The 230686-nt window shown below is 49.1% G+C and carries 185 protein-coding genes, 1 tRNA gene, 6 rRNA genes, 3 pseudogenes and 2 riboswitches (2 of these 197 cut by a window edge); of the genes and pseudogenes, 83 read left to right on the top strand and 112 right to left on the bottom strand.

Annotated elements, in window-relative coordinates; translation table 11 throughout:
* The 4 genes from glyS to VN23_RS19200 all read left to right on the top strand — a co-directional run.
* On the top strand, nucleotides 1–560 hold the final stretch of the coding sequence (gene glyS / locus VN23_RS19185) for a glycine--tRNA ligase subunit beta (RefSeq protein ID WP_046351760.1). 1513 nt of this gene lie to the left of the window's left edge; 560 of the gene's 2073 nt are visible here — the last part of the coding sequence; its start codon lies off the left edge, out of view; its stop codon occupies nucleotides 558–560.
* A 282-nt stretch (nucleotides 561–842) separates the two neighbouring features.
* Complete coding sequence (gmhB, locus tag VN23_RS19190) at nucleotides 843–1400, top strand: D-glycero-beta-D-manno-heptose 1,7-bisphosphate 7-phosphatase (RefSeq protein WP_046351759.1); 558 nt, start codon at nucleotides 843–845, stop codon at nucleotides 1398–1400.
* 150 nt (nucleotides 1401–1550) lie between these two features.
* Entirely contained in the window at nucleotides 1551–2285 is a 735-nt protein-coding gene (locus VN23_RS19195) for a lysophospholipid acyltransferase family protein (protein WP_046351758.1), read from the top strand.
* On the top strand, nucleotides 2282–2956 hold the full coding sequence (locus VN23_RS19200; RefSeq protein WP_046351757.1) for a M48 family metallopeptidase: 675 nt from the start codon (nucleotides 2282–2284) through the stop codon (nucleotides 2954–2956). The genes VN23_RS19195 and VN23_RS19200 overlap by 4 nt, the downstream gene beginning before the upstream one ends.
* A gap of 411 nt (nucleotides 2957–3367) precedes the next feature.
* Here the strand turns inward: VN23_RS19200 and VN23_RS19205 are convergent, their stop codons facing one another.
* The 4 genes from VN23_RS19205 to VN23_RS19220 form a co-directional block, all read right to left on the bottom strand.
* Nucleotides 3368–4828: a bifunctional ADP-dependent NAD(P)H-hydrate dehydratase/NAD(P)H-hydrate epimerase gene (locus VN23_RS19205; RefSeq protein WP_046351756.1), complete on the bottom strand. Its 1461-nt coding sequence runs from the start codon at nucleotides 4826–4828 to the stop codon at nucleotides 3368–3370.
* A complete protein-coding gene (locus VN23_RS19210; RefSeq protein ID WP_046351755.1) occupies nucleotides 4825–5568 on the bottom strand; it encodes a flagellar brake protein in 744 nt (247 codons plus the stop codon). Before VN23_RS19210 ends, VN23_RS19205 begins: the two co-directional genes overlap by 4 nt.
* A gap of 121 nt (nucleotides 5569–5689) precedes the next feature.
* Nucleotides 5690–6295 carry a hypothetical protein gene (locus VN23_RS19215; RefSeq protein WP_046351754.1) on the bottom strand — a complete coding sequence of 202 codons (606 nt, stop codon included), beginning with the start codon at nucleotides 6293–6295 and terminating at the stop codon, nucleotides 5690–5692.
* A 14-nt stretch (nucleotides 6296–6309) separates the two neighbouring features.
* On the bottom strand, nucleotides 6310–8613 hold the full coding sequence (locus VN23_RS19220) for a penicillin-binding protein 1A (RefSeq protein WP_046351753.1): 2304 nt from the start codon (nucleotides 8611–8613) through the stop codon (nucleotides 6310–6312).
* Nucleotides 8614–8841: 228 nt separating this feature from the next.
* On the opposite strand from VN23_RS19220, the gene VN23_RS19225 reads away from it, so the two are divergent.
* From VN23_RS19225 to aroB, 7 genes are all read left to right on the top strand, one after another.
* Nucleotides 8842–9915: a pilus assembly protein PilM gene (locus VN23_RS19225; RefSeq protein WP_046351752.1), complete on the top strand. Its 1074-nt coding sequence runs from the start codon at nucleotides 8842–8844 to the stop codon at nucleotides 9913–9915.
* On the top strand, nucleotides 9912–10508 hold the full coding sequence (locus VN23_RS19230) for a PilN domain-containing protein (protein ID WP_046351751.1): 597 nt from the start codon (nucleotides 9912–9914) through the stop codon (nucleotides 10506–10508). Before VN23_RS19225 ends, VN23_RS19230 begins: the two co-directional genes overlap by 4 nt.
* Nucleotide 10509: 1 nt before the next feature.
* Nucleotides 10510–11142, top strand: a complete 633-nt coding sequence (locus VN23_RS19235; RefSeq protein WP_046351750.1) for a type 4a pilus biogenesis protein PilO — start codon at nucleotides 10510–10512, stop codon at nucleotides 11140–11142.
* The gene (locus VN23_RS19240; RefSeq protein ID WP_052746568.1) at nucleotides 11139–11684 is read left to right on the top strand and encodes a pilus assembly protein PilP; all 546 of its coding nucleotides are present in this window, start codon (nucleotides 11139–11141) and stop codon (nucleotides 11682–11684) included. The genes VN23_RS19235 and VN23_RS19240 overlap by 4 nt, the downstream gene beginning before the upstream one ends.
* Nucleotides 11681–13789: a type IV pilus secretin PilQ gene (pilQ, locus tag VN23_RS19245; RefSeq protein ID WP_052746567.1), complete on the top strand. Its 2109-nt coding sequence runs from the start codon at nucleotides 11681–11683 to the stop codon at nucleotides 13787–13789. The genes VN23_RS19240 and pilQ overlap by 4 nt, the downstream gene beginning before the upstream one ends.
* 238 nt (nucleotides 13790–14027) lie before the next feature.
* Nucleotides 14028–14552, top strand: a complete 525-nt coding sequence (locus VN23_RS19250; protein WP_082752855.1) for a shikimate kinase — start codon at nucleotides 14028–14030, stop codon at nucleotides 14550–14552.
* 90 nt (nucleotides 14553–14642) lie between these two features.
* Nucleotides 14643–15728 carry a 3-dehydroquinate synthase gene (gene aroB / locus VN23_RS19255; protein WP_046351828.1) on the top strand — a complete coding sequence of 362 codons (1086 nt, stop codon included), beginning with the start codon at nucleotides 14643–14645 and terminating at the stop codon, nucleotides 15726–15728.
* A 38-nt stretch (nucleotides 15729–15766) separates the two neighbouring features.
* Here aroB and VN23_RS19260 read toward each other — a convergent pair whose 3' ends face one another.
* A complete protein-coding gene (locus VN23_RS19260; RefSeq protein ID WP_197432962.1) occupies nucleotides 15767–16987 on the bottom strand; it encodes a YihY family inner membrane protein in 1221 nt (406 codons plus the stop codon).
* A gap of 63 nt (nucleotides 16988–17050) precedes the next feature.
* Between VN23_RS19260 and wrbA the strand changes: the two genes are divergently transcribed.
* Together wrbA and VN23_RS19270 are read left to right on the top strand one after the other, a co-directional pair.
* Complete coding sequence (wrbA, locus tag VN23_RS19265) at nucleotides 17051–17647, top strand: NAD(P)H:quinone oxidoreductase (RefSeq protein ID WP_046351748.1); 597 nt, start codon at nucleotides 17051–17053, stop codon at nucleotides 17645–17647.
* Nucleotides 17644–18015: a DUF2069 domain-containing protein gene (locus VN23_RS19270; protein ID WP_046351747.1), complete on the top strand. Its 372-nt coding sequence runs from the start codon at nucleotides 17644–17646 to the stop codon at nucleotides 18013–18015. The genes wrbA and VN23_RS19270 overlap by 4 nt, the downstream gene beginning before the upstream one ends.
* Nucleotides 18016–18222: 207 nt before the next feature.
* Here the strand turns inward: VN23_RS19270 and VN23_RS19275 are convergent, their stop codons facing one another.
* Both VN23_RS19275 and pssA read right to left on the bottom strand, forming a co-directional pair.
* The gene (locus VN23_RS19275; RefSeq protein ID WP_046351746.1) at nucleotides 18223–20007 is read right to left on the bottom strand and encodes a 2-isopropylmalate synthase; all 1785 of its coding nucleotides are present in this window, start codon (nucleotides 20005–20007) and stop codon (nucleotides 18223–18225) included.
* Between the two features lie 345 nt (nucleotides 20008–20352).
* Nucleotides 20353–21126: pseudogene (gene pssA / locus VN23_RS19280) on the bottom strand (CDP-diacylglycerol--serine O-phosphatidyltransferase); the annotation flags it as partial.
* A gap of 113 nt (nucleotides 21127–21239) precedes the next feature.
* Here pssA and asd point away from each other — a divergent pair.
* A complete protein-coding gene (gene asd, locus VN23_RS19285) occupies nucleotides 21240–22079 on the top strand; it encodes an archaetidylserine decarboxylase (RefSeq protein WP_046351744.1) in 840 nt (279 codons plus the stop codon).
* A gap of 149 nt (nucleotides 22080–22228) precedes the next feature.
* On the opposite strand, the pseudogene VN23_RS19290 reads toward asd, so the two are convergent.
* The 9 genes and pseudogenes from VN23_RS19290 to ilvB all read right to left on the bottom strand — a co-directional run.
* A pseudogene (locus VN23_RS19290) lies at nucleotides 22229–22705 on the bottom strand (IS3 family transposase); the annotation flags it as partial.
* Between the two features lie 80 nt (nucleotides 22706–22785).
* On the bottom strand, nucleotides 22786–24318 hold the full coding sequence (gene ltrA, locus VN23_RS19295; protein ID WP_231743307.1) for a group II intron reverse transcriptase/maturase: 1533 nt from the start codon (nucleotides 24316–24318) through the stop codon (nucleotides 22786–22788).
* Between the two features lie 497 nt (nucleotides 24319–24815).
* On the bottom strand, nucleotides 24816–24944 hold the full coding sequence (locus tag VN23_RS22325; protein ID WP_257722034.1) for a hypothetical protein: 129 nt from the start codon (nucleotides 24942–24944) through the stop codon (nucleotides 24816–24818).
* Between the two features lie 38 nt (nucleotides 24945–24982).
* Nucleotides 24983–25408, bottom strand: a pseudogene (locus VN23_RS19300) (IS3 family transposase); the annotation flags it as partial.
* Complete coding sequence (locus VN23_RS19305) at nucleotides 25372–25692, bottom strand: IS3 family transposase (RefSeq protein ID WP_046352203.1); 321 nt, start codon at nucleotides 25690–25692, stop codon at nucleotides 25372–25374. The gene VN23_RS19305 and the pseudogene VN23_RS19300, both read right to left, overlap by 37 nt.
* A gap of 188 nt (nucleotides 25693–25880) precedes the next feature.
* Complete coding sequence (locus VN23_RS19310) at nucleotides 25881–26300, bottom strand: hypothetical protein (RefSeq protein WP_046351915.1); 420 nt, start codon at nucleotides 26298–26300, stop codon at nucleotides 25881–25883.
* 675 nt (nucleotides 26301–26975) lie between these two features.
* Nucleotides 26976–27992, bottom strand: coding sequence for a ketol-acid reductoisomerase (gene ilvC, locus VN23_RS19315; protein WP_046351916.1), 1017 nt, complete (start codon nucleotides 27990–27992; stop codon nucleotides 26976–26978).
* A gap of 59 nt (nucleotides 27993–28051) precedes the next feature.
* Nucleotides 28052–28543 (bottom strand): acetolactate synthase small subunit, encoded by a 492-nt coding sequence (gene ilvN / locus VN23_RS19320; RefSeq protein ID WP_046351917.1) that lies wholly within the window; start codon nucleotides 28541–28543, stop codon nucleotides 28052–28054.
* Nucleotides 28544–28555: 12 nt separating this feature from the next.
* Nucleotides 28556–30322, bottom strand: coding sequence for a biosynthetic-type acetolactate synthase large subunit (gene ilvB, locus VN23_RS19325; RefSeq protein WP_046351918.1), 1767 nt, complete (start codon nucleotides 30320–30322; stop codon nucleotides 28556–28558).
* A gap of 522 nt (nucleotides 30323–30844) precedes the next feature.
* Here ilvB and VN23_RS19330 point away from each other — a divergent pair.
* Nucleotides 30845–31369, top strand: a complete 525-nt coding sequence (locus tag VN23_RS19330; RefSeq protein WP_156455226.1) for an RDD family protein — start codon at nucleotides 30845–30847, stop codon at nucleotides 31367–31369.
* Nucleotides 31370–31484: 115 nt separating this feature from the next.
* On the opposite strand, the gene lnt is transcribed toward VN23_RS19330, so the two are convergent.
* The 12 genes from lnt to VN23_RS19390 all read right to left on the bottom strand — a co-directional run bounded on the left by lnt (nucleotide 31485) and on the right by VN23_RS19390 (nucleotide 44630).
* A complete protein-coding gene (gene lnt, locus VN23_RS19335) occupies nucleotides 31485–32957 on the bottom strand; it encodes an apolipoprotein N-acyltransferase (protein WP_046351920.1) in 1473 nt (490 codons plus the stop codon).
* A gap of 229 nt (nucleotides 32958–33186) precedes the next feature.
* Nucleotides 33187–34053, bottom strand: coding sequence for an HlyC/CorC family transporter (locus tag VN23_RS19340; RefSeq protein WP_046351921.1), 867 nt, complete (start codon nucleotides 34051–34053; stop codon nucleotides 33187–33189).
* 180 nt (nucleotides 34054–34233) lie between these two features.
* Entirely contained in the window at nucleotides 34234–34704 is a 471-nt protein-coding gene (ybeY, locus tag VN23_RS19345; RefSeq protein ID WP_046351922.1) for an rRNA maturation RNase YbeY, read from the bottom strand.
* A gap of 122 nt (nucleotides 34705–34826) precedes the next feature.
* Complete coding sequence (locus VN23_RS19350; RefSeq protein WP_052746586.1) at nucleotides 34827–35630, bottom strand: hypothetical protein; 804 nt, start codon at nucleotides 35628–35630, stop codon at nucleotides 34827–34829.
* 557 nt (nucleotides 35631–36187) lie between these two features.
* Complete coding sequence (locus VN23_RS19355; RefSeq protein WP_046351923.1) at nucleotides 36188–37165, bottom strand: PhoH family protein; 978 nt, start codon at nucleotides 37163–37165, stop codon at nucleotides 36188–36190.
* Between the two features lie 165 nt (nucleotides 37166–37330).
* On the bottom strand, nucleotides 37331–37948 hold the full coding sequence (locus VN23_RS19360; RefSeq protein ID WP_046351924.1) for a UPF0149 family protein: 618 nt from the start codon (nucleotides 37946–37948) through the stop codon (nucleotides 37331–37333).
* Nucleotides 37949–38141: 193 nt separating this feature from the next.
* Nucleotides 38142–39476, bottom strand: coding sequence for a tRNA (N6-isopentenyl adenosine(37)-C2)-methylthiotransferase MiaB (gene miaB, locus VN23_RS19365; RefSeq protein ID WP_046351925.1), 1335 nt, complete (start codon nucleotides 39474–39476; stop codon nucleotides 38142–38144).
* A gap of 141 nt (nucleotides 39477–39617) precedes the next feature.
* Complete coding sequence (locus VN23_RS19370; RefSeq protein WP_046351926.1) at nucleotides 39618–39944, bottom strand: hypothetical protein; 327 nt, start codon at nucleotides 39942–39944, stop codon at nucleotides 39618–39620.
* A 225-nt stretch (nucleotides 39945–40169) separates the two neighbouring features.
* Nucleotides 40170–41318, bottom strand: a complete 1149-nt coding sequence (locus tag VN23_RS19375) for a glycerate kinase (protein ID WP_046351927.1) — start codon at nucleotides 41316–41318, stop codon at nucleotides 40170–40172.
* Nucleotides 41319–41333: 15 nt separating this feature from the next.
* Complete coding sequence (locus VN23_RS19380; protein WP_046351928.1) at nucleotides 41334–42590, bottom strand: GntP family permease; 1257 nt, start codon at nucleotides 42588–42590, stop codon at nucleotides 41334–41336.
* 149 nt (nucleotides 42591–42739) lie between these two features.
* Nucleotides 42740–43885, bottom strand: a complete 1146-nt coding sequence (locus VN23_RS19385; protein ID WP_046351929.1) for a sugar diacid recognition domain-containing protein — start codon at nucleotides 43883–43885, stop codon at nucleotides 42740–42742.
* A 22-nt stretch (nucleotides 43886–43907) separates the two neighbouring features.
* Entirely contained in the window at nucleotides 43908–44630 is a 723-nt protein-coding gene (locus tag VN23_RS19390) for an ArsR/SmtB family transcription factor (RefSeq protein ID WP_231743308.1), read from the bottom strand.
* Nucleotides 44631–44714: 84 nt separating this feature from the next.
* Here VN23_RS19390 and VN23_RS19395 point away from each other — a divergent pair, with 84 nt between their 5' ends.
* The 5 genes from VN23_RS19395 (at nucleotide 44715) to VN23_RS19415 (ending at nucleotide 51170) form a co-directional block, all read left to right on the top strand.
* The gene (locus VN23_RS19395; protein WP_052746587.1) at nucleotides 44715–45830 is read left to right on the top strand and encodes a cytochrome P450; all 1116 of its coding nucleotides are present in this window, start codon (nucleotides 44715–44717) and stop codon (nucleotides 45828–45830) included.
* A 423-nt stretch (nucleotides 45831–46253) separates the two neighbouring features.
* Nucleotides 46254–46592, top strand: coding sequence for an antibiotic biosynthesis monooxygenase family protein (locus VN23_RS19400; protein WP_046351931.1), 339 nt, complete (start codon nucleotides 46254–46256; stop codon nucleotides 46590–46592).
* Nucleotides 46593–46708: 116 nt separating this feature from the next.
* Entirely contained in the window at nucleotides 46709–47860 is a 1152-nt protein-coding gene (macA, locus tag VN23_RS19405) for a macrolide transporter subunit MacA (protein ID WP_046351970.1), read from the top strand.
* Nucleotides 47861–47862: 2 nt separating this feature from the next.
* A complete protein-coding gene (macB, locus tag VN23_RS19410; protein WP_046351932.1) occupies nucleotides 47863–49815 on the top strand; it encodes a macrolide ABC transporter ATP-binding protein/permease MacB in 1953 nt (650 codons plus the stop codon).
* A 2-nt stretch (nucleotides 49816–49817) separates the two neighbouring features.
* A complete protein-coding gene (locus VN23_RS19415; RefSeq protein WP_046351933.1) occupies nucleotides 49818–51170 on the top strand; it encodes an efflux transporter outer membrane subunit in 1353 nt (450 codons plus the stop codon).
* A gap of 163 nt (nucleotides 51171–51333) precedes the next feature.
* On the opposite strand, the gene VN23_RS19420 is transcribed toward VN23_RS19415, so the two are convergent.
* The 8 genes from VN23_RS19420 to VN23_RS19455 form a co-directional block, all read right to left on the bottom strand.
* Nucleotides 51334–53037 carry a methyl-accepting chemotaxis protein gene (locus VN23_RS19420; RefSeq protein WP_046351934.1) on the bottom strand — a complete coding sequence of 568 codons (1704 nt, stop codon included), beginning with the start codon at nucleotides 53035–53037 and terminating at the stop codon, nucleotides 51334–51336.
* Nucleotides 53038–53470: 433 nt separating this feature from the next.
* Nucleotides 53471–54700 (bottom strand): TIGR03862 family flavoprotein, encoded by a 1230-nt coding sequence (locus VN23_RS19425; RefSeq protein ID WP_046351935.1) that lies wholly within the window; start codon nucleotides 54698–54700, stop codon nucleotides 53471–53473.
* Nucleotides 54701–54897: 197 nt separating this feature from the next.
* Nucleotides 54898–56766, bottom strand: a complete 1869-nt coding sequence (locus VN23_RS19430) for a flagellin N-terminal helical domain-containing protein (RefSeq protein ID WP_046351936.1) — start codon at nucleotides 56764–56766, stop codon at nucleotides 54898–54900.
* 1369 nt (nucleotides 56767–58135) lie between these two features.
* Nucleotides 58136–59035 (bottom strand): PhzF family phenazine biosynthesis protein, encoded by a 900-nt coding sequence (locus VN23_RS19435; protein ID WP_046351937.1) that lies wholly within the window; start codon nucleotides 59033–59035, stop codon nucleotides 58136–58138.
* Nucleotides 59036–60463: 1428 nt separating this feature from the next.
* Complete coding sequence (locus VN23_RS19440) at nucleotides 60464–61300, bottom strand: terminase small subunit (RefSeq protein ID WP_197432964.1); 837 nt, start codon at nucleotides 61298–61300, stop codon at nucleotides 60464–60466.
* Nucleotides 61301–61349: 49 nt separating this feature from the next.
* A complete protein-coding gene (locus VN23_RS19445; RefSeq protein WP_046351939.1) occupies nucleotides 61350–61709 on the bottom strand; it encodes a hypothetical protein in 360 nt (119 codons plus the stop codon).
* Nucleotides 61710–61734: 25 nt separating this feature from the next.
* Nucleotides 61735–62325 carry a hypothetical protein gene (locus VN23_RS19450; RefSeq protein ID WP_046351940.1) on the bottom strand — a complete coding sequence of 197 codons (591 nt, stop codon included), beginning with the start codon at nucleotides 62323–62325 and terminating at the stop codon, nucleotides 61735–61737.
* Complete coding sequence (locus VN23_RS19455) at nucleotides 62318–62539, bottom strand: hypothetical protein (RefSeq protein WP_046351941.1); 222 nt, start codon at nucleotides 62537–62539, stop codon at nucleotides 62318–62320. The genes VN23_RS19450 and VN23_RS19455 overlap by 8 nt, the downstream gene beginning before the upstream one ends.
* Before the next feature lie 407 nt (nucleotides 62540–62946).
* On the opposite strand from VN23_RS19455, the gene VN23_RS19460 reads away from it, so the two are divergent.
* The 4 genes from VN23_RS19460 (at nucleotide 62947) to VN23_RS22330 (ending at nucleotide 69400) form a co-directional block, all read left to right on the top strand.
* Nucleotides 62947–65643 (top strand): type VI secretion system Vgr family protein, encoded by a 2697-nt coding sequence (locus VN23_RS19460; protein WP_046351942.1) that lies wholly within the window; start codon nucleotides 62947–62949, stop codon nucleotides 65641–65643.
* On the top strand, nucleotides 65643–67361 hold the full coding sequence (locus VN23_RS19465) for an esterase/lipase family protein (protein ID WP_046351943.1): 1719 nt from the start codon (nucleotides 65643–65645) through the stop codon (nucleotides 67359–67361). Before VN23_RS19460 ends, VN23_RS19465 begins: the two co-directional genes overlap by 1 nt.
* On the top strand, nucleotides 67352–68347 hold the full coding sequence (locus VN23_RS19470; protein ID WP_156455227.1) for a T6SS immunity protein Tli4 family protein: 996 nt from the start codon (nucleotides 67352–67354) through the stop codon (nucleotides 68345–68347). The genes VN23_RS19465 and VN23_RS19470 overlap by 10 nt, the downstream gene beginning before the upstream one ends.
* 99 nt (nucleotides 68348–68446) lie before the next feature.
* A complete protein-coding gene (locus VN23_RS22330; protein ID WP_046351945.1) occupies nucleotides 68447–69400 on the top strand; it encodes a transposase in 954 nt (317 codons plus the stop codon).
* 766 nt (nucleotides 69401–70166) lie between these two features.
* Here VN23_RS22330 and VN23_RS19480 read toward each other — a convergent pair.
* From VN23_RS19480 to VN23_RS19540, 14 genes are all read right to left on the bottom strand, one after another.
* A complete protein-coding gene (locus VN23_RS19480; RefSeq protein ID WP_046351946.1) occupies nucleotides 70167–74525 on the bottom strand; it encodes a hypothetical protein in 4359 nt (1452 codons plus the stop codon).
* 164 nt (nucleotides 74526–74689) lie between these two features.
* Nucleotides 74690–75856, bottom strand: a complete 1167-nt coding sequence (locus VN23_RS19485) for an AlbA family DNA-binding domain-containing protein (protein WP_046351947.1) — start codon at nucleotides 75854–75856, stop codon at nucleotides 74690–74692.
* A gap of 606 nt (nucleotides 75857–76462) precedes the next feature.
* Nucleotides 76463–78232, bottom strand: a complete 1770-nt coding sequence (locus tag VN23_RS19490; protein ID WP_046351948.1) for a DUF927 domain-containing protein — start codon at nucleotides 78230–78232, stop codon at nucleotides 76463–76465.
* The gene (locus VN23_RS19495; protein ID WP_046351949.1) at nucleotides 78222–78512 is read right to left on the bottom strand and encodes a hypothetical protein; all 291 of its coding nucleotides are present in this window, start codon (nucleotides 78510–78512) and stop codon (nucleotides 78222–78224) included. Before VN23_RS19495 ends, VN23_RS19490 begins: the two co-directional genes overlap by 11 nt.
* Complete coding sequence (locus VN23_RS19500; protein WP_046351950.1) at nucleotides 78512–79618, bottom strand: toprim domain-containing protein; 1107 nt, start codon at nucleotides 79616–79618, stop codon at nucleotides 78512–78514. Before VN23_RS19500 ends, VN23_RS19495 begins: the two co-directional genes overlap by 1 nt.
* A 131-nt stretch (nucleotides 79619–79749) precedes the next feature.
* Nucleotides 79750–80199, bottom strand: a complete 450-nt coding sequence (locus VN23_RS19505) for a hypothetical protein (protein WP_046351951.1) — start codon at nucleotides 80197–80199, stop codon at nucleotides 79750–79752.
* Nucleotides 80196–80912 carry a hypothetical protein gene (locus tag VN23_RS19510; RefSeq protein WP_046351952.1) on the bottom strand — a complete coding sequence of 239 codons (717 nt, stop codon included), beginning with the start codon at nucleotides 80910–80912 and terminating at the stop codon, nucleotides 80196–80198. The genes VN23_RS19505 and VN23_RS19510 overlap by 4 nt, the downstream gene beginning before the upstream one ends.
* Entirely contained in the window at nucleotides 80909–81142 is a 234-nt protein-coding gene (locus tag VN23_RS21620; RefSeq protein WP_082752857.1) for a helix-turn-helix transcriptional regulator, read from the bottom strand. Before VN23_RS21620 ends, VN23_RS19510 begins: the two co-directional genes overlap by 4 nt.
* Before the next feature lie 118 nt (nucleotides 81143–81260).
* On the bottom strand, nucleotides 81261–81824 hold the full coding sequence (locus tag VN23_RS19515) for a hypothetical protein (RefSeq protein ID WP_046351953.1): 564 nt from the start codon (nucleotides 81822–81824) through the stop codon (nucleotides 81261–81263).
* A gap of 96 nt (nucleotides 81825–81920) precedes the next feature.
* Nucleotides 81921–83234, bottom strand: coding sequence for a tyrosine-type recombinase/integrase (locus tag VN23_RS19520; RefSeq protein ID WP_046351954.1), 1314 nt, complete (start codon nucleotides 83232–83234; stop codon nucleotides 81921–81923).
* A 173-nt stretch (nucleotides 83235–83407) separates the two neighbouring features.
* Nucleotides 83408–83484 (bottom strand) — tRNA-Met (locus VN23_RS19525).
* 78 nt (nucleotides 83485–83562) lie between these two features.
* Complete coding sequence (locus tag VN23_RS19530) at nucleotides 83563–84891, bottom strand: ATP-binding protein (RefSeq protein WP_052746588.1); 1329 nt, start codon at nucleotides 84889–84891, stop codon at nucleotides 83563–83565.
* Entirely contained in the window at nucleotides 84884–85417 is a 534-nt protein-coding gene (locus VN23_RS19535; RefSeq protein WP_046351955.1) for a heme NO-binding domain-containing protein, read from the bottom strand. Before VN23_RS19535 ends, VN23_RS19530 begins: the two co-directional genes overlap by 8 nt.
* 48 nt (nucleotides 85418–85465) lie before the next feature.
* On the bottom strand, nucleotides 85466–86623 hold the full coding sequence (locus VN23_RS19540) for a class I SAM-dependent methyltransferase (RefSeq protein WP_046351956.1): 1158 nt from the start codon (nucleotides 86621–86623) through the stop codon (nucleotides 85466–85468).
* Nucleotides 86624–86800: 177 nt separating this feature from the next.
* Between VN23_RS19540 and VN23_RS19545 the strand changes: the two genes are divergently transcribed.
* From VN23_RS19545 to VN23_RS19585, 9 genes are all read left to right on the top strand, one after another.
* Complete coding sequence (locus VN23_RS19545; RefSeq protein ID WP_156455228.1) at nucleotides 86801–87532, top strand: pteridine reductase; 732 nt, start codon at nucleotides 86801–86803, stop codon at nucleotides 87530–87532.
* Between the two features lie 275 nt (nucleotides 87533–87807).
* On the top strand, nucleotides 87808–88356 hold the full coding sequence (locus tag VN23_RS19550; RefSeq protein ID WP_046351958.1) for a hypothetical protein: 549 nt from the start codon (nucleotides 87808–87810) through the stop codon (nucleotides 88354–88356).
* A 203-nt stretch (nucleotides 88357–88559) separates the two neighbouring features.
* A complete protein-coding gene (ttcA, locus tag VN23_RS19555; protein WP_046351959.1) occupies nucleotides 88560–89501 on the top strand; it encodes a tRNA 2-thiocytidine(32) synthetase TtcA in 942 nt (313 codons plus the stop codon).
* On the top strand, nucleotides 89498–90283 hold the full coding sequence (locus VN23_RS19560) for a fused MFS/spermidine synthase (protein WP_082752859.1): 786 nt from the start codon (nucleotides 89498–89500) through the stop codon (nucleotides 90281–90283). Before ttcA ends, VN23_RS19560 begins: the two co-directional genes overlap by 4 nt.
* Nucleotides 90284–90381: 98 nt before the next feature.
* Complete coding sequence (locus VN23_RS19565) at nucleotides 90382–90897, top strand: RNA pyrophosphohydrolase (protein ID WP_046351961.1); 516 nt, start codon at nucleotides 90382–90384, stop codon at nucleotides 90895–90897.
* A gap of 218 nt (nucleotides 90898–91115) precedes the next feature.
* Complete coding sequence (locus VN23_RS19570) at nucleotides 91116–92696, top strand: sensor histidine kinase (RefSeq protein WP_046351962.1); 1581 nt, start codon at nucleotides 91116–91118, stop codon at nucleotides 92694–92696.
* Complete coding sequence (locus VN23_RS19575; RefSeq protein ID WP_046351963.1) at nucleotides 92680–94029, top strand: sigma-54-dependent transcriptional regulator; 1350 nt, start codon at nucleotides 92680–92682, stop codon at nucleotides 94027–94029. Before VN23_RS19570 ends, VN23_RS19575 begins: the two co-directional genes overlap by 17 nt.
* 58 nt (nucleotides 94030–94087) lie before the next feature.
* Nucleotides 94088–94666: a 1,6-anhydro-N-acetylmuramyl-L-alanine amidase AmpD gene (gene ampD, locus VN23_RS19580; protein ID WP_046351964.1), complete on the top strand. Its 579-nt coding sequence runs from the start codon at nucleotides 94088–94090 to the stop codon at nucleotides 94664–94666.
* A gap of 32 nt (nucleotides 94667–94698) precedes the next feature.
* Nucleotides 94699–96594, top strand: coding sequence for a potassium transporter Kup (locus VN23_RS19585; protein WP_046351965.1), 1896 nt, complete (start codon nucleotides 94699–94701; stop codon nucleotides 96592–96594).
* Nucleotides 96595–96699: 105 nt separating this feature from the next.
* Here the strand turns inward: VN23_RS19585 and VN23_RS19590 are convergent, their stop codons facing one another.
* Nucleotides 96700–97296: a 6-pyruvoyl trahydropterin synthase family protein gene (locus tag VN23_RS19590; protein ID WP_046351966.1), complete on the bottom strand. Its 597-nt coding sequence runs from the start codon at nucleotides 97294–97296 to the stop codon at nucleotides 96700–96702.
* Nucleotides 97297–97968: 672 nt separating this feature from the next.
* On the opposite strand from VN23_RS19590, the gene VN23_RS21900 reads away from it, so the two are divergent.
* The 7 genes from VN23_RS21900 (at nucleotide 97969) to rrf (VN23_RS19630) (ending at nucleotide 111822) form a co-directional block, all read left to right on the top strand.
* Nucleotides 97969–100803 carry a glycosyl hydrolase family 18 protein gene (locus tag VN23_RS21900; RefSeq protein WP_197432965.1) on the top strand — a complete coding sequence of 945 codons (2835 nt, stop codon included), beginning with the start codon at nucleotides 97969–97971 and terminating at the stop codon, nucleotides 100801–100803.
* A gap of 366 nt (nucleotides 100804–101169) precedes the next feature.
* Nucleotides 101170–102703, top strand: a 16S ribosomal RNA gene (locus tag VN23_RS19605).
* Between the two features lie 332 nt (nucleotides 102704–103035).
* Nucleotides 103036–105925 (top strand): 23S ribosomal RNA (locus tag VN23_RS19610).
* Between the two features lie 131 nt (nucleotides 105926–106056).
* Nucleotides 106057–106170: ribosomal RNA gene (gene rrf / locus VN23_RS19615) — 5S ribosomal RNA — on the top strand.
* Between the two features lie 652 nt (nucleotides 106171–106822).
* Nucleotides 106823–108355, top strand: a 16S ribosomal RNA gene (locus VN23_RS19620).
* 332 nt (nucleotides 108356–108687) lie between these two features.
* Nucleotides 108688–111577 (top strand): 23S ribosomal RNA (locus tag VN23_RS19625).
* A 131-nt stretch (nucleotides 111578–111708) separates the two neighbouring features.
* A 5S ribosomal RNA gene (gene rrf, locus VN23_RS19630) occupies nucleotides 111709–111822 on the top strand.
* Together the 16S, 23S and 5S rRNA genes form the textbook arrangement of a ribosomal RNA operon.
* Nucleotides 111823–111973: 151 nt before the next feature.
* Here rrf (VN23_RS19630) and VN23_RS19635 read toward each other — a convergent pair.
* From VN23_RS19635 to VN23_RS19730, 20 genes are all read right to left on the bottom strand, one after another.
* Nucleotides 111974–113413 (bottom strand): cobyric acid synthase, encoded by a 1440-nt coding sequence (locus tag VN23_RS19635; protein ID WP_046350566.1) that lies wholly within the window; start codon nucleotides 113411–113413, stop codon nucleotides 111974–111976.
* 316 nt (nucleotides 113414–113729) lie between these two features.
* The gene (locus tag VN23_RS19640; RefSeq protein WP_046350565.1) at nucleotides 113730–114500 is read right to left on the bottom strand and encodes an ABC transporter ATP-binding protein; all 771 of its coding nucleotides are present in this window, start codon (nucleotides 114498–114500) and stop codon (nucleotides 113730–113732) included.
* Nucleotides 114497–115486, bottom strand: a complete 990-nt coding sequence (locus VN23_RS19645; protein WP_046350564.1) for a FecCD family ABC transporter permease — start codon at nucleotides 115484–115486, stop codon at nucleotides 114497–114499. Before VN23_RS19645 ends, VN23_RS19640 begins: the two co-directional genes overlap by 4 nt.
* Before the next feature lie 340 nt (nucleotides 115487–115826).
* Nucleotides 115827–116690 (bottom strand): cobalamin-binding protein, encoded by an 864-nt coding sequence (locus VN23_RS19650; protein WP_046350563.1) that lies wholly within the window; start codon nucleotides 116688–116690, stop codon nucleotides 115827–115829.
* Nucleotides 116687–117970, bottom strand: a complete 1284-nt coding sequence (locus tag VN23_RS19655) for a cobyrinate a,c-diamide synthase (protein ID WP_046350562.1) — start codon at nucleotides 117968–117970, stop codon at nucleotides 116687–116689. Before VN23_RS19655 ends, VN23_RS19650 begins: the two co-directional genes overlap by 4 nt.
* Nucleotides 117964–118584: a cob(I)yrinic acid a,c-diamide adenosyltransferase gene (cobO, locus tag VN23_RS19660; protein ID WP_197432966.1), complete on the bottom strand. Its 621-nt coding sequence runs from the start codon at nucleotides 118582–118584 to the stop codon at nucleotides 117964–117966. The genes VN23_RS19655 and cobO overlap by 7 nt, the downstream gene beginning before the upstream one ends.
* 587 nt (nucleotides 118585–119171) lie before the next feature.
* A complete protein-coding gene (locus tag VN23_RS19665) occupies nucleotides 119172–119975 on the bottom strand; it encodes an ABC transporter substrate-binding protein (RefSeq protein WP_046350560.1) in 804 nt (267 codons plus the stop codon).
* A gap of 2 nt (nucleotides 119976–119977) precedes the next feature.
* On the bottom strand, nucleotides 119978–120994 hold the full coding sequence (cobD, locus tag VN23_RS19670) for a threonine-phosphate decarboxylase CobD (RefSeq protein WP_052746431.1): 1017 nt from the start codon (nucleotides 120992–120994) through the stop codon (nucleotides 119978–119980).
* Nucleotides 120982–121929 carry an adenosylcobinamide-phosphate synthase CbiB gene (cbiB, locus tag VN23_RS19675; RefSeq protein WP_046350559.1) on the bottom strand — a complete coding sequence of 316 codons (948 nt, stop codon included), beginning with the start codon at nucleotides 121927–121929 and terminating at the stop codon, nucleotides 120982–120984. Before cbiB ends, cobD begins: the two co-directional genes overlap by 13 nt.
* Nucleotides 121923–122438, bottom strand: coding sequence for a bifunctional adenosylcobinamide kinase/adenosylcobinamide-phosphate guanylyltransferase (gene cobU, locus VN23_RS19680; protein ID WP_046350625.1), 516 nt, complete (start codon nucleotides 122436–122438; stop codon nucleotides 121923–121925). Before cobU ends, cbiB begins: the two co-directional genes overlap by 7 nt.
* A 44-nt stretch (nucleotides 122439–122482) precedes the next feature.
* Nucleotides 122483–124348 carry a TonB-dependent receptor domain-containing protein gene (locus VN23_RS19685; protein ID WP_046350558.1) on the bottom strand — a complete coding sequence of 622 codons (1866 nt, stop codon included), beginning with the start codon at nucleotides 124346–124348 and terminating at the stop codon, nucleotides 122483–122485.
* Between the two features lie 137 nt (nucleotides 124349–124485).
* Nucleotides 124486–124695, bottom strand: a riboswitch (cobalamin riboswitch).
* A gap of 136 nt (nucleotides 124696–124831) precedes the next feature.
* Nucleotides 124832–125560, bottom strand: coding sequence for an amino acid ABC transporter ATP-binding protein (locus VN23_RS19690; RefSeq protein ID WP_046350557.1), 729 nt, complete (start codon nucleotides 125558–125560; stop codon nucleotides 124832–124834).
* Nucleotides 125561–125646: 86 nt separating this feature from the next.
* Nucleotides 125647–126312 (bottom strand): amino acid ABC transporter permease, encoded by a 666-nt coding sequence (locus tag VN23_RS19695; RefSeq protein WP_046350556.1) that lies wholly within the window; start codon nucleotides 126310–126312, stop codon nucleotides 125647–125649.
* 1 nt (nucleotide 126313) lies between these two features.
* Entirely contained in the window at nucleotides 126314–127060 is a 747-nt protein-coding gene (locus VN23_RS19700) for an amino acid ABC transporter permease (RefSeq protein WP_046350555.1), read from the bottom strand.
* Between the two features lie 103 nt (nucleotides 127061–127163).
* Nucleotides 127164–128060 carry a glutamate/aspartate ABC transporter substrate-binding protein gene (locus tag VN23_RS19705; RefSeq protein WP_046350554.1) on the bottom strand — a complete coding sequence of 299 codons (897 nt, stop codon included), beginning with the start codon at nucleotides 128058–128060 and terminating at the stop codon, nucleotides 127164–127166.
* A 139-nt stretch (nucleotides 128061–128199) separates the two neighbouring features.
* Nucleotides 128200–128940, bottom strand: a complete 741-nt coding sequence (locus VN23_RS19710) for an amino acid ABC transporter ATP-binding protein (protein WP_046350624.1) — start codon at nucleotides 128938–128940, stop codon at nucleotides 128200–128202.
* Nucleotides 128941–129093: 153 nt separating this feature from the next.
* Nucleotides 129094–129891: a 16S rRNA (adenine(1518)-N(6)/adenine(1519)-N(6))-dimethyltransferase RsmA gene (gene rsmA, locus VN23_RS19715; RefSeq protein ID WP_046350553.1), complete on the bottom strand. Its 798-nt coding sequence runs from the start codon at nucleotides 129889–129891 to the stop codon at nucleotides 129094–129096.
* A 116-nt stretch (nucleotides 129892–130007) separates the two neighbouring features.
* Nucleotides 130008–130997: a 4-hydroxythreonine-4-phosphate dehydrogenase PdxA gene (gene pdxA / locus VN23_RS19720; protein ID WP_046350552.1), complete on the bottom strand. Its 990-nt coding sequence runs from the start codon at nucleotides 130995–130997 to the stop codon at nucleotides 130008–130010.
* Nucleotides 130998–131097: 100 nt separating this feature from the next.
* Complete coding sequence (locus VN23_RS19725; RefSeq protein WP_046350551.1) at nucleotides 131098–132390, bottom strand: peptidylprolyl isomerase; 1293 nt, start codon at nucleotides 132388–132390, stop codon at nucleotides 131098–131100.
* Nucleotides 132391–132393: 3 nt separating this feature from the next.
* On the bottom strand, nucleotides 132394–134553 hold the full coding sequence (locus tag VN23_RS19730; RefSeq protein WP_082752861.1) for an LPS-assembly protein LptD: 2160 nt from the start codon (nucleotides 134551–134553) through the stop codon (nucleotides 132394–132396).
* Nucleotides 134554–134612: 59 nt separating this feature from the next.
* Between VN23_RS19730 and VN23_RS19735 the strand changes: the two genes are divergently transcribed.
* The 8 genes from VN23_RS19735 (at nucleotide 134613) to tkt (ending at nucleotide 144572) form a co-directional block, all read left to right on the top strand.
* Nucleotides 134613–135605: an aminoglycoside phosphotransferase family protein gene (locus VN23_RS19735; protein ID WP_046350550.1), complete on the top strand. Its 993-nt coding sequence runs from the start codon at nucleotides 134613–134615 to the stop codon at nucleotides 135603–135605.
* Nucleotides 135605–136312, top strand: coding sequence for an N-acetylmuramate alpha-1-phosphate uridylyltransferase MurU (murU, locus tag VN23_RS19740; protein ID WP_046350549.1), 708 nt, complete (start codon nucleotides 135605–135607; stop codon nucleotides 136310–136312). Before VN23_RS19735 ends, murU begins: the two co-directional genes overlap by 1 nt.
* Nucleotides 136313–136552: 240 nt before the next feature.
* Complete coding sequence (locus VN23_RS19750) at nucleotides 136553–137083, top strand: iron transporter (protein ID WP_046350547.1); 531 nt, start codon at nucleotides 136553–136555, stop codon at nucleotides 137081–137083.
* Between the two features lie 117 nt (nucleotides 137084–137200).
* Nucleotides 137201–137521, top strand: coding sequence for a cupredoxin domain-containing protein (locus VN23_RS19755; protein ID WP_046350622.1), 321 nt, complete (start codon nucleotides 137201–137203; stop codon nucleotides 137519–137521).
* A 411-nt stretch (nucleotides 137522–137932) separates the two neighbouring features.
* Nucleotides 137933–138748 carry an FTR1 family iron permease gene (locus VN23_RS19760; RefSeq protein ID WP_046350546.1) on the top strand — a complete coding sequence of 272 codons (816 nt, stop codon included), beginning with the start codon at nucleotides 137933–137935 and terminating at the stop codon, nucleotides 138746–138748.
* On the top strand, nucleotides 138745–140112 hold the full coding sequence (locus VN23_RS19765) for a 4Fe-4S binding protein (RefSeq protein ID WP_046350545.1): 1368 nt from the start codon (nucleotides 138745–138747) through the stop codon (nucleotides 140110–140112). The genes VN23_RS19760 and VN23_RS19765 overlap by 4 nt, the downstream gene beginning before the upstream one ends.
* A 103-nt stretch (nucleotides 140113–140215) precedes the next feature.
* On the top strand, nucleotides 140216–141931 hold the full coding sequence (locus tag VN23_RS19770) for a PHA/PHB synthase family protein (RefSeq protein ID WP_046350544.1): 1716 nt from the start codon (nucleotides 140216–140218) through the stop codon (nucleotides 141929–141931).
* Nucleotides 141932–142577: 646 nt separating this feature from the next.
* Entirely contained in the window at nucleotides 142578–144572 is a 1995-nt protein-coding gene (gene tkt / locus VN23_RS19775; protein ID WP_046350543.1) for a transketolase, read from the top strand.
* Between the two features lie 46 nt (nucleotides 144573–144618).
* On the opposite strand, the gene VN23_RS19780 is transcribed toward tkt, so the two are convergent.
* From VN23_RS19780 to VN23_RS19790, 3 genes are all read right to left on the bottom strand, one after another.
* Nucleotides 144619–145119 carry a GNAT family N-acetyltransferase gene (locus tag VN23_RS19780; RefSeq protein ID WP_046350542.1) on the bottom strand — a complete coding sequence of 167 codons (501 nt, stop codon included), beginning with the start codon at nucleotides 145117–145119 and terminating at the stop codon, nucleotides 144619–144621.
* Nucleotides 145120–145165: 46 nt separating this feature from the next.
* Nucleotides 145166–147481, bottom strand: a complete 2316-nt coding sequence (locus VN23_RS19785) for a bifunctional diguanylate cyclase/phosphodiesterase (protein WP_156455231.1) — start codon at nucleotides 147479–147481, stop codon at nucleotides 145166–145168.
* A 115-nt stretch (nucleotides 147482–147596) separates the two neighbouring features.
* Nucleotides 147597–147944 carry a YkgJ family cysteine cluster protein gene (locus VN23_RS19790; RefSeq protein ID WP_046350540.1) on the bottom strand — a complete coding sequence of 116 codons (348 nt, stop codon included), beginning with the start codon at nucleotides 147942–147944 and terminating at the stop codon, nucleotides 147597–147599.
* Nucleotides 147945–148172: 228 nt separating this feature from the next.
* Here VN23_RS19790 and VN23_RS19795 point away from each other — a divergent pair, with 228 nt between their 5' ends.
* Entirely contained in the window at nucleotides 148173–148451 is a 279-nt protein-coding gene (locus VN23_RS19795) for a peptidylprolyl isomerase (protein ID WP_046350621.1), read from the top strand.
* A gap of 82 nt (nucleotides 148452–148533) precedes the next feature.
* Here the strand turns inward: VN23_RS19795 and VN23_RS19800 are convergent, their stop codons facing one another.
* Both VN23_RS19800 and argS read right to left on the bottom strand, forming a co-directional pair.
* Entirely contained in the window at nucleotides 148534–149085 is a 552-nt protein-coding gene (locus VN23_RS19800; RefSeq protein WP_046350539.1) for a porin, read from the bottom strand.
* Nucleotides 149086–149383: 298 nt separating this feature from the next.
* Nucleotides 149384–151099 carry an arginine--tRNA ligase gene (gene argS, locus VN23_RS19805; RefSeq protein ID WP_046350538.1) on the bottom strand — a complete coding sequence of 572 codons (1716 nt, stop codon included), beginning with the start codon at nucleotides 151097–151099 and terminating at the stop codon, nucleotides 149384–149386.
* Nucleotides 151100–151409: 310 nt separating this feature from the next.
* On the opposite strand from argS, the gene VN23_RS19810 reads away from it, so the two are divergent.
* Nucleotides 151410–152996, top strand: coding sequence for a response regulator (locus VN23_RS19810; protein WP_046350537.1), 1587 nt, complete (start codon nucleotides 151410–151412; stop codon nucleotides 152994–152996).
* Between the two features lie 171 nt (nucleotides 152997–153167).
* On the opposite strand, the gene VN23_RS19815 is transcribed toward VN23_RS19810, so the two are convergent.
* The 4 genes from VN23_RS19815 to VN23_RS19830 form a co-directional block, all read right to left on the bottom strand.
* Nucleotides 153168–154292 carry an ABC transporter ATP-binding protein gene (locus tag VN23_RS19815; protein WP_046350536.1) on the bottom strand — a complete coding sequence of 375 codons (1125 nt, stop codon included), beginning with the start codon at nucleotides 154290–154292 and terminating at the stop codon, nucleotides 153168–153170.
* Between the two features lie 165 nt (nucleotides 154293–154457).
* Nucleotides 154458–155288 (bottom strand): carbohydrate ABC transporter permease, encoded by an 831-nt coding sequence (locus tag VN23_RS19820; RefSeq protein WP_046350535.1) that lies wholly within the window; start codon nucleotides 155286–155288, stop codon nucleotides 154458–154460.
* 211 nt (nucleotides 155289–155499) lie between these two features.
* On the bottom strand, nucleotides 155500–156414 hold the full coding sequence (locus VN23_RS19825; protein WP_046350534.1) for a carbohydrate ABC transporter permease: 915 nt from the start codon (nucleotides 156412–156414) through the stop codon (nucleotides 155500–155502).
* A 108-nt stretch (nucleotides 156415–156522) separates the two neighbouring features.
* Nucleotides 156523–157770, bottom strand: coding sequence for an ABC transporter substrate-binding protein (locus tag VN23_RS19830; protein WP_231743311.1), 1248 nt, complete (start codon nucleotides 157768–157770; stop codon nucleotides 156523–156525).
* Nucleotides 157771–158121: 351 nt separating this feature from the next.
* Here VN23_RS19830 and VN23_RS19835 point away from each other — a divergent pair, with 351 nt between their 5' ends.
* The 3 genes from VN23_RS19835 (at nucleotide 158122) to VN23_RS19845 (ending at nucleotide 162008) form a co-directional block, all read left to right on the top strand.
* On the top strand, nucleotides 158122–159384 hold the full coding sequence (locus VN23_RS19835; protein ID WP_231743314.1) for an ABC transporter substrate-binding protein: 1263 nt from the start codon (nucleotides 158122–158124) through the stop codon (nucleotides 159382–159384).
* A 469-nt stretch (nucleotides 159385–159853) separates the two neighbouring features.
* Nucleotides 159854–160570, top strand: coding sequence for a response regulator (locus tag VN23_RS19840; protein ID WP_046350531.1), 717 nt, complete (start codon nucleotides 159854–159856; stop codon nucleotides 160568–160570).
* Entirely contained in the window at nucleotides 160560–162008 is a 1449-nt protein-coding gene (locus VN23_RS19845) for an ATP-binding protein (protein WP_046350530.1), read from the top strand. Before VN23_RS19840 ends, VN23_RS19845 begins: the two co-directional genes overlap by 11 nt.
* Nucleotides 162009–162103: 95 nt before the next feature.
* Here the strand turns inward: VN23_RS19845 and VN23_RS19850 are convergent, their stop codons facing one another.
* The 9 genes from VN23_RS19850 to VN23_RS19890 all read right to left on the bottom strand — a co-directional run bounded on the left by VN23_RS19850 (nucleotide 162104) and on the right by VN23_RS19890 (nucleotide 171001).
* Nucleotides 162104–164263, bottom strand: coding sequence for a CHASE domain-containing protein (locus VN23_RS19850; protein ID WP_046350529.1), 2160 nt, complete (start codon nucleotides 164261–164263; stop codon nucleotides 162104–162106).
* Between the two features lie 55 nt (nucleotides 164264–164318).
* Nucleotides 164319–164690, bottom strand: coding sequence for a ribosome silencing factor (gene rsfS, locus VN23_RS19855; protein ID WP_197432968.1), 372 nt, complete (start codon nucleotides 164688–164690; stop codon nucleotides 164319–164321).
* Between the two features lie 130 nt (nucleotides 164691–164820).
* Entirely contained in the window at nucleotides 164821–165447 is a 627-nt protein-coding gene (nadD, locus tag VN23_RS19860) for a nicotinate-nucleotide adenylyltransferase (RefSeq protein WP_046350527.1), read from the bottom strand.
* The gene (locus VN23_RS19865; RefSeq protein ID WP_046350526.1) at nucleotides 165447–166703 is read right to left on the bottom strand and encodes a glutamate-5-semialdehyde dehydrogenase; all 1257 of its coding nucleotides are present in this window, start codon (nucleotides 166701–166703) and stop codon (nucleotides 165447–165449) included. Before VN23_RS19865 ends, nadD begins: the two co-directional genes overlap by 1 nt.
* A gap of 32 nt (nucleotides 166704–166735) precedes the next feature.
* Nucleotides 166736–167509: a trypsin-like serine peptidase gene (locus tag VN23_RS19870; protein ID WP_046350525.1), complete on the bottom strand. Its 774-nt coding sequence runs from the start codon at nucleotides 167507–167509 to the stop codon at nucleotides 166736–166738.
* Nucleotides 167510–167670: 161 nt separating this feature from the next.
* Nucleotides 167671–168366, bottom strand: a complete 696-nt coding sequence (locus tag VN23_RS19875; protein WP_062654943.1) for a hypothetical protein — start codon at nucleotides 168364–168366, stop codon at nucleotides 167671–167673.
* Between the two features lie 131 nt (nucleotides 168367–168497).
* Complete coding sequence (locus VN23_RS19880) at nucleotides 168498–169808, bottom strand: ATP-binding protein (RefSeq protein WP_046350524.1); 1311 nt, start codon at nucleotides 169806–169808, stop codon at nucleotides 168498–168500.
* A gap of 65 nt (nucleotides 169809–169873) precedes the next feature.
* Entirely contained in the window at nucleotides 169874–170599 is a 726-nt protein-coding gene (gene rstA, locus VN23_RS19885) for a two-component system response regulator RstA (RefSeq protein ID WP_046350523.1), read from the bottom strand.
* A 156-nt stretch (nucleotides 170600–170755) separates the two neighbouring features.
* A complete protein-coding gene (locus VN23_RS19890; RefSeq protein ID WP_046350522.1) occupies nucleotides 170756–171001 on the bottom strand; it encodes a YfhL family 4Fe-4S dicluster ferredoxin in 246 nt (81 codons plus the stop codon).
* Nucleotides 171002–171290: 289 nt separating this feature from the next.
* Here VN23_RS19890 and VN23_RS19895 point away from each other — a divergent pair, with 289 nt between their 5' ends.
* A complete protein-coding gene (locus VN23_RS19895; protein WP_046350521.1) occupies nucleotides 171291–171689 on the top strand; it encodes a YidB family protein in 399 nt (132 codons plus the stop codon).
* Nucleotides 171690–171950: 261 nt separating this feature from the next.
* Here VN23_RS19895 and VN23_RS19900 read toward each other — a convergent pair whose 3' ends face one another.
* The 5 genes from VN23_RS19900 to VN23_RS19920 form a co-directional block, all read right to left on the bottom strand.
* A complete protein-coding gene (locus tag VN23_RS19900; RefSeq protein WP_046350520.1) occupies nucleotides 171951–173276 on the bottom strand; it encodes an NAD(P)/FAD-dependent oxidoreductase in 1326 nt (441 codons plus the stop codon).
* A 97-nt stretch (nucleotides 173277–173373) separates the two neighbouring features.
* A complete protein-coding gene (locus VN23_RS19905; RefSeq protein WP_046350519.1) occupies nucleotides 173374–174333 on the bottom strand; it encodes a lysylphosphatidylglycerol synthase transmembrane domain-containing protein in 960 nt (319 codons plus the stop codon).
* Between the two features lie 60 nt (nucleotides 174334–174393).
* Entirely contained in the window at nucleotides 174394–175365 is a 972-nt protein-coding gene (locus tag VN23_RS19910) for a glycosyltransferase family 2 protein (RefSeq protein ID WP_046350518.1), read from the bottom strand.
* Nucleotides 175366–175410: 45 nt separating this feature from the next.
* Nucleotides 175411–177429, bottom strand: coding sequence for a DUF2298 domain-containing protein (locus VN23_RS19915; protein ID WP_046350517.1), 2019 nt, complete (start codon nucleotides 177427–177429; stop codon nucleotides 175411–175413).
* Nucleotides 177430–177647: 218 nt separating this feature from the next.
* Nucleotides 177648–178439, bottom strand: a complete 792-nt coding sequence (locus VN23_RS19920; protein WP_046350516.1) for an AraC family transcriptional regulator — start codon at nucleotides 178437–178439, stop codon at nucleotides 177648–177650.
* Between the two features lie 118 nt (nucleotides 178440–178557).
* On the opposite strand from VN23_RS19920, the gene VN23_RS19925 reads away from it, so the two are divergent.
* Both VN23_RS19925 and VN23_RS19930 read left to right on the top strand, forming a co-directional pair.
* On the top strand, nucleotides 178558–179433 hold the full coding sequence (locus VN23_RS19925) for a DMT family transporter (RefSeq protein WP_046350515.1): 876 nt from the start codon (nucleotides 178558–178560) through the stop codon (nucleotides 179431–179433).
* A 291-nt stretch (nucleotides 179434–179724) separates the two neighbouring features.
* Nucleotides 179725–180699: a choice-of-anchor A family protein gene (locus VN23_RS19930; RefSeq protein WP_046350514.1), complete on the top strand. Its 975-nt coding sequence runs from the start codon at nucleotides 179725–179727 to the stop codon at nucleotides 180697–180699.
* A 194-nt stretch (nucleotides 180700–180893) separates the two neighbouring features.
* On the opposite strand, the gene metK is transcribed toward VN23_RS19930, so the two are convergent.
* Nucleotides 180894–182063, bottom strand: coding sequence for a methionine adenosyltransferase (gene metK, locus VN23_RS19935; protein ID WP_269465465.1), 1170 nt, complete (start codon nucleotides 182061–182063; stop codon nucleotides 180894–180896).
* Nucleotides 182064–182098: 35 nt separating this feature from the next.
* Between metK and VN23_RS19940 the strand changes: the two genes are divergently transcribed.
* Entirely contained in the window at nucleotides 182099–183028 is a 930-nt protein-coding gene (locus VN23_RS19940) for a lysophospholipid acyltransferase family protein (RefSeq protein ID WP_197432969.1), read from the top strand.
* A gap of 246 nt (nucleotides 183029–183274) precedes the next feature.
* Entirely contained in the window at nucleotides 183275–184138 is an 864-nt protein-coding gene (locus VN23_RS19945; RefSeq protein WP_046350511.1) for a lysophospholipid acyltransferase family protein, read from the top strand.
* Nucleotides 184139–184577: 439 nt separating this feature from the next.
* Here VN23_RS19945 and ptsP read toward each other — a convergent pair whose 3' ends face one another.
* The 7 genes from ptsP to VN23_RS19980 all read right to left on the bottom strand — a co-directional run bounded on the left by ptsP (nucleotide 184578) and on the right by VN23_RS19980 (nucleotide 191613).
* Nucleotides 184578–186308 carry a phosphoenolpyruvate--protein phosphotransferase gene (ptsP, locus tag VN23_RS19950; protein WP_046350510.1) on the bottom strand — a complete coding sequence of 577 codons (1731 nt, stop codon included), beginning with the start codon at nucleotides 186306–186308 and terminating at the stop codon, nucleotides 184578–184580.
* Nucleotides 186309–186529: 221 nt separating this feature from the next.
* The gene (locus VN23_RS19955; protein ID WP_046350509.1) at nucleotides 186530–186802 is read right to left on the bottom strand and encodes an HPr family phosphocarrier protein; all 273 of its coding nucleotides are present in this window, start codon (nucleotides 186800–186802) and stop codon (nucleotides 186530–186532) included.
* Nucleotides 186803–186807: 5 nt separating this feature from the next.
* Entirely contained in the window at nucleotides 186808–187209 is a 402-nt protein-coding gene (locus VN23_RS19960; RefSeq protein WP_046350508.1) for a PTS sugar transporter subunit IIA, read from the bottom strand.
* A gap of 83 nt (nucleotides 187210–187292) precedes the next feature.
* Complete coding sequence (locus VN23_RS19965; protein WP_197432971.1) at nucleotides 187293–188321, bottom strand: FAD:protein FMN transferase; 1029 nt, start codon at nucleotides 188319–188321, stop codon at nucleotides 187293–187295.
* The gene (gene gshB, locus VN23_RS19970) at nucleotides 188318–189268 is read right to left on the bottom strand and encodes a glutathione synthase (RefSeq protein ID WP_046350507.1); all 951 of its coding nucleotides are present in this window, start codon (nucleotides 189266–189268) and stop codon (nucleotides 188318–188320) included. Before gshB ends, VN23_RS19965 begins: the two co-directional genes overlap by 4 nt.
* Nucleotides 189269–189543: 275 nt before the next feature.
* A complete protein-coding gene (gene gshA / locus VN23_RS19975) occupies nucleotides 189544–190806 on the bottom strand; it encodes a glutamate--cysteine ligase (protein ID WP_046350506.1) in 1263 nt (420 codons plus the stop codon).
* Between the two features lie 192 nt (nucleotides 190807–190998).
* Complete coding sequence (locus tag VN23_RS19980) at nucleotides 190999–191613, bottom strand: TetR/AcrR family transcriptional regulator (RefSeq protein WP_046350505.1); 615 nt, start codon at nucleotides 191611–191613, stop codon at nucleotides 190999–191001.
* 123 nt (nucleotides 191614–191736) lie between these two features.
* Here VN23_RS19980 and VN23_RS19985 point away from each other — a divergent pair, with 123 nt between their 5' ends.
* The 11 genes from VN23_RS19985 (at nucleotide 191737) to VN23_RS20035 (ending at nucleotide 201240) form a co-directional block, all read left to right on the top strand.
* Nucleotides 191737–193023 carry an NAD(P)/FAD-dependent oxidoreductase gene (locus VN23_RS19985; protein ID WP_046350504.1) on the top strand — a complete coding sequence of 429 codons (1287 nt, stop codon included), beginning with the start codon at nucleotides 191737–191739 and terminating at the stop codon, nucleotides 193021–193023.
* A complete protein-coding gene (locus tag VN23_RS19990) occupies nucleotides 193023–193817 on the top strand; it encodes a DUF1365 domain-containing protein (RefSeq protein ID WP_046350503.1) in 795 nt (264 codons plus the stop codon). Before VN23_RS19985 ends, VN23_RS19990 begins: the two co-directional genes overlap by 1 nt.
* Nucleotides 193814–195016, top strand: a complete 1203-nt coding sequence (locus tag VN23_RS19995) for an SAM-dependent methyltransferase (protein WP_046350502.1) — start codon at nucleotides 193814–193816, stop codon at nucleotides 195014–195016. The genes VN23_RS19990 and VN23_RS19995 overlap by 4 nt, the downstream gene beginning before the upstream one ends.
* On the top strand, nucleotides 194982–195515 hold the full coding sequence (locus tag VN23_RS20000) for a chalcone isomerase family protein (protein WP_046350501.1): 534 nt from the start codon (nucleotides 194982–194984) through the stop codon (nucleotides 195513–195515). The genes VN23_RS19995 and VN23_RS20000 overlap by 35 nt, the downstream gene beginning before the upstream one ends.
* Nucleotides 195512–196735, top strand: coding sequence for an MFS transporter (locus tag VN23_RS20005; RefSeq protein ID WP_231743315.1), 1224 nt, complete (start codon nucleotides 195512–195514; stop codon nucleotides 196733–196735). The genes VN23_RS20000 and VN23_RS20005 overlap by 4 nt, the downstream gene beginning before the upstream one ends.
* A 399-nt stretch (nucleotides 196736–197134) precedes the next feature.
* The gene (locus VN23_RS20010) at nucleotides 197135–197656 is read left to right on the top strand and encodes a DUF3833 domain-containing protein (protein ID WP_197432972.1); all 522 of its coding nucleotides are present in this window, start codon (nucleotides 197135–197137) and stop codon (nucleotides 197654–197656) included.
* 2 nt (nucleotides 197657–197658) lie between these two features.
* Complete coding sequence (locus VN23_RS20015; protein WP_046350500.1) at nucleotides 197659–198432, top strand: SDR family NAD(P)-dependent oxidoreductase; 774 nt, start codon at nucleotides 197659–197661, stop codon at nucleotides 198430–198432.
* 36 nt (nucleotides 198433–198468) lie between these two features.
* A complete protein-coding gene (locus VN23_RS20020; protein ID WP_046350499.1) occupies nucleotides 198469–198891 on the top strand; it encodes a nuclear transport factor 2 family protein in 423 nt (140 codons plus the stop codon).
* An 89-nt stretch (nucleotides 198892–198980) separates the two neighbouring features.
* Nucleotides 198981–199640 (top strand): hypothetical protein, encoded by a 660-nt coding sequence (locus VN23_RS20025; protein ID WP_046350498.1) that lies wholly within the window; start codon nucleotides 198981–198983, stop codon nucleotides 199638–199640.
* Nucleotide 199641: 1 nt separating this feature from the next.
* The gene (locus VN23_RS20030) at nucleotides 199642–200412 is read left to right on the top strand and encodes a DUF2491 family protein (protein WP_046350497.1); all 771 of its coding nucleotides are present in this window, start codon (nucleotides 199642–199644) and stop codon (nucleotides 200410–200412) included.
* Nucleotides 200413–200490: 78 nt separating this feature from the next.
* Nucleotides 200491–201240 (top strand): hypothetical protein, encoded by a 750-nt coding sequence (locus VN23_RS20035; RefSeq protein WP_046350496.1) that lies wholly within the window; start codon nucleotides 200491–200493, stop codon nucleotides 201238–201240.
* 88 nt (nucleotides 201241–201328) lie between these two features.
* Here VN23_RS20035 and VN23_RS20040 read toward each other — a convergent pair whose 3' ends face one another.
* The gene (locus VN23_RS20040) at nucleotides 201329–204094 is read right to left on the bottom strand and encodes a bifunctional diguanylate cyclase/phosphodiesterase (protein WP_052746427.1); all 2766 of its coding nucleotides are present in this window, start codon (nucleotides 204092–204094) and stop codon (nucleotides 201329–201331) included.
* 485 nt (nucleotides 204095–204579) lie between these two features.
* On the opposite strand from VN23_RS20040, the gene mgtE reads away from it, so the two are divergent.
* The 4 genes from mgtE (at nucleotide 204580) to grxD (ending at nucleotide 208898) form a co-directional block, all read left to right on the top strand.
* The gene (mgtE, locus tag VN23_RS20045) at nucleotides 204580–206016 is read left to right on the top strand and encodes a magnesium transporter (protein WP_046350495.1); all 1437 of its coding nucleotides are present in this window, start codon (nucleotides 204580–204582) and stop codon (nucleotides 206014–206016) included.
* 139 nt (nucleotides 206017–206155) lie between these two features.
* A complete protein-coding gene (locus tag VN23_RS20050) occupies nucleotides 206156–207439 on the top strand; it encodes a voltage-gated chloride channel family protein (protein ID WP_046350494.1) in 1284 nt (427 codons plus the stop codon).
* Between the two features lie 210 nt (nucleotides 207440–207649).
* Nucleotides 207650–208459: a peptide chain release factor N(5)-glutamine methyltransferase gene (gene prmC / locus VN23_RS20055; RefSeq protein ID WP_046350493.1), complete on the top strand. Its 810-nt coding sequence runs from the start codon at nucleotides 207650–207652 to the stop codon at nucleotides 208457–208459.
* Nucleotides 208460–208580: 121 nt separating this feature from the next.
* Nucleotides 208581–208898 (top strand): Grx4 family monothiol glutaredoxin, encoded by a 318-nt coding sequence (grxD, locus tag VN23_RS20060; RefSeq protein WP_046350492.1) that lies wholly within the window; start codon nucleotides 208581–208583, stop codon nucleotides 208896–208898.
* Nucleotides 208899–209031: 133 nt separating this feature from the next.
* Here grxD and VN23_RS20065 read toward each other — a convergent pair whose 3' ends face one another.
* Complete coding sequence (locus tag VN23_RS20065; protein ID WP_046350491.1) at nucleotides 209032–209643, bottom strand: glutathione S-transferase; 612 nt, start codon at nucleotides 209641–209643, stop codon at nucleotides 209032–209034.
* 253 nt (nucleotides 209644–209896) lie between these two features.
* Nucleotides 209897–211276 carry an aminopeptidase P family protein gene (locus VN23_RS20070; protein ID WP_046350490.1) on the bottom strand — a complete coding sequence of 460 codons (1380 nt, stop codon included), beginning with the start codon at nucleotides 211274–211276 and terminating at the stop codon, nucleotides 209897–209899.
* 201 nt (nucleotides 211277–211477) lie between these two features.
* Here VN23_RS20070 and VN23_RS21905 point away from each other — a divergent pair, with 201 nt between their 5' ends.
* Nucleotides 211478–211654 carry an alpha/beta hydrolase family protein gene (locus VN23_RS21905; RefSeq protein WP_156455232.1) on the top strand — a complete coding sequence of 59 codons (177 nt, stop codon included), beginning with the start codon at nucleotides 211478–211480 and terminating at the stop codon, nucleotides 211652–211654.
* A gap of 155 nt (nucleotides 211655–211809) precedes the next feature.
* Here VN23_RS21905 and VN23_RS20075 read toward each other — a convergent pair whose 3' ends face one another.
* Both VN23_RS20075 and VN23_RS20080 read right to left on the bottom strand, forming a co-directional pair.
* Nucleotides 211810–212511, bottom strand: a complete 702-nt coding sequence (locus VN23_RS20075; RefSeq protein ID WP_046350489.1) for a substrate-binding periplasmic protein — start codon at nucleotides 212509–212511, stop codon at nucleotides 211810–211812.
* Between the two features lie 82 nt (nucleotides 212512–212593).
* Nucleotides 212594–213217 (bottom strand): trimeric intracellular cation channel family protein, encoded by a 624-nt coding sequence (locus VN23_RS20080; RefSeq protein WP_046350488.1) that lies wholly within the window; start codon nucleotides 213215–213217, stop codon nucleotides 212594–212596.
* A gap of 161 nt (nucleotides 213218–213378) precedes the next feature.
* On the opposite strand from VN23_RS20080, the gene VN23_RS20085 reads away from it, so the two are divergent.
* Both VN23_RS20085 and VN23_RS20090 read left to right on the top strand, forming a co-directional pair.
* Complete coding sequence (locus VN23_RS20085; protein WP_046350615.1) at nucleotides 213379–214275, top strand: HTH-type transcriptional regulator ArgP; 897 nt, start codon at nucleotides 213379–213381, stop codon at nucleotides 214273–214275.
* Between the two features lie 88 nt (nucleotides 214276–214363).
* Entirely contained in the window at nucleotides 214364–215122 is a 759-nt protein-coding gene (locus tag VN23_RS20090; RefSeq protein ID WP_052746426.1) for a substrate-binding periplasmic protein, read from the top strand.
* Between the two features lie 167 nt (nucleotides 215123–215289).
* On the opposite strand, the gene ahcY is transcribed toward VN23_RS20090, so the two are convergent.
* On the bottom strand, nucleotides 215290–216687 hold the full coding sequence (gene ahcY, locus VN23_RS20095; protein WP_442905408.1) for an adenosylhomocysteinase: 1398 nt from the start codon (nucleotides 216685–216687) through the stop codon (nucleotides 215290–215292).
* A gap of 498 nt (nucleotides 216688–217185) precedes the next feature.
* Here ahcY and VN23_RS20100 point away from each other — a divergent pair, with 498 nt between their 5' ends.
* The 3 genes from VN23_RS20100 (at nucleotide 217186) to lpoB (ending at nucleotide 219833) form a co-directional block, all read left to right on the top strand.
* On the top strand, nucleotides 217186–218601 hold the full coding sequence (locus VN23_RS20100) for a COG3014 family protein (protein WP_046350486.1): 1416 nt from the start codon (nucleotides 217186–217188) through the stop codon (nucleotides 218599–218601).
* Nucleotides 218602–218815: 214 nt separating this feature from the next.
* On the top strand, nucleotides 218816–219217 hold the full coding sequence (locus tag VN23_RS20105) for a YcfL family protein (protein ID WP_046350485.1): 402 nt from the start codon (nucleotides 218816–218818) through the stop codon (nucleotides 219215–219217).
* 19 nt (nucleotides 219218–219236) lie between these two features.
* On the top strand, nucleotides 219237–219833 hold the full coding sequence (gene lpoB, locus VN23_RS20110) for a penicillin-binding protein activator LpoB (protein ID WP_046350484.1): 597 nt from the start codon (nucleotides 219237–219239) through the stop codon (nucleotides 219831–219833).
* 100 nt (nucleotides 219834–219933) lie between these two features.
* Here the strand turns inward: lpoB and VN23_RS20115 are convergent, their stop codons facing one another.
* Nucleotides 219934–221247 carry a hemolysin family protein gene (locus VN23_RS20115; protein ID WP_046350483.1) on the bottom strand — a complete coding sequence of 438 codons (1314 nt, stop codon included), beginning with the start codon at nucleotides 221245–221247 and terminating at the stop codon, nucleotides 219934–219936.
* A 304-nt stretch (nucleotides 221248–221551) separates the two neighbouring features.
* A riboswitch (FMN riboswitch) is annotated at nucleotides 221552–221721 on the top strand.
* 98 nt (nucleotides 221722–221819) lie between these two features.
* Here VN23_RS20115 and ribB point away from each other — a divergent pair.
* Nucleotides 221820–222467, top strand: a complete 648-nt coding sequence (gene ribB / locus VN23_RS20120) for a 3,4-dihydroxy-2-butanone-4-phosphate synthase (protein WP_046350482.1) — start codon at nucleotides 221820–221822, stop codon at nucleotides 222465–222467.
* Nucleotides 222468–222790: 323 nt separating this feature from the next.
* Entirely contained in the window at nucleotides 222791–224137 is a 1347-nt protein-coding gene (locus VN23_RS20130) for a YdgA family protein (protein ID WP_046350480.1), read from the top strand.
* 54 nt (nucleotides 224138–224191) lie between these two features.
* On the opposite strand, the gene VN23_RS20135 is transcribed toward VN23_RS20130, so the two are convergent.
* The 3 genes from VN23_RS20135 to aceA form a co-directional block, all read right to left on the bottom strand.
* Nucleotides 224192–225652 carry a hypothetical protein gene (locus tag VN23_RS20135; RefSeq protein WP_046350479.1) on the bottom strand — a complete coding sequence of 487 codons (1461 nt, stop codon included), beginning with the start codon at nucleotides 225650–225652 and terminating at the stop codon, nucleotides 224192–224194.
* A gap of 322 nt (nucleotides 225653–225974) precedes the next feature.
* A complete protein-coding gene (aceB, locus tag VN23_RS20140; RefSeq protein ID WP_046350478.1) occupies nucleotides 225975–227561 on the bottom strand; it encodes a malate synthase A in 1587 nt (528 codons plus the stop codon).
* A gap of 168 nt (nucleotides 227562–227729) precedes the next feature.
* Nucleotides 227730–229010 (bottom strand): isocitrate lyase, encoded by a 1281-nt coding sequence (gene aceA, locus VN23_RS20145; protein WP_046350477.1) that lies wholly within the window; start codon nucleotides 229008–229010, stop codon nucleotides 227730–227732.
* Nucleotides 229011–229563: 553 nt separating this feature from the next.
* Between aceA and grpE the strand changes: the two genes are divergently transcribed.
* Both grpE and dnaK read left to right on the top strand, forming a co-directional pair.
* Complete coding sequence (grpE, locus tag VN23_RS20150; protein WP_052746425.1) at nucleotides 229564–230091, top strand: nucleotide exchange factor GrpE; 528 nt, start codon at nucleotides 229564–229566, stop codon at nucleotides 230089–230091.
* Between the two features lie 133 nt (nucleotides 230092–230224).
* A protein-coding gene (dnaK, locus tag VN23_RS20155) for a molecular chaperone DnaK (protein ID WP_046350476.1) crosses the window boundary here: on the top strand, nucleotides 230225–230686 show its 5' portion. 1476 nt of this gene lie beyond the right edge of the window; the window shows 462 of its 1938 coding nt (coding positions 1–462); the start codon lies at nucleotides 230225–230227; its stop codon lies off the right edge, out of view.

Below are 230686 nucleotides of genomic sequence, written 5' to 3' on the forward strand. Positions count from 1 at the left end.
TGCTCAGCATTACTGCGGAAGCTTTCCCTGCTGGTGTGGTGGCTGATGGTACGGTTGAGGGCGTGTATGGCTTTATGCAAGATCGCCTGAAAAACTATCTGGCAGCCGATTACCCTGCTGCCGATATCGATGCCGTCTTAGCGCTGAACCCAACGCTGCTGAACGAAATGGTGATTCGCTTGCAAGCTGTTGCGGCGTTTAAAGCCCTGCCAGAAGCGACTGCTCTGGCTGCGGCCAATAAGCGCATTCGCAATATCTTGAAAAAAGTCGAAGGCGATTTGCCTGAGCTGAATGCGGCTTTGTTGAGCGATGCGGCTGAAATTGCCCTGCATGCCGAGCTATTAAAGTTGCAACCTGTGGTGAGCAGTGCCTTGGCAAGTCAAGATTTTACTGGCGCACTGAAAGCACTGAGCGCTTTAAAAGAGCCCGTCGATGCGTTTTTTGATTCGGTGATGGTGATGGCGGAAGACTTAGCGGTGCGTGGCAATCGCCAAGCCCTGCTCGCCGCACTAGCCAGTCTGATGAACCGCGTGGCTGAGTTGTCTTTATTGGCAGAGTAAACGCAAAAAAACGCTAAAAAATCTGTAGACACTAAGATCACGGAGTGAGCAAAGCGAGACTTAGGATGTGGCACTAAATGACTTCCCCAGATATTACAATCGTCATCCCCGAATGCTTTTGTCGGGGATCCAGCGGAACCACTGGATTTCCCCTTTCGCGGGAATGACGAAAGAGGGAAATTAATTTGAGCATTGTCATTAGGTCTTCTCGGTGTTCTTCCCGTTCTCTGTGTCTACAGATCTTTTGTGCTTTTTTGAAACAGATTCAAAACGGAGTCGCGTATGAAGTTATTGATTCTCGACCGCGACGGCGTAATCAATGAAGACAGCCCGGACTATATCAAGACGCCGGAAGAGTGGCAGCCGATTGCAGGCAGCTTAGAAGCCATCGGTGAGTTATCCCGTTCGGGTTGGACGATCGTGGTGGCGACCAATCAAAGCGCCATTGGCCGCAAAATGATTGCGGTTGAGGCACTTAATCGTATTCATGCCAAGATGCACCGCGCCATTGCCGAGCAGGGTGGCCATGTGGATGCGGTGTTTTTTTGCCCTCATTCGCCCGATGCAGGTTGCGTTTGCCGCAAGCCTAATCCCGGCATGATCTTAGATATTGCCAGCCGCTTTCATGTGGCTACTACGCAATTGGCGATGGTGGGTGATTCTCTTCGTGATTTGCAAGCCATTGCCGCTGTTGGTGGTAAGCCGGTGCTGGTTCGTACTGGTAATGGTCTTAAAACTGAACAGAAAGGCCTGTTGCCCGAGGGTACGCAGGTATTTGACGATTTGGCGGCATTTGCTGCGCATTTACTTGTCGTCAGTTCTGCTGGATTGGTGGGGTAGAAATAGATGGATTTTTTCGTTTAGCAAGAGGTGAGGAAGCCGCATAGCAAGCTATGCAATGACGAACTTTGCCGCTAGGCGGAAAAAGACGCGATTTATACTCGCCTTATTCATCAGGACTGACTACTTGCACCAGAGGGTGAAGATTAAATGATTTGGTTGCGCTCCATTCTGTATTGGCTTGCTGTTCCTGTAGTAACTCCCATTTTCTGTGTGATTGCGATTTTGATTCTGCCGCTGCCTCCCGTGCTGCGCTATCGGATTATTCGTGGCTGGTCATGGATTATGCTCAAGTGGCTGAAATTCACTTGTGGCCTGACTTATCGCGTAGAAGGCGTTGAAAACCTGCCCGTAGATCCTGCCGTTGTGATGTGCAAGCATCAATCTGCATGGGAAACGCTGGCCTTGCAGCATGTATTTCCGCCACAAGTATGGGTGTTAAAAAAAGAGCTACTGAAATTGCCGATTTTTGGCTGGGGCTTAGCGACTTTATCGCCGATTGCGATCGATCGATCTAACCGTGCCGAGGCGCAAAAGCAGCTGATTGCCCAAGGTAAAGATCGCTTGGCTAAAGGCTTCTGGATTGTGATTTTCCCCGAAGGCACTCGCGTTCCATCGGGGGGCTACAAGCCTTATAAGCAGGGTGGGGCGCGTTTGGCGGTTGATTTAGAGGTGCCAATTGTGCCGGTGGCGCTTAATTCAGGCGAGTTTTGGCCAAAGAATTCCTTTTTAAAATGGCCGGGTGAAATCACCATGGTGATTGGCAAGCCTATCGAGCCTGCTGGTCGTAGCCCGCTAGAGCTAACGCAAGAAGTTGAAACGTGGATCGAAAATGAAATCCAGCGTTTTGGCGGTGTTGGCCCTTGTTACTCGCCTAAAAAATGACCGCGTATTCCTTGCGTCTGGCTGATCGTGAGCTGCCTTATCAGCTGGAGCGCAGTAGCCGTCGGCGCTCGATTGGTTTAAAAATTACCGCCCATGGCTTAACCGTGATCCTGCCTGCCCGCGCGCCTTTAAAAGAAGCCGAGCGAGCTATCGAGAGTAAATTAAAGTGGATTCTGGCCAAGCTGGCTACACCGATGATTGCTCCAGCTGCATTGGCAGTGGGCAGCAGCGTGCTTTGGCTGGGCCAGGCTAAGTTTGTGCAGCGCTGTGCTGGCCGAACCCGGCTGGATGAAGATGTGTTGTATGTGGCAGAACAAACGCCTTTACCCGCTACGCTAACGCGCTTTTATCAGCGCAGCGCCAAGTCTTATTTTCTGCAAAGGCTGGCATACTGGAGCGAACAAATGGGCTTGCAGCCACGGCAGCTTTTCTTAAGCTCGGCTAAAAGTCGCTGGGGAAGTTGCACTGCCTTAGGCGATATTCGTCTGAACTGGCGCTTGATTCAGGCCCCGCCTCAAGTGATTGATTATGTGGTGATTCACGAGCTGGCGCATTTGGCAGAATTAAATCATTCCGCACGTTTCTGGGCCATCGTCGCAAGCGCTTGCCCAGATTGGAAAACGCATCGACTCTGGCTAAAGCAAAACGGGGCAAAGCTGTTTGCTTGGTAGGGGTAGGTCCCTGTGCGTGCTAAGTGAAGTCAAAAAGATCTTTTTAGTGCCTTCGGCACGTTAATTTTGGAGCGGTTGCCACCGGCGGGGCCTTCCTTTCTTGAGCGGCCAAGAAACGAAGCCAAAGAAGGCCGCCCCGGCCAGCACGAACCCCCTCACTGCGGACAATCGAGTCGGCGGCTGTGGAACTCGCTTCGCTCAGACAGTCCTCGCCGAAATCCCGCCCCGCTTGTTCCTCGCTTCGGCGTGCTTCAAGGGGATATTTGAGCCCCGTGTTAAGAGAGTGGTTATCACGATTCTTTGTTGTTCGCTCAAATAAATCCAAATCCAAAAAATAACTTTTTAAATGCTACTTTCCTCCGTGAAACTCCGTGTTTCAAGATTTGGGTTTTGCAACGCAACATCAAAGATCTAACTCGCCCCCAAAACCTGATTCAACGCTCCTCTGGCATAGCTAATCGTTTCACTCGCGGTTAAGCCAATCCCATTGGGATGTATTCTGCGCCAATCGTCCGCAGCGCGGCCGTGCAGCCAGCTGCCGCTTTGCACGGCTTCTAGCGGGCCAAGGCCTTGTGCGAGCAGGGCGGCGATGATGCCGGAGAGCACATCGCCTTGCCCTGCGCTGGCAAGGGCTGCATTGCCGCTGGCGTTGATGCTCCAGCTTTGCTCGTTCGCACATATGGAGCCTGCTCCTTTGAGCAGTACGGTGGCTTTATAGCGCTGTGCGAGGGCCTGGGCGGATTCTATTCGATTGGCTTGCACGGCTTGAGTGCTGGTATGTAGCAGCCTTGCGGCTTCGGCTGGGTGTGGCGTGAGAATACTTGCGGCAGTGCGTTGCCGCATTGCGGCGGCTAGCTCTGCGGAGCCTGCCAGTAAATTAAGCGCATCTGCATCTAGCAGCAGAGGTAAGGGGCTGGCGATGCTTTGCTTGAGTAGCTCCAAGGCTTCGGTACTCTGACCAAGGCCGGGGCCGACAGCAAGCAGGGTGAGTGCGGGGTGGTGAAGTGCATCTTCTGCACTGTGTAACATCAGCTCGGGCTGCACAGAATCTACGTTCAGCGAGGTATCCAGCAGGCCAAGCACAACGCGTCCAGTGCCCATATGCAAAGCCGCCCGGCCAGCCAGCAGTGCCGCGCCAATCATCCCTGCTGCACCGCCTATTACGCCCACCGTGCCGTAACTGCCTTTATGACTATCCGGCTTGCGTCGAAGTTGCGCAATGCTGGATGGCGCTTGAGTTTGCAAATGGCCATCCGGGGCAAGAAACAGATCACTCGGTATTTGTAAATCATGCAGGCTGATCTCTCCCGCCAGATCACAGCCTTTGCCGGTAAATAAGCCAGGCTTGTGAGCAATAAAGCTCAGGGTGTGTGTGGCATGAATGGTGGCTGTGGCATCGCCGCTATCTGCCATTAATCCGCTGGGAATATCCAAAGCAATCACCGGGCAGGCCAGTGCCTGCAGCTCTGCAATGATTTGCTGGTCTGCATCACTCAGTTGGCGGTTTAAGCCGATGCCGTACAGACCATCAATGGCTAAATCGGCCTGACTGGGCGTGTTGCTTAGTATTTTCCCGCCGTGCGCCAGCCATGCGGCCAATGCTTTTTGGGCGGGCATAGGGCCAGATGGGGCGCTCATACGGAGTAAAACTGTTTTGCCAGCAAGATGGAGCAGGGTGGCTGTGACCAAGGCGTCCCCTCCATTATTGCCAGGGCCAGCCAGCACATAAATGGTTTGCGCCTCGGGGTGGTGTTTAATAACCCAGTCGGCACTGCATTGCCCCGCTCTTTGCATGAGTGGTAAGCCAGCTGCTGCAGCTGCAGCTTCAATTTGCTTGAGCTTGCTGCTCAGAAAAAGTGAGGGATTGATCATTCTCGGGAGATTCGCTGGCGTTCAATTTTATTAATAAAACGCTGAATCAGCGTCTGCATTTTTCCGGGCAAATCAAAGAAACGGCAACCAATGCGCTGTGTTTTAACACCATTACGCAGTGTCACATCAATCACAATGCACACTTGCATATCGATTTCGATCACGCCGACATCGAGTAGCTGAATTTGGCAATTGTGCAGTGTGTCGCCAACGACCATTGGTAAATCGGGCGATACGCCGAGCAGGCTTAAGCCACCCAGGCTGATATCGGTAACTAATAGTTCTGTCTGCCTGCCATCGCCAAGCGGAACCACGCAGTCCACTTTTTGCGACATGGGGATATCTAGCCGATAAAAATCGCGTCTTTGCATGCGCAGTGTTTGTACCGGGCCGCCACTGCGGATTGCGGTGCGGCCTTCATAGGCGACCAGCGTGGCATCGGGTAGCTCGAATTGCACTTTAACTTTGTTGACCACGCCAACTAAGAGCATGCGGGCATCTTTGATTAAGGCCGCATTGGTGACAATATCGTTGCTGGCATCAAACAATAATTCATTGTCATTGATGCTAAGCAGGGTGCTGATTGCAAAAGGCTCACGTTTACCAGCAGGGTAGAGACAAATAATCTCGCCATTTTCCAGTAATTGCTTAAGCAAATACTTGATTTCGATGCTGGCGCTGACGAGATAGGGCCCCGTGTCTGATACAAAAACGGGCTCCAGCGTGGGAGGTTGTTGCATTGTGGTAATCAATAAAAGAAAAGATAAACCACTTTATATCATTGGCTGAGACTTAATCCTAGCTTGCGTTAATGTGTCAGCAAATGAATTTGAAACAGGCCGTGGTGATTGTTTAGCATAATCAACTCCTTGGAATATTGAAGGGGGCATCGGCGATAGAGAGGAGTGCTTCCAGTTCATCCAGCCGCATCCGTTCTTCTTTTTGTCGCTCTGCATCCCGGGGCTTTACATGCAGGCTGATTTGCGTGTCATCAAACCAAAAAGACAGCGAAGGAGAGTCGGCGAGCTGTCGGCCATTTGCAGCGGGCAGCAGCTCATAATCAATTTGCTGATTAAGCAGAAAAATCTCGGCTGATTTGGGGTCGTCTAAAAATAAAATTAAATTAATATCGGAGTTCGGTCCTGCCACACCAGAGAGTACCGATCCGCTTAAATAGGGATTAAAGCGCGCCAGAATGCGCATTACTTTGAGGGCTTTGCGCCTGAGGCTATTAAGGCTATCGCTATGTTCGGGGTGGTAAACCGCCCGGTAGTTAGCCAGGGCGGCTTCTATTTCCTGATTGGAGGGCATCATTCGGCCCTCGCTAATTCCTAATTGTCTGGCTGCTTTTTTCTTAGCCAGTGCAAAATCGTGCAAATGATCTTCGGCAATTAAACGGGCCGCACGCTCGCTAATCTGAGCGCGCAAATGGGATGACTGGCGATCGAGAACATGCGGCTTGCTCATTGACGTAGGTCTCCCTAAAAGAGTAGTTCCTTGATCTCATCCAGAGGCTGGGCAGTTCCTACTCCGCCTCCCAAGCCTAATTCTGGATTGGTTTGCAAAAATTCGCTGAAGAAATATTCGGTATATGGGCCACGCTCTGTTTGCGTGGTCTGCGGGGTGATGCCTTCTGGTACCGGATAAGCCACATTATCCACACCTTTAAGCGCTTTACTCATGTAGTTAATCCAGATAGGCAAGGCAGCCACACCACCATATTCTCTTGCGCCTAAGGAGCGGGGCTGATCAAAGCCAACCCAGGAAATCGCCACAAGGCCGGGCTGATAGCCGGCAAACCAAGCGTCATTGGCATCGTTGGTTGTACCGGTTTTACCCGCTAAATCAGTTCTGCCTAAGACATTGGTTTTGGCCCCCGTGCCTTGGGTTGCCACATCGTGCAGCAGGCTATTCATCACAAAAGCGTTTCTGGCATCCAGTGTGCGCTGTGCATTTTCACCGGCAACTTCAGGCTGTGTTTTGGCCAGAACCCGGCCACGGCTGTCTTCGATACGATCCACAAAGTAAGAACGAACCCGATAGCCGGTATTGGCAAACACCGCGTAGGCCTCGGCCATTTGCAGCGGCGTTACGCTGCCTGCACCCAAGGCCATGGTCAGATAGGCGGGGTGTTGCTTAGGGTTAAAGCCAAAGCGGCTGATATGGGATTGTGCGTAATCCACGCCAATCGCTTGCAGCACCCGAATAGTGACCAAGTTTCTGGAGCGCGTTAGCGCATTGCGCACACTCATCATGCCTTCAAACTTACCATCACTATTTTTGGGCTCCCAACTTTGCCCGCCAACTTGCGCCGGATCAATGACAAGCGGTGCATCGTTGATCTGGGTAGCAGGGGTAACACCGCGCTCTAAAGCTGCTGAATAAATAAACGGTTTAAAGCTGGATCCGGGTTGACGCCAAGCCTGTGTAACGTGGTTAAAGCTGCTGCGATTAAAGTCAAAACCACCCGCCAGCGCCTTAATTGCACCGTTTTGTGGATCTAACGCAACAAATGCGCCTTCTACCTGAGGTAGTTGGGTCAGATTCCAGCCTTTTTCTGTTTGCTTAATTCTAACGATTGCGCCGGGACGGATTCGTGTGGCAGGTGCTATTTTTTCTGAAAGCATGGCCTTGGCAAAGCGTAAGCCTTCGCTGTTAATTTCGATCTGTTCACCCCCTTTTTTGTAGACAGTGACAGATTGAGTACTGGCTTTTAAAACAATTGCGGGTTGTAAATCACCCGAATCTTTCTGCTCGCTCAGTGCTTCGTCAAGGAGCTCTTCCTTGCCTGGCAAGATCACTTCAGGGGCGACAAAGCCTTCGGGGCCGCGGTAGCCATGGCGAATGTCATAATCTACCAAGCCTTGGCGCAGGGATTGATATGCGCTTTCCTGACTGTCGCTGCGAAGGGTAGTGTAAACTTTGAACCCCTCTGTGTAAGTGGCCTCTTTATACTTTTCCACCATCATTTGCCTGACCATTTCAGCCAGATATTCGGCATGGACTGCGTACTCTTGTTGGGTGCGTTTGAGCACGAGCGGTGCAGTTTTTGCTGTTTCGTAATCGCTATCGTTAATAAACTTTAGCTCGTGCATACGTCGTAAAACGTATTGTTGTCTGAGTTGGGCTCGTTTAGGATTGACGACAGGGTTGTAAGCTGAGGGTGCTTTAGGTAAGCCAGCCAGCATTGCCATCTCTGCGGGGCTGAGTTGTTTTAGTTCTTTGCCGTAGTAGGTTTGTGCTGCGGAAGCAAAACCATAAGCACGCTGACCTAAGTAAATTTGATTAAAGTACAGTTCAAGAATTTGATCTTTAGATAAATTATGTTCGATTTTGAACGAAAGTAATGCCTCGTTAAATTTACGAGTAAATGTTTTTTCGTTAGACAGATAAAAGTTACGGGCAACTTGCATGGTGATTGTGCTGGCGCCGGATTTTGATTGTCCTGATGTGACATTGCTGATCATGGCCCTTAAAACGCCAAGGTAATCAATGCCGCCGTGTTCATAAAACCGTTCATCTTCGGCAGCCAGAATGGCTTGCTTCATCAGCAAAGGAACTTGTTCTATTGAAGTAAATGCACGGCGTTCTTCTCCGAATTCACCAATCAGCACATTATCGCTGGTGTAAATACGAAGCGGAATTTTAGGCCGGTAGTCAGTGAGTGCTTCTAAGGATGGCAGGCGTGGATAAGTGATTATCAACGCAAATGCACCAAGACCTGCAGCAAGAATCATCAGGCTAATTAGAATGCCGAAAAAAATAAGTAGAAGGCGTTTGCTCATCGCTAAGGGAGGAAAATTGGAAGTGCTGCTAATTTACGCGAATATCAGTAGTTTTGTTTGGCATTTGTTTCCCCGCGCCAAATATTTAAAAAGCACTAATGTTAGTAATGCACTTGTATAACAATAGGAACCGCTGTTCTTTCTTTACATGGATAAGTCGCGCTGCTACGATCTAAAGTAGATTCGTAACAGTTGTCTTTAAGTATTTTATTTGAAAAGGAAAATGAGTTGAATCTCGATTTCCTCAAGCCCAAAGCACCTGCGCTGATTGGGGTTGATATTAGCTCTTCGTCCGTAAAAATGGTCGAGCTGAGCCTATCAGGAACCACCTACAGCCTTGATCGCTATGTGATTGAGCTCTTGCCAAAAGATGCCGTAACCGACGGTAATATCGCCAATATGGATGTGGTGGTGGAGGCTGTGCGACGTGCATGGCGGCAAATGGGCTCCAAAATCAAGAATGTATCGATTGCTCTGCCTGCGGCAGCCGTGATTACCAAAAAGATTCTGGTGCCATCCGGTCTGACCGAGCGCGAGCTTGAGATGCAGGTTGAAACCGAAGCTAATCAGTACATTCCCTTTTCGCTTGATGAAGTGAATCTCGATTTTCAGGTGCTGGGTGTATCTCCTATCGCGCCTGATGAAGAAGAAGTACTGATTGCAGCGGCCAAAAAAGAGAAGGTTGATGAGCGGGTTGCTGCAATCGAAGCGGCCGGTTTACGTGCTGTAGTACTCGATGTGGAGTCCTATGCCACGCAAGCTGCGTTTGAGCTGATGCAGCCACAATTGCCCAATAATGGTGAGAACCAGATTGTGGCCGTGGTGGACATTGGTGCAACAGCCATGCATATGAACATCTTTAAAGATGGCCAATCAATTTATAGCCGCGATCAGGCGTATGCGGGCAATCAGCTTACGCAGGAAATTCAGCGCAAATTCAACATGTCGAGTGATGAAGCTGAGCAGGCTAAAAAGCACGGTGGCCTGCCGGAAAACTATGAGCCGGAAGTCTTGCAGCCTTTTATTGATACGCTGGCTTTAGAAATCTCGCGCTCTTTGCAGTTTTTCTATACATCAAGTAACTACAATGCCGTCGACCATATTTTGCTTGCTGGTGGTTGCAGTGCTATTTATGGTTTGGATGATGCTGTTTCCAGCCGCACCAATGTGAGTAGTGCAATGCGCGCTAATCCATTCCAAGGAATGGCTACCGGCAAAGTACGTGGCAAGCAGGTACAGCTTGATGCGCCTTCTCTTTTAATTGCCTGCGGATTGGCGATGCGGAGGTTTGACCCCTCATGATTCGGATTAACCTGCTCCCCCACCGCGAGCAAAAACGTGCTGCGCGCCAGAGTCGCTACTTTGTTTTACTGGGTATGACATGCTTGGCTGCCATCGCCGTGATTGTTATGGGCTATCTTTTCTATAGTGCGCGTATCGAAACACAAAATGAGCGCAATCAATTTTTAACTGATGAAAATATCAAATTAGATCGCGAGATTTCTGAAATTGAGAAATTAAAAGCAGAAAAACAGTCTTTATTAGATCGTAAAAAAATTGTTGAACGCTTGCAGTCAGGTCGCTCAGAAACCGTACTCGCCATGGATCAGCTGGTGCGGCAAACCCCAGAAGGGGTTTATTTGAAAGAGGCCAAAGCGCTGAATGATCAGCTTACCTTAATTGGTTATGCACAATCTAATGCACGCGTTTCTACTTTGATGCGTAATTTGAATGATTCAGAAATCTTTGAGCAGCCAGTATTAATTGAGGTAAAGGCGGCTCAGGTGGGCAATCAAAAACTATCAGAATTTATGCTGAACGTTAAAGTGACTCGAGCTTCAGAAGACGCGGCCAATGCATCAGGGCCAGCAAAACGTAAACAGCAGGGTGGCTAAAATGACACTCGACGAACTTCGTAATTTAGATCCTAAAGATGTGGGCAATTGGCCCATGCCTGCCCAGATTGGCTTAATTGCTTTGGTGTTTTTCCTGCTGACGTTTGGTGGCTACTTTTATGTTTGGGGCAGCCAGATGGAAGAGCTTGATGCCGGGCGCGCTAAAGAAGAGCAGCTAAAGCAAGATTTTATCGAGAAGAAAAGTAAGGCCGTTAATTTAGAGGCCTATCGCCAGCAATTGCAAGAAATCCAACAGTCTTTTGGTGCTTTGCTACGGCAATTACCGAATAAATCTGAAATGGAATCCTTGCTTACCGAGATTAATCAGGCAGGTGTTGGCCGGGGCTTGTTTTTTGAGCTATTTAAGCCCGGTACAGAAGTTAAAACATCTGAATTTGCTGAGCTACCGATTGATATTCGCATCTCTGGCAGCTATCACGATTTAGCTGCCTTTGTGAGCGATGTGGCTCAACTCTCCCGTATTGTTACTTTGAGTAATCTTCAGCTAGCCACAACTAAAGATCCTGACGTACTTTCTATGCAGGCGGTTGCTAAAACGTATCGCTCGCTTGATGAGGCTGAATTACAAGCTATGCATCAAGCTGCTCTCGACGCTAAGAAGAAACAGAAATGAAAATCCGGCCTGGTTCAATCAAGCTAACTCTGCTTATTAGTATTGCTACATTATCCTTAACGGCTTGTTTCGGTGAGGAAAATAGCGATTTAAAAAATTGGATGAAAGAAAGTAGCGAAGGCTTGCGCGGTAAAGTTGAAGCATTGCCCGAAGCGAAGCCCTATGTTTCTTTTGAATATAAAGCCTTTGATTTAAGCGATCCATTTCGCGCCGCTAAAATGGAATTAGCTAAAAAAGGTTCGGGAGGCGGGCTTGCCCCGAATACCAACCGTGCTAAAGAAATTTTGGAAAATTATGATTTAGAAAAGCTGCGAATGGTGGGAACACTCACTCAGGGCAAAACGATGAATGGCTTGATCCATGCACCTGATGGCAATTTATATCGGGTAAAGATTGGTAGTTATATGGGACAAAACTTTGGCATGGTGACTGCGGTGACGGATACCGAAGTTCAATTAAAAGAAATTGTTGAGGATAGCGGAGGCGATTGGGTGGAGCGCACTACCAGTTTATCCCTTGATGAAGCGGAGCAAAAAAAATGAAAATACTCAATGTCATCATGCCAGCCATCTTATGTTTGGCTAGTTTTGCCTCATTTGCGGCCAGTAGTATTACGGCTGTGGATATTAGTAATATCTCGGCAGATAAACAGATAATTCGCCTGAGTTTTGCAGGCCCGGCTCCGGTTCCTACCAGCTTTTCTGTTAATACGCCGCCACGCGTTGCTTTTGATTTTGCTGATACAACGAATCAGGCAGGTAAAAGCTCGGTGCAGGTCAATGGCGCTGCGCTTAGGCTGATTAGTCTGGCTGAAGGCTCCGGCCGTACTCGCGTTGTTTTGAATATGCAAAAGCAAGCGGCTTATCAAACCAGAACAGAAGGTAATGATTTTTATATTACCGTGGATGGCACCAGCAGTGCGGTGATGGCTCAAGCACGCAATACGCATTTTGCTGAGAATAAAGCGCCGGAAGCCAGCAGCAAAAACAAGCGCGATAGCATTGAAAACATCGACTTTCGCCGTGGTAAGGATGGCGAAGGCAAGGTGGTGATTGATCTCTCAAGCCCTAATGTAGGAATTGATATTCGCCAGCAGGGCAAAATGCTCTTGGTTGATTTTAATAAAGCGGCTTTGCCTAAAAAGCTAGAGCGCCGGATGGATGTCAGCGATTTTGGTACGCCAATTCAAAAGGTTGATTCATATACCCAGGGCGAAACAATCAAAATGATTATCGAGCCCAAAGGCAACTGGGAATACTCGGCTTATCAAACTGAAAATCGCTTTATTATTGAAGTGCGTGAAGTCAGTGACGAGCGTAATAAGCTAGCGGGAATTAAGCCTGCATTTAAAGGTGAGAAGCTCTCTCTGAATTTTCAGAACGTTGAAATTCGCACTGTTTTACAAGTGATTGCTGAATTTACCGGCCTGAATATCATTACCAGCGATACAGTGACCGGCAATTTAACCTTGCGCCTGAAAGACGTGCCTTGGGATCAGGCGCTGGATATGATTTTGCAAGCGAAGGGCTTGGATCAGCGCAAAAATGGCAGTGTGCTTTGGGTGGCCCCGCGTGAAGAGTTGGCCAGCAAGGAAAAGCAAGAGCTGGAATCCAGAAAGCAAATCGATGAGCTGGAGCCTACGCGTACTGAAGCGTTTCAATTACGCTATCAAAAGGCTGAAGACTTAAAGAAAATGCTGACCGATGATAAGCAGCAGATGCTATCTAAACGCGGCAGCATTGTGATTGATGCCCGAACCAATACTCTGTTTGTGCAGGATATCTCCAGCAAATTAGAGCAAATTCGCGCTGTGATCGGCAAGATCGATGTGGCTGTTCGACAAGTACAAATTGAAGCACGTATTGTTGAAGCCAATGATGGTTTTAGTCGTGAGCTGGGTATGAAGTTGGGTTGGGGTTCTAGAGGTCATTTAGGCAATACTGATTTAGGCTTGGGCAATAATTTGGATAATGCAGGTAAAGGCATTGGCGTTATTCCAAGCACTACGACAGGAACACCAGCAACAACGCCCGTGAATAATATTCTAACGATGGGCAATAATGTGAACTTGCCAGCGATTGGCTCTGGTGTGGGTGCGCCAGGCACGTTTGCTTTAATTGCGGCTAATGCTAATTGGTTGCTGGGTTTGGAAATCAGTGCTCTGGCTGCGGACAATAAAGGTAAGATTATCTCTAGCCCGCGTCTAGTTACGGCTGATCAAGTAGAAGCTTCTATTGAAAGCGGGGAAGAGATTCCTTACCAGGAAAGCTCGCAAAATGGTGCAACAACCATTTCTTTCAAGAAAGCGACCCTGTCATTAAAGGTAACACCGCAAATCACGCCTGATGGCAATGTCATCATGAAGCTGAATGTGACTAAAGATAGCCGAGGCACGGTCACTCTGGGTATTCCATCGATCAACACCAAGCAGATTAATACAACTGTTTTGGTTGAAAATGGCGGTACGGTAGTGATTGGTGGTATTTATACTCAAGAAGCGGGCTCAGATATTACTAAAGTACCTTTGCTTGGCGATATTCCTTATCTGGGACATCTGTTTAAAAACACTTTAGAAAAAGATATCCGTCGTGAGCTGTTGATTTTTATTTCACCTAAAGTTATTCAATCTGACTTGTCACTACGCTAATTTAGATAATTTATAGTCAGAAAAGCGGGGCGCAAATCGCGCCCCGCTCTGCTTTCCGCTACAATGTGGGCAGCCTTACTTTGTTTAAGGCTGTTCTGCTACGGGAAAGCCGGATTTGGCCAAATTTCACGTTGATCATTTGATAGATAACTACTTAGTCGCCTCAAAAAAACATGAAATCTGTTTCAGACCGGACTTCCCCTTGTAACGAATGCTTAAGCCCGACAGGCCGCTAGCCATGAAACTGCCAGGCAATTTTTTTCTGGTCGGCATGATGGGTGCCGGCAAAACCACCGTGGGACGAGCGCTTGCTAAAGTCAGCGGTAAGGTTTTCTATGATACGGATCACGAGATCGAATCACGCACTGGCGCGAAGATTCCTATCATCTTTGAAGTAGAAGGTGAGGCAGGGTTTCGTCGCCGTGAAGTGGCTATGATTAAAGAGCTTTCCGCGCAAAAGAATATCGTGCTGGCAACAGGTGGCGGGGCAGTGTTAAATCCTGCTAATCGCGCGATATTACGACGTGAAGGCTTTGTGATTTATCTGCGCGCCAGCGTGGATGAGCTGTATTTACGTACCTGCCATGATAAAAATCGCCCGCTATTGCAAACCGAAAATCCTAAGCAGCGATTGCAGGAATTCTACGAGATTCGCGATCCTCTTTATTGCGAAGTGGCCGATTTGGTCATCGATACTAGTCGGCAGACAGTTCATTCGCTGTTGCAACTATTAATGAAAGAGCTAGAGTTGCACGCGGATTAATAACGACTTGTACAAGATAAATTTAATGATGTCCGCGCAGGCATAGAAATGCGTGGGCATGCTTGCCCACCCGACAAAAGCTGGAGCGCCATGCAGACCGTTAAACTAGACCTTGCCCACGCCCCTTACGATATCCATATTGCCCGTGATTTACTGACCCAGGTTGAGCTGATTAAGCCTTTATTGCTTCAGCCTCGGGTGGTGATTGTCAGTAATACAACGGTCGCTCCGCTCTATTTAAAATCACTGCAAGATGCTTTAGAAGCCGCAGATATTCAATGCCACAGCATTATCTTGCCTGATGGCGAAGTATATAAAACCTCTGAAACACTCAACCAAATCTTTGATGCACTGCTTACCGAGCGCTGTGAGCGTAAAACCACGCTGATTGCCTTGGGCGGTGGTGTGATTGGCGATATGACCGGTTTTGCCGCTGCGGTATATCAGCGTGGTGTACCATTTATTCAGATCCCAACGACTTTACTGGCGCAAGTTGATTCATCGGTCGGTGGTAAAACGGGGATTAATCATCCCCTAGGCAAAAATATGATTGGCGCGTTTTATCAGCCTAAGTTAGTTTTGGCTGATCTGGCGACGCTGGATACCCTGCCCTTGCGTGAGTTATCCGCAGGCATGGCTGAGGTGATCAAATATGGTTTGATTGATGATCTGGCTTTCTTTGAATGGCTGGAAGCAAATATCGAGCGCCTGATGGCACGTGAAACCGAAGCGCTTGCCTATGCCGTTGAGCGTTGTTGCCAAAACAAAGCGAGGATTGTGGCCGGGGATGAAAAAGAGCAGGGCCAGCGTGCGCTATTAAATCTAGGCCACACCTTTGGCCATGCGATTGAATCGGGCCTTGGCTATGGTGCTTGGCTGCATGGCGAGGCGGTCGCTGCGGGGATGATGCTGGCGGCCTATGCATCGCGCGAGCTGGATCAGATCAGTGATGACGATATTGCCCGGATTGAATCTCTGCTCCAAAAAGCAGGCCTGCCGGTTAAAGCACCAGTCTTGGGCAATGATCGCTATTTAGACTTAATGGCACACGATAAAAAAGTAGACGCGGGCAAAATAAAATTTGTGCTGATGCGCTGCCTTGGCGAGTCTTATATGGGCGAGCTGAGTAGCGAAACGATTATTGCAGCTTTGGACGCAGGCTGTAGCCCTGTGTGATTTGAGGGCGGGATTTACCCGCCCTCCATTATTTTTAATCAAGACAATATTGTTTCTGCTTTTTTCTCCGCATATTCCGCCAGCGTCATTTCTAATACACCTTTTAGCTCTTCATGGATGGTACTTAAGCCTGCTTCCAGTCTGGCGGAGAGGGGCGTGACCATGGTTTCAAATACATCACGCAATGTGATGCGTTGCAGGTCTACCGCTAATATCCATTCGCCATCGCGAGTTGATTCCACCCAGTTTTTTAGCGCCATTTCTTCGAGTAAAGAGTAGCTGGTGTCTAAGCCTAGCTGTGTTTTACGTCGAAGTTTATCGATATGCAGTATTTCGCCCCGGCTATGTGCTTCGGCTAGAACCAGTAGCAGGCGAATGGCTTGTTCAAGGCGGGTGCCTTGATTGCCTTCCCAGCGCCACGCCGAGGCATGCCAGTAGGAAAGGCAGGCAGAAAGTACCGCTCCGCCTAAAATAATCACCCAGCTTACATATAGCCACATCAAAAAGATGGGGAAGCTGGCGAATGCGCCGTAAATCAGCTTAAACGTACCAAATTGCTGGATATACAGGCCAAATCCACGTTTCATCAGCTCTAAAGCGGCAGCCACAACAAGGGCAGAGATCAGGGCGTGGCTGCGCGGTACATAGCAATTGGGGACGGCCAGATAAAGCAGGGTGAGCGAGCCCAGCATCAAGAGCATGGGGCCAAGCTTGAGCAGCATCAGGTTGAGCAGGCTGGCATCGCTATGTAAGCCCGTTTGGGCGTAGAGCCAAGAGGTGAGCGAAATACTGATGCCGATAATCAGCGGGCCTAGGGTGAGCGCCGCCCAATAAATAATCGTTCTTTGCAGGAGTTTTCTGGGGCGTTTGATTCCCCATACTTCGTTAAATGTTTTTTCAATCGTAAAAATCAGCAGCAGCGCTGTCACCAAGAGCCCAATCATCCCCATCGCGGTTAGGCGCTCCGCATTGTCTGAAAATTGCCGCATATATACGCTAATGACTTTGCCCGATGCATCTGGCACTAAATTAGTCAGCAAGAAAATCTTAAATTTGCTGCTGTAGTCGCCAAACATGGGGAAGGCAGAAAATAGCGAGAGCGCAATCGTCAATAGGGGGATCAGTGCCAGCAGCGTGGTGTACGTCAGGCTGCCAGCCGTTTCCAAGCAGCGATCTGCCAGTAGCCTGCGGCCCACAAAACGGCAAAAGCCAAACAGACGTTGCAAAACACCGAGGTTAAATAGAGGTCTAAGAGTCACGGTTGTGCGATTAAATGAAGGATGAGCTTTATAATACCGCAGCCCCACTATTTTGGAATTGCCATGCCAGAGATCCTTGTTCTTTATTACAGCACACATGGTGCTACACGCCAGATGGCGCAGCTGATTGCCCGGGGTATTGAATCGGAGGGCGCGACTGCCCGCTTGCGCACCGTGCCGCGTATTTCCACGGTTTGCGAGGCGATCGAAGCCAGTGTGCCAGATGCTGGAGCGCCTTATGCGGAGCTTGCGGACTTGCAAGAATGTATTGCCGTGGCGCTGGGTAGCCCCACTCGTTTTGGTAATATGGCCGCGCCCATGAAGTATTTCTGGGATGGCACGGTAGGTGATTGGTTGAAAGGCTCTTTAATCGGCAAGCCAGCTTGTGTGTTTACCAGTACGGGTTCAATGCACGGCGGCAATGAATCTACCTTGCTGACCATGATGTTGCCGCTGCTTCACCATGGCATGTTGATTGTAGGTACGCCATATTCTGAAACCATGCTGAGTACCACTGCCAGTGGCGGCACGCCCTATGGCCCTAGTCATGTGGCGGGTAGCGAATCTAATCAACCTTTGTCTGCGGAAGAAAAACAGCTGTGCATCGCGCAGGGTAAACGGCTGGCAAATATTGCATTAAAACTGGCGGCAGCAGAATGAAAGATCAGCGTTTAATTACCTTATCGCACTGGCTATCTGTGGCGAGCTTAGTGGCGCTGATTGCGCTGTGTATCTCTTGGGAGCTGTGGCTGGCTCCCATGAAAGAGGGAGGTTCCTGGCTGGCATTAAAGGCGGTGCTTTTATTGCCGATGTTGATGGGGGTTTTGAAAGGCCGTCGTTATACCTATCAATGGGGATCGATGTATATCCTGATCTGGTTTGTAGAAGGCGTGATGCGGGCTTGGGGAGATCAGGGTTTGTCGCAAATCTTGGCAGGAGTAGAAGTCGCTTTGGCTACTTTGTGTTTTGCTGGCTTTGTTGCCTTTGCGTGGCTAACGCGCCCTTCATTGGGCAATGCCACGGCATAAATACACAAAGGCCAAAAACCAGAGGCTTAACTTTAGCTCTGGTTTCTGGCCTTTTGTTTTGAGTGTCTGCCCATCACAAGACTCGTGGCCCTGCTGTAGCAGATTAGGGATGGCTTGAGTGAAGCGTCCCTGACGGCTGGGCTGATTGGCCTGCCGTATCTCGGTTTTATTAGTTGCGTGGGCCTTGGCCTATGCCATATCTCAGTATTAAACGGGGCCTTGCGCGTTAATACGCGTTTCTTTGTTGTGCAGTTTATTCAGTGCCGAGATATAGGCTTTGGCGCTGGCGGCGATAATGTCGGTGTCAGCGCCTTGGCCGTTGACGATGCGGCCGGATTTTTCTAAACGCACGGTCACTTCGCCTTGGCTATCTGTACCTTGGGTAATCGCATTCACCGAATAAAGCTGTAATTCCGCACCGCTATTGGCCATGATTTCGATGGCTTTGAATACCGCATCCACAGGGCCGGAGCCGCTCGATTCTGCGCTTTTTTCTGTGCCGTCTTCACTCATCACAATGTGTGCAGATGGCATTTCGCCTGTTTCTGAAACTACTTTTAAGGAAGTGAGCTTGAAGTGCTCTTGCTCGATGACGACCATTTCGTCTGAAACCAGCGCATGCAAGTCTTCATCAAAAATTTCGCGTTTACGATCGGCCAATTCTTTAAAGCGGGCAAAGGCGGCATTGAGTGCTTCTTCGCTGGATAAATCGATGCCCAACTCGTGCAATTTGGTTTTGAATGCATTGCGGCCAGACAATTTGCCCAAAGTCAGGCGGTTGGTGCTCCAGCCTACCGATTCCGCACTCATGATTTCATAGGTTTCGCGGTTTTTCAGCATGCCATCCTGATGGATGCCTGATTCGTGAGCAAAGGCATTGGCACCCACAATCGCTTTATTGGGCTGTACTGGGTAGCCAGTAATGGTTGAAACCAGTTTGGAGGTCGGTACAATTTGCACCGGATCAATGCCGGTTTCCAAATTAAACAGATCTTTACGCGTGCGCACCGCCATCACGACTTCTTCTAAGCTTGCGTTACCCGCACGCTCACCAAGGCCATTGATGGTGCATTCAACCTGCCGCGCACCGGCTTGTACCGCTGCCAAAGAATTAGCCACTGCCATGCCCAAGTCGTTATGGCAGTGAGTCGACCAGATTACTTTATTGGAATTCGGTACACGTGCAATGAGTTCACGCATCCGTTCAGCCCATACCGATGGAATGCTGTAGCCCACGGTATCTGGCACATTGATGGTTTTTGCTCCCGCCTGAATCACGGCATCAAAAATACGGATCAGGAAATCCATGTCCGAGCGCACGGCGTCTTCGGCTGAGAACTCCACATCATCAGTGTATTCCAAAGCAATTTTGACGGCCTTTACTGCGGCATCGACCACCTGATCGGGTGTCATGCGCAATTTGTGCTCCATATGAATCGGGCTGGTCGCAATAAAAGTATGGATCCGTCCATGTTTGGCGGGCTTGATGGCTTCACCTGCGGCACGCACATCTTTTTCATTTGCGCGTGCCAAAGAACAGACGGTGGAGTGTTCGATAATGCTGGCAATGGCCTTGATGGCATCCGCGTCGCCGGGGCTGGCAGCGGCAAAGCCTGCTTCGATAATGTCTACGCCGAGTTTTTCTAGCTGGCGGGCGATACGGATTTTCTCTTCTTTAGTCATCGAAGCGCCGGGGGACTGCTCGCCGTCGCGCAAGGTGGTGTCGAAAATATACAAACGATCGCTCATGCCATTTCTCTCAGGTATGGGTGCTGTGGCTGAAAAGTAATACTGAATATTGAAGCTTTTGCCTTGATGAGCCGCCAGTTGTGCCAGTTTGTTGGTTGCACTGAGCGGAATACTGCCGCGTTCACGCCATTTGTAGATGGCAGCGCGTGAGATGACGTCATCCGGAAACAGATTATTGAGCGCCTCACTTAATACGCTTGGTCCACCAAAATCAGCGATTAGACGTTCAATGTCTAATTTCACAGCAATCTCCTCAAGGTTTACGTGCTTAAGATTAGCTATGGCGTGACATTGTGTCAAATAAATTTATGGGTTTTATTTGTGTGTAGCGAAAAAAATATAGTCTACGGGTGTTAATTAGACTTTTTGTCTAATTTTGAGGCGTGGTGATGTAGGGTGGGTAAGTTTTAATGCTTGTATTAAGTTTATTCATTGTCATGCTGTGTAGATCGTGTAGGGCGAGTGCAACCCGCGCTTTTTCGGCATTGCTCGCGGGTTGCACTTGCCCTGAAAAATACTCACAGCATAAAGTTGGCCTAACTTGATGCGGATAGGAGGCACAAGCGCCTCGCACAGGGAGAGCAGGGCTTATGCCTCAGGAAGAGTATCAGTCGAATTTGCAGGTTTTAGCGGTTTAATCCAGCGATAGAGCCAATACACATAGCCAGAAATGCCATAGCCAATAAATACACAAAACAGCATGAGTGGTGGCTTGGCAACAATCACTAATAAAATCAGCGTAGTAATCAATAGCGCAAAGAAAGGTACGGTTTTGCGCATATGCAGCTCTTTAAAACTCCAGAATTGCACATTAGAAACCATGGACAGCCCTGCGAACAGGGTGAAGACCAAAGCCAGATAGGGCAGGGCGCCGCTGATGGGGGTGAGCTCTTCTGCGTATTCATGGCTAATCCACACCAAGCCCGCCACCATGGCCGCAGCAGCAGGGGATGGCAGGCCCTGAAACCAGCGCTTATCTACTACTTCAATATTGGCATTAAAGCGTGCCAGCCGCATTGCTGCGCCTGCACAATAGATAAATGCGGTGATCCAGCCTAGTTTGCCAAAATCGCGCAACATCCATTCATAGGCGACCAGTGCCGGGGCCACACCAAAGCTCACCATATCGGACAGCGAATCAAACTGCGCACCAAATTCAGATTGCGTGTGTGTCAGGCGGGCAACACGCCCATCTAAGCCATCGAGCACCATGGCAATAAAAATAGCGACTGCTGCTTGATCAAAATTCTTATTCATCGCCTGCACAATGGCGTAAAAGCCAGCAAACAGTGCGGCAAGGGTGAATAGATTGGGCAGTAAATAAATGCCCTGACGGCGGAAATTGATCGGGCGTTTAGCTTGCATAAATCCAGCCTTGAAACATATTGAGTTTGAATTGTAGCTGACACAGTAACAGGTCGATAGTTCATGCGCCGTGTATAATCTGCGCTTTGATTTATGCTGGGGATACACCTGTGTCAGAGCGTCTGTTCGTTCTATTGCAACATGTCCTACCTAAACTTGCACTCACGGCTTTGGCTGGGGCAGGTGCAAATTTAAAAGCGGGTGGTCTTAGCCAGTGGGTAATTCGTTGGTTTATTGGCAAATATAAAGTCAATATGAGCGAAGCCGCAGATGCCGATCCTGCTGCATTTGCCACATTTAATGAATTCTTTACCCGTGCTTTAAAGTCAGGTGCACGCCCAATTCACGCCGCGCGTTTTGTTAGCCCGGTAGATGGCAAAGTAAGCCAGCTTGGGTCGATTAAAGTAGAGCAAATCTTTCAAGCTAAGGGCAAGGAATTCAGTGCAACGGCGCTGCTGGGCGGCGATAGTCACTTGGCCAAGCCTTTTATCAATGGCAGCTTTGCCAATATCTACCTTAGCCCGCGTGATTACCACCGCATCCACATGCCTTGCGATGGTCGACTGACGCAAATGATTTACGTGCCTGGCGAGCTGTTCTCGGTAAATCCGGTGACGGCCCGTGGCGTAGATGGCTTATTCGCCCGCAACGAGCGCGTAGTCTGCATGTTTGAATCCGACTTCGGCCCCTTCGCCTTGGTATTGGTGGGGGCAACCATCGTCGGCAGCATGGCGACGGTTTGGCACGGCATTGTTAATCCGCCAAGAAGCAAGAAAGTCAGAAACTGGGATTATGCTGGCCAGAATATCCAGCTGAAAAAAGGCGAAGAAATGGGTCGTTTCCTGCTTGGCTCTACCGTAGTGATGCTGTTCCCTGAAGGCACTTGCCTGCTCAATGCCGATTGGGCTGCAGAAAAAGCGGTGCAGATGGGTGAGAAAATGGGGGATTGATGCTGTATGACAATGCCCATATTGGGTGTTGTCATGCCCAATATGGGCATGAGCTAAGCTATCGTGTTTTTACGGTGCACTTTGCGTAGTTTTGACGCCCCAAGCATGGCTCAGTGTGACCTGTCCTGACAACCGTAGACACACCTCACTCAAATCCCGACCGCTTGCCTGCTGAACTTTTGTGCAAACGCGGCCGGGGATAGATTGCCCAAGCGCGTGTGGCGGCGCTGGCGATTGTAAAAAATCTCGATGTATTCCCGAATCGATGCTTCAGCCTCAAGCCGGTTGTCGTAACTGTGATGGTGCACCAGCTCATTCTTCAAACTACCCCAAAAGCTTTCCATCGGCGCATTGTCGTAGCAGTTGCCCCGCCGCGACATCGATGCCTGCAAACCAAACTGCTCAATCAGCCTCCGATAGCCATGAAAACAATACTGGCTACCCCGATCTGAATGCAGGATTAAGCCGGCCTGCGGCCGCTTCCATTTCATGGCTTTCCACAGCGCCTGACCGACCAGTTCCTGCGTCATCCGCGATCCCATGGCATAACCGACGATTTCGCAGGTAAAGACATCCTTGATGCCCGCCAGATACAGCCAGCCCTCGCCCGTCTGGAGTAGAGTAAGAGGCAGAGCGTAGTCGAACTATTTCTCTGCCTCTCCTCTCCGAACCGGACTTGCACCTTTCAATGCATCCGGCTCTCCATTTAAGTGTTGCTCATTGCAAAGGCAACATCGCGATACACTGACTTGATCGTATTGGGCGGTGCGTCACGCAGTATGTAAGGATTTTCTGCTGGTGTTCGCCATGTAAATCGGCCTTTTCGGCTCGTAATGAGTCGCCAGAGTGCCAGCGCACCATACCAGCCTCGGCTATTTCTACCTTCAAGCAACCATGTTTTGGCGATACCAAGTTCTGGCGCTTTAATGTAATCCCGCATCAAAGAGCGGAAGCCACGCCGGTATTTTCGTGCTAGCCAGTAGCCAAATTTCCAGAATATCATCCGATCTACCTTAATAAAGAGTGTCGCCGTAAAATCGGTGTACTGATAGAACGTCGCCCATCCTGCAAGTTGACGATTTAAACTTTCCAACATGTCGATCCGATTCGTACTGTAATTCCCCGATAGTTGTCTCACTAATTTCTCGGCGAATTGTCGGTATTTATCCCAAGGAATCGTGCTCACAATCTGCATCCTGCCTTGCCCGCCACGCTTGCGTAGGATGCGATGCCCTAGAAATACAAAGCCATCGTTCACATGCGTAATGTGGGTTTTCTCTAAATTCAGCGTTAAGTTGAGCTGGTCTTCGAGAAATGAGCGACAGGCTTCGCGCACGGTTTCAGCCTGCACCTTCGTTCCTTTGACAATCACTACAAAATCATCCGCGTAACGGCAATAGGATATCGCCGGTCGCCATTGCCGGTTTTCCTTAATGGCAATGGGACGTTGATTTTGAATGCCAAAGTTCCAAGACCAGCGATCTTTGCGTACTTTCTTGCTCAGGTAGTGCTCTTCCATCCACAGATCAAACTCATGCAGCATGATATTTGACAGTAAGGGAGAAGTGACACCGCCTTGCGGTACGCCTTCGCTAGCGGCACGAAATAGCCCCTGATCGACGCTCCCTGCTTTAATAAAACGCCAAAGCAACATGAGCAAGCGTTGATCTGCAATTCGCTTACGAATTCCCTTCAACAGGAGACGGTGGTGAACGGTATCAAAGTAGCTGGCTAAATCACCTTCAATCACCCAGCGACCCGCCGTGCATTGTTCAGCACCGTCTTGCAGTTGTAGTTTTACCGTACGAATTGCGTGATGCACGCTACGTGCAGGCCTGAATCCGTAAGATGCAGGATGGAAATCACTTTCCCAGATTGGCTCCATGACCATCAGAATGGCACGTTGCACAATCCGATCGCGTAGACAAGGGATGCCCAAAGGCCTCATCTTGCCATTGGCTTTCGGGATATACACTCGACGTGCTGCTTGTGGTTTGAATCTCCCCGCAAGCAGTTCGTGGCGTATCGTTTCAAGCTCAGTTTGGAGATGGATTTCCATTTGAGCCTTGCCAATACCATCAATGCCAGGTGTTTTGGCTCCGCTCGACACCAGCGTAATTCGTGCCGCCTCTCGGAGCCAAGTTAGATCAGCGATTAATCTCAAGAGGCGATCAAACTTACGTTCTTTGTTCTCCGTTGACCATGTCGCCAGTTTGCTTTGCATTTCACTGATTATCAAAGGTCTTCACCTTATTGTGGTCAGTTAATCGACCCAGCAAACCACTTAAACTGCCTCCCTTCGCCATGTAACTGGCTTTCCCAGTCTCGGACTACTACGGAGGCTCCGCCAACTCGCACATCATCGGGGGCACACTCCCTTGGCATTTGTGCAAGCCTTCCCCAGTTCACATGCTGGACTCAACGCATGGGTGAGGTTGCCTATCGCAGTCTTTATCCTTGCTTTTCGCAAGTCGATTTAGATGCCATGGTCTAGCTACACACTCCCCATGACTCCATGCAGACCAGTCTACATTTCTGGCTACAATCGCAGCTTCAGTGCATACGTGTCACTGATGCCAATCCAAATCCGGCCTATTAAACGGTGTAGGCCGTGGTGACATTTCAACCCTCAGATGCGGTTTAATAGGTTCGTATTCCTCAACCGTCCCACGCTCAGCCTAGAGATTCATCTTGGCGTAACCGCTTCGCCGCAAACCCCGTTTCCCACGGACTTCGTCACCCTGCCAGTGTCAGCAGGTCACCGCCGCTTCGGCTCACTTCTTCTTGTAGCAGAAGAAGGGCATTCCCCAGCGCAACATCAACGACTTGCTGGGATACTGCATTCCAAACATGCTCAAGCAGCATCGCCCCAATCAATGCGGGCTACGCTGGCTGGGCGTACTATAGGTGATGTCACTCACCCATACTTGATTCGGCTCGGTTGGTTTAAATTCCTGATTCAGCAAGTTATCTGCGACCGGCAGAGTGTGGTTCGAGTTCGTCGTGGCCTTGAATTTACGCTTCTGGATGCAACGAATACCTTCTTCACGCCTCAGCCGGGCGATCCGGTCACGACCCACCTTAATTCCTTCTTCTGCCAGTTCATCCTGCAAGCGTTTGGCGCTGTAAGTCCGGCGAGTCTTGTTGTGTGCGGCCCGAATCTCTATCCGTAAGCGCTCATTCTCCAGCGCGCGGCGGCAAGGTGGCCGTTTTTGCCAGGCGTAAAAACCATAGCGAGACACCGCCAAAGTCTGGCACAACAGTTTGACCGGATATTGAGATTGCCATTGCTTCACGAACGCGTACCGGGCAGTGATTCCCTGGCAAAGTACGCCGTCGCTTTTTTTAGGATATCGCGCTCCATCCGGGCTTCGGCCAGTTCTTTGCGCAATTGCCGAACCTCAGCCATCAAGTCAGAGGCATCGGGCATCCCGGTCTGCGCGGAGGTGGTTTTGTCTGCCTTGCGGGCTTGTGTGACCCAATACGCCAGCGTGCTCTGCTTCATATTCAGACGCGCAGCAGTCTCGGCCACCGAAAACCCTTGCTCAAACACCAGCTTGATCGCTTCCGCCCGAAATTCCGGCGTATGGCTTTGCGTTACTCTTTTGCTCATTTCTCACTCCTGTTGGCTCAAAGTTTACCAAACAAGCGTGTCTACGGATTTCAGGCTACCTCAGTGAGTGGTGACTCAGGGCTGGGTTTCGCAGGCTCAACCGCAGCTTATAAAATCGAGTGTCATTTGCGGTAGGTTAGTGCTGAGCGAAGCCCAATATATGGGATAATTGCGCAAATAAAGATAAATCATTCCGTCGTTTCAGTACTGCCAAATAGTATTTCGATTGGGGCGTCTCGATCGCACCAACTGTAACGGATGTAGAACAAGCTTGAATCTTTCTGCCAAACAGAGAGCTGATCAGTCCAGTGACTTCCACCATAATCAGTACATTTATTAGGGCAGACGCGAGCTAGCCAATTTGCAAATTCTTCGTCATCCGGGTCGTAATTTCCACTATATACTGCGGCCCCCAATTCTTTTGCGACTTCATTAATACATGCAAGATGAAAGTTTTCATAGCTCTCTGCTGTGTCGGGATCATAGCTGTCGTCATCAAATGCAAAGCTCATAGCAAGTATGATTTCTGTATTGGAAATCGCGTCAGCTAGAACTTCTTTCATCGTTTTGTTGGTTATGCAATCGTTGTGATTGAGTTGAGAAAACATAAAATTTCCATTTATAATGTTAGGAGGTTGTTGTAAAAGTCAAAAAATAGTGCGTAGTATGGGGTGAGCGTTAGCGATGCCCATCATTCTCGATACGAATCATAAAAAACCCAGCTAAAAAGCTGGGTTTTTCGTTTCAACAATAAAAATGTTGAATTAGCCCGTAGATTGGGCTAAATGCTTATTAGCCAATACTTTTCCATTGCGGCATGTGGGCAGATAAAACATGCCCAACCTCCAATGCTACATTCTTGAATCATGCATTTCATAGGGGGGGGACGATGAAGTCGTTGCGCGTCAAGGCCAAGGTGCAAAAAACGCTTGCACATCTTATGAAAACCACATGATTTTTCATTGAAAAATACTTGATAACTTATGCCTAACTACTTAGCTAGTTTATTCACAATCACTTTTATAAAAATTAAAAGAATTGTCTGGAAATAAATTTAATATATGGGTTCCTTTATTTGTAGTTATATTCCATGATACACAAGGATTATCTTCATTATCATCATTGAAACTGCCAAATGTAATTGGGAATACAACATATTTTCTGTGTGTGTTTTATTTAGTGCATAGGATGGGTTGAGCGTTAGCAATACCCATCATTCCCAAGTAAAAACCATAAAAAAGCCAGCTCAAAAGCTGGCTTTTTGCATTTCAAATCAAGATCAATTAGTTCTTAGTTTGATCTACGATTTTATTCGCTTGAATCCAAGGCATCATGGCGCGTAGTTTGTTACCGACTACTTCAATGCCGTGCGCTGCGTTATTGCGGCGGTAAGCGGTCATGGATGGGTAGTTAGTTGCACCTTCAACGATGAATTTCTTCGCGTATTCGCCGTTTTGAATGTCTTTCAGTGCTTGGCGCATCGCTTTGCGGGATTCTTCGTTGATGACCTTAGGGCCAGTCACGTATTCGCCGTATTCTGCATTGTTTGAGATCGAGTAGTTCATATTGGCGATACCGCCTTCGAACATCAGATCAACGATCAGTTTCAGCTCGTGCAGGCACTCGAAGTAAGCCATTTCTGGCTCGTAGCCGGCTTCAACCAGCGTTTCAAAGCCCATTTTAACCAGCTCAACCGCACCGCCACACAATACCGCTTGCTCGCCGAACAAATCAGTTTCGGTTTCGTCTTTGAATGTGGTTTCGATAATACCTGTGCGGCCGCCGCCCACGCCTGAAGCGTAAGACATGGCGATGTCGCGGGCTTTGCCCGATGCATCTTGGTAGATGGCGATCAAATCAGGTACGCCGCCGCCACGAACAAATTCGGAACGTACAGTGTGGCCAGGTGCTTTTGGCGCGATCATGATCACGTCGAGATCTTTGCGTGGCACAACTTGGTTGTAATGAATCGCGAAGCCGTGAGCAAACGCCAGTGTTGCGCCTTGCTTGATGTTCGGCTCGATTTCGTCTTTGTATAATTTTGACTGGAATTCATCCGGTGTCAGAATCATCACTACATCGGCGGAGGCAACAGCCGTTGCAACGTCAGTTACTTTCAGGCCGTGTGCTTCAGCTTTAGCAACAGTGGCCGAGCCTTTGCGTAGGCCAACAACGATATCAACGCCGGACTCTTGTAAGTTGCAAGCGTGGGCATGGCCTTGCGAGCCGTAACCGATGATGGCTACTTTTTTGGATTTGATGATGGAAAGATCACAGTCTTTATCGTAAAAAACTTTCATGGCTGAATTCCTGTCTAGGTGTTTGATTTTGATCTGAGAATGGCAACGGCCACACTCAATTAAACTTTTAAAATACGCTCGCCGCGGCCGATGCCAGAGGCACCAGTGCGTACGGTTTCCAGAATGGCGGCTGGATCAAGTGCCTTGATAAAGGCATCCAGCTTTTCGCCTGTTCCGGTTAGCTCTACGGTATAGGCTTTTTCTGTGACGTCGATAATGCGGCCACGGAAAATATCCGCCATCCGCTTCATTTCGTCTCTTTCCTTGCCGGTTGCCCGTACTTTAATCAACATCAGTTCACGCTCGATGTGATCGGCCTCGTTTAGGTCGATCACTTTCACCACTTCGACCAGCTTGTTGAGCTGTTTGGTGATTTGTTCGATGACGTCTTCAGAGCCATGGGTGACGATGGTCATCCGGCTCATCGTGGTGTCTTCAGTGGTTTGCACTGTCAACGAGTCGATGTTGTAGCCACGCGCTGAAAATAAGCCGGTTACACGGGATAGTGCACCTGCTTCGTTTTCGATCAGTACTGAAAGAATATGTCGCATTTTCATCTCCTCTCAGCACAGATTGCCGTAATCACGATTATTTTCAAATGGCACCAACTGCATATCACGCATATGCGGTGGTAAATCCATTTGGCTCAGGCCTTTCCCGTTTTGAATCATCGGGAAGACGTTTACTTCTCTGTCGGTAATAAAGTCCATAAACACCAAACGATCTTTTAGCTTGTCGCTAAAGGCTTCACGCAGTGCAGGCTCTACATCTGAAGGCTTTTCGATTTTCATACCAACGTGGCCATAGGCTTCGGCTAGTTTTACAAAATCAGGCAGCGCATCCATGTAAGACTCGGAATAGCGATTGCCGTAAAAGAACTGTTGCCACTGGCGAACCATGCCCAGATAGCGGTTGTTCAAATTGATAATCTTGGTCGGAATATGGTACTGCTTACAGGTTGAAAGCTCCTGGATATTCATCTGGATTGAGCCTTCACCGGTAATACAAGCGACGATGGCATCCGGATTTGCCAATTGAGCGCCCATAGCTGCAGGCAGGCCAAAGCCCATTGTGCCCAGCCCACCCGAGTTAATCCACTGACGCGGACGTTTAAACGGATAGTATTGCGCGGCAAACATTTGATGCTGGCCCACGTCGGATGTAATGATGGCGTCGCCACCGGTTACTTCCCATAGCTTTTGCACCACAAATTGCGGCTTGATCACCAGATCAGATTGCTCATACCAAAGGCTTTGCGGTTTACGCCATTCTTCGATCTGTTTCCACCAATCTGCCAAAGCCTCGGCCTGAGGCTTGATGCCGGTTTCTTTCAGGATGGCGATCAGGTCGATTAAGACATGTTTTACATCACCGACAATGGGGACATCGACTTTAACGCGCTTAGCGATAGACGATGGATCGATGTCGATATGCACAATCTTTTTAGCTTGCGACAGGAAATGCTCTGGCGATGAAATTACACGATCGTCAAAGCGCGCGCCAATCGCAATAATTACGTCACTGTACTGCATCGCCATATTGGCTTCGTAGGTGCCGTGCATCCCCAACATGCCAAGGAAATGAGGGTCGGTGCCATCCAGCGCGCCAAGGCCCATCAAGGTGTTGGTACAAGGCAGGTTGAGCATCTTTACCAGCTCGGTGACTTCGCTACTTGCGTTGCTTAAGATTGCACCGCCGCCCACATAAATAAATGGGCGCTTAGCTTCACCTAATAGCTGAGCCGCTTTCTTAATTTGCCCGGGATGGCCCTTGGTTGGTGGTGTATAGCTGCGAATAGATACCGATGTTGGATAGACAAACTCGGTTTTGTGAGCTGCGATATCTTTTGGCACATCAATCACAACCGGGCCGGGTCTGCCGGTGGTTGCAAGGTGAAACGCTTTTTTGATGGTCGGAGCAAGATCACGTACATCTTTGACTAAGAAGTTGTGCTTCACGATTGGGCGTGAACAGCCCACCATGTCTACTTCCTGAAAGGCATCCAGGCCAATCGCATCGGTTGCAACCTGGCCGGAAAACACCACCATAGGGATCGAATCCATATAGGCAGTGGCAATGCCGGTAATGGCATTGGTGGCACCCGGGCCGGATGTCACAAGCGCTACTCCTACTTTTTTGCTGGAGCGGGAGTAAGCATCGGCAGCATGCACGGCAGCTTGTTCGTGGCGAACCAGCACATGCTTGAAATAATCTTGTTTAAAGATTGCATCGTAAATGGATAAAACTGCGCCGCCAGGGTAGCCGAAAATAAATTCAACCCCTTCTTCCTGCAAGCAGCGCGTGATGATCTCTGCGCCCGAAATTTCCATGGGTAGTCCCTAGGTCAAAACGATAGATATAGATAAATGGATAGGCCTTATAAGAGTAGGCCATCCATTTGCAAATGATTTACCGGATCTTCCGCCGCTATAAACAGGTTTGTGACCCGTTTTGACGACCAGTGTGTGTCCGCTGGCGGTGATCTTTCGGCGCAGGCTAACTGTGTAGAGTGCCGCCTGCATTGTTGGCTGGATATTGCACTAGAAAGTTACCGCACTGCGGTATAAATGGCAAGTTCTTCTGGTTATTAGCTTATTGGCTTTGTTAGTATCGCAATCTTGCTCATGTTGGGATTAGCTAAGCCTAATTGCATATGTTTTTATTATTTTAGGCATGTGTAAGTCGCATAGGAGTTATTTATTTATAGTATGAAATATTATAAATTGTTTGATGTAAGTTAAAGAGTGCGTATCTTAAAATTACATGCCTATTTAAAGACAATACTTGGTTTATTTAGGCGGGCGGGTAATGATGCACCCTATAAAAATGATTATGCAGCAAAAGGATAATTTGTGAAGATTACAAGGGGGCCGGCAGGCTGGTGGCGGCGTATGTTCGCTTTTTTATATGAAATATTGCTCATTACAGCCGTGGTTTTATTGGCAGAAGGCCTGTTTCAAGGCGTATTCCAACTGATATCTAAGCTACCCGTGACCGCGATGGGCGATCAGCTTTGGCTGCGTGTTTTAAATTTTGTGTGGATTATGTCGGTGGCGTTTGCTTATTTTGCGTGGTGCTGGCGAGGCGGGCAAACATTGGCAATGCGAACTTGGAGTATTCACCTAGTCAAGAGTGACGGTAGCTCCGTAGGCTGGCGCGAAGTGGCTTTGCGTTTTTCTGTGGCAGCGGTATGTATGTTGCCTTGTGCGCCATTCTGGGTTTTGGCTCGCCATCAGGCAGATTTACGCATTGTAGCCTGGCTGTTAACAGGCTTGTTTTTTCTGCCTTTCTTATGGGCCATATTAGATAAAGAACGCCGGTTTTTACACGACAGGCTGGCGGGAACGCAGCTATTGATTGCACCGCCTAAGACCTAATTACGTAGGGTGGGCAAGTTTTTATGCCCACGCGTAGATTTCAATGTAAGACAACCGGTGCGCAACGATTTGCACACCTTATACAAAAGCGGTTTCTTGCTTATCCTTATGCCTACTACCGTCGCCTGAGTAATCCTAAGGCAATTAATAAAGCGCCCAAAGCAATCAGCAGCGGGTAATCGCCGCCCCAGGCATAGGGTGGCATGCCGCTGCGATTTTGGGCGGTGCCTTCCAGAATGCCAGCTATTCGCTCGGGCAGTTGCGCTTTAAAACGACCTTTCTCATCGATAATGGCTGTTACTCCCGTATTCGTGGCCCGCAGCATATAGCGGCCGGTTTCTAATGCTCGGGTTTGGCTCATTTGAGCGTGTTGCGCTGCGGCCCAAGAGCCGTCAAACCATGCAAGGTTGGATAGATTAACCAGCATGGTGGCTTCAGGCAGGGCGTTGATGATCTCCCGGCCAAATACGTCTTCGTAGCAGATATTGGCGGCGATCTGGCCGGAAGCTAGCGAGAATGGGGCTTGCTTCACTGCGCCTCGGCTAAAGCCCGATAGCGGCATATCCATAAACTGATAAATCCAGTTGAATAGCCACGGTAGCGGAATAAACTCGCCAAAAGGCACGAGGTGCTGTTTTTTATACAGCGGCAATGCAGGATCCGACATTACGGTGACGGCGTTGTAGTACTCCGCCTCATGTTTACCTAAAATCGGAATGCCAAGAATTAAATCAGCCTTGCGAGGTGCTACCGCATCACGCAGCATTTGTGGATACCAATCGGGTACATCGCTGATAAAGGAAGGAATGGCCGTTTCGGGCAAGATCACCAGTTGGCCGCGCGCTTTTTCAGTGAGTGCGAGGTAGCTTTTCAGGCTGTCGAGATAAAAAGCATTATCCCATTTGATATCTTGTGAGATATTGCCTTGCACTAGGCTCACCCTCACCGGCGCGCCTACCTTTGTTGTCCATTCCAGCTGATTAAGCCCCCAGCCAGCCAGCCAGATACTTGCTACAATTCCCCAGCCCTTAAGCCATTTAGGCTTGCTGACAATCAGGGCGATAGAGAGGCACAGCAGCCAACCAATCAGATACACGCCGCCAATTGGGGCGTAGCCAGCAAGGGGTGTCATCGGGCTTTGTGAATAGCCGACGCTCGCCCAAGGAAAACCTGTAAACAGCCAGCCGCGCAGCCATTCAGTGAGAGTAAATACCGTGGGCAGTAGCAAAACGCGTAGTGATGCTGGGCAGGGCAGTTTGAGAGTGAGCCAGCCTGCTAATGCTGGAAATAGCGCCATATAGGCTGCGAGCACAAGAATCCCACCTGCAGCCATCGGGGCAGGCATGCCACCAAAGGTGTTCAGGCTGATAAAAATCCAGTGGATATTCGCCAGAAAAAATCCTAACCCAAAACTAAAACCACGCCACGCAGCGGCTTTAGGGGAGGGGGATTTCTGGATAGCAAAGGTCAGCGCGGCTAATGACAACCACATGATGGGGAATAAATACAGCGGAGCAAAAGAAAAGACACTGATCGCGCCAAACAGTGCCAGCAGGAGGTGGGGCAGGAGGGGTTTAAGTTTTTGCATCTGCAACACGGCCTGTGACTGTTTGGGGTGGGGCGGCGTAAAGACCTTAAATCTGTAGACACAGAGCACACAGAGACAAAGCTTTAATAAGGTTTGGATGAGGAAAATATTTCAGCTGCAACATTGAAGTTGCAGACATTGAGTTAGTGAGAACACAGAGCTCGTCTCTATGTGCTTTTTAGCGAGTAGGTTGGGTTACGCGATAAAGCTGCTAACCCAACCTACGGGCCTATTCTTCAATAGGCGTATCTGCTAATTTCTCTATCAATACAGAATAAATTCGGCGGCTGTCTGCGCGCAGGATCTGGAAGCGATAGCCGTCGAAAGCCACAATCTCGCCGCGTTTTGGCAGGTGGCCAAAGTGCTGGGTGATTAAGCCTGCTACCGTATCAAATTCTTGATCAGAAAATTCAGAGCCAATTTCTTCGTTCAGATCGCTAATCTCGGTCAGGCCTTTCACTCGCCAGTTACCGCGCCTGTCCGGGATGATATTGTCTTCGGCTTCGTCGTAATCGAATTCGTCTTCGATATCGCCAACAATTTGCTCCATCACGTCTTCAATCGTGACCAAGCCCGCCACGCCGCCGTATTCATCGACCACAATCGCCATATGATTGCGGTTATTGCGAAAGTCTTTGAGTAGTACATTCAGGCGCTTGGCTTCCGGGATATACACCGCTGGGCGAAGCATATCGCGCACATCAAATTCCTCATCACTGGCGTAATAGCGCAGCAAATCTTTGGCCAGCAAAATACCCAATACTTTATCTTTGCTGCCATCGATAACTGGAAAGCGCGAGTGGGCGGTTTCGATTACATAGGGGATAAATTTGGCGGGCGCATCATTGATATCGATGATGTCCATCTGGCTGCGAGGCACCATCACATCACGCACCTGCATATCACCTACATTGAGCACGCCTTCGATCATGCCTAAGGCATCAGCATCCAGCAGCTGGCGCTCAAAAGCAGAGTGGAGGATTTCTACGAGCTGGCCTCGATCTTCAGGCTCTCGTAATAAAAAGTGGGTCAAGCGTTCAAGCCATGATGACTTGGGGGAGTTCGAGTTCGGAGATACCGAAGGGGAATCATCCATTGTGGCGTAAAGATCCAATGATAAAGATGCCCGAATGATACCGGAAGATCGTGCTTTTTGGGTTACAGCCGTGTTGGTGATAGTGGGATTGTTGTAGTGAGGCTCCTCAGTCGCTCTGTTTCAGGTTGCCATGCTGCCGAGGAAGGTGTTTACCGGGTAAGCGACCTTCCCTTTGTAAGTTTACTTCTCTTCCGAATAGGGATCGCTGATACCTAAGCTTGCCAGCAGCCTGGTTTCGAGCGCTTCCATTTCAAGCGCTTCATCTTCTTCAAGATGATCATAGCCTTGCAAGTGCAGCACGCCGTGAATGGTGAGATGGGCATAGTGATCGCTCAGGCTGATATTTTGCTCCAGCGCTTCTTTCTCTACCACTTGCGCGCAGAACACAATATCGCCCAGCAGCGGCAGGTCGGGTACGTCGGGCATGTCATCATCAAAGGTAAAAGTCAGCACATTGGTGGCGTAATCTTTGCCACGGTAATCGCGGTTTAGTTGCTGGCCTTCTTCTGTGTCGACAATTCTGAATGTGATTTCTGCTGTGGCCACCTCAGGCAGCAGTGCGGCTTGTGCCCAAGCCTGAAATTGCGCCGTGTCAGGCAGTCCGGCGGCGGTGCTTTCCACCTGATGGCAGATTTCTAAACGTTGATTCATAAGTGATCTTTGTAAATGTTGTTGCTTAAATATTTGGCGATGCTGCTTTGATTTAGATTGCTATACAAAATGTGTAAATCGGCTGATCCTAGGGTCTGTGACTTCAGATCAGCCTGTGTGAATTAACGCTCGGCACAACTGATGTACAACGCTTCTGGCCCCTTGCCTGCAAAACCTTCCGTCGACAACTCGCCATTTTTTCGTAAGCGTGCCACGCCGGCATTTTTTTGTTGTTTGGATTTTTTGACCGCGGCCGTCAACGCCGCCTTGTCTCCATCTACCAGCATGGCTAGAAAAGGAATTTCACTCTCAAACAGTATCGCGGATTGTACCGGCAAGCCTTGGAAGGTGTAGCCCGCTGCTACTTTGAGTTCTACACCAAAAACCTGATTTAGCTGCACATTGGCCATTTGCGCCAGCCAATTGGGAATCCCTGCATTATTAAATTCCAGATTTTGGCAATTAAACGTTTTTGCCAGTTTGGGATTCACGGAAGGTTTGCTGCTGGCCGCAGGCTTGGATGCAGCGCTGGCGCTGCCATACTGATAGAGCCCATTGAACATCACATCGCCCCAATTGCTAGAACAACCCTCAACATTCACCAATAAGCCATCTTTGGCCGGGGTTATGTGCATTTGGCAATTACCTTCATTGAAAAGCCAGCCTTCACCCACGGGTTTGAGTTTGCCTTCGCCTGATCCCGAGCGGTTACTGCTTCCGGCTGACTTCCCCAAAACTTCCAGTGAAAACTGGCCATTTTCAGAAATGATTAAGGTGCGCTCAAACAGTTTGTTATTGGCGTTGTATTGCCCTGCTTTGGGCGGTGCCGGGTTGTTGGCCCATGCAGGCAAACTCAGTGCTAGGCTGGCAAAAAGGGCGAGTGAAAGTTGGCGAGGGGTGACGTGGTGTTTGTGAGGCGTTTGCATTAGAAATATTCTCCAAATTAGGCTTTTGTTTAAATATTCTTGAGCGCGCAGTTTTACTCTACTCAAGCAGATTTCCGGGAAAACGGTGTTTTGGTCCGGATCAAAGCTTGCAAGGTCAGAGAGGGTTGGTATTGATCAGGTTGTCTACAAGCCGCAAGCTGACAAGCTACTTTGATCTTCTGTATTTAACAGCAAATTATCTTGTCATATTGTCTTGTTGTGTTTGTATCAAGCTAATTGTTGTAATTTCTGCTTAATTTTCGCTATTTCGCCCAAATAATGCGTCATTAGGGTGAACACAGGGAGTATCGTGCTCACGCGCTTGTAAGCATTGAATTATCTTAGGGAGGGTGAATCCCGCTCTAAGATGAAGTTTATGGCAGACTTTGATGTGCATCGAGGGCATAGAAACTTGCTCAAGCTATAACTGCTTGGGTTCTTACGAGAAGCAAGGAATGAAATAACGTTTCTAGCGCATTTACTGCTAAGGTTTTTTCTTTGTTCTGCTTTTAAACTCAGTGTGTGTCTACAGATCTTAGGTTTGAGAAAGCCAGATTCTATTTTCTGCGTGTTGCCGATGCCGCTTCACGTTCTTGCGTTTTCTTTGCGTAGGCGTTGACGATTTTTTGCACTAGCGGATGGCGAACCACGTCTTCGCTGGTGAAATGATGCAGGGCGATGCCTTTGATATCGGCGAGCACGTCTTGCGCATCATTTAGGCCCGATTTTTGATGTTTGGGCAGATCGATTTGCGTTGGATCACCGGTGACAACGGCCTTAGAGCCAAAGCCGATACGGGTTAGAAACATCATCATTTGTTCTGGCGAGCTGTTTTGCGCTTCGTCCAGAATAATAAAGCTGTTGTTTAAGGTTCTGCCACGCATAAAGGCTAGTGGGGCGACTTCGATAATGCCTTTTTCAAATAGCTTGGTCACTTTATCAAAGCCCATTAAATCATAGAGTGCATCATAAAGCGGGCGCAGATAAGGGTCGATTTTTTGTACTAAATCGCCAGGCAAAAAGCCAAGTTTTTCACCTGCTTCTACGGCGGGGCGAACCAAGACCAAGCGTTTAACTAGATCGCGCTCTAAAGCATCAACTGCACAGGCTACGGCCAGATAAGTTTTACCTGTGCCTGCCGGGCCAATGCCAAAAGTAATATCGTGATCCTGAATGGCTTTGATATAGCCGGTTTGGCGAGGCGTTCTGCCTCGTAAATCATGGCGCTTGGTGCGCAGCGGCGTGGTGTTTTCTTCGCTGTATCGCGGCTCAATATTTTGCGTGTGCTCGATAATCGATAGCTGTAAATCATCCCGCTCTAGCGGCTGTTCAGCCATTGCATAAAAATGCTCCAGCAGGGTAATGGCTTGCTGCAGGTTTTTGGCGCTGCCGCTCACACGAAACTGCTCATTGCGCCTGACAATGGTGATGTCGAGCGCGGTTTCGATTTGCTTCAGGTTTTCGTCAAGAGCGCCACAAAGATTGGCAAGGCGACGGTTATCAACAGGCGTGAAGTGGATGATTTGGCTATTCAAAAGAGACTCGCAAAGAATAGGAAAACAGACCTGTAGACACAGAGACCGGTGAGCACACAGAGCACACAGAGAAAAGAACAAACTCTCAGGGTTTTCTCTGTTTTCTCCGTGTGCTCTTTTAGCTCTGTGTCTACAGGTTTAGGGCTTTTACTTTGGCATTACTTGTTAGTGCATATGTTTTGGCACTTCGCGGCGTTCTAGCCAGAATGTGCGGATTTCCGGAATGATATCGACCAGTGACGCGGCCACTTCGTGTTCGAATTCGGCCATATCTTGTCCATCGCTTTCCAGATTGGCGCGGCCTTCGTCGTCTGCGCAAACTAGAATCGGGTAGACAAGCTGGGCGTATTCTTCGTCGTCCATCATTTCTTGCCAAGCATCCGGGTTCATCGATGTACCCAGCGTAAAGCCGTAGCACCATTGCTGCGAGATATCCTGACCGCTTTCTTCGTCTACATACACAATGGGGCTAAATGCGTTTTCAGCGTCGGCCAGCTCGTCCATCAGCTGGTTATATAGGCGCAGAATCAGGCCTTCGATTCGCTCTTTCTCTTCGTTTGAAGCAAATTTCGGGCGTTCGCCATTTTCGCCCCAAACCTGAGCAAACCATTTATCTGCAGCGATTTCTTCTGGGCCAATCAGTTGCGCAGTTAAAAAACCATGCAACATGGATAAATCCATTGCTTGTTCCGGGGCCGCATCAGATTCTAAAAAATCGGCCAATAGGTCGAGGTCGTCGTCGCTTAGTACGGCAAAAAGTTCAGCATCTTTTGGCGATAGCATGGTGTTTTCCTTGGGTAATGCGTATTAGGGTAAGGCTTGTAGGACTACATCCTAATACTTTTGGCGGGCGCGTTGATGACACGCGGTAATTAATATCTAATAAAGCTTCAAATATCTAATAAGTCATTGTAGGGCGAGAGAAACCGGCCGTATTTTTAAATAAGCAAAAACGGCGGCCAGCACTCAAAAGTAGTTACTTCACAACAATCTCGCCCTTCAGGCTATGCGGGAAGGTTTCGGTGATCAGCACTTCTACAAACTGATTGATCAGGCGCGGGTTACCGGCAAAGTTCACAATGCGGTTGTTATCCGTGCGGCCTGCCAGCTCTTGCAGCTCGGGGTTTTTACGCGCCATGCCTTCTACTAGCACGCGTTGCACGGTGCCGATCATATTTTTGTTTACGTCCAGCGCCAGCTCGTCGATGCGGGTTTGCAGGCGTCTGAGGCGAGTGAGTTTTAGCTCTTCAGGCACATCGTCCGGTAAATCTGCAGCAGGTGTGCCGGGGCGGCGGCTGTAAACAAAGCTGAACGAGGCATCAAAGCCCACATCGTTAATCAGCTTCATGGTGCGTTCAAAATCGTCTTCTGTTTCGCCAGGAAAGCCCACAATAAAGTCAGAGCTAAGGCAAATATCAGGGCGGGCGTCTTTAAGTTTGCGCACCAGCGATTTGAATTCCAGCGTGGTGTAGCCGCGTTTCATATTCACTAACACACGATCTGATCCCGCTTGCACAGGCAAATGCAGGTGTGAGACGAGTTTGGGTAGGGTGCGATAGCAATCTACAATCCGCTGGGTCATTTCACGCGGATGACTGGTGGTGTAGCGCATGCGCTCGATGCCTGGAATTTCGTGTACGTATTCGAGCAGGGTAGCAAAGTCGGCTACTTCGCCATCTTCCATTGGTCCGCGATAGGCGTTTACATTTTGCCCAAGCAGGGTGATTTCTTTCACGCCTTGCGCGGCAAGGCCAGCCACTTCGGCCAGCACTTCTTCAAATGGGCGGCTAAATTCGGTACCGCGTGTATAAGGCACCACGCAGAACGAGCAATACTTGCTGCAACCTTCCATGATCGATACAAAGGCCGTGGCACCTTCGACGCGTGCAGGTGGCATATTGTCGAATTTTTCAATTTCAGGGAAAGAAATATCCACCTGAGAAACACCGCTGCTGCGGCGCTGGGCAATCAAATCAGGCAGGCGGTGCAGGGTTTGCGGGCCAAACACCATATCCACATAGGGCGCACGTTTTACAATGGCCGCGCCTTCTTGCGAGGCCACACAGCCACCTACACCAATCAATAGATTAGGATTTTTAAGCTTGAGCTCTCGCACACGGCCAAGATCTGAGAAGACTTTTTCCTGAGCTTTTTCGCGCACGCTACAGGTGTTAAACAAAATCACATCGGCTTCTTCGACATTGTCGGTCTGCGTTAAGCCTTCGGATGCGTGCAGTACGTCGGCCATTTTGTCCGAATCGTATTCGTTCATTTGGCAGCCAAAGGTCTTAATAAATACTTTCTTGCTCATTTGATACGTGCTCTGTTTGTAGATGCTGCGGGACATATTGCGTTGACTTTAAGTCTTATCAACTTAATTACAAGGCTAAATCTTTTATGCTTGTGTAGGGCGTCGCGGTTTTCACACGCCCTACGAGCGAGTCATTGCAGGTTATTCTGTGATGATCGTTTTAGGGCGGGCTTTTAATGTGGCTACTTCATCATTGGTGAGCAGCCAGATACGCCAGATATTGCCGGAGGTAGGCTCTAACTGATACCAGATCGATGCTTTTTGCGGCGTTTGGTTTTGCATAATCAGGGCATTATTGATGCCGTAGATTCTAAGTCCCGGTGCGGTGCGGTAGAGCTTGCCATCAATTTTGACTTCAGGCAGTGCAGCGGCTTCCAGATCTCCCAACAGGCCTTGGTTGGGTAGGCTACGAGCGGCATAACTATGGCTGCTGATTGCAAGCGCTAGCCAAAACAAGAACTTAGGCATGGGGATTCTCGCTAGTAAAACCCGCAATGCTAACAAGCTCGGGGGCGTATTGAAAGCTTAGACTGATTTGCGTGAGTGTGAAAACTGGATTTATTGTGCGGATCAAGGGTTTTTTGATGATAAAGCAAGGGATGGTCTGCAGCAAAACCCAAATTTTGAAATATAGAGTTCACCCAGAATATGGGGCTCAAGCGGCTAGCCCGATGGGAGTCGGGCTGTTGACGTTTATAATTTAGGCAACCCTTGAGCCAGCTTAATGGTGGCTGCGATGTTTCTGGCACAGAGCCTTACATTTTCTGCGGCATGAGCGAGTGCTTCTTCAATCGATACTGCGCGGTTGAGCACGCTGAATACGGCCTCAATGCCATGTTGGTGCACCACACCGACATCGGGGCTGAGGCAGCCTGCAATTCCGATAACGGGGATATTAAACACCTTGGCCATTTGTGCCACGCCCATTGGCGTTTTGCCGTGGATAGTTTGGCTATCCATGCGGCCCTCGCCAGTAATCACTAAATCTGCACCTTGCAACAGAGCGGCAAATTGCACGGATTCCAGCACGATTTCTACGCCGAGGCGCAGGCTGGCATTTAAAAACGCCAGTGCCGCCGCGCCCATTCCGCCTGCTGCGCCAGCGCCCTTGGCGTGTGCCACTTCAATGCCTAAGTCCTGATTGATTTGCTTGGCGTAATGGGCAAGGCCAGCATCGAGCAGGGCGACCATTTCAGGAGTGGCGCCTTTTTGCGGGCCAAAGATGGCCGCTGCGCCCTGCTCGCCAATCAGTGGGTTGTCTACATCGCAAGCCACTTCAAATTTGCAATCCTGAATGCGTTTATCAATGGTGCTAAGGTCAATGTGTGCGAGTTGGGCCAGATCTGCGCCGCCAAAAGCCAGCGGTTTACTTGCCGTGTTTAAAAATCGCCCACCTAAAGCCTGCACCATGCCCACGCCGCCATCCACCGTCGCGCTGCCGCCTATGCCCAGAATAATATGCCTTGCGCCTTGGTCCAGTGCGGCCAGAATCAGCTCGCCAGTGCCGTAGCTGGTGGTGAGCATGGGGTTGCGCAATGGGGGGGGCACTAGGCTTAAGCCGCTGGCCGCAGCCATTTCGATGATCGCTGTATGGCCATCGCCAGACAGGCCAAAGAATGCAGGCACGCATTCACCAAGCGGGCCGGTGACTGTTTGCAGAATAATCCGCCCGCCCGTGGCGGCAACCATGGCTTCCACCGTGCCTTCGCCGCCATCGGCTACCGGCACTTTTATATATTGCGCATCGGGCAGTACTTCTTTGAAACCGGCTTCAATTTGCGTCGCCACTTCAAGGGCGGAGAGGCTTTCTTTGTAGGAGTCGGGGGCTATTACAATTTTCATCATCAACTCCAATACTTAAAATTTGAATACACCAAAAATCAGCGTAGAGACAATCGTAATCGACAAGCCAACCGCTGTTTCGTAAGGAATGACTTTCAGCCGCTCGGTGATACTCATATTGACTGCACCGCCCGTAGCGTGAAAGAAGCTACCGTGTGGCATATGATCAAACACGGTAGAGCCTGCGTGGATCATGGCGGCGCCGGCAAGGGCAGGTACGGCCAGCTCGAGCAGCGTGCTGCTGAATACTTGCGATGCAACCACGGTGCCTGCGGTGGTGGAGGCGGTGGCCAGCGACATCAGCGCGCCGGATATTGGGGCCAGCATATAGGCGGGCAGGCCGGAGCTTTGTAGCGCCTCGATCAGCACCGTTTTAAGGCTGGACGCGCCGATAATCCCGGCCAAGGTACCCGTACCCAGCAGCATAATCGCCACCGGAGCCATGCGGCCTAAGCCCGCTACGGCAAATTGATTGCTGTCTTTAAAGCGGCCCATCGCCAGCGCACCAAGTAAGCCGCCAAGGGGCAGGGCGAGCAGAGGGTCGATCACTATGCCAAAGATAGGGCGAAGCGAGAGCAGGATAATCGCCACCAGCGGGGCAACAATGGCGGAGGCAAAGGAAGGCAGCGCGTTACGATCAAAGGCGACCACTTCGGCCGCTTCAACTTTACTGCCTTTATTGACCAGCTTTTTAGCAATGAAATAGGCAACGACTAAACCAACCAGCCCCGGCACTATTCCCGCTGCCATCACCGAGGTGAGCGGTACATGAAAAGCGTCGGCCGCCGCAATCGCATTCGGGTTGGGCGACATCACATTGCCTGCTTTGCCGCCGCCTATCATAGCCAGCAGAATCGCCATTTTGGACAGATCGGCCTGCCGCGCAATCGCGAGGGCAATTGGGGCGACGGTAATCACCGCCACATCAATAAACACGCCAACGGCGGTTAAAATCATGGTGGCGATTGCTAAGGCCAGAAGTGCGCGGGTTTCGCCTACTTTTTTGACGATGGTATCGGCAATACTGGCCGCAGCGCCTGATTCGATCAGGACTCCCGCCAAGACCCCTGCCGCTAGAATTCGCATGACGGCAGGGATAATTCCTTTTGCGCCGCCCATCATTAAATTAACGGTGGAGCTTAAATCTACCCCACCCACAATTCCGCCAACCAAAGCACCGACAATCATGCCGTAGGCGGGGGGCACTTTTCGTAAAATCAGAAAAATGGCAACAACGAGCGCACTGAGCGCGCCTAAAGTGCTGACTTCCATCGCTTGAAACTCCTGTTCAGGCTGGGTATTGCGGATAGCGGATGTTGAACAGGATAAACGCTCGGCTATGTCATATCTTCGTGCGGATGCCTATAAATTAACGAGAGAAATTGCTATATTTCAGTGCTTTATCACAGCTAACAGCAGGCCTAGCCGATTTGCAAAGCGGCATAGAGCAAAAATCGCTCGTCTGTTTTGTTGAGATTCAGGCCGGTAATGGCCTCGATCCGGCTCAGGCGATAATCTAGTGTGTTGCGATGAATATGCAAAAATTGCGCTGTTTCTACGGGGCGGGTATCGCAGGCAAACCATGCTGCCAGCGTTTTACGCAGCTGGCCATTACTATCCTGGCGCTCAAGATTTTTAAGTGGAATACGCAGCTGCGCGGCTTGCCAGCCTGAATTTAATCCGGCCAGCAGCACCGGCAAGCTTAAATCCTGATAAAAAAAACAGGCTTGCTCCGGGTGGCGTGTCTTGCCGATTTGCAAGGTGGTGATAGCGCTTTGATAAGACAGCGCCACGGCATTGGTGGCACTAAAATATTGCCCTAGCGCGATACGTACCCCCAGTCTGCTTTTGCTGGCGACCCGTGCGAGTAAATCATGTACGCGCAGCCGGTGCTCTTGCGGGTTCCAGCGGGCTTGGTGATCTAAGGCCGGTTTGAGCACCACTAACTCGGTTAAAGAAACGGTGGCAACCAGATTGTCGCGCTCTGGCGTACTTAGTAGGGTTTGCAGCTCTTGCAACTCGGCCAAAGCGGCATCAATGCCTAGCGTGCCGCTATCTACTTCAATCACCGCCACTACGCGCGGACGCTGAATATCTACACCCAGCTTTTGCGCCCAAGCTTCTAAGTCTGAATGCGGCGCGGCTTCGCCTTTGATCAGTTGCAAAACTAGCTCTTCGCGGTAACGGGTGTCACGTCCCAGTGCCTGAATCAGCCTTGCTTGCTCCAAGCTCATTTCAGCCGTCATTCGCACCAACTCGCCATAGTGGCGCACCGCATCGGGCTGGCCGGTGATACCGACCACGCCCACAATTTGCCCAGCAAGGCGCAAAGGTAAATTCACACCGGGGCGCACGCCATGCAGTTGCTGCGCCATGGCGTCGTCAATTTCTACCGTACGCTGCTGAGATAACGCCAGCAAAGCGCCTTCATGCTGCTCGCCCAGCCGATCTGCATCGCCACTGCCAATCACCGTGCCCGAGGCGTCGATTACATTCACATTGCTGCCAATAATCGCCATGGTGCGATTAACGATTTCTTGCGCAAGAGCGGCATTGAGTAGAGACATAGCGGGCCTAAAAGTAAGGGGGTTACACAGTGACGCCAAAAAGATCTTTCATGGCATTTTGGCCAGCACGGCTGATTTGTAGGCGGCGGCTATCTAAATCTTGCTCTACCCAGCCGCGTTTTTTGGCTAGGAGTAGCAGCGCCGCACCGAGTGCACCACCTAAATGGGGGCTGCGCTCGCTCCAATCGAGGCAGGCGCAGGCAAAGCGGCGGCGTTTTTTTACCAGCTCAGGCAAATCCACGCCAAGTTTACTCAGGGCCTGTTGGCCTTGCTCGCTTAAAACATACTGGGATGCATCGCCATCGCTTGCCTGCAGCCAGCCCATGACAAATAAGCGATCGTGTAATTGCACCGCCACCGTCCCTGCCATATGGTCGTAGCAGGTGCGCGCTGATTGCAAATAATGGGGAGTGTTGGGGCTAAAGGGCGTTTTAGGTGTGTTTGAAATTACTAGCAGTGCTTCAAGTGCCGATGCCACATCGTGATTATGCAGGCTGTAGTAGCGATGCCTGCCTTGAGTCAGCATGCTGACAAGTTGCTCGGCTTTCAATCGCGCTAAATGGGCACTGGCCGTGGATGCGCTCACTTCCCCAACGATGGCCAGCTCGGTGGCGGTACGGGCTTTGCCATCGAGCAAGCTACAAAGCATTCTGGCGCGGGCAGGTTCGGCAATGGCTGCTGCAACACTGGCTAGGCGGGAGTCTTCCATGATGAGTTCCAAGGCGTGCTGAGTAGGGTGGCGCATTCCATGTTTCGCTCTGGAGCGAAGTAAGGTATGGCGGCAATCTACACAATATCCCCTTGATTAAACAAGCATGGATGGAATGCGATGGTTTCTACAAGGATTCACCCGCTCGCTGCGGCGGCCCATGCTCACCCTTATGTCTATTACGCGGTACTGAGGGATGAAGCGCCTATCTTCTTTGATACGGAGCACAAAATATGGGTGGTGAGCAGGGCAGATTTAATTATGGAGCTGATGCAAAGCCCGCATTGCGTGGTGTGCCCGCCAAACGAGCCGGTCCCTGCAGCCATTGTTGGAATGCCAGCGGCTGAAGTATTTGCACGCCTGATTCGGATGAACGAGGGGCAGGCGCATCTGCATTTAAAGCAGGCTATCCAGCGCAACTTAGCCTTGGTTGATACGGCGTGTTTGCCACAGCTCGTTAAAAAATGGCGCTCATCGGAGTGCGACTTGTACGCGCTTTGTCATTTTGTGCCGGTGGCGGTATTGGCTGACCTACTGGGTTTTACACCAGATACCCAGCCCGAAATAATGGGCTGGATTGCCGATTTTGTGGCTTGTCTTTCTCCTTTAAGCCGTGATGCAGACCTTGCCAGGGCAAGCGTGGCTGCGCAGTGTTTATTGGTGCATTTCACTGGAGCTTTGGAGGGGGATTTGCCGCAAGGCAGTGTGCTGGCTCATCTTTTACAAAATTCAGATGACATCGATCACCAAGCGCTGCTGGCTAATTTAATCGGCCTGCTTTCGCAAAGTTATGAAGCAACGGCGGGCCTGCTTGGCAATTGCCTGATTGCGTTACAGCAGCATGGAGCTGTAGCGATTTTATCGCTGACTTCTTTTGTTGAGGAAGTCGCTCGCTACGATCCATCTGTGCAAAACACCAGGCGTTTTGTGGTGCAAGACTTCGAAATCCACGGTCAGCTTTTGCGAAAAGGCGACGCTGTATTGCTGCTCCTTGCGGCTGCTAATCGTGATGCTGCCTTTAATGTAAAGGGCGATGATTTTGTACTAAACCGCGCAGCTCGCCGTAGCCTGAGCTTCGGCCATGGCCGGCATGGCTGTCCCGGGCAGGCGCTGGCAATCAAAATAACGACAGCAATTTTGAGCGACTACCTAGCTGAGCGAGATACAGCAGGGCCCTTACAATGGATATATCAAGCCTCAGTCAATGGGCGCATTCCGAGGTTTATTAGTACCTGATATTACGCAGCGATCATCTTTTTAGTGCCTTCGGCACGTTGATTTTGGAGCGGTAGCCACCGCGGGGCCTTCCTTTCTTGCTTCGCCAAGAAACGAAGCCAAGCGACAAATTCAAAAACACGAAAGCTCCTGCGCTGCGGACAATCGAGTCGGCGGCGGGCGGGATTGGCTCGTTCCTCGCTCCCTTGGCGAAACCCCGCCCCGCTTGTTCCTCGCTCCGGCGTGTTTCAAGGGGAGATTTAAGCCCCGTGCCACTAGCAGCGATACGAATCCTAATTGCTGGGTTTTGAAATACTTAAAGCCTAAGAAAAAAACTTAACTCAAGACATATTTTTCCTCCGTGAAATTCCGTTTTCTCTGTGCCCTCCGTGGTTCAAGATTTGGGTTTTACTGAGCAACATCGCTTATTCAAAAGGACTCCCCATGATTGCCGTAATTTTTGAAGTTTGGCCTGCGCAAATGCAGGAATACTTGTGCATTGCTGCTGATTTACGCAGTGAATTGGCCCAGCAGGATGGTTTTATTTCTATAGAGCGTTTTAGCAGCCTGAGCGAGCCTAATAAGCTGCTTTCTTTGTCTTTTTGGCGCGATGAGGCGGCGGTGAAGGCTTGGCGTTGTAGTGCAAAGCATCAGGGTGCGCAATCGCTTGGCCGACAGAAAGTTTTTGCAGATTACCGCCTGCGCGTGGCTCTGGTTACACGGGATTATGGCTTGAACGAGCGCGATCAGGCTCCAGAAGATAGCTTGATCTTGCACGGCTGAATTGGGTGATCCTGTCGTTAAAGTATGCGGCCGTGCTACTTTTTTACGACAAAGAATGATTGCATCAAATGTTATGCTTGCCATCTTGTTTTATCTACTGGCTGGAAGAAAACGCGATGGCTTGGAAGTTTAAACGTTGGTCTTGGTTGCGAATTGCAATGGTTTTGCTCCTGCTGGCTTTGCTGGGCTGGGGAGTAAAGGCGATTTTCTTCCCAAGTAAGGCAGCTCCTCAGTACACCACGGCCAAGGTGGCGAAGGCTGATTTAGAAAATGCAGTGCTGGCGACGGGCACTTTGCAGGCTTTTCGTAAGGTGGACGTGGGCGCGCAGGTTTCCGGACAGTTGCAAAAGCTGGACGTTGAGCTGGGGGACAGAGTAAAGAAAGGCCAGCTCTTGGCAACAATTGATCCAGAGTTGGCGCAAAACGAGGCGCTGAATGCAGAGGCTTCTTTGGAAGGATTGCTCGCGCAAAGGCAATCGACTCTGCTGCAATTAGAGCAGGCCAAAATTGAGCTGGCCCGCCAGCAAACCATGCTGAGCCGGGAAGCCACATCCAAGCAGGCGGTAGAAGATGCGAGCTTAAAGCAAAGAACGCTGCAATCAGATTTGGCGCAGCGCGATGCCGATATCAAAAAAGCCAAGCTCACGCTTGATTCATCTAAAACCCGCCTTGGCTACACCCGTATTCTTGCGCCGATTGATGGCGAAGTAGCGGCGATTACTACGCTGGAGGGCCAGACTGTGATTGCGGCCCAGCAAGCGCCTAATCTTTTAACCTTGGCCGATTTAGACACCATTACCGTTAAAGCGCAGATTTCTGAGGCGGATGTGATGAAAGTTCACGCCGGGCAAGTGGTGTATTTCACCACCTTGGGCCAGCCGGATAAGCGCTATTACGGCAAGCTGCGTGCGATTCAGCCGACCCCAGAGAAAGTCAATAACGCAATTTTTTATAATGCACTGTTTGAAGTGCCCAATCCAACACACGCACTGCGTCAGGATATGACCGCGCAGGTGGCGATTGTGCTGGAGCACGCAAAAAGTGTTTTAAGTATTCCCACCATTGCCTTAGGGGCCAAGGCTAAAGATGGCCGCTATACCGTGAGGGTGGTGGGCGTGGATGGCATTGCGGTCGATAGGCAGATCAAAACTGGCCTGAATAATAATGTGCAGGTGCAAGTGCTCGAAGGCTTAAAAGAAGGTGATCTGGTGGTCACAGGCGATGCGGCCTTGGGTAAATCAGAAGCTTCTGTGTCGATTGGAGCATAGCCGTGCGTAAGCCTCTTTTAGAGCTCGCCAATATTGTGCGCAGCTTTCCGGCTGGCGACAGCGAAGCGGTGGTGCTGGATCAGGTTAATCTTTGTATTCATGCCGGTGAAATGGTGGCAATTGTGGGCGCTTCCGGCTCGGGCAAATCCACCTTGATGAATATTCTGGGCTGCCTGGATAAGCCGACTTCGGGCACTTATCAGGTGAATGGCCGCGATGTATCCGGCCTTGATAGTGATGAGCTGGCAGGGCTGCGGCGGGATCGTTTTGGTTTTATTTTTCAGCGCTACCATTTATTGCCGCACCTATCTGCGCAGGGCAATGTGGAAATGCCTGCGGTTTATTCTGGGCTGGCTAAGGATGCGCGGCAGGATAGAGCCAAAGCTTTACTCCGTCGCCTTGGTTTAAGCGATAAATTTGGGCACCGCCCCAGCCAGCTTTCTGGTGGTCAGCAGCAGCGGGTGAGTATTGCCCGCGCTTTGATGAATGGCGGCGAAGTGATTCTGGCTGATGAGCCAACCGGTGCGCTGGACAGCCATAGCGGTGAAGAAGTGATGAATATCCTGCGCGAGCTGCACGCGCAGGGCCACACCGTGATTATTGTTACCCACGATCATAAAGTGGCCGATTGCGCCGAGCGCATTGTAGAGATCAGCGATGGCCGCATTATTAGCGACCGCAGTAAGCCAGTTGAAGTATTGGTGGAAGGCAAAATTGCGCCGCACGGGCGGGAAGTTAAATCGCTAAGGGTGGTGCTGGATCGCTTTCTGGCCGCTTTAAATATGGCTTGGCGGGCAATGTCGGCGAATCGGATGCGTACCTTGCTTACTATGCTGGGCGTGGTGATTGGCATTACTTCGGTGGTGTCGATTGTGGCGATTGGCGAGGGGGCTAAGCGCAAGATTCTGCAAAATATTGGTGAAATTGGCAGCAATACGATGAATATTTTCCCCGGTAAAGACTGGGGAGACGACAGGGCGGGTAGTCTGCGCTCCTTGCTGCCGGGGGATATTACCGCGCTGCAAGCGATGCCTTTTATTGATAGCGTCACCCCAAGCACCAGCGCCAGTTTGCGCTTGCGCCATCGCGCCTTGGATATCGGGGCCAGCGTGAGTGGGGTGGGCGAGTATTATTTTCGGGTCAGTGGCTTGCAGCCTGCACTGGGGCGGTTTTTTAATAGTGAGGATGTGGCCTCTCAATCGCAGCTGGTGGTGATCGATCACAATACCCAGCGTAAATTATTCCCTAATGGGGCAGACCCGCTGGGGCAGGTGATTTTAGTGGGAAATCTACCGGCCACCGTGATTGGTGTGGCGGCAGAAAATAAGAGTGGCTTTGGTGGCGGCGGGCAATCTTTGCAAGTCTGGCTACCATTTACTACCACGGCTAATCGCCTGTTTGGCCAGCAATATTTTAACAATATCACCGTGCGGGTAAAGGATGGGCAATCGTCTGCCGCTGCCGAGCAAAGCATAGAAAAGCTACTCACGCTGCGACATGGCAGCAAGGACTTTTTTATCTACAACATGGATAGCGTCGTTAAAAAGATCGAGCAAACCAGCCAGATGCTGGCGCTGTTGCTATCGATGATTGCGCTGATTTCCCTTGTAGTGGGCGGGATAGGTGTGATGAATATTATGTTGGTATCGGTTACCGAGAGAACGCGTGAAATTGGCATTCGTATGGCGGTGGGCGCGCGGCAAAGCGATGTGATGCAGCAGTTTCTAACCGAATCGGTGCTGGTTTGCCTGATTGGTGGCGTGATTGGCGTGCTGCTCTCCTTGGGTATCGGTGCTTTGGTGCAATTTTTTGTGCCCGATTGGCAAATGATTTTCTCTCTTGGATCCTTTATCGCCGCCTTTATTTGCTCAACACTGATCGGCGTGTTCTTTGGCTTTCTGCCCGCTCGTAATGCCGCGCGTTTAGACCCGATTGAAGCCTTGGCGCGAGAATAAAAATGAAAAAAATCTTATTACTTTCAACGGTTTTCCTAAGTGCCTGTGGCTCCTTGCTGAGCCCCAGCCCTAATGTACCTTTACCCGCCGTGCCAGCCCAATGGGCTGAGCAAAATCAGGCAGCTGGCGTGTATCAGGGCGCGTGGTGGCTGGCGTTTCATGATGCAGCGCTAACGCAGCTAATCGACGATGCTTTACAAAGCAATGCTGATTTATCTATCGCGGCCATCAGGCTACGCCGCGCACATCTTCGGACCGGCGTGAGTGAACACGCGGCTTTGCCTGTATTGAGTGGCATTGGCGGGGCGAGTGTGAATCGCAGTTTTGACCCTGTGGTGAATCGCCAAAGCTACAACCTATCGGCCACGGCCAGCTATGAGTTTGATCTGTGGGGGCGTTTGGCGAGTGATAGAGCGGCAGCCAGAGAAGAGCGGATTGCTACTGAGGCTGACAGGCAGGCGCTTAAATTATCGATCTCTACATCGGTGGCCAGCCAATATTGGACGATTGCTTTGCTAGATCAGAAGCTAGCTGCTAGCACGCTTAATTTGCAGCAGCTCAGGCAAGTGCTGGCGATTGCTCAGGCTAAAAATCAGGCCGGGGCATTGGCAAAAAGCGAGGTGCTGAGCACTGAGCAAAGCTTGCTCAGTGAAGAAGCGAATCACACCCAGCTTTTGCAGCAAAGGAAAGCTGCGTTTTATAGCCTGAGTTTATTATTTGATCGGCCACCACAGAGTTTTACCTTGGCTGGAGCCAGCTTGCCGCAGGGTGATTTACCGGTTATTGCTGCTGGTTTACCCAGCGAAGTGCTAGGTCGTCGCCCCGATTTGCAAGCGATGGAGGCCAGATTAAGGGCGAGTTTGGCGCAAATTGATGTGGCCAGAGCCGCGTTTTACCCCAGCTTTTCGCTCACCACCAGCCTAGGTAGCAGTAGCTCTGCTTTAGCCGAGCTATTTCAGAGCCCTGTTGCATCCGCAGGGCTGAATTTGGCGCTGCCTTTTTTAGATTGGGAAAAGCATCAGCTGAATCTGGATATTAGTCGTACACAGTATGAAGAATTGCTCACTACATTCAGGCAAGGCCTCTATAAAGCGCTGGCCGAAACCGAGCAAGCACTGGATGCCAGAGCTCGCCTTGGTGAGCAAAATCAGCAGTTGGCTAAATCATTGGAATTGGCGGCGAAGCTGGATGGTATCGCCCAAGCGCGTTTTGAAGCTGGGGCCACAGATATTCAGCCTTGGCTAGACGCCGCCGCCCGTCGCCGTAGCGCTCAAACCAGCCTGCTACAAAATCATTTCGATCAGGCGAGTAATTTGTTGGCGATTTATAAGGCTTTGGGTGGGGCGGTGGAGTAGCAATCTTATCAACTTAAGTAAGACCAAAAGGAAATGATGCTTTTGTAGCTTGGGTTAGCTGGTTTATGCGCCTATTTAAAGGGCGGATAAATCAGCGTAACCCAAGCTACGAATTCACCTTAAGTTGATAGGATTGGGTTGATAGGAAGGCGTTCTTTTCGCGTCAAACCAAATGAAATTGCTGCATTTCTACAGAGAGCGCTTTGGATAGCTCTCGCAGGCGGCGGGCGTTGCCGGCGGCTTTTTCTACTGCACTGCTGCTGGCAGAGGCGAGCTGTGAAACGCGATCGATATTATCGACCACTTTATTTGCCTCTTGTGATTGCCGGTGCAGCGAGCTGCTGATATCGCTGATCACATCCCCCATTGCTCCTGCATCGATGCGTATGGTTTCAATGGCCGTGCCTGCGCGGCTGGCTAGCTCAACGCCTATTTCTACTTTGTTTACACCATTATTCATATGTACTGCCGTGTATTCAGTGCCTTCCTGAATTTTGCGTACCTTTTCGGTAATTTCCTGAGTGGAGCTGGCAGTGCGCTCGGCGAGTTTTCGTACCTCATCGGCGACGACGGCAAAGCCTCGCCCTTGTTCGCCAGCCCTCGCTGCCTCGATGGCGGCATTTAAGGCGAGCAAATTGGTTTGATCGGCAATGTCTCTGATGACCTGCACAATCACAGAGATTTGCTGGGCATGGCCAGTGAGCATAGCTACGCTGCCGGAGGCCTCTTGAACGGTGGCGGCGATGGTTTTGATGCTGTCTACCGTTTCACGGATGACTTGATCACCACGAGTTAGGGTATGGCTGGAAGACTTGGTCATATCGCTGGCATTGTTGGCGCTGCTTGATATTTGATTAATGCTGGCCACGAGCTGTTGTACGGTTTCGCGCATGGCGAGCATCGAGTCGGATTGATTTTTAACCAAATCTTCGGCTTCATCAGAAGCATTGCCAATGGCATCTGCGCCTCGCTCTATTTCCTGGGCGGCATGTGAAACTTGTTGCATGATGTGGCTGAGTTTGATTTGCATATCGCCCATCAGCGCCAGAAAGCTATCGGGAATACGGCCGCTCATTTCTATGCGGTGGGCAAAATCTCCTGCGGCCATGTAGCTAATATGCTGTCTGGCTTCCTCTACTGTGCCACCTATTGTATTGCGCAAGGCCACAAAGGTGCGCCACAGCATAAATAAGGTGGCGACCCCAACTAAAATAAAGATGATTTTAGCAATGCTCGCTAGTTGGTTGGCATCGAGTACGGCTTTTGCGGTACGTGCTTCAAGCAGGGTGTAAAACTCATCAATGGGCTGCATGATTTTGGCTTTATTTGCGTGATAAGTCTTATCGTGCATCATGGCCCGCGCCTTGGCGTAGCCTTCTTCGGCGCCTTCATCTGTTTTTTTGACTAAACCCATCGCTTCTACTTCGGTATTCACTAGGCCATCGGAGTTTTTCTTGGCTTCAGTGAGCTTGCCAAATTCCTCATCGGTAAAACCCAGCTCTTTCATCATTTCTAATAGAGGGCGTTTTACGGCGGAGTCTGCTCTTGGTGCGGTGCCTGTGGCGGCTACAAAATCCCAGTAGATACGGTTGTAGTTTTCTGGTCGTGCTTTGTCGCCATTACGAATCGCCAAAATATCCATATATTGCTTTTCATAAGCTGGATCGCGCGACACTACATAGGTGCGGGCTAGGCGGGTTAAATCGTCGGAAGATTGGCGCAGCTCATCGGCGAGTAAATAAGACTGATAGCGCTGCAAATTAGCTTCATCCACCCTGATATGCAGGCTGACATACACGGCAAATAAGATAACTAGCGTGATCAAACAGCCGATAGACGCCATCAGGTTTTTCTGGAAGGAAGACATTGCACACCACCATAGTGATTACTGTTCATATTCACTATGGATGAGCGGGCGTCACAAAGATGCCATGTATATGTCTTTGCTGACAGCAGGTCAAAAATGGTGGCTTAGAGGTGGGTTTTTCTGGCGGGAGACGGTTGTCTTTTTCCAGCAATATTGCATGGGCGGGTGGATTTTTTTACTTTTATTTAATTTTTTATGTAAGTAATTATTAAATTTGTAGCGGCGTGTATTTACCTGTTTTGAAAAAAACCAGCTGAGGTAGGGGAGGTTTTGCTATAGATGGGCTAATTTTTGCTAAAAATAGAGTGTTGCTAGGCATTTTAGTGAGGCCTAGCCCGAGCGTTGATTTACACGCTTTCTAACTTTATTTTTTTGACTATGAAATATTACATTAAGCCACGCTATATTTTATAGCATGGCTTAAGCTTGAATCTCAGCGGGCGTTTAAGTACTCCAATGCGCCCAGCCCAGCTTGCCTGCCGCTGGCAAGACAGGCGGTAATCAGATAGCCCCCGGTTGGCGCTTCCCAATCGAGCATTTCACCTGCGCAAAATACACCGGGGATTTTTTCCAGCATCAGTGCCGGGCTCATTGCCTCAAAGCACACGCCACCTGCGCTGCTGATTGCTTCGTCTATTGGGCGTGGGGCTAATAGTTTGAGCGGCAGGCCTTTAATGGCGGCGGCAAGCTTATTCATATCGTTAAAATCGTTCCGTGAAATTTCTTCACGCAGTAGGCCTGCTTTTACGCCCTCGATGCCTAATTTGCGGCGCAAATGGCTGGCCATTGAATCTGCGCCGCGTGGGCGCTTCAGGTCTTCTAATACACGCTCCAGCGATTTGCCTGGGGCCAGATCTAGCAAAATATCGGCACTGCCATTGGCTTTGATTTCATCACGGATGGCGGCTGAGAAAGTGTAAATTAAGCTGCCTTCCACGCCGCCCTTAGTCAGTACAAATTCACCTTGTTTACGCACGCCTTTAAATTCAATGGCCACGGCTTTCAGTGGTGAGCCAGCAAAGCGCTCGCTTAAGTGATCGCTCCAGCCAATATCAAAGCCGCAATTAGCAGCGCTTAAAGGCTCGATTACGACGCCCTTTTCTGCCAGCAGTGGTTGCCATAGGCCATCAGACCCTAACTTGGCCCAGCTTGCGCCCCCCAAGGCCAGAATGGTGGCGTCGCTGCTGTGGCTGATTTCGCCATCTGGCGTTGCAAAGCGCATTTGCTCGGCTTCATTCCAGCCCAGCCAGCGATGGCGTACATGAATGCGCACGCCGCTGCTACGCAACCTGGAAATCCACGCGCGTAATAGGGGGGCTGCTTTCATTTCTTTTGGAAACACACGGCCTGAGCTACCCACAAAGGTTTCAACACCCAGCCCATGTACCCATTCTTGCAAGGCATCGTTACCAAAGGCCGCCAGTAAAGGCTGTAGCTCGCTACTGTGCTTGCCATAGCGGGCTAGAAATGGCTCGGCAGATTCGGAGTGAGTGATATTCAAACCGCCCACACCAGCGAGCAAAAATTTACGGCCCACCGATGGCATCGCATCAAAAAGATCTACGTCTACCCCGCCTTGGCTAAGAATCTCGGCGGCCATCAGGCCAGCAGGGCCACCACCAATAATGGCGACAGATTTGCGGGGAGTAGAAATAGTGGTCATGACGAGCCTTACGGTAAAAGCGCCTGAAGATTAGGGCGGGTAGAGCAAACTAGGGAGAGCGATACAGATGTTTAAAAGCGATTGCTTCAGACTTATTGCATTGCATGAATTTGCTGCATTTTAGCAGATTAGCGCTGCGTATATGGCGGGCATAGTGAGCATTGCGTGCTGTGGCAGAGCTGGCTTGGGCTTGTGAATTAAAGCGCGCCTTTCAATAGTGCCATCACCATATAGGGCGTGGTATTGGCCTGGGCCAGCATGGCCGTGCCTGCCTGCTGCAAAATGCGGGCACGGGTGATGCTTCCGGTTTCGGCTGCAAAGTCAGCATCCCGGATGCGGCTGCGCGAGGCGCTTAGGTCTTCCAGCGAGTTTTGCATGCTCGATACCGCCCACGTAAAGCGATTTTGGTAAGCCCCTAAAGCGCTGCGGGCGCTATTGACGCTATCTAATGCACTATCGAGCGAGGAGATGGCTTTTTGCGCGTTTGCTGCCGTTAAAGTGTTTACTGAAGTAATACCCGCGATGGTGGCGATTGCGGTGGCGAGGGTAATGCCGGCTGTTAACCCCGCGTTTTCAGGGGCTGTTCCGGCAACGCTCAGGCCTTCTTCGCTAAAGCTTGTAAGCGTAACCGTGCCGCGATTAGTGGCTGCACTGCCACTGCTGGTTGCTGCCCCCGTGATATTGCGTGTGACGGATCCACTGCTACTGGAAATGCTGGTACTTGACGCGCCGGGCGTATTGTCATTAAGCACCACCGTGCCGCCACCATCCGAAACACTAAAATCACTCAGTGCGGCAGCGGTCAGCCCATTGCCTTGTGCCATCGATATGGCACTGCTGAGCGCCGATGAAACCGTTGCCGCATTATTGCTCGCGCCAGCGATATTCAAATCTACATGGCTGGCATCAACCACTGCTGATGCCAGCGCTGAATTGCGCACAGTAAAGCTGATCCCATTGACTGCAAACTGAGCACCAGCCCCTATACTGGCGGCAATATTAAATGTGTTTTGAGCCGCCACCGCCGCCGTTCCCTGAGAGCCTACAGCTCCAGCTGCCAAGCCTGTTTGGCTAAGAAACGCCGCTTTATTGGCGGCTGCAGTTGCTGCATTAGCGACCGTGCCGTTTAAACCAATATTAATATTGCGGCCATCCGCAGCGCTGATCGTCACAATGCCGGCACTGGCGCTTGCCGTTACACCGGTTTGCGCTGCAAAGCCTGCAATCGCATTGGCAAGGTTAGTGCCTTGGCTGCTGGCATCCGTGCCCGCGCTGACCGAGCCAATATCAACGCCATTGATGCTAAATGCAGCAATATTGCTAAATGAGCCGGGGGCTGCGCTAATTACTTTTGTGCTGGCACTAGCGCTGACGCCTGAGGTGGCCGAGGTGTCATTAATGGCCGAAGCAATCGCAAAAGCGCTATCTGCAGTCTGCCCTGCAGCAGCGCCCAGTATTGAAGCGTTGACCGACACATTATTCAGCAGCAAATCTCCAGCACTGAGCGAGGACGTGATCGCCTCGCTTTTGAGTGATGCCTCAAACGAAGAGCCTGTGCTGCCTAAGTGTGAGGTTTGCATATTACTGATCGAGCTAATGCTGATTGCATCGCCTGTGCCCACATAGAAAGAGCGCGAGTTAAAACTGCCATCTAGTAAGCGGATGTTATTAAAGTGGGTGGAGCTGGCAATGCGCTGGATTTCTGCGCTTAACTGCTGAACTTCATCATTCATTAATTTGCGATCAGCGCTTGATACCGGCGCATTGGCCGCTTGCACGGATAGCTCGCGCATGCGCTGCAAGCTATCGGATATCCCGCTCATCGCCCCTTCGGCCGTTTGCACCATCGAAATCCCATCGTTGGCATTACGAATCGATTGGCTCGTGCCATTGATTTTTGAAGACATACGGCTGCTAATCGCCAGCCCCGCTGCATCATCCTGCGCACGATTGATACGCAGGCCGGATGAAAGGCGATTTAAGGAAATAGCCAAAGCACTTTGCGACGTACTCAAGCTGCGCTGAGTACTGATTGCCGTAAGGTTGGTATTAAGGCTTATCGCCATTTTCCTATCCTGATTTTCTCAGTGAAATGCCGCATAAAACTAAGCAAACATTGAGCCGGGCAGGGCCATTCAATCGTTGTGCTGAAGCCCGCATCAGCAAGCATCGTATTGAATCGTTTTTACCTGTTTTTTTATCAAGAAAACGGTTATTCAATCAGCCGGATGGCTGGACATAAAAGACGAAATTAAAGCCATCGTCATCCGCTATATCGGACGAAATGTAGAGGACTTAAGTGTATTTTGACGGGCAGCAGAATTGATGGCGTTAACAAGCACAAGATGTTTACCTGCTGGGTTTACTCGCGCGTACGGCTAGATTTCCTCACATCCCAGCCCAGCTTTTCTCTATAACCGCCATATCACCCGCCATTATCGACGCATCCCATTCACGGGGTAATCTGTATCGGTCTGGTGAATCTATTCGGACCTCGTCATAAGCCACCGCAATGGGCAGCGCAGCCCACAGCACTGCATTACACGGATTCAGATTGTTCGCCAGCGAATTGCATGTCGCTGAACAGCCACTCAAGCTGAAACACACGAATACAAGGACAGCCACTCTCTGCAGTAAAAGTAATTGGGTCTCTGTTTCCTTACTTGACAAGCGCACTCACTGCCTTCGTGCCATGTTCGTTAGCAGCTTGAAGGGCGGTCGCTCCAAGAAAAAATTATCCATATTGCTCGCATGTTTACGATAATTTTTGTAATGAGCAAACCACAGAAGGTGAAGTGAGCTGAAAGATTGCAACGGGGATCACGGGTGTTGGATTAGGCCAAAATCGTTGGGATAAAAAGCCAGCTTTTGGCCGACTACCGTCAATTGACAGCCAATTGTCGACCCACAATGAAACTAACGCAAAAGTAAGTAGTTCGATGTAGTGCCAAGAAGTGCACATGAGTGGCGGCTATGGCCGAGCCGCCATGGCGCGAATTAAAAATGATGAAGGCCGCTACCTGATGGTTTGCGGCCTCTCATTTTTTCTGGTTCGGCTTTGACATCTCGGCCAAAGCCGACAACTAGTTTGACAATTACCGCCTTCGATTCTGAGATGGAAACTTTCGACGTCGTGGTTAGCTGGCATCGCCGATCCTCCGGTAGCTCGGCGAGGAAGTGGCTCACGAATCTTGTTCAACGCTCTGCTGAGTGAATACGGTGCTGGACGTAACTCAGGTATGCCGCCGCTATTTTGCTGTCGACCTATTACCGGCAAGGTTACTTCGCCGGTCGCTTACGTTAATTATCGCACTATCGCAAAGGTGTTGACTTGCAAGGAGTCTGACCGACCGCTGCGCACTTGATCACCGGTATCTTGTTCTCCAGGGGGCTTGCTCTCCTCCCTTCCCCTGAACATCTCGCCGGCTATCGTTTTCAGTTTATCTTTTCTGACGATTTGGAGTAGGGCAGTTCAATCTCCCGCTCAGTCAAATTCAAAGCCTTGCCTCCAACCTTAACCTGCAAAATGGTATTTCCTTCAGTTGTCAAAGACACCACGATCTCTGAAGGCATTTCCATCGAATAGCCCTGTTCCATGACGAGTTTTTTTGCTTGTAAAGAGTTAACTAGCCCCTGCTGAAACAGATACGAAGCAAGAGCACCGTTAGACGTCCCTGTCGCGGATTCCTCTGGAATACCATAAAGTGGTGCCAAGTTTCTGCAGTGGGCCATCCCTTCGTTCAAAGTCTCTAGTGTGAATACGTGAAAGCCCACGACGTTCCGCTGCCTGCTGATGTCGCCAACTCGGTCAAAGTCGGGCTTCATTTCGTGAAGGATTTCCAAGGACTTGACCGGAACCATGATATCCCGGATGCCGGTGCTTACTATCTGTACGGGCATGCCCGCCATAAGTTCATTTACATTCAGATTCAGAGAAGCTGCAATATCAGCAGGTTCTAAAACGTCAAAAAAACTTGGGGCTTTCTGATCCATCAGGATCGACAAATCATCGGCTACAACGACTTTCATCAACCCGGCTTTGGTTTCCTGCATGTACTGGCCGGGCCGCACGAATCCCAACTTCGCCAGAGCAAAGAACGTTGCTATCGTGGCATGCCCACAAAGATCCACTTCATCTGTTGGCGTAAAAAAACGCACTTTGAAGTCCGCGACACTGGATTTCATCAAAAAGGCTGTTTCGCTGAAGCCAATGATTCTGGCAATTTCATGCATTTGCGATTCAGTCAAAGCGTCCGCATCGAAGACGACTCCGGCTGGATTGCCGCCTTGGCTGGTCTTCGCAAAAGCATTGAGTGTGTAAGCTCTGATTTTCATGTCTCCGATTCCTACAATTCTGTTGGCGCAGATCGAAAACTGCCCTCTCAGCCGATTGAAAATTGACTTAGGGCGGGTTGCTAATTTTTGTCCTAGCAATTGAAATCAATCCGGGACAGATCACGATATTGTTGCTGCTGACCGGCCGCTGTGGGGCGGTCTCTGCCGATCAGGTTACGAAGTATACTGGTCAAATCCGATGAAAATGACTGATCAGGTCGAAAGAATGGGGTAACTGCATGCGATTGCACTCAGCCCGAGACAATTTGCTACCGATGATTTACGAACAATAAATGGCAGCAAGAAAACCGATCTTGGTCCCTGAAAATACTTGACCATTACAGTACATGATCGTTCTTAAAATAGAGACAGGTTATATGGTCTTGGTGGCAAACGAAGGGCATGCTATCAAAAGCCAAAATGCAGCGCGGGTATCCTGCGCAGCTCTCTGTCAGCAACGCTGATTTGAGGAATGTATGAAAGTAGACTGTTGAGTGTGGTTTTGATACCAACAAATATACCAACAATGGTGACCCGTTTTGCTGGCACTTGGGCGAAGGATGATAAATGTAAAAAGCCCCGCAATCGTTAGATTTGCGGGGCTTTTCTCTCTGGTGCTAACCAGAGAAGCATCTGGTGGTATGGCGGGACTCGAAATTAGCCTTGTATGTGGCTGTTTTACTAGATTGTTGATTTTTTTAAGTCAATTCGTATACCTAAGCGTATACCTAAAATGTGTAGGTACTTGGTGTTTGGGTATTGTTTTAAGTGAGCGATTGGCTGATCACTACGATGTTTTCTTGGTGATCTAGGCTCAATCTCGCGCACATCGTAGCGGCTTGTAGTAACGCGGAAAACCACGCCAACTAGCCCTGATCTCGCACACGGGGTGACGGGAAGATGTCAGCAAATGTGCTTTGATCTATTTTACTCAAAATCCCGATTTCATTGGGGGTAGCGCTTTTTTCGTAATCCTCAGTTGGATAACTCACTCAAATTGAAGAAGTCAGCATAACCGGTTTCTTACTAAGCTGGGTTTTGGGCTCAATCCCTACCTAATTGGGATCGTAATAAAATTACTACCCCTTGATATTGAAAGATAAATCGTAAAATGGCTGTGTCATTATCGGGGCTTGACTAGGGCTTGCCCAAGGTAAGACTGAGGCAAGAGGCGTGATGGCCTAGCAACTTACCCCATTGGGGGAAGTTAAAAGCTAGCTAAGGCGTACCACGTGTGGGCGTGCATCCAAACTTGGAGGCACCAGATATCCTTACATGTGCGTATTGCTCCACATCTCACTGAGAAGCCAGAATGGTTATCTCGACAGACTCCCGCACATAGAATGCGTCTTCTCTCTCATCCCCCATTGGGGGTGGGATAAGTTTGCATATCAGGTGTGCGGTCATACGATCGCACACTGATCAAAGTTAATTATTAATCTCTGCATTAATCGGCGGGCTGCCTAGGCCAGTGATCCGATAGAAGCGGCCTTCGACGGTTTTTTGCAGCTCTTTAGTCTTCCGCATCCCTTCAATGATTGCGGCCTCTACTTCTTCAACGGAACGCTTGTTAGCCGTCACATCAATTTCTTCACGCTTCATGTCTTCGTAGCCGTGACAGTTCTTCAAGAGCAGGGTCACAATCGAAGAATTGAACGCGCCAACTAAGCCGCATTCCAGAATGAAATCTTCCTGAATCTTGCGCGCGCGTGCGTAAGCCCCAAAAAACTCCGGTCTAAGTGGCAATCCTTCTTTGTTTCTAGCCTTGGCCCAATTGCGTAATGTTTCCTCTGATACCCCGATTCGTTCAGCAAACTTGGTGAAGGTCGGTAGCTCATTAGGGGAGTAATGAATTGCGCCGTTATTAAGAGGAATACGGCTATAAGCCTTGTTTTCTTTGAAGTATTCAAGCATGAGCGTTGGGTAAGTCTCTTGATACGAGCTGGGCCGTCCTACTGAGCGGGGAGTTTTGTGTGCTTCTGGATGACTGATCGCGGTCTCTTCTTTTTTTGAAGGATGAGGCCGTTTTACCGGAACATTAGGCGGAACTTGTCGCGGAACATGGACCGGAACTTCTAGAGGAACATTTACGGCCTGCGGAACATGCTTAATATGCGCTCGTGCCCATTCTTCTCGAGCCGCCATTTGTGATACGGCTTTGCGGCTTACGCCTAATTCTTCACTCAGTTGGGCAAAGCTTAGGTTTATCTCTGTTTCCCAGCGTAGGCGGCCTGCGTGCCATTCATTCTTTGTTAATCGAGCCACTAACTTACCTCTCATCCAATGAAACGGCCCGAAGGCCGTTTAAAGCGCTTTATTCAACCCAGCCATGCAAGGTTTTCAGCATGAATGCGGCAAACTCAGAGTTATACGAGCCAACGAGCCCGCCTTGAATCAGTAGGTCTTCTTGGAGATTGTTGGCGAGCCGGTGGGCATAAGCGAATGCGGGGTATTTCAACTCACCCACATCGTCTTTTTCACTGGCCCAGCCGTTCAAGATTTCTGCATTGACATCAATACTCGATGCAAAGCCTTCAAAAGTGGGCAGGGAATGAGGCTCATATAGCATTGAGCCATCGAGGGCTTTTACCGTGGAATAGGCATCGTTGCGTCTAAAGTAAGCCAGCATTTGCTTAGGGAAGAGGTCTTGGTAGTGCGGTGTTAAATGATTCATCTTTAATTACTCAGTGGTGCAAGGGTTATTTAGCTTGGCTTCGATGGATGTGTGCGACGAGATCAGTCGGGAGCAGTGCTTCATCTTTGTATGCGAGGTATTCATCAATCTTGCTATTTTCAGCTTCTATAGCCTTGATTTCATCGAGCAGGTTTTGTGCAGGGACAATAGGTCTTAAACGATCGATTTCTGGTTCTGAAACGCCCATGCTTTTGAGCTGCGCTCGCTTGTCTAGAATGGCTTCTTTCGAATCATTGATCTGGTGATGTAGGCTAGAAATTTGGCTGCTATTTGCTGAGCGTCGGTGATGTGCTGCAATATCCATTGGGCCAATTGCAACTCTTTTTAATTCCCGCTGAATTTCCCATTTTTGATTTAATGTTTTTAATTGTAAGTACTGAGCATTAATTCCTTTTTGTAAAGCTTCTAAGTGTTCCTTCATATGCTCTGGTTCTGCAAAACTTTGCAGCATGAGGTTATGCGGTCTTAATTCATCTAATAGTTTGTGCAAAGAACAAAAGACTTTGCTTGCTATGTGCTCATTCTCTTTCATTGCTTTGAGAATGGCTGGCGTTGTGACATTGCCGAGTGCTAGAGGAAATTTAAGATTAAGCATGATTTGTATCTCGTTTATGTGGGTTAATGACGGCAGCTTCATTGAGGCGTGCCAAAGTGAGTAGCGATGTGGCGGCGTGTACGTCGCCATTTCTTGCTGCATTAAGGACTTGGTTAATCAGTTCGGGGACGTGTTTGCTGAGCTGATTAAAAGCACTGACAGAAGCGGTACTGCCTTTGGGGCGGCCCCCTTTGTTGATGCTGGATGTATTCATTTTTTTGTGAGACTTGGAGAGCTAAAACGCCATTATCTATCGTGATATTGCTAGGTATTTGCGTGGTTTTCCTGTTTTCAACCTAGATTTGAATCGTAAAGTGGAAACGCAATTGTTGTGTGTTGTCTTCAGTCATCGGAGGGGTTTAAAACGCGAAGGGAGGGAGCACTTGCTGGAAGCTTGATACTTGATACTTGATACAGGGTAATCAGGCTTATTTTTATGCGTAGTAAGCGAGATTACGATTAATCCTACAAATGAGTTTCTTCATAAGAAACAAGGAGTAAAGGATTACCCTTACTTCGTGAGTAGGGTCTTTCCGTAAAAATGTCAACAAACTGTAATTTTATAGGCAAACGGGGAAAACATCGGGTAATCTGATCGCTTGATAAAATCGTGGAACGACCATGCGCGCCGATCAATTACTGGCTTCTTTTGCTGCTGCTTTTTCACAAGATCAGCGATTGATCTCATTGCAGATTGGCGATGGTGCTGCATGGGGGGATCAGTTGTTGCCCCAACGGGTAACAGGCACTGAAGGCATTAACCAGCCTTTTCTTTATTACATTGATTGCTTATCCACAGACGCTGCTTTAGAGCTTAAATCTTTACTAGGCTTACCGGTCGTGCTATCGATTACCGATGCAGAAGGGGGAGTGGTAGAGCGCTGTGGGGTCGTTTCTCAGGCGCAATTATTGGGCTCTGATGGCGGCTTCGCTCAATACAAGCTGACTGTTGAGCCGCCTTTTGCATTGCTCAGATACCGCCTTACTTCGCGAGTGCTGCAAGATTTAAGCGTGCCAGACATTATTAAAAAGATATTAGCCGAACACCAAGATAAAAACCCCGTCTTTGCTTCAGTACAAACGCTAGATTTCAAGCTGTCTGGTGATTACCCGTCTCAATCTTATACCACTCAAAAAAATGAATCTGATTATGCGTTTCTATGCAGAATCATGCAGCGCGAAGGCCTATCTTGGCGCTTCGTTCATTTAGCCGGTGATTCACCGCAAGTACAAATGGTGATTTTTGATGATGCTTACGCCATTCCAGAGGCCAGTGATTCGCACGTCAGGTTCCACAGGGCGGATTCCACAGAGGAGGCGGATGCCCTCACCGATTGGACCACTCAGCGCCAGCTAGGGAGCTGCAGCGTAGCCTTAGCCAGCTTCGATTATAAAGCCGTTAAGACCAATCAAAGTTTTGATGACAGCTCGATTGATCAGGGTGAAGGCGGCCAGCAAATTCAGTCAAGCTTTGAAGATTACGGCTCACTCGCACACTACTATGCGAACAATTCAGAAGACCTAAGCCACTACGCACAGCTACGCCAGCAATCGCACGATCAGGCTAAAAAGTCTTTTAGCGGCTCTGGCACTTTGCGATCTTTGCAGGCTGGGCAATGGTTTCGCTTAGAAGACCACCCCGCTCACGAATGGGATGCAGCTGAAAAGCGTGAATTTGTGGTGACCGAGCTTAAATTTACTGCCAATAATAATTTACCCCTTGATCTAACCCAGCAACTGCTGATGCTGGCACCTAGCCTATTGGCTGGCTCTAATCCTGCGGTCGCGGCGGAGAATGCACCTTATCAGGCAGACTTTACCGCCCAGCGCCGAGGGCAAGCACTCACCCCTCGCTATGACGAAAGCAGCAAGCCCAGCAGTTTTGGGGTGCAAACCGCCACTGTGGTTGGCCCTGCTGGATCAGAAGTCCATACCGACGAGCTGGGCCGGATCAAGATCCAGTTTTCATGGCAGCGAGCAGATGAGCATCCTGAGTTTGGCGCAAATCTGGATGATAAATCCTCTTGCTGGGTTCGCGTTGCCTACCCCTCTGCGGGGGCAAGCTGGGGCCATCAATTTATCCCGCGTATCGGTCAAGAAGTTTTAGTTAGCTACTTAGACAACGATATCGACCGGCCCATTGTGACGGGAGTGGTTTATAACGGCAGCCACGGAGTGCCTGATTTTAGTGGGGCTGGCTCTTTGCCTGCTAATAAAACACTGTCGGGGATTAAAACAAAGGAGCATCAAGGTGGGCAATACAATGAATTATTGTTTGATGATACCCCACAGGAAGTACGTGCCAAGCTATCGAGTGAAACTGGTAAAACTCAGCTCAACCAAGGCTTTTTGACGCATCCCCGTAAAGATGGCAAGGCAGAGCCACGCGGGAATGGCTTTGAGCTTAGAACAGATTTGGCAGGAGCCATTAGGGGAGCGCAAGGCTTATTACTTACCGCGCATGATCAGCCCAGTGCTAGAGGCGCTCAATTAGAACGAGACGAATTAATCGCTCAGCTAGAGCAAGCCCTTGCCATTGCCCAGCAACTGGCTAAGCAAGCAGAAACGCATGAGGCAGAGAGCACCGATACCAAGCAAGAAGAACAGCTATTAAACGATTTAAAAAAATGGCACGCGGGTAGCAATACAGATAAAGAAGGCAAAGGAGGCGGCAAAGGCATCGTGGCGATGAGCGCCCCCGCTGGCATTGCTATCTCGTCCCAATCAGCGATCAGCATGGTATCTGGCGCTAATCATGATCAGATTGCTGCAAAAGACAGCAACCACAGTATTGGGCAAAAGCTGCGTTTTCGTATTGGGGAATCGCTGTCGATTTTTGTTCAGCAAATGGGCATGAAACTGATTGCTGCAGCAGGCAAGATTCATATTCAAGCGCAAAGCGATCAGATGGAAATTGGCTCAGCCAAGCGTTTACACCTCTACTCCTTAGAAGAGATTTTTCTGGAAGCCCCCAAGATTACCCTGCGTACTCAAGGCACCGATATTGCGCTTGGGGCCGGTAATATCATCACGCAAGCATCAGGCACTCATACCCAAAAAGCCAGTCAGCATAATATGGAAGGCCCCGGTAATGGGAGCCCTCAGCTGCCTAAGATGCCTAAGAGCGAAAGTAAAACAGATGAGCAATTTTCAATCGTCAGCCGCTCTGGCAAAGCCATCACTGAGGTAAAGCACGAAATACACAGTGATGCGGGCAAGCTATTAGAAAGTGGCAGCACAGATGCCAAGGGGGCCAGCAGCCGCCTTGTAGGTAAAGCGATTGAGTCGATCAACCTTAAACTCACACGGAAAAAATAATGGCAAAGCAAGCTGTTGATTCTAAAGCGGTACGCCGTTTGCCCTTACAGTTTGATGATAAGGGTGAGCCGATGTTTAGCTCCGTAAAAAGCCCAGAGGACTTTAAGCCGACTGCACTCATCATTCGCCCTCCGCATACTGCGATTCCTGTGATTTTTGTGCCGGGGATTATGGGGACAAATATACGAATGGCAGAAGAAAAAAAAGATGCATGGGCCCCTCCAAACAGCGCATTGTCAGGGCTGGGTCAAGCTTTAAAACGTAGCGTTCAAAAACCGGAACAAAGGCAAGTTCAATTTGATCCAAACAATACGGAAGTGAATCCAGATGGGCCGTGCAGCATCCCCAGCAACTTCTTTATGCTCACCGAAAAAGAAGCCAAAAAACGGGGCTGGGGAGCACTTCACGCCGATAGCTACCATGAAACACTACAGCAATTAGAAATCAGCCTGAATGAGCAATACAGCAAGCCTGGCCGTAGTGAAGAAGATGGCAACCATTTGCTGGAAGAAATTGGGCTCTTAACCCAACTTGGCACTACCGAGGGGACAGCTAAAAGCAAGCCTGATTATAAAAAAGCCGCTGCCAAGGCCGCAGCTGCATGGGATAAAACTCCGCCCGCACTCAGTGCAGCAGAAATGGATAAATTAGACGACTATTACTACCCCGTATGGGCATGTGGCTATAACTGGCTACAAAGTAATAAAGAATCTGGCGAGCAATTACTCAAGCGCATTGATGAAATCATTCAATTTTATGATGACAGCCAGTATTTTGATTGCAGTAAAGTGATCTTAGTTACCCACTCAATGGGTGGATTTGTTGCCCGCTCCGCCGCGCAACAAGATTCCAGCAAAATCCTAGGCATTGTGCATGGCGTACAACCCGTGGCTGGTGCGCCAGTAGTTTACCGGCGTTTTAGGGCTGGCACTGAAGTGGATGGTTTTTTTGATATTGCAGGTGCTGCTGCCGCTGCAATTATTGGCTGGAACGCTGCCGATATCACTCCGGCCTTATCCTGCGCGCCCGGCCCATTAGAGCTGCTGCCAAATACGGCTTACCCAAAAGGCTGGCTCAAAATCATTCAAAAAACTGGCGGCGAAGAAAGAATCATAAAGCAGCTGCCCGAATCAGATCCCTATGAAGAAATCTACAGCAAAACTACAGACGACTGCTGGTGGGGGATGGTCGATCCATCGTTAATTGATCCGGCAGGGGTAATTCAATCTGCCAAGAATAAATCACCTCTAAAAGCATATAAAGATGCGTTGATTATCGCCGCCAATTTTCACGATGCAGTAGGCCTTTCTGCTCATCCTAAAACATATGGCTACTATGGTGTTGATGACCATAAATTTCTAACCTTTGGCAGCGTTAGTTGGGATACTAAAAACAAAGTCACTACTGAAAATGAACCCACGTTATTTACAGCAAAAGACCAATGGCGTAACACCACAGGTAAAGCAGATGTAGCTCTTGATGCTGAAAACATCCTGCATTTTAAATTAAGAAATGATAGAGATCAGGGCGGTGATGGCACAGTGCCTTTAGTTTCAGGCGCTGTACTGGAAAAATTACTTCCTGCTCCGCAAATGGTTTTTAAAATGCATGGCTTTAATCATCAAAATAGTTATAAAAATCTATTTGCCATGCAGTCCACCATCTACAGCATCGCCAAATTGATTCAGCTTGCGGAGCCTGTCAAACCATGCAAATAAGACCATTACAAATAACCACTATCGTCATCACTTTCTTATTTTCATTAATGACAAATACTTATGCAGCGGAGCAAACTATGTTTGAAAAAACAAAAACTTATTGTTTTGGGCGTTACTTAGTTGATGTACCTAATGAGGCTGAGTTAGCAAGTGAAGGAAATAGTTATAAAGAACTGAAAATTCAGTCAAAAAAAACGAGTAGTGAAATTTTTGAAAAGATAATAAAAGAACAAGAGGAGCTTTTAAAAAATGAGAAAAACGTCAGATCTTATAAATATGTTGAAACTCGCTTTGCAGGAAATAAAAACCAAAGGATGATTGTTTCTTCAAGATTTGCATTTAATGATAAAGCATTTGGGATTGACACTTACAAGAAGGTAACTAATGGGTATTCATTTATAACATCAGATCGATCATTTGATGATGTCAGAATTAAAGAAATATTAGCTGGATATGAGCAATATCTTAACCAAGTTCGATATCGATCCCAAAGTGAGATCCCCAAAGAACCCGGTTTTTGTTTTGAAAATGGCTTTGTGGCTAATGATGGAAAAGCACAACAAGCAGAAGCAGCAAGTTTATATTTTGTTTTAAAGAATCACCCATATGTAAAAATACGTATTTCTAGCGATGTTTACTTCAAAAAATATAAAACATTGTTAGAGAGAATGGATGAATCAGGCGTAAAAAAACAGTTTTTAAATAAAATAAAAACAGTCAAGCAAGGCCCTCGTGAAGTGAACTCCCTAAAAGGGGAAGAATCACTAGATGTATTTCCTTCTGATGATGAAACCGGAGTGGCCCATGCCTTTGTTTGGGAAACCTTAGGTGAAGTCGGCAATCCACTTCTACCAAGCATTCATTTAGAGGTGAATACCGGAGAAGCCGGAGCGGGGCAACACTTCCCAGCTACTTTAAGCAATCGAGAGGCAATGGCTCTATACGAAGCAATTGTTAAAACAATTCGTATTCGTCCAAGTAATTAATACCTCTGCGCTCATGATGCTTAGCCATGCAAAGACGAAACTGTATTTACACAAATCCTATTTTTCAATAGCTAGTGCACATTATTTAAATTGCTTAGTATGGCTAAAAAAACCTACTCATTTGAATTTATCATTGCGGTTCTGAAGCAAGGTGAAGCAGGAGCCACAGCCATAGAGCTGCATCGTCAGCATGGCATTTCCCCTGCTTCATTTTTTACGTGGCGGATGAAATTTAGTGGTATGGATGTCGCAATGATGGAGGAAAGAAAAAAACACCTCCTTGTAGAAGCCCTTTTAAGAAGAAAGCAGGCGAATGCAGATAATAAAGATCGTGCACTCAATGAGTTGAATAAACCATCAGAAGTTGCACGGACTTTATTACCTAGCGCGGTGCAAAAGGCCATAAAGCGCTGGAAGGCATCCGTAAGAAGTCACACCACAATTGAAAAGCAAAAAATAATCAGCCTGAAGGCCATTCAAGGCATTGCACATGCTTGGGGTGGTGAGTGCTTATCCGCTGATTATGTAAACTTATTGACAAGGGTGTCTATTCGTTGCGCCAAGGGGCATTATTGGCAATGTAAACCCAGCCATTTAATTACAGGGAAATTTTGCCTTATTTGCGCTAAGGATGAACAAAAGCAGCGTGATTTAGAAAATATCAAAAAAATAGCCGTAGCACGCGGCTGGCAATGTCTGACGATTGAATATAAGGGCTGTAAATCTGCCGTTGCATGGCGTTGTAAAAATGGGCATGAATTTACCGTCAGACCCGATAGCATTAGTGCGGGCTTTGGTTGCATGCAATGTTTTAAAGACCGCCGTCAAAAAACGCTGGCCAAGATGCAAGACTTGGCAAAAGCAAGAGGAGGGGTTTGTTTATCTGAGCGTTATGACGCTTATGAGCGCTTACTTTGGCAATGCCAGCGTGGCCATAGATGGAAGGCTCATTCAAGAGATATTTGCAGAGGACATTGGTGTCAGCAGTGCTCATCAATAGAGAAAATAACCCGATCTGGGAGCCCTGCTTGGATCAAGTATGGGAGCATTTAAAATGTAGTAGTTTAGATCTGAACTTCTACAAATAAACACAAAGCCCAGCGGCGAGGCTGGGCTTTTTATCATCTAGCAGGTGTATCCGGTTTTGATGATTGCACGCGTGATTCATACTTTGATCCCCTCTTTACATTGCGCCTCTGTATTTTATTTTGCTAGATAGTAAAAAAAAGCAACAAACGCAACAAAACAACAAACATACACCTCAAGCCCGCATTCCTATTGGGTTGGCTGATTTGTTGTCTCTTTGTTACATCCTCCTTTTTTGTGGCGAATTCTTACTAGAGAAGCAGTTCGACATTAGTTATCACGCATTTTTAAAGTAAAAAATATGTGATTTTCGTAGGGTGTGCAAGTGCATTTCTTGGGCACCGGCCCTTGGGGCGTAACTCCTACGGAGTTTCCACCCTACGAAAAACACATGATTGAAAAGCATTGGGTAATTTATGCTTAGGCACTTATATCCACTAAAACTCATTGAATATCGCCACCCCGCTTACCAATTTCGCCTTATTAAATCAAGAGCTGACGCTCTGTTGAAACGATTAGGTTAGACTGAGCGACAGGCCGCTATCGGGCAGAAGCAGGCAATAAGACGTGTGATTACTCTCGGTTGAACATTCACTATTGCAGACACTCAATCCTTCGGCAACTATCTCGCTCCTCGGCCTTAGCAGACATATTAATATGTCATTTTTAGGTCGATTCTGTTTCAAACTTTGGTGTCCATATTTTCCTGCACACATCACTATTTAAAACAACTCTATGGCGAATTAATTAATGCCTGATTTTCTTTGGGCAGCCGTGGTCGTAAATCTAGAACCTTAACTGCCAGTTTTAGCGACCACATTTTTTCAGACTCGATTCTTCTAGCTTCCTCTTCAAGCATCTGGCGTAAGCCAGCAATATCAAGCTTCACCCCTGTTTCAGGATGATCCCATTTTCTATCCCGAGTTACAGTCACAAGTAAACAGCCAGCACGACGGTTGTCTGGCGCCATGTATTTACTCACAAGCTGTTTTTCTAGAGTGTCACGTAAATCACGGCCTGTACGCTCATCGCCCAGTTTGAGCTCAATGACGCTTTCTAAATTAGGCTTAATGATATGCAGACGAATGTCGGTTTCTTTTTCGTCGGCAGTAACTTCCTCTTGGTTGACCTTATAAATGCCATTTGCACTATTTGACAATTCATGTGCAATGGCACGGCGCATGAGCTTTTCTTCCTTAATTGCCGCCCAAAGCTCTCGCGGAGAATCATCCCGCAGCAACAAATCGTCTAGATCGTCCAGCCTGTCGCACATCAACACAAAAAATTCATCGTTATTGGCAGGCGCAATTTCATACGACTTTAACAATTTAACAATTTGAGCAGTTTCATAAATCTGTTCGTCCATTTCCTTCGCGGCTTTTTCTTTGGCAAGGATTAAGGCGCGATCTCTAAAATGAAAAAATAGTGGATCTGCGGCCAATTTCGCTTTAATACGCCAACCTTCTACGCCACCAAGATTTAAAACAGCATCCAACAGGTAGTTCCTTCCACTTTGAGCATGATCTCGCTGATTCGGGGAGTACACACTGTCATGGCTAATATCTTCGTCAATTTTCACATATCGATAAGCCAGTCGTAGCAATTCCAGTAGTAGTTCAGGCGCAAAATTAGGCTCCGTCAATTCAAATAAGCGTTCCTGATGACGATCTCCAAATAACGCCGCAATCCACCTCACGCCGGGAGCATCTGCGTCATTTTCACGCCCCTCCAGTCCATCGATCAATATTCGAACACCAGATTCGGGGGACTGGCGCAGCAAAATAGGCAACCATAGCGAGGCAAATTCCGAGTTCAACCCTTGTTCAAGCCGAACTTTAGCCTGCTGCTCAATCAACGAGATTTGACTGTCTTCGCCATAAGCTATAAGCAAGTTCAAGACCATGCTCAACCTTGTTTCGACCAGATATTTATCTTCGCCATCTTCCAATGGCGGCAGCGCAGCAAGCCATTTAGCCATCTGAGGAATAAATAACTGGATTATTGCTTGAGATGCACTTCGCAAGCTTTGCAATATGTGGAAATGTGTAACCGTGGACTCCGACAGCTCGCTCGCCAATTCAACTCCAATTGTTGCAGCAAGCGCATCTGGATGAACAATAGCCAAATCATCTAGCCACGCGGGGAGGCGGTTTAGCTCTATCAATGCATAACGGCTTGCGATCAAAGCCTCGTCATGGCTCAGCGTTCTTGCCCAGTTTGGATCTTCTGCTTCTGCGTAAATCCCAGCTAAACCCATCAGCCACGAGTAGCGAGTAATATTTCTTTTTTCGTCTAAGCGTTCACCGCGTAACGATGGGCGTTCTTTGCGCCAGAGCACCATCATTGAGGCACGGAGTCGATCAACAATGTCTTGCTTGAAGTGTTTTTCAAAAAATGGTCGATTCCATCCTGCGAACTTATTATCACCATCACCGCGAGCCGACTTCCATAGGTTCAATGCTGTTGTTTCATGACGATCGGTTGAAAATGCTTTTTCTGGATGACTTGATACTTCTTTCCAAAATGCAAGCCAACTAGCGTAAACCTTGACTTCTTTACGTTGTCTTTGTCGGTTATCTTTCTGCTCTTGTTTTTCCCATTTTTCCCGTGCTGGATTATTGCTTATAGTTTGTATGTAGCTGTTGAGATGCTCAATTAACTCAAGCTGATCCGCGATCAGCGTTTGTATAAATTCGGCGTATTGTTCTCGACCCGTATTCGGCCCTCTGTGGAGCCACATAGCCAACTCAAGTAGCAATAAACGTTCAGAAGTAGGACGACACTGCTCCACGAGTTTTTCTAGTACCCAGCCGCAATCCTGTTCAGCATTTAGTTGAAGTGGACCATCCAAACATGTGCGATACATACGAGCCCAGGGGGTGCTTTCCCTTTCAAAGCCTTGAGTAAATGCAATATCTGCCCAGAAAAATATTTCACGATACGGATTTGGCAAAGCCGCAAGCTCTTGCTTCAAGATGTTGATAAGCTCTTTCTGGCTTGAATAGCCATTTTTTGAAAAACGTAACGCCACAATAACTGATTTAAACAATGCCTCACTACGTTCACCTGCGACTAACTGCCGCACACAACATGCTGCTAATGCTTGCAGCAAATGCGGTCTGGTCGTACTAAAGCGCCAAGCCGGTTGAAACTCAGCATTCTCCAAAATAAGCTCGCTTAGCTTTTGCCGCAATCCATCCAAAAGAATCGGTGTAATTACTACGTCAGCAATCAGCCGAGGCCACTGCCAACCCAGCAAACCCACTTCATTAACTTTTTCTGAAGTGTGCTCTAGCAAAAATTCAAGCTGCTCAATCGATAAATGGCTAGGAAAAAAACTCACTATGGCTGTTTTTAACAATTGCTCCGGCCATTGCTCAACGTACTGCTGCATATTGGCGACGACATCAAAAATACAAGAATCATTAAGTTGCCCCAAGGTTTCCAATCCACTGCGTCGAACTCGTTGATTTTCAGTGGGATTGATTGCCGCAGCGTATGCCAAATCAGCACATTGATTAATTTCACCGCTACCAATCACGTCAACCAACAATTCCCGTACTTCCATATTTTCAATACCAACATCCCACAGCTCGCGTATTAACGATGCCAGCTCAGCATGTGCAAACCGCTGAATCTGAATGCTGGCCGTATGCATTCCTCTCCAGCCACCATGCTGATAGCGCTCAACATATGCTCTCAAAGTCTGGCTACGTTGAGAGGAAGAAAACGATTCTGGATCGGCAAAATCAAGCAGCACCTCAGGCTCTCGCAACAGAACCTCATCGAAAACGCTTGAATTGCCTGCTGCGACCCAAGCCGAAACGGCTCGCATACTGGGTTTAATGACTTTGATGTTTTGCGGAGTTTGGGCAAACAACAGCCGCTTAAGCGTCTTCATGGCCATCCCGCTGTTTAGCAATTTATTTAATTGCTGTGCCGCAAGAAATTCAATCACCGAGCGGTGGTGAAAACGAACCCTGCCGTAGTTGGCAATACCAAAAAGCGCTCGCTCCAGCAGTGTTCTGCGTTCTTTTTCATCCCAATCGGTAAGAATATCAGCAGGGTCGAGTGCACTATCAGCAGCTGGAATGACATCAGACTCTACACTGTGACGCAAGGTTAATTTACGCGATAAGACACAAGCTAGAGCTAATCTGGCTGCGCCATCTAATGCCTTTTCTGGCGACAGAGCCATGACTTCATGTCGATCAACATTTAAGCGTGGTTTCAGTTTGATGCGGATATTATTTTCCAGCTGTTTTCGATGCGCACGTATCTGCTGATGCTCCCGCCAGTCCTCACACAACTCGATCAGATCCAGTGGGCGATGAGTAAACTCTTCTGCATTTCGCAATCGAATTGCGCCCATCAATTCGTCTTGATTGGTGATGTTCCGCATGCGGATCATTTCGCTAATTTGCTCGCTAGACAAAGGCATCAAGCAAACGCTGCGCCAAATGGGTTCTTCACGCTCGGCTGCGGAGTTGTTGTTGAATTGCGTTGATTTGGTAATTTCCTCCGCAAAAGCTTGTCCAGTTGGCACTTCACGTTCTTGCTGCGCTTCTGGAAAAGGAAGGTATTGCTTAAATTTTTCGCGATCAAATGGAACTGGGCGCGTCGTGATAATGATGCGGACAAGCCCCAGCAGTCCTTTGAGCTCCCTCTCCAAACGAACTAGGGCTTTTCTAAACGAATTTTGGGTAAGCTGAAGTTCATCAAAAGAATCTAAGAAAAAAGTCGCAACGCCTGACCGCGACTCTTTCCATTGCTCAAATCGAGTTTCTTCTTCGGAGGGCAGAAGCTCACTCAAGCTACTGCTTGATGCCAAAACGGCTAGCTCAAGAAAAAAGGCGGCTTGCCCTTCATCCCAGAGGCGTTTTTGCTCTTGCTGACACTCGTAAGTTTTACCTGAACCCGCCTCTGCAATAATCAAGACTCGGCTTGAATTGAGTAACTGCGGCCAATCCAGCGCGTTATAGCCTGCCAAATGAGTAAAAGTTTGCGTTCTTTCTATGTCTTTCAGTGCGTCATCAGACAGTTCACAAAAAGTGCGTTTGATTCGTGAGTTTGGGCAAGATGTGATTTGCATTATGAGCGAGCGCGCCAACGGGTTTAGATGTATGTGTATAAAACAAGCCAAGTTTAACAACTGTTGTGGCTCAATGATTTCGGACCTCAACTGAAGGGGTTGAGCTGCCTGCTTTCCGACCAAAAAGGTCAATTACTCAAACAATTCTACGTCTTTAGGTTGCGTCAACTAGCTAGTTCTGGGCGCGTTTGCGCTTTCATGAACTTCTGGAAGCCATCAAAGTCAACACTCAAAATCTCGCCCGCCGTTTCTAGAACACGTTCACTTTCGATTGGCGCTGTAAGTTCTGCTGCAAGGATACGGAAGCGAAGGCGCACCTTCCCCGGACCGCGTGGAATCAGCGCAAGCGAATCAGTCGAGCGGCCCTGTTCGCCAGGTAGAAGCGCCCCAAACCGAACGCTACAGAGAGGCATGATGCCGGAGTCGTCGACCTGCAACATAGATTCTCGCTGGAGCAGAGTACTCTGGAATTCCTGATGTAGGGGACTCCACTGGCTACGAGGTTTCTTGGGAAGTTTATCGCCTTCTTGCATCTCCACCTCTTGGCTATCGAGCGGATCCACCATGATCTCAAGCTTCACATTCGTCAGTTGCGTCTGCGAGTGGTTGCGCAGCACGAACTGCACGAGAATCAAGGCGCGACTGATGCGAATGTACTCGCCCATTTCGCGCAAAAAGCTGCGGTTGTCGTGCATAATTGATGATATACCAATGTCAAACGAACTACTTCTGGTGCGAGGCTTCTCGTAGTCAGGGAACAATTCTGTCAAATGCAGATAGTCGTGCGCAAACATATCAGGGAGATCCGCGTTGTCCGGCGTCTGCACCAATAGGTCCACTTTAATCTCAACATGGCTGGCGTCATCTGACGCCATAGCGATTACCTCGGTCGGTTCCGCCTCATCTGTGCTGCTGCCGCGTCTAACATAGACCACATTGCTTTTCAGCTTGCCATAGGCATTGCCAATGTAAAATGGACGCTTTTGCTTCGGAACCGAGATGAGTCCAACCGTTTTGCCCTCATAAAGATGTTCTTCATAGCGAAACGTCAGCTTCGGTTTGACCTTGCTATTCACGAACTGCTGGAGTTGGGCATCGTCGATCTGCTCGGTTATGCCAGTGACCTCCGCCGGATGCGGTCTCTGGTCTTTAAAACCGAGTACGATGTAGCCAGTCCCTTCACGCCAAGCGTTCGCCATAGCAAGAATGTCCTTAAGCACCTCCGACTTTGTTGTGTCGTTACCACCAATGAAGTGGTACTGCGCCTGCTTGAAATCAAGGTCATCGCTCTCGCTGCGGTAGCGCAGCTTATTCAGAATCTCGTCGCTCACGTTCCAACTCCTCTTACATGTAGGCGAAGTTTACATTGGCTTGCAAGATCAAGCCGACTAACTGATCTAAAGCTGTCGGTGCAGCGCAATTTTGACCCGGTTGTTGAGTGAAAGTGACCAGCTCCCCCTAGGGTGTGCCAAGCAGAAATAGAAGAGCTGCAGCTCTACCATCCATCCCCGTAGTTTCGATCTGTTAGCGCGAATGACTGCTAAGGCCGCGGAGCTGAAGCTGAGCATAGCTAACGGAGCGGCAGCTTTACTTTCGAAACCCGCCACTCATGTTGTCGACGAACCAGCGTCGGCAACGGGGTGGGTACTGCCACTCAAGTCCTCTGGATAAAAACGTAAGTTAAGGTGGCGACTTCCGATAAGAACGGGTGGATAAATTAATAATAATTCCCACTTGTTGTCTGACAATAAACAACCAACTAGCAATATTTGCACGACAACAAAATCAGCACGGACAACAAACTCAACAACAAACTAAGAAGCCCAGTATTAATGCGGGTTAGAGAAGGTAAAAACAGGCAGTTTGTTGTGTTTGTTGTGTTTGTTGTGCTTTTCCCGCATTTAGATAATTTATAGGGTCATCCTGTTTGTGCTTACTCACCCTTGGCACGGTCTAAGCGTCATTTTGTATACCGTGCCTAAACCGCTTCCGATGGTTGTTGTCCACTGGTTGCGTCCATCGGGTCTATTCAGGATTCCAACACGATGTAATACCTCGCGTGCCTTCTTGATTTCATAGCCCTGTGTCGCTTCTTTAAACCCTGCACTGTTTAAGTAAAACTCTGTTATGCCATCGACCATAATTCGACGATAGCCAGCTAAGTTATGAATGCCTGTTTCGTTACCACTTAGGGGAAGTAGGGCAAATCGGCTTAGCTGATGCGATTCTAGGAAGTTTTCAACCTGTTCAATCAGCCGCTCATCATCGCGGCTTGATAGTCCAAAATCGGCAAGCCACCTTTGCCAGATGGTGCGTACAGCTTGATAGGATTCTTCTGCCTCCCAGCCAGTGAGCTTTGCCTCCCCCGCCATAACTAGAGAGGCGGCTAGAATGCCCCATTTGCGCGTGGCGCGTTTAACCGGCGCTGCTGCATGGTCTGGTAGCTCTGCCAGCATTCGGTCTTGGCAAGCCTTTACATGGCCGCCTGCACTGCTCTTGTTGGCGATTAACCATGCCACAAAGTCGCGCCCTACGCTCCCGTAGTGGCTCCGTGCTGCATCTGTTACCGCGATAGAAAATGTACCGCCGTCTTTATATTGGTGAATACAGTCAAAAGAGCGGTATTTGCCCCCGTCTGCCGGTATATCCAGCATTCGAATTTCTTGTCCGCCCCTTACCGCCTGCCCGCCTTCATTGAGAAATTGAGCCATAGGTATTTCGCCGGTAGAGATGAGTGTCATCAACCATGTACGCTTTGCTCGATTCCCGCCTTCTTTGCGACCTTGTGTACGAGAAACGCCATTGAGCATGGTGTAAATGATGCTGCCCATCTTGCGAGCATCACCCGCCCCAATTTCATCTAGATAGAGCATCATGCTATTAGCAAATTCAGCCGAATTAGTCAGGCCTACCCCTGTACCATCCCAGCTCTGCATCAGCTTGGATGGGTTGCCCCAAATGGAGGCTGCCACATCAGCGCATGTACTCTTGCCGCTGGATGTTTCTGTATGGAGATGCAAACCAATACCATCACGCGCTCCGATCAGCTCTAACACTGCACCGGCCAGCGAGCACGCTACGGCAGTCATGGGGAGCGGATTGTTTTGAGCCAGCACGCCCACGTTATTACGCCAATCTGCGGATGTGCCTCGCTGGGCAAAGGCAGGGCGGTGGGTTGCCGACGCAGGATAAAAAATCTTACTTTTAGGTGTGCCGATCACTTCCCCTGTTGGCAAGACAAACGCGTCACATTTCCAGCCTGATTGATTGGCAATCACATAATGGGCCTTACTTCCTTCTCGCTGTAGATAGTCTGCCAGCATTTCACGGGCCATGCGCCCAGAAGCTACCGCCAGCCCTTTACTATTCAGTAGTCCCCAGCCCTCACGCTCGCCAATGGCTGCTGCGGGTAGTGCAAGCGTTTGTTTTTGTTGGGTGAGCGAGTCATACCAGCTTAGCAAGCGGGAGTGATCTCCGTAATCATCAATCCCTTGCCCGATGACTTCTACGTCTTTGCACAGACGTAGAGGTGGCACGTGCTGTTTGCCATTGTCTTTATCAACCTTTACGCCGATGTAGACCAAATCACCAGCGATTGAATCGTAATAGGAGGCCACTTCGCCCATGGTTTCAGCCTTAGATTTTGGCGTGAAATAGTCGATGTTATCGGGGCTAGCAATTTCAATTAATTTAGATTCATTTTTCATGTTTGGCCCCTTTACCTATGACCTTACTTGCGGCCTGCAATTCATTTCTTGTCATTGGTTCCAATCGGCCCGTGTTTGTTTCCGTGCTTAAGTAAAGCGCGGTAACCACTGCGGCCATTTTGTAACGATCATCTTCTGAAAAAGCATCAAAGTATTGCCCTAATAAGCCCTCTGCCACTTGCGCCGTGGTTGAGTAATTAAGCGAACCGCCTGACTTTGCTAATAGCTCAAAGGTTGCTGCTACAAAGTGCTGTGCTTGTTGTTCGTTTTGCTTATTCATTATGCTTTTCCCTTGTTCAATTCATCATTCAGTACGTCTAGCCAGTCCATGCCCGCTGCGGGAGGCAACATCAGCTTGACCTTGCGGCCCTCTTTAATCATTCGTTCAGCGAGGGTTAGTGCGGCTTCTTTGCCCGCATTGCGGCCATTGCTATCGGGGGGATCGTCGTCCCCGTAAATCAGCACTTCACGGACCTGATCGGGTAGCACCACTTTTTTAAGCCCTCCGGCAGAGATGCAAGCCCATACCGGCAAGCCCGTCATACGATGCACGGCGAGGGCGGTTTCTATGCCTTCGGCCAATGCGAGGCGGCCATCGGCACCAATGGGGAATAAGCGACAAGCCGCGCCGCTGATGGCCCCGTCGTGGACTGATTGCAGCTTTTTGCATGGTGGGGTTACACCATTAATCGCGGCTATATCGGCCTTGTGACCTGCTTGGCTGAGGTAGATACGATGCACGCCAGCGAGTGATCCATCGGGCTTTTGGATATGCACCAATAAGACAGGGAATACGCCGAGCTTGATGTACTTGGTTCTATCGTTGCTGTGCCAATAGTCCAAAGTCTTGGCGAAGCGCAGCACACTATGACTAGGCCAATAGTCGGCAACTAAATCACGGGAAATAAGGTATTTGCCCGCCGCATTGCAGGCTCTAACGTGTTGTGCGCTATTCCAAAGCTTTTGCACCTTGGCGGTGTTGTCGATAAGCGGGCTGGCCGGTGGCAATACGGGTAAAGGAGGAGAAGCCAAGCTTGGCCCGTCCTCGCTTACCCCCAGTACTTTAGCCACGGCCCTCACTGCATCGGGAAAACTTAGACCGTACAGGTGCATCACCAGCGTAAAGCCATCGCCGCCTTGCTTATCCATGCCACGGCAGGCAAAGCGGCCATAATCTGCACCGTTACCGCGTAACGTAAACTGGAAACGATCCACGCCCCCACAAGCGGGGCAAGCATGGTTGCGACCATCTAGCAGCCTTGGATCAATGCCCATGTGGGTGAGAATGGAAGGCCAATTCCCATTGGCCGTCTGCTTCACATCTTGGCTTAGTGATCGCTTATTTTGGGCGTAGCAGTGCCCTGACTCATTGAATGAGTTTTTCATGAAATGGCCCTGCTTATTTTAGGAAGGGGGTGGAGCTAAAGTCGCGCATTGAAGAGGGGGCAATATTGGATATGCCCTTTATATCAAGGCTATCGTCTTGCGTTGTGGCAGGCAGAGAAACAAAGAATGGTTTAGTTGTCATTCTGAGTGCCTCCAATAACTTGAATTAATCCAAGGGTAATGAGGGCCAAAGCGATAACAGCAAGCGATGCTTGGCTATAAATAGTAAGCACAACAATCGAAAATGAAACATGGGAAAGTAAGACGCGGCAGAGCTTTGGCATGGTGGATGCACCTATTTCAAGGGAGTTCAATTCCCACCTTTCGACGCCAATCGAAGGAGGTAGGAACGTGGCAGAGTTGGCGTATCGGCGAAATAGTAAACCGACGCTACCGAGGTAGCCCCCACCACGCCCCACCATTGAAGGTGCAACTGTAGTGTGAACGGACGTAAAAAAGCCGCTAGGTAGCGGTTTGTCCGCTATTTCATTCGAGACGCCAATCTCGTCTGCATGATTGAATGCAGCAAGGCCAATATATCGCTGTGTGTGGCACGGGTCAAGCTTTAAGGTATCGCTCATGCGGCTACCTGCTCAATAGAAAGTGCGTAACATTTCCGCCATACATTGGCGTGATACGCCTTCACCGTTCCATAGTTTGCGTCGAATACATCAATCGGAGGTATTTCCAGCTTGATAGCCGTAGCTTTTAGCAAGCGCCAGTTAAAAGATTGCCCGTGATGTAGCAACACCATGCGTTTGACGGTGGCGTATTTTTTGGATTGATCTAGTTCGATCCCTAACTGGTTTGCACGCTTTACCGCTTGGCTGGCCGTGTTCATTGCAGTCGCTTCTCGCCGCGTGCCAATCTCCGCCTTGGTGGCAACGGCCTGATTTACTAATAGCAAAGCGGTCGCTTTCTCTCGCTCTGATTCAAGCAAGGCTGCCAGTGCCCCAATATAGTTACACGGTAACGCAGGGGGTTGCTGTAATTCCAGCTCAGTCATACGGTCAAATACTTTCGCCTGCAATGCATAGCTGTAGCTCATTGCCATTAAGCAGGCTTCACGTTTAGGGAAGTAATAGACCTTTTGTTCTTGCTCTCCACCTTTGCCATTAATGTATTTATTAGCTCCAATGAATTTTGGAGCTAATAATTCCCCCAGCACCTTCGGTACTTTGTCCATAAAGCTATCGTGTCGTAATTCAGCCTCACCCTCGTTGCGGCTGGCGTTGATAAACGATACTAGCTCAATGCTGTTCATGGTTGGAGTGGTCGTAATTAAGGCGCTCATGCCTGCGCCCCTTGTGCAGCCAGCCATTGCCGTACATCTTCTGCACGCCAAGCAGTCACGCGTTCAGATAGCTTAATCGGGCTTGGGAAAGACCCCGCCTTGCATCTTCGCCACAGAGTAGTCGCAGAGAAAGGTACACAAGCGAGTACAGAAGGTTGCCGAACAAAGCCACTTGCTGGCAATGTGCCATAGGTGGATTGAGAAATTTGAGAGTTGATACGCTGTGACATGCTGTGCTTCTTACTGGTTTGAAGCGGCCATATTGGAACAACAATCAAAACAAAAAAACCTCCCTACTAGTAGACGTGGAAGTCTACTAGTAGGCTACCTATTTTATTTCTCCCACAATTAAGGCTGTAACTTCGCTTTTTTACCCCATTGGCGGCACCAATCTTCAATAACTTTTTGGCTGGTCAAGATCTCTGGGAATTTATCAATCATGCATCTTGCAAACTCAGCCTTACTCTTGAACATCGAGGGTTGTTTTATCCAGTCATCCCAGCAGGAATTAACGAATTTTTTAGCGCTTGCAACGGGCGAGTTTTTTGCTTTTTTTAGCCCGCCTTTTGCATTTATATTGTTTTGAATTTCTTTATAAAGTGCCCTTACTTCGTCAAATTCCTCTGAGCGGATTACCTCTGCTAACAAAAACAATGCATCAGGGCTGATTTGAAGTGACTGGATTAAGGGATAAGATTTTTTTTTATTAACTGCGGATTTACTGGCGTAAAACAAAGATAAAGCGAACATTTCGGCAAAATGAAAAGTACCTAGGCTATCAAAATCAATGGCTGCATCTCTGTGATTCTCTTTTGTAATTTCCAGCTCATCTAAGCAATCCTTTGGGGCACATAACAGAAGAAGATCTACGATATCTTTGCCAGTGGGTTTTCTTGTTGAAATTAAATTCATTCCGCCCCCTATAGGCACAACCCCTTGTATTGATTGCCATACCAGCGGGCAAGGGACCCCGTTTTCATCCCGTCGGACTAGGCACGGCAAGCTCTTTTAAGCGACTTTTAGTTTTATGACCTTACCGCTGTGTTCGTTGGTAAAGCCCTCTGGGGTGATGTAATCCCCGGTCTTTAATTCGTCTATATAATCGGCCCACCATTGCAGCATACGTTGGCGCTCTGCTAGGTATTGGGCGTTTCGATTGTAAATACCACGTATCTCGTTGCTGCCTTTGTGACCAATATGGCGCTCTATAGCATCAGAAGTGAATTGCGCAGATTCATTGAGGCTGGATACCATCATGGTTCGGAATCCATGCAGACAAACATCCCGTTCGGTATCGTAACCAAGCTTGCGTAATGTGAGATTGACTGTGTTCTCGCTGATCGGAGTGCCGTGTTTTTGTCCTTGAAAGACAAACAGACTTTGACCATTAATGGCTCGGAGCAACTCCAGTAGTTCTACCGTTTGCCGTGAGAGGTAAATAATACGCTCACGGCTCATTTTTTCGCCCCGCTGAGAAAACTTTACGCCAACTACTGCCTCACGTTCTTCGGGAATTGTCCAAACGCCGGTGCTTAGATCAAACTCTGCCCAGTGTGAGAAACGAAACTCAGATGATCTTGCTCCTGTGAGTAATGCAAAGCGGGTTGCGTATCTGGTTATGAGTGAGCCTTTGTAGTTATGTATGTGCTGCACTAGTTCAGATAATCTGGGTAAAGGTAGGGCGGGATAGTGCTGGGTTTTGCGGGTGGCAACAGCGCCTTGTAGATCTATAGCTGGATTTGAATCAATACGGCCTGTTTGCACGGCGTACCGCATGATTGCTGTCATGTATTGGCGGAGTCGCTTGGCAAGGTCTAATACTCCGCGTGCTACTGCTAATTGCAGTGGGACGAGTAAGTCTCGGGTTTTTAGTGATGTAATCGGGCGCTTGCCAATACTAGGGAATAAATCTGCATTCATACGCTGCATGACTCGGGCTGCGTGATCTTCAGACCAGTTGCTTGAGGCCAGCTCTTTTGCGTGCCACTCCAGAGCTACTGACTTAAATGAGTTGACGGCGGTGAGTATAGCGACCGTGCTTTGTTGCTGCTTGTGCTCCTGAGGGTCAATACCTTGTGCAAGCAATGTCTTGATTTCTTCTCTCATGGTGCGGGCATCGGCCAGACCAACGACAGGATAAGCGCCAAAGGATAGCAAGCCAGCTTTCCCACTTGGCTTTGTATATTTGAGCCGCCATATTTTGCTGCCGTTTTTTTTAATTAGTAGATATAAGCCCCCGCCATCAAACTTAGGATAGTCTTTCTCCCCAGTTTTGGCGTTATTGCACTCGGTACTACTCAGGGGCTTTGTTTGGCGAGCCATTAGTGTACGTTCCAGAGAGGTGATGGGTATATGCCAAACCATATACCTAAACATATACCTAAAACAATGGGACGTAGTGACACTGTATGGCATGGAATAGGCAACAAAAAACCCGCTAAAGCTAGGCTTTATGCGGGTTTTGGGGCTGTATGATACAGCATGAAACGTATTCTTGGTGGCTATGGCGGGACTCGAACCTGCGACCCCAGCATTATGAGTGCTGTGCTCTAACCAACTGAGCTACATAGCCTTAAAGAGGGACGCATTATGGTTTCTTTTATTTTAGCTGTCAACACCCTTTATGAGAATTTGGCGATATTTTGTTATTTTATTTTTTTGTACTTTGCGGTGAGGTGATGGCTCTGCTGATAGCGGCTTGAATTTGTTCAAAATTAAATGGTTTTGCAATGAAATCATCCATGCCTGCTTCAAGGCAGGCAGAGCGATCATCGTTGAGAGAATTTGCGGTGAGGGCAATAATCCATGGCTGGCCGTAGCATTCTGGTTGGGCGCGTATGGCCCGGCAGGCGCTTAGTCCGTCCAGAACGGGCATGGATAAATCCATTAATACAACTGGGAAATGAATAATTTTTAGCATTTGCAGTGCAGCTTCGCCGTTGTCTACCACGGTGGCACGTGCACCGGCTTGCTCAATGCAGCGCTGGGCTACAAATTGGTTGACGGCGTTGTCTTCTGCGATGAGCACATGTAAATCGGGAGGCAGCTGGGTGGGGGCGGTTTTGCCTGGTTGAATTGCTAGAGTGCGATCGCTGCTTTGCAGCGGTAAATGGATTAAAAAAACGCTACCGGATCCGTATTCGCTTGTTAGCTGGATATCGCCCCCCATCAGCTCGATGATGCGCGAGACTATGGCCAGCCCTAGGCCGGTGCCTCCGTACTGGCGGGTGATTGAGCTATCTGCCTGTGAAAAGGGTTTAAATAATGTGGTGAGCTGTTCTTGTTTGATGCCTATGCCGCTATCACTAATTCTAAGCGTTAGCATTTTTTGCGATTGCTCTGCATGGATGGAAACGTAGCCGTGGGTGGTAAATTTTATCGCGTTGCCTAAGAGGTTTTGTAATATCTGCCTCAGGCGCAGCGGGTCGCTTTTAATCCACTGCTCTACATTGCTGTTGATTTCTAATGTGAGTGATAGTTGTTTTTTGCTGGCGATAGGGTGGTAGAGCTTTACGATATCGTGCAGTAATTCTGGCAGGTTAACTGGGGTGGATTCCAGCGTCATTTGGCTGGCTTCTAGCTTGGAGTAATCCAGAATCTCGTTAATGAGTGTTAAAAGGGAATCGCCGCAGCGGGTGAGTGTGGCCAGCATACTGGTCTGGTCTTCGTTAAGCGGGCTGTGTTCCAATAATTGAGCAATGCCCAAAATGCCATTAAGCGGCGTGCGAATTTCGTGGCCCATGATGGCTAAAAAGCTACTTTTCGCCCGCGTGGCGGCCTGGCTGGCCTCAAGGGCGGCTTCAAGCTGCTCTGTTCTTTGTGCAACCCGTGCTTCCAGCTGATCGGCTAGTCGTTGCAAGGCTTGGTTGGCAGTGTAGAGATCTAGGCTTTTGGCTTCGAGCAGCGCTTCGGCCTCTTTGCGGGCCAATCTTTCTCTTTGGTTGCGTTTTTGTAGCCGCTGAAGTTCTTGCTCATCCATGGCGGCTTAATTTAAAAAGATCGTAATCAGCGTGATTTTCTGTGTCTAAAGTAATGGGCTGGCCAAAATAGCGGATACAGCCTGTGAGCAGGCCTTGGGCAAAGTCGCCCATTTTTCGTGGTGAATTGTATTTGAGAGTGAGGGCGTTTGGGCTTAAGCGTTCGGCGCTAAAGTGGGGTAGCTCCGCATCGGGATAAAGCTTCAGCACTTCGGCATGAATAATTTGCTCTATGCCTTGTAAAAAATCTAAAGGGTCTTGTGCATCGATAAAAAACGAGGGGTAGAGCGCTACAAAACGACCAAACAGATGCTCGCCAAAAATCTGTAAGAGCTTAGCGACCGGTAATTGGGATTTCTCACTAAGCGCGTTGACCAGGCTGATGATTTCGCTGTGCTGATAAGTGCCCACCGCCGTATAAATGCCGCCGGATGGCAAATCAGTTTCATCCAGCAACTGATCTGCCATTGCATCGCCCCAGGTTTGCTCAACAAGCTCTAGAAACTCAGTAAAAATAATACCTTTCATGAGGGGCGCTCCGTTGTTGCGTCTCCTTAATATAGGGGCAAATTTTACTTAAAGCTCGCCCGAGCGATCACGGCCGCCTAGGCCCGGTGCGGTTTTGCCTTGCAGCTCTTTGGAGAATGCGATGACTTTAAAAAGCTCGCCCATTTCGGCATTGCTGGTGAGTTTTTGCAGGGCGGTCGACATTCTTAGGTATTCCACGCTGCCGACTTCCATTTGTGCCGCACGGTCCAAAATGCCTGCGTCGATCAGGTAGCTAGCTTGCGAGGTGTAGCTTTCAAGGCTCAGCCCCGCTTGATCGGCAGCATTATAGATAGCCGAAAAATCAATGTGACAGGTGATATCCGTCAGGCCGGGCAAAAAGAAAGGATCGTGAATGCTGTGATGGCGATAATGGCCCATCAGCGTGCCCATGCTGCGCTCCGGGTGATAAAACTCGGAGGCTGGGAAGCCGTAATCAATCAGTAAAATCATGCCAAATTGCAGGCTGGCAGCCAGTGCATTAATAAAGCCCTGAGCTTCCAGCTGAATTTCGGTGGTGTATTGCGGGATATGAGGAAAGGGCTCGCAAGCGACTTCTAGCCGCAGGTCTTCGATGCTGCGGTGTTCAAAAGCCAGATCGCTGCCATTTTCAACCACGCCACATTGCAGCCAGTTATAGCCATCAAAGCGCACTAGCTCGCAGGGCATGGCGTCGAGCACTTCATTGCCAACCATGACGCCTACAAATTGCTTAGGTAGCTCATCCAGCCAGCGGGTCTTGTGTGCCAGGTGTGGTACAAGGGTTTGCAGCGTTTTGCGCTGGCGCTCGCGTAATTCTCCTGATAGCTCCAAAATAAAGTATTCACTGGGCAGGGCATCAAGGCGCTCTAACTCTAGTAAGATTTGTGCGGCAAGCTGCCCAGTGCCTGCGCCAATTTCTAAGACATCACCACCGCATTCTTGCAATGCATGGGCCAGCGTATTGGCGATGCAGGTACCAAAGAGTGGGGATATTTCCGGGGCGGTCACAAAATCGCCCGCACCACCAAATTTGGCCGCACCGCCGCTGTAATAGCCAAGGCCCGGCGTATACAAGGCCAAACGCATATAGTCGGCAAAAGAAATCCAGCCTCCCGATTCTTTAATCTGTTGGCGAATATGTAAGATTAAGGCTTGGCTGGCTTGCAGCGCCTCGTCAGATGGAGTGGGGAGTTGCGGATTAGTCATCGGGGCGGGAAAATCGCGGGCATAAAAACAATATTGTATGGGGCGAGGGAAGAATATGCAGCACAAAGTGGTATTGAATGCCGTTGGAGTGGGAAATAGGGCATGGGGCGGTAGGCTGCACAATGTGGTATTGAGCACCGTTGGAGTGGTGAGTTGGGTATGAAGCAAGGAGAAGGTATGCAAGTAGTCTTGATTACTGGCGGGGCGAAAAGAGTCGGTGCAGGTTTGGCGCGATATTTACACGCCCGTGGCTGGCGGGTGCTGCTGCACTATCGATCTTCCGCTTTTGCCGCACAGCAGCTGGCTGATGAGCTAAACGCCATCCGCCCTGCTTCTGTGGTGCTGGCGCAATTAGATTTGCTCGATACCGCTCGCTTGCCCGAACTGGTCGCTGCTGCAATTGCTGCTTTTGGTCGGCTGGACGCGGTGGTGAACAATGCTTCGTCGTTTTTTCCGACTCCGATTGGCGAATTTAGCGAAATGGCCTGGCTGGATTTACTTGGCTCCAATTTAAAAGCCCCGTTGTTTTTAGCCCAAGCTGCTGCTGCGGAGCTTAAAAAAACGGGCGGAGCGATTATCTCTATCGCCGATATCCACGCGGATCGCCCCTATAAAAATCACACTATTTATACTATTGCCAAAGCGGGCCTTGTGGCGATGACCAAATCTCTTGCCAGAGATCTGGCCCCGGAAGTACGCGTTAACGCCGTCGCCCCCGGCGCAAATATCTGGCCAGAAGGCGAATCTGTGTTTGATGATGCCGAGCGTGAACGCATTATCGATACCATTCCTCTCGCTCGTAACGGCAGCCCCGAAGACCTCGCTCAAGCTATCCACTTCTTGCTAGAAGCGCCTTATTTAACCGGGGTGATCTTGCCGGTGGATGGGGGGAGAAGCGTGGTGTTGTAGAGCCTAAGTGTTTGAAAAACTCAATATGTATTGAAAATAAGCCAAGTTTTGTTAATACAAAACTTGGCTTATTGCGTATATCCATCACATTTCATTACATATAGGTGTCAATTTATATAAATGACATTGGCATGATATAGTTTTTGTGAGTACTGACTTTGCCCGCTCAAAAGGGTGAGCAGCACTTCTGGTTTTGTCGCTTTTTATGGCTGGGCCAGCTCTTGAATATTGTTTTCGCAATATTCTTTACACAAAAATGAAGATGGAGCTTTTTAATGAAACATGCATTTTTAGGTCTAAGTGGCGGCGTATTTGCCGCATTAGTCATTGGTTTGGGTTCAAATAGTGCACATGCAGCATCGTGTGCTGGAGTGGCGGTATGGGGTAATAGTGCTACGTATGTATTGGGAAATAAGGTGACTCAGGCTGGGGCACTTTATGAGGCGAAGTGGTCTACCTTGAATGAAAACCCAGCCCAATCAGGTGAATGGGGCGCATGGAAAAGCTTGGGGGTATGCAGTAACGAGATGCCGCCACCTATGGGGGTCGATCTCATTATGCGGCATGCAGAGCGCACCTTGACTCTAGCGCCGGGTGAGCAGGGTTTTGTAGCAAGTGCGTGTCTGGCTGGCGAGGCGGCGGTGAGTGGTGGCCCAAGCAGCATTCCCGCAGCTCCCCCTGTGATTCTCTATAGCACGATCACATTTGATGGCAATCGCAGTGGCTGGATCGTTGAATACAAAAATACCGGCACAACTCCTGTTACTGTTACGCCGCGAACAAGTGTGACCTGCGCCAAGGGCAGAATCAGTTTGGCGAACTAAGGCTGGGAAGGGGGCGGGCAGAGCGATCGCCGCCCCTTTATAAAATAGATCTATCCGCTGGCACGTCTTGGCGATGAATTTCTCTCTTCATAAATAAAATCCCCGCAATATCTACGGCAATCCGCTCTAATCGGGTAAAATCCGCATTAATTCAAGAATCTACAGCAGGGCGCGATGCGCCCTGCTCTGCATTGGTGCCCCGTATGACTGATTCAACTCTTTCCGAAGCGGAAAAAAAACAGCAGTACAATTTCAACAAGCTCGCTAAACGCTTACGCCATAATGTTGGCGATGCGATCAATCATTTCAATATGATCGAGGAAGGCGATAAGGTGATGGTGTGCCTGTCTGGCGGTAAAGACAGCTATACCATGCTGGATATATTGCTGGGCCTGCAAAAATCTGCGCCGATTAACTTCAGCATTGTTGCGGTTAATTTGGATCAGAAGCAGCCGGGTTTTCCGGAGGAGGTCTTGCCGACGTATTTGGCAGGCATTGGCGTTGATTACCGGATTATCGAGGAAGATACTTATAGCATCGTGACTCGGGTAATCGAAGAAGGCAAAACCACCTGTAGCCTGTGTTCCCGTTTACGCCGTGGCATTTTGTACCGCGTAGCCGAGGAGATTGGTGCGACGAAGATTGCGCTAGGCCATCATCGCGACGATATTCTCAGTACACTATTCTTAAATATGTTTTACGGTGGCAAGCTAAAAGGCATGCCGCCTAAGCTGGTGTCGGATAACGGTAAGCATGTGGTGATTCGCCCGCTGGCTTATTGTAAAGAAAAAGATATTGTTCGCTATGCTGAGGCGCGTGAATTCCCCATTATTCCTTGTAATTTATGTGGCTCTCAGCCGAATTTACAGCGGCAAATTATTGCGGACATGCTGCGCGATTGGGATAAGCGCTTCCCTGGTCGCTTAGAAACGATGTTTACTGCCGTATGCAATGTAGTGCCTTCGCATTTGGCTGATCCTAAACGCTATGACTTTGCCAATATCAAGGCCGACGGTCAGCCACGTGATGATGGTGATAAGGCATTTGATAAGGAAGTCTTTAGCGATCCGGCCCGCATTTCGATTATGGATAGTCGGGACAGCCGCAAGCCGATCCAAGTTGAAGCCGCCTGTGGAGAAGCATGATGCTAGGTAGACGCACTCCCCGCCGTGGTGGCGATGAAATTATGATCGATGTGTCTGAATCGCAAGGTATTCGTAAATTACATTTTGGTGCGGACGATACGCAAAGCGCGATGCGGGTGTCTGATCCCAATGAAATGATTCTTTCCTATTCGCGCTGTATGTTTGGCTATCTTTTATTTACTGAGCTACCTAAAACGGCGCTTTTGATCGGCCTAGGTGGCGGATCGATTGCCAAATGGGTGCATCACAAGCTAGTCGATACTAAGCTGACCTGCGCCGAGCTGCATCCGCAAGTGATTTCGGTGGCGCGCTCCATGTTTTGCCTGCCGCCAGATGATGATCGCTTAGAAGTGTTATGCACAGACGGCGCGGCCTATGTCTACAATATGGCAGAGGATTCAAGCGATCTGATTATGATGGATGCCTACTCTGCCACGGGAATTGCCGAACCCTTAGCCACGGTTGATTTTTTCAACGCTTGCAAGCAAAGGCTGACAAGTAATGGTGTGCTGGCGGTGAATTTATGGGGTGCAGACCGGCGTTTTAATCACTATTTAGAGCGTTTAGGCGAAGTTTTTGAGGGCCGAGTGCTGTGTTTGCCTGCGCGGCAGAAGGGAAATGTGATTGCTTTTGCTTTTCGCTGTGGTCAGAACAATCCGACGTGGGATAAGCTGGCTGAGCGCGCTAAATTACTTGAAACCCAGCTGGGGCTTGAGTTTCCGGAGTTTGTGAGTGATCTTGCAAGGATGAATCCGCACAATGACAGAAAACTATTTATATAAATTCTGCGATTAAGTCGCTGTTTGGGCGCAATACCTGTTTCCAAGCAGGGTAGGATGTGGAAAAATCAGTTAACTAAGCAATTTACGCAGGTAAGGATATGCTCGATCGTGATGGCTATCGGCCTAACGTCGGCATCATCATCATCAACCGGCAAAACCAGGTGTTCTGGGGTAAACGAGTGCGAGAGCATTCGTGGCAGTTTCCGCAAGGCGGCATTAAACAGGGTGAAACACCCGAACAGGCGATGTATCGCGAGCTGATGGAAGAAGTCGGATTAGGCCCTCAGCATGTTGAAATCATTGGCCGCACAAGGGACTGGTTGAAGTACGATGTGCCGACAAACTGGGTTCGCCGCGAATGGCGCGGTACGTACCGAGGGCAGAAGCAAATTTGGTTTTTGCTTCGCCTGACAGGGCACGATTCTGATGTGTGCTTGCGCCGCACTACGCATCCTGAATTTGATGCGTGGCGTTGGACTGAATATTGGTCACCACTGGATTCGGTGATTGAGTTCAAGCGTACGGTGTATGAATCTGCCCTTTTTGAACTGACGCGTTTCTTTGAAGAAGCACCTGAGCGTGTGGTTCGTGCCATGCGTTTTTCAGGCCACTAGCCGCCTGTTGGACTTAGGACTGATCTACTGCAGAAAAGCCGGATTTGGCCATATTTCACGTATTTTTTCGTTAAATAGCCAGTATCCGCCTCAAAAACGCATGAAGTCTGTCTCAAAACGGTCTTTCCTCTACGATCGCCTAAGTCCAACAGGCGGCTAGTGCTACCCAACGCGGGCTAAGGATCTACTCCTAAGCCCGCGTATCTCTCCCCGCTCCCATGTCCAATACCTCCTCCGCTTTTCATACCGAGATGCACTGGCGTTCTTTAGCACTGCTGAATGTTTTTCGCATGCTTTCTAATATCGGCATTTTCTGTAGCGTGCTTTGGCTGGCTTATAAGCCGCTTTCGGATATCAGTACCTGGCATTCTTTTTTGATTCTGGCGGGGGTAGATACCGTACTGGCTTTGTTCTTTGCTTGGGGGATTCGCTACCGTAAGCCCGGTTTTGAAATACAGCTAAGCCTTCAGGTTGCCACGGATGTGTTGTTTATTGTGGGCTTGATGCATTTATTTGGTGGCTTGCGCAGTGGGATTGGCACTTTGCTGCTGCCTTATCTGGCGGCAGCAGGATTAATTTCCCGTGGGCGAATGACGCTATTTCATGCCGCGATGGCGAGTATTGCCTTATTAAGCGAGCAAACCTGGCAGATCTGGCAGGGCAATGCTTCGGCCAGTGATTATTTGCCGCCGGCTCTATTGTGTGTGGCTTCATTTGCGGTGGCATGGCTGGCGCATCGCTTGGCACGCTTTGCACAGGCCAGCGAGGCTTTGGCCGAGCAGCGCGGTGTGGATCTGGCCAATTTGGGTCAGCTTAATCAACGTATTTTACAAGATGTGTCTGATGGGGTATTGGTGGTTGATGCCAGCGGGGTGATTCGTCAGTGCAATGAGCAGGCGATTCGTTTAGCGGGGATGCGGCCAGAAGGTGTGTTGCTGCATGCTATGCCAGTGATTGCTGTGGCACTGGCTCGCTGGCGGGCTAATCCTACAGATAATCCTAATTTGATCACCACCGCATTGACGCGCAAAACGCTAAGGCCGCGGTTTATTTCACTTTCAAATGATTCGCACGGCAATGTGCTGATTTATTTAGAAGACCTAGATAAATTGCGCCGTGAAGCACAGCAATTAAAATTGGCAGCATTGGGACGTTTAACCGCTAATTTGGCGCATGAAATCAGAAATCCTTTGAGTGCAATTACCCATGCCGCCCAGTTATTAGGGGAAGAGGCAGAAGACAATGCTTTGATGAGACGTTTAACCCGCATCATTGATGATAATAGCCAGCGCTTAGAGCGTATGGTGAAGGATGTGTTAGAGCTTAATCGCCGGGATCGTGTACAAATGACGCAGGTTAAACTGGCAGATTGGCTAAGAACATTTATTGAAGAATTCAGCTTGCAAGAAGAAATTCATGTAACGCTGGCGCTTCAGTGCCCGGCCGGTGCAGAGATTCGGTTTGATCCTGGGCATTTACATCAGGTGATGTGGAATTTATCGCGCAATGGCTGGCGTTATTGTGAAAAGAAAGCGGGTAGTCTGAGTTTTACAGTATGGCTTGAAAACGAGCACTGGGTACTTGATGTGCGTAACGATGGGCCCCCAGTGGCAAGCGACGCGCAAACGCAATTGTTTGAGCCCTTTTTTACGACCGAAACCAAGGGGACTGGTTTGGGTTTATATATAGCGCGTGAAATTTGCGCAGCAAATGGCGCAGTTTTGGAATACGTCGCATCTCCACCTCTTGGAACTTGCTTCCGTATTGTCTTTGGATATACCTATGGCCAAAAAATTTAATAAAAATTGTAAGCGTGTGCTGGTGGTGGACGATGAGCCAGATCTTGCTGAGCTACTTGAGCTCACCTTGTTGAAAATGGGCCTAGATGTCGATTGTGCCTACGGGGTGAAAGACGCGTGCACACGGTTGGATAAGGTGTCTTATGATCTTTGTCTGACAGATATGCGCATGCCAGATGGTGAAGGCATAGAAATTATTCAGCATATTCAAAGCAACGGCCTTGATGTGCCCGTGGCCGTGATTACGGCGTATGGCAGTACGGATAATGCAGTGGCGGCACTTAAAGCAGGCGCGTTTGATTACTTAGCCAAACCTGTGGCCTTAGATCAGCTGCGCTCCTTGGTTAAATCTGCTTTGGCGCTCGATGATGCGCCTATGGTAGAGACAAATGATCGTTCTTTGCTGGGCGAATCGGCAGCTATGCAGCATGCCCTGGAGCTGATCGCTAAATTAGCTAAAAGCCAAGCCCCTGTGTATGTGACTGGTGAATCCGGATCGGGTAAAGAGCGCGCTGCCAGGCTGATTCACGCCAGCTCTAGCCGAGCCAAACAGCCTTTTGTGGCTGTGAATTGCGGTGCTATTCCAGAAAACTTAATGGAAAGCGAGTTTTTCGGCCACAAAAAAGGGGCTTTTACCGGCGCAAATGAAGATAGAGATGGGTTTTTTCATGCCGCCAATAGCGGCACCTTGTTTTTAGACGAGGTGGCCGATTTGCCGCTGGCGATGCAGGTTAAGCTGCTCAGGGTGATTCAGGAGCGAAAGGTGCGCAAATTAGGCGCAACCGCAGAGGAAGCCTTGGATGTGCGAATTATCTCTGCCACGCACCAAAGCCTGAGCCAATGCGTGGAAGCGGGGCGCTTTAGGCAGGATTTATACTACCGTCTTAATGTGATCGAGCTGCGGATGCCTGCTTTAAGAGAAATGGGCGGCGATGTGCTGGTGATTGCGCGCCATGTGCTGGCAAGAGTGGCTAAATTAAACGGGCAAAAGCTACCTGATTTTTCTGCGGATGCGCTGACTGCACTGCAGCGTTATGATTTTCCCGGCAATGTCCGTGAGCTGGAAAACGTGCTGGAGCGGGCACTGGCTTTGGCTGATGGCCATGCAATTACGGCGGCAGATTTGCAGCTCAGCATCGCCGATCATGAGGCAGAGGAAGGCCATGATTTGGGTGATAAATTCCCTTTGCAAGATTACTTAGATCGGGTCGAAAAACAGGCGATCTTAGAAGCACTGGAAAAAACGCGTTTTAATCGTACCCAAGCTGCCAAAATACTTGGTCTTACTTTCCGCAGCCTGCGTTACCGCCTAGATCGTTTGGGAATTCAGTAATGTATTTGAAAGCCGCTGCTTTGTTTAAGCGATCGGCGAGTTGATTAGGAATTCAATCATGCAATTTGATGCTCAGGGCTGGTGCCAGCAGGCACGTAGCGTGCCTAGCCCTAATACGGATGCTCGTAGCGAGGGCACGCCGGTTGATATGGTGGTGATTCATAATATTCATCTACCTCCGGGCCAGCCCTTTGGTGGCGATGATATTGAGCGCTTATTTACTAATACCTTGGATATAAATAAACATTCTGAATACGCAGCGCTCTCTCAATTGCGCGTATCGGCGCATTTTTTAATCCGGCGTAATGGTGAATTGTTGCAGTTTGTCCCTTGCTCGCAGCGAGCCTGGCATGCTGGGGTATCAAGCTGGCAGGGCAGGGAGGGCTGTAATGATTTTTCGATTGGTATTGAGCTGGAAGGCTCAGATTTTACCCCATTTGAAGTCATTCAATATGCGGTGCTAAACAACTTGCTTGAGGCTCTGCTCCGTGCTTATCCGATTAAACATTTGCTGGGGCATAGTCAGATTGCACCGGGTCGAAAAACTGATCCCGGCCCTTTTTTTGATTGGGCTTATGTTGCACTGCCACAAGCTTTGTCCGAAAAGTCAGCGGCTTTGCAAAAGCCAGCGTTATAATTCGGCGACCTTCTGTTGAGCTTTAAAAATATATGTCTATTGAATCTTCTTTGGATCGTGATCCAAAAAAAGTAGCCGGTTTGGCGATTGGTGCAATCGGTGTCGTCTATGGCGATATTGGTACCAGCCCGCTCTATACGCTTAAAGAGTGTTTTCACCATGCAGAGCTGAGCTTAACCAGCTTTAATGTGCTGGGTATTTTGTCCCTGATTTTTTGGGGCTTGATGTTGGTGGTTTCTTTAAAATATGTCGTTTTCATTTTGCGTGCAGATAACCGCGGTGAAGGGGGCGTATTATCCTTGATGGCATTAGCGCTGCGCTCAGCTGTGCCAGGGTCACGCAAATACGCCATCATTGTGGGCTTGGGTCTGTTTGGGGCCGCGCTGTTTTATGGCGATAGTATGATTACTCCTGCAGTATCGGTGCTCTCCGCTCTGGAAGGGATTGGGGTGATCTCGCATAAGCTGGATGCCTATATTATTCCCGTTACTATTATCGTGCTGATTGCCCTATTTATGATGCAGGCTAAGGGTACGGCCAGTCTTGGTAAGCTTTTTGGCCCGATTATGGTACTGTGGTTTGTGGTGCTGGGCTCCTTGGGGATTTGGAATATTTTAAAATCCCCTGATGTACTGGCAGCGATGAACCCTAGCCATGCCGTGCATTTCTTTGCTGCGCAGCCGGGTTTGGCGTTTATTTTATTAGGTGCAGTGGTTCTGTCTTTAACCGGGGCAGAGGCGTTGTATGCAGATATGGGCCATTTTGGCCGTCCTGCTATTCGCTATGCTTGGTTTTTATTGGTCTTACCTGCTTTGGTGCTGAATTACTTTGGTCAGGGCGCCTTGCTTTTGCATACACCTGAAGCGATTAAAAACCCCTTCTTTATGATGGCACCGGGCTGGGCTTTAGTGCCGCTGGTGGTGTTGGCGACGTGTGCCACGGTAATCGCTTCTCAGGCTGTGATTTCTGGTGCGTATTCCATGACCAGCTCTGCGGTTCAACTGGGGTTTTGTCCGCGCATGGATATTCAGCACACGTCTGAAAATGAAATCGGCCAGATTTATATCCCGCAAATTAATTGGTTCTTACTGGTATCGGTCATTCTGCTGGTGCTGGCATTCCGCACATCGAGCAATTTAGCGGCAGCTTATGGCTTTGCCGTGACCTGCACCATGGTGATCACTACCTTATTAGCTTTTGTTGTACTGGGGCGCGATGCTTCAGTGGTGAATCGTGTACTGGTTTGGATGGTGTTGTCGTTTTTGCTGGTGATCGATCTAGCGTTTTTCTCTGCCAATTTGCTCAAGTTACACGAAGGCGGCTGGTTCCCCTTAATGATTGGCTTGATCGTATTTGCAATGCTCACAACGTGGAAGTATGGCCGCAAGCTGCTTAGCGAGCGTATGCACGATGGTGAGTTGCCATTGGAAGGTTTTGTAGAGGCCTTAGAAGCCAGCCCACCGCAGCGTGTAGAAGGCACGGCTATATTTATGACGGCCAGCACCGATTCAGTACCGCATGCTTTGCTGCATAACTTAAAGCACAATAAAGTGCTGCACGAGCGTGTTGTCTTTATGACCGTGCTGACCACGGATATTCCCTATGTGGCCGCACGTGAGCGAGTGGTAGTGCGTAAATTAGGCGAGAGTTTCTGCCAGATTATTGCCACTTACGGCTTTAAAGAAGAGCCTAGCGTGCCTGCTATTTTGACTCAGGTAGAGCAATTACAGCCCGAGTTAGAGTTTGATAGCATGCAAACGTCTTACTTCTTATCGAGGGAAACGATCGTCGAGGCTAAGTATCCGGCGATGAGCTGGTGGCGCAGAAATCTGTTTAGCATCATGAGCCGTAATGCGGCCCGAGCGACGAACTTCTTTAAGATTCCACCTAATCGTGTGGTTGAGATGGGGATGCAGGTCGAGATGTAAGCTCGAGTGGCAGGCGTTGCCACTGCTTTGTAAAGTTTGTTAATAATAAAAAAGCGCGGCCCAATGGGTCGCGCTTTTTTTGTTTTCATCTAAACCAGCCGTGGTTTAGATTTCAACTTGCCTTGGCACGGCTGGGTTGCTGAAGCGGCCACCTGCCAATAGCTTTTTATACATATCGGGGTCTTTCCATTCGGCTTGGCATTGCTCTGAAAACACCACATCTTCTAAGCGAATAATGCCCATGCGCTCGTTTACCGCGTCAGCACGGAAAGCTTGCGCGTAGCCGGTATCAGTTTCGTGGGCGATGATTGAGTGGAGCGTGACATCGGCTTCGCCATTGGCCATCACCGTTTGCTGGAGCAGCGCATCGATAATTACAAAAAACATGCGGGCAAATTGCTCGGCTGAAGGCGACACTGGCATGGCAATCCAGCGGGTAGAGAATTGCTTGCATAAGCGGATATATTCCGCGTCGTCCTTATCCCAAAAGCAGACGGCATGATCGAAGGCATCGACCACATCACGAATGGTGCCTTTCATAAGGCCAAAGTCGTACACCATCTGGCCATGATCAAGGGCATTGGCTTCCAAGAGTACTTCAACCCGATAGCTATGGCCGTGAATCGAGCTACGGCAGCGCTCGCTAGAGCAGTTGCGGACGATGTGTGCGTTTTCAAATTTAAATAGTTTACGAATGAGCATAATGAATGGCAGGTCAAAGAGTCAGTTCGGTTTCTATCAGATGCAGCGCAGATCAGCAAGGGATTGATCACAATCTCTTTTTGGATAGATCCACTTCATGGTTTACGGCAAGCCGATTTGGCCATTTAAGTTTGTTGCGTGTAAGTATTTTAATGGTTACTCATGTATCAATATTGCAAAGCCATGCTCGAAAGCGCTGAGAAAGTTTCTTAATGGCTAGTTATAAGGTTAACCCTGTATGGGCTAGCTTTTGTATCAAAAATGTCTATTTTTTTATGATAATTACTACAATTATATTTTTTAATAACTACGATTTTTGAAATATATGTTGCTTTGCGATGCTGTGTTTTTTTGTATTTTTTTATAAAATTCATGTGGTTATGTTTTTTTTGTTGCACCACATCAATTGTTTGCTGAGGAAGGATGTAGTTTTTTTGTATGGTGAGTGTATTTTTCGTCGGGTTTACGATGGGCGAGCATATTGGGCTATTGACATGGGAAATGCCGTAGTGACTAATCTCACTAACGTATCTTAAAGTCATTTACGAAGTGGTTTGTAACTGACTTTCTTACGTTTTGATTACAAAAATAATAAATTCGTATTTGCTGCGTTAATACCACTTCATGCGTGCAGATAACGCCAATTCACAAGATGGATGGAGAGTTAAAACTATGTCTCAATTTAGTCGCTTTATGTTGGCAGCGATTCCGGCTGCCTTTGTTGCTGCCCAAGCTTTTTCTGCTCCGGCATGGAATGCTGCTAGTTCCTATACCAGCGGGCAGACCGTAAGCTATGCAGGAAAAGACTGGAAGGCCAAGTGGTGGACACAGGGTAATGTGCCCGGTGCCGAGCAGTGGGGCCCGTGGGAGCTGGTTGCAGGGGGAACACCTACCCCTGCTCCGACGCCAGTTCCTACTCCGGTACCAACACCAGCTCCGACTCCTGTGCCGACACCAATCCCTACTCCGGTACCGACCCCCGTTCCTACGCCAACACCTGCTCCGGCAGGCTGCTTTTTAGCATGGTCTGCCAGCACCGCTTATTCGGGAGGCCAAAGCGTGACCTATGCAGGTCGCAACTATAAAGCGCAGTGGTGGACTCAGGGTGATGTGCCGTCTAGCAATGTGGGCGCAGGTAAGCCTTGGCTAGATTTGGGTGCTTGCGGCTCTACACCGACTCCTACACCAGTTCCAACGCCGGTACCAACACCAGTACCGACACCGGTACCGACACCGGTACCGACACCAGTACCGACACCGGTTCCAACACCGGTTCCAACTCCGGTTCCAACACCGGTTCCAACACCGGTTCCAACACCGGTTCCAACACCGGTTCCGACACCGGTTCCGACACCAGTACCAACGCCTGCACCTAGCGTTGCGTGTCAGCCTGAGGGCTTGGTTACAGAAGTCGCGAATGTTCCGTATTGCGATGTGTACGACGTTAATGGCCGCGAAAAACTGCCTAATGATATGAAGCGCCGCAGCATCGGTTACTTCACTAGCTGGCGTAGTGCTGGCCCGAATGCTTATCTCGCTGCGGATATTCCTTGGAATGACGTTACTCACGTGAATTATGCCTTCGCTCACGTTGATGCCAATTGGAAAGTGTCGGTAGGTGATACAGCTAATCCAGCCAACTCTGCTACAGGCCTGACTTTTGCTGATAAAAACGGTAATCCTAAGTACGCGCTAGATCCAAATCTGCCGTACAAAGGCCACTTTAATATGCTGCAAAAGAATAAAAAAGCGGGTGTGAAGCTTTTGATGTCTGTTGGTGGCTGGGCAGAAACGGGTGGTTTCTTTAATGAAGCAGATGGCCGTACGGTAAGCGGTGGTTTCTACGCGCTGACCACAGATCCTGCAACAGGCGCGGTTCGTCAGGATCGAATCGATATTTTTGCTAAGTCGGCGGCTGAGTTCGTGACTAAGTATGGCTTTGACGGTATCGATATCGATTATGAATATCCAACCTCAATGAGCGATGCGGGTAATCCGGAAGACTGGAAAATTGGCAATGCAAAACGGGGCGACTTGTGGAAAGGCTATATGGCCTTAACCAAAACACTACGTGCCGAGTTGGATAAGGCTGCAGCGGCCAGCGGCAAGTATTATATGTTGACCATTGCATCGCCATCATCCGGTTACTTATTGCGCGGTATGGAAGCGATGCAGGCGGTTAAGTATCTTGATTACGTCAATATGATGACGTATGACTTGCATGGCGCGTGGAATCACTTCGTTGGCCATAATGCACCGCTCTACGATACTGGCAAAGACAATGAAATTGCTGATGCCAAGATTTACTCGGGTGGCGACGCGCATTATTACAATTCGCAAGGCTATTTGAATATTGACTGGGCTTATAAATACTTCCGCACAGCGCTTGCAGGTGGCCGTATTAATATCGGCTTGCCGTACTACACTCGTGGTTCACAAAATGTAGCGGGCGGCACTAATGGTCTGTGGGGTGTTTCTGCTCTAGCCGATCAGAAAAAATGCTATCTCGGTACCGGTGGTAATCTAGGCCCAGATGCATTGAGTGCAAAAGCGGGTGCACCTTGCGGTTTGGGTGCTCAGGGTATTGATAATCTGTGGTTCGATAAAGACGCTGCTGGTAATGAAATGTTTGCCGGTGTAAATCCACTGTGGCACGTTAATAATCTACGTGATGGCCTGAGCGCACCTTACTTTACTCAGTATGGTCACGACCAAAGCCGCCCAGAAGCCAAAGTACGTGGCACATATCAAGAGCATTACGATGATGTGGCTAAATCCTCTTGGTTATGGAATCCAACCACCAAAGTGTTCTTGTCAACTGAAAACGAGCAGTCTTTTGCTGCAAAAGTTCAGTACGCAATTGATCAAGGCGCTGGCGGTATCATGTTCTGGGAAATGGCAGGGGACTACAGCAAGCCATCAGAAAATGGCCTGGGTTATTACTCAATGGGTAGCACGCTGACCAAGCTGGCTGCGGCCAAGCTGCGCTCAGCGGCCCCATACGGCACAAAAGCCGGCGACGAGAAGTTTGTTCGCCCAGCAGATTTGCTCGATGTATCAGTAGATATGGTTGGGTATAAGCCTAAGGGTGATGATAACTACCCACTCGCTATTGGCTTGAAGTTGAAAAACAACTCAACTGTAAATTTAAGCGGAGCTAAAGTTTCATTTAACGTCGCTCCTTCTACGCCGCTGATTCCTTCTGAAGTTCAATACCTCAAGCCAAGTGATCCACCAGCAGGTAATGGCGTAGAGAATTTAGTGGATATATATAGTGGTGGTACATGGACAGCCACAACAGCCGGTACAAAAACAGGCAATGTGGGCGGTCTGCCAGATGGCTTCCATCGCTTAACTTATGCGATGAAAGAGTCAGGCTGGGGCGTTGCAGACTTTAGTGCGGGAAAAACCATCACCATCGGCATGCGTGTATTTATGCCGCTGACTGTACCTAGCGATATCACCATCACCCTGCCAAATGGCAAAGTGTATGGAATCAAGCGTTAAATCAGTAGTGATTTAAATGCTTGAAGTAATAAAAACGCCGCGAGCTACTCGCGGCGTTTTTATTTTGGAAATTAGACGTTTCTTATTGTTGTAGCTTCTTATGTAAATCAACTGCTTAGCCTATTACTACGCTTTTATTGCACGGTAGTGGTTGACCAAGTACGGCGAGACCCGTATATTTCGGCCTCTCGCTGCAGCACACACAGCAACACAGTGTTCGAGCAGTGGCGAAACGATCTTTAAAAAAATACAGTCGATGAGTGTGAGTGCTTGATTTGGAAGCGAAACAAGTGCTTGCATTAGTAAGGAGTAACCAGCGATGGTTGCTCTGAATAAAGTAAGCCAGTAAGTACTAGCATAGTGATTAAACTAAAGAGTTTGATCCTGGCTCAGATTGAACGCTGGCGGCATGCTTTACACATGCAAGTCGAACGGTAACAGGGTGCTTGCACCGCTGACGAGTGGCGAACGGGTGAGTAATATATCGGAACGTACCTAGTAATGGGGGATAACTATCCGAAAGGATAGCTAATACCGCATACGCCCTGAGGGGGAAAGAGGGGGATCGCAAGACCTCTCGTTATTAGAGCGGCCGATATCAGATTAGCTAGTTGGTGAGGTAAAGGCTCACCAAGGCAACGATCTGTAGCGGGTCTTAGAGGACGATCCGCCACACTGGAACTGAGACACGGTCCAGACTCCTACGGGAGGCAGCAGTGGGGAATCTTGGACAATGGGCGCAAGCCTGATCCAGCAATGCCGCGTGCGTGAAGAAGGCCTTCGGGTTGTAAAGCGCTTTTGTTCGGGAGGAAATCCTAGTGGCTAATATCCATTGGGGATGACAGTACCGGAAGAATAAGGACCGGCTAACTACGTGCCAGCAGCCGCGGTAATACGTAGGGTCCAAGCGTTAATCGGAATTACTGGGCGTAAAGGGTGCGCAGGTGGTTGATTAAGTGTGATGTGAAAGCCCCGGGCTCAACCTGGGAATTGCATTGCAAACTGTTCAACTAGAGTATGGCAGAGGGGGGTGGAATTCCGCGTGTAGCAGTGAAATGCGTAGAGATGCGGAGGAACACCGATGGCGAAGGCAACCCCCTGGGCTAATACTGACACTCATGCACGAAAGCGTGGGGAGCAAACAGGATTAGATACCCTGGTAGTCCACGCCCTAAACGATGTCTACTAGTTGTTGGGGAATTCGTTCCTTAGTAACGCAGCTAACGCGTGAAGTAGACCGCCTGGGGAGTACGGCCGCAAGGCTAAAACTCAAAGGAATTGACGGGGGCCCGCACAAGCGGTGGATGATGTGGATTAATTCGATGCAACGCGAAAAACCTTACCTAGCCTTGACATGTCAAGAATCCTTTAGAGATAGAGGAGTGCCGCAAGGAACTTGAACACAGGTGCTGCATGGCTGTCGTCAGCTCGTGTCGTGAGATGTTGGGTTAAGTCCCGCAACGAGCGCAACCCTTGTCCTTAGTTGCTACCATTTAGTTGGGCACTTTAAGGAGACTGCCGGTGACAAACCGGAGGAAGGTGGGGATGACGTCAAGTCCTCATGGCCCTTATGGCTAGGGCTTCACACGTCATACAATGGTCGGTACAGAGGGTTGCCAAGCCGCGAGGTGGAGCTAATCTCATAAAACCGATCGTAGTCCGGATTGGAGTCTGCAACTCGACTCCATGAAGTCGGAATCGCTAGTAATCGCGGATCAGCATGTCGCGGTGAATACGTTCCCGGGCCTTGTACACACCGCCCGTCACACCATGGGAATGGGTTTCACCAGAAGTAGGTAGGCTAACCGTAAGGAGGCCGCTTACCACGGTGGGATTCATGACTGGGGTGAAGTCGTAACAAGGTAGCCGTAGGGGAACCTGCGGCTGGATCACCTCCTTTCAAGAGAAAAGTCTTTTGGATTGAGTACTCACACTCATCGACTGTAGGTTTAAGGATTGTTGAATAGGATTCGGAATTAATAGGGCTTATCAAAGTCACATTAATTCTGATTTCTAAAATCAGCAAGACAGTAAATTGATCTTTAAAAAAATAGAAGAAGTAATACTCAAATTTAGAAATAAATAAGGGTAGATTGTATCAAAATCGATTATTCGAAGTCAGAACTGAATGATCGATGTCGCAAACAAAGCGAAATCAGATACTTTAAGGATGTGAATCGCTTTGCTCGTCTTCATTGACGAATAGAGTGCAACACGTGTTTGAGGTTATAGGATCAAGCGACTAAGTGCATCTGGTGGATGCCTTGGCGATGATAGGCGAAGAAGGACGCGTTAGCCTGCGAAAAGCTACGGGGAGCTGGCAAATAAGCATTGATCCGTAGATATCCGAATGGGGAAACCCGGCCCTTTTGGGTCACTCACTGCTGAATACATAGGCAGTGTAGAGCGAACTCGGCGAACTGAAACATCTAAGTAGCCGAAGGAAAAGAAATCAACCGAGATTCCCAAAGTAGTGGCGAGCGAAATGGGAAGAGCCTGCATGTGATAAATCAAACTTTAGTGGAACAGTCTGGAAAGTCTGGCGACAGTGGGTGATAGCCCCGTACACGAAAAAGATTGGTTGGTACTAAGCATGCGACAAGTAGGGCGGGACACGAGAAATCCTGTTTGAAGATGGGGGGACCATCCTCCAAGGCTAAATACTCATCATCGACCGATAGTGAACCAGTACCGTGAGGGAAAGGCGAAAAGAACCCCGGGAGGGGAGTGAAATAGAACCTGAAACCGGATGCATACAAACAGTGGGAGCCCTTGAAAAATGGGGTGACTGCGTACCTTTTGTATAATGGGTCAGCGACTTACGTTCAGTAGCAAGCTTAACCGAGTAGGGGAGGCGTAGGGAAACCGAGTCCGAATAGGGCGCATAGTTGCTGGGCGTAGACCCGAAACCAAGTGATCTATCCATGGCCAGGATGAAGGTGCGGTAACACGCACTGGAGGTCCGAACCCACTAATGTTGCAAAATTAGGGGATGAGCTGTGGATAGGGGTGAAAGGCTAAACAAACTTGGAAATAGCTGGTTCTCCTCGAAAACTATTTAGGTAGTGCCTCATGTATCACTGACGGGGGTAAAGCACTGTTATGGCTAGGGGGTCATCGCGACTTACCAAACCATGGCAAACTCTGAATACCGTCAAGTGCGAGCATGGGAGACAGACTGTGGGTGCTAACGTCCATGGTCAAGAGGGAAACAACCCAGATCGCCGTCTAAGGTCCCAAATAATCAGTTAAGTGGAAAACGAGGTGGGAAGGCATAGACAGCCAGGATGTTGGCTTAGAAGCAGCCATCATTTAAAGAAAGCGTAATAGCTCACTGGTCGAGTCGTCCTGCGCGGAAGATGTAACGGGGCTCAAACTGATAACCGAAGACGCGAATATGCACGATGTGCATATGGTAGAGGAGCGTTCCGTAGGCCTGCGAAGGTGTCTTGAGAAGGATGCTGGAGGTATCGGAAGTGCGAATGCTGACATGAGTAGCGATAATGCGGGTGAAAAGCCCGCACACCGAAAACCCAAGGTTTCCTGCGCAACGTTCATCGGCGCAGGGTGAGTCGGCCCCTAAGGCGAGGCAGAAATGCGTAGTCGATGGACAACGGGTTAATATTCCCGTACCGATGTAAAGTGCGATGGGGGACGGAGAAAGGTAGGTCAGCCATCTGTTGGAATAGGTGGTTTAAGCGAGTAGGCGTGTGGCTTAGGCAAATCCGGGCTGCTTTAACGCTGAGACGTGACGACGAAGTCTTCGGACTGAAGTGATTGATCCTATGCTTCCAAGAAAAGCCTCTAAGCTTCAGCTTTATATTGACCGTACCGCAAACCGACACAGGTGGGTAGGAAGAGAATTCTAAGGTGCTTGAGAGAACTCAGGAGAAGGAACTCGGCAAATTATCACCGTAACTTCGGGAGAAGGTGAGCCCAGAGTATGTGAAGGCCCTTGCGGCTGGAGCAGAAATGGGTCGCAGAGAAATGGGGGCTGCGACTGTTTATCAAAAACACAGCACTCTGCAAAGTCGAAAGACGACGTATAGGGTGTGACGCCTGCCCGGTGCTGGAAGATTAAATGATGGGGTGCAAGCTCTTGACTGAAGTCCCAGTAAACGGCGGCCGTAACTATAACGGTCCTAAGGTAGCGAAATTCCTTGTCGGGTAAGTTCCGACCCGCACGAATGGCGTAACGATGGCCCTACTGTCTCCTCCTGAGACTCAGCGAAGTTGAAATGTTTGTGAAGATGCAATCTCCCCGCTGCTAGACGGAAAGACCCCGTGAACCTTTACTGTAGCTTTGCATTGGACTTTGAAGTGGTTTGTGTAGGATAGGTGGGAGACATTGAAGCATGGACGCTAGTCTGTGTGGAGTCGTCCTTGAAATACCACCCTGACCCCTTTGAGGTTCTAACCTTGGTCCGTTATCCGGATCGGGGACCGTGCATGGTAGGCAGTTTGACTGGGGCGGTCTCCTCCCAAATTGTAACGGAGGAGCTCGAAGGTCGCCTAGGTACGGTCGGACATCGTACTGATAGTGTAATGGCATAAGGCGGCTTAACTGCGAGACAGACAAGTCGAGCAGGTGCGAAAGCAGGACATAGTGATCCGGTGGTTCTGAATGGAAGGGCCATCGCTCAACGGATAAAAGGTACTCCGGGGATAACAGGCTGATTCCGCCCAAGAGTTCACATCGACGGCGGAGTTTGGCACCTCGATGTCGGCTCATCACATCCTGGGGCTGTAGCCGGTCCCAAGGGTATGGCTGTTCGCCATTTAAAGTGGTACGTGAGCTGGGTTCAAAACGTCGTGAGACAGTTTGGTCCCTATCTGCAGTGGGCGTTGGAAATTTGAGGGGGGCTGCTCCTAGTACGAGAGGACCGGAGTGGACAGATCTCTGGTGTACCGGTTGTCACGCCAGTGGCATCGCCGGGTAGCTAAATCTGGAAGAGATAAGCGCTGAAAGCATCTAAGCGCGAAACTCGCCTCAAGATGAGATTTCCCCAAGGCTTTAAGCCTTTTAAAGGGTCGTTCGAGACCAGGACGTTGATAGGTCGGGTGTGGAAGCGCAGTAATGTGTTAAGCTAACCGATACTAATTGCCCGTAAGGCTTGATCCTATAACCTGAGACGCGTGTGCGCGACGGTATAATCTACCCAGATTAAGAGTTAAGTTTGAGTATTGAATTACTTCTTCTATTGAACTGAATGCGTTGTGGAGCAATAAGCACAACGTGTTAACCCGTTAAAGTCTGGCGACCATAGCGAGGTGGTCCCACTCCTTCCCATCCCGAACAGGACAGTGAAACACCTTAGCGCCGATGATAGTGCAGATTACCTGTGTGAAAGTAGGTCATTGCCAGACACCTTATGCAGTAAACAGAACCCCCGTACTCGAAAGAGGCGGGGGTTTTGCTTTGCGCGAAAGAAGGGCAGGGAGCTGGCGTTTTTAGTGTGGAAGTCTGTGTGTTTTTACCCTTTTCTATCTTCGTTTTGGCGTGATCGTGATTTAATCATGAGGTAGGGAAGGAAAGAGGCATTTATGCTGTTGGATGAAGAGGGGGATTGGGTCATTTGGGCCCTGAAATACAATGAGTGCGTTAGTGGATTCTTATTTATTAAGTGACGTTCTTTGGATAAATGACCCCAAAGCTCATTGTTTCTCAAAAAATAGCACAATTAAGCGGTGCAAAGTGATTGAGTTTTATCTGGTTTTGAGTTGAATGTGACCCAAGAGTAGAAAGTGAATCATTATAAAATCAGTGGGTTATCATTTTGTTTTGTTTTGTTGCTGTAAAGGTATTGACTCGGCAGAGTGTCACCGGTATATTTCGGCCTCTCGCTGCAGCACACACAGCAACACAGTGTTCGAGCAGTGGCGAAACGATCTTTAAAAAAATACAGTCGATGAGTGTGAGTGCTTGATTTGGAAGCGAAACAAGTGCTTGCATTAGTAAGGAGTAACCAGCGATGGTTGCTCTGAATAAAGTAAGCCAGTAAGTACTAGCATAGTGATTAAACTAAAGAGTTTGATCCTGGCTCAGATTGAACGCTGGCGGCATGCTTTACACATGCAAGTCGAACGGTAACAGGGTGCTTGCACCGCTGACGAGTGGCGAACGGGTGAGTAATATATCGGAACGTACCTAGTAATGGGGGATAACTATCCGAAAGGATAGCTAATACCGCATACGCCCTGAGGGGAAAGAGGGGGATCGCAAGACCTCTCGTTATTAGAGCGGCCGATATCAGATTAGCTAGTTGGTGAGGTAAAGGCTCACCAAGGCAACGATCTGTAGCGGGTCTTAGAGGACGATCCGCCACACTGGAACTGAGACACGGTCCAGACTCCTACGGGAGGCAGCAGTGGGGAATCTTGGACAATGGGCGCAAGCCTGATCCAGCAATGCCGCGTGCGTGAAGAAGGCCTTCGGGTTGTAAAGCGCTTTTGTTCGGGAGGAAATCCTAGTGGCTAATATCCATTGGGGATGACAGTACCGGAAGAATAAGGACCGGCTAACTACGTGCCAGCAGCCGCGGTAATACGTAGGGTCCAAGCGTTAATCGGAATTACTGGGCGTAAAGGGTGCGCAGGTGGTTGATTAAGTGTGATGTGAAAGCCCCGGGCTCAACCTGGGAATTGCATTGCAAACTGTTCAACTAGAGTATGGCAGAGGGGGGTGGAATTCCGCGTGTAGCAGTGAAATGCGTAGAGATGCGGAGGAACACCGATGGCGAAGGCAACCCCCTGGGCTAATACTGACACTCATGCACGAAAGCGTGGGGAGCAAACAGGATTAGATACCCTGGTAGTCCACGCCCTAAACGATGTCTACTAGTTGTTGGGGAATTCGTTCCTTAGTAACGCAGCTAACGCGTGAAGTAGACCGCCTGGGGAGTACGGCCGCAAGGCTAAAACTCAAAGGAATTGACGGGGGCCCGCACAAGCGGTGGATGATGTGGATTAATTCGATGCAACGCGAAAAACCTTACCTAGCCTTGACATGTCAAGAATCCTTTAGAGATAGAGGAGTGCCGCAAGGAACTTGAACACAGGTGCTGCATGGCTGTCGTCAGCTCGTGTCGTGAGATGTTGGGTTAAGTCCCGCAACGAGCGCAACCCTTGTCCTTAGTTGCTACCATTTAGTTGGGCACTTTAAGGAGACTGCCGGTGACAAACCGGAGGAAGGTGGGGATGACGTCAAGTCCTCATGGCCCTTATGGCTAGGGCTTCACACGTCATACAATGGTCGGTACAGAGGGTTGCCAAGCCGCGAGGTGGAGCTAATCTCATAAAACCGATCGTAGTCCGGATTGGAGTCTGCAACTCGACTCCATGAAGTCGGAATCGCTAGTAATCGCGGATCAGCATGTCGCGGTGAATACGTTCCCGGGCCTTGTACACACCGCCCGTCACACCATGGGAATGGGTTTCACCAGAAGTAGGTAGGCTAACCGTAAGGAGGCCGCTTACCACGGTGGGATTCATGACTGGGGTGAAGTCGTAACAAGGTAGCCGTAGGGGAACCTGCGGCTGGATCACCTCCTTTCAAGAGAAAAGTCTTTTGGATTGAGTACTCACACTCATCGACTGTAGGTTTAAGGATTGTTGAATAGGATTCGGAATTAATAGGGCTTATCAAAGTCACATTAATTCTGATTTCTAAAATCAGCAAGACAGTAAATTGATCTTTAAAAAAATAGAAGAAGTAATACTCAAATTTAGAAATAAATAAGGGTAGATTGTATCAAAATCGATTATTCGAAGTCAGAACTGAATGATCGATGTCGCAAACAAAGCGAAATCAGATACTTTAAGGATGTGAATCGCTTTGCTCGTCTTCATTGACGAATAGAGTGCAACACGTGTTTGAGGTTATAGGATCAAGCGACTAAGTGCATCTGGTGGATGCCTTGGCGATGATAGGCGAAGAAGGACGCGTTAGCCTGCGAAAAGCTACGGGGAGCTGGCAAATAAGCATTGATCCGTAGATATCCGAATGGGGAAACCCGGCCCTTTTGGGTCACTCACTGCTGAATACATAGGCAGTGTAGAGCGAACTCGGCGAACTGAAACATCTAAGTAGCCGAAGGAAAAGAAATCAACCGAGATTCCCAAAGTAGTGGCGAGCGAAATGGGAAGAGCCTGCATGTGATAAATCAAACTTTAGTGGAACAGTCTGGAAAGTCTGGCGACAGTGGGTGATAGCCCCGTACACGAAAAAGATTGGTTGGTACTAAGCATGCGACAAGTAGGGCGGGACACGAGAAATCCTGTTTGAAGATGGGGGGACCATCCTCCAAGGCTAAATACTCATCATCGACCGATAGTGAACCAGTACCGTGAGGGAAAGGCGAAAAGAACCCCGGGAGGGGAGTGAAATAGAACCTGAAACCGGATGCATACAAACAGTGGGAGCCCTTGAAAAATGGGGTGACTGCGTACCTTTTGTATAATGGGTCAGCGACTTACGTTCAGTAGCAAGCTTAACCGAGTAGGGGAGGCGTAGGGAAACCGAGTCCGAATAGGGCGCATAGTTGCTGGGCGTAGACCCGAAACCAAGTGATCTATCCATGGCCAGGATGAAGGTGCGGTAACACGCACTGGAGGTCCGAACCCACTAATGTTGCAAAATTAGGGGATGAGCTGTGGATAGGGGTGAAAGGCTAAACAAACTTGGAAATAGCTGGTTCTCCTCGAAAACTATTTAGGTAGTGCCTCATGTATCACTGACGGGGGTAAAGCACTGTTATGGCTAGGGGGTCATCGCGACTTACCAAACCATGGCAAACTCTGAATACCGTCAAGTGCGAGCATGGGAGACAGACTGTGGGTGCTAACGTCCATGGTCAAGAGGGAAACAACCCAGATCGCCGTCTAAGGTCCCAAATAATCAGTTAAGTGGAAAACGAGGTGGGAAGGCATAGACAGCCAGGATGTTGGCTTAGAAGCAGCCATCATTTAAAGAAAGCGTAATAGCTCACTGGTCGAGTCGTCCTGCGCGGAAGATGTAACGGGGCTCAAACTGATAACCGAAGACGCGAATATGCACGATGTGCATATGGTAGAGGAGCGTTCCGTAGGCCTGCGAAGGTGTCTTGAGAAGGATGCTGGAGGTATCGGAAGTGCGAATGCTGACATGAGTAGCGATAATGCGGGTGAAAAGCCCGCACACCGAAAACCCAAGGTTTCCTGCGCAACGTTCATCGGCGCAGGGTGAGTCGGCCCCTAAGGCGAGGCAGAAATGCGTAGTCGATGGACAACGGGTTAATATTCCCGTACCGATGTAAAGTGCGATGGGGGACGGAGAAAGGTAGGTCAGCCATCTGTTGGAATAGGTGGTTTAAGCGAGTAGGCGTGTGGCTTAGGCAAATCCGGGCTGCTTTAACGCTGAGACGTGACGACGAAGTCTTCGGACTGAAGTGATTGATCCTATGCTTCCAAGAAAAGCCTCTAAGCTTCAGCTTTATATTGACCGTACCGCAAACCGACACAGGTGGGTAGGAAGAGAATTCTAAGGTGCTTGAGAGAACTCAGGAGAAGGAACTCGGCAAATTATCACCGTAACTTCGGGAGAAGGTGAGCCCAGAGTATGTGAAGGCCCTTGCGGCTGGAGCAGAAATGGGTCGCAGAGAAATGGGGGCTGCGACTGTTTATCAAAAACACAGCACTCTGCAAAGTCGAAAGACGACGTATAGGGTGTGACGCCTGCCCGGTGCTGGAAGATTAAATGATGGGGTGCAAGCTCTTGACTGAAGTCCCAGTAAACGGCGGCCGTAACTATAACGGTCCTAAGGTAGCGAAATTCCTTGTCGGGTAAGTTCCGACCCGCACGAATGGCGTAACGATGGCCCTACTGTCTCCTCCTGAGACTCAGCGAAGTTGAAATGTTTGTGAAGATGCAATCTCCCCGCTGCTAGACGGAAAGACCCCGTGAACCTTTACTGTAGCTTTGCATTGGACTTTGAAGTGGTTTGTGTAGGATAGGTGGGAGACATTGAAGCATGGACGCTAGTCTGTGTGGAGTCGTCCTTGAAATACCACCCTGACCCCTTTGAGGTTCTAACCTTGGTCCGTTATCCGGATCGGGGACCGTGCATGGTAGGCAGTTTGACTGGGGCGGTCTCCTCCCAAATTGTAACGGAGGAGCTCGAAGGTCGCCTAGGTACGGTCGGACATCGTACTGATAGTGTAATGGCATAAGGCGGCTTAACTGCGAGACAGACAAGTCGAGCAGGTGCGAAAGCAGGACATAGTGATCCGGTGGTTCTGAATGGAAGGGCCATCGCTCAACGGATAAAAGGTACTCCGGGGATAACAGGCTGATTCCGCCCAAGAGTTCACATCGACGGCGGAGTTTGGCACCTCGATGTCGGCTCATCACATCCTGGGGCTGTAGCCGGTCCCAAGGGTATGGCTGTTCGCCATTTAAAGTGGTACGTGAGCTGGGTTCAAAACGTCGTGAGACAGTTTGGTCCCTATCTGCAGTGGGCGTTGGAAATTTGAGGGGGGCTGCTCCTAGTACGAGAGGACCGGAGTGGACAGATCTCTGGTGTACCGGTTGTCACGCCAGTGGCATCGCCGGGTAGCTAAATCTGGAAGAGATAAGCGCTGAAAGCATCTAAGCGCGAAACTCGCCTCAAGATGAGATTTCCCCAAGGCTTTAAGCCTTTTAAAGGGTCGTTCGAGACCAGGACGTTGATAGGTCGGGTGTGGAAGCGCAGTAATGTGTTAAGCTAACCGATACTAATTGCCCGTAAGGCTTGATCCTATAACCTGAGACGCGTGTGCGCGACGGTATAATCTACCCAGATTAAGAGTTAAGTTTGAGTATTGAATTACTTCTTCTATTGAACTGAATGCGTTGTGGAGCAATAAGCACAACGTGTTAACCCGTTAAAGTCTGGCGACCATAGCGAGGTGGTCCCACTCCTTCCCATCCCGAACAGGACAGTGAAACACCTTAGCGCCGATGATAGTGCAGATTACCTGTGTGAAAGTAGGTCATTGCCAGACACCTTATGCAGTAAACAGAACCCCCGTACTCGAAAGAGGCGGGGGTTTTGCTTTGCGCGAAAGGAAAGCCGCTGCAGTGCAATTACAAAATCAAGCCTCTGTGGTTTGCTGTCGGGTTACGCGGTAAGGCTGCTAACCCGAACCTACATGACTAATCGAGGCCTGCTTGTTTGGCTTTTTCCCAATCTATCGATTGGTCTAGTGCGTCACTCAGGCGGTCTATTTCTTGCTCTAGTAGCTGCTGGTGGTCGACGACTTCTGCGACTTGGTGGCCTGCCCATGCGAGTAAGGATTTTAATGCTGCGCTGGAATCAAATAAGCCGTGCAGATAGCAGCCAAGCACTTGATCGGTGATTACGCCATCGTGTTCATTGCCGTATTTAATCAGTGGGATGGCGCTTGAATCCAGAATTTGGGTTTCGCCATGATGGATTTCGTAGCCTGTTACGGCTTCACTATCCGTGGTGAGTTGCCCGGATAAATTACGCAGCTGTTTGTCTTGCTCTAGTGATGTGCTAATAGGAAGCCAGCCTAATCCTTCAGAATTTCCCGCCTCGCCTTCTAAGCCACGTGGATCAGCGATGGTTTGGCCTAGCATTTGGTAGCCGCCACAGATGCCGATGACTTTGCCGCCAAAGCGCAGGTGTTTTTCGATTTGCTTATCCCAACCTTGCTGGCGTAGCCATGCCAGATCGCCACGGGTGTTTTTGCTGCCGGGGATGATGAGCAGATCGGCTGTGGGCAAGGGTTGATTGGGCGTGGCGTAGCTGCAATCGACGCCCGTAATACGGCGCAGCGGGTCAAAATCGGTGTGGTTGGAAATATGCGGCAGTGTAGCGATGACAATTTTAAAGTCGCCACCATTGCCTGCGGTGCGCGGTACTGCATCTTCAGCTGCGATATCCAGGCCATGCAAATAGGGAACAACTGCGATGACGGGCTTACCGGTTTTTTCTTCTAGCCAGTCGATTCCACCTTGCAATAGGCTTAGATCCCCCCGAAAACGGTTGATGATAAAGCCGGTAACTCTTGCCTGCTCTGATGCTGATAGGCAAGCAAGGGTGCCGACAAAGTGGGCAAATACGCCGCCTCGGTCGATATCGGCAACCAGCCAGACGGGGCAGTCTGCTTCTTCGGCAAAGCCCATATTGGCGATATCACCTGCGCGTAAATTGATTTCGGCAGGGCTGCCCGCGCCTTCAACAATCACCCATTCATACTGCTCTTTTAAGCGGCCCCATGATTCAAATACGGCTTTTTTGGCTGTTTGCTTATAGGCGTGGTAATCCACTGCATCTAAATTACCGATGCTTTTACCTTGAATAATGACTTGGGCACGGCAATCGCTGGAAGGCTTGAGTAATACGGGGTTGAAATCAGTATGCGGGGCGATGCCTGCTGCAACGGCTTGCATGGCTTGGGCGCGGCCAATTTCGCCTGCATCGCTGGTGACTGCGCTATTGAGCGCCATATTTTGTGGCTTAAACGGTGCGACTTTGATGCCACGACGCAAAAGAATACGGCAGAGCGCGGCAACGATGGTGGTCTTGCCTGCATCAGAGGTGCAGCCTTGAATCATAAGAGTGGGCATGGTTTTGCCTTGTGCAAGATTATTGGTAGAAGATACTCAAACCTTTAAAGCTAAGGTCTGTAGACACAGAGAACAGGGAGATTAAAAGCAGAACACGGAGAAAACATTGGGGGCTGATTTCAGTTTACGGCCTTATCACTCAGGATATAGAAGTCCAGCAGCGCGGCTGGATTCCCGATAAAAGCACTCGGGAATGACGGTAGCGGCACTGGGGGCATTATTTCCTAGCAAATCCTTAGCTCCGTTATGAATTGCTTTTCTCCGTGAAACTCCGTGTTCTCAGTGTCCTCTGTGGTTCAAGATTTGGGTTTGGGGCTTAGCGGGGCAAAGGGATAAACCACTCTTGCCCTTCGATGCTAGCGCTGCGGATTTCGCTGCGGTAGAGCGCGCTGAGGTTCTGGCTATTCATGATCTCCGCAGTCGGCCCTGATAGCCATTGCCCATCGCCAAACATTAGCAGCACATGGCTTGCCCATTGGTGGGCGTGATTTGGGTCGTGACTGACCATCAGCAGGGTTCTGCCTGCTTGGTTTTCTTCGCGCAGTACCGAAAGGGCTTGTTGCTGGTGGCGTAGATCAAGCTGGGATAATGGCTCGTCGAGTAAGATTAGTGCGGCTTGTTGAGCGAGCGTTGCTGCAAGGCTAGCCCGGCGGCGCTCGCCGCCTGATAGCGTGGCAAGGTCGCGGTGTTTTAGATCGCTTAAATCCAGCCTCGCTAATTGCTCATCGGCGAGGCGCAGATCATCCTGGCTTTCCCAATCCCATGGCCCTTGATGTGGATGACGGCCGCTGAGAACTTTTTCAATAACGGAGAGTGGAAAAGGGCAGTCATCCTGTTGGCTAAGCCATGCAATTTCTTTGGCCCGCTCATGACCTGCCCATTCTTTTAATGGCCGCTGATTGAGCAGGATCTTGCCTGCCGCAGGCTTGAGCCATGCCGCCAAGGTGGCGAGTATGGTGCTTTTGCCGCAGCCGTTTTCGCCCAGAATAAGCCAGCTTTCGCCCTTACTAATTTCAAGATTCAGATCTTTGCAAAGCAGGCGCTCGCCCTGCTGAATGGCTAAGGAGCAAAGAGATAAATGGCTCATCGTGCGACTCCTCGATGTTGCAACAACCATAAAAACACCGGCACACCGGCCAGTGCGGTAATCACCCCAACGGGGAGTTGTTGCGGGGCAAGGATAATGCGCGAAGCGATATCAGCAGCTAGTAAAACCGTACCGCCTGTGAGTGCGACCGCAGGTAAGAGCAGGCGTTGATCGTGGCCTAAAACCAGTCGCAAGGCGTGTGGAACGATCAGGCCGATAAAGCCGATCATGCCTGCTGTGGTCACCGCAATGGCCGTTGCCGCTGCGGCTACAAAGTAAAGTAGCCATTGCAATTTACGCGTATTGGCCCCGAGTGCATGGGCGGTTTGTGCGCCCTGGCTGAGCACATTAAGCTGACGCGCTAGCGGCCAAACTAACAAAAGCAGCGCCAAGAGCAGCGGTAATGCCAACTGCCAACGCGCCCCAGCAAGATCGCCCAGCATCCAAAATACCATGCCGCGTAAGAGGCCATCGGGTGCAAGGCTGAGTAATAAGCTGGACAATGCGCCACAAAAAGAAGCGATCGCCACCCCCGTTAAGAGTAAGCGCGCCTGACTACTGGAATGATCTTTGCGCGCCAAAATAAACACCAGCGTAATACTAAGCAAGGCCCCGCAGCCCGCTGCCAAGTTGACGGCGGCCACACCTGCACCTAACAACATCGCCAGCAAAGCGCCGACGCTGGCTCCGCCTGAGGTACCGAGAATGTAAGGATCAGCAAGAGGATTTCTGAGTAAAACTTGCTGCAATGCACCGGCTAGTGCCAGCAAACCACCAACGGCAATGGCCGCCAAGGTGCGCGGCAGGCGTAGCTCGAGCACTACATCACGAGCCAGCGCGGCATCAGGCCCATTGCCCAGTAATTGCCACGGGCGATAGCTGGTACTGCCAAAGCAGAGGCTAAGGATGACGGTGATCAATAGTAGGCCGCTTAGCACAAGCAGCGTAAGGGTGAGTCTGGCGGGGGTAAGGCGGGAATGCTTCATGATGAGTTGCTCTGGCAGGGCGTTAGCCCTTTAAAAAGGTCTGTAGACACAGAGATAAATAGAGATCACAGAGCACAAACTAGGAAAATAAATTAGGAACGGCGTTAGCCGCGAATTCCCTGTAGATCAGTGCAATATTCGCGAGTTTACATTCAGGGTAATTTCCAATGTTAAGCTGTGTAATCCAACATGCGCTGGTGCAAAAAACGTTGGGTTACGCGATAAGGCCTGCTAACCCAACCTACAAAAACGCGTAATTCGGGAAATCATTTGTTATGTCTCTTAGCTTCTTCTCTGTGTTCTTTTCGTTCTCTGTGTCTACAGGTTTTGCTTCAATGGTTTAACGCGCTTTATCAATTGCTTCGCAGAGCTTTTCTGTGCCTTCTACCAATCTTGGCCCCATGCGGCTGAGCAGGTCTTTGGGCAGGATATAGAGATGTTTATTGGCTTTTAGATTAGGCCAGCGTTTCCAGCGGTTTAACCAGTTGTCTTTTACACCCGGCTCACCACTGGTAATGATCACATCTGGATTGGCGGCGAGTACCGCTTCGTCGTCGATGGTCGGTACCAGCGCTGGCAGGGCGGCAAAGACGTTGACGCCACCGCACAGGCGCATCGCGTCGGAGATGATTTGCTCGCGGTTAATCGTCATCAATGGCCTGTCCCATACCTGATAAAAAACACGGATTGGCTTTCTGCCCGCGTATTTTTTCTCTAGCGCGGCAAGGCTGCTGCGGTATTTGCTGGCAGCTGCCTGAGCTTCGCTTTCTTTGGCTGTTAACACGCCTAAACGTTCCATCACCGTGGGGACGTCTTCCAGTTTTTTAGAGAAAGTATAAAAAACTGGCAGGCCGAGGGTTTCGATTTGCGCGAGCTGCTTGGCGGGGTTGCCACTTTGCCATGCCACGATCAGATCGGGTTTAAGGGCGCGAATGCGTTCCAGATCAAAGCCGTTATAGCCGCCGATACGCTCAATTTTATTCGCTTCTGGCGGGTAGTCGCTGTAATTCACCGCGCCCACAATGAGCTTGCCTGCGCCGATGGCAAACAAGTCTTCGGTGGCGTGCGGGGCAAGGCTGATGATGCGTTGCGCGGGCTTGGCTAAGGTGATTTCCTGACCACGGTCGTCTTTTACACTAACGCTGGCGATGGCGGCATGGGATAGCAGCAAGCTTACTAAGGCGGCATAGCGGATGTGTTTCATGCTGTTGTTCCAAAAAGAGCCGCGCTGGCAGCGGGGTTGCTCATCATCCATGCGTGCACATAGCTGGCGGTGAGGCTGCCTTGGCGATAGATCGCTTCACCTTGGCTGCCCAAGCGGCAAGGCGTGGCATGGAGGAATGGCTGCAACGTGCTTTGTAATGTTGAGAAGTGAAAAGTGTGGCCGCGCAACTCGCCCGCGCCTAAGTCGAAAGCTTGCATGCCAAGGGCCGAAAGGCGTTTTTGCATGGTCGCTTTGGCATCTAAAACGCCCCACATTTTATGTGAGGTGCCATCGCTTAGTGTTAACGATGCACAAAGCGCCAGCATGCCGCCACATTCGGCAAATACAGGTTTATCTGCGGCAAGCCAGTTGCGTAAATCGGTGGCGATGCTTGGATGAGCTGCGAGTGTGGCGGCGTGCAGCTCCGGATAACCGCCGGGCAAGTAGAGCGCGTCGGCTTCCGGCAGGGCTTCATGGGCAAGCGGTGAGAAAAACACCAGCTCGGCACCCATTTCGCTCAGGCAAGTTAAATTGGCCGGGTAAATAAAACAAAACGCCGCGTCGCGAGCGATGGCGATGCGTTTGCCTGTGAGCAGCGGGGCTAAAGCCCGGCGTGCAGAGCTGCTGTAATCGATGACCGGAGGCAAAGCTGCAATCGGCTGGCTGGCTAAAGCATCGGCCAGTGCATCAAGTTTTTGCGCCAAATCGGGAATTTCATTCGGCAGCACCAGGCCCAAATGCCGCTCGGGCAGGGCTTCGTGCTTGCCCAGCCAGCCTTGCCAATGCTCGGGTCTGGCTGATTCTTGCAACATTTGTGCGTGGCGATCGCCTGCTACTTTATTAGCCAGCACACCATAAAACGGCAGATCGCTTTTATAGTGCGCCAGCCCGAAAGCCAGCGCGCCAAAGGTTTGCGCCATGGCGCTGGCGTCGATAATCGCCAGTACAGGCAGCCCCAAGCGGGTGGCTAGCTCGGCAGCGGAAGGCTCGCCATCAAACAGGCCCATCACCGCTTCGATCAGGATCACATCGGCGTCTTGCGCCGCATCGGCCAGCATTTTTCGGCATAAATCCTCGCCAACCATCCACAAATCCAGATTATCCACCGGTGCGCCACTGGCGTAGCTGAGTATGAGCGGGTCGAGAAAATCCGGCCCGCATTTAAACACCCGCACCTTGCGGCCTAGGCGGCGATGATGCCAGGCCAAGGCGGCCGTGATGGTGGTTTTGCCGCTACCGGAAGAAGGTGCTGCAATCAGCAGAGTCGCTGCGCTTACCATTCCAAACCCTTTTGCGCCTTGATGCCCGCTTTATAAGCGTGTTTTTCGTCGTTGAGTACGGTCACGGTATCGGCTATCTCGTGCAATTCTTTGACTGCGGCGCGGCCGGTGACCACTACATGTTGCATTTCCGGGCGGGATTCGATGTCTTTAATAATGGTGTCTTTATCTAGATAGTTGTAGCTGAGGCAGTAAGTCAGCTCATCCAAAATCACCACATCGTAGCTGGCATCACCCAGCATGCGCGCGGCCACGGCCCAGGCCTCTTCGGATTTTAGTTTGTCGGCTTCAAAATTCTGCGTTTCCCAAGTAAAGCCATCGCCCATCACATGCCATTCGCAATGCTTGCCGAGCAGGGCTTCTTCGCCGGTGTCGGTGCGGTTTTTAATAAACTGCACCACGCCTACTTTTAGCCCGTGGCCGATGGCGCGCGCCACCATGCCAAAGGCGGAAGACGATTTACCTTTGCCATTGCCGGTGAGCAAAATCATGATGCCGGTGTCGATATTGGCTTCGGCGATATGCGCGTCGATAACAGCTTTTTTGCGTGCCATACGTGCGGCGTGGCGGGCGTTGCGTTCGGTGTTGATGGTCATGGTGATGGCTCCGGTCATTCGCTAACTTAAAGTCAGAAATATTTTTTTAAATAGTGCCTGCGGCACGGTGTTTTGGTGCGGGAGCCCCCGCGCGGGCCTTCCTTTCTTGCTTCGCCAAGAAACGAAGCCAAAGAAGGCGACCCCGGCGTCTGCGCCCCGCTGCGCGGGGTTCCCTCTCTGCGGACAATCGGCAAGTCGTTGATTCAACTCGCTGCTCTCAAATACGAATCGACGACTTTCCCATGCCGCTTGTTCCTTGATCGGCTGGTTTCAGGGGGAGGTAAAAGCCCACTGCCAAGAGCGCAGAACTTACATTTTTTCTTAGTGTGCTACTCAAAAAGCAAATTATTTAATACCTTCAGCGCAGTGATTTCCTGCGGTAATCACTGCGCGCGAAGTATCTGCTCAACTTCAGGCGTCACAGCCATACTTCAGTGCTGCAGCTTCCCCCCTTTGTAAAAGGGGATTGAGGGGGATTTGCCTTGGCCCTTTTTTGTAAAGGTATGCCGTACCAAATCCCCCCTAGCCCCCCTTTTTCAAAGGGGGAACAAGTACATCTAACTGGTTGCTCCGTGAAACTCCGTGTTCTCTGTGATCTCCGTGTTTCAAGAAGCGGGTTTTATTTGCACCTGCCAATCTGCAATGATTTTCTGGATTTGCCCTAAGCTATCCCGAATCGCGGCGATGCCGGGGACGAGGAGGTCGTGGCTGGCTATTTCGAATAGTTGATTATTGGCAATGGCGGGTATGGTTTGCCAGTTTGGCCTTGCACGCACGGCATCGGCATCGAAAGGCTGGCCGCACCAGCTGCCGATGATGATATCCGGTTGGGCGGCAATGACTTGCTCCGGGCTAACGGTGCGATCTTTGGCGCGCGTTGCGTGGGGTAACTCGCTAAAAATATCGTCGCCACCGGCAATCGCTATCAACTCAGAAACCCAGCGGATGCCGGTGTAGAGTGGATCGTGCCATTCTTCAAAATAGACTTTAGGCCGTGTTTTAAAGTGGGCTGCCTGGGCGCGGGCGGTGTCGATCTGGGACTGTAAATCGGCAATGAGCGCCGTGGCGGCTGGCTGGCAATCGAGCAAGCGGCTCAGCGTAGCGATCATATTAAAAATACCTGCTAGGCTTTTCTGGTTGAAAAAGTGCACTTCCAAACCGGCCTGCACGCATTCTTTCACCATCTCGCCTTGCAGGCTGGAATAAGCCAGCACCAGATCGGGCTTTACCGCGAGAATTTTCTCGATTTTGGCGCTGGAGAAGCCACAAATAATCGGATGCTGCTTGGTCACGCCTGCTGGGTGGCGTGAAAAAGCGCTAATGCCCGCGATGCGATGCTGCTGGCCAAGTGCGTATAAAACATCAACGGTTTCGCTGGAAAGACAGGCGATTTTTGTGGGGGTGTTCATCTTTAATCCTTGTCGCACAATGCCGCCATTAATCGAGTTTTAAATTGTGCTTGCTGATACTCTGCCACCGGCCCAAAGCGCAGGCCCTGGTGATTCTTCTGATCGAACAGGCGGCACCATATTTTTTGTTTGGCGAGCTGGCTATGCAGTGCTTTGGCATCAGGCGTCGGGCACCAGTGCAGCAGCGGCAGGCTGCCGCTAGGGGCTAAGTCTGCCTCGCTGAGCGTGGCGATCATCCACGCCTGATTTGCCAGCAAACGCTTTTGTTGCGCGGCTTGCCAAGCTTCATCGCTTAAGGCGATTTGCCCTGCCCATAGTGCTGGGCCGCTGATATGCCAAGGGCCGAGGGCTTGTTTTATTTCTTCTAAAAGCCGCTTTTCGCAGGCGATAAAGCCCAGGCGAATGCCCGCAAGGCCAAAGAATTTACCTATGGAGCGCAGAATAATCAGCCCCGCTTTGCCTGCGTGTGGCAGCAGGCTGGCTGCGGGGGCGCAATCGGCAAAGGCTTCGTCCACAATCAGCCAGCCACCCTGTTTAGCCAATCGTTCATGCCAAAAGAGTAAGGTGGCTGCGCTAATTTGCTGGCCGCTGGGGTTGTTAGGATTGACCACGATCAGCACATCAATGGAGCTGCTTTCTAAGTATTCATCCACTTGCCCGCTGCTGATTGCGATGACCTCATGCCCAGCCTGCTGCCATTGCCAGTGATGCTCAGCATAGGTTGGGCTGATGATGGCCACGCGGCAAGCAGGACGTAGTTTGGGCAGCAGGGCGATGCCAACCTGGCTGCCAGCCAGGGCCAGTAAATGATCGCAGCCGTAATAGTTTTGCGCGGCAATTAGCAGAGCTTGATCCTGGTCGGGCAGGCGCTGCCAGATGTGACCGGGCACGGCAGGCAGGGGATAGGCCCAAGGGGCAATGCCGCTGGAGCAATCGATCCAGTCGGCTAAATCCCCGCCAAAGGCCGCCACTGCACGTTGCAGATCGCCTCCGTGTTGGGGCTGATTTATAGCATCCACAATGAGCCTCCAAATAAAAGAGCGATCCACAGGGCCAGTGTTTTTTGCACCAGCACAATACCGCGCTGCAAATCATGGGCGCTTGGTACGGGGCCGCAGCCCAGTTGCGGGCGGGAATGGATTTCGCCGTGATACGTCGCTTCGCCGCCCAAAGAAACTTGCAAAGCGCCTGCGCCGCTTGCCATTACCGGGCCTGCATTGGGGCTGTCCCAAAGTGGCGCCTGGTTTTGCCAGCAGGAAAACGCACTGCGGCTATGGCCGAGCAGGGCGTAGCTGAGTGCGGTGAGGCGGGCTGGGATAAAGTTGAGTACATCGTCGGCCCGCGCTGCAATGCGGCCAAAGTGAAATAAGCGCGGTGTTTTATAACCCCACATGGCGTCCAGCGTATTGGCCAGCCGGTGCAGCAGCACGCCATAGCCACCAAACAGCGCAAAGAAAAACAGGCTGGCAAAAATCGCATCTGCGCCGTTTTCTAAGGTGGATTCAAGTCCCGCTTTGGCAACACCCGTTTCGTCTAGTTCTGTGCAATTGCGGCTAACAATGCGGCTAACCGCTAGCCTTGCCGCCGGCAAATCACCTGCGCTTAATGGTTGGGCGATGGCCCGTACATGCTCAAACAGGCTGCGCGCGCCAAGGGCAAACCACAGCGCCAAAGCGTCGGCCAACCAGCCTGTGAAATTTTTTAGTAAGGCAAAGGCGGCCAGCGATGCACCTGTCAGTAAGAGCCACGCCAGCGCGCCGCGTAAGATATTGTGCAGATTGGATTGGCCTGCTATTTGCGAAAGATGGGCCGGATTAAAGCGTCGCTCCAGCTTGGATGCCAGCCAGCCAAAGCCCACCAGCGGATGAAAGCGCTTAGGCTCCCCCAAGCATAGCTCTAGCAGCAGGGCAAGGGCGAAGGCGAATAGCCAGTGAGTTGGGTTCAGATTCAACATCCGCTGCGCTTCACTGGCATAGGGATTCCGGCGACCACCAGCGTAACGTTTGCAGCTTGCTTGGCAATGTCCTGATGCAAGCGGCCAGCCTCGTCGCGGAATAGTCTGGCCAAGGCATTATCAGGAACAATGCCAAAGCCCACTTCATTACTCACCAATAACAGCGTGCCGCGATGTGCGGCAGCCGCGGCAATAAAAGCCTGTTTCTCTTGCGCCCAGCCTGCCAGATCATCCAGACAAAGCCAGTTAGATAACCAGAGCGTAAGGCAGTCAATCACACAAAATTGATCTTGGCTTTGCGTGAGTGCCGCAGCCAGCTGCAAAGGTGCTTCCAGCGTTTGCCAATGCGCGGGGCGCTCGGCCTTGTGCCGGATAATGCGCTCTTGCATTTCCTCGTCAAAAGCCTGAGCGGTGGCCAGCCAAGACACTGGCCCATCATGGGCCAGTGCCTGAGCCAGCGCGTAGCCGCTTTTGCCGCTACGCGCCCCGCCTAAAATGAGCTCGGTCACTGGCCTGCCAGCGCTATGCGCCCGAGCTAAAGTAGGCTTGGTGCTCAATGCTGCCAGCGCAGGTTCAGCATGGCATTACGGCCCAGCGTGCCGTAATCTTTTGCCAGCTCGTATTCGGTGTCGAATACATTGTTGATGCGGGCTTGCATCGACCATTCTTTATTGACTTGCCAGCTGGCAGAGAGATTAGTCAGAGCATAACCTGCTAATTCTTTTTTATTGGCAGCATCATCAAAGCGTTTGCTTTGCGCCTGTACTTCGGCGCGCAGGGTCCATGCATCCAGGGTGATGCCTGCATAGGCCAGACCGGAATACTTGGCACGGCGGGCTAATTCATTACCTTTGTTTGCGCCATTAGATTCATCGCTGCCATTGAGGTAATCGTAGCTAAAGCCTGCCAGCATGCCGTTTGCTTTCCAGTCTGCAGCCAGTGTCACGCCTTGCATTTCGGCCTGAGCTACATTGCTTGGGATCCATGCGCCTGAAGGCGTTGGGGCCCATTGAATTAAATTGGACACTCTGTTTTTATAAACAGTTAAAGATGAGCTGAGTTCTTTGCCATTAAAGCGAACAAACATTTCTTTATTGATCGATTCTTCAGGCAATAGGTTTGGGTTGCCCGAGTTTGGCCAATACAGGTCATTAAATGTGGGCGCTTTAAATGCGGTGCCAAAGCTGGTACCCACTTGCCATGCATCACTCAGCTCTAAAGAAAATGCGGCACTGCCGGTGTTTTTACGCCCGGACAAGGAGTTATCGTCACTGCGCGCATTAAGCTGCATAGAGAAAATATTAAAGTGGCCTAAATAGCCTGCTTGTACGCTGTTAATTCTGCGCTGATCCTGATCGTATTGCTGATCACCGCTTACTTTTTGCTCTAAAGTTTCAGCGCCAATTTGAATGGTACCTGCACGGGTATCAAAATCATTCATCCATGACCATTGAGTTTGAGTGGTCTGGATTTTGGATATGTTATCTGTGTAGTCGTTATAGGCTTTAGGGGTGATGTTTTTGTTTTCATCCACGCTATAGCCAAATTTCAGCATGCTGCTCCAGTCAGGCATCAGCTGATTTTTAGTCCAGATATTGGCGCTGCCATTTTTGCTTTCTTCACGGTAGTTATAGCTTTGCACCAGTGGCCTGTAATTGGCATCGCTGACCGAGCTGTCGTACTGATTTTTGCCCCATGCCTGCAGCAGGCTGGCGCCTAATTCATTTTCTTCATTGATTTTGTGTCTTACAGATAAAGCCACGCTATTGTTTTCGTAGCCATCTTTATCCGCATTAAAGCCGGAGCTCTTAGGATTGTTTGAAAGATTAATCCCGTCTGTTTTGAAGTGAGCCACGTTTAAGGCATAGCTGGTTGCCTCGTTGCCACCAGAAATCCCGGCATTGGCATCTACCGTATTATTGCTGCCATAACCAATCTCAACGCTTGGGTGGAAGCCTTTCTGGCCTTGCTTGGTGAAAATCTGGATCACGCCACCAATCGCATCAGAGCCATAAATGCTGGCCGCCGGGCCGCGCAAAATTTCAATACGATCGATCAGGGCAAGTGGTAAGTGCTGCAGGGCTGCAGAGCCTAATGTGGCAGAGCCAAAGCGCATGCCATCGATTAGCACCAGTGTGTGTTTGTCGCTATTGCCACGCAAATAAATACTGCTTGCCTTTCCTGCACCACCCGTGCTGGAAATTTGCACGCCCGGCTGACGGGCCAGTAACTCTGGCAAATTGATCGTGCCCGCAGCCTGAATGGCTTTTTGATCCAGTACGGTGACATCACCGATGACTTCTTTGGTTGCTTGTGGCAAGCGGGCGGCCGTGGTGACGACGGCGGGCAGCTGAACAACTTCAGCTTGTGCACAGATGCTGGCGATTAAAAGGCTTAATGGGGCGATACGAAATAACATTACTCTCTCCTGAGTGCCACACCCGCTGTGTGACGATGATAGCAGCAGGGGGAGCAGGAGATGATGCACGGCACGGAGCGCGATGAATCTCACCCGCTTCGTGCACCCTGCCGCGCGTTGGTTGCCTTTGCCTTTGCCTGTGGCAAAGGTTTAAGGCCGGTCTCCGGGCTTGCAAGTATCACCATCTGTTTTTCAAAAAACCGACAGATTAGCACACCGCCTTCCCGTCTTATTTCAGACAGTGGCTTGGTGTGTGTTTCCACTTGCTTACCGTTGCAGGGGCAGCGCAGGATTTGAACCTGCTTCCCGTTTCACTCGTGTTGAGCACCTTATAAGGGGCGGATTGTATACCGCCTTGTTATTCTTTGCCTTTCTGCTTTAAGACATATTCATGTTGGCTTTGGTAAGTATTTGGAATATAGCGGTGTGCAGGCAAAAAAAACGCCACGCAAAGGGCGTGGCGTTGATTGGAGCAAGTTGCGCTTAGTGCTGCAAAATCTTGGATAAGAACAGCTGCGCACGCTCGGAACGGGTCTGGTTAAAGAATTCATCCTTGCTGGCGTCTTCTACGATATGGCCCTGATCCATAAAGATGACTCGGGTAGCCACTTTGCGGGCAAAGCCCATTTCGTGCGTTACACACATCATGGTCATGCCTTCCTGGGCCAGTTCTACCATTACATCCAGCACTTCGTTGACCATTTCCGGATCAAGCGCGGAGGTTGGCTCGTCAAACAGCATGGCGATCGGGTCCATGGCCAGTGCGCGGGCAATGGCAACACGCTGCTGCTGGCCGCCGGAAAGCTGGCCGGGGTATTTATTGGCCTGGGCTTTAAGGCCAACGCGGTCCAGCAGTTTTAAGCCTTTTTCCATCGCTTCGTCCAAGCTGCGGCCAAGCACGCGCTGCTGGGCCAGACAAAGGTTATCGGTGATAGACAGATGAGGAAATAGCTCAAAATTCTGGAATACCATGCCCACTTTAGAGCGCAATTTAGGTAAATCAGTTTTTGGATCGCCTACTGAGGTATCACCAATGAGGATGGTGCCCTTTTGGAATGGCTCCAAACCATTCACGCATTTAATCAGCGTGGATTTACCCGAGCCTGATGGCCCGCAAACCACGATTACTTCACCTTTTTTTACTTCGGTGCTGCAATCGGTCAGGACTTGAAAGCTACCATACCATTTATTGATATTCTGGATCGAAATCATACTGCTAACCTCTTTTGCAAACAGCGTTGAAGCAGTGCTTCTCGCGAGATTGTTTGGTTAAAGCTACTGTGTAAATACACGACAGATTACACGGCCAGTTTTTTTTGCAAGCGCTTTACCAGCATGGAAGCGCTAAAGCTAATCAGAAAATACACTAGGCCAGCTAGTAGCAAGAATTCATGCGGTTGACCCACAATATCGCCTTTGGAGCGGGCGGTATTAAGAAAATCCATCATGCCGACTGCATAAACCAAGGATGTATCTTGAAACAAGATAATGCTTTGCATCAAGAGCAAAGGCATCATTTTTCTAAATGCTTGCGGCAAAATAATTAAGCGCATGGCCTGGCTGTAATTCATACCAAGAGCATAGGCTGCATTGACTTGGCCTTTAGAAATCGCCTGAATACCGGCACGCACAATTTCGCAGTAATAAGCCGCTTCAAACATCATAAAAGCGATTAAACAGGAGGTAAATGCACCAATCGGCGTGGGCCGACCTGTAATCCAACCAATAATAAAGGGCACCATAAAGTAAAACCAAGTGATGACCAAGAGTAATGGAATAGATCGGAAATAATTAACATAAAAACCGGCTAATTTGGATAAAACCGGATTGCTCGACATCCTTGCCAGTGCCAGTAATGTACCTAATGCAACGCCGCCTATTACTGCAAAAAACAGCAGCTCCAGCGTGAGTACCATTCCTTGGATCAGGCCTGGGAGAGCTGGGCCAATATTTGATAAATCCATTTTATTTCCCTCCCAGCGACATTAAGCCAGGCACGCTCGTTTTCTTTTCCACCCAACGCATAATCATCATGAGACTCATATTGAGGGTGAAGTAAATAATGGTCGCAAGGGTAAATGCTTCAAACAAATTAGCGGTAAATTCAGCAGTTTGTTTGGTTTGCGCCAACAGCTCCATCAGACCAATTAAGGATGCAACCGATGAATTTTTAAATACATTTAAAAACTCAGAAGTGAGGGGCGGAATAATAATCCGAAAAGCTTGTGGCAATAGCACGTGGCGATAAGTTTGGGCAATATTAAGGCCCAAAGCATAACCCGCATTGATTTGCCCTTTTGGTAGCGCTTGAATACCCGTGCGCACTTGCTCGCAAACACGTGCCGAAGTAAATAAGCCTAAGCAAACCACAACACTAATAAATGCTGATGTTGATGGTTTGATATCTTGCTTAAACCAGATTTGCAATGATTCTGGCAAAAAGTCTGGTACTAAGAAGTACCAAATAAATAATTGCACCAGCAGCGGAATATTACGAAATAGCTCAACATAAGCATTAGCAAAGCCTGCAATCCAGCGATTTGGCAAGGTGCGTGCCACGCCCATAATTGTGCCTAAAATAAGCGCAATAATCCATGCAGATAAAGCCAGCGCTAATGTCCAGCCAAGGCCAGAAATAAACCAATCTAAATAAACTTCACTGCCGATACCGGTGGACTTAAAAAAAACGCCCCAATCCCAGTTGTAATTCATCTCTTTTCTCCGAAGGTATCAGGGAGGCTCGGTAGCCTGTCGCGAACGTCGACAGACTGCCGATCCTCCCTGATATTTATTAAGACCTTAGAACGGTGGTCTTTTACATCTGTTCTGCGGATTTATCTGTTGGATTAGCAATGAGCTTCTTCAGATCATCGCTCATAGGGAAATTAAGGTTTAAGCCTTTTGGTGGAATCGGCTGAGTAAACCAGCGTGCATAAACGGCTTTGATACGGCCGCTCTTGTAAAGATCAACGATCGCGTCATCAACCAGTTTTTTAAACTGGGCGTCGTCTTTACGCAACATGCAGCCGTAAATTTCACTTGATTGCGGTGTGCCAACAATGGCCCAGTCTGCCGGTGATTTGGCTTTAGCGATTTCACCCGCTAATAGTGCGTCGTCCATCATAAATGCAGCAGCGCGATTTGATTCCAGCATTAGGAAGGATTCGCCGTGGTCTTTAGCGCTGATGATATTCATATTCATTTTCTTTTCTTCGTTCATCTTTTTAATCAGACGTTCCGAAGTAGTGCCGGCGGTGGTGACTACATTTTTGCCTGCTAAATCAGCGAAATCTTTAATGCCGGATTTTTTAGTGGCGAGTAAGCGTGTGCCAATTTCAAAAATACCGTTTGAAAATGCAACTTGTTTTTGGCGTTCTACATTATTGGTGGTGGAGCCACATTCCAGATCCACTGTGCCGTTCTGCACCAGAGGAATACGGGTTTGTGATGTAACCAAGTTATAGCGAACTTGAATAAAAGGCATATTCAGTTTCTTTTTGATGGCTTCAGCAATGTGATTAGCCACCTCAACTGAATAGCCAATTGGGCGCTGACTATTATCTAAATAGGAGAAGGGAATGGAGGAATCACGATGGCCTAATACCAACGTTTTCGTTTCTTGGATCTTTTTGAGGGTGCCGCTTAATTCTTCGGCTTGTGCGGTAGCGGTAAAAAGAGAGGATACAGCCAAAACGAGTAACAATTTCTTCACGGGTGTTCTCCTAAAATAACGGGGGATCTGTATTTGTTTCAGTATAGACTGACTGAAAAAATAAGACTTTGGGGATACTCCTTAGTGTTTCAAACCAAAACGGCCCAGAAGGGCCGTTTGCGATATTAGCTTACAAATATTACTGTTGCATAGGCGCTAGAATCTGACGCAAGAATTGCTTTGCTCTGTCGTGCTGCGGATTAGTAAAGAAGGCCTCTGGATGAGCGTCTTCTAAAATTACACCTTGATCGAGGAATAACACACGATCTGCCACTTCGCGGGCAAAGCCCATTTCATGTGTGACAACCATCATAGTCATACCCGATTCGGCCAGCGTTTTCATCACTTGCAGCACTTCACCAATCATTTCGGGATCGAGAGCGGAAGTGGGCTCATCGAACAGCATTACGCCGGGATTCATGGCAAGGCCGCGGGCAATGGCCACGCGCTGCTGCTGGCCACCGGATAAATTCGATGGATAAGCATTTTTTTTGTCAGCAAGACCAACGCGCTCGAGCAAGGTTAGGGCTAGTTTTTCGGCTTCGCCTTGTTTCATGCCTTTGACACGGATCGGGGCCAGAGTGATGTTTTCCAGCACGGATAAGTGCGGGTAAAGATTGAAATGTTGGAAAACAAAGCCGACTTCGGCACGCAGCTTATTGATATCTGTTTTAGGGCTAGTGACTTGCACATCACCAATCCAGATTTCGCCGTCGTTCACAGGCTCGAGCTGGTTGATCGTGCGGATCATGGTGGATTTACCTGAGCCTGAAGGACCACAAACCACGACCACTTCACCTTGTTTGACTTCAAGGTTGATGTCTTTTAGTACGTGATGGTTGGGGCCATACCATTTATTTACATGATTAAATTTGATCATCGGCTTGGATTGGGGCATGACAAGAGACCTGATTCTGTTAAATATTGAGCAATGTTGGCAAGACGGGGAAACCCTAGGCTTATGTGTAGGGCGGGCGAAACCTGCCAATGCATCCAATAAAAATCAAATGGCGGGTTTTACTCACCCTACAAATTATCGGCCAGCTGCTACAAGGTAGTTGCTGAGTGCCACATATTGTTCCAGCGTAACGTTTTCCGGACGGCAGCTTGGGGAGATCGCCAGCGCTTCCAGCTCGGCATCGCTCACCAGGCTTTTTACGTTATTGCGCAGGGTCTTGCGGCGCTGGCCGAAGCTTTGTGCAACGAGTTTTTGCAGGTGATTGTAGTCGGTGGCTGGGGCTGGCAGCGCAGCCCACGGCACCATGCGCACAATGGATGAATCTACTTTGGGCGGCGGGAAGAAAGCCTCTGGTGGCACATCAAATACGCGTTCCATATTAAAACGGTATTGCAGCATGATGCTTAAACGGCCGTAATCTGATGTTGATGGTTCGGCTACCATGCGATCAACCACTTCTTTCTGTAGCATAAAATGCATATCAAAAATGGAATCGCCAAAGCTCGCTAGGTGGAACAAAAGCGGTGTGGAAATATTGTATGGCAGATTGCCGATCAGGCGAATTTTGCTGCCCGGAGCAATCTCTGCAGCCAGCGCGCCAAAGTCAAAATTTAGTGCATCCACATTGTGGATTACGAGTTTTTCTGGGGAGAATTTCTCGGATAAATGCGCCACGATATCGCGGTCAATTTCCACCACATGCAGGGTGTCGGTGCGATCCATTAAAGGCTTAGTCAGCGCGGCAAGGCCCGGCCCAATTTCAACCAGTACATCGCCTTTGCGCGGGCTGACGGAGTTGATAATGTCGGAAATTACACTTTGGTCTTGTAAAAAATTTTGCCCAAAGCGCTTACGGGGGATATGCGAAGTCATTATATATTTCCAGCGAGTTCTATCGCGGCGTGTGCCACGGTAATCATGTACGGAGTGCTTCAAGATAAGTTGTTGCACGGCGCTTTTAAAGGGCTATTTGCTATTGCAAGCGGGTTCTAGATGGCGTTTCCCGATAGTTCGATCGCCAGTTGGGTGGCTGCCAGCAGGCTACCTGCTTCTGCTGTGCCTGTTCCTGCCAGATCAATGGCAGTGCCGTGATCGACCGAGGTGCGAATAATCGGCAGGCCGAGTGTGATATTGATGCCGTGGCCAAAGCTGGCATATTTGAGCACAGGCAGGCCCTGATCGTGATACATGGCGAGTACGGCATCGCCCGAGTCGAGGATATTACGATTAAATAATGTGTCGGCGGGCAATGGCCCGATCAGCGTCATGCCGGTTTGGCGTAATGCTTCCAGCACGGGGGAGATGATTTCTATTTCTTCCCTGCCTAAATGGCCAGATTCGCCTGCGTGGGGGTTAAGTCCCGCCACAATAATTCGTGGCTTGGTAATGCCGAATTTAGTTTGCAGATCACGATATAAAATACGCAGGGTACATGTGAGTGATTCGGCGGTAATGGCCGGAGCAACGTCTTTAAGTGGCAGATGAGTCGTTGCCAGCGCCACGCGCATCTCGCTGCAAGCCAGCATCATGACTACTTGCTGGGTTTGTGTTCGTTCGGCAAGGTATTCGGTATGGCCGTAGAAAAAACGCCCTAAAGCTCCGCCTTCATTGATTACCCCTTTATGAATAGGGGCGGTAACCATGGCAGAAAACTCGCCGCTCTGGCAGCCATCACATGCTCTATCGAGTAAATCCAGCACATAGCGGGCATTAGCAGTATTGAGCTTGCCAGCGGTGCACGGGGCCGCAAGCGGGATATGCAAGATGGATATCGGTGCACTACTTGTCGGCGAGTAATCGGGCCAGTTGGCATCAATCTGGCTGATTTTTGCTCTGCTTTGCAGAAGGGTTTTGTCGCAAAGAATGACCAGCTGACAAGGTAGTGGCGTGCTGGCTGCAAGCATGGCGCTTATTTCCGGGCCAATGCCTGCTGGCTCGCCGCTGGTGAGGGCGATGCGGGGCAGTGTGGGCTTGTTCATTAAATATCACACGGCTTTAATAGGTACTGCGGTAGAGAGGGCTGGATCGTTACTGCATCATGGGGTTGGGCACTGTGCCCAACCCCATCGCACTATCGTTTTACTCGTCTTTTAATCGTAATTCCACAAAGGCGCGGTCTCTTTGCTGACGTAGCCAGTCTTCAAACTGCTCTTCGCTCTTACGTTGTTTTAATTCATTCCTTACTCGGAAACGTTCGCGCTCTTTGGTCATGTCTTTGGAGCGGCGCTCCAGCACTTGAATAATATGCAGACCAAATGGCGATTGAATGACAGGGCTGATTTCTCCCTGCTTGAGTGCGTTCATCGCGGTTTCGAATTCGGGTACGGTTTCGCCCGGAGTGAGCCAGCCTAAATCGCCGCCTTTGCTGGCGCTGCCATCGTCGGAATAGAGGCGTGCCAGTTCTTCAAATTTGCTGCCATTTTTAAGGCGATCTGCCAGTTGATTAAGGCGCTGACGTGCATCACTTTCTGAAACCAGCTCATTGGTGCGGATCAGAATATGGCGTGCGTGTGTTTGCTCAACCACGGTTTTTTGTTCTTGGCTGCGTTTTTCCAGCAGCTTCACAATATGAAAACCACCGGGGCTGCGAACTAAATCGGTGATTTCACCCGGGTTTAGTTTTTCTAGTAGCTGTGTAAATGCGGGGGGCAATGAGCCCGCTGCACGCCAGCCTAAGCTGCCACCGCTGGTGGCATCCGGTGCGCTGGAGTAAACCGCCGCAATCGAGGCGAAGTCTTTGCCTGATTTTAATTCTTCGATTGCCGCGAGTGCCCGAGTGCGTTTGGCTGTGATTTGCTCCGGGCTGGCGTTTTCTGGCAGCGGAATCAAAATATGCGCTAAGCGGAATTCCTGCTGCTCTTTACCGGTATTGAGCTTGATGTATTCGTCGATTTCGTTGTCGCTAATCACGATACGGTTATCAATTTCACGCTCTTTAAGGCGGGTCAGGGTGATTTCACGGCGAATATCTTCGCGAAAAGCCTTCCAGCTCATGCCTTGCTTCGCAAGCATCTCACGGAACTGCGGCAATGACATTTTGTTTTGTTCTGCCATGCGGCCGATGGCGCGCTCTAGCTGGCTATCATCAATCCGGATACCGATCTGATCTGCATACTGTACTTGCACGAGTTCCAGAATCATTCTGTCTAGCACTTGTTGTTTGAGTACAGCTGCGGGCGGCAGCGTGATGCGCTGGCTTTCCATGTTTTTCTGGATGCTGCTGATGCGGGAATCAAGCTCTTGCTGAGTCACTACACTTTTATTAACCACAGCAACAATACGATCCATGGTTTGAATCGATGCACTTGTAAATTGGGCGCTGCCGATCAGGGCAACAAGCGCTAAGGCGCGGGAAATGTGGCGCAGCTTCATATATCAGTGGACCTTGCTGTAGGTATCGGTATAACCAGGAATAGTTTGTCGCAATACATCAATCGGATTGCTGCCCAAGCCGCCTAGCCCGCCCAGTTCAAGCAGGGCGAAGAAGTTGGTATTAAAGGTGCCGTCGTTGGTAATGTAGCGTTGGGCGGCAAAGCGTACTGCCCAGCAGCCGGCATTATATTCAAACCCACCCAGAGTTTCCAAAGCCTTGTTGTCACGCAGTGAATAGTTGGCGCGCCCAATGGCATACCAGCCTCCGCCGAGTGGCCACTGGCCAGAAAAATCGACTTGTTCAATATTATTATTACGGCTTTGCACATAACGCATATTCAGAGCACGGAAAGCACCTGGGCTCCAGCCCAGATTGATATCCGAGCGAATGGTGCTGTCATCTCTGGCATTATATTGCAGGCTGTAGCCCACCATAAAATCACGCCAGACCTGCCCGCTGAGCGATAGTAATAAATCAGAAGAAGTCGCTTCATCCGGTCGGCCCGGTGCATCGAGGGTGACTCTTTGATCTGTAAAGTAGAAGCGCTGGCCAATGGTGGCCCGAACGCGTTCTATCCCTGTGGATGATTCATAAAGCCGTGATGAAAGCGCCAGCGTGAGCTGATTGGCATCATTGATACGGTCGTTACCTGAAAACTGATTTTCAGAAAACATCTGTGCAAATGAGAAATCAGTAATGGCTGAGTCAAAGTTAGGTAGTTTAGATTGATCCCGGTAAGGCACATAGGCGTAGTAAGCGCGTGGCTCCAGCGTTTGCGTATATTCCTCGCCGCCAAAGCTGCTTTCTTTTTCAAAGTAGAGGCCGCTATCCACGCTGAAAATCGGTATGGTGCGATTTTCTGTGCTGCTTACCTGATTTGGGCCATTGGCACGCAGCTGGTAGCTTGATGCATGCACACTGATCTTGGGCTTAATAAAGCCATAAGAGCCAATAAAGGGCATGCTGATTTCAGGCTTTACCCAGACGCGCGAGCCATTGATTTTAGTGGAGTGATTAAATTCGGTGGCTTCAGCTGAAATGCCCAGCTGCACGCCTTTAATCCAATCTGGTGTAGCAGAGAAACCCAGCTGCGGCACACGAGCATAAGGCTCATCGACTGGATTGGCCGTACTTTGGATGGTTTGAAAACGCTGCCAGCGGCCAAAAGTTTGCCAATCATCACCGCGATAGCTGAGCACCGCTTCGCGGGGCAAATTGGTTTGCGAGGCAACGCTTAAGCGATCACCAAAATCATTAAAGTAATCATCATCTGATACTTTTTGCACGTTTAAACTAAGTGCGAGGCGATCTGTCAGTGCCTGCTGGTGCTGAAACACAATGCTGCTGCGGCTACTATCGGATACCGTATCGTTGCTTAAGCCTTCAACTTTTAGCGTGCCTGCGTAATCAGGCTGCATATAGCGAAACTCACCGCCCAGCATCACACCACGGCGCGACATATAGCGCGGCGTTAGGGTGAAATCATAATTGGGCGCGATATTCCAATAGAAAGGCGTGCTGAATTCAAAACCATTACGGTTATTGGTGCTGAACGAGGGCGCTAAAAAGCCGGTTTGCCGATTGCTATTGAGCGGGAAGTTCATCCACGGCATATACATAATCGGCGCGCCTTTGAATTCCAGCCAGGCGCTGTGTGCAATCCCTTTATTCGTAACGTAATCCAGCTCCAACTCATTGGCGTGCAAAAACCATGCATTGTCGCCAGGCTGACAAGTGGTAAAGCGTCCATCTGCCAGGCGGTATTTATCGTCGCCTTCAAATAACAGCTTCACCGCATCTCCCCGGCCTAAGCCTTGGGCGATGGTGTAATCAGGATTGGTGAGCGAGCCATATTTGGTATCCAGCAAATAATCGAGCTGATTGCCTTTTAAGACATCCCCTCGGCGCGTCATTTCAACTTGATCACCGGCGGTCACCCTGTTCGATTTTTGATCGAAGGTGGCCCACTCGGCATTCACGTTAATATCGCCTCTATGGAGTTGAACATCGCCTCTGGCTTCTGTGGTCCCCTCGGCAGTGCCAACGACGTTGTCGGCCTCCACATTGATGGGAAGAGGCTCAGCCGAATGCGCCATCGCACAGAAGAGTGCAGCGGCAATTGCGGTGAGACGGAAATGAAATGGTGTGTGGGTCGCGGACATGCGGCCATCAGGAGCTGATAGAATTTGCAGATTCTACTGCATTGCTGGCACTTACTACCATGACTAGAACAGATTCCCTGAATTCCTGGCTTGCCGAAACACTCGGTCAAGCCCCAAAAACACTAGAAATTGCGGCGGTTGACGCCAGCGTTCGCTCTTATTGGCGTGCCGTTTTTAGTGATCGCAGCTTGATTATTATGGATGCAATTCCGGCTAATTTTGATTGCCAGCCTTTTTTACAACAGCAGCAACGCCTTGCCAATGCTGGCTTGCCAGTGCCTAGCGTTCTGGCGCAGAACCTTGAGCAAGGTTGGGTGGTGCTCGAAGACTTGGGCACCAAAACCCTCGCCAGCTTGATTGATGCTGACAACGCCGCCAATTATTACCGTCAGGCCATTTCTTTATTGGTGAAAATGCAGGTGAGCACTCCTATTGATGGCTTAGTGCCTTTTGATGGGGCGTTTATGCAACGCGAAATGGAGATTTGCCGCGAGTGGTACTTTGGCAAAGCCTATGGTGTGACACTTGAAGGCAAAGACTTGGGTGTGTGGGAGCGTAGTTGTGCGCTGATTGTTGCGCATAATATGGCCCAGCCAACCCTCTATATGCATCGCGATTTTCACTCCCGAAATATCATGGTGCAAGACGATGCTTTGCGTTTGATTGATTTTCAGGATGCGGTACTTGGCCCAATTACTTACGACTTAGTCTCTTTGCTTAAAGACGCATATTTGGATTGGGATGAAGCCTTTGTGCTTGATTTAGCGATTCGCTATTGGGAGCAAGCCCGTGCCGCTGGCCTGCCAGTGCACGAAGATTTTGGCGATTTTTATCGCGCATTCGAATGGCAAGGCCTGCAACGCCATCTTAAAATCCTGGGCCTATTTGCCCGCCTGAAGCATCGTGATGGCAAAGAGCAATATCAGGCCGATATCCCCCGTGTATTTGAATATGTGCGTAAAGTTTGCCTGCGTTACAGCGAATTAACGCCGCTGGGCCGCTTGCTGCTTAATCTGCACGGCGAGCCTGTCGTTACCGGATTCACCTTTTAATGAAAGCCATGATTCTTGCAGCAGGGCGCGGTGAGCGCATGCGCCCCCTTACCGATACCTGTCCTAAGCCCCTGTTAGAAGTCGGCGGCACGCCTTTGATAGGTTGGCATTTACGCCGCCTTGCTGAGGCAGGGATTAGCGAGGTGGTCATCAACCACGCTTGGCTAGGGGGCATGATAGAAGAGCGTTTAGGTGACGGCTCTGCCTACGGAGTGAGCATCCAGTATTCAGCTGAAGAAACCGCGCTGGAAACAGCAGGAGGGATTGCTAAAGCTCTGCCGCTATTGGGGGATGAGCCGTTTGCTGTGATTAATGGCGATATTTTTACTGATTATGATTTTGCTAAGTTGCCAGCCATTGCTCAAAACTTGGGTGAAAACTTAGGACATTTAGTCATGGTAAAAAAAGCGGATTACCCGACTGGGTGCGATTTGGCGATTGATGCCGATGGCAAGGCAAGGCTTTGCCAAGAGGGCGATCAGGCCATGACCTTTGCAGGCGTGGCTGTTTATCACCCAGCATTTTTTGCAGATATCGCGGCAGGGCAAGCCGCAGCACTGCTTCCTTCGTTTATGCGTAGTATGGAAAAGTCTCAGCTACAGGCGGAGTCATTCTCTGGGGGATGGCTGGACGTGGGGACGGTGGAAAGGTTGAATCAGGCCGATGTTTGGGCGAAATGCAGCAACAAGCCTCGATCGTTAGATTGACTTAGAAGCTGGGTTCGCAGCTCAAGCTACCCTGTAGATAAGATCTCAGCCCCTGCGCCATTTGGTGCCGGGGCTTTTTTTGATTTGAATCAAGAAATACACGATTGGCATTCTTTAATAGTAAATAGGACCTTTTTAATGCGATGACGATGGGAATAAGATTGATAGTAATTCTTATTTGAAATGCATATAGCATAGCGATTTGTCATTTTTTCCCTCTTTATCAGAAGGCTTTATGTTATGAAATATCTGGCTCCTATTATTGCTTTGGCCTTGTCTGCCCAAGCTTACGCCGCAGAATACCCAATTGGTAAACCAACGATTAAAAATGGCATGGAGTTGGCGGCGGTTTATTTGCAGCCGGTTAAAATGGAGCCGGATGGCATGATGCGTAAGGCGGAAGCTTCGGATATCCACCTTGAAGCCGATATTCACGCCGCTAAAGGCAACCCGAATGGCTTTGGTGAAGGCGAATGGATGCCGTATTTATTGATTAAATACGAGCTGCAAAAAGTGGGCAGCAAGAATGTCATCAAGGGCGATTTTATGGCTATGGTCGCGAGCGATGGCCCGCATTATGGCGACAATATCAAGCTGGAAGGCCCTGGTAAGTACAAACTGAAATACACCATCTTGCCGCCATCAGAAAACCCAATGGCCCACTTTGGCCGTCATGTGGATAAGGAAACCGGCGTTGCGCCTTGGTTCAAGCCTTTTGATCTGAACTATGAATTTACCTATGCCGGAACAGGCAAGAAGGGTGGTTATTAATATCGCCTGATTTCAATGCCCCCAGCGATATTACTGGGTGAGAAAAACCCCTCGCATGCAGAGGGGTTTGTGCTTTTTTATGGCTTAAATGTTGCTGGTTTATTGGATGGAGTTTTTATGCGACGTATTGTGGTGGTTTTGTTAAGCACATGCAGCCTAATGGCGAGTGCGAGCGATTTGCTGACTTTTAGGGTGGAGCTCAACGATGGCAAGGTCACGCCAACGCGCATCGAAGCACCAGCCAAAACTAAATTCAAGCTGATATTAGTGAATAAGGGTAAGTCGCCTGCAGAATTTGAAAGCCTGCCGCTGCGTAAAGAAAAAGTCCTCGCCCCAGGTGTTGAATCCTTTGTGGTGATTCAGGGCGTATCGGCTGGCGAATATATCTTTTTTGATGATTTCCACCCGCAGGCACGGGGTGTGATTGTGGTGAAGTAAGGGATCATTATTTTAGTGCCTTCGGCACATTGATTTAGGTGCGGGCGTCCCGCTGGACCTTCCTTTCTTGTGTGGCCAAGAAACGAAGCCAAAGAAGGCCACCCCGACCAGCACGAAGGCCCCTCAGCTGCGGACAATCGAGTCGGCGGCGGGCGGGATTGGCTCGTTCCTCGCTCCCTTGCCGAAACCCCGCCCCGCTTGTTCCTCGCTTCGGCGTGCTTCAAGGGGGATTTAAGCCCCGTACTACGAGTAGAGATAACAATTCAGATTCGTGGGTTTGCAATTGTTTTGAATCCAAAGCAAGCGCCTTAATTCAATTCTTGGTTTTCTCCGTGAAACTCAGTGCCCTCCCTGATTCAAGATTTAGGTTTTTGTCTCATATGTTGTTGCAATTTTTTAAAGGTTAGAGCTATGGAACAAGTCGCATTTATTGTCTGGCGTGAAAGTGTAGAGGCGCTGCTGGTGGTGGGGATTTTATACGCTTGGCTGCGCGCCAATCCGGTAGCTGGCCAGCGTGGCATGGCATACCTCTGGGGTGGTGTGGGCTTGGGTCTGGTGTTGTCGGGCTTGCTGGCGCTGACGCTATTGGGCGTTTCTAGCTGGCTGGATGATACGGCTCAGGAGTATTTTCAGGCCGCAATGCCCTTGGTGGCCGCTGCGCTGATTGTGCAGATGGTGGTGTGGATGCGTAAAAATGGTCGCAGCCTCAAGCGTGAATTAGAGGGCGGCCTTGCCAGTAATGCGGCAGAAAAAAACTGGTGGGGTTTATTGTTTTTGGTGGCGCTCGCTGTGGCGCGTGAAGGTAGTGAAACCGTGGTGTTTTTATACGGCAGCGTGGCCGGCAGTAGCAATGGCGGATCGTTAGCGCTGGCGGGCTTGGGCGGCTTTGTGGCGGCGTTGGCGACATTTCAGCTTTTGCAATTGGGCGGTAAATATATTTCTTGGCGCTGGTTTTTTAAGGTGACCGAAATCTTGCTGCTGCTCTTGGCTGGCGCAATGTTGAACTCCGGCGTAGAGCATTTGATTGGCATGGGTGTTTTGCCTGCGATTATTGATCCGCTCTGGGATAGTTCGGCTTGGCTGGATGAAAGCGTGAGTGTGGGTAAATTACTGGCCGATTTTGCGGGATATCGCTCACATCCCGCTTTATCTTTGCTAGTGATTTGGAGTAGTTACTGGATTGCAACCACTTACTTGCTGCGCCGTGTGAGTCGTACAGGGCAATGACTATTTTGAATTCGCGTACCGCTCAGTTCGGCAACTTTTTACGGGACCACGCTCATTGGCTGCGCAAGCTGCAATGGGTGGTGGTTTTTTTCTATTTATTTCTGCTGATTATTCCGACTTTGGTCAGCCTGCCTGATGAAAGCGCGCGGGTTTTTAATCATCTGGTGATTTTTGCGCAGTTTGCATTTTGGGGGATTTGGTGGCCGTTTGTGCTGATCTCCATGCTGCTGATGGGGCGTGTTTGGTGTGGCTGGTTTTGTCCGGAGGGCATGCTGACAGAATGGGCCAGTGAGCGCGGGCGCAATCATACGATTCCTCGCTGGATACGCTGGCAGGGTTGGCCCTTTGTGGCTTTCGCCTGTACCACCGTCTATGGGCAGCTGCTGAGTGTTTACCAATATCCCTTGGCCGCGATGCTGGTACTGGGTGGCTCGACCGTGGCGGCGGTGGGTGTTGGCTATTGGTATGGGCGTAGTAAACGGGTGTGGTGTCGCTATCTCTGCCCTGTGAATGGCGTATTTAATTTGCTGGCAAAGCTGGCTCCTTGGCATTACAAGGTGGATGTGGATGCTTGGAAAGCGCCGCAGCAGAAGGTGATTCCGGTTAACTGTGCGCCTTTGGTGCCTATGCGCAATATGCAGGGCGCAACCGAGTGCCATATGTGCGGGCGTTGTAGTGATTATCGTGGCGCAATTGCCTTGAGCGTGCGCTCGCCAGAAGCTGAAATTACCCAGTTTTCCAAAGGCAGTGGCTGGGAAACGGTGCTGATTTTATTTGGCCTGATGGGGCTGGCGGTGGGGGCATTTCAGTGGACCGCTAGCCCGTGGCTGGTGGATGCCAAGCAGATGATGGCCGAGTGGCTGGTGAATCGCGATATCTTCTGGCCGCTGCAAGACAATGCGCCTTGGTGGATTCTGACTCACTACCCCGAGGTGAACGATAGCTTCTCTTGGCTGGATGGCGGCCTGATCGTGGCCTATATCGGCTGCAGCATGTTGTTTCTGGGCGGTAGTCTCTATCTGTGCTTAAAACTGGCGGATTGGATTTTGCCTAAACGTGATGTTTTAAGCGTGCATAAGCTGACGCAATCCTTTATCCCCGCCGCGGCCTGCGGTGTGTTTTTAGGCTTGTCGGCGCTGACGGTGAATTTACTGAAGCATGAAGGCGTGGCAACGGCATGGGCACCTGCTGCTAGAGCGGTACTCCTGAGCATGGCCTTACTCTGGTCACTCAGATTATTCTGGCGATTGGCTAGCCAGCGCACGATGCAATGGTGGCCACGCTTGGGGGCACTGACATTGGCGGGCTTGGGCTTGGTTTTATATGGCTGGGCTTGGGTTTTGTTATTTTTTGTATGGGCCTAGGGCGTATTTTTTGCTTAGTTAAACAGCAGGCTCTTTGATCTTACACATTGAGTTCTGCTGCACCGCAACCTAAGCTAGAAGAACGATCTCAAGGGGGACGGCAATGTCAGAGTTTACTTTTCTTACTGAACAATCTCAGCGTTATGCTGATTTACAGCATAAATTAAGGCAGTCGACCGATCCCTTTGGCTTGATGGCCAGCTCGCGCAAAGCGCAGCAAGCATGGTTGCAAAATCCGCTTGCCTTATCTAATGTCTTGTTTCGTTATGTGAATGATGTAACGAAGTGGCAAAACTTTATGACTCGGCGTTTCTGGGGCGAGGCGGATAGTGATGTTTTCCCTCCTCACCCGGAAGACGTGCGCTTTGCCGACCCAATCTGGAGCGATAGCCCTTATTGGGATGGTATTAAAGAATGGTATTTGCTTAATACGCATTGGCTGCAAGACACGCTGTATGCCACGCCGGATATGGGCGAGCACGAGCGTAACCGTAGCGCATTCTGGTTAAGACAGGTGCTGAATGCTGTGGCACCGACTAATTTTTTGCTGACTAATCCGGTAGCGATTGCTAAGGCATTAAGTACTAAGGGTGAAAGCCTCGTTGCAGGCTATAAAAACTTTAAGGAAGATAAAGCGCGTGGCGATATCAGTATGACCGATATGAACGCGTTTAAAGTGGGTGAAAATCTGGCGACTACGGCCGGTTCGGTGGTGTATCGCGGGCGTTTGCTTGAAGTGCTGCATTACGAAGCAACCACGCCCAAGGTGCATAGTGTGCCGCTGGTGCTGGTCTCTCCGTGGATTAATAAGTATTACATCCTCGATATTAACGAGAAAAAAAGCCTGGTGAAGTATCTGGTTGATCAAGGTTTCTCGGTGTTTATCACCAGCTGGAAGAACCCCGACAGCAGTATGCGTGATGTGGCTTTTGATGATTATCTAAGCGATGGCGTGGCGCAAATTATTAAAGTGGCACAGGAAATTAGCAGCAGCGAGCAGGTGCATTTACTCGGTTATTGCCTTGGTGGCACGCTGGTGGCGACGTACCTCGCTTGGGCAAACCGGCAGATGCCGGGCAAAGTGCCGGTGGTTTCCGCCACCTTACTCACCACGCTGACCGATTTTGAATACCCCGGTGATATCGAAGTCTTTTTAGATGAAGAGGGGCTGGATTTCATTGATAGTGTGATGGAGAAAAAAGGCTATCTGGATGGCAAAGACATGGCTGCCTCATTTAGAATGCTGCGTTCCAATAGCCTGATTTGGAATTACTGGGTCGATAATTATTTGCTGGGCCAAACGCCGAGTGAATTTGATGTTTTATATTGGAATATGGATTCCACCCGTATGCCGATGAAAATGCACCGCACCTATTTGCGCGAATTGTATTGGAAAAACAAACTCGTTCAGCCCGATGCTTTAGAACTGGCAGGACAAAAAATCGATTTAGGCCAAATCAAGCAGCCTCTCTTTATGGTTAGCGCAGAAGAAGACCATATTGCACCTTGGCGGCAAACCTACACCCTGGCTGATCGAAGCGGAGGGGATGTTACGTTTACCCTTTCCACATCGGGCCATATTATTGGCATCGTTAACCCACCCAGCCCAACATCCAAACGCAGCTACTGGCAGGGCGTGCCTAAAACCGGTGAAAGTGCCGAAGACTTTTTAGCACGGCAAAAAAAGGTAGCCGGCTCTTGGTGGCCCAACTGGGTAGAGTGGCTTAGGCCGCAGTGCGGCGAGCAGGTAAAACCCAAATTATCCAGCCGCGTCCATCCGCAGCAAGGGGCCACACCGGGGACTTATGTTTTGGAGTAGCAGCTTAAACCCCAAATCTTGAGCCACTTCGTCTAAGGGCGGATAAATCAGCGTAACCCAACACTTAAGCGTAAACAGAATGTTGGGTTATGCGATCAATCGCTGAGCGAGGTAAACCTCGCAGCAAATCGCTAGCCTAACCTACAAATTTCCCTTAAGTTGTTAGGATTGAGATTTAAGCCTCGTCCCACGAGCCATGATAAAACCCAGATTGCTATATTTAGCGTTAATTAAAATGCCTAAATCAAAAACGGGTGTTCCTCCGTGGTTCGAGATTTGGGTTTCCGTTGCATAACATCCGTTTTTAAGTAAAAACAGCTACGGGTTTTAATTTATTCTAAGGCGGGCGAAAGCCCGCCTTAACACTTTGAGCCAGCTCAACGCTATCCGCGTTATCTCGTGTTAAAAATGATATGGTATTTTGATATTGTTGCGAACACAGTCCCTCAGTGATAATGGGGGAAGCGATTTACCCTGATGTTTTTTAAATAGTCATCGGGGCCTGAAATACTTGATGATGAATAGCTTAATGGTCATGGCAGTAAGCCACTCTGACCTCCCTCTCCCCTTACCCTCTCCCTGAATAGGAGGGGGGGACGAGCCGCGCTTTTGGCGTAGCTCACCTTAATGCACACAAGGAAAAGATATGGCAACGCGTAACGATCTAGCAAATGCAATCCGCGCTTTAGCAATGGATGCAGTTCAGAAGGCTAATTCAGGCCATCCAGGCATGCCGATGGGTATGGCGGAAATTGGCTTGTCGCTGTGGGGCAACCACATGCGCTTTAATCCAGTGAATCCACATTGGGCTGATCGCGACCGTTTTATCTTATCTAACGGCCACGGCTCGATGTTGCAATACGCCTTGCTGCATCTGACTGGCTACGATGTATCGATGGATGATCTTAAAGCATTCCGTCAGTTCCACTCCAAAACCCCCGGCCACCCAGAGCTGCATTACACCCCTGGTGTAGAAACCACGACTGGCCCACTGGGCCAAGGTATTACCAATGCGGTAGGTTTTGCGCTGGCAGAAAAACTCCTCGCTCGCGATTTCAATAAGCCGGGTCTGGATATCGTTGATCACTACACCTATGTATTCCTTGGCGATGGTTGCCTGATGGAAGGCATTAGCCACGAAGCCTGCGCTCTGGCTGGTACATGGGGGCTGGGCAAGCTGATTGCATTCTGGGACGACAACGGTATTTCTATCGACGGCCATGTAGAAGGCTGGTTTACCGACGATACGCCTAAGCGCTTTGAATCTTACAACTGGCATGTGTTATCTGTAGACGGCCACGATGTAGATGCGCTGGATGCCGCCATTGTTGCTGCGAAAGCAGTAACAGACAAACCAACGATGATCTGCTGCAAAACCATTATTGGTAAAGGCTCGCCAAATAAAGCGGCCAGTCACGATTGCCACGGCGCGCCACTTGGCGATGCTGAAATTGCCGCAACGCGTGCAGCTATTGGCTGGAACCACGGCCCGTTTGAAATCCCTGCTGATGTTTACGCAGGCTGGGACAAAAAAGAATCAGGCGCACGTTTAGAATCTGATTGGAATGCCCTGTTTGCTAAGTACGCAGCAGTCTACCCAGCGGAAGCCGCAGAATTCAAACGCCGTATGAGTAATGAATTGCCAGCGAATTGGCAAGATGTAGTAAAAGCTGCGATTAGCGATGCCAATACCAAGGCAGAAACCATTGCTTCGCGTAAAGCATCACAAAACGCGCTCAATGCCTATGCTCCACAAGTACCAGAAATGCTTGGCGGCTCTGCTGATTTGACCGGCTCCAACCTGACTAACTGGAAAGGCTGCGTTTCACTCAAGCGTGAAGGCAATGAGCTGATTGGTAACCATATCAGCTACGGCGTGCGTGAATTTGGTATGAGCGCCATTATGAACGGTGTGGTGCTGCACGGCGGTTTCCGCCCTTACGGCGCAACCTTCCTGATGTTCTGCGAATACGCGCTGAACGCGCTGCGTATGGCCTCACTCATGAAGACTAACAACCTCTTCGTTTATACCCACGATTCGATCGGTCTGGGTGAAGATGGCCCAACGCATCAGCCGGTAGAGCAATTGCAAACACTGCGCTGCATCCCAAATCACCATGTATGGCGTCCATGCGATACCGTAGAATCGATGGTGGCTTGGGCTCATGCAATTGAGCAAAAATCGACCCCTTCGTCCTTGATCTTTAGCCGTCAAAACTTAATGTTTATGGCGCGTGATGAAGCAACCATCGCCAATATCAAGAAAGGCGGCTATGTATTAAAAGACGTAGCTAATCCTGCTGTCATCTTGATTGCAACCGGCTCTGAAGTGGAGCTGGCGGTAAAAGCCGCTGAAGCCTTGGCCGCAGAGGGCATTGCTGCTCGCGTGGTCTCTATGCCATCGACCAATGTATTTGATGGGCAAGATGCAGCGTACAAAGCAGCCGTATTACCGCGCGGTGTGGCACGTTTAGCCATTGAAGCGGGGACTTCAGATTTCTGGCGCAAATACGTTGGCCTAGAAGGCGATGTTGTGGGGATGGATACTTTTGGTGAATCCGCTCCGGCTGGCTTATTGTTTAAGCACTTTGGCTTTACGGTAGAAAATGTAGTGGCTAAGGCAAAAGCAATCATTGCTTAATTGATTTTGTTAAGCGAATAAAAAACGGGCATTCGTGCCCGTTTTTTTATAGATCCAGCGAGAAAAGATTCAGTTCTTTATCGAGCATTATTTTTTTTGAAAAACTAAACCCAAGTTTTTGTAGTAATTGCATCGAAGGTTGATTCTCTGTATCTGTTGTGGCAAGAATTTGGGTAAGATTTAATACTTCTTTTGCATATTTAAGTGCGCCACTTGCGGCCTCATTCGCGAAGCCCTGCTTCCAGTACTGAGGTAAAAAAGCATAGCCTAGATCTGGGTGTTCCAGATAGTTTCGTTTTAATAAACCACAAAGCCCTATTGGCTCTCCTGTTTCGCTGAGCTCCGCTAAATAAAGGCTAAATCCAAGACGAATTTGCATATCAAGCGGGCCATTTACAATCGCTTGTTTGGCTTCTTCCAAAGTGCGAATGCCCCGATCGCCAATATATTGATGCCAGGATGGTTCATTAATGAGTTTCAAATAAAAAGCGGCATCGTCGATAGTGATGGTACGCAGCTTAAGTCTTGCTGTATTGAAGTGAATCATAGAGTATTCTGCTATAAGTTTTTTACTATATTACCTTTATTTTTAATCAAGGAATAATTTTCTCACGCGTTTCATTATAGTTTAATTTGTGTAACCACATTGATAGCTCAGAAATCGCCATAGGCTTTGAATATAAATAACCTTGAATATAATCGCCACCCAGCTCAATAATACATAGAGCTTGCTCTGTGGTTTCTACACCTTCACAAATGACTTTCATTTTTAAACTATGCGCCATTTCAATCACTGCACGAATAAGTATTTCTCCACCTTCTCCAATTCGTTTAATAAATGCTTTATCAATTTTTAATACATCAATAGGTAAAGTGTGTAAGCGGGCGATGGAGGAATAAGCAGAGCCGAAATCATCAATATGAAATTTAATGCCAATTTCATTGCACTGCTGCATGGGTTTGGCTAGCTCTGATTCATTTTTGACAAAGAGTGATTCAGTTATTTCTAGGTTTAGTAAATGAGGCGGGTAGTCTGTTTCTAAAAGAATTTCATGTAAATCATTAAAAAAATCATCTTCAAGCATTTCTTGAACGCTGATATTGACAGATAAGCGTAAGTCTGGGTAAATGCCGAATTCCATTTTTGCAACCAAACATGCTTTTTTGAGTACACCTAAAGTATAGCGGCGAATAAGGCGGGCATTTTCTGCAATAGGAATAAAACGATCCGGATTAATCAATCCCAGTTTAGGGTGAAACCAGCGGCCTAATACTTCTAAAGATTCTAGTTTTTTGCCATCTGCTGTTAAAATAGGCTGGAAGGAAACATCAATTTGCTCGTTGTCGATGCTGGATTTTAAATCAAGTTCCAGTTTTTCATAGTCATTGAGTAAATACTCCATTTGCTCATCAAACACGATTACTTGGTCTCGCCCGGCTTGTTTGGCCTGATACATGGCAATGTCTGCTTTTTTTAATAAATTTTCAGGCTGTATATCTGCGGGAAAATCATCTTCTAAGTAAACAAGGCCAATACTGGCAGATACACGTAGTGTTTTATGACCATATTCAATCGGTAAAGCAAGTTGCACACGAATTCTTTCAGTTACTTGCTCTGCCATAAAGATACTTTGAGGGTTAATAAGCAAAATTGCAAACTCATCCCCTCCCAGCCGCACTGCGCAATCACACTCTCTGATGGTGTTTAAAATTCGCTTGGATAATACAATGAGCAATTGATCGCCTGCTGGGTGGCCATGAACATCATTGATCATTTTAAAACCATCTAAATCAAGTAATAACAAGCAAAAAGATTGAATGGTTTTTCTGCGTAGCAGGCTTATTGATAGTTTTAATTGCTCACTTAAACGGCTACGGTTGCCTAATGAAGTAAGCGGATCATATAGCGCATCTCTTATTAGCTTTTGATGCTGATTTTCTATTTCATCGAGTAATTCATTAACAGATAATGCGAGAAAGTCGATTTCATCTGAGCCTGAGTGTTGTAGCCGGCCATCAGATTGCTCTCCTAAGCTCATCCGGTGTAGTTTCTGGCTGTAAAAAGTAATGCGTCTGATAATAAGATGGCCTAAGCCAAACATCACCAGCAGAAGTGAAATTGCCCAGACAGAAAATAAATTAATAATAAGCAGAATGTAGGCAAATTTCCCTTCTTTATATAAAGGCCGAATACCATCAATATTTAGGGAAAAAGGAGGGGTGTTTTTGATTTCGCGTATGGCATGGTATTGATGATCTTGAAAGGATATCTCCTCGCCTATGCCGCCTGATACAGGAAGAATTGAAAACGGAGTTTGGCTTAGTTTCTGTAAGTGCTTGAGCCTTTCTTCACTTATTTGTCTACCCATTAATACAATACCATTTGCCGGCCCGCTGCCATTGCTTTTTACGATAGGCGAGCTTGCCAGAATGAATACTTGTTTATTGATAAAGTAAATAGCCGAATGTGGGTACTCTTTATTTATATTAAAACGTAGATCATTCAATAGCTGATCTGCTACTGTGCTTTGGGTGCTGATAATGACTTTTCCTTTATCTAAATCTAGGAAGTCACTACTTATCACTGATAAAGCAATTTTCTTATTGGGATGAATTAAAAATATAAAATCACAACCCACATTATTAATTACTTCGTAGGTGTAGGTTGAGTCGATGTATTTTTGATCTCCCGTCTGCATAAAAGCGTAGCTGTCATCCCAGATTGCATAATCGCCTGCAAATTTCTTAAGTGTTTGTAATTGTTCATTGATAAGTAAATCAGCAGCATCCAGATGGCTGCTAATGCTCTTTTTTTCGAATTCAGTGAATTTTTCTGCGAGAATTTGATAAGAAAAGTACGAGCCAACACTGACGGTAAGCAATAAGGTGGCACCGAGTAAACGCAACACTTTAATTCGCAGCTTGCTTATCAAAACACAAATCCTCTGGCAGGGTCTATGTCAGCATAGTGTTTACTTAGGCAATCTGCTATGTCTTTGCAAGCTTGAATCGCTTGCGGGTCAATTACACCAGTACCTGGCGTGTTTCTTTAAAAAACTGGTGGATTTGTTTTTCAATGGCTTCATCAATCATCAGTTCGGGCCGTTTGCCGTGCGGGCAGGCGAGTGCTGGTGTAGTGCCAAACAGTCGGCAAATTAAGGGGCGTTCCAGATACACCGTACAGCCTTGGTCACCTAAGTGCGGGCAGCTCAGGTTTTCCATGGCAGCTGCTTGCTCAGCGGCACTTTTGCGTGGCAGACGTGACATTTCTTCGCTGGAGGTGGTGACGGGGCCACAGCAATCATGGCAGCCCGGAATGCATTCGAAAGACGGAATGCGTTGGCGAAAAAAACGGATTTTCTGGCTATTCATTTAGACGGGGAGGGCCTGTTTTTGGCGAATGGTCGCCTATTTTATGGCACTTTGCTTCCCTATACGGCAAAAGTCTTGCCGCTGATCTGTTGCTTGAGCTTGCCTAAGTGATTTTTTAGCTTTTTGAACTTGAAATTGGCCGTAAAGGCAGCATATTGCCCTTTAACGTATGCGCTTTGGCGCTTTTTAATGATGCTGCAACAGCATCATCTTTTTGGAGTTTTAGAAATGGTACAAGCTACAGCAAGCCACCTTTTAGTAAGCAGCGAAGCCAAGTGTGAAGAATTGAAGCAAGAAATTCTGGCCGGTGCTGATTTTGCTGCCGTGGCTAAGAAGCATTCTAGCTGCCCTTCTTCTGCTCAAGGCGGTGACTTGGGCTCGTTCGGCCCGGGCATGATGGTGCCAGAATTTGATAAAGTTGTTTTCAGCGCGCCATTGAACGAAGTTCAAGGCCCTGTAAAAACTCAATTCGGTTATCACCTGCTGATCGTAAATAGCCGCGGCTAATTAGCAATTGTTTTGAGTACAAAAAAAGCGCATTTTATATTGGAATGCGCTTTTTTTTTGCTAAAAATAAATTAATTTATTTTTAGAAGCTGTAGTTTGCACCAATGGTGAATGTTGATAATTTCAAATCTTCAATTTTTGCATATTGATTGTATTCTGCACGCAAGCTCAAGTTTTTGTTGAATGCATATTGTGCACCAATACCAAATAAACCTTTGGTTTCAGTTTCTTCGCTAGACGTGGAGTAGCCGATTAAATCCGACTTTGCTTCTGCAGTTAGTTTAATGCTTGCAAGTCCCAAGCGGCCAAATACACTAAATGCATCGTTGAATGGATAAGAGGCTAATACGGATGCTTGTACTGCTTTGGCTTTAAGAGATGCGCTAGCAATGCCATAGTAGTTTTCTTCAGCTTTACCAAAATCACGGTAACCTAATTCAGCGGCTAAATATGGAGAAAACTTATAACCGCCGTTGATGCCCCATGCCGTGTTGTTTTTGTCTAAGTTTTGGTTGTTTACATCTGCGGACATGTTGCTGCTACCTAAGTCTGCGCCAATGTAAAAACCTTCAGCAAATACTGGTGATGCAATTAGAGTGGATAAAACTAAGGAAGCAAGAATATTCTTTTTCATTTTATATGATATCTTTGGAGTAAATATTTAAGAAGTAAAGTCAGTAATGGCAAAGAAAAACATATGTTTTTCTGACCCTGCCTGTAAATTGGCGGCAAATACTAGCACTTCTTATATTTTTATTTATTGTTAATATTGCCAAAATTATATAAATTTATGCGTTGAGTATATTTCAGTGTAATTTTTTTTAAAGCGATTTACATGCCATTTGCAAAAGTAAAAAAGCGCTATTTCAAATGAATGAAATGGCGCTTTTTTATTTATTTACAATATAAAACAGTAGCTTGGCTTTAGATGATTACATCTCCTGTAGCACTTCAATTCCCAATAAATCCAGACCGGTCTGCATTGTTTTTGCGGCTGCTTGGCAAAGCGCTAAGCGGCTGCTGCGAATCTCACCTTCGGCTTTAAGCACTGGGCAGGCGTCGTAAAAGCGTGAGAAGCGGGTGGCTAGGGTATAGAGGTAGCTGCATAAAACATGCGGGCAGGTGTCGTTTGCTGCTTGTTGCAAGATATCTGGGAATTGAACAAGGGTGAGCGCAAGAGCGTGCTCGGCTGGCTCGATCAGCTCGATTTTGGCATGGGCGTCGACGGAGCCAGCCTGACGGAAGATGCTGGCGATACGGGTGTAGGCGTATTGCAGATACGGCGCGGTATTGCCTTCGAAGCTGAGCATGCTGTTCCAGTCGAAGACATAGTCGCTGGTACGGTGCTTGGATAGATCCGAGTATTTCACCGCAGCAATGCCTACCGCGTGGGCGATATGGTGGCGGGTGGCTTCATCCATATTTGGATTTTTGCTGCTGACCAGATCAAAGGCGCGGCTTTCTGCTTCAGAGAGTAAATCCACCAGCTTGATCAGTTCGCCACTGCGGGTTTTGAATGGCTTGCCATCATCGCCCATCATGGTGCCAAAGGCGACGTGTTCCAAGTGAGTGTCGGCGGGCACAAAGCCTGCTTTACGGGCCACGGTAAACAGCTGCTGGAAGTGCAGCCCCTGACGGGCATCAACCACGTAGAGAATGCGGCTTGCACCCAGTACGCCAGTGCGATAGCGGGCCGTGGCTAAGTCTGATGTGGAATAAAGAAAACCACCACCTTGCTTTTGTACAATAAAGGCGGCTGCATCACCGTCTTTATTGCGAAATTCTTCAAGGAACACCACTTGTGCGCCTTGGCTTTCGGTCAGTAAACCCTGGGCACGCAGATCATCAATTACAACAGGCAAATCATCGTTATAAGAGGATTCGCCTTTTACATCATCGCGGGTCAGTAAGAGGCCAAGTTTTTGATACACATCTTCGCAATGCTTCATTGAAATATTTAAAAAGCGTTGCCATAGCTCGCGTACTTTCGCGTCACCCGATTGCAACTTCACTACATATTCGCGGGATAAATCAGCAAAGGCAGGGTCGGCATCAAAGCGTACTTTGGCGGCACGGTAGAAGCCTTCCAAATCGCCAAGCTCTAACTCCGAATTTTGATTTTCGTTTTCCAGCATATAGGCGGTCAGCATGCCAAATTGCGTGCCCCAATCGCCAACGTGATTCTGGCGAATCACCTTATGGCCCAGATAGCTGTAAATGCGTGTTAGCGAATCGCCAATAATGCTTGAGCGCAAATGGCCTACATGCATTTCTTTGGCGAGATTCGGCGAGGAATAATCAATCACCACGGTTTCTGTTTTTGCTACGCCTGTGCCAAGTCGGGCATCGGCCTGCTGAGTGCTTAGCGTTTGCGCCAGAAACTCATTATTTAGGGTGATATTAATAAAGCCGGGGCCGGCGATTTCCAACTTGTCGGCAATGCCTGCCAGATCAACACAGGCCAGCACTTGTTCAGCCAAGGCGCGTGGATTCATTTTTAAGGCTTTGGCCGCACCCATAATGCCATTTGCCTGGTAATCGCCAAATTCTGGTTTGGATGCGACTTGCACATTGGGGGATGCATCGGGAGCGCCGACTTGGGCCAGTGCCGCAGCAAAGCGGGAAGTAAGTAATGGGTGAACAGCCATGATGAGGACTCTGTAGGAATTTAGCCTCTATTGTAATCGCATTCGAAAGGCTAGCGGACGTAGATGTCATCATTGCCTGTATAGAGCCCCTTGTTTTTTACTTGAAAATAGCGGATTTAACGGGCTGGTTTTGTAATTAATTTTGCTTAGATGCAAGCTCGGTTCAGTGGGTTACAGTGTTTTCTATGCAAGGCTCATTGATAGGGCTGTGGGTTTATTCTTAAGCCCTGCGATCAAGGCTTGGCAATGCTTGTTATGCGCTCTATTCTTAAAATAAATATAAGTCGATGCAGCTATCAGGGAAATATTAATGGCACTGGATCATGATGAAAATTGGATGCTGGAGGATGATGAGGACGAATTATCCGCCTCTGCTGCGCTTGTGCGTCAGCCTTGGAAGCTGCTGATTGTTGATGATGAACCTGATGTTCACCGTGCCACTATTCTGGCGCTAAAAAATATTGTATTTAAGGGCCGTAGTTTAGAAATTTTGCATGCGTATTCTGGGCAGGAAGGTTTTGATAAATTAGCTGAGCACCATGATATCGCTCTGGCGATTCTGGATGTAGTCATGGAGACGGACGACGCGGGCTTACGCTTGGTGCGGCGCATCCGTGATGAATTAGGTAATCAGCTGGTCCGCATTGTTTTACGTACTGGCCAGCCGGGCCATGCGCCTGAGCAGCAGGTGGTGCTTGAGTACGATATTAATGATTACAAAACTAAAACAGAGCTTGTTGCTAATAAAATATTCACTACCGTAATTGCTTCTTTACGTAGCTTTGAAAGTTTATATGCCTTAGAAAAAAGCAGCCAAGGCTTGGCCAAAATACTGGAAGGGGCCACTAATCTTTATCAATTACATTCCTTAAAAGAATTTGCATCGGGCGTGTTAAAGCAGGTTGGGGCTATTCTAAATTTGGGCGAGTACGGCATGCTTTGCGCCCAGTCTAAAAATAATCAACAAAGTTTTGAAGTGTTAGCTGCAACTGGCCCATTTACCCCGCTTTTAGACGGCAATGTTCTGCCCGAAGATAGCCGCTTATTAATTGCGCTTAATACGGCATTAAATTCTAAATGTAGCCAGTCTGATTATCCCTATGAAGTTTTATATATTGCCGGACGCAATAGCTATGATTTTGTCGTGCACTTCTCGCCGCCCTGGCCTTTAGAAGTAGTAGATAGAAACTTACTCGATATCTTCTGTGAACGGATTTCGGCTGCGATGGATAATCTTTATCTTTACCAGCAATTGCGCCGCTCGCAAGAGGCCACTGTGATGGCCTTGGCCGATTTGGGTGAGTTTCGTGATCAGACGACTGGCGATCACGTATTACGGGTACAAAAACTAACCGATGCAATTGCGGGCCGGCTAAAAGCCAAAAATGCTTTCCCTGAGCAGATGGATAACGCTTTTATGGAAATGGTGGGCATGGCCAGCATTTTGCACGATGTAGGCAAGGTGGGAACGCCGGATCATATTCTGTTTAAGCCGGGTAAGCTGACGCCGGAAGAGCGCCAAATTATGGATCAACATGCACCTATGGGCGCAGCGATTCTGGCCAGAACGGTGGCCTTGGTTAAAGGCACCACTTATTTATCGCTGGGGGCCGAAATAGCAGGTGGCCATCACGAGCACTTTGATGGCAATGGCTACCCCTTGGGGATTAAGGGAGAGGAAATCCCCCTTTCTGCACGGATTGTGGCCTTGGTCGATGTATTTGATGCCCTGCTGCATAAGCGCCCCTATAAAGAGCCGTGGACCTTGGATGAAACCATGGCTTATGTGAGAGAACGCTCCGGCTCTCAGTTTGATCCGCAGATTGTGGCGGCTTTAGATGAGCTAGTGGCAGAGGGCCTGCTGCCTTTGGATTTATTGCAAGATCCGAGTGAGTAAGGGCTATCTGACTATTTCTTAGCATAGCCGTTCATGATTATTACTCAGAGCCAAATCTTGAACCACAGAGAAACACAGAGAAAACCTGTGATTGGATAGTTTACTCTGTGAAGCTCTGCGTCCTCGTTTTACTCTTTGGTTTAAGGTTTAGTGCTCTATCCTCGTAATCGATTACTTGGTTTTGGATGTGCTCATATTGCCCGGCCTCAGGCGTTTTAAGGCGATGCCGTCTTGGTTGAAGACATGAAAAGCCGCAGCAGGTGCTGAGATTTCTAATTGCTCGCCAATATGTACTTCCCGATCACCATCACCGCGCACCACAATATCCTGGCCGTTATTCAGGGTGAGATAAACATAATTGGCTTCGCCTAAATGCTCGACGATGCTCACCGTGCCGCTAAAGCGCTCATTAAAGCGCTGATCTTCGGCCAGGTGCTCGGCGCGAATGCCTACCTTCACTAAATCACCCACTTTGGCGTTGCTGCCATCGACTTCGGCCAGAATGGTGTCGCCAGTGCTGAGCTTGATGCCGACGCCGTTGGCTGTTGCATCGATCACTTCGCCTTCGATTAAATTCATTTTGGGCGAGCCAATAAAGGTCGCTACAAATAGATTGGCGGGTTGCTGGTAAAGCTCCAGCGGTGTGCCTGCCTGCTGAATTTTACAATCACTCATCACCACAATCTTATCCCCAAGCGTCATCGCTTCGACCTGATCGTGGGTCACATAAACGATGGTGGCGTTCAGGCTGCGATGCAGTTTGGCGATTTCTAAACGGGTTTGCACCCGCAGGGACGCATCCAGATTGGATAGCGGCTCATCAAATAAAAATAGCTTAGGCTCGCGTACAATGGCGCGGCCAATGGCCACACGCTGGCGTTGACCACCCGATAGCTCACGCGGTAGGCGATCGAGCAGATGGTCGATTTTTAAAATGCCAGCGGCGTGCAGAATACGTTTTTCAATTGCGGCCTTGTTTTCCCCGGCCACCCGCAGGCCAAAAGCCATATTTTTATACACATTCATATGCGGATAAAGCGCGTAGCTCTGGAACACCATGGCAATGCCGCGCTCGGCAGGCGGCAAATCATTCACCACCTTATCGTCGATCAGCATCTCGCCACCGCTAATGCTTTCTAGGCCAGAGAGCATGCGCAGCAGGGTGGATTTACCACAGCCCGAAGGGCCAACCAAAACCACAAACTCACCGTGTTTAATATCCAGATTAATATCGGTCAAAATCTGAGTTTTATTGTCGTAAGACTTACTTAAATGATTGAGTTTTACAGTTGCCATGATGTTTTCCAATCGGGTAAAAAATCTGTAGACACAGAGAGCGGTGAGAACACAGAGCACACAGAGAAAAACATTAATCGTGTTTTTCTTGGTTTTCTCAGTGGGCTGTTTTTTTATCTCTGTGTGCTTTGTGTCTACAGGTTTCAGGGGTTTGGGTTCAAAAGTTTATTTAACCGCGCCGGAGGTTAGGCCGCGTATCAACTGCCTTGAGAAAATCACATACATAATCAGCACCGGAATCACGGCTAGGCTGAGGGACGCCAGTACGGCGTTCCAGTCGGTAACGTATTGGCCAATAAACTGTTGCACACCGAGCGTGACCGTTTTGGTGGAATCGTCTGGCGCTAAAATTAGCGGGAACCACAGATCATTCCAAACCGGAATCATGGTGAATACCGCCACGGTAGCCACGGCAGGGCGGATAAGTGGCAGGATAATTTGGAAGAATATTTTAAATTCGCCTACGCCATCACATCGCGCCGCTTCTTTCAGCTCCTTGGGTACTTGGGCAATAAATTCGCTGAGAATCATCACTGCCAGCGGCAAGCCTTGGGCGGTGTAAACCAGCACCAGTGCGGTGAGGGTGTTGATTAAATCCAGCTTAACGATCAGCTCCAGAATCGACACCGTGCCAAGGCGGATCGGCACCATAATGCCGATGGCTAAAAACAGTGCCAGCAGGCGATTGCCGCGAAATTTATATTCGGATAAGGCCCAGGCGGCCATCGCGCCAAATAGTAAAATTAGCGTTAGCGAAATCAGAGTTACAGTCAGGCTGTTGCCAAAATAAAGCAGAAAATCAGACTTAGCCAAAACTTTGTGAAAGCCAATCAGCGAAAAGGTTTCGGCATTGGGCAGCGCCAGCGGATCATCAAAAATCCCTGCGCGGGTTTTGACTGAGTTAATTAAAATTAGCGCAATCGGAAACAGGGCCAGTAAGGTGTAGCAGAGCAGCGTGAGCTGCACGATTAAGCCACCCGCTTTGATTTTTTTCATGGTGTTCTCACTTTTATTCAATTCGTTCACAAAACCTAGAAAGCACTCAATCAGGTCAAGTGTGTTAAACCTTGAACCACAGAGAACACCGAGGGCACAGAGTTTCACAGAGGAGGACACACATGTTTGCTTGTGTTATCTGTGCTCTCGTTTGTGGTGTAAGACTTAGCGCCATTGCAAGGTGAAGCTGAAGTTCTTTTAACAACAATATTTACAGCTCAAACCGCTGCAACTTGCGTTGGATAAAGAAGAAGTAAGCACCCACGCCGCTTAAAATCACCAGGAACATCATGGTGGCGACTGCCGCGCCCATGGTGGGGCTGCCGATCTGGCTTTGGTAGCCAAAGAAAGTGCGGTAAAACAGTGTCCCTAAGATATCCGTGCTGTAGTTGGGCCCAGCAATCGCGCCTTTCACCGAGTAAATCAAATCAAAAGCATTGAAGTTGCCAACAAAAGTCAGGATGGTGACAAGCCCCAGTGTGGGCAGAATGAGCGGCAATTTGATTTCCCAGAAAATACGCAGGCTGCTTGCGCCTTCCGCATGGGCAGCTTCGACGATATCTTCAGGCACGGCCAATAGCGCGGCGTAAATCAGCATCATCGGGATGCCGACAAATTGCCAGACCGAGATCATCGCCAGCGTAATCAGTGCCGAGCCTTCATCACCTAAAAACGGTGCAAAGTAATCGGCCAAGCCTGCAAAGCCCATTATTTTTTCACCCACGCCCCAGAGCGGAGAAAGAATCAGCTGCCAGATAAATCCAATAATCACCACCGAGAGCAGGGTGGGTAGGAAAATCAGCGTGCGATAGGTTTTGGCGCCTTTTAAGCTTTTCAGGCTGAGCAAGGTTGCAAGTAATAAGCCGATTGGATTTTGAATTAATAAATGCAGAACAAAGAATTTACAGTTGTTCCACATCGCATTCCAAAACGCATGTGACCAATCTGGATCAAATAAAATAGTGTGGTAATTGGCGAGGCTAGTAAATGTTTGATGACCGCTTTCACTGGTGGTGAAAAAGCTCAGTCGTAAAGTATCGAGCAGGGGTAGGGCGCTAAATACGGAATAGATCAGCAGAGCTGGGGCAAGAAACACCAGAATATGCCAAGGAACTTTGCGCTGCATGGCGCGCCTCCGCAAAAAAATGTCGGCAGCGATTCGCCGCCGACCAAGATCCACAGTCGAGTGTGAAAGAGGAAAAGACTTAAGGGCGGGTGTAACCCGCCTGAATGATTACTTTTGCTGCGGTTTGTACCATTTAGCAAAGCCAGCTTGTACTTGAGCGGCTGCATCTTTGGGGGCTAGCTTGCCGTTCAATACTTGGCTGTTTACATTCCACAGCTGGTTTTCCATCGAAGGCTCGCCACGGTTTAAGATTTGCGCGTTCAGGCGGATGGTTGAGCCACAGCTTTTACGCCATTCCAGCATTTGTTTTGCCACTGGATCTTTAACGGTGATCAGGTGGTTAGACAGGCTAAAGAAGCCGGTTACTTTATTAGTGTAAAGGTCCGCAAATTCCTGGGAAGAAAGCCAAGCTAGGAATTTATAAGCGTCTTCTTTGTTTTTGGATTTGCTGTTCACGCCCATACCGATGTCGGTGTGATCAGAAATCTCACACTTATCGCCTGCTTTTGGAACGGGTGGTGGGAATGCGCCAAATTCAAAGCTGGCTTCTTTATTGAAATAGGCAATATCCCAAGAGCCGGTTGGGTAGATGGCGGCTTTACCCATGGCAAATAGATTCTGGCTGTCTGCATAGGTTTGAGCAGAAGCGCCTTTAGATAAATAAGGTGCCCATTTGCTCATGGCATCCCAAGCGGCCACAAATTGTGGATCGGTGAATTTGGCTTTGCCTGAAATCAAGGCTTTACGGCCAGCCTCGCCTTTCCAGTAAGGAGCACCAACGCTAGTGAAAACAATTTGATTGGCTTCCCATTGATCCGCAGTGCCCAGAGCGATAGGCGTGTATTTGCCGCCTTTTTTGATGGCTTCGCTGACTTTTAGAAATTCATCAGCCGTCTTAGGTGGATTTAGACCTAATTCTTTAAAGATTTTTTTGTTGTAGAAAAAGCCGTGAATCACAGAAGCCATAGGCATACAGAAAGCATCTTTGCCATCATCTGTTTGCCATGCCACTTTGGCGGACGCTGGGAAGTTTTCCATGCCTGCTTTGCCATCAAGTTTTTCTAAGCTGCCTTTCTTATAATTGGCAAGAGATACGTCAAATGGGCGACAAGTAATCAGATCACCCGCTGTGCCACCAGCGAGACGCGCAGTCAGGCTAGAGTCATATTCTGTAGGGGTAGTCGGAGCAAATTTAATCTGAATGCTAGGGTTCTTTTTATTGAATGCAGGTAATAGCACTTCTTCCCATAGCGCTTTATCATCAACGCGCCATGATTCGATGGTCAGTGTGCCAGCCTGTGCTGTACCGGCTGCGAGTAAGGCGGCCAAGATGGCGCTTCGTGCAAGTGTACTCATTGTGGTGACTCTCCTCAGGGTTGACCGCATTCAGCGCTATTTTTTTGTACGCTTTAGTCGCGGCGAAATCACAATAGCATCCTTGAGAAGGTGACATGTAAGTCATTTTTTATATTGCCTTTGTTTGTTTAAGTGTTTGATTTTTATGATTAATATGTTGTTTTTGATAGGCTGGATTGTTACATTTGTTTACGTGCAAATAATGTGTTTATTTGTTTTTGCTCAATATGGATAAGCCTATTCTTTGCCTGAGTGGCCGGATAAAAATATTTGCCTCAGCAACATTTTTTTACAAATAAGCAAGATAGCTTACGTTATAGTCCGCAGCACCCTTGATATAGGTTCGAGATTTTGCTGATTGCATTCAACAAAGCGATGTTATGTGCACTTTTGATGCTGATGGCTGCGTCTGCGCAGGCCGAAAGCCTGGAAGTGCTGCACTGGTGGACTTCTGCATCAGAGCGTCGTGCTGCTGATTTTTTGGTAGAGCGCTTAGAAAAAGAAGGCTTGGCCTGGAAAGATGCGGCGATTCCTGGCGGATCTGGTTTGGGGGCGATGAAGGTGCTTAAAAGCCGCGTTTTATTAGATAAAGCGCCGCAAGCCGCTCAGCTTATTGGCCCTGCTATTGCCGAGTGGGGTGATTTGGGTTTGCTCTTAGAGCTAGATGGTGTGGCTAAACAAGCCAAATGGGGATCTTCGATCTTGCCCACGCCCTATGCGTCGGTTCGGCTACGTGGCCATGTGATCGCTGCGCCACTAGGCGTGCATCGCATCAATACCTTGTTTTATAACCAGAAGATATTCAAGCGACTGGGGCTTTTGCCGCCGCAAAACTGGCCTGAGTTTGAGCGGGCAGCGGATAAAATAAAACGTGCTGGCTTTATCCCGCTCGCGCAAAGCGGCGAGCCTTGGCAGCTGGCTACCCTGTTTGAAAGCTTGGTGCTGAGTGAAGGGGGCCCTGCCTATTATCGTGATCTGTTTGTGCGTCGCCGTGCCAATGCTTTTTTTGATCCGCGCCTCGCCCGTGCCTTAGAGCGGCTACGCGCTTTGCGCCGTTATATGCCTGATCCTGTGGCTGAGAAATCCTGGACACAGACCGCTAAAATGCTGGCAAAAGATGAAGCTGCCATGATGATGATGGGGGACTGGGTAAAGGGTGAACTAAACGCATGGGGCTTGGTTACTGATGTGGCTTTTGGCTGTGTGGCAGTGCCGGGAACGACGGATATGCATCTCTATAGCATCGATACGCTGGTGATGTTTGCGGGTAATTACTCGCGGCAGGAGGCGCAGGAAAAGCTCGCTCAGCTGATTGTTTCCGCTTCCGTGCAAGCAGGGTATAACCGGATCAAAGGATCGGTGCCCGTGCGGCGCGATGCCGATATTCGCCTGATGGATAGCTGCTCCCGCTCTTCATGGCAAACGTTTGTAAAAGGCGGCATGGTGCAAGCGCCTAGTCTTACCCATAGAATGGCATCAGACGAAGCCTTAAAAGACGCCATCGTGGCGCAGGTTCACCGCTACTTTACCGATACCCAAATGCCGACCAGCGAGGCACAACGCCGTATGGCAGGAATCGTCCGTGCATTAGGGGCAGGGGAAAAAGATATTTGATTAGCAAAATGATAAGTGGCGAAAACCCAAATCTTGAACCACGGAGAACACGGAGGGCACAGCGTTTCACGGAGAAAACCATTTTGAATGGTGCTTTTCTTAGATTAGATGGCTTTTGCGCAAATTTAGATAACTGGCAAGGATATGGCTAGAAATAACTTCCCGATATGACAAGCCGTCATCCTCGAGTGTTTTTATCGGCTATCCAGTTGTGCCGCTGGATTCCCGCCAAAGGCACGCGGGAATGACGGCGCTTCGGAAATGGGACGTTAATAAGAACCAAATCTTAAGCAATTTGCGCTAAAAGTAAAGCAGGTATCCACGAAAAAAACGATCATTTTTCTTGGTTTTCTTCCGTGAAACTCTGTGTTCTCTGTGCCCTCCGTGGTTCAAGATTTGGGTTTTGTTCGCAAGCTGAGTAGTTGCGTTACCTGATACATAAAACACTCACCAAGTTAAAAGGCCACCCATGAGTCGTAAAATTTTAGTGGTCGATGACGATCAAAAAACCCGCACCCTGCTTAAAACCTATCTGGAAAAAAACCAGTATGAGGTTTACTTGGCCCACGATGGTGCTAGTTTTCTGGCGGAATTTGCCCGCTATCAGGAAGAGTTGAGCTTGGTGATCTTGGATGTGATGCTGCCCGACACCGATGGTTTTGCGCTTTGCCAGGCGGTAAGGCGGCAATCGAATGTGGCCATTATTATGCTGACCGCTAATTCGGATGAAACTGATCGAATTGTGGGGCTGGAGCTGGGTGCGGACGACTATATTGCCAAGCCTTATAATCCGCGCGAGTTACTGGCTCGTATCAAGGCGATTCATCGCCGTAGTGGCTTGGATAACGCCATTGCACCACGTTACTACCATTTTCTTGGTTTTTGCCTGGATACCGTCGAGCGCAGCCTGATCGACCCGGCGGGGGTGAGTGTGGTGCTGACCGGATTGGATTTTCAGCTGCTTAAATACTTTGCCGAGCATTCCGGGCAGATCTTGGATAGAAATATCCTCGCCGAGCAAACCCGTGGCCGAGATGTGGGGCCGCTCGACCGATCATTAGATGTGCAAATCAGCCGCTTGCGCCAGCGCCTACACGATGACGGCAAACAGCCTGAGTTGATTAAAACCGTTAGGGGTGCGGGCTATGTGTTTTCTGCGCAGGTAACCAGTAGCCATGCGCCTTAGCCCTTGGGCGCGGCGTTTGATGCCGCCTTCTTTACTGGGGCGTTTATCCCTCGTCATGGTGCTCGGGGTGCTGACCACCATGCTGATTGGTAACTGGCTATGGGCCAATCAGCTTAAAACTAAAGCCGCGCTAGAAGTGGGTGCGGCTGCTCAGCATATTGGCGCGGGGGCCGCTAGTGCGGTGCGTTTTTTCCAAAGTTTGCCGCCGAATTATCGCCCCATCCTGATCGAACAATTGCGTGATATGGGCGGCACCCGTTTTTTTGTCAGTGTCAATCGTGCCCCCGTCGAGATCCAAGATATCCCTGAATCGGCGCTTTCTAAAGCGGTGCTGGATATGGTGCGGGTGACCTTTAGTCATGATTTGCCAAGGCTATCGGATGTGCGGATTGGCTTTGCTATGCCCGATGGCTTGGTCGTGTCGGATGAGGGCGTAACGGTCGCCGATTTACCTGAAGAATGGGTACAGCACACCCTGCTGATTAAGCCTCGCCCCGCACCTGTGCTGGTGATTCAGGCTGAGATCGAGCCGGGGGGCTGGCTGTATTTAGCTACCTTAATGCCCGATCCCTATTTTTTAGACAATGGCAATCCATTGCCGTTTGATCGCTTGCTTTTGCAGGGCTTAACCCTTGCTACTGTATTGTTGCTGTCGATTTTGGTGGTGAGCTGGATTACCCAGCCCCTTGCCGCGCTATCCGAAGCGGCGGTCGCTTTTGGCAAGGGCGAATCGCCCACTTTGCCAGAAACAGGCAGCCGAGAGTTTGTGCGCACCGCGCGTGCGTTTACTGCGATGCGGGAACGAATACAGCTTTATTTGGAGGATAGGGAACGCCTGTTTGCCTCGATATCGCACGATTTGCGCACGCCGATTACCCGGCTGAAATTACGTGCAGAATTACTCGATGATGAAGAAGCGGGCCAGGCATTTCAGGAGGATTTAGACGAGCTGGATATGATGGTGAAAGGCGCTTTGCAAAGCGTAAAAGACACCGATATCCATGAAAACCATACTGAGCTGGCTCTGGACCAACTGATTGGCCGCATGGTAAGGGATGCAATGTTGGCCGGGCATGATGTGGTGTATCAGCCCTGTGGTTTAAAAGTGAGCGCCAAGCCGCTGGCTTTGCGCCGTGCCTTAGTGAACCTGTTGGATAATGCTTTGTTTTACGGCAAAAGGGCGCGTATTGCGGCAAGTCCTGTGGAGGGCGTCGGGGTTTGTATTACCCTGCATGATGATGGCCCCGGTGTGCCTGTTGAGGCGTTGCCAACGCTGTTTCAGCCTTATACACGCTTGGAGCATGGCAGAAATAGCAATCAGCAGGGCATGGGGCTTGGGCTGGGCATTGCGCAAAATATTGTGCAGGCTCATGGTGGAAAGCTGGAGCTGAGCAACCATCCGCAAGGGGGCTTATTGGTTTCAGTCACCTTGCCATGATGTTTACGCAAAAATTCCCCAGTGGCGGCATGCCTCCTTGCCGTATTGCACGGCCTTTGTCAGCATACTTTGCCGGAGAGCTTTTGAATGGGTGTCTATTTACGGTGAATTGCGTGGAAAATCAAAGCCAGCCCAGTGAGCGTTCCTTTACTGTTTTTCAAATGAATCAGCGATTCATAAATCAGCATAGAATGGCTGCGCGCGTTCAGGAGTAGCACTTCTCTGGGGGCGGGGGTGGTTTCTACTGCACTGAGTGCGATTGATAGCAGCGAAGCCAGCGGCGTGTGTTCTTCTGCAGAAATAACACGGTAAATATGATCAATATGTTTGCCTATGGTTGTGGCCGTTCGGCAATTGAGTAAATGAATGGCCGCTGGATTCATAAATTCAATATCCCCATTTAAAGCGAGGGTAATGACACCATCGGCCATGGTATTTAATATTGAAGCAATTCTTTGCTGCTCTAGCTGAGCGGCTTGTTCATTATTTCTGCTGGCGGTAATGTCATGCCCTATTCCGCGATAGCCAAGAAACTCCCCTTGCTCATTAAAATACGGCTGACCTGAGGTGCGGATAATGAGGCTGCCTGGACCTGCTTGCATGGTATAAATAAAATCATGAAAGCTTTTATGGGCATCAAGCTGCGCTTTATGTACGCGCCATTCTTCGCTGGATAAGCGCCCGTCACTTAAATCCCAACGTTGATGGCCAATAATCGATTTACGGTTTATCGCATGCTGCTTAAAAAAGCCGGGCGAAACTTGCGTGAACCGGCAATCTTTATCCTGTTCCCAATACCAATCCGCCGACATCTCTACCAATGAGGCAAAGCGCTCTCGGCTTTTTTGTAACTCTATAAATAATTCTTTATGCTGGGTAATATCGTGGGCAAACATAGCCGAGCCTACGTGTTTCTCTTCCTGATTATAAAGCGGGAATAAAGTAAGCTCGAAAAAATGCAATTCACCTTCTGCATTGCTATGCTGGCATTCTTGCAAAATGGGCGTTTCATTAATCGCCAGTTCGGCAGAAAGTAATAGTGGCTTGTTTTTGCCTAATAAAATAGGGGTGCTATCTGCAAAATAGATGCGTGCAGCCCGATTGGCGTAGATAATTTTCCCTTGTAAATCACGGCTGATAATTAAATCGTGTGATTCCTCGGTAAGCTGGGCCATTTGCTGATAGTGTTGCTCATTCTTACGTAAATCCTGAGTGATTTGTTCTGCTAAATCTAATGCTGATTCGCGGCTGTTTCTTTGGCGTTGCAATAGTATTGCAATAAAAGCAGAAAGAGAAATACCTAAAATCCATAGCAGATAATTTAACAGGTTGGGCTGAGGAAATGCACTCACTGGGGCATAGAGGCTAAGACGCCATTGCCGACCCGGAAACTGAATTAAGGCATTCGCCGTTAATTCATTATTTGGCGCAAGATGTGTTTTATTCTTATGTGGGTAGATGATCTGGCTTTTTTTCTGCTCATTTAAGCCTGATGTTGCCCCGGTATCTTGCAATTGCAGGCGTATGTTTTTTTCTATATCTTTGCCTAACCATGTAACCGTTTTCTCAATTGTAAAAATAGCACCCACAGATCCCACAAAGGCGGCTCGTCTTTCCTTTTGATTGGTGATTGGTTTATTCGGTGTATAAATCGGAAAATGAATAACAAAACCAAGAGGGTTATTTTTATAGCCATTGAGCGGGTAAGCAGGAGAGGCCACACCACGCCCTTGATCACGCGCGTATTCAATGGCGATTAAATTACTGGTTTGCGAGCTAATATCAGTGCCTGCTGGCTCGTACAAAGGTGCACTTTCAGGAAACACATAATCAACAATCTGATATACGGGGCGAGGGCTGTTTAGGCTAACGCTAAAGCCGGGGTCGTCAAGTTTGCGTTGTGCAATATATCTTTCTAAATCAGCTGTTTTTATTTCCCTGATAAAATGGACAGAAACAAAATCAGGGAAGCGGCCTTGAATATTTTGCTGTTTTAAAATAGTAGAAAAGGTTTTTTTATTAAGATTGGGATTGGCAATAAAGGCATTTTGTATGCCGCGCAGAATGTTGATTTCTGCATCTAGTTTAAATTCAATTCGCTCGGCATAGTCGCGAGCAAGATGAGCGAGCTGGGCTTGGGCGTGGCCTTGGTGTTGAAAATTAAGCCATGCTTGTAAGCCGGCTGTGAGCAGAAGCCCCACTACGAAACTGCGTAGTGCTACGCGATAGTTGCGCGATAGCGATAAAATACTCATTAAGTGGGTCTCTGCTTACTTTGCTACCTTAAGAATCTAAGGTAGCAGAACTTCCTTATACGGCGCTCCAAGGCTTGCCAAGCGGGCTGAATGTTGGTTTTTGACCACCCCAGAGTTGTTCCAGATCATAGTAATCACGAACAGGTGGCAGCATTACATGCACAACCAGTGAACCTGCATCAACCAGTACCCATTCACCGGATTCGTGGCCTTCGGTGCTCATGATTTCATAGCCCTTGGCTTTTAGATCAACGGCTACATTATTCGCTAATGCGCGAACCTGGCGGTTTGAGTCACCTGTACAAACAATCATGCAATCAAACAGATCGGTTAGTTCAGTGGTGTCTAGGTCAATAATATCTTTGCCCTTGATGTCTTCCAGTGCGGTCATTGCAAGTGCGCGCATTGCTTGAGTGTATTCGTTCATTGCCATTGTTATGTGTTTCCAAAGTAAAAAGTGGCTATTGCAAAGCGGCCGCAATAGCTGTGCTGCCTGATAAGTAATTCAACAAAGCAGTATTTCAAAATATAAAAACACATCAGGTGTTTTTAGCACATTAAGTGTTTTTAGAGTAAAGACTCGATTGCTGCAGTATTGCGGCAATCGGGCTTAGATTGCTTACATCCTCACCGCGTGCAAGCTTCTCACGTACGGTCGTTGAAGAAACGGGCATCAGCGGCGTAGGTAATACGCTGATTTTACCCCGAGCCAAGGCTTGCGGGGACGCTTCTACATATCGTTTGGCAAATTCCCCTGCTATGTCTGCGGGGAGTTTGTCAAAACCGGGGCGATTGGCTACCACTAAATGCCCCATTTCCAACAGTTCTTGCCATCGATACCAGCTTGGCAGATGAGCGAATGAATCGCCACCTATCAGCCAGACTAACAGGCTATGCGGTTGTTCCTGTTGTAATTCTGTCAGGGTGTCAAAAGTAAAGCTGACCTTCCCTTTTTTTACTTCTCTTTCATCGGCAATTAGATTTTTCTCACCAATTAAAGAAAGCTTGAGCCATTCCAGGCGTTGCGTAGCGCTTACGTCTGGTGTGCGGTGTGGTGGTACACCCGTTGGAATGAGCCGGACTTCGCTTAAAGCAAAGGTATCTCGTAAGGCACGAGCTAAGGCTAAATGTCCAAAGTGCACCGGGTTAAAAGTGCCGCCGTAAATGCCCAGCGCCTGCTGCATTAGCTACGGATTTCGCCGTTGCCAAAAACAATCCATTTTTCGCTGGTTAAGCCATTTAAGCCAACCGGGCCGCGAGCATGAATTTTATCAGTGGAAATGCCAATTTCTGCACCTAAGCCATATTCAAAGCCATCGGCAAAGCGGGTAGAGGCATTCACCATCACGCTGGATGAATCTACTTCACGCAAAAATTGCCGTGATTTTGTGTAGTTTTCAGTGATGATTGCATCGGTATGATGGCTGCCCCAGGTATTAATATGCTCGATTGCCTCGTCTAAATCGCTGACTATTTTGATAGATAAAATAGGCGCGAGGTATTCGGTAGCCCAGTCTTCTTCTGTCGCGGTATTGATTTGTGGCAGCACGGCCAGCGTTTTTGCGCAGCCGCGTAGCTCAACACCTTTCGCGGCATAGATTTCGGCCAGCGGTGGCAAAATCAGCTCGGCAACGGTTTCGTGAACCAGCAGCGTTTCCATGGTGTTGCATGTGCCATAACGATGCGTTTTGGCGTTATCGCTAATGGCAATCGCTTTAACCGGATCGGCTTCGTCATCGATATAGACATGGCAAATGCCGTCTAAATGCTTGATGACTGGAATGCGCGCGTCCGCGGCAATTCGGGCAATCAGACCCTTGCCGCCACGTGGTACGATCACATCGACAAATTCGCTCATGGTGATCAGCTCGCCTACGGCAGCGCGATCAGGCGTTTCAATAATTTGCACTGCAGTGGTCGGTAAGCCCGCTACTTTTAAGCCTTCGCTTACACAGAGCGCGATGGCCTGATTGCAATAAAAGGCTTCGCGGCCGCCGCGTAAAATGGTGGCATTGCCTGATTTAATACAGAGGCCCGCTGCGTCTGCTGTCACATTTGGGCGGGCTTCGTAAATAATGCCAATCACACCCAAAGGCACACGCATTTTGCCGAGCTGGATGCCGGAAGGGCGAAATTTGAAATCGCTCATCTCGCCAACAGGGTCGGGCAGGCTGGCAATCTGACGCAGGCCATCGGCCATGCTTTCAATGGTCTTAGGTGTAAGGAGCAGGCGATCAAGCATGGCAGGCTCTAGGCCATCTTGCTTGGCTTGTTCCATATCGAGATTATTGGCTGCAAGCAAAGCATCCGCATCGCGCAGCAGCGCATCGGCAATTGCATTTAATGCCTGATTTTTGGTCTGCGTATCGGCTTTTGCCATGTGCCGACTGGCCGCACGGGCCTGGCGACCCACTTGCTGCATATAAGCTTTGATATCCATTTCTCTACCTTTTCGCCTTTGAGTTGTAATTATCAGGGTTTAGGCGGTAGTTGCAAGACTGTTACACCGACGTTATCGGCTTTTTTACGATTAAACCAATCCGGAGCAGAGCTTTGCACCGCAATAATCAAGGGGCCTGCTTCACTATTGAGCCAAATGGGTGAGCCTGAATCCCCCGCTAAAGTGTCGCAACGATGATAAATTGTATTGTTCGAGCGTAAGCGGGTGATTTTGCAATCCTGATGCGCAGTCAGCTCGCTATCGTGGTCTTCGGCAAAGCCGGCTTGGGTCACTAAGGATTTATTGGCCGCAATAATGGCTTTTAATTCCGCTTTATTGCCGCTAAATAAGGGCAAGGGCGTTGGGGCTTTTCCGTCAACTAGCTTCAGTTTTAACCACGCAATGTCATAGGCTGCGGCAGAATCCTGGATATAAACATCTTCGCCTTTGTAAACCAAGCCTTTTTGAAAGCGCGGGTGAAATGATTGCGATAGTACTTGATAGCGAGCTTGATACTCACCTTTATGAAAGCCCGCTTTAAACCAGCGACCCGCATCCAGTTTTTTTGCTTCCATTAAAAAGCAATGGGCGGCGGTAATCGCTAAATCGGGAGCCACTAAGGTGGCGGTGCAAGTGCTTGCTGCGGCTGTTTCGAGTTGTCCAATGGCAGCAAAAGGCTGAGCATAGGGCGCTTTAATAAAAACGCGATCATCTTGCCCAAAAAACAGGGCCTTGTTTTCCTTACTGGTTTGGGCAAAGCTGCTGGCAGAAAGGATTAAGGCAAGGAAGGTAAGTGCGTATTTCATAATTTGTTTTCAGTAGTGAGTTATCCCGCTTATTGCATAGGGGATAGGAGAGTAAGACAGATTTGGATAAGCAATCTACGCTTAGGTTCCTTATCCAAAGGTATCTTTATAAACAACAAAAACGGGGACCGAAGTCCCCGTTTTTGGCACAGCGAATGCGATTACTTAGCAGCAGAAGCAGCAGAAGCGGCTACTTTCTTAGCTTGAGCTTTTTGTACTGTAGAAGCAGCAGATGCAGCTGCTTTCTTAGCTTGTGCTTTTTGAACTGTAGAAGCAGCAGAAGCGGCTACTTTCTTAGCTTGAGCTTTTTGTACTGTAGAAGCAGCAGATGCAGCTGCTTTCTTAGCTTGTGCTTTTTGAACTGTAGAAGCAGCAGAAGCGGCTACTTTCTTAGCTTGAGCTTTTTGTACTGTAGAAGCAGCAGATGCAGCTGCTTTCTTAGCTTGTGCTTTTTGAACTGTAGAAGCAGCAGAAGCAGCTACTTTCTTAGCTTGAGCTTTTTGAACTGTAGAAGCAGCAGATGCAGCTACTTTCTTAGCTTGTGCTTTTTGAACTGTAGAAGCAGCAGAAGCAGCTGCTTTCTTAGCTTGAGCTTTTTGAACTGTAGAAGCAGCAGAAGCAGCTACTTTCTTAGCTTGAGCCTTTTGTACTGTAGAAGCAGCAGAAGCAGCTACTTTCTTAGCTTGAGCCTTTTGTACTGTAGAAGCAGCAGATGCTGGAGCTACTTTTGCTTTCTTAGCGTGCTTTTCTACTTTAACTGCTTTAACAGTAGAAGCGGTAGAAGCAGTAGTGTCAGCAGCGAATGAAGTAGCTGAAACGAAAACTGTAGCGAGCAATACGGCAAGAAGCTTGTTCATTTGTTTATTCCTTGAGGGAGTATTTGATTAGTGTTGCTATGGAATGGATTATCAACACTTCCTCTTTAAAACTCGATAAGCCCTTGGTAGCAGTCTGTAACGCTATGTACGTATTGGCCAAAGGCTTGATCTTACTTCAGTGCCAACCTGCCATCTTTGAGTGGAGTGGGCCAGCATAATGTCACGCGAGCGCCACCTAAGGGAGCATCGTTAATTAAGGCCGCGCCCTTATGTCCGCGCATAATCATAGAAACGATGGCTAGCCCTAGGCCAAAGCCGCCAGTTTGGCGATTACGGCTGACTTCTAAGCGCTCAAAGGGTTGTAGCAGGCGCTGGCGCTCAGATTCAGGGATGCCCTGGCCATTATCATCGACATGCAGTTTGGCGATGCCGTTTTCCCACTCGATCGTTAGCACTATTTCTGTACCACCATAGCGCCTTGCATTGCCCATTAAATTGGCAAGTGCCCGAGTGAGGTAATGGCTATCGGCCTCAAGAAAAGGCGTTTTTCCGGGTAAAAGATTAATTAAGTCGGGCGTGATATTGCCTTGGCTACTAAATTCACTGATTTGGCGTTTGAGCCAAGGCAATATTTCGATGGGCTGTGTTTCTAAATTGAGGTGTGGTTTATCCAGGGTAGACATAGTGAGCCATTCTTCGATTAGCTCATCGATCTGGCCTAGATCTCGTTCAATGGCAATAATTTGCTGGCCGCTTTCTGCCCCGCTTTTAATCGCTTCCAGTCGATAACGCAGTCGTGCCAGTGGTGTACGCAAATCATGCGATACCGCATCAATCAGGGCCTTGCGGCTGGCGGTGAGCTCTTCTACATCGTGCGCCATTCGATTAAAGGTTACGCCGAGCGAATTAAGCGTAGAGCCTTCATGCAAGGTAACGCGAGTGCTGAAGTCTCCTTCCCCCAACTGGCGGCTTTGCCTTGCCATATGTTGCAGATCACGCCATAGCGGGCGTAGCCATAGCCAGGTAGGCAGGCCTAATGCTGCACACATTAGCAGCAGGGCCACTAAATCGGCCCAGGCGAAATTATCTAATCTTTGTAAATAAGGCACAGGGCCAAGAACAACCATCAGGCCCGTATCGGGAATACGGTGCAGGTAAACGTCTTGATTCTGCAAAAAAATAATATCGCCATTAACCAGCGCTTGCTGATTTGCCGGGCTGAGTGTGTAAGTGCTCAGCGTTTCAATTTCTACCGGTAGGGGGAGTTTATTTTTAAGGCGCTTTACTTCATCGTGCCAAATAGACGAGGGTAAATCGCCAAGTGCAGACTCAATCACACTGATCGTGGTTTTGAAAATATCAGAGAGGTAATGCTCATTGCTGCGTTCGAGCAGGTTTTTATACAGCGCACCAATAACGAGGGACGAGGCTAAAAAGCAAACCACAACGGTGAGATAAAAACGTAAAAAGAGTTGGCGCATATTTAGCTGTCAGATCGTGAGGGTGCAGGGATCAAGGCGAGCTTGATCCCTGATGGCTGAAAGGCTTATTCCTGCCACCAAATATCGGTCGCAAATAAATAGCCTTTGTGGCGTATGGTTTTAATTTTGCGCGGCTCGTTAGGATCGTCGTCCAGCTTTTTACGTAAACGGGAAATCGCCACGTCGATGCTCCTATCCATGCCATCGTATTCAATCCCGCGTAATACTTTTAATAAGTGATCGCGCGATAAAATATCTCCGGCCTGGCTGGCTAAAGCCCAGAGCAAATCAAAATCTCCAGTTGATAAGCCCAATGCTTCGCCGCGATAGCTGGCGGTGCGATTACGCAAATCTACTAAAAGCTGGCCAAAATTAAGTGTGGAGCGATCGGGCGCGGGGGCGGCACAGGATACGATGGGCGTACCGCCTGCTGTTTTGCGCAGATGAGCACGAATCCGGGCGAGCAGCACTGAAGGGGGTGTGGTTTTCACCACATAATCGGTGGCGCCAATTTCAAAACCTAAAATCTGGTTCATATCGCTATTGAGCGAAGTGAGCAAGATCACAGGGCCAGTCCAGAACTCGCGTAATTCCCGGCACAGGGTCAGGCCATCTTTGCCGGGCAGCATAATATCGAGCAGCACCAGCGAGGGCGGATTATTACGTACCGCCTCAACTAAGCCACTGCCATCAGGCAAGACTTCAATATTAAATTCAAACGAGCGTAAATAACTACCAACCAGTTCCGCCAGTTCAGCATCATCTTCAACAAAAAGAATGCGGTGATTCATTAGAATATTCTCTGGAATGGGATAGCGGGCAAAGAGGCCCAGAGCCTTATGACGGCTTGGGTGGAGGTAAAAAAGGTACTTCTAACGACAGTGGGCGAAGCATATTGCTTTGTTTTTTATTTCTAAATGGCGCAATGCACTTCGCTGTTTAAGGCCTTAAGCGCTGATGATCAGGTATTTTTGATGCAGTTCTTCTTTGGTTTCCTTGTGCTCAGGGTCTAGCGGTATACAGTCAACCGGGCACACTTGCTGGCATTGTGGCTCATCATAATGGCCAACACATTCGGTACAGAGATTAGGATCGATGACATAGATTTCATCGCCTTGGCTGATTGCGCTGTTTGGGCATTCTGGCTCGCAGACGTCGCAATTGATACATTCATCGGTAATGATTAGGGCCATGATGCTAAATCCTTGGCAATGCAATAAAAAATAGATAAGCAAATTGTCCCATGTTCTGCCATGCCACGACAACGGTGCTGTAAAAAAGCTGAGCCGACAGATGGAGTGAGTGTTGTGTTTTGGAGCATTTTTTTGATGATTGAGGCTTAATGTGTGGGATTAATACAATGTATGAAGCTTAATTCTGATTCAGTATGCCCATGTCTTTATTGTCGCCTTTGCCGTTTGAACAAATGATGTATTTTTAGGGCAGAATAGCCATTCACACATCTTGCTAGGAGCAAACCGTATGGGACTTTTAGATCAATTAGCTGGGCAGCTTTTGGGTGGGAAAGAATTGCCAGAAGGCTTGGTGCAATCTTTGTCTGGCGTGTTGGAGCAGCAAGGCGGCATTTCTGGTTTGGTAGAGAAGTTTCAAAATGGTGGTTTATCCGAGCTTGTTCAATCTTGGGTGGGTAGCGGGGAGAATTTGCCAGTGAGCGGCGAGCAAATTCAAGCGGTGCTGGGTAGCGATGCAGTGGCTTCGGTTGCAGAGAAGCTGGGGATTGATCCAACGGAAGCTGCCGGAAAAATTTCAGAATACTTGCCGCAACTGGTGGATAAGCTCACCCCTAATGGCGAAGTGCCGGAAGGCAATAATGTTTTATCCGCAGGCCTAGATATGCTGAAGGGTAAGTTATTTGGCTAATGAATTGGATGTCCGATTGAAAAAAGCCCCATTTGGGGCTTTTTTACGTCTCGACTTCAAGGAGACTAAAAAGGTATCTGCTTAGCAATATTTTTCAGCTAGCCTTGGTCTCAAATGTAGGGTGGGCACGATAAAACCGTGTGCCCATCCTACAAATTTTTTATTTCTTATGAGGAAAAAGCAAGGCACACAATCTATAAAGCCTCGTTTTTCTCCGTGTTTCAATGTCTGGGTTTTACGGCATCCCCTCGGTCATTTATATCAAGGTTGAATCAAATCACTTAAATGCCTGCCCATTCTTCGCCCCTCGCGGATGGCGTAATTGGTGCCCCGGTCTTCTGGGTAAATTTGCGCCATGGAAGCTAAAAACAGGCCGCGTTTAGGGCTTTCGCAGGCAGGAATCAGCTGGCTATAGTGTTTTTCAACCACAGGTTGCGCCCAGCGGGCATGCCAAACGTGGTGTTTTTTGATCCATGCATCTTCAAATTTGGGGAACATGCGTTTTAAGTGAGGCAGGGCAAAGGCGAGCAGCTCGTCATCGCTCATTAAATACAGCGCATCGGTATGCGGCAGATATTTGGATAAGTAAACGATGTGTTTGCCATCGTAATTTTTAATGCTCTGAAAGTTGGTGTGCTCAATCACGCCCACAAAGGGAAAGCTAGGATCGTTTACATTGAGCCAATAGGTGTCAGACAACGAGTGATCCAGCTCCAGCACAAGGCAGACATTGGCTAGATAGTTAATCCGGTTGAGTTTGGCTAAGTATTCCGGGCTGGCCCAGTCTTCAATCATTTGTGCCAGTAAGGGCAGGGCAGGGGTAGAGATCACCCGGTCTGCCAGAATATCGCCCCCTGCGGTTTTAATTCGCCAGCTATTGCCTTCGGGCTGGATGGATAATACGGGGTTGCTGGTTTGAATTTCACCACCCAAGCGTTTAACTTTGGCGGCCAGCGCGTCGACTAAGGCAACAAAGCCGCCTTTAAAATAGGCCAGCCGCTCTTCTCCGCTTTTACCCCTGCTGCCGCCGCGTAGTTTGAGTTTATTCCAGAACCAAACGGCAGAAATTTGCTCGGCTACTGCGCCAAATTTACCGCGTAATAATGGTTCCCAAACGATACGATACACATTTGCACCGCCCAGCTCGGTGAGCCATTCTGCGGCGGTTTTGTTTTCTAGCTCCTGCCAGTTTTCTACTTTGCGGGCTTTTAGAGCCAGTAGCCCAAGGCGGATTCGGTCAGGAAAAGCCAGCGGTTTAAATTTAAGTAAATCCCAAGGGGTGGAGAGCTTAAAAAACTGGTTGGCGTAATACATGCCGGTATTGCTGGGGTTTATTTTTACTTTATCGCAAAGGTTCAGCTCAGTAATCAGCTGCATCACTTCTAAATCATTGGTAAACCAGTGGTGATAAAAGCGATCTAGTTTTTCCGCTTTATCTCCAATATCAAAGGCAGCAGCAAGGCCGCCGATATTGGCCTCGGCTTCGATAATGGTGACACTAACTCCCGCTTTACCTAATTCATAAGCGGCAGCCAGCCCGGTAAAACCTGCACCAATGATGGCGACTTGAGTGTGCTGGGTCGTCATTTATTTCTCCGGGAAAGCAAACGGCTATGAATGACTGAAAGGCAAGCGGCGGTGATCATTTCTGATTGAGTAAACTCATCAGCGATGGTGTATTCCTTCATGATTTCTTCCGGGAAATTAATAGCCATATTCCGCCGACCAAGGTGGGGGGAAGCCAGATCAGTAAGTGGGCAATCAAGGCAAAGGCGGCAGCGGGCACGCTGTCATTATTTGTTAGTTTCATGGCAAGGATGGCAAAGTAATCAAAGGTGCCCACATAACCGGGAGTGCTTGGGATAAGCGTTGCCAGTGTGGCCAGCGGCAGGGCAAACCATGCGCCCGCACTATTTATTAGCCCCGGCACACTTTGCGCTACACACCAGAATGTAAGTCCTTCTAATCCCCAAACGATCAGGCTTATGGCAATCAGCGGCAGAATGCGTCGCCCGCCAAGAGTTGCCAGTAGCTTGATGGCGTCTGCCACTTCATCGGCCAAATGATTGCCACTATTGGGCGCTAGTTTGTGAATGAGGCGCAGGCAGGCATTAATAAAAATTTGTAAGCAACGGGGGAAAGCTAGGAATACAAAAATAATCAGGGCGATGAGCGCGGCACCACTTGCCCCTACTTTGCCAAAGGTGGGCAGGCTGTGTATGTCAAAAGCCCATAAGCCAAGCGCCAGAAACAAGAGCAAGCTGGCTAAATCGAGCAGCCTTTCTACTAATAAAGAGGCAAGTACCTGGCCTGGGCCTGTGCCGAGCTCCTTATTAAATGCAAAAGTGCGGGCTAGATCGCCTGCACGAAAAGGCAGAATATTATTGAGCGCCAGGCTGCTTAAAAAAGGCTGCAGGCAGGCGCGTGGTGTGGCGTTTGGGCTGCTGGTGCGCAGCATGCTGCTCCAGCGGGCTGCGCGGCCGACCAGCCCGATCGAAAAAATGATTAAACCAGCCAGTAGCCAAAGCGGGTTACTGCTTTTCATCGCAGCAATCAGCTGAATGCCATCGGTTTTCTGAAAAATAAGCCCAATTAAAAAAATGGCGATGATAAGACCAATAATGCTGCGGATATGACGTTTCATAGAAATTCTTTAAAAGGAGCGGCTAAAACCCGCCATTTGCTGCTTATGGCGATCAATCGATTATTTTCTATCGACTACGGGGCTGCGTGAGAAAGCGATTTCATCGTTAAAGCCACAATATTCCTGTACAACGTACAGCGGCCTTTGCTTAGATTCTTTGTAAATACGGCCAATGTACTCGCCTAAAATACCGACGCAAATCAGTTGAACCCCGCCTAAGAACAGCACCGCAATCATTAAGGCCGTCCAGCCTTCTACCCAGATATTGGTAAAGATGCGTAAAAACAGTGCATAAAAAATTCCGATGAGCGCCAGCAAAGACGTACCCATTCCCATCGCCATGGCTAGCTGCAAAGGCTTGGCAGAGAAAGACATAATGCCATCGCTGGCAAAGCGGATCATCTTAGACAGTGGATATTTGCTTTCCCCAGCAAAGCGTTTGGCGCGCTGATAAGGCAGTGCAATTTGTTTGAAACCTGCCCAGCTGACCATGCCGCGCACAAAGCGATCGCGCTCGGGCATGGCCCGTAGTGTGTCGATCACGGGGCGGCTCATCAGGCGGAAATCGCCGGTATCCAGTGGGATTGGCACATCAGACAGGCGATTGAGCAGGCGGTAAAAGCCTTTGGCGGTGGCGCGTTTAAATGCTGATTCGCCGGGCCTATCGGTGCGGGTGCCGTAAACCACGTCAAAGCCTGCCTGCCATTTTTCTATCATGCCGTGGATGGCTTCGGGCGGGTCTTGCAAATCGGCGTCGATGAGCACCACTGCATCGCCCCGAGCGGCATCAACACCTGCGGTCACTGCAATTTGATGGCCAAAATTGCGTGAAAAACCAATCAAACGAATACGATGATCGTGCGCAGCGTGCTGTTTTAAGATGCTGCGCGTGGCATCTTTGCTGCCATCGTCGACAAAAATAAACTCAATATCTAAGCCATTTACCTCACGGCTAAAGGCAGAGAGGCGCTTCAGCGTTTCTGCAATGACGGCTTCTTCGTTGTAACAGGGCACGACAATCGACAGTAGCATCTCGTCATCCTCGGTGATATGGGCCGTGCTTATGCCAGCTCATTATTATTTTTGTCTTTTGATCCAAAGCCCCATGCGGGTATCGGAGGTTTCTAGGAAAGGTCGCCAGTCGTACTCTGCGGCAATGGCTGCATTAATCGTTTGCCACGCGGGTGACGTGTTTTCCGGCCTGCCCCATACCACGTACTGAACTTTGTTTTGCTTCAGCCAAGCTAGCGGGCTGGGGAGGCTGTCTAGGTAAAAATCTTTAATTTGCTGATTAAGCAGCCAGACTTCCTGAGGTGCACCATGCCACAAGCTGACATGATTAGGCCAGCCGAGTAAAGAAGGCTGCTGGGCATAGAGTGAGAATAACGTTTGATTTGTGTAAGCATCACCCAGCCAGTTTTCTAGCACGATGCCCTTTGGCGCTTGGCTCAGATATTGAATGGTGTCTTTCACCGGCGCATCATTGCTAAACCAATGCGTGCCAGCGAGCTTGCCCAGATCTCCTTTTGGGGTATGCCAGATATATTGCGTGGTATTGATGGTGTAGCTGCAAGTGAGCAGCAAAACAGCGGCGGCAGCGTTGCGCACCCAGCGGCGGCCAGAGCCTAAGGCCATTGCCCCTGCCGCCAGAAGCGCCCCGCTCCACATCCAGCCCCACCATTTCATGGTGGTATTGGTGCGCTCGAATTTGCCCACGCTTGGGTCATCGACAAAGATAAATTCGCCCAAGAGCAGCATGATGGCAAAGGCGATGACGAGGGCAATGGCCAGCGGGCGCTGGCGTTTTTCGGTGAGGGCCAGTGCAAACAGCGCTAATAGCGGCCAGAGTAGCAGGATAAATTGGGCAATCGGTGTGCGATCAATGTTGTGCACTAGCCGGATCGGCGTGCCGATCGCTTGGCTGGCAAAGCCAGCTAAGAAAGGGTAAATCAGCAAAAATCCGAGTGTGCCGCCTGCAAAAATAGCGCCCCAAGCAGGTGGGTTTTTGCCGTAATGCCGCCAGAGCGCCCAAGTAAATAGCAGTACGGCTAGCATGGGGGTGATCCATGTATTGGTGATGAGCATTACCGGCAGCGTGAGTGCGAGCAGGCTTTGGGCAAAGCGGGCATGGAGGATTTCATCGGGCTGATCGCTACGTTTTTGCTCTAGCCATGCGATCAGTGCCAGTGCTAAAAACAGCAGAAAGAAGCCACCGAGCGGCGGATGGTAATCGCCGAGGAAAAACTGATAGCCAAAGTTTTCTAGCGGCAAATCCCGCGCTTCAAAATCAGGCGTTGGTTTAGTTTCAGGGGTGAGCAGGGGAAAGAGTTGCCGGCCTAAATCAGTATTAACTCGCGCATCGTAGCTGCCAATAAAACGTGCACTAGCCCACATTTCATCATTAGCTTGCCAGCTGATCGGGCTATCGCTGGTGGGGGTGACAAATAAATTTAACAGCGGTGAAACACCCGTGCCACCGAGGGCGAGGGCAAGAATCAGCACTAGGCGATGCAAGCGGCTGGCGACAAAACGTGTGGCAAACTCCCAAGCAAGGCTGAGGCCCAGTGCCATTAAGAGCGCAAAAGCGATGTTATAGGTAAAACCAATATCCCAGCCAAACAGCCTGCCCATCAGCGCAGCGGCGTAGTGCTGAAAGGCGTAATAGAAATCAAAGCGATGACCTGCAAACCAATGATCGGGCGGTGGTAAAACGCTGCCTGAATAATAATTGGCCATAAAATAAAGATCGGTGACTCGCTCCGATGTTGGATAAATCGCAGGGAATATAAACTTCCAAATTAGCCCATAGGCTAGCGCCAATAGAAAAGCGATTTCGGCGGCTTTAAAACGGCTACTGCGTGCTTCCTGTTTAAATAAATAAAGAGATGCTGCGGCAAGAATCGCCGTGATGGGCCAAAGACCATTGAGATTACCTAAGCCAATAAAATGCTCAATAAAAAACATCAGCAGCGTAATCAATAGCACGCCCGATGCTCTGGCGATGGCATAGGGTAAGTACTGGCCCAGCACTAAGGTGAGGCCAGCCAAATGCAGCCACAGCAAGGCTAGGCTTGCAGCGAGGTGAATCATCGTCATCTGTGAGCATCCCTTCTTTTTATTTATATTCAGGCGATGAGCGCTTGAGTCTCGTTTTTATCCTATTTCTGCATTAATTACAAATGGCGATGTGATTTTTGATTGATGTCGATTGCATGGATTCATCAAGCTTTCGCATGCTTGTAATAAATGTAATGGGAGAATTAGAAAGGTGAGCGCTTTTGATTGCAGACTAAGCTTATTTTTATGCATTAAAACTAAGAGCGGCTTTCTTGCATTTGCTGCCGGTAGCGCTCCGGTGAAAAGCCGATTAATTGTTTAAACATGGCAATAAAAGCCGATGGCGTGCTATAGCCAAGCCGCCAGGCAATCTCTTGAATCGTTTTGTCTTCTTTTAACCACGCCAGCGCTTGTAAAACACGGATGCGATTGCGGCATTGTCCAAAGCTCATGCCTAGCTCACTCTGAAAACGCCGGGCCAGCGTGCGCTCGGTGCTATGCACGGCTCTGGCCCAGCTGCTTAAGCTCAGGGCATTGTCTGGCTCAGCTTGCAGCGCTTTTAAAATGGGCGCGATCAGCGTGTCTCTGCTGCCGGGCAAGAAATTGGGTGCGCATTTACACTGGCTGAGCCGGGTAATCAGCAGTTCTGCTTGATTTTGATCACTTGTATCTTGCATATGGCCGAGCTGCCGCTGGCCAAAGTCGCTAATTAAAGCGCTGATTAGCGGGGTGCTGGTGAGCAGGCAAGCTTCCTTTGGGAGTAGCCGGGCTAAGTGGGCTGAAACATAGATGGATGTGTAATTGAGCGCCTGGCGTACATAGGCAGAATGCGGGGTGTCTGCGGGCACCCATGTTAAGTAATTGGCGGGTGCAATCAGGTGCTGCTGCTCTAACTCAAGGTCCATAACTCCTAGGCTAATCCAGCTCAACTGCCCCCAGGGATGTTGATGGCTGTTGTATTGAGTGTCAGCTTGCATCTGTTGATAGCGTAAATACAGAGGATTTGGCGCTGGCAGGGCTAAATCGGCGGCAAAGTAGGTGTTGGGCATTTTATGATTTACTTAAACTTGTCTGTTTCTAAATATGGAATGTCTGTTTTGGCGTACTTGCATTAAAAAAGACAGGATTATACTAGTGGCAATTCATCATTTTAGAAAGACAAGCTTTATGCCTATTCTTTTTCCCCTGCTGGCGGTCATGATCTGGGCCACCAATACCGTGGTTTCCAAAGCCGCAGCGGGCGTGCTCGATCCTGCTGCCATTTCTTTTTATCGCTGGTTTTTAGCCGCCTTAGTGCTCACGCCTTTTTGCCTGAAAGCAGTCTGGCAGCAACGACTCGCCATTCGCCCCTATTTGGGTAAATTTCTAGTGTTGGCACTGCTAGGTATGGTGTTGTTTCAATGCATCGCCTATTACGCAGCACATAGCACTACGGCCACCAATATGGGTGTGATTACTTCTTTGGTTCCGCTCTCATCTTTGCTGCTGAATGCTTTGATGACGAAAACCAAGCCAAGTGTTGCGGCGGCCTTAGGCGTTTTTTGCTCGCTTTGTGGCGTCTTGTATTTATTGGGCCAGGGGCATCCTGCTAGTTTGTTATTGAGCGGGATTAATCATGGCGACGCCTTGATGCTGATCGGCACTGTGGCTTACGCGCTGTACGGTATTTTATTGCGCCGCTGGGCTTTGCCATTTAGCCATTGGCATAATTTGTATGTTCAGATAGTGCTGGCGGTGGTGATTTTGATTCCGGTGGCGTTTAGTGCACAAACGATGGCGATTCCAGCACAAGGTGTCGGTTTGGTGTTGTTTGCCGGGATTGCTTCATCTTTGATCGCTGCCTATTGCTGGATGCAGGGTGTGCACCGCCTTGGCGCAGATCGTACGGCCGTATTTATGAATCTATTACCGCTCTTTACGGCCGTGCTTGCAACGGTGAGCTTAGGCGAGAAGATTCAGGGCTTTCATTTGCTGGGCGGGGGGCTGGTGCTTTTTGGTGTTATTTTGGCGCAGCTCAGATCTTGGTCATTTTTGAATAAATAAGCAAAAGATTATTTGTTGGGTTTTTTTAACAGAACAACCGTTTTTTTTTCATAAATAAGTAGCCCGTAAAATTATTTGTAGTGTGTTTTACGTAGGTGTTTTTAATTAGCCAAGGCCTTGTGTTTGCTTGTGTCAGGACGGCTTGCCAGAAAACAATTTAGTAGCAAATATGCCTTTGTACTCTGAAATGTTTATCTATTATTTCTGGCAGATTACTAAATTAAAACCCTAGGCTTGAATGAACTCGTCATAATCCCCTCTTTTGCATTAATCACAAAAGAGGGGTATGCGATGATTGCTCGTTTTACTTTGATTTCTGCTGCCATATTAGCATTTGCTCAACCCGCATCAGCAGCAATTTCTAATTTAGGAATTGCTAATGAATACAGTGGTTTTTTCTTCTCAAATGTAAATGGTGGTAATGATGTAGAGGGTAAGCTGGCTGTTGGCGGTAATCTAACGGCAGCGACTTTAAATACGATTGGCTATCGCAATGCTTATGGCGAAAAAGGGCCTTCCTTGGTAGTAAGGGGAAATATGGTCGATAAGCAGCTGGATATCTACAATGGCTCGAAAACAAAAGTAGACAGCAATGCAAACCATGGCCCGGATGTAAAGCAAGAGCTGGGTGCTTTTAAAGACGGCTACGGCGTTGTGGGTGGCAAGATCGTTAATAAGAGTGGTTGGGCTGATTTGCGTGCAGGTTCTAAGATCAGCTCTGTAGTGGATTTTGATAAAGCCAAAAAAGATTTAACGGCCCTATCTAAAAGCCTTGCCGCTGATAAAAGTAACGGTCAGGTAATTAATGAAAATGGCGGGTTTACTTTAAAGGGCGATAATAAATCTGATCGTCAGGTATTTAATTTAAAAGCCAGTGAATTTTTAAATCTAAAATTAACCGACATTAAAAAAGATGCAACGGTTATTATTAATTATACAGGCAGTTTTAGCGATATTGTTTTAGCGGGCGGCCAGTTAGGCCAGATGGAAGCGATGCGCGGTAATATCTTGTTTAATTTGCCAACGGCAACAAAACTGTCGGTTAATACCTTTGTCTGGGGTAGCATTTTAGCGCCACAGGCAGCGATTTACGGCCAAGCACACGTTGAAGGTACTTTGGTTGCTAATTCCTTAGAAAGTAATTTGGAATTAGGTTACGAGCCATTTAAGGGCAATTTAACTACACCAGTGCCAGAGCCAGAAACCTATGCGCTGATGGGTTTGGGATTAGTTGGTTTGATGATGCGTCGCCGTAGTAAAAGATAATTGCAACAGGCATAAAAAAACGGGGAAGCTTTGGCTTCCCCGTTTTTTATCAGGCTGGAGTGATCCAGCATTGATGCAGTATTTACAGCCCAGCCGCTGCGCGCAGAGCTTCAACTTTATCAGTGCTTCTCCCATTGAGAAGTCTGATTCTTGTGCGCTAACAGCACCATGGGGCTACACCGCCATTCCCGGAGTTACAGCCCCGCCGCCGCGCGCAGAGCTTCAACTTTATCAGTACGCTCCCACGAGAAATCTGGCTCTTCACGGCCGAAATGACCATAAGCCGCAGTACGTGTGTATACCGGGCGCAGCAGATCCAGCATCTGGATAATGCCTTTCGGGCGTAAATCGAAGTGCTGTTTAATCAGCTCAACAATTTCGTGCTCAGGCAATTTACCTGTGCCCCATGTATCCACCATGATCGATACCGGTTGCGCCACGCCAATTGCGTAGGACACTTGCACCAGGCATTGCTTAGCAATCCCTGCAGCAACGATATTCTTTGCCACATAACGGCCAGCATAAGCGGCTGAGCGGTCTACTTTGGAAGGGTCTTTACCCGAAAATGCGCCACCACCGTGTGGGGCTGCACCGCCGTAGGTATCTACAATGATTTTACGGCCGGTTAAACCGCAATCACCCATCGGGCCGCCGATCACAAAACGGCCTGTCGGGTTGATCAGGTATTTAGTGCCAACTAATAACTCTGGTGGAATCACTGGCTTGATGATTTCTTCAATCACGGCTTCAGAAAGCTGAGCGTGGCTGACATCCGGGTGGTGTTGGGTAGACAGCACAATCGTATCAATGCCTGTCGCCATGCCGGTGTCTTTATCGTAGCGAACCGTTACTTGCGATTTGGCATCCGGACGTAGCCAAGGTAGGCGGCCGTCTTTGCGAACTTCTGATTGGCGCTGCATCAGGCGGTGCGAGTAGTAAATCGGCATCGGCATCAGCTGTGGTGTTTCATCGCAAGCATAGCCAAACATCAGGCCTTGATCGCCAGCGCCTTGGTCTAAATCTAATCCCTGGCCTTCGTTAACGCCTTGAGCGATGTCCGGGCTTTGCTTGTCATAAGCCACCAGCACGGCGCAGGTTTTGTAATCGAAGCCGATATCGCTATGGTCGTAGCCGATACGCTTGATGGTATCGCGGGCGATTTGAATGTAATCCACATTGGCATGGGTGGTAATTTCACCGGCCAGCACCACAAGGCCAGTATTGACCAGTGTTTCTGCAGCAACACGCGCATGCTTGTCTTGCGTCAGAATCGCGTCAAGGATGGAATCGGAAATTTGGTCGGCGACCTTATCCGGATGCCCTTCAGAAACTGATTCGGAGGTAAAGAGGAATTCTTTCATAATTGTTTCCCTGTCAAAGAGGGGCTTAACAGCCTATTTTGCCGGTAGAATCCGAAGCCTGCCCTTGGATGCGTAAAAACCTGATGCTGCTGCTAAAACCTTTTGCTTACTTGCCCCTATGGCTATTTCATGGCCTTGGGGCCTTGCTTGGCTGGCTGGCTTGGCTGTTATCGCCACGCTACAGACAGCGTTTGGCTGCCAACTTGCAGCAGTCGGGTATTGCGCAAAATGGCGGAGATTATAAGCGATTGCACCGCCTAAGTGTGAGCGCCCATGGCATGGGGGCCTTAGAACTTTTACCAGCGTGGCTTAGAACGCCTGAGCAGGTTGGCCGCTGGGTGAAGGAGCGTGATGGTTGGCAGCACGTTGAAGCGGCTTTGCAAAGTGGTCGGCCTATGATGTTTGTTTCCCCGCATCTTGGTGGAATCGAAGTCTGTGGAGTGTATATAAGCACACAGATCCCTTGCGTGCTGGCCGCTTTATATCGCCCACCCAAACTTAAATGGCTAGAGCCGCTGATGGTGACGGGCCGCAACCGTGCCAATGGCCGTGCCGCACCAGCGAACGCCAGTGGCGTAAAGATCTTACTGCGTACCTTAAAAGAGAAGCAAGCAATTTATATCCTTCCCGATCAGGCTCCTGGGGCGGGTGAAGGGGCTTGGGCTCCATTCTTTGGTAAGCTTGCTTACACGATGACGCTGTTGCCGCGCTTAAGTAAATCGACTCAGCCGGTGATCTTGATGTGTTTTGCCGAGCGTTTGTCTTGGGGGCGTGGTTTTAAAATGCATTTTGCCCCGCTTGATGAGGCGTTTGGAGGGGATGCGCAAGCCGATGCGACGATTTTGAACCGCAATGTAGAAGCCATGATACGCCGTGCTCCAAGCCAGTATTTATGGAGCTATAACCGTTATAAACGCCCAGCTGGCGCACCATTGCCTGATGGGGAAGCTGAGGGTGATGCCTTGTAGTCCCGGTCCGTGGGTTTATTCCCAATGCAAAATCTTAAACCACAGAGTAAAAGTAGGACACAGAGTTCCACAGAGAACGCTTAAGGCTGCTTTGGGTTTTTCTCTGTGGTTTAAGATTTTGCTAAGGCGGAATTCCCACTAATACTGTATTAGGGCTACTATTTCTTACAAAAGACGCCGTCTTTATACCGCTTAATTTTCCTTGGCTTTGCTTTCAGATGTGTTGTTTTTATCTTTCAGGTTGCTATGATTTATCGCTTTTTACTGTTTATATTTTGGTGTTTAAGTTGCTTGCCACAGTGGCTGTTACGAGGCTTTGGGGTGGTGTTGGGATCTTTGCTGTATATCGTAGTAAAAAGTCGCCGCAAAATCGGGCTGGTTAATTTAAAGCTGTGCTTTCCTGAGTGGGCCGCTGGCCAGCATGAGGCGATGCTTAGGCAGCATTATCGTGAGTTTTGCACCTGTATTTTTCTCTATAGCAAATTATGGTTTGGCTCGCAGGCGCAGATTGAAAAACTAGTTCGGCGCGAAGGGCTGGAGCATTTCATTGCGGTAGAAGACCAGAATATTATTCTGCTGGCACCGCATTTTTTAGGACTGGATTTCGGTGGTACACGGCATATGGTGGATCATCAAGGCTCAACGATGTATTCCTCGGCGCATGATAATGCCTTTGATTTGCTGCTTTTGCGGGGGCGTGGTCGCTTTAATCAGCCACTCTTAATAAAGCGTAGCGAAGGCATCCGTGGTATTTTGCGGGCGATTAAGAAGGGCGTGTGTTTTTACTATTTGCCCGATCAGGATCTTGGCCCGCGAGAATCGCTGTTTGTACCATTTTTTGGAGTTCAAACAGCCACCGTGCCGGGTTTGTCTCGCTTGGCTTTGATGGGCAAGGCGCGCGTGGTACCCGTGGTGACAACGTTGACCAATGAGGGTTTCGTTTGCCGCTATTACCCAGCATGGGAAAACTTCCCTAGTGACGATGTGCTGGCAGATACGGCAAGGATGAATGCGTTTATTGAAGAGCGGGTGAGAGAGCATCCATCACAATACTACTGGCTGCACCGCCGCTTTAAAACTCGCCCCGAGGGTGAGGCAAGCTTGTATTAGGTGCTAAACGCTAACACCTATGCGCATTACTAAAGTCAATGATATGCATTGCATCTTTTGTAGGGTGGGTGAACCCATATGCGCTAAGCAAAGATCAAAAAGATCTTTTTAGTGCCTTCGGCACGTTGATTTAGGTGCGGGCGTCCTGCTGGACCTTCCTTTCTTGTGTGGCCAAGAAACGAAGCCAAGCACAACCCCAAAAACACGAAGGCTCCTTTTGCGGTCCAATCGAGTCGGCGGCGGCGGGATTGGCTCGTTCCTCGCTCCGGCGTGTTTCAAGGGGGCTTTAAAGCCCTATGCAGAGAGCGTGGTTATTGTGTTTTTTCGCTGTTTTCTAATGAAAAAAAAATTGGTTAGCGCACATGGGGTGAAATACGCCATATTTTGGCATGAAATGCTACGAAGAACGGCGGGTTTCACCCGCCCTACAAAATAAGCCTTAGCTCTGATGCAACTGCTGCAATAGCTCACGCAGGCACTGGCTGTCTTCTGCAATTAGCATTTGCTCTACCAGTGGCGTAATTCTGTGCATTTCGCCGGTTAGGATTTCTTGTTTTACTTTAAGCAGCTGAATCGGCAGCATAGAGAAGCGCCTTAGCCCAAGGCCCAGCAGCAGCCGGGTAAGAGCTGGGTCACCTGCCATTTCTCCGCACATCGATACCGGTTTGCCCATGCGATTTGCCGTGCTGATAACATGATGCAGCAGCTGAATCACAGCGGGATGCAGCGGGTCATAAAGGTGTGAAACAGCATCGTCGTTGCGATCGACAGCCAGCGTGTACTGGATTAAATCGTTGGTGCCAATTGAAATAAAATCAAGGTGGGCTAAAAACTGGGCGACCTGCACCGCTGCCGCAGGCACTTCAATCATGCCGCCTAGCTCGATATTTTCATCAAAAGCCACACCGGCCTCCGCGAGTTGCGCCTTGGCTTCTTCCAGATGCTTACGTGTTTGTCGTACTTCACCCACATAAGAGAGCATGGGCAGCAGCAGTTTGATCTTGCCATAGGCTGACGCACGCAATAGGGCACGCAGCTGGGTGCGGAACATTTGCGGCTCGGCCATGCAGAGACGAATACCGGTGAGGCCTAGCGCTGGATTAGGGGTTTCACGTTCCTGTTGCCATCTGGGGATTTTATCTTTGCCTAAATCGACAGTGCGGATAATCACCGGCTGGCCTTTCATGGCCTCAGCAACTTGCTTGTAGGCGAGAAATTGTTCTTCTTCGGTGGGTAAATCAGATTCGGATAAAAATAAGAATTCAGAGCGAAATAAGCCGACGCCTGTTGCGCCGTTTTCGATCGACAATTTACAGTCGTCAGGCACTTCAATATTGGCAAACAGTTCGATCACTTCACCGTCTTTGGTGATCGGCTGTTTGGTGCGGATATCTTGCAGCGCTTTTTGTTTTTTGAGCCAATCGCGTTGACGGTGGCGGTATTCTTTAAGGATGATTTCATCAGGATCAACGATGACTACGCCGTTAATCCCATCGACAATAATCAGCTCGTCTTCACGAATCAGCTCGCGGGCGTGGCGCAGGGCCAGCACCGATGGCAGATCTAAGCTGCGGGCTAAAATCGCGGTGTGTGAGGTGGGGCCGCCCACATCGGTAATAAATGCGAGGTATTCGGTGTCTTTAAATAACACCATATCGGCGGGGCTAAGATCGTGCGCCACCAAAATACAGTTTGGGGCAATTTCGGCCAGCGGGTGCGAGTGGTTTTCGTGGCCAGCCAGTGTTTTAAATACTCGCTCCACCACTTGAATTACATCGGTGCGGCGCTCGCGCAGGTATTCGTCTTCGATCTCATCAAATTGTGCCAGTAGCACTTCAAGCTGTAGCTTAAGCGCCCATTCGGCATTGCAATGCTGCTGTTCGATCAAATTGCGCGGCTCTTTGGAGAGCATATGATCGTTAAGCAGCATGATATGTAGGGATAAAAAGGCACCCAGCTCGGCTGGGGCATTTTCGGGGATACTACCCCAAAGCATTTCTAAGGATTTGCGGGTAACGCGGATGGCGTCATCAAAGCGGGCCAGTTCGGCGGGGATATCAGCGGCGGATAGTTGATAGTGAGCAATTTCGATATCGGCATGCGATATAAGGTGAGCTTGCCCGATTGCAATCCCACCCCCAATGCCAATCCCTTGTAGCGTAATGCTCATAAACCTTCCTTTTATGCCACCGTGCCGGTGATCGCGGTCGTTATTTTAAATACAAAACTGATCTGACCTATTCGTGATATTGCGTAGCGCCCGATGGCGCTGCGCGGTATTTGCCATTTGATGCCGGGGCTAAGCCCCGGCGGCTAAAATATATAAAAGTACCGACTGTTTATATATCTATAAGTGGCTAAAAGTTAAAGCATTTTGACAACAGTGGCTGCTTATTCGCCTTCACCAAATTTATCGGCAATCAGGGCTGAAATCGCGCCCATTGCGGTATCCGCATCGGGGCCGTTGTCAGTTTCTAGCAGAATTTTGCTGCCTTTGCCTGCTGCCAGCATCATCACACCCATGATCGATTTGGCATTAACCCGCTTTTGATTGCGGCTTAGCCAGACTTCGCATTGAAACTGGCTGGCAAGTTGGGTGAGCTTGCTGGATGCACGGGCATGTAAGCCCAGTTTGTTAACAATTTCTACTTCACTTATTGGCATATTACTTATTCCTGAGCGCTGCTGGGCAGCATGTAGAGAACACCCTCTAAACCGCCTGTAATTGCTTTGCTGACGACGACTTCAAGTGCTTGGTGGCTATAGCTCAGCGTTCTGACTAGCATCGGTAAGTTAACGCCTGCAATGGCTTCTACCTTGCCAGCAACAACTAAACGCTGGGCCACATTAGAAGGCGTACCGCCGTAAATATCTGTGAGCAATAACACACCAGAGCCATCGTCCAGCTTATTAATCATTTCGCTGGCGCGCCGAACCACTTCGTCGGGCTCATCCGCTTTGCTGACTGATAGTTGCAGCAAATTGGGCAGCTCCCGCGCCATAATATGTTGAGCACACGAGACTAAGGCTTCGCCTAAAGACACGTGTGTCACGATGATAATACCAACCATACCTTATTTACCTTAGCGGGTGTAAGTTTGATGTTATTAATTAACAAGAAAGCATCGTTCTATAAATATACCGCTTTTGCTAGCTAACGTAAGCGGTAAATATGCACCGGCGGTTTGAGCCAAGTCAGACGGCGTTGTAAATCTGCGGTGACATAGACACTGCCATCATTACCTACGATGAGTACATCTTGCAATCCAAAACGCTTGGCATGACGTAGTGTATTTCCTATGCCATCAATAAAAATAGGCTTGGTGGCTGCATCAGAGATTGCGCCTGCTTCCAAGCTTGGCGGTGCAATCACGGTTGCCGCTTCCATGGTTGTGGCGGGCTGGCCAGTGCGCGGGTCGATTAAATGCGAGTAGCGTTTGCCTGCGACTTCAAAAAAACGCTGGTAATCGCCCGATGTGCCAATGGCTTCACCGTCCCGTAAAGCAATCGTTGCCATTGCCTGCGGCTCTCTGGGGTGTTGTATGCCTACAATCCACGGTGTTTGATCTTTTTTGCCCAGTGCCAATACATTGCCGCCAATATTAATCAGCGCATTATTTACCCGGTATTTGCGTAAATACGTTGCGGCTCTATCTAGTGCCCAACCTTTGGCAAAGCCGCCAGTATCGATTTGCACTGCCGGATTACTGCTACTAACCGTGGTGGCGTCAAAAGTGAGATCGCTCATCCTTGGCTGGCTGGCGAGCAAATCGGCAATGGTCTCGCTCTTGGGTAAAACAGCGGCATAAGTGTCTTTATGAAAGCCCCAAGCTTCAACTAGGTGGCCCATAGCTGGATTAAACAGCTGCTCAGACTGATCTGCATACTTATTGGCTTGCTTAAGCAGCGCTGCGGTTTCGGTATCGATCAGAGCCGCTTCACCCTTGGCAAAGCTGGTGTTAATCCGGGTGATTTCGGAAGGCTGCCAGGGGTGCAGGCGGGTATGGATGCGATCTAAATCGGCGAACACCGCCGCCGCATGCTTTTGGGCTACATCTTCGGGTAAGCCCCAAATAGAGATCTGTACCCGCGTACCAAATACATAGCTTTCTTGCTGATAAAGCGGTGCCTTGCTGCAAGCGCTGAGCAGTAGTACCGCCATAAGCAAGACAAAGCGCTTCATTCTACCGAGTGCTTTTCTAAAGCATCAATAAATAATCCTGCAACGTTAATGCCAGATTGCGCAGTGATTTCGGTAAAGCAAGTCGGGCTAGTAACATTCACCTCGGTGAGATTTTCGCCAATCACATCCAGCCCCACCAGCAGCAAGCCAAGGGCTGCCAGTTGTGGCCCAAGTGCCTCGGCAATTTCTCTGTCTCTGGCGGTTAATGGCCTTGCTACGCCGCTGCCGCCTGCCGCCAGATTACCGCGTGTTTCGCCAGCCTTGGGAATGCGCGCTAGGCACCAGTCCACTGGCTTGCCATCGATCAGCAGAATGCGCTTATCACCTTCTTTAATCGCCGCAATATAGCGCTGCGCCATGATGGAAACTGTGCCATTGGCTGTTAGCGTTTCGATAATCGAGCCTACATTCGGATCGGTTTTTGTAAGGCGGAAAATCCCTGCGCCGCCCATGCCATCGAGGGGCTTCAAAATAATATCGCCATGCTCAGCTAAAAATTCACGGATATCGGACTCTTGCTGGCTGACCAAAGTAGGGGCAGTGAACTGAGGAAACTTTAAAATCGCCAGTTTTTCATTAAAGTCGCGCAGCGCCTGGCCACGGTTAAATACTTTTGCACCCTGCGCTTCGGCCAGCGTAAACAATTGAGTGGCGTAAAAATACTGCTGATCAAACGGCGGATCTTTACGCATGATCACGGCATCGAAGTCTTTCAGCGCTGTAATCGCGGTATCGCCTTGGGTATACCAATCGTGGCCGCTTTGGGTGTCGGTAAAGTGCAATTGGGCGGCCTGTGCTTCGACCATGCCGTCTTTAACTCGCAGGTTTTCCGCGCCGCAAGTAAACAACAAATGCCCCCGCAAATCCGCTTCACGCATCATGGCGTAGCTAGTGTCTTTGTAAATTTTTAAGCTGGCAAGCGGATCAAGCACGACAAGGATTTTCATAGCGGCCCATTTCAATATTGAGGAAAAACGAAAAAAGTCTGTAGACACAAAGCCCACGGAGAAAAGCGAAAACGAGCTTAATACAAAGAAAATCTACATGCTTTCGTAGGAAGAAAGGATGGTGGTGGCGAACCCATTACACTCATAAATAGTTGCCGATAAGAATGATTTAGCCCCACATTTTTTAGCTTTCTCATCGGCTTTCTCTCTTTTGCCCTTCTCCGTGTTCTCTGTGTCCTAAGATTTTTTTGACCTACATTTTAAATTTTTAAAGCTTATTCCAGCTCTAAAGACCCAGCCAATAAGGCCAGTCTTGCCACAACGCCGTAGGAGTAGAAACGGTTTGCTTCGCAACCTGGCGAGCCGTCGCAATCGGGGGTGGAGAGTGGCGATGCAAAGGCTAGCGGTACAAAGTGTGCGCCAGGTGCGTTTAGGTTTTCGTCGATACCGCGCCCTGTATGCACGCGGTAAAAGCCGCCAATCACAAAGCGATCCAGCATATAAACCACAGGCTCGGCCACGGCTGCGTTGATTTGCTCGAACGTTGGCACGCCTTCTTGAACGATCACATCGCGTACTTCCACGCCTTCTTTAATCACGCTCATTTTATTGCGCTGCTTGCGGTTTAAACCCAGCAATTCTTCCCCTGATTTCACGCTCATAATGCCCATGCCGTAAGTGCCGGCGTTGGCTTTCACGATCACAAAAGGCACTTGATCAATGCCGTGTTGCTCGTACTTGATGCGGATTTTTTCAATCATCGTATCGACGGTGGCGGCCAGCTCGTCCTCACCCGCACGGGAATGAAAATCCAGCCCGTCTACGTGTTCAAAGTAAGGATTAATTACCCAAGGATCGATATCAATCAGTGCAGCAAACTCGGCTACGACTTTATCGTAGGCGGTGAAATGCTGGGTTTTACGCCGCACCGCCCAGCCTGCATTAAGCGGCGGCAGTAGCGTTTGCTCGATATCTTGCAAGATGGCCGGAATACCTGACGATAAATCATTATTGAGTAAGACCACGCAAGGATCGAACCCTGCAATGCTGACACGTTTACCGTTGCGCACTATCGGCTCTAGCGTAATTTTGCCGCCATCTGGCAAATCAAGTGTAGTGCTGGTCGTGATTTCTGGATTCATGCTGCCCAAACGCACCACCAAGCCCGCTTGGCGCAAGATTTTGGCTAGCGCGGCGACGTTTTGCAGATAAAAAGTATTACGGGTGTGGTTTTCCGGAATCAGCAACACGCGGCGCGCATCAGGGCAATAGCCTTCCAACGCAATCATGGTGGCCTGCACCGCCAGCGGGTGAAACTCCGGATTCAGATTATTAAAGCCGCCCGGGAATAAATTCATATCAACCGGAGCCAGCTTATAGCCTGCATTACGCAAATCAACCGAGCCATAAAACGGCGGCGTGTGCTCCTGCCACTGATTTCGAAACCAATGCTCGATTTCAGGCTGGGCGGCCAAAATCTTACGTTCCAAATCCAACAATGGGCCTGTGAGTGCAGTGGTCAGATGTGGGACGCTCATTTTGAAACCTCGGACTTATGGTTAGGGGCCGCAAGCATTGAACGTTCCAGATCCAGCAGCGGGCCTGTGAGTGCAGTAGTCAGATGTGGAACGCTCATTTTGGGGTATTCCTTAGTAGATTCATGCAGGGCATATGCGGGCAAAGGGCGCTGGATTCAACTCCGGGCGGCTGCTAATTCGCTTGCCTGCTGTTTATGCTTGGTTTTTCAGGCCGGAAAAACAGACTTCTAACATTGATTTGACGATGGTTTCGTGATCCAGCTTGCTGTAAAGCTGTAAGTATTCCACGGCCGGATCGCAGGTTCTGGCGTAATAGGCAAATAAAATCACATCAACAGGCAGGGCAGGGTTGAGCTGGCCTTGTTTTTGAGCTTGCTGAACGATGGCTTCTATCTTGCCATTTAATTTCAACACTCTCATGACGTATTTTAGGTTGCGCGTCAGCATCTCGCGCACATGCGTGCTGGTTGAGGGCAGAAAAGGCATGCCGCCTTCTAGTCTGATTCTTAAAGCCCAAGCAAGTAAGTCTTTTAGCTGCTGGATTGGGCTTAGTCCTGCGGGCATCGCTTCTAGATAATCGAGCGCGCCATCAATCAGGCGAATCATCGCCGCACCGACCAAATCTTCCTTAGATTTAAAGTGCTTATAGAGGCTGGGTTTAGAAATGCCTACTTCCTGGGCAACGTCGTCCATGGTCATCAAGTCAAAGCCCTTGCTGGCCAGTATGGCGGTGGTTGCATCGAGGATCGCCGTTTCGCGCAGCTTAAAGGCCTGATCTTTGAAGCTTAATTTGCTTAAAATACTCATTGGTAATTAAAGTTACTCTGTGGTAGATTTAATTGCATGGTGGTTTAGTTGCCATATTAGCCGCTGATGGCAGCAATGGATAGTCTCAACTTTTGTGATCCGCATTCAGATAAGGAATAAAACGTGGCTCAGCAAGCAGCTTCTTCTTCCAGACAAAAAATTGCCGTGATTGGTGCAGGCATCTCTGGCCTTGCCAGCGCGTATCTGCTTAATCGCAAGCACGATGTTTGCCTGTTTGAGGCGGGGGATTATCTGGGAGGCCACAGCAATACAGTCGATGTATCTATCAACGGCCAGAGCCATCCGGTTGATACCGGCTTTTTGGTGCTGAACGATAAAACTTATCCAAATTTAATTGCGCTACTGGCCGAGCTAAATGTGGCCACCTACAGCACCGATATGTCGTTTGGCGTGTCGATGGACGATGGGCAGTTGGAATGGGCGGGCACCGATCTCGCCAGTGTCTTTGCTCAGCAACGCAATCTATGGTCGCCGCGTTTTTGGGGCATGCTGAAAGATATTCTGCGCTTTAATAAAGCCGCCCACGCTAATTTGGCGCGGGTGGGCAATAGCGGCGAAACCCTAGGCCAGTTGCTGGATGCGGGCGGCTATGGCCAGCTATTTAGAGAAGGCTATTTGCTGCCGATGGCTGCAGCAATTTGGTCTAGCTCGCCGAGTGATATTTTACGTTTCCCTGCACTTACCTTTTTACGCTTTTGTATTAACCACGCCTTATTGCAAGTGAATGACCGGCCAAAATGGCAGACCGTGCAGGGCGGCTCGCGCAGCTATGTGCAGCGCATTGCGGCCACTCTGCCGGATATTCGCCTTAATACGCCCGTGTTGGCTGTGCGCCGCGATGTGAGCGGTGTGCGGGTTTTAAGTGCCAGCGGCGAATCACGTTTTGATGCCGTGGTGCTTGCGGGTCACGCACCCGACACCTTAAGTATTCTGGAGGACGCTAGCCCAGCTGAGCAAAAGCTCCTAGCAGCGGTGCGCTATCAGCCCAATACCGCTTATTTGCATCTTGATGAGCGGCAATTACCCCAAAACAAAAAAGTATGGTCAGCCTGGAACTATCTTGGCGGCGCGGCGGTTGATGGGCAACGCCCGGTATGCGTGAGCTATTTACTGAATCAATTGCAAAATCTGCCGTTTGAGCATCCGGTGATCGTGACGCTGAATCCTTTTAAAAAACCAGATTTAGTGATTGCACAGTTTGAATACCAGCACCCGATTTTGGATCAGGCCGCGATTGATGCTCAGCTGCGTTTACCGCAACTACAGGGCCGCAACCGTACATGGTTTGCCGGCGCATGGACGGGTTATGGATTTCATGAAGATGGCTTGAAATCGGCACTACGCGTGGCTGCTGATTTTGATGTACTGCCCGCATGGGCGCAGCTCTGATGCGTGCCGCATATTTATTAATCGGGCAGGTGATGCACGAGCGGCTTAGGCCGGTGCAAAACCGCTTTGTTTATCCGGTGTTTTGCCTGCGGCTGAATCTGGCCCGGCTGGGCGAGCTGAATAACCGCTGGTTTGGCGTTAACTGCTGGCGGCCTTTATCGATAGCCACGCGTGATTATGGCGCCAGAGATGGCTCTGATTTGCAAGGCTGGATGCGTAGCCTGCTCAAAGACGCTGCCATCGAGGCTGATGGCGAAATCTGGTTGCAAACTTTTCCCAGAATCTTTGGCTATGCCTTTAACCCGGTGAATTTCTGGTTTTGCCACGATAAAAATGGCGGCTTAAGAGCCGTGCTGGCCGAAGTAAACAACACCTTTGGCGAGCACCATCGCTATTTATTACAAGCTGCAGGCGGCGGGGTGATTCTGGCCGATAACGATTTACACAGCATTAAAGCGCTGCATGTTTCTCCTTTTTGCCCTGTGGCAGGCCATTACCAGTTTTCTTTTAAAAATTCGCCAGACAGCGCCTTTGTGGCGATTGATTATTTTGATCAGCAAGGCCTGCTGATTAAAACCGCGATTGCAGGCCGGCGCCTCTCGTTTACCCCCACGAATTTACGGCGTGCTTTGCTGGCTCAGCCCTTTTTAACGCTGGGCGTGGTCGCCAAAATTCATTGGCAGGCACTGCGTCTTTGGCTAAAGCGTGTGCCGTTTTACCGCAAGCCACAGCCCCCCTTGCACCCTGTTAGCCATTCTCTTCATTTGCGACGTTCAAAGGAAAGCCAATCATGAGCCAAGCGCGCACCTTGTCTGCATTACCCGCTGCCACGCCAGCTGCGGCTCGATTATTTATTCAAGTATTGCAGCGTTTGCAATATGGGCATTTGCAGCTGATTACGCCCGATGGCAGCCGTCTTACTTTTGGTGATTTACACACGCCGCCCAGTGCCGTGCTGCATATCCATGATTGGCGTGCTTGCGGGCGGATTATCAAGGCGGGTGATATTGGTTTTGCAGAAAGCTACGCAGCAGGCTGGCTGGATACGCCTGATTTAACCGCCTTGCTGCGGCTGGCTTTAAAAAACGAAGCAGCGCTGGAGCGTTTTGTATTTGGCGGCAAGCTGGCCACGCTTTGGTATCGGCTAAAGCACTGGCTGCGCCCTAATACCCGCGAGGGCAGTAAACGCAATATCCACGCGCATTACGATATCGGCAATGATTTTTACCAGCTGTGGCTAGATAAAAGTTGGACGTATTCCAGCGCTATTTTTGCAGGTAATTTTAGCCAGAGCTTAGAAAGTGCCCAAGCTGCTAAATACCAGAGAATTATCGACACGCTGGCTTTAAAAGCGGGCGATAAAGTGTTGGAAATTGGTTGCGGCTGGGGAGGCTTTGCCGAGCATGCCGCCCGCTGCGGCGTTGAAGTGCACGGCATTACCATTTCAGAGGCTCAGCTAGCTGTGGCCCAAGCGCGCAATCAAGGCAATAACGCCAAACTTTGGCTCTGTGATTACCGCGATTTAAATGAGCAATACGATGCGATTGTGTCGATCGAGATGTTTGAAGCCGTGGGCGAGCGCTTCTGGCCCAGCTATTTTAATCAGCTGCAGCAATGCTTAAAACCGGGGGCAAAAGCGCTGGTACAAAGTATCACCATTGATGATGCGCGTTTTGAAAACTATCGCGCCAATACGGATTTTATCCAGCAGTATATTTTCCCCGGTGGCATGTTACCCAGCCCGGAGCGCTTTGTGGCTAAAGCGGCAGAGGCTGGCCTTAAGGCTCTCGATCAATACCATTTTGGCGCGGACTATGCCGAAACACTGCGTCGCTGGAGCCAGGCTTTTAGCGCGTGTGAAGACGCCATTTCGGCGCAAGGCTTTGATGATTCATTCCGGCGTATCTGGCGGCTTTATTACGCCTATTGCGAAGCAGGCTTTGATGAGGGGCGGACCGATGTGGTGCAGTTCTTATTACAAAAAACTCGCTAGTGCACTGCTGTTGATGACGCTGGCCAGCGGCACATTTGCCGCCAGCTGGCGGGAAGAGCTGCCTGCAGCTACGCCGCTTGGATCGGGCGAATTCCGCTGGTTGGGTTTTAGGATATATACCGCCCGCTTATGGAGCGAGCAGCGCCCCTTTGCAGCCAGTGCGCCCTTTGCGCTTGAGCTGACTTATCACCGCAGCATTAGCCGCGAGCGTTTTGTCAGCAGCAGCCTTGATGAAATCAAGCGTTTATCCGGAACGCAATACAGCAAGGCGCAGCTGGCTCGCTGGCAGGCCGAAATGGAGCGCGCGTTTAGTGATGTAGAAATCGGCGATCAGCTGATTGGTGTGTATTTGCCCGGTGTGGGTTGCCGTTTTTATGGCAAGAAGGGCTTGAATGCCGAAGTGGCCGATGTCGAATTCGCCAAAGCCTTTTTCGCCATCTGGTTGGATGAGCGCAGTAAAGACAGCAATCTGCGCTCGCAATTATTGGGGCAAAAGTGAAGCCCGCGCTGGCCTATGGCCTGCTGGGCTTGCCGCTGGCGATGGCGGCCTTACCGGTTTATGTACACGCACCGGCCTATTACGCTGGGCAACTGGGAATGGCCTTATCCACCACGGGTTTGGTGTTGTTTCTGGCAAGATTGGTGGACACCGTCCAAGACCCGTGGCTAGGGCATCTCATTGATTTAAAGGCAGGGCGCTTGCACGGCTGGATGCTCGCTGCTGGCCTGTTACTGGCGATTTCTTTTGCCGGTTTGTGGTTGCCACCGGTGCAAGGCACTGCACTCATTGCATGGCTGGCGGTGATGCTGATTGTCATTTACACCGCGCATAGCATGCTGAATATCGCCTATCTGGCGTGGGGAGCAAGGCTGGGGAATGAGGCTGCACTGCTCAATGCGGCTGCTTGGCGCGAAGGTGCAGGGCTGATTGGCGTGGTGCTGGCAAGCATAGTGCCGGGATATTTGATGAACGGGCAGCAGGTGGAGCAAGGCATGGCTTGGTATGCCCTAGCGTTTACCCTATTACTGGCTGCGGGCATCGTAGCGCTGCTGTATCGGGCCTTGCCTTGGCTGGGCGGGGGCGAAAAGCAATCTTGGCGTGAGCCGCTGGCCAATCCGGCATTTAAGCGCATATTACTGCCATATTTTTTAAACGCAGTTTCGGTGGCGATTCCAGCCACGCTGGCGCTGTTTTATATCCGCGATCGTATTGAGGCCCCGCAATTATCGGGTGCGTTTTTGGCCGCTTATTTTGTGGCGGCGGCTCTGGGCCTGCCATTGTGGGTAAGGCTAGCCACAAAAATAGGCACGGCAAAGGCGTGGCGTTTGGGCATGATTTTAGCCGTCATCGCTTTTGTGGGAGCTGCTTTACTCAGTGCAGGTGACGTGGTGGCCTATGCACTGGTGTGTATCTTGGCCGGTCTGGCACTTGGGGCTGATTTAGCCCTGCCACCGGTGTTATTGGCTGGCTTGATTTCACCTCAGCATTCAGCCGCCAGCTATTACGGCATTTGGACACTACTGGGCAAGTTGGCCCTCGCCCTCTCTGGCCTCGCCTTGCCCTTACTCGCTTTGGGTGGCTATCAGCCGGGAGTGACGGGGCTGGGCGGATTAAGCCTTGCGCTGACTTATGCAGCCTTACCCTGCGCGATTAAATTGCTGGCAATGTGGCGTTTAAATTTGGTGATTGCTGCTACGCAATGGAAACCCAAATCTTGAACCACGGAGTGCACAGAGGACACGGAGTTTCACGGAGGAAACCTATTTGGGCTGTGGAGTTTGAGTTGAATCAATCTCAGCACAGGGATTTGGATAACGCTCCCAGCAGGGTAATGCCGTTCACTTAAGGGAATAGTTTTTCGTAGGGCGGGTGAAACCCGCCAGACTTTGGCATGAAATACGATGAAAACGGCGGGTTTCACCCGCCCTACGATGATTCAACGCTTGTTATGGCGCGGCTTATTACTAAGTTGACAGGATTGCCCCTAGCCCCCCTTTTACAAAGGGGGAAACTCAAGCAAAACCGCTTCAGTGAACGGCATTGCCCCAGCACGGGGCTTTCGCTAAGTAAAGTCAGTGAGTTATCCGGCAGCAAGACTATCTAAAAGGGTCCACATCATGAAATCCCTGTTAATTATGTTTTGCTTTCTGCTCAGTGCTTGCGCCGGGCCGGATGTGCGCCATTACCAGCAGCAGCAGCCTGCCTTAGATTTAGTGCAGTTTTTTAGCGGCCAGACAGAAGCATGGGGCACGTTTCAAAAGCGTGATGGTGAAGTGGTCAAGCGTTTTCATGTGCTGCTGACTGGCACTCAGCAAGGGGATCGCTTTGTGCTGGATGAAGATTTTACTTATAGCGATGGCAGTAAGCAAAAACGCGTTTGGACTTTACGCCAGCAAGCGGGTGGCCGGTGGACGGGCACAGCGGATGATATTAAAGGCGAGGCGCAAGGGCAGATTGCAGGCAATGCGCTGAACTGGAAATACACCATGCTGCTGCCGGTAGATGGCTCGGTTTATGAAGTGCAGTTTGATGACTGGATGTTTTTAATTGATCAGAAAACCATGATAAACCGCGCCAGCATGAGCAAATTTGGCTGGCAGCTGGGTGAAGTTACGCTGTTTTTCCGCAAAAAGGATTAGCCATGTTTGCCAGCCTTAATCCACCAATCAGGCAATGGCGCGAGCAGCGTGTATGGCTGATTGGCGCTTCCAGCGGCATTGGTGCGGCGCTGGCCCGTGATTTAATCGGCAAAGGCGCGCGCGTGGCTTTAAGCTCGCGCAGCGAAAGCCGGCTGCAGCAAGTGGCCGCGGCCAGCGAGCAGGTGCAGATTATCCCCTTTGATGTGGCCGATGCAGCCGCCTGGCCCGGCGCTTTTCAGCAGATACAAAGCGCATGGGAAGGGGTTGATCTGGTGGTGTTTTGCGCCGCTGATTACCGGCCCGAGCGCAGCTGGGAAGTCAAAGCCGCACAGGTAGAGCGCACACTGGCGGTGAATTTAGCCAGCGTTTACTTTGGGCTTGAAACCATACTGCCCGATTTACTCGCCAGGCAAGCCGGCAGCGTAGCGGTGATTGCCAGCGTGGCAGGCTATATGGGCTTGCCTAATGCTTCTGTTTACGGCCCGAGCAAAGCTGCGCTGATTAACCTAGCCGAGCTACTCTATGCCGATCTGCACCCGCGTGGCCTTGGCGTGTATCTGATTAATCCGGGCTTTGTAAAAACCGAGCTAACGGCAAAAAATAAATTCAGCATGCCCGCCCTGCAAACACCGGAGCAGGCCGCCAGCGCTATTTTGCAAGGCATGGAGCAAGGCCGTTTTGAAATCCACTTCCCCCGCCGCTTTACACTGGCGATGAAATGCCTACAAAGATTGCCCTATCGCTGGCGTTTTTCCTTGCTGCAGCGATTGGTGTGATCTCGCAATATCAGCTCATCTTATTGAAGGTAAGTCATGCTACTTGATGAAATGTTGAAATGGTACGAGGCAATCAGCCCGCAAAATCTACATGAGATCGAGCGTTTTTATAGCGCAGATGCGTGGTTTAAAGACCCGTTTAATGAAGTGAATGGCGCGGTGGATATCCGCCGTATCTTTGCCCATATGTTTGAAACCACACAAAAGCCCCGCTTTGTGATGAGAGATCGCGTATTGCAGGGCGAAATGGTGTTTATTACATGGGATTTCGTCTTTGGGCTGCAAGGCAAGGCGTACAGCGTGCACGGCGCATCGCACCTTAAATTAAACGCACAGGGCCAAGTTTGTTATCACCGCGATTATTGGGATGCGGCCGAAGAGTTGTTTCAGAAGCTGCCGGTAATCGGTATGCCTATACGCTGGTTGCGGCGGCAGTTTGCTTTGAAAGATTTAAGGTAAAAGAATGCAGGGTAGGCTTGCTTAATTTTTTATGCTGCTGTCAAAAACGGTTATATTCATGTTCATTGCAGCCCGTGAGTGAACTTGAAATGGCCATAAAGTGGATCGTGATTGCGTTTTGTACGCTGCTAGTGGGAAACTCGCTGGCTGAGTCTTCATCCAAGAGCTACCGCGGTGGTTTTTCTTCTTCTCGTAGCAGCAAACCCGCGCCGAGCAAGCCCGCTGCGCCGCAAAATACCGGCCGTAGTGAATCTAAAAATACTTCTTTTGGGACTTTCGGCAGCTCTAAAAAAACCGATACTCAAACAGCGCCTAGCCAGTCTGCATCAAACAAAAGCATGAGCCGTGCAGCTGAAAAAAATAAAGCTTTAAATACCATGAATGAGCGAGAGGCAAGGGCGCGGCAGTCGGCCTCGAGTATTTACCTGCCTAAGCCAACGCAGCAAGTTCAGCGTGGCAACGACCCTTATAAGCAGCCACCTGTGAGCTATCCAAATCGTGATCGTTCTTTAGGCGAATCTATGGCTGGATCAGTGCTGGGCAGCATGTTGGGCAATTCGATCAGCAATTCTAATCGCCAGCAGGGGCAGGTACAGAATCAATCTACGGCTGAAGATCCGGAATCGTCTTCGGGCTGGCTGGGTGTTTTTTTCTTTAGCGTGATTGTGTTTGTGATTGCTTTTTTGATCTTGGCTTTTTTCTTAAGAAAAAAAGCTAAGCCTCAAAATTACTCCTTAGGGGATGGTTAATATGGGCTGGAAAGATGTTTTTACATATGGCTCTAAATTATTAGGCAAAGAAGAAGAGCGCCAAGATGCGGGCTTGCCACTGGGGGCCAGAATTGGCAGCCTGATTACTTTGCAAATGTCGCCTTTTATACGCGCCAATGCTAATGGCTCGGTGATTGAAGCGCCTGCAAATTTAAGTATGCTGATTCAAGCGGTAAGCCGGGTAAAAATCAATTTATCTGGCCATTTATATCGCCTCTATATTGAAACTGGCAATGATGAAACGCCTGAGAAATTTGTGCAGGTCTTTCAAAACCAAGCCGGTGTAGTAGAAGAAATCATGTATTGCACGCGCTTAACCCGTATTTTCCCGGCTAGCGCTGAGGATCAAGAGGCTTTTACCGGCGAAGCGGGCTATGGTTTGGGTTGCCAGAGCTATGCCTTGGCGCGCGAGCAGTTTGTGGAGCTGGGCTACGGTGATAGCAGAATCGAGGAGATCTTTGGCGAGCAGGAGCAGCTGGAATATCAGCGTGATGCAGGCAGCGCAGAGGCTGAGTTTGTCTCTCCTTTTACTGGCTCGGAAGTGCGGATTGATGATGCGATGGGGGTGAAGGGCCTAAGCCAGAAAATATACTTTATGCCCTATGTACGCCAATTAGCCAGCGGCTCAGAATACCTATTAATTAGTACAGAAGTAGTGACAAGCGAAGATGGCGATTATTCAAAACGCGCCATTCACGTTGATTTTATGATTGGTTTACCTTTAGAGCTGGAACGAATCACCGTGCAGTAATTGCTGGATGTAGGTTGGTGCTGAGCTTGCGAAGCCCAACATTTACGCGAAAGTCATTTTCTAAATAAAGGAAATAATATGTCTTCAGGTTGGAATTTAACGGCTCGTTTAGTTGCAAAACATTTTAGTGCGCTCGGGGACAAAATCTCTGGCGTGATCGCTAATTTTGATCCTGAAACCGCGACTGAAGCAGATCGCGATCAGCTGCGCAGTATTTTGCAAGATTCAGCCCAAAAGCTGGCAAAGGCCAGAGCCGATTTTGCTAAAGAGCAAAAAGATGTGGTGGATTTAAAAGCACTGATTGCCACCGATGAACGAGCTTTAGAAACGCTGGGCGCGCGGTTGGCAGCAGGTACGATTTCCGAAACCACCGTTACTATTTTTTGCGATGAGCTGGAAGCCAATAAAGGCCGCGTGGCACAAGAAGAACAAGAAGCTGCGGATGCCCGCGAATTTATGGGCGAGTTTGAAGAGATCGTGAAGCAGCTCTCGCAACAATTGGCTGATTTTGATGCCGCAGCTAAAAAAGCCCTACAAGCCTTGGCCGCAGCCGAGGCGCAAAAAGATTTGCAGGCGGCGCGTCAGGCGCGGCAAGAGCAGCTGGCTGGTTTTAAAGGTGTGTCAAATCAATCCAACGCACTGAGCGCTTTAACTCGCCGTGCCGAGCAAATGAGCAATGAAGCGGCAGGTATGAAAATTGTGACCGATATCGGCCAAAAGCCGCTTGATCAGGCGGCTGAAATTGCAGCGATCAGAAGATCAGTAACTGAAGTGGGTAGTGGCGAAACGGCTTTGCAACGCTTGCAGCGTTTGTCGGGCAAAGCTTAAGGCTTCGCTTCAATGAGGGTGAAAAAAGTGAACGGCAACGTTCACTTTTTGCTGCCGTTCCTATTTTTTTAAACGGAGGCTAATAGGTTTAAATAGCATCTTGGGGGCCGCCGGGCTTGGTGTTTAATTCATGGGCAAATACAGGCAAGCCAAAGTAGTTTCCTTGAAAGGCCACACAGCCGATAACGGATAGAAAATCTCGCTGGCCCGCTGTTTCTACGCCTTCAGCAATCACTTTTAGCCCCAGGCTATGGCCTAGCACAATAATCGCACGGGCAATAATGGCGTCGCTTGGATCGGACAAAATATCCTGTACAAAGGATTGATCGATTTTGAGTTGGTCTAGCGGCAGCTGTTTTAGATTAGATAGGGACGAGTAGCCGGTGCCAAAGTCGTCGAGCGAAAAGCGCACGCCTTGTTTTTTTAATACATTCATTTTTTTAATGATGTCTGCTATATCGCTGACCAGCATGCTTTCGGTTAGCTCAAGCTTAAGCCGGCGCGGGTTTACGCCCGTTTTTTGTATGGCGTTGCTGATCTGTTCAACAAAGCTGGCTTGGGCAAATTGCAGGGCGCTCACATTTACCGCCATGCTCCATCCGTTGGTATCAGGATCTTTGGCCCATTCTCGTAACTGAGCACAGGCGGTTTCCAGTACCCATTGTCCTAGCGGTAAAATCAGCCCGGTTTCTTCGGCCAGTGGGATAAATTCTACAGGGGGCACTAAGCCTCTTTGTGGGTGCTTCCAGCGCACCAAGGCTTCAGCGCCCGTGGTTTCGTCATTCTCATCAACTTGAATCTGGTATTGCAAAACGAATTCTTGCTCGGTAAAGCCCCGGCGCAGGTCTTTAACCAATTCATCATGAGCGACGGCTGCGGCCTGCATGACGGGGTCAAAAAAGCGGACAGTATTGCGGCCAGCACTTTTGGCCTGATACATGGCAACGTCTGCTTTTTTGAGCAGTTCTTCCATGCTTTCATGTTCTTCCATAAATAAAACAATGCCAATACTGGGCGTGCTGGAGTAAACGTGCTCGTTAAGGGAATAGGGAAGCGCCAATGTTTCCATAATCTTGCTGGCGATTAATTCAGTTTGCGTAACGGCTTCATGCGCGTGGTTACTTAAGGCTTCGAGTAGAACCACAAATTCATCGCCGCCGAGCCTAGCAACGCTATCACTTTCCCGTACGCATTCGAGCAGCCTAGCCGCTACTTGCTGTAGTAAGAGATCGCCAAGATCATGGCCTAGGTTGTCATTGAGCTGTTTAAAGTAATCTAAATCCAAAAACATCAGCGCGCCATGTTGATTGCTGCGGGAGGCAGTGATTCTGGCTTGCTTGAGGCGATCTGCCAGTAAACGGCGATTGGCTAAGCCGGTTAGCGGATCATAAAAAGCGAGGCGGCGAATTTCTTGCTCGTCTTTGCGGTGTTGGGTGATATCACGCACTAGCCCGATAAACGTGGTTTTATCGGCATGGGTGATTTTAGAAACCGACAGGCTCATTGGGAAATGCGAGCCGTCTTTACGCTGTCCTTCCACCTCTCGCAGCAGGCCGATAATGCGGGCCTCTCCGGTGTGATGATAGTGCTGCAGATAGGCATCATGATGGCTGCGGTGCGGCTCTGGCATCAGCATAGAAATATTGTGCCCGATCACCTCTGCACTGCTGTAGCCAAAGATGGCGCTGGCTGTTTTACTAAATGATTCGATTTTGCCGTATAAATTAATTGTGATAACGGCATCCACCATATTGTCCAGGATGGTCTGCGTATGTAGCGCGGCTTCATTGCGGATGGCTTCACTGTACTGCCAGGCATCGAGCATTTGATTAAATTGCCTGGCAACCGCTTCGATCTCAACAGGGCCATCAATGCTTGCTCTGGCCAAGGTATCGCCTTTTTCGATTTTGGCGGCTGTTTCTGAGAGTGTGCTAATTGGCCTGATGATCGCACTGCTGATACGCCAGGCAAGCAGCAGTGCAAAGATCAGAGAGCTAAAGCCAATGCCAAGGCTGCGCCAGAGAGTTTGCTTGTATTCGGCAAAAACAATGCTCTGCGGAATGCCTGCAAATACTCGCCATTGGGTATTAGGAATCGCCATAAAAGCATTGAGACGGGAGGCGCCGTCTGAGTCGCTGAACACAACAAAGCCTTCTGCTTTTGTGATCGAAGTGGCCGCAGCAGGGGCCGCTTTACCAATAAAAGCGGCGGCTTGATGAGAGCGCAGTACCACGGCTTTATTTTTGCCGATAACAGTCACAACGGCATTTTCCGGTACAGAGCTAAATAAATCATCGCTTAGCTTGAGCAGATCCATCGGCAAGGCCAGCAGGCCAATAAGTGTGCCCTGATCGCTAAAGATCGGCTGTGCTAATACCGATATCCAGCGGCCAGAAGAGCTGCCTATATTGGCATCGCTAACGGTAAAACGCTGGTGTTTTAGCGTTTCGATAAACCAAGCAAATTGCCCTATTTGACTAGGGGGCGGCGGGTGAGCCAGAAAAGAGCAAATGGCTTTAGCCTGGCGATCGCGCACAGCAAGCGTGGTGTACTCAGGATAAAGCTGGATGAATTCTGTAAGGATAGGATCGCAATGTTGGGGGTCAAGCGCTTTGACCTGCGGCCTGCTCGCGATACGAGCCAGCGTTGTATTTGACTTTTGTAAGCGCTTAGCAATATCTGCTGCGGTATTATTTGCCACGATTCTGACTTTCTCGTAGGCTTTTTTTTCTACATGCTGTAAATCATGAATTAAAAACCACGCCAATATCCCAACAAAGGGCAAGGCAATGGCCAACGTCAGCAAAAATAACTGAGCGCGAATAGAAAGGCGTTGAAAAGAGAACGTCATCATAGCGTGTTCTTGATGGTCTGGATAAAGCCTGTGGGCTGAGAATAGTGATCACTGAACGGCAGCTTTATTCGGATAAGTAATGCTCAGTGTTTGAAAAAAGAGGCTTTTATATTAAGCCGTAAAGTGGGTGTTTCTTAGATAAAACGTTGTTCATTAAGGGGCTTGTATTTAAAAAACCTATTGGCTATTTCAATATAAATCAATATTTCATTAAATACTTTGATTTCTGACGCGCCGCTCTTGCTCTGTTTTGAATAGACCAACCTTGCCGTTACTTAGGGCGTTTTTGTCTCTTGCTTAGCAAGGTGGAGCCACTTTAGAGCAAGCGCTGGCGGGCAGGCGTGATTTGGGCGATTTGCCAGTTCAAATGGTTTTATTTCATGCAAAGCAGCCGCGTAAATACGCTCTTTGCCCAAACGTCCGGATGCCCTGACGTGATAAACTCGCGCACGTCTTTTAACACACCCTTCTCTTTGGAATTCGGCATGACGATAGTCACCCGCAAACAGCAAGAAAGCCTACAAGAAAGCTTGCAACAGGTAGTACGCCTGTTGGATAGGCATCGTCTGGTTGAAGACATGGTGCATCGTCAGGATATGGCCAAGCACGAGCTGGTAGAGCAGCTGGTGCATAAGCAGAATCTAGTTGAGTTGCAAAAGAAGCTGGCGAGTTTGCACCCTGCCGACGTGGCGCATATCTTAGAGGCCTTGCCTTTATTTGATCGTTTGCTGGTATGGGAGTTGGTGAAGTCTGAGCATGACGGTGAGATCTTGTTGGAAGTATCCGATGCAGTGCGTGAATCGCTGCTGGCCGATATGGAAAACTATGAAATTATCGCCGCTGCCGAGCATTTAGATGCCGACGAGCTGGCTGATTTGGTGCCGGATTTATCCAATGAAGTGCGTTCTGAATTATTGGGCGGCTTGGATGATGAAGAGCGGGCGCAGCTGCAATCGGCGCTCTCTTATACCGATGATGAAGTCGGCTCCTTAATGGATTTTGAAATGGTGACCATCAGAGATGATGTCACCTTAGAAGTGGTGCTGCGCTATTTACGCCGCTTTGACGAGCTGCCTAATCACACCGATAAATTATTTGTGGTTGATCACGAGCAAATGCTTAAAGGCGTGCTGGCGATCAATCATCTGCTGGTTTCCGATCCTGATTTAACGGTGCACGACGCGATGGCCACCGATGTAGTGACTTTTCGCGGGCATGATGATGCAGGGGATGCGGCACAGGCGTTTGAGCGTTATGACTTAGTCTCGGCTCCTGTGGTTGATTCCAATCACAAGGTGATCGGCCGTCTGACGGTGGATATGATGGTGGACGTGATTCGTGAAGAATCCGACGCTGAAGTTTTGTCGCTAGCGGGTTTGAAAGAAGAAGACCTATTTTCCAGCGTGTGGAAATCCGCTAAAAACCGCTGGCCTTGGCTGGCGGTAAATATTTGTACCGCCTTTATCGCCAGCCGCGTGATTGGCGCTTTTGAAGAAACCATTACCCATTTAGTGGCGCTGGCCGCATTGATGCCGATTGTGTCGGGCATTGGCGGCAATACCGGTACGCAAACCATTACCCTGATTATTCGCGGCCTGGCCTTGGGCCAAATTAATCCCAGTAATTCAGGGCGTTTAATTGGTAAAGAGCTGGTGATTGCGCTGCTAAATGGCTTGGTATGGGGCACGGTGCTGGGCTTTATTGCATGGCTCTTGTATCGCCAAGTTTCGCTGGGCGTGGTGATGATGGCGGCGATGATGCTGAATTTACTCGTGGCTGCCTTGGTTGGGATTTTAGTGCCGCTGACGATGCAAAAGTTAGGACGAGATCCTGCTTATGGTTCATCGGTATTGCTGACCGCCACGACAGATTCAATGGGATTCTTTATTTTCCTCGGGTTGGCATCGATATTTTTGATGTGATGTAGGCAAACCCAATCCTATCAACTTAAACGAAATGCCAATCGTAGGGCGGGTGCAATCAGCGAGCTGTGCCGAACCATACGTGGGTTTCACCCAGCCTACGATAGGCACCACCACGGCGTTTATATCAGGAATGTAAATGAGCCTTTCTAAAATACAGGAAAAATTGGCCGTACTGCGGGCAATCCTCAGGTGGCTCTTGCTGGCCGTGCTGGTTGGTATTCTTGCGGGTACGGCGTCGGCGTTTTTTTTGTTTTCTTTAGAATGGGCCACGGCGCAACGTTTAGCTAACCCTTGGCTACTGGCGGGTTTACCCTTGGCGGGGGCGATGGTTGGCTGGTTTTATTGGCGCTTTGGTAAACAGGTTGAGGCAGGCAATAATCTGCTGATTGATGAGATTAATGATCCGCAAAAAATCATTCCACTTCGCATGGCGCCTTTGGTGTTAGGCGGCACGGTGGTTTCGCATTTATTTGGCGCATCGGTGGGGCGCGAAGGCACGGCGGTGCAAATGGGCGCGGCGCTGGCCGATCAGCTCACCCGACTCTTCCGGTTAAAAAATGGTGACCGGCGCTTACTCCTAATGGCGGGGATTAGCGCGGGTTTTGCCTCCGTTTTTGGTACTCCCTTGGCGGGCGCTATTTTTGGCTTTGAAGTGCTAGCAATTGGCCGCATGCGAGTCGATGCTATCTGGCCCTGTCTTGTTGCAGCGGTGGTGGCCGATCAGATCGGCATCTTGTGGGGTGTGCAGCATACGCATTATTTAATTGGGGCGATTCCCGCCATTAGCCTTTGGGTATTGGGCGCAGTCTTGCTGGCCGGCGCTATTTTTGGCGTGGTGGCACGTAGCTTTGCCAATGCCACCCATCTGCTTGCCACTGGTATGAAAAAGCTCATCCATTACCCGCCACTACGCCCCTTCGTAGGTGGTCTTGTAATCGCCTTGGCGGCTTGGTTTTTAGGCGCAGAGCGTTATCTGGGCTTGGGCATCCCCACGATTGTGGAATCCTTTCAGCATCCTATGGCTCAGTACGATTTTGCCGCGAAGTTTGCTTTTACCGTGGCCTCATTGGGGAGTGGTTTTAAGGGCGGTGAAGTCACCCCCTTATTTTATATTGGCGCGACTTTAGGCAATGTATTAGCTCCTGTTTTGAATCTGAATTTTGCCTTTTTAGCCGGCCTAGGTTTTGTTGCGGTATTCGCCGGAGCCGCCAATACGCCGATTGCCTCTACCCTGATGGCGATGGAAATGTTTGGTGCTGAAATCGGCGTTTATGCAGCATTAGCCTGCGTGGTGAGCTATTTATTCTCTGGGCACACAGGAATTTATCGCTCGCAACGCATTGTGCACGGTAAATACCGGGTTGTTCCTGAAGGCATTAAACTCAGTGAAATAGCGGCTTATCGTGCTTTAAAAAAGTGATCAAATTAAATAACTGATGTTACCTAGCGAAAACTCAGATATTGAAACACTTCGATCCCAGAGAACACGGAGTTTCCCGGAGAAAGCTATGTTTTTTTCCGTGGCCCTCCGTATTCTGCTTTTCCTCCGCGGTTTAAGATTTGGGTTTCATGCTGGGGTGGAGCTTTCGCTACTGTGCACTAATTAACATCATGTCTTACGGAAGCCTTTATGAATTATTCGGCGTTATTGCTGCAAAGTGGTTTGGATAAGATTGATGCACAAGTTTTGTTTAGCCATTGCACTGGTAAAAACCGTGCATGGTTAATTGGCCATGGTCAGGATGAGGTCGATGAGGCCCATGCCACTGCTTTTAAGCCACTGGCGGCGCGCAGACGGGCTGGCGAGCCGGTGGCGTATATCGTGGGCATGCGAGAATTCTTTGGTCGTGATTTTGTAGTTAACCCAAGTGTGCTTATCCCTAGGCCTGATACCGAGCTATTAGTTGAGCTGGTTTTAGAGCGAGCAGGTGAGGGCGCGCGGGTACTTGATCTGGGAACCGGCTCTGGTTGTATTCCGATTACCTTGAAATTGGAGCGGCTGGATTTAGATGTGAGCGCGGTAGATTTATCCCCTGCCGCTCTAATTGTTGCCCAGACTAATGCCAGCCAGTTGGATGCAGCGATTCGCTTTTTTCAATCTGACTGGTATCAGGCTTTGGGTGATGCCTGCTTTGATGTGATCGTGTCTAATCCGCCTTATATTGAGCAAAACGATCATCATTTAAGCGAAGGTGATTTACGCTTTGAGCCGCGCAGTGCCTTAAGTGACGAAGGTGATGGCTTGGTGCATATCCGTAGCATTATTGCAGGAGCACGTAGTCGATTAAGTGCGAATGGTTGGCTATTGTTTGAACATGGCTGGGATCAGTCGGCGGTTTGCCGGGCCTTGCTCGATGAGGCTGGCTTTGATGAAGTACAAAGCTGGCGTGATTTATCAGGTATAGAACGAGTTACGGGCGGGCGTTGCTTGCTATCGTAGGGTGGGAGAAACCCGCGAAATACGCGGGTTTCTCCCACCCTACGTGATTTACTTGCCGCGATTTTTTCATAAAAGTACAATACCCGAGTAAATACATCAGGTATCACAAAGGATATTCAATATGAGCACTCAAGACCTAATTCGCCAACAAGTGACAGAAAACGCAGTGGTGCTGTATATGAAAGGCACACCAACATTCCCACAGTGCGGCTTTTCTGCTGGCGCTGTACAGATGCTCAAAAACTGTGGCGTGTCTTTTGCTGCTGTTAATGTACTGGCTGATGCTGATATTCGCCAAGGCATTAAAGAATACGCAAACTGGCCAACTATTCCTCAGCTCTATATCAAGGGCGAGTTTGTAGGTGGCTCCGACATTATGAAAGAGCTGTTTGCCACGGGTGAGCTGCAAAAAATGCTGGAAGGTATTGCAGAGGAATAAGGGCTAGGGCGGGATTCTCCCCTGCCCTATCAACTTAAGCGAAATGTTTTTCGTAGGGCGCGGTGCAACCCGCGCATTTTTCAGTATTGCTCGCGGGTTTCACTCGCCCTACAACATCGTTTTTAAAGCCGTTTCAAATCATCGGTGGAGCGGTTTCGGTAAAAGAGGGGCGCTCTTCCAGCTTGCTGTAAAACTTAGCGAGGTTTGGGTGGCGGCTCTGCCAATCCAGCTCTGGCAAGCGAAAATCAAGATAGGCTAGTGTGCAGCCCAGCGCCACGTCGGCTAGAGAAAATAAATCACCTCCCCACCATTTCTTCTCGTCTAATTCACTGGCGATATGCTCAAGGCCGTGCTCTATTTTGTTTTGCTGAAGTGTGATCCATTCAGTGGATTGCAAATGAGGCGGGCGAATTCGCTCTAGCCTGATCAGCACCGCCGCATCGCTAATTCCATCGGCCAGCGCTTCACGGCGCTTGGTATTGACTGCTTGCCTATGGTCATGGGGAATCAGTTTACCGACGGGCGAGCTGTGGTCCAGAAAATCCACAATGACTCTCGAGTCATAGAGTGTTCTGCCATCGTCGAGTAAGAGAACCGGCACTTTGCCTAGCGGGTTGAGCGTGCTGATGCTGCTTTCGGCTGACCAGGGATTATCTTCAATCAGTTGATATTCAATGCGCTTCTCGGCAAGAACAATACGTACTTTACGGCCGAAAGGGCTGGTATATGAGGTGATTAGCTTCATGCCGTCTGCATTTTTAGGGGCGGGATTTCATCTTAGCCGTTTGTCGGGCTTGAAACTAGATTTGTGGTTTGAATACAACGCAGATTGTGTGGGAGGGGGTAAGCACACCTAGTGTGCTTAAGCCAATCCTATCAACTTAAGCAAAATGCCTTTCGTAGGGCGGGTGTAACCCGCAGACTTTTGCGTTCAACAAAGGTGAAAAACACAAATACGCAGGTTGCACCCGCCCTAAGTGATGCGGTGTTCTACTTCCTTAAACAGCCAACATCACCGCCTCAACTTCCTCTGCCGTGCGAGCAATATGCGGCCCTAGGATGCGGCTGCCGGTGGTCGTGATCAGCACATTGTCTTCGATACGGATGCCGCCAAAGTCTTTGTACTCGTTAAATTTGGCGTAATTAATCATATCGCTATAACGTCCTTCGGCCTGCCAGCTGTCGATCAGAGCGGGGATAAAGTAGATGCCTGGCTCTACGGTAATCACCATGCCGGCTTTCAATGGCTTGCCTAGGCGTAAGTAGCCCATGCCAAACAAGCTGCTGCGCTCAACCCCGGTCCCGTAGCCAACCAAGTTTTCACCCAGACTTTCCATATCATGTACATCGAGGCCAATTTGGTGGCCAAGGCCGTGCGGGAAGGCGATGGCGTAAGCGCCGGATTCAACAATTGCGTCAGCGTCACCTTTAAAGAAGCCCAATTTGGACATCGCTGTAACCATTACTTTGGCAGCCAGCTTGTGAGCGGTCAGATAAGGCAGGCCGGGTTTTAGTGCGGCAATCGCTTCGGTTTGCATGGCCAGCACGGCATCATACAACTCGCGCTGGCGCGGGCTGAATTTGCCCCCTACCGGAATAGTGCGGGTGATGTCGCTGGCGTAGCCGCCGGATGAGGTGGCTCCGGTATCGTTGAGTACCAAATCACCTTTTTGCAGTACTTGATGATGGTGGTGGTTGTGCAGCACTTCTCCGTTTCTGGAGAAAATACTTGGGTAAGCCAGCTGTAAATCATAGCTGCGAACAATGCCTTCCATCAGGCCAACTACTTGATGCTCGATTACACCAGGGTGCGAAGCGCGCATTGCGGCGTGATGCACATCGCGGGTAATCGCCAGCACTTTTTCCATTTCGGCGATTTCGTCCTGGTCCTTGATTTCACGTTGGGCAACAACGGCATGCGTTAAATCGGTAGAAAAACCGGCTTTTACTTTTGAGCTATCACAGCCTAATAACTTGGCGAGCTCCAGAATCGTTTCGCCACGATAAGGCGCTAAATATTGCACGCGAATGCCTGCGGCCAATGCTTCACCTAGCTTTGCATAAGGCTGGCTTTGAGCGATGCCTGCTGTGGCTGCACGCTCAGTTAAGCTGGGCTGTGGGCCGGTCCAAACAATGTCGGCCACTTCTGGCTCATTACCAAATAGCGTGATCACATCATTGGCGGTATCAATCAGGCCAGCAAGGCCGGGCTCGTTTAGGCCAAAGTAGTAGCGAAAGCTGCTGTCTTGAATAAACGGGAAAATATTATCCGAGTAATTCATGGGCGAATCGACGTTGCCTAGCAGCAAAATCAGGCTATCCGGCAAGCTGGCAGAGAGTGTGGCACGGCGTTGACGATAGATTTCGGGCTGAAACATGGCGTTTTTCCATTGAATGTGTGGGCATATCTTTGTTGAAAGAGCGCCGTTTGTAAATGGGTGGAAGTGGCATTAAAGCATGGCAAATGAACCAGTAAACCCGTAAAGGGGCTTAGAGGGTAAATTGTTTGCGTTTAAGGCTTTGTTTACAAGATGAAATGATGGCAAGAGCACCCGATAGGCCCGATAAGGGTCAAGCTGATGGGCAATCCTATTAAGGATGAGGTGCAGCTGGAACAAACTTCATCACTCAAACAAGCTAAAAAACTGACACAACCCCTGCTGCTAGCCTATGGCGGAGAAAATCGGCGAGTTCCTTATGAGCATGGCACTTTATTGCGTAAAGCGGTGGAGCAACAAAATCCGGGAGTGGAGTGAATTCTTTACGGTGATAAAGGGCGTGGCTGGATTGCGATCAAATCCGCTTGATTTCTGGAAGAAGGTTGAGAAATTTCTGGATAAAAATTTAAAGCGTTGAGCTTAGCCGAGATGTAAAACGCGATTGAGTAAAGCCCGTCCGAAGCGGGGCTGGCTTATTGTTGCTGATCGCGCAGCGTTTGCAGTGCCTTATTAAAGCGGATTAGAAATTGCTGGGCTTGGGGATTATTTTTAGGGGTAATCAGGTGCAGAGTACTTTTTTCTATAACCCCGCCGCTTGAGACAGGAATGGATGGCAAATTATTGAGATGTGCAATGGTTTCCTGGCCCTGAATTTGATCGGTAATAATAAAATCGGCTTTGCCTTGAGCAAGTAAGCGTATGCAGGTGCTCATATCATAGGGACGGATGGGGCGGAGCTGGCCTTTATTAATCATGGCTTCTATTGGGCCAATAAAGCCCCAGCCTACCGGATGGCAGTAGCGTTTTCCTACTAAGGTTTCGGGCTGCGTGCCATCCAGAGCGCTGCCGGGCATGGCAAAGACGCGCATTTCCAGCACAAAGAGCGGGTCGGAATAATCAAAGAATTTACGGCGCTCTGGCGTGCTGATATAGGGAAAGGTTGCGATATACAGACCTTTTTGTGTGGCACTATAGCCATTGGCCCAAGGCCGCCATTCTAAATGGTAGGGTTGGTTGGCTTCTGCCATCACTTTTTTGATCAAGGCGGTTGCAAGCCCGCCATCTGGCAAAGAGGGATCGGTAAACGGGGCATAATCTGAACCAGTCACTAATTTCAGTGGCTCGGCCAGCGCTAGCGCGCTGTAAAAGCAAAGCATAATTAGCAGCTTGGGCATTGATGAATATCCATCGGCTTATGCCGGTATTTTAGGCACAGAGATGGCCTGTACGCCGTGCTGATTTTGCTTTAAAGCGATATTAGTCAAAGCCCTTAATATGCTCGCCACGCAATACGGGTAGTTGCCAGCGTAAATGCATTGCTAATAGCCTGAAGCTAAAGCCTGCCAGCAAAGCAATCATTGAGGCGAGGCCGGTTTCTACTTTTAAGTAATGCAGCAAAATATATAAAGCGCCAGTAGCGAGCGACACGCTGGCGTAAATTTCGCGGCTAAGCACCATGGGCACTTGATTACACAGCACATCGCGCAATAGCCCGCCAAATACGCCAGTTACAACGCCTGCCATGATGGCAATGCCAGGATGAACGCCTGCTTCCATGCCGATATTGCAGCCAATAATGGTGAATGCCACCAAGCCTAGCGCATCAACAATCAAGAATAAACGACGCAGATGATGCAAATGGCTGGCGATCAAAGCCGTTAAAACGGCGGCACCAATGGTAAATAGCAGATATTGCGGATGTGCCACCCAGCCCAGAGGGTAGTGGCCCAGCATCACATCGCGTGCCGTGCCGCCACCGAGCGCGGTAACCGTGCCAATAAAACAAATGCCGAATAAATCCATATTGCGGCGCATACCCATTAGCGCTCCCGACATAGCTTCTGCGGTGATGGCGATTAAATAAATAGTGTAAAGCAGCATTTCAAGTTCTTTTTGAGAGAGGTGAGGCAGGGATAGGCGGGCTTGGGCTTATATGCAAATGATGAGTGAGTGACATTATTTACAGATGTTTAGATATATTGAATTTAATTTAATATTAATAAGGTATGCTTAAAAATTCTTAATATGTGAAAGATACGCTGGTGAATTTAGACCCCAAGCAAACAGAGGCACTGCGAGCGGTGATTGAAACCGGCAGCTTTGAGCAGGCAGCTGTGCGCCTGCATCTCACCGCATCGGCCGTGTCACAGCGGGTACGTGCGCTGGAAAGTAATTTGGGCAATCCCTTGGTGGTGCGCAGCCGTCCGGCCCGTGCCACGCTAGTTGGCCAGCGCCTATTGCAATATTTGCGCCGCGTGATGCAGCTGGAGGCTGATCTGGCTTCTGATTTAGCGGTAGAGCGTTATTCGCCGCTTTTACTCACCATTGCTCTGAATGCCGATACCTTGGGGACATGGTTTTTCCCGGCGCTGGCGCAGGCTTTGGTAAAGGAAGAAGTGCTTATCGATTTAATCGTTGAAGATCAGGATCACACTTACACCCTGCTTGAATCTGGCATGGCGATAGGCTGTATTGGTAGCGAGGAAAAACCCATGAAAGGCTGTTTTGCCGATGCCTTAGGTGTGATGCGCTATCGTTTGGTGGCGAGCAAAAGCTTTTGCCAGCGCTGGTTTCCTCAGGGCATGAATCGCAACGATGCCCGCCGTGCTCCGGTGGTGGCTTATTCTCACAAAGACACACTGCAAGCGGGCTTTCTGGAAAACCACTTTGGCCTACTACCTGATGCTTATCCCTGCCATTATGTACCCGGCACCGAGCCACACCTTGCCGCGATTTGCCACGGGCTGGGCTATGGCATGGTGCCTGAGCCGCTGCTGGGTGAGTCCATTGTTGATTTAATTGATCTTGCCCCCGAATACCCTTGCGATGTAAAGCTCTTCTGGCACTCATGGAAAGTGCAATCGCCGCGCATGGAAGCGTTATCAAAGCAGATTGTAGATGCGGCAAGGGCGGTACTGGGCGGGGTAAAGCATGGTTAGCAGCCTGCTTAGGTTTGTTATATAAATTCAAGTACACTATATTGCAGACTCTGCTTGGAAATATATGGCTAGCGATTAAGGAGGGTCTATGAAAAAAAATATCGTCAGATTCTTCTGCATCGGCTTGTGCGCTATGCCCACTATGGCTGCAACGCTTGAGCTGGTTACTTTGCAATATCCCCCTTATCAATATGAAGAAAATGGCGAGATTAAAGGATTTGTTGTTGATATCGTAAAAGAAGCATTTCGTCGCTTACAACAGCCCATAAAAATCACCCTGATGCCTTGGACTCGCTCAATAAAAATGATTGAAGACGGTGCGGCCGATGCCATTTTTACAGCATATAAAACCCCGGAAAGAGAGCTATTTGCAGATTATTCAAAAGAAGTACTGATGCCGCAGGCAGTTTCATTATTTATTTTAAAAGATTCAACGATTAAATTTGATGGTGATTTATATAAACTGGCCAATTATAGCTTTGGCGTGGTAAGTAAAGTAAGTTATGGTGATGTTTTTGATAATGCAGTTAAAAGCAAAATCATTAAAACACCAGACACCACCCAGACTGGCGAGCAAAATATAGAAAAACTATTGGCAGGACGATTTGATATTTTGGTAAGCAATAAATACGGCGCGCTGGATATTTTAAACCGCAAAGGCGTGGCAGATAAAGTGAAAGAGCTTGCGCCGGAAGTACAAGCAATTCCCAGCTTTATGGCGTTTTCTAAAAAAAGAAACTTAAGCCAGCTGCGGGATCGATTTGATGAGGTTTTATTAGCAATGAAAAAAGACGGTAGCTATGAAAGGATCATTGCCAGTCAGAGCAAAATTGAATTAAAAAAATAAAAAGCGCAATGCGCGGATGCTGATTTTTATCAATGTAGGAATTGAGACAGTCAATGGTTTAGGGGAGCTTGGTTTGCGAAGCTCTATGCGAAATAAATTTGTGGGTTGCGCCCTATGATGGGAAACAAAACGGGAAGCCCAAGCTTCCCGTTTTTTATTTCAAACTATCAATACCGATAATGCGCCGGTTTATAAGGCCCTTGTTTTGGCACGTCGATATAGGCTGATTGCTCGTCTGTTAGCTCGGTGAGTGTTGCGCCGATTTTCTTTAAGTGCAATCGGGCGACCATTTCATCGAGGTGTTTAGGCAGCACGTAGACGCCCACCGGGTATTGTTCGGTTTTGGTAAATAGCTCGATTTGCGCCAGCACTTGATTGGTGAAGGAGTTGGACATCACAAAGCTGGGGTGGCCAGTGGCGCAGCCCAGATTGACCAAGCGCCCTTCGGCCAGCAGGATGATGCGTTTGCCATCTGGAAAAATAATATGATCGACTTGTGGCTTTACGTTTTCCCATTCGTATTGACGTAAGGACGCCACCTGAATTTCGCTATCGAAGTGGCCGATATTGCAGACGATGGCGTTATTGCGCATTTTGATCATATGTTCGTGAGTAATCACGCCCACATTGCCGGTGGTGGTGACAAAAATATCGCCTTGATCGCAAATGCTATCCATAGTGACTACGCGGTAGCCTTCCATGGCGGCTTGTAGCGCGCAAATCGGGTCGATTTCGGTGACGTAAACGGTCGCACCCAAGCCACGCAGGCTTTGGGCGCAGCCTTTGCCCACATCGCCATAGCCGAGTACTACGGCGGCCTTACCGGCGATCATCACGTCGGTGGCGCGTTTAATTCCGTCAACTAAGGACTCTCGGCAGCCGTAAAGATTGTCGAATTTAGATTTGGTAACGGCGTCGTTGACATTAATGGCCGGGAAAGAGAGACGGCCTTCACTGTGCATTTTGTAGAGGCGGTGTACACCGGTAGTGGTTTCTTCGGTTACGCCCTTGATATAGGAAAGGCGGGTGGAGTACCACTTAGGATCTTTTGCCAGCGTGGCTTTGATTGAGGCAAACAGCACGATTTCTTCTTCGTTGCTGGGTGCTGAAATCACCGAAAGATCTGTTTCTGCGCGTGCGCCAAGGTGCAGCAAGATGGTGGCATCACCGCCATCGTCCAGAATCATATTGGCGTATTGGTTATTGGGGAAATCAAAAATGCGGTGGGTGAAATCCCAGTATTCTTCGAGTGTTTCGCCTTTGTGGGCAAATACAGATGTGCCTGCTGCGGCAATGGCCGCTGCGGCGTGGTCTTGGGTGGAGAAAATATTGCACGATACCCAGCGAACTTCGGCACCTAAGGCTTGCAGTGCTTCAATTAGCACGGCAGTCTGGATCGTCATATGGATGGAACCCGCGATACGAGCGCCTTTAAGTGGCTGCGCTTTGGCGTACTCGGTCCGCACCGACATCAGGCCGGGCATTTCTGTTTCTGCAATGCGAATTTCTTTACGGCCCCAATCTGCCAAAGATAGATCAGCAACTTTAAAATCAGTATTTGCCACAGTGGTGATTCCTATCTGTGGCCGAGCCGGCATCTCCAACACGCATGCCGTACCCGGCGCGGGTTTACAGGAGAGCGCAGTTAAGAAATTCGAGCCTAGCCCCTAGCAGTCTGTCGGACTTAGGCGGTCGCAGAAAAATCGCATGGTTGAGACCAGATTTTGCCGGATTTGCAGCGCCAATAACGAGTTATTGGTCAAAAAATCGGTGAAATCTGGGCCGATCAGGTGATTCTGTAGCCGACTGATGCTAAGTCCGACAGGCTGCTAAGGGTTGCAGCGCCCCTCGAATGTGCTTTTAATTATAGCGCTAAGATTCTGATGATTTTTTTTTACAATACAGAATTTACTTACATTGCGTAGGATTCAAGCAAGCCAGCTATTGCCAGCTGGTAGCAAATTAGAAACAATGCGTTGCATTTCTTATGCAATATTTAAAGTAGTCTGTAGGCATGTTTTAAGTTTGATTTGTGGTTCAGGCTTATTCACCAAGGTTGTGGAATGAAATTAAAAATAAGCGCCAGTTTGATCTTAGTCCTTGCTTTAAGTGCTTGCGGATCGATGCGCCAGTATCAGGCCGAGTCGCAGGGAGCGATTGATTTTGCCCGCGCAGGTAAGCCGGATAGTGCTTTGGCGGTGTTGGAATCGAATAATAGTGATAAAGACCTGTTGTATTTTTTAGAAAAAGGTCAGTTACTACAGTTAAAAAATGATTGGTCTGGCAGCAGCAGCGCCTGGCTTAAAGCCGATGCCAAAATTCATGATTGGGAAGAAACCGCTAAAAACACGCCAGATAAATTATTTGGCGATATGGGCAGCTTTTTAATTAACGATAAAACCCGTCGCTACGATGGTTACGATTACGAAAAAGTATTGCTATCCACCTTGCTGGCTATGAATCATGCCGCCTCAGGTGATTGGGGTAATGCGCGGGTTGAGGTCAAAAAAACGCATGAACGTGAAGCGATTATTGCGGAATTTCGCTCGCGTGCTTATGAAAAAGACGAAGCAGAAGCAAAAAACCGGGGCGTAAAAACCACGTTTAAAGACTTGAAAGGTTATCCAACTGAAACGCTGGACGATCCTGAGGTTTTAGCTTTAAAAAACAGCTACCAAAATGCGTTTAGCCATTATTTAGCGGCCTTTGTTTACGAGGCGCTGGGTGAAAAAAGCCTGGCTGCGCCGGGTTACCGCAAGGCGATTGAGCTACAGCCTAATACCAAGGTTTTAGAAGATGGCTTATCTCAGCTCGATAGCAAAGCCAGTAAGCGCGGTATGAGCGAGGTACTGTTTGTGGTGAGCTCAGGTCTTGCCCCAGTGCGTAAATCTGTCAGCGTGCCCTTGCCGATTTACCGGGTGGGCTTAACGGCGATGTCTTTTCCTGTGATTCGCTCTGGTAATGATTTTGCACCGTCGCAGCTTAAACTGGATGGGCGTTTTTTACCCGTGAGCACTATTGCTAGCGTGGATGCCATGAGCCGCCGTGCGCTGCGGGACGATATGCCGGGCATTATTTTGCGTTCAACGATTCGCGCGGTGAGTAAAGGCGTTGCGCAAAAGCAGCTAAACGATAGAGACAATAACGCCAGCGCAATCGCTAGCTTGGTGCTGGGCTTAGTGAGTGTGATTACCGAGCAGGCGGATGAGCGCACTTGGAGCACCTTACCCGCGCAGATCGCCATTGTGCGGGCGACCTTGCCGCAAGGGATGCATAAAATACTGGTGCCAACTTTACAGGGGCAGGAGGCCTTTGATTTTAAAGCAAGCAGTCCTTACCAGATTGTGCCGATTCGGGTGATGGGCAATCAGGTGTATTTTGGCCAGACAGATTTAGCGTCTGTGGTATTAGACGCAGTGGCCACAGAGAGTGCAGACGCTATTGTTCAGTCAGTTAAGCCTAAAAAGGCGAAGAAATAAATCTAGCGCCTGCGGTATTAGACACAGTGGCCACAGAGAGTGCAGACGCTATTGTTCAGTCAGTTAAGCCTAAAAAGGTGAAGAAATAAATCTAGCGCCTGTGGTATTAGACACAGTGGCCACAGAGGGTGTAGACGCTATGATTCAGCCAGCTAAGCCTAAAAAGGCGAAGAAATAAATCATCGTGTTTTCTATTTTGAATAAAGGAATAACCATGAAAAAGTATCTTGCCCGTAGCGTTTTACTGGCGGCCGTTTTAGGATTCTCAGCCATAGCCCAAGCGGCCCCGATTTCTTTGTCTGATCGAATCGAACAGCTGGGTGAAATGAAATATATCAAGCTGACTGGCGGGCGCACTGCGCAACGCAATGGCCTATTGGCGGTGCAGCTTGAAATGCAAAACCAAGATAAGGGCGATCAACAACTTTATTATCGTTTTCGCTGGTTTGATGATGCAGGCTTTGTGGTGGGGGGCGAAGAAGTCTGGAAGCCGCTTAAGTTTATTGGTCTGCAAAAGCAAATTATTGACACCATCGCACCCGTACCTAATGCCGTGGATTTCAAAATGGAAGTTAATAGCCCGGAAAACACAGGTGCACTACCTGCTGCCAAGTAATTATTAAAGGAATAGATCAATGAAAACGACGAAACAAGCATTAAAGCTGAGCGCGGTATTAGCAGCGGTATTACTGGCTACAGGCTGCGCTTCCAGCTCATCGCCTACGGTCGGTGGCGGCGATGTGGTTTATGGCGATAGTAAGGCAGTAGAAACGGTAACGAATGAATTTGGTTCTACCGATTTGCAAATGATTTCCGAAGCGATGGCGCGTTCTTTAATGCAGCATCCGTCAATGGCAGGCCGCCCTTTGATTGTGGTGGCCGAAGTTAAAAACAAAACCACTGAATATATCGATACCCGCAATATCACCAACAGCATGAAAACGCAGCTGATGAAAAGCGGCGCGAAGTTTGTAACCGATAGCAGCACATTAGATGCTCAGGTTGAAGAAATCCGCCGTCAAACTGAAAGTGGTTTATATAAAAACAAAGTAAAAGTCGGGCAAATGAAGGGCGCTAAATACCTGCTGACTGGCGAAATTACCTCCATTGTTAAAAAGAACGACAGTACCAAAGATGTATTTTATAAATTCACGCTGATCTTGAAGAATATCGAAGAAGGTGTGGATGAGTGGCAGGATGAAAAAGAGATTCGCAAAACATCTAAGCGTTAAGTTGCACGATAGGCATGTTTTTATGCCCATGTAGTGCATTGAAATGAAATACATTGTTGTATTAAAAGCGTGGGCAAGTTAATGCCTTGCCCACGCTACATTACTCACTATCTGCTTTTTTCTGAGGCGTAATTCTGGTTACCAGTAGTTGGTCAATCCGGAAATTATCAATATCGACCACTTCAAATTTATAATCACCAAAAATCAATAGCTCGGCTTTTTTGGGAATACGTTTGAGCATATACATCATAAAGCCAGCAATGGTTTCGTAATTCTCTTCATCTTTTAATTCATCGATATTGAGTGCTTTTTTTACGTCTTCAATCGGGGTTACGCCATCGACTAGCCATGAGCTTTCATCACGCTGGACAATCTGATCGGCACCGGGATCAACCATACTGCCCATGAGTTGAATGGTTACATCATTCAGCGTAATAATCCCAACCACTAAGGCATATTCATTCAGGATAACGGCAAAGTCTTCACGCGCTTCTTTAAATTGTTCTAGTACTTCAGATAAAGAAAGTGTATCTGGAATAGTAAGCAATTTTCGATTGCCGTATTGCTTTAAGCCTTCCAGCAAATTAATTTCACCGCCTTTAAGCACTAATTGCAAAATATCTTTAGCGTCGATATAGGCAAATACGCTATCGATGCTATTTTCACATAATAAAAATTTAGAATGCGGGTCGGCCAGCATTCTGGCGCGTATGGTTTCTTCGGCTTCATTGAGCGAAAAGAAAATCACGCTTTCACGTGCAGTCATGACGGATGTGACGGTGCGCGTTTCTAATTCAAAGACGTTTTCAATCAGATTGTGTTCTTTGCGGCGCACCGTGCCTGCCATTGCACCTGCGTCGGCCATCGCCACAATATCATCAGTGGTAATTTCATCCCGGCGCACTGCGGGTAGATTGAAGGCGTTAAAAAGCATATTGGCAATGCCATCAAAAATAAATACCAAGGGGCGCATTAAAAAGATACAAAACAGAATGGGGGCAACGACCTTAACAGCGGTTGTTTCGGGTACGGCCATACCAATTCTTTTAGGAATTAAATCGGCAAACTGAATAAATAAGCCTGTGACCAAGGTGAACGACATCAGAAAACCCAGCGTTTCTGCTGTTTCTACGTGCACATCAAGCTGAATAAATAATGCTTTAAAAACGGGTGAGAAAGTAGGCTCACCTAAGATACCGCCCAAAATAGCAACAGCGTTTACGCCAACTTGCACTACGGTAAAGAAATCTCCCGGCCTCTCTTGCAAAGCGAGCACCAGATCGGCACGTTTATCGCCGTCTTCGCTCATTTGCTGCAGTTTGTGTTTACGCGCTGCGGCAAGCGCAATTTCTGATACTGAGAAAAATGCACTGATTAAAATAAGAATAAAAATAATAAGTAAGCCATTCATCATAATATTAAATCTCCTGCCGCTAGCTTAGCAGCTCGCCAGCCTGCTATGAAGCTTCTTTGAAGACAAAGGGGGTAGAAAGGTCTGCATAAAACAATCATATTGCCCGGGCGATGTAAGCTGTATGGGTTTCATCAATCAAGTGATGTGTTTTAAGAAAATGGTTTCCTCTAAGTGAGCTACGGCCCAGTTCTGCTTGCATGATATGTATATTTTATTAAGAAATAGTGTAAGTGTTTTCCCGCCAGTCGTAGACAAATAGACGTTTAAAGGCTGACAATGCAGCCTGGATAAATGATCCAGTGTCGTACGTCTTCAGGGCGGGGTGAAACTCCCCACCGGCGGTAAGTTTGTGGCTTTTTAAAACAGCAGCAAACAAGCCCGCGAGCGCCTGTGCTGTATTTATAAGCGTCAGGGTCAGCAGATCTGGTTTAACTCCAGAGCCGACGGTGATAGTCCGGATGAAAGAAGATGCGTCGCAATGAACTCGCCATGGCTTACCATCGGCGGCGTGACTGCGGCTGTCCTACCCCTGAACCGTTTTTCGCCTACCTATCTTGCGAGAGCGTTTCTCTATGTTTGCTGAAGTTTTAAATCCTACCCTTGCCCCTTTTGCTACCCGATTTAAGCAGGCACTGGCCGATATGCGCCAGGGTCGTCCTGTTTTATTGATGGATGATTTCGATCGCGAAAACGAAGCCGATTTAATCGTGGCAGCAGAAAAAATCACCGATCGAAGCATGGCGCAAATGATTCGCGATGGCAGCGGCATTGTTTGCCTCTGCCTGACCGACGAAGCCCTGCAGCACTTACAGCTGCCACCAATGGTGACAGACAATCAAAGTCGTTTTAGCACCGCCTTTACCGTGTCGATTGAAGCACGGCAAGGGGTAAGCACCGGCGTATCCGCTGCCGATCGGGTAACGACGATTAAGGCCGCTATTGCCAGCGGTGCTAAGCCTGGCGATTTAGCCAGCCCCGGCCATGTATTTCCGCTGCGCGCTACGGCTGGCGGGGTACTGGCGCGCCGAGGGCACACTGAGGGATCGGTTGATCTGGCTGTGTTGGCAGGATTACAGCCCGCTGCAGTGCTGTGCGAGCTTATGAATCCTGATGGCACGATGGCACGTGGTGATGATATTACGGCATACGCCATCGAGCATGGTTTGCAAGTACTCAGTATTGCCGAACTGGTGGAATACAGATTGCAGCAAGCGGGCTAAAAATGGCGGGCACCCGCAGCCGATGCAAAGACTGCTAGGTGCCGGCCTTGCTTATCGCTTAAAAAATACGCTTGGCGTGGTATCTATAAAGCGGCGGTACTCATCGCCCAATCGCCTCAATCATGGCTTCTTCGCGAGGCACGCGCAGCTGATGTATCAGCTCAAAGCAAAAGACGCCAGCAAAGCCAGCCAGCCAAGTATGTTTCATAAGCTTTATGCTTATGCCCTATCTTTAATTTCTTTTACCTGACAAAATTACGCTGTAAAAAGTAAGAAGAAAATGGCTTGAATGTGCTTTTTTTATGAAACGATTGGGGATTTTGATGAATAAAACTAAATTAGTGCTGGCGATTGCTGCTTTGGCAGGAGCTGGTTTTGCAGGTGCAACGTGGTACACAGGCACAACTTTAGATAATAAAGTGATGCAGGCAGGTGATGCGTTAAAAGACTACAAAATGATCAAGGTAGTGAAGCGTGATTTTAAAAAGGGGTTTTGGGCTTCAACAGAAGAAGTCACTTACCAATTGGGCTGCGAGGATGGAGGTGAGGCCTCGCCTTTGCGCGGCGCAACAGGGCAAATCACTTTAATTAATACCATTCAGCACAACCCGTTTGGCATGGAAATCAATACCAAGCTGGTTTATAGCGATAAAACAAAAGCAGAGCTTGCCAAGGTATTTAAAGGCAAAGAGCCTTTGGAAATTAATACCAAGGTCAGTTTATCCGGTGATTTGCAAACCCGTATTTCTAGCCCTGAATTTACCATTGATGATGAAAAAGGGAAGGTAAACTGGAAAGGGTTTAATTCTCTGATTAAATACGATAAAACGGCTAGTTATATTGATTTTGATGTGTCTTTACCCGGTGTAATTGCAAGGGAAAACGCCAGTGCCACCCAATTTAATATTGGCTCGGTGTCTTATAAGGGAAGCTATAAAAATGCGGTTGAGGGTATTTATGCAGGTGCTGAATCATTAAAAATTGATGGTTTTGGTATGACAGGCAAGAAAGAAGAAAAAGAGATGCAAGTGTCGATGGGCCAGTTGCTGATGAATAGCGAATCTAAATTTAGCAACGGCCTGCTTAATTTCTCTGGTAAAGGCACGGCAGATAAAATCACATTCAATTCAAAAGAAATTGGCAAGTTTGAAATGAACCTGGATGTGAATCAGCTTGATCCTAAGGCGCTTAAAGGGCTTAATGATCTGACATGGAAAAAAGGCATTTTGCAGTGTAATTTTGATAATAAAGATCACGCAAAGGCAATACAAGCCTTACTGATGGATGTTTTGAAAAAGAACCCTTCGCTAAAGCAAAATATTAAATTGCATACGCCAGAAGGCGAAAGTGTTGTGGCGATTGATTTAGCCAGCAAAGACTTAAAGCCGGAAGATTTAGCCAACCCCGGCCTGCTGATTAATAAGATCAATGCCATGCTGGCCTTGCAATTGCCCAATGCTTTTGCCGAAAGAATGATCCGTGAATCTGCCGAAGAAGAAGCGATTGAGCCAACTCTGGCTATGTTTCAATCATCCGTACAGCTTGGTGTAGATGAAGGAAAGATTGAAAGCGATGGCAAACTACTTAAAACTAAAATTCAATTAAAAGACGGTAAAATCGTTTTGAATGGAAAAACGGTTGAATTGTCTGAGTTACTTGGTATTCAGTAATCTACCGTGATTTGCGGATGAGCCTGATGGCTCATCCGCATTTGGTAGCAAGTTTTAGTGCTTAATCATCTTTGCAACTTTAGCTTCAAATTCATCAAAGCGTTGTTTGAGCGCTTGCATTTCGGTGGTTTTTTCTGCTTTGCCTAAAAATGAATACCGGATGCTATTCATTGCGGTGTTTTTTAGCTCGTCATACGATGGCTTGTAGCGGCTAGCGTAAAGTAGGTATTCGCCGCTAAGATTATTGCGCGATACGCCCGGATCATCGCTAGAGATTACAAAGGGCACGCCATGACGGCGGTAAACCTGAATAGGGTGTGCTTCGTTTTTTACTCCAAGAATAAATTCATTACTGGTGAGATTAACTTCTACAGCAATGTCTTTTTCTTTTAGCTTTTTCAATAGCAAATCGGCATTTTTTTCATGGGTGATATCAATGCCGTGGCCAATGCGATCTGCCCCTGCAATTTGCACTGCATCATTAATATGATTTTTTAATCCTTCTGGTGGCACCATACCGAGTGCTAATTCACCAGCGTGTAGGGCGAGCTTGCTATCTGGATAGCGTTTTTTAAAGAATTTAAACATCTGCATATGCAAATCATAATCGCGCATTGCAACGTGTTCATTTTCTGGCCCTACAATATTCACGGCCACAATTAGATTGCTGGCTTTATCGGCGGCAAAGGCAGAATACATCGCGCTAAAGACCAGCGATGGGGATAGATTGCGTAATACATAGGCCTGCACACGCAATTTAAAATCGTTGCTGTCAATGCCTTTAGCCGCGTCTTCCATCGTTTTGATATAGGCGTTTATTTGTTGCTGGCTGGCGGCATCTTGCGCCATAAAATCGGCATAGCGGGCAAAAATGGCTTCTGCATCTTTAGGGTTTTGTACCAGCTGATTTATTACTGGGTCTAATTCTTTATTACTAATGCTGGGGGCCAAATCGACCATAGTTTCCAGATATTGTACGTTTTCTGCTTGAGCCCGTTCTTTTAAAGATTGAAATCCTTCATGCATGGCATAGCTGGCAACCGGCATAAAATAGAAGAAAGTGTTAAAGAAGTTTTGATCGGGCGCGGGTTGATCGTGGCTATGATTACTGAAATCTTTATCAGACCATTTTTGCAGTAACTCACGATAGAAAGCATTGTTTTGTCGCGTTGCATCGGAGCTTAGGCAAATCTTGCTGCTGGCTTCGCTAGGGGCCGTATTAATATGAAATTTTTGAGCATTAAGTGCTGCATTGTCTTCGTTATAAATACAAAATTTTTGTCGGCCTACCCACTCTAGATAAGTTTCAGCATAAATAGCGCCGGAATAATGGTGATGTAAATCAGCACCTTTAGGCAGCATATTCATTAATAAGCCTAGCTCTGCTGTATTGGGAGTAGGGGCGCTGATTAATTGCGAATAATATTGCTTGGTTTGCGCGTAGTTATTATTAATATCTTTTGCATGGCTGGCCCCGATGGCAAGCAGGCAGAGTGCAAGTAGTTTGGTTTTCATCTTGATCATCTTTTATGGGTGGAATAGCAGATTATAGGCTGCAATAAAAGAAGAGATGAATAAGGTGTTAGAACGCTTGCAATTTTTTAGATTGGGGAGTTGTTTGTTAATAGGGATAGATTGATGTGGGTAAAGTTATGTTGGAAAAAAGGCTATTATCCATTTAAAGTCATAATTGTTTTTTGATCTTTGCGAATAAGCAATAAAAGCTGAATGTATTTGATTAAATAAGGACGCAAAATATATGAGAAGTGGTGTGCAAGAAAAGCGACTTGCACACCCTATGAAACTACGAAACTGCGTTCTTTATGAGACAAACCACTTATTTCAAACGATCGTAGCCCGGCAAGGTCAGGAATTCGACAAATTCTTCGCTGGTGGTGAGCTCGTCAAACATGACTGCGGCTTCATCTAGCGTGCTACTAAAGCGGCCGGTGGTGTGGATCTTGGCGACTTCCTCTGGCAACCACTGGCGGAATAGATCTTTGCTGACTTTACGGCCATCGTCCAGCACGCCTTTGGGGGATCTGATCCATTGCCAGATTTGCGAGCGGCTGATTTCGGCGGTGGCGGCGTCTTCCATTAGATTATGAATCGGTACGCAGCCTAAGCCAGAAATCCACGCGGCTAAATATTGCACGCCCACGCTGATATTGCCACGTAAACCGGCCTCGGTAATCGGCGCTTCAGGTTGGAAATTCAGCAGATCCTTGCCTGCCACGCTGACATCCGGGCGTTGCTTGTTAATTTGATTGGGCTTGTCGCCAAGAATGGGGTCCCAAGCGGCTTGTGCGATGGCAACTAAGCCGGGGTGAGCCACCCAACCGCCATCGTAGCCATCTGCCGCATCGCGTTCTTTATCTGCGCGGACCTGCTGCATGGCTTTTTCATTAGCCGCCTCATCATTTTTGATGGGAATCACGGCGCTCATGCCACCCATCGCAGGTGCATTGCGGTGGTGGCAGGTTTTAATCAGCAGCAGGGAATAAGCGCGCATAAACGGCACGGTCATGGTAATTAAGCTGCGATTGGCAAGGCAGAAGTCGGTGTTGGTGCGGAATTTCTTAATGCAGCTAAAGATGTAATCCCAGCGACCGGCATTCAGGCCTGCGGAGTGTTCGCGCAGCTCGTAGAGGATTTCGTCCATTTCAAAAGCGGCCAAAATGGTTTCGATCAGTACCGTGCCCTTGATGCAGCCGTGCGGCGCGGTCAGCTCGGCTTCGGCCCAAGTAAAGACATCGTTCCAGAGACGGGCTTCTAAATGCGATTCCATTTTCGGCAGATAGAAATAACACGATGTGCCTTGGCTAAGGCGGTATTTCAGATTGTGAAATACGGCAAGGCCAAAATCAAACAAGGAGCCCGCCATGATTTCGCCGTCAACTTCAATGTGTTTTTCCATCAAATGCCAGCCACGCGGGCGCAGAATCAGCGTGGAAATTTCACTATTTAATGTGTATTGCTTGCCTTCTGGGGAGGTAAAAGACAGCTCTTTACGATAGGCGTCTTTTACATTGATCTGGCCTTCAACTTGGTTTTCCCAAGTGGGCGTATTGGAATCTTCAAAATCGGCCATAAACGATTTAGCGCCGGAATTAAGCGCATTAATCATCATCTTGCGCTCAACGGGGCCAGTGATTTCGGTGCGACGATCGAGCAAATCGGCGGGCAGGGCAGAGATGCTCCAGTTGCCATCGCGGATATGTTGGGTGTCGGGCAGAAAATCGGGCACTTCGCCCGCGTCTAGTCTGGCTTGGCGTTCGATACGGGCGGCCATCAGTTCACGGCGGCGCGGCTCAAAGCTGCGATGCAGTTCGGCTAAAAAAGCCAATGCATCGGGGGTAAGAATAGGGGCAAAAGCAGGGCTGATATGGCCGAGAACTCGAATACCTGCAAGCGTGGTTGTCATATTGTTCCCTCATGTAAAAAAATTCTGTAGATACAGAGAACAGTAAGTACACAGAGAGCACAGAGAAAACCGAGTTAAAAGTTAAGCAATTTTTTGCTTTTCTCTGTGTGCTCCGTGGTCTCTGTGCCCTCTGTGTCTACAGATTTTTTTGAAGTCGTTTTGTAAGGCTTAGTGGAACTGTTCTTCTTCGGTCGAGCCTTTCAGCGCGGTGGTCGAAGACTGGCCTTGCTGGATCACTTGCGTGACCGCATCAAAGTAGCCTGTGCCCACTTCACGCTGATGTTTCACCGCGGTAAAGCCACGGTCAGCGGCGGCGAATTCGGCTTCCTGCAGCTCAACAAAGGCACTCATGCCGCGGCGGGCGTAGCCGTGGGCAAGATTAAACATGCCGTAGTTCAGCGCATGGAAACCTGCCAGGGTGATGAACTGGAATTTGTAGCCCATCTTGCCAAGCTCGGCTTGGAACGTCGCGATGGTGGCGTCGTCCAGATTTTTCTTCCAGTTAAACGATGGTGAGCAGTTATAAGCTAGCAATTTGCCCGGGAACTGAGCGTGAATGGCGGTCGCAAATTTACGTGCGTATTCCAGATCCGGCTTGCCGGTTTCACACCATACCAAATCAGCATAAGGCGCATAGGCAAGGCCACGGCTAATCGCTTGCTCCAGACCCGGCGTCGTTTTATAGAAGCCTTCCGGTGTGCGCTCGCCTGTGCAAAAGGGTTGATCATTGGCGTCTACATCGGAAGTCAGCAAATCAGCCGCTTCGGCATCGGTGCGCGCTACGATCAGTGTTGGCACGCCCATGATGTCGGCAGCAAAACGCGCTGCAACCAGTTTTTCTACCGCTTCGCGCGTTGGCACTAATACTTTGCCGCCCATATGGCCGCATTTTTTAACTGAGGCTAGCTGGTCTTCAAAGTGAACACCGGCAGCGCCTGCTTCGATCATGGATTTCATTAGCTCGTGTGCGTTCAGTACGCCACCAAAGCCAGCTTCTGCATCGGCTACGATGGGCGCAAAGAAATCGATGCTGTCGTCGCCTTCGGCGTGATTGATTTGGTCGGCACGGGTCAGCGCATTATTGATGCGGCGTACAACGAGTGGAACCGAGTTCGCTGGGTAAAGCGATTGGTCTGGATACATTTCACCGGCGATGTTTGCGTCGGCAGCGACTTGCCAGCCTGAAAGGTAGATGGCTTTCAGACCAGCTTTAATTTGTTGCATGGCCTGGTTGCCAGTTAAGGCGCCTAAAGCATGCACATAGGGGGTTTCGTTGACTAAGGACCACAGCTTTTCTGCGCCACGGCGGGCTAGTGTGTGTTCGACTTGCACATTGCCACGCAGGCGTTCAACGTCTGCAGCGGTATAAGGGCGGGTAATGCCTTTCCAGCGTGGATTAGTGTCCCAGTCTTGCTGGATAGCGGCGATTTTTAGATCCTTTGTACTCATAACAATACTCCCTGAAGGGTGATGGGCTGCATGTCTAAGTAAAGCATGTGGTAGTCGTGTTGCAGGATTATTTTGCAGTGCACCATTGGATTGTAGTTAGTAATAATTCACTACATATTGGGGCTTTCATGTACTTTTTGACCCGTAAGTATTTAGTCAATTAATGGTAATTAAGTCTTTGAAAATTAAGGCAAATGACGAATGCATTTTTATTGCTTCAAACGACTGTTTTAATGGCATAAAGTATCGATTTGATCGAGAAATGTAGTTTTTTATAAATTTATGTTTGTCAGCTACATGAGCGGGAAAGCCTACTTACTCAGGAAAAAAACGACAAAAAAATAGTGTATTTATTGATACATCTGCTATGGGCTAGACCCATCAATGCGTATTAAGTTGCTTAGCTTTACGTTAAAAACGGTAAATGCAGGCTTTTATCTACGTGGGATAGGCAATGTTTGGTATCGCCTTCTTAAAGCAATGCACTTGAAATGCCCGACGACAACCCCATCTGCCCTTGCATGTTTGAAATAAGTTTTGACTGGAGTTCCTGATGAGTAATGAAAACGTACAAGAGCAGACCAATTTAGATGCTGGCGTCGAGGCGATCGTTGAAGGCACAGAAAATACGCTGGAAGCGCAATTGACCGCTGCTACTGCAGATATTGAAAAAGCCCGTCAAGACGTGCTCTATGCCAAGGCCGAGGCCGAAAATAATCGCCGCCGCTCTCTTGAAGAAGTCGACAAAGCCCGCAAATTTGCGGTTGAGAAATTTGCGATTGAGCTGTTGGCAGTAAAAGATTCGCTCGAAATGGCGCTGGCTGATCAGACTGGTGAAGTAGACGCGTTGAAAAACGGCGTCGAACTCACTTTAAAACAGTTGGTAGCGGCATTTGAAAAATCGCAGCTGATTGAAATCAATCCGATAGGCGATAAGCTGGATCCGCATAAGCACCAGGCTATTTCTATGGTGCCAAGTGATGCAGAAGCCAATACCGTCGTGCAAGTGATGCAAAAAGGCTACGAGCTGGCTGGCCGCGTGATTCGTCCGGCGATGGTGATGGTTGCAGCAGCGAAGTAAAAAATACGTTTTGTAGGTGGGGGAGGATTTAAAAAAAGTCCTCTTGAAAATGCTCAGCGCATCCCCACTTTGTGAACATGGTTGTTAATTTACCGCCGCCTTAGGGCAGCGAGCAGACAAGGAAAAACTAAAAATGGCAAAGATGATTGGTATTGACTTAGGTACAACAAATTCTTGCGTGGCCGTATTTGAAAACGGTCAGCCTAAAGTAATCGAAAACGCAGAAGGTACACGTACAACGCCTTCCATTATTGCTTACCAGGAAGACGGTGAGATTCTGGTGGGTGCGCCGGCTAAGCGTCAGGCTGTAACAAACCCAAAAAACACTTTGTACGCGGTCAAGCGTTTGATTGGCCGCAAGTTTGAAGATAAAGAAGTACAAAAAGACATCGACCTGATGCCTTTCTCCATCGTTAAAGCCGACAACGGCGACGCATGGATCTCGGTTCGCGACAAAAAAATGGCGCCACCGCAAATCTCCGCAGAAGTACTGCGCAAAATGAAAAAAACCGCTGAAGATTACCTCGGCGAAGAAGTAACAGAAGCAGTTGTAACTGTTCCAGCTTACTTTAACGACGCACAACGCCAAGCCACT

The organism is Janthinobacterium sp. B9-8, assembly GCF_000969645.2.
Taxonomy (GTDB): domain Bacteria; phylum Pseudomonadota; class Gammaproteobacteria; order Burkholderiales; family Chitinibacteraceae; genus Iodobacter.

What these genes read in the sequence shown, in the direction of transcription:
- VN23_RS19875 (WP_062654943.1), bottom strand. Translation starts at nt 168,366, where the DNA reads ATGAACAAGCTTCTTGCCGTATTGCTCGCTACAGTTTTCGTTTCAGCT.
- VN23_RS19865 (WP_046350526.1), bottom strand. Translation starts at nt 166,703, where the DNA reads ATGGATATCAAAGCTTATATGCAGCAAGTGGGTCGCCAGGCCCGTGCG.
- VN23_RS19520 (WP_046351954.1), bottom strand. Translation starts at nt 83,234, where the DNA reads ATGGCTCGCCAAACAAAGCCCCTGAGTAGTACCGAGTGCAATAACGCC.
- VN23_RS19755 (WP_046350622.1), top strand. Translation starts at nt 137,201, where the DNA reads ATGCGACGTATTGTGGTGGTTTTGTTAAGCACATGCAGCCTAATGGCG.
- VN23_RS19390 (WP_231743308.1), bottom strand. Translation starts at nt 44,630, where the DNA reads ATGCGCCACCCTACTCAGCACGCCTTGGAACTCATCATGGAAGACTCC.
- VN23_RS19230 (WP_046351751.1), top strand. Translation starts at nt 9,912, where the DNA reads ATGATTCGGATTAACCTGCTCCCCCACCGCGAGCAAAAACGTGCTGCG.
- VN23_RS19920 (WP_046350516.1), bottom strand. Translation starts at nt 178,439, where the DNA reads ATGCCCAACACCTACTTTGCCGCCGATTTAGCCCTGCCAGCGCCAAAT.
- lnt (WP_046351920.1), bottom strand. Translation starts at nt 32,957, where the DNA reads ATGCAAAAACTTAAACCCCTCCTGCCCCACCTCCTGCTGGCACTGTTT.
- VN23_RS19650 (WP_046350563.1), bottom strand. Translation starts at nt 116,690, where the DNA reads ATGAAACACATCCGCTATGCCGCCTTAGTAAGCTTGCTGCTATCCCAT.
- grpE (WP_052746425.1), top strand. Translation starts at nt 229,564, where the DNA reads ATGAGTAATGAAAACGTACAAGAGCAGACCAATTTAGATGCTGGCGTC.
- VN23_RS19790 (WP_046350540.1), bottom strand. Translation starts at nt 147,944, where the DNA reads ATGAATAGCCAGAAAATCCGTTTTTTTCGCCAACGCATTCCGTCTTTC.
- VN23_RS20065 (WP_046350491.1), bottom strand. Translation starts at nt 209,643, where the DNA reads ATGAAGCTAATCACCTCATATACCAGCCCTTTCGGCCGTAAAGTACGT.
- VN23_RS19960 (WP_046350508.1), bottom strand. Translation starts at nt 187,209, where the DNA reads ATGGTTGGTATTATCATCGTGACACACGTGTCTTTAGGCGAAGCCTTA.
- VN23_RS19510 (WP_046351952.1), bottom strand. Translation starts at nt 80,912, where the DNA reads ATGAGCGCCTTAATTACGACCACTCCAACCATGAACAGCATTGAGCTA.
- VN23_RS19585 (WP_046351965.1), top strand. Translation starts at nt 94,699, where the DNA reads ATGTCTATTGAATCTTCTTTGGATCGTGATCCAAAAAAAGTAGCCGGT.
- VN23_RS19340 (WP_046351921.1), bottom strand. Translation starts at nt 34,053, where the DNA reads ATGGATGATTCCCCTTCGGTATCTCCGAACTCGAACTCCCCCAAGTCA.
- grxD (WP_046350492.1), top strand. Translation starts at nt 208,581, where the DNA reads ATGAGCACTCAAGACCTAATTCGCCAACAAGTGACAGAAAACGCAGTG.
- VN23_RS19735 (WP_046350550.1), top strand. Translation starts at nt 134,613, where the DNA reads ATGACTAGAACAGATTCCCTGAATTCCTGGCTTGCCGAAACACTCGGT.
- VN23_RS19725 (WP_046350551.1), bottom strand. Translation starts at nt 132,390, where the DNA reads ATGAAGCTGCGCCACATTTCCCGCGCCTTAGCGCTTGTTGCCCTGATC.
- VN23_RS20075 (WP_046350489.1), bottom strand. Translation starts at nt 212,511, where the DNA reads ATGCCCAAGCTGCTAATTATGCTTTGCTTTTACAGCGCGCTAGCGCTG.
- VN23_RS19415 (WP_046351933.1), top strand. Translation starts at nt 49,818, where the DNA reads ATGAAAAAAATCTTATTACTTTCAACGGTTTTCCTAAGTGCCTGTGGC.
- VN23_RS19955 (WP_046350509.1), bottom strand. Translation starts at nt 186,802, where the DNA reads ATGCCAATAAGTGAAGTAGAAATTGTTAACAAACTGGGCTTACATGCC.
- VN23_RS21905 (WP_156455232.1), top strand. Translation starts at nt 211,478, where the DNA reads ATGGGCAATCCTATTAAGGATGAGGTGCAGCTGGAACAAACTTCATCA.
- VN23_RS19820 (WP_046350535.1), bottom strand. Translation starts at nt 155,288, where the DNA reads ATGAAAAAAATCAAAGCGGGTGGCTTAATCGTGCAGCTCACGCTGCTC.
- VN23_RS19830 (WP_231743311.1), bottom strand. Translation starts at nt 157,770, where the DNA reads ATGAGTACACTTGCACGAAGCGCCATCTTGGCCGCCTTACTCGCAGCC.
- aceA (WP_046350477.1), bottom strand. Translation starts at nt 229,010, where the DNA reads ATGAGTACAAAGGATCTAAAAATCGCCGCTATCCAGCAAGACTGGGAC.
- VN23_RS19205 (WP_046351756.1), bottom strand. Translation starts at nt 4,828, where the DNA reads ATGATCAATCCCTCACTTTTTCTGAGCAGCAAGCTCAAGCAAATTGAA.
- wrbA (WP_046351748.1), top strand. Translation starts at nt 17,051, where the DNA reads ATGCCAGAGATCCTTGTTCTTTATTACAGCACACATGGTGCTACACGC.
- VN23_RS19990 (WP_046350503.1), top strand. Translation starts at nt 193,023, where the DNA reads ATGCGTGCCGCATATTTATTAATCGGGCAGGTGATGCACGAGCGGCTT.
- VN23_RS20105 (WP_046350485.1), top strand. Translation starts at nt 218,816, where the DNA reads ATGAAAAAGTATCTTGCCCGTAGCGTTTTACTGGCGGCCGTTTTAGGA.
- VN23_RS19270 (WP_046351747.1), top strand. Translation starts at nt 17,644, where the DNA reads ATGAAAGATCAGCGTTTAATTACCTTATCGCACTGGCTATCTGTGGCG.
- VN23_RS19430 (WP_046351936.1), bottom strand. Translation starts at nt 56,766, where the DNA reads ATGGCGATAAGCCTTAATACCAACCTTACGGCAATCAGTACTCAGCGC.
- VN23_RS19590 (WP_046351966.1), bottom strand. Translation starts at nt 97,296, where the DNA reads ATGCTCATTCGTAAACTATTTAAATTTGAAAACGCACACATCGTCCGC.
- VN23_RS22325 (WP_257722034.1), bottom strand. Translation starts at nt 24,944, where the DNA reads ATGCTGCTTGAGCATGTTTGGAATGCAGTATCCCAGCAAGTCGTTGAT.
- VN23_RS20015 (WP_046350500.1), top strand. Translation starts at nt 197,659, where the DNA reads ATGTTTGCCAGCCTTAATCCACCAATCAGGCAATGGCGCGAGCAGCGT.
- murU (WP_046350549.1), top strand. Translation starts at nt 135,605, where the DNA reads ATGAAAGCCATGATTCTTGCAGCAGGGCGCGGTGAGCGCATGCGCCCC.
- macA (WP_046351970.1), top strand. Translation starts at nt 46,709, where the DNA reads ATGGCTTGGAAGTTTAAACGTTGGTCTTGGTTGCGAATTGCAATGGTT.
- mgtE (WP_046350495.1), top strand. Translation starts at nt 204,580, where the DNA reads ATGACGATAGTCACCCGCAAACAGCAAGAAAGCCTACAAGAAAGCTTG.
- VN23_RS19535 (WP_046351955.1), bottom strand. Translation starts at nt 85,417, where the DNA reads ATGAAAGGTATTATTTTTACTGAGTTTCTAGAGCTTGTTGAGCAAACC.
- VN23_RS19880 (WP_046350524.1), bottom strand. Translation starts at nt 169,808, where the DNA reads ATGCGCCAACTCTTTTTACGTTTTTATCTCACCGTTGTGGTTTGCTTT.
- VN23_RS19530 (WP_052746588.1), bottom strand. Translation starts at nt 84,891, where the DNA reads ATGGATGAGCAAGAACTTCAGCGGCTACAAAAACGCAACCAAAGAGAA.
- VN23_RS20130 (WP_046350480.1), top strand. Translation starts at nt 222,791, where the DNA reads ATGAATAAAACTAAATTAGTGCTGGCGATTGCTGCTTTGGCAGGAGCT.
- VN23_RS19460 (WP_046351942.1), top strand. Translation starts at nt 62,947, where the DNA reads ATGCGCGCCGATCAATTACTGGCTTCTTTTGCTGCTGCTTTTTCACAA.
- VN23_RS19700 (WP_046350555.1), bottom strand. Translation starts at nt 127,060, where the DNA reads ATGAATTACAACTGGGATTGGGGCGTTTTTTTTAAGTCCACCGGTATC.
- VN23_RS19560 (WP_082752859.1), top strand. Translation starts at nt 89,498, where the DNA reads ATGATGCTAGGTAGACGCACTCCCCGCCGTGGTGGCGATGAAATTATG.
- VN23_RS19470 (WP_156455227.1), top strand. Translation starts at nt 67,352, where the DNA reads ATGCAAATAAGACCATTACAAATAACCACTATCGTCATCACTTTCTTA.
- aceB (WP_046350478.1), bottom strand. Translation starts at nt 227,561, where the DNA reads ATGACAACCACGCTTGCAGGTATTCGAGTTCTCGGCCATATCAGCCCT.
- VN23_RS19420 (WP_046351934.1), bottom strand. Translation starts at nt 53,037, where the DNA reads ATGTCTTCCTTCCAGAAAAACCTGATGGCGTCTATCGGCTGTTTGATC.
- rsmA (WP_046350553.1), bottom strand. Translation starts at nt 129,891, where the DNA reads ATGACTTCGCATATCCCCCGTAAGCGCTTTGGGCAAAATTTTTTACAA.
- VN23_RS19380 (WP_046351928.1), bottom strand. Translation starts at nt 42,590, where the DNA reads ATGGAAGTCAGCACTTTAGGCGCGCTCAGTGCGCTCGTTGTTGCCATT.
- VN23_RS19905 (WP_046350519.1), bottom strand. Translation starts at nt 174,333, where the DNA reads ATGAAACGTCATATCCGCAGCATTATTGGTCTTATCATCGCCATTTTT.
- ptsP (WP_046350510.1), bottom strand. Translation starts at nt 186,308, where the DNA reads ATGAGCATTACGCTACAAGGGATTGGCATTGGGGGTGGGATTGCAATC.
- VN23_RS19235 (WP_046351750.1), top strand. Translation starts at nt 10,510, where the DNA reads ATGACACTCGACGAACTTCGTAATTTAGATCCTAAAGATGTGGGCAAT.
- VN23_RS19665 (WP_046350560.1), bottom strand. Translation starts at nt 119,975, where the DNA reads ATGAACACCCCCACAAAAATCGCCTGTCTTTCCAGCGAAACCGTTGAT.
- VN23_RS19850 (WP_046350529.1), bottom strand. Translation starts at nt 164,263, where the DNA reads ATGAGTATTTTATCGCTATCGCGCAACTATCGCGTAGCACTACGCAGT.
- VN23_RS19795 (WP_046350621.1), top strand. Translation starts at nt 148,173, where the DNA reads ATGGTACAAGCTACAGCAAGCCACCTTTTAGTAAGCAGCGAAGCCAAG.
- argS (WP_046350538.1), bottom strand. Translation starts at nt 151,099, where the DNA reads ATGGCTGTTCACCCATTACTTACTTCCCGCTTTGCTGCGGCACTGGCC.
- VN23_RS19350 (WP_052746586.1), bottom strand. Translation starts at nt 35,630, where the DNA reads ATGCAAACGCCTCACAAACACCACGTCACCCCTCGCCAACTTTCACTC.
- VN23_RS19310 (WP_046351915.1), bottom strand. Translation starts at nt 26,300, where the DNA reads ATGTTTTCTCAACTCAATCACAACGATTGCATAACCAACAAAACGATG.
- ribB (WP_046350482.1), top strand. Translation starts at nt 221,820, where the DNA reads ATGTTTGCTGAAGTTTTAAATCCTACCCTTGCCCCTTTTGCTACCCGA.
- VN23_RS19505 (WP_046351951.1), bottom strand. Translation starts at nt 80,199, where the DNA reads ATGAGCGATACCTTAAAGCTTGACCCGTGCCACACACAGCGATATATT.
- VN23_RS19495 (WP_046351949.1), bottom strand. Translation starts at nt 78,512, where the DNA reads ATGAATAAGCAAAACGAACAACAAGCACAGCACTTTGTAGCAGCAACC.
- VN23_RS20040 (WP_052746427.1), bottom strand. Translation starts at nt 204,094, where the DNA reads ATGATGACGTTCTCTTTTCAACGCCTTTCTATTCGCGCTCAGTTATTT.
- VN23_RS19215 (WP_046351754.1), bottom strand. Translation starts at nt 6,295, where the DNA reads ATGAGCAAGCCGCATGTTCTCGATCGCCAGTCATCCCATTTGCGCGCT.
- VN23_RS19930 (WP_046350514.1), top strand. Translation starts at nt 179,725, where the DNA reads ATGATTGCTCGTTTTACTTTGATTTCTGCTGCCATATTAGCATTTGCT.
- VN23_RS19575 (WP_046351963.1), top strand. Translation starts at nt 92,680, where the DNA reads ATGGCCAAAAAATTTAATAAAAATTGTAAGCGTGTGCTGGTGGTGGAC.
- VN23_RS19710 (WP_046350624.1), bottom strand. Translation starts at nt 128,940, where the DNA reads ATGATCAAATTTAATCATGTAAATAAATGGTATGGCCCCAACCATCAC.
- VN23_RS20020 (WP_046350499.1), top strand. Translation starts at nt 198,469, where the DNA reads ATGCTACTTGATGAAATGTTGAAATGGTACGAGGCAATCAGCCCGCAA.
- VN23_RS19765 (WP_046350545.1), top strand. Translation starts at nt 138,745, where the DNA reads ATGACTATTTTGAATTCGCGTACCGCTCAGTTCGGCAACTTTTTACGG.
- VN23_RS19450 (WP_046351940.1), bottom strand. Translation starts at nt 62,325, where the DNA reads ATGCTTAATCTTAAATTTCCTCTAGCACTCGGCAATGTCACAACGCCA.
- VN23_RS19195 (WP_046351758.1), top strand. Translation starts at nt 1,551, where the DNA reads ATGATTTGGTTGCGCTCCATTCTGTATTGGCTTGCTGTTCCTGTAGTA.
- VN23_RS19910 (WP_046350518.1), bottom strand. Translation starts at nt 175,365, where the DNA reads ATGCTACTGTCGATTGTCGTGCCCTGTTACAACGAAGAAGCCGTCATT.
- VN23_RS20135 (WP_046350479.1), bottom strand. Translation starts at nt 225,652, where the DNA reads ATGAAAACCAAACTACTTGCACTCTGCCTGCTTGCCATCGGGGCCAGC.
- VN23_RS19455 (WP_046351941.1), bottom strand. Translation starts at nt 62,539, where the DNA reads ATGAATACATCCAGCATCAACAAAGGGGGCCGCCCCAAAGGCAGTACC.
- VN23_RS20115 (WP_046350483.1), bottom strand. Translation starts at nt 221,247, where the DNA reads ATGATGAATGGCTTACTTATTATTTTTATTCTTATTTTAATCAGTGCA.
- cobO (WP_197432966.1), bottom strand. Translation starts at nt 118,584, where the DNA reads ATGACCGGAGCCATCACCATGACCATCAACACCGAACGCAACGCCCGC.
- VN23_RS19695 (WP_046350556.1), bottom strand. Translation starts at nt 126,312, where the DNA reads ATGGATTTATCAAATATTGGCCCAGCTCTCCCAGGCCTGATCCAAGGA.
- VN23_RS19220 (WP_046351753.1), bottom strand. Translation starts at nt 8,613, where the DNA reads ATGAGCAAACGCCTTCTACTTATTTTTTTCGGCATTCTAATTAGCCTG.
- VN23_RS19925 (WP_046350515.1), top strand. Translation starts at nt 178,558, where the DNA reads ATGCCTATTCTTTTTCCCCTGCTGGCGGTCATGATCTGGGCCACCAAT.
- VN23_RS19810 (WP_046350537.1), top strand. Translation starts at nt 151,410, where the DNA reads ATGGCACTGGATCATGATGAAAATTGGATGCTGGAGGATGATGAGGAC.
- VN23_RS19870 (WP_046350525.1), bottom strand. Translation starts at nt 167,509, where the DNA reads ATGAAATACGCACTTACCTTCCTTGCCTTAATCCTTTCTGCCAGCAGC.
- VN23_RS19545 (WP_156455228.1), top strand. Translation starts at nt 86,801, where the DNA reads ATGCAAGTAGTCTTGATTACTGGCGGGGCGAAAAGAGTCGGTGCAGGT.
- ampD (WP_046351964.1), top strand. Translation starts at nt 94,088, where the DNA reads ATGCAATTTGATGCTCAGGGCTGGTGCCAGCAGGCACGTAGCGTGCCT.
- VN23_RS20030 (WP_046350497.1), top strand. Translation starts at nt 199,642, where the DNA reads ATGGGCTGGAAAGATGTTTTTACATATGGCTCTAAATTATTAGGCAAA.
- ttcA (WP_046351959.1), top strand. Translation starts at nt 88,560, where the DNA reads ATGACTGATTCAACTCTTTCCGAAGCGGAAAAAAAACAGCAGTACAAT.
- VN23_RS19730 (WP_082752861.1), bottom strand. Translation starts at nt 134,553, where the DNA reads ATGTCCGCGACCCACACACCATTTCATTTCCGTCTCACCGCAATTGCC.
- VN23_RS20070 (WP_046350490.1), bottom strand. Translation starts at nt 211,276, where the DNA reads ATGTTTCAGCCCGAAATCTATCGTCAACGCCGTGCCACACTCTCTGCC.
- gmhB (WP_046351759.1), top strand. Translation starts at nt 843, where the DNA reads ATGAAGTTATTGATTCTCGACCGCGACGGCGTAATCAATGAAGACAGC.
- VN23_RS19915 (WP_046350517.1), bottom strand. Translation starts at nt 177,429, where the DNA reads ATGACGATGATTCACCTCGCTGCAAGCCTAGCCTTGCTGTGGCTGCAT.
- VN23_RS19370 (WP_046351926.1), bottom strand. Translation starts at nt 39,944, where the DNA reads ATGCCTAAGTTCTTGTTTTGGCTAGCGCTTGCAATCAGCAGCCATAGT.
- rstA (WP_046350523.1), bottom strand. Translation starts at nt 170,599, where the DNA reads ATGAATCACCGCATTCTTTTTGTTGAAGATGATGCTGAACTGGCGGAA.
- VN23_RS19945 (WP_046350511.1), top strand. Translation starts at nt 183,275, where the DNA reads ATGATTTATCGCTTTTTACTGTTTATATTTTGGTGTTTAAGTTGCTTG.
- VN23_RS19515 (WP_046351953.1), bottom strand. Translation starts at nt 81,824, where the DNA reads ATGAATTTAATTTCAACAAGAAAACCCACTGGCAAAGATATCGTAGAT.
- VN23_RS19640 (WP_046350565.1), bottom strand. Translation starts at nt 114,500, where the DNA reads ATGAGCCATTTATCTCTTTGCTCCTTAGCCATTCAGCAGGGCGAGCGC.
- cbiB (WP_046350559.1), bottom strand. Translation starts at nt 121,929, where the DNA reads ATGTTGAATCTGAACCCAACTCACTGGCTATTCGCCTTCGCCCTTGCC.
- VN23_RS20035 (WP_046350496.1), top strand. Translation starts at nt 200,491, where the DNA reads ATGTCTTCAGGTTGGAATTTAACGGCTCGTTTAGTTGCAAAACATTTT.
- VN23_RS19750 (WP_046350547.1), top strand. Translation starts at nt 136,553, where the DNA reads ATGAAATATCTGGCTCCTATTATTGCTTTGGCCTTGTCTGCCCAAGCT.
- VN23_RS19770 (WP_046350544.1), top strand. Translation starts at nt 140,216, where the DNA reads ATGTCAGAGTTTACTTTTCTTACTGAACAATCTCAGCGTTATGCTGAT.
- VN23_RS22330 (WP_046351945.1), top strand. Translation starts at nt 68,447, where the DNA reads ATGGCTAAAAAAACCTACTCATTTGAATTTATCATTGCGGTTCTGAAG.
- VN23_RS19645 (WP_046350564.1), bottom strand. Translation starts at nt 115,486, where the DNA reads ATGAAGCATTCCCGCCTTACCCCCGCCAGACTCACCCTTACGCTGCTT.
- VN23_RS19435 (WP_046351937.1), bottom strand. Translation starts at nt 59,035, where the DNA reads ATGAAAATCAGAGCTTACACACTCAATGCTTTTGCGAAGACCAGCCAA.
- VN23_RS19570 (WP_046351962.1), top strand. Translation starts at nt 91,116, where the DNA reads ATGTCCAATACCTCCTCCGCTTTTCATACCGAGATGCACTGGCGTTCT.
- VN23_RS19565 (WP_046351961.1), top strand. Translation starts at nt 90,382, where the DNA reads ATGCTCGATCGTGATGGCTATCGGCCTAACGTCGGCATCATCATCATC.
- gshB (WP_046350507.1), bottom strand. Translation starts at nt 189,268, where the DNA reads ATGAAAATCCTTGTCGTGCTTGATCCGCTTGCCAGCTTAAAAATTTAC.
- pilQ (WP_052746567.1), top strand. Translation starts at nt 11,681, where the DNA reads ATGAAAATACTCAATGTCATCATGCCAGCCATCTTATGTTTGGCTAGT.
- VN23_RS19240 (WP_052746568.1), top strand. Translation starts at nt 11,139, where the DNA reads ATGAAAATCCGGCCTGGTTCAATCAAGCTAACTCTGCTTATTAGTATT.
- VN23_RS19890 (WP_046350522.1), bottom strand. Translation starts at nt 171,001, where the DNA reads ATGGCCCTAATCATTACCGATGAATGTATCAATTGCGACGTCTGCGAG.
- VN23_RS19635 (WP_046350566.1), bottom strand. Translation starts at nt 113,413, where the DNA reads ATGCCCACTCTTATGATTCAAGGCTGCACCTCTGATGCAGGCAAGACC.
- tkt (WP_046350543.1), top strand. Translation starts at nt 142,578, where the DNA reads ATGGCAACGCGTAACGATCTAGCAAATGCAATCCGCGCTTTAGCAATG.
- VN23_RS19395 (WP_052746587.1), top strand. Translation starts at nt 44,715, where the DNA reads ATGGTTTCTACAAGGATTCACCCGCTCGCTGCGGCGGCCCATGCTCAC.
- VN23_RS19760 (WP_046350546.1), top strand. Translation starts at nt 137,933, where the DNA reads ATGGAACAAGTCGCATTTATTGTCTGGCGTGAAAGTGTAGAGGCGCTG.
- VN23_RS19980 (WP_046350505.1), bottom strand. Translation starts at nt 191,613, where the DNA reads ATGAGTATTTTAAGCAAATTAAGCTTCAAAGATCAGGCCTTTAAGCTG.
- VN23_RS19480 (WP_046351946.1), bottom strand. Translation starts at nt 74,525, where the DNA reads ATGCAAATCACATCTTGCCCAAACTCACGAATCAAACGCACTTTTTGT.
- VN23_RS19200 (WP_046351757.1), top strand. Translation starts at nt 2,282, where the DNA reads ATGACCGCGTATTCCTTGCGTCTGGCTGATCGTGAGCTGCCTTATCAG.
- ilvB (WP_046351918.1), bottom strand. Translation starts at nt 30,322, where the DNA reads ATGGAAATTTCGGGCGCAGAGATCATCACGCGCTGCTTGCAGGAAGAA.
- VN23_RS19305 (WP_046352203.1), bottom strand. Translation starts at nt 25,692, where the DNA reads ATGAGCAAAAGAGTAACGCAAAGCCATACGCCGGAATTTCGGGCGGAA.
- VN23_RS19995 (WP_046350502.1), top strand. Translation starts at nt 193,814, where the DNA reads ATGAGCCAAGCGCGCACCTTGTCTGCATTACCCGCTGCCACGCCAGCT.
- VN23_RS19400 (WP_046351931.1), top strand. Translation starts at nt 46,254, where the DNA reads ATGATTGCCGTAATTTTTGAAGTTTGGCCTGCGCAAATGCAGGAATAC.
- VN23_RS19490 (WP_046351948.1), bottom strand. Translation starts at nt 78,232, where the DNA reads ATGAAAAATGAATCTAAATTAATTGAAATTGCTAGCCCCGATAACATC.
- VN23_RS19840 (WP_046350531.1), top strand. Translation starts at nt 159,854, where the DNA reads ATGAGTCGTAAAATTTTAGTGGTCGATGACGATCAAAAAACCCGCACC.
- VN23_RS19465 (WP_046351943.1), top strand. Translation starts at nt 65,643, where the DNA reads ATGGCAAAGCAAGCTGTTGATTCTAAAGCGGTACGCCGTTTGCCCTTA.
- VN23_RS19210 (WP_046351755.1), bottom strand. Translation starts at nt 5,568, where the DNA reads ATGCAACAACCTCCCACGCTGGAGCCCGTTTTTGTATCAGACACGGGG.
- ybeY (WP_046351922.1), bottom strand. Translation starts at nt 34,704, where the DNA reads ATGAATCAACGTTTAGAAATCTGCCATCAGGTGGAAAGCACCGCCGCC.
- VN23_RS20090 (WP_052746426.1), top strand. Translation starts at nt 214,364, where the DNA reads ATGAAAAAAAATATCGTCAGATTCTTCTGCATCGGCTTGTGCGCTATG.
- VN23_RS19825 (WP_046350534.1), bottom strand. Translation starts at nt 156,414, where the DNA reads ATGCAGCGCAAAGTTCCTTGGCATATTCTGGTGTTTCTTGCCCCAGCT.
- VN23_RS19800 (WP_046350539.1), bottom strand. Translation starts at nt 149,085, where the DNA reads ATGAAAAAGAATATTCTTGCTTCCTTAGTTTTATCCACTCTAATTGCA.
- VN23_RS19965 (WP_197432971.1), bottom strand. Translation starts at nt 188,321, where the DNA reads ATGAAGCGCTTTGTCTTGCTTATGGCGGTACTACTGCTCAGCGCTTGC.
- VN23_RS19550 (WP_046351958.1), top strand. Translation starts at nt 87,808, where the DNA reads ATGAAACATGCATTTTTAGGTCTAAGTGGCGGCGTATTTGCCGCATTA.
- VN23_RS20010 (WP_197432972.1), top strand. Translation starts at nt 197,135, where the DNA reads ATGAAATCCCTGTTAATTATGTTTTGCTTTCTGCTCAGTGCTTGCGCC.
- ilvN (WP_046351917.1), bottom strand. Translation starts at nt 28,543, where the DNA reads ATGCGACATATTCTTTCAGTACTGATCGAAAACGAAGCAGGTGCACTA.
- VN23_RS19780 (WP_046350542.1), bottom strand. Translation starts at nt 145,119, where the DNA reads ATGATTCACTTCAATACAGCAAGACTTAAGCTGCGTACCATCACTATC.
- VN23_RS21620 (WP_082752857.1), bottom strand. Translation starts at nt 81,142, where the DNA reads ATGTCACAGCGTATCAACTCTCAAATTTCTCAATCCACCTATGGCACA.
- VN23_RS20025 (WP_046350498.1), top strand. Translation starts at nt 198,981, where the DNA reads ATGGCCATAAAGTGGATCGTGATTGCGTTTTGTACGCTGCTAGTGGGA.
- VN23_RS20100 (WP_046350486.1), top strand. Translation starts at nt 217,186, where the DNA reads ATGAAATTAAAAATAAGCGCCAGTTTGATCTTAGTCCTTGCTTTAAGT.
- VN23_RS19845 (WP_046350530.1), top strand. Translation starts at nt 160,560, where the DNA reads ATGCGCCTTAGCCCTTGGGCGCGGCGTTTGATGCCGCCTTCTTTACTG.
- gshA (WP_046350506.1), bottom strand. Translation starts at nt 190,806, where the DNA reads ATGAGCGTCCCACATCTGACCACTGCACTCACAGGCCCATTGTTGGAT.
- lpoB (WP_046350484.1), top strand. Translation starts at nt 219,237, where the DNA reads ATGAAAACGACGAAACAAGCATTAAAGCTGAGCGCGGTATTAGCAGCG.
- nadD (WP_046350527.1), bottom strand. Translation starts at nt 165,447, where the DNA reads ATGCAGCAGGCGCTGGGCATTTACGGCGGCACTTTTAACCCGGTGCAC.
- VN23_RS20000 (WP_046350501.1), top strand. Translation starts at nt 194,982, where the DNA reads ATGTGGTGCAGTTCTTATTACAAAAAACTCGCTAGTGCACTGCTGTTG.
- VN23_RS19500 (WP_046351950.1), bottom strand. Translation starts at nt 79,618, where the DNA reads ATGAAAAACTCATTCAATGAGTCAGGGCACTGCTACGCCCAAAATAAG.
- rsfS (WP_197432968.1), bottom strand. Translation starts at nt 164,690, where the DNA reads ATGAACGAATACACTCAAGCAATGCGCGCACTTGCAATGACCGCACTG.
- VN23_RS19655 (WP_046350562.1), bottom strand. Translation starts at nt 117,970, where the DNA reads ATGGTAAGCGCAGCGACTCTGCTGATTGCAGCACCTTCTTCCGGTAGC.
- VN23_RS19385 (WP_046351929.1), bottom strand. Translation starts at nt 43,885, where the DNA reads ATGTCTCTACTCAATGCCGCTCTTGCGCAAGAAATCGTTAATCGCACC.
- VN23_RS19815 (WP_046350536.1), bottom strand. Translation starts at nt 154,292, where the DNA reads ATGGCAACTGTAAAACTCAATCATTTAAGTAAGTCTTACGACAATAAA.
- miaB (WP_046351925.1), bottom strand. Translation starts at nt 39,476, where the DNA reads ATGAGCAAGAAAGTATTTATTAAGACCTTTGGCTGCCAAATGAACGAA.
- VN23_RS21900 (WP_197432965.1), top strand. Translation starts at nt 97,969, where the DNA reads ATGTCTCAATTTAGTCGCTTTATGTTGGCAGCGATTCCGGCTGCCTTT.
- pdxA (WP_046350552.1), bottom strand. Translation starts at nt 130,997, where the DNA reads ATGAACAAGCCCACACTGCCCCGCATCGCCCTCACCAGCGGCGAGCCA.
- VN23_RS19685 (WP_046350558.1), bottom strand. Translation starts at nt 124,348, where the DNA reads ATGTTATTTCGTATCGCCCCATTAAGCCTTTTAATCGCCAGCATCTGT.
- VN23_RS19250 (WP_082752855.1), top strand. Translation starts at nt 14,028, where the DNA reads ATGAAACTGCCAGGCAATTTTTTTCTGGTCGGCATGATGGGTGCCGGC.
- VN23_RS19360 (WP_046351924.1), bottom strand. Translation starts at nt 37,948, where the DNA reads ATGCTATCGCCAAAAGATGCTGAACTTTTTGCCGTACTAAGCGACGAC.
- VN23_RS19425 (WP_046351935.1), bottom strand. Translation starts at nt 54,700, where the DNA reads ATGACCACTATTTCTACTCCCCGCAAATCTGTCGCCATTATTGGTGGT.
- VN23_RS19540 (WP_046351956.1), bottom strand. Translation starts at nt 86,623, where the DNA reads ATGACTAATCCGCAACTCCCCACTCCATCTGACGAGGCGCTGCAAGCC.
- VN23_RS19375 (WP_046351927.1), bottom strand. Translation starts at nt 41,318, where the DNA reads ATGAAAATTGTAATAGCCCCCGACTCCTACAAAGAAAGCCTCTCCGCC.
- VN23_RS19690 (WP_046350557.1), bottom strand. Translation starts at nt 125,560, where the DNA reads ATGATTTCGATCCAGAATATCAATAAATGGTATGGTAGCTTTCAAGTC.
- VN23_RS19445 (WP_046351939.1), bottom strand. Translation starts at nt 61,709, where the DNA reads ATGAATCATTTAACACCGCACTACCAAGACCTCTTCCCTAAGCAAATG.
- VN23_RS20050 (WP_046350494.1), top strand. Translation starts at nt 206,156, where the DNA reads ATGAGCCTTTCTAAAATACAGGAAAAATTGGCCGTACTGCGGGCAATC.
- aroB (WP_046351828.1), top strand. Translation starts at nt 14,643, where the DNA reads ATGCAGACCGTTAAACTAGACCTTGCCCACGCCCCTTACGATATCCAT.
- VN23_RS20080 (WP_046350488.1), bottom strand. Translation starts at nt 213,217, where the DNA reads ATGCTGCTTTACACTATTTATTTAATCGCCATCACCGCAGAAGCTATG.
- ilvC (WP_046351916.1), bottom strand. Translation starts at nt 27,992, where the DNA reads ATGAAAGTTTTTTACGATAAAGACTGTGATCTTTCCATCATCAAATCC.
- VN23_RS19900 (WP_046350520.1), bottom strand. Translation starts at nt 173,276, where the DNA reads ATGACGACCCAGCACACTCAAGTCGCCATCATTGGTGCAGGTTTTACC.
- prmC (WP_046350493.1), top strand. Translation starts at nt 207,650, where the DNA reads ATGAATTATTCGGCGTTATTGCTGCAAAGTGGTTTGGATAAGATTGAT.
- VN23_RS19895 (WP_046350521.1), top strand. Translation starts at nt 171,291, where the DNA reads ATGGGACTTTTAGATCAATTAGCTGGGCAGCTTTTGGGTGGGAAAGAA.